This is a genomic window from Azospirillum cavernae, from assembly GCF_003590795.1.
GTDB lineage: Bacteria > Pseudomonadota > Alphaproteobacteria > Azospirillales > Azospirillaceae > Azospirillum > Azospirillum cavernae.
Window position 1 is genome coordinate 1,062,903 of sequence record NZ_QYUL01000002.1, and the last position, 222,995, is coordinate 1,285,897.

Genomic DNA, 222,995 nt, shown 5'->3' on the forward strand with positions numbered 1-222,995 from the left:
TTGGCACAGCCCGCTTTCCAGACCGGCCAAGAGACGCAGGGACGGCGGGACATGCCAGCCCATGACCAGGGCGTGGACCAGCAGAACCGCCACGGCGACCAGCGCCGTCGCCGCGTTCCATTGTTCTGCGCCTGTTCGTTTGCGACCCTGTGCGACCATGGCGAGGACTATGGCGTTCGATCTTTTGTCTGCAAAGGGTGAAATGCGCCGGGAAGACCGCCGCTGTCACACGGGCGCGCTTGCGTCGGGCAAAAGCCCCATGATAGGCGTGGGTTGTTCGGTTTCGTCATTATTCACCCGTTCAACGATGGGAGCGGCCTGCGCGATGACCGAGGTGATTCGTCGTTACGGCCCGGTTCTGACCGGCCTGATCCTGCTGGCGGTGGCGCTGTGGCTGGCGTTGCTGGTCGTGCTGCCGCAGGTGATGATGGTGGACTTCTCCTTCCGCCCGGCGCTGCCGCCGTCCAAGCTGGGCGGGCCGGAAGACGTCTACACGGTCAAGAATTACGCCACGCTGTGGACCAACCAGATCCATCTGGCGATCTTCCTGAAGACCATCTGGGCCAGCGCCCTGGTCACGGCGGTGACGCTGGCGGTCTGTTACCCGGTCGCCTTCTATCTGGCGCAGGTCGCGCCGAAAAAGCGGCTGCCGCTGTTGATGCTGATGCTGGTGGTGCCCTTCTGGATCAACGAGCTGCTGCGCACCTTCGCCTGGTACATCATCCTGGCCTTCAACGGGCTGTTGAACACGCTGCTGGTGGCGCTGGGGATTTTCGACGAGCCGCAACGGCTGCTGGGCGGCGACGTCGGCGTGATCGTTGGCATGGTCTATGTCTACATCCTGTTCATGGTCTTCCCGCTCTACAACGCCATCGAATCGCTGGACCGCAACCAGATCGAGGCGGCGCGCGATCTGGGGGCCAGTTGGCTGCGCATCCATTGGCGGGTGGTGCTGCCGCACGCCAAGCCGGGCATCGCGGTCGGCTGCATCATGACCTTCATGCTGGCGGCGGGCAGCTACGCCGTTCCGGCCCTGCTGGGCGGGCCGCAAAGCCGCTGGTTCACCGAGGTCATCTACAACTGGTTCTTCGAGGGCGGAAACTGGAACCAGGGGGCGGCCTACGCCTTCATCCTGCTGGTTCTGTGCATCGGCGTCATCATGACCGCGATGAAGCTGTTCCGCGTCGGCCTCACGGATATTGCCAAGTAAGGATAGCCTGATGACCGCCGACCGTTTCCGCCGCCTGCTCACCACCTCCTATCTGGTGATCTTCTTCAGTTACCTGTTTTTGCCGCTGCTGGTCATGTCGGCGGCGACCTTCAACGCCAGCCGTTTTCCCACCGTCACGCCCTGGATGGGCTTCACGCTGGGTTGGTTTTCGGCGCTGTGGGCCGATCAGCGCATGTGGGCGGCGCTGGGGACCAGCCTGATTGTCGGGGCGGGGGTGATCGCGCTGGCGGTGCCGCTGGGGCTGGCGGCGGCGTTGCTGCTCGACCGGATGCACAGCCGGGCCAAGACCTTCCTTTACGCGCTGGCGGTGTCGCCGTTGCTGACGCCGGGGGTGATCGTCGGGATTTCCACGCTGGTCTTCTGGCGCGAGTGGTTCGGCGTGACCGGCGGGCTGTTTTTGACCATCGTCGCGCAATCCAGCTTCATCGCCGCTTACGCGATGCTGCTGTTTTCAGCGCGGCTGCAACGGTTCGACATGGCGCTGGAGGAAGCGGCCCTGGATCTGGGGGCAACGCACGGGCAGGTGTTCCGGCGCATCACGCTGCCCTATTTGACGCCGTCGATTTTGTCGGCGTCGCTGCTGGCGTTTCTGCAAAGCTTTGAGAATTACAACACGACGCTGTTCGTGCGCGGTCTGGAAACCACGCTGACCGTCTACATCGCGTCGAAGGTGCGCACCGGCCTTACGCCCGCCGTCAACGCGCTGTCGTTGATCCTGATCGGGCTGACCGTGCTGGGGGCGGTCGTCTACGAGATCCTGCGGCGACGCGAGGAGCGTCGGGCCGCAGGATCCGCAGCCGCAGCCGGTTAGGGCTTACAAACTTACTCGTCTTCTTCTTCGTCGGCGTCCGCTTCGATCTGCGAGGCGAGATCGCGCAGCATGTCGATGACGTCTTCGTGGCTCGTCTCATCGACCGCCGAATTCACGGCGGCTTCGATCATGGCGACGGCGATGTAGGGGCCAAGCGGGCCGCCTTCCTTGATCGCCTCTTCCAGGTGCTTTTCAGCGATCGACAGCGCCTTTTCAAACAGCGCTTCGGCCGTCTGGTTGGTGTCCTTGCTCATCGTCCGGTCCGTTGCGGATGGTTGGTTGGACTCCAATAACACGGCCCCACGCGGTGCGCGCGTGAATTCGCCGGGCCGTCGGCAAATACAGGCGAGGCTTGCGGGGCCGCCGCCCTTGCCCCACAGTGCCGACCCGCATTGACCCATACGGCATAGGGCGGACATGAGCGACAGCAAGGACCTGACCAACCCCGCGACCTTCCAATTCTGGTGGGAGGAGCGGGTGCGCTTCAACGATCTCGACGCGCTGGGCCACGTCAACAACAACGCGCTGGGCGTCTTTTTCGAGCAAGGGCGCATCGCCCTGTTGGAATCGGCGGGCGGTTTTCGCGACGCTGATGATTGGACGGTCGTGCTCGCCCGCAGCCTGATCGAGTATAAGGCGGAACTTCTGTACCCCAACACGGTGCGAATCGGCGTGTGCGGGCTGCGGTTGGGGACCAGTTCGATGACCATCGGCGTCGGGATTTTCCTGGGCGACCGCTGCGTCGCCACGCAGGAAGCGGTCTGCGTCATCGTCGACAAGAAAACTCACCGACCGACTCCGATACCGGAATCGTTGCGCGCGGCGCTGGCCCCGGCGTAAAGGGGGGCCATCTCTGCCCTTTTGCCCGCAAGGTTGCCCGCCATGAAGCGCCCCGCCCCCAAACGGCGCCCGCCCGCCGAACCGCGCGTTCTCGACGTCGCCATCGCCGAGATTGGCGGGCGCGGCGACGGCATCGCCATGGCCGAGGGGGCGCGGCTGTTCGTGCCGCTGACCGTGCCGGGCGACCGGGCGCGGGTGCGCGTCACCGAATCGCTGGAGGCCGGAACCGGCAAGGGCGAGGGCGTGCGCGCCGAACTGTTGGAAATTCTGGAGCCGGGCGCCGGGCGCGGCGACCCGGCTTGCCGCCATTTCGGACGCTGCGGCGGCTGCACGTTGCAGCATTTGAGCGACGCGGCCTATCGGGCCTGGAACGTCGCGTTGGTGCAAGGATGCTTGGCGCGGGTCGGTTTGGGCGACACGCCGTTTGAGCCGTTGGCCTGCACCCCGCCCGGCGCGCGCCGCCGCGCCCGCTTCGCCGCCCTGAAGCGTGGCAAGCGCGTGTGGTTCGGCTTCAACGAGCGGCAAAGCCATCGGCTGGCCGATCTGGAGGAATGCCCGATCCTGACGCCGCGCCTGCTCGCGATGATCGAGCCGCTGCGCGCGCTGCTGGGCCGACTGTTGCCGGACGGCGATGATTGCGATGTCGTAACGACGGATTTGGAGGGCGGGATCGATCTGCTTCTGGTCGGCCCCCGCCGCCTGGACCGGGCGGCGCGCGAAGCTCTGGTGGCCTTCGAACCAGAGTCGGTGGCCCGCATCGCCTGGCAGGCCGACAACCGCAGCGGCGCGGAGCCGGTGGCCAATCGTCGCCCCGCCGCAATTCGTTTCGCAGGCGTTCCCATTGTTCCGCCGCCGGGCGCCTTCCTTCAGGCGAGCGCGGAGGGGGAGGCGGCGCTGGTCGCCGCCGTGCGCGACGCGGTGGGAAGCGCCGGGCGGGTCGCCGATCTGTTCGCCGGGCTTGGCACCTTTTCCATTCCGTTGTCGCAACACGCGGCGGTTCACGCGGTGGAGGGCGACGCGGGCGCGGTCGCCGCGCTGAGCAAGGCGGTGCAGGGGCTGCGGCTGACGGTGGAGCGGCGCGACCTGTTCGAGCAGCCCTTGACGGCGAAAGAGCTTGGTCGTTTCGACGCCGTCGTTTTCGACCCGCCGCGCGCCGGGGCGGCGGCCCAGGCCGAAGCGCTGGCGGCCAGCAAGGTCCGGCGGGTGGTCGGCGTGTCCTGCAACCCGGCGACCTTCGCGCGCGACGCCCGGACGCTGGTCGATGGCGGCTATCGGTTGCTGAAGGTCTATCCGGTGGACCAGTTTCTGTGGTCGGCCCATGTCGAACTGGTCGGGGTGTTTGAGCGGGGGTGAGTGGGATCCTTGTGAGTGGGAGCCTTGCCTCCGGCCCCCTCCCTAACCCTCCCCCGCTTCGCGGGAGAGGGAACTCTGACGAGCGCCGCCCCCGAACGCCGACAAGGTTCCTGCCCCCTCTCCCGCCGCAAGGCGGGGGAGGGATGGGGAGGGGGCGGACTCGCGCGCCTCAATCCAACTGCAAAACCAACGCCTTCAGATAGGCCGACTCCGGCAGGTTGGGATGGACCGGATGGTCCGGCCCGGCCCCCGCGCTGCGCAGGATGCGTCCGGTGCGTCCGGCGTCGTTCAGGCCACGGGCGACCTGCTCGGCGAAGGTCGGCGGATCGACGTTGTGGCTGCACGAGCCGCAGAGCAGGAAGCCGCCCGGCGCGGTGATTTTGGCGGCGAGTCGGGCCATCTTGCGGTAAGCGCGGGACCCGGCGCCCAGATCCTTCTTGGCCTTCACGAAGGCGGGCGGGTCGGCGATCACCACCTCGAACCGCTCCCCGGCGGCGTCGAGCCGTTCCATTTCCTGGAAGGCGTCGGCGCGGCGGGCCTCGAAACGGTCGGCGACTCCGTTGGCGGCGGCGGCGCGCGTCGCGTTTTCCAGCGCCAGGGCCGAACGGTCCACGGCCACGACCGAGGTGGCGCCCGCCACCGCGCATTGAATGCCGAAGCCGCCGTTGTAGCTGTAGAAGTCGATGGCGCGTCCGCCCTTGGCCAAGGACGCGATGAAGGCGCGGTTGTCGCGCTGGTCATAGAACCAGCCGGTTTTCTGGCCGTCCAACGGGTTGGCGAAGAAGGTGACGCCGTTTTCCTCCAGCCTGATCGGGCCGTCGATCGCGCCCTTCACCAGCCGGGTTTCCTCCGCCAGCCCTTCCAGCGCGCGTTGGGTGCCGTCGTTGCGCAGAATCAGGGCGCGCGGGGCGAGAATCTCATCAATGGCGGCGAGAATCGCGTCGGTGTGGCGGTCCATGAACACGGAATTGGCCTGCACCGTCACCACGTCGCCGAATTGATCGACGATCAGGCCCGGCAGCCCGTCGGCCTCGGCGTGAACCACCCGGTAATAGGGGCGGTCGAACAGCCGTTGGCGCAGCGCCGCCGCCCGTTCCAGCCGGTCGGCGAAAAAGGCGTGATCGATCCGAGTCGTCGGATCGGACGACAGCAACCGGGCGGCGATCAGCGTGTGGGGGTTGAAGGTGGCGACGCCCAGCGGTTTGCCGCTGGCTTCCAGCAGCCGCACCGGGCTGCCCGGCGTCACCGCCTTGGCGGCGGCGTCCATCTGGACTTCGTTGGAGTAAACCCAGGGGTGGCCATGCTGGACGCGCCGCTCACGACCGGCCTGCATGTGAATCGTCGGGTATTTGACGGGGGTGGGGGCGCTGTCGCTCATGGGGCCGCATCCTAACGCCAAATCGGCGCGGCGCAACGGTTCTGCCGGGGGTTACTCCGTCTCGCGCCGCCCGACCCGTTCCGGCTTGCGGTCGGGCGAGCGGTTGTCGTTGACGCTGTCGAGCGACTTGCACAGGCGGACGGTCTCCCGCCGATGTCCTTCGGTGAAAAAACAATCCGCAATCGGATTGTTTGTTATGTCATCGAATACACAACGCTCCGGCAGGGTGGTGTGGATGGCGGCGCAGCCAAGCCCGCGCGCCAGGCCGTCCATGGCCTGCAACAGGGTTCCTGCGACGCCCGGAACATCGAACAGATCCAGCACGACAAAGTTCTCGACGGACATAACGCGACCGTGGCGCAAATGCTCCTCGATGGCGTAAGAGAACAGCCCGTGGAGGTACCCCCGCGCGTTCTGCACCGTCATGATGCCGGACCGCGCGGCGGCGTCCCCGCCCGCTTCCAGGACCGCTGCGGCAAAAGCGCGCCATTGCTCCACGGCAAGGCCGGGGGCTATGACGCAAACCAGCGGGTAAGCCTGGTCAATCTGACGCCGACCAAGGGGTTTCGCGATGAAGCTGTCGTCCATTTCTGTCCGGCCAATTGCAAGGACACTGAACGATGGCAGTCCTTGGCCTTTGACGGCGTTGACGTAGATCAATGTTGCGACAGCCACCCCTACACATAGTGGGATTATTGGAGGCAGGCGCGTCCGGCGTCGGTGTATGCGCACGTCATCGCAACCTGCCCCCCTCCTTAACAGTACGTACCCAGCGGTGGTGCAACCCAGAAGGCGCGGCTTCCGGCCGCCCGGGGCAAACGGGAGAGATTGTATGACATCAGCGACTCTGACTTCAGGGGCCACCCTGGGCAGCCAGCGGGTGTCGGAAGACGTGCGTTACTACGAAGACGCCATCCGACTCTTCGTTATCGCTGCGACGTTCTGGGGCGTGGTCGGCTTTCTGGCCGGCACGTTCATCGCCCTGCAACTCGCGTTTCCGGCGCTGAATCTCGGCTTCGAGTGGACGAGCTTCGGTCGCCTGCGGCCGGTCCACACCTCGGCCGTCATCTTCGCGTTCGGTGGCAACGTTCTGTTCGCCACCTCGCTGTACTCGGTGCAGCGGACCTGCCGTCAGTTTCTCTTCGGGGGCGAAGGGCTGACGAAGTTCATTTTCTGGAACTACAACGTCTTCATCGTTCTGGCGGCGCTGAGCTACGTCCTGGGCTTCACCCAGGGCAAGGAATACGCCGAGCCGGAATGGATCCTTGACCTGTACCTGACGGTCATCTGGGTGCTCTACGCCATCCAGTTCGTCGGCACGGTGATGACGCGGCGCGAGTCGCACATCTATGTGGCGAACTGGTTCTTCCTGGCCTTCATCCTGACCGTCGCCATTCTGCACATCGGCAACAACGTCAACGTTCCGGTCTCCATCACCGGGATGAAGTCGTATCCGTTTGTGTCGGGCGTGCAGAGCGCCATGGTGCAATGGTGGTACGGCCACAACGCCGTGGGCTTCTTCCTGACCGCCGGTTTCCTTGGGATCATGTATTATTTCGTGCCCAAGCGCGCCGAACGTCCGGTTTACTCCTACCGCCTGTCGATCGTGCATTTCTGGACCCTGATCTTCCTCTACATCTGGGCCGGTCCGCACCATCTGCACTACACCTCGCTGCCGGATTGGGCGCAGACGCTGGGCATGACCTTCTCGGTCATGCTGTGGATGCCGTCCTGGGGCGGCATGATCAACGGCATCATGACCCTGTCGGGCGCGTGGGACAAACTGCGCACCGATCCGGTCCTGCGTTTCCTCGTCACCTCGGTCGCCTTCTACGGCATGTCGACCTTCGAAGGTCCGCTGATGTCGGTGAAGCCGGTCAACGCCCTGTCGCACTACACGGATTGGACCGTCGGTCACGTCCATTCGGGCGCTTTGGGCTGGGTGGCCTTCATCTCCTTCGGCGCGCTGTATTTCCTGGTGCCGGTCCTGTGGAAGCGCTCGCAGCTCTACAGCCTGCGTCTGGTCAGCTACCATTTCTGGACGGCCACCGTCGGCATCGTGCTGTACATCACCGCCATGTGGGTGTCGGGCATCATGCAGGGCCTGATGTGGCGCGCGTACGACAACCTGGGCTTCCTCCAGTACTCCTTCGTGGAGACCGTCGCGGCGATGCACCCGTTCTACGTCATCCGCGCGATGGGCGGCGTGCTGTTCGTCGTCGGGTCGCTCATCATGGTCTACAACCTGTGGCGCACGGCGAAGGGTGACGTCCGCATCGAGAAGCCTTACGCCTCCACCCCGCATAAGGCGGCGGTTGGCGCGGCCTAAAGCCCAGGAAGGATGCTAGAAATGGCTCAGCAAAAAAAGGGCTTCAGCCACGACCTGATCGAGCGGAACACGCTTCTGCTCGTCGTGTTGACGCTGATCACCGTGTCGATTGGCGGTCTGGTGCAGATCGTCCCGCTGTTCACGATCGAATCGACCATCGAAAAGGTGGATGGGGTCCGTCCCTATTCGCCGCTGGAAGTGGCCGGTCAGTCGATTTACATCCGCGAAGGCTGCTACAACTGCCACAGCCAGCAGATCCGTCCGTTCCGTGACGAGGTCGAGCGTTATGGCCATTACTCGCTGGCGGCGGAGTCGATGTACGACCACCCGTTCCAGTGGGGGTCCAAGCGCACCGGCCCCGATCTGGCCCGCGTCGGCGGCAAATACTCCAACGATTGGCAGGTCGCCCATCTGGTCGATCCGCGCGCCGTCGTGCCGGAATCCATCATGCCGGGTTATGCCTGGATGAAGGATCGTCCGTTGAACTACGCCGACATCACCGACGTCCTCAAGACGTTGCGCATCGTCGGGGTTCCGTACACGGACGAACAGATCGCCAACGCCAAGGCTGACTTGGAAGCGCAGAAGAACCCGGACGGCGACGCCGCCCTGGCCAAGCGTTACCCGAAGGCCGTCGCGGCGAACTTCACGGGCAACAAGACCGTCACCGAAATGGACGCTCTCGTGGCCTACTTGCAGGTGCTGGGCACCCTGGTGGATTTCACCAAGTACCAGTCGCCGAAGCAGCTCCAGCAGTAATCGGGGGACAAATCCATGGATTTGGATTCGATCACGGTGATGCTTCGGTCGTTCTGGACCGTGTGGTTGATGGTGTTGTTGACGGGCATCCTGGTTTACGCCATGTGGCCCGGCAATCGCCGCACCTTTGACCACGCCGCCCAGATCCCGCTCAAGGATGATGGTCAGGAGTTTTAGGCCATGGCACAAAATTACAAGGACGAGTTGTCCGGCGTCGAGACCACCGGCCACGAGTGGGACGGGCTGCGCGAACTGAATAACCCGCTGCCCAAGTGGTGGTTGTACATTTTTTACGTCTGCATCGCGTGGTCGATGGCGTATTACGTGTTCTACCCGGCTTGGCCGTTGGGCAAGACCTACACGAAGGGCATCCTGGGCTATTCCCAGCGCGAGGATGTCGTCACCAGCATGGCCAACGCGAAGGCCGGTCAGGCGAAGTTCCTGACCGCCATCGCGGCCAAGTCGGTCGACGAGATCCAAAAGGACAAGGACCTGCTGGGCTTCGCCATGGCGGGCGGCCGGTCCTACTTCAACGAGAACTGCGCGGCCTGCCACGGCGCCGGCGGCCAAGGGGCCAAGGGCTTCCCGACGCTGGCCGACGACGTGTGGCTGTGGGGCGGCAAGACCGCCGACATCTACCAGACCATCCAGCACGGCATCCGTTCGGACGACGCCGACACCCGTGGCGTGCCGAACACCGGCATGACCGCGTTCGGCAAGGACGGCATCCTGAACCGCGATCAGATCGATCAGGTGACGGATTACGTCCTGTCGCTGAACAACAAGCCGGCGGACGCCGCCAAGGTCGCCAAGGGCAAGACCGTCTATGACGAGAATTGCGCCGCGTGCCATGGCGACGCCGCGCAAGGCGCGTTGGCCGCTGGTCTGGATGGCGTCGGCGCTCCGCCGCTGAAGCAGGCCAACTGGCTCTATGGCGGCGACAAGGCCACGCTGGTCGAGACCATCACCAACGGTCGCGCCGGCATGATGCCCGCCTGGTCCAAGCGTCTCGATGACGCGACGATCAAGTCGCTGGCCGTCTACGTCCACAATCTGGGCGGCGGCAAGTAAGCCGAACGCCGAGGTGGTTGGGTGATTGGAAACGCCGGGGAGGAGACTCCCCGGCGTTTCTTTTTGGGCCATGATGTGAGTCGATTCGGCGGGGGACGAGAACGTCCGGACGCTCCGCCTCGTTTGATCCAGCGCAATGCCGCTGCGGCATTCCGCCGCCATAGTGCTTTTCGCGCGCCCCACCCAATGTTGTTGGTGTGGATGCGGCGCCGACACCGGCCACCGCAACGCCCCAACGAGAAGGCGAGGGAATGAGCACGGCTACGGAAACGCCCAAGGTCCAGAACGCGGCCAAGGCCGAGAAGCGCACGGCGCAATCGCTCTTTCAGAAGCACGCGAAGGTTTATCCGAAATCCGTCCGTGGCCGTTTCCGCCAAATCAAATGGGCGGCGCTGAGCGCCATGCTGGCGATCTACTACATCCTGCCCTGGATTCGCTGGGATCGTGGGCCGAACGCGCCCAGCCAAGCGGTGTTGCTCGACATCGAGCACCGGCGTTTCTACCTGTTTTTCATCGAGCTGTGGCCGCAGCAAATTTATTATTTGACCGGCGCGCTGATTCTGGCGGCGCTGGGGCTGTTTCTGGCGACCTCGCTGGCTGGGCGCGTCTGGTGCGGCTACGCCTGCCCGCAAACCGTCTGGACCGACCTGTTCGTCTGGGTCGAGCATCTGGTGGAGGGGGAGCGTGGAACGCGCATCCGCCGCGACCACGGGCCATGGACCTTTGACAAGCTGTGGCGCAAGGCGGCGACCAACGCCATCTGGCTGCTGATTGGGTTGGCCACCGGCGGCGCCTGGATCTTCTACTTCACCGACGCGCCGACCCTGCTGGGCGAACTGGTCCGGTTCGAGGCGTCTTCGACCGCCGTCGGCTTCATCGGCTTGTTCACCGGCACGACCTATCTGCTCGCCGGTTTCGCTCGCGAGCAGGTTTGCACCTACATGTGCCCGTGGCCGCGCTTCCAATCGGCGATGATCGACGAGGACAGTCTGGTCGTCACCTATCAGGAATGGCGCGGCGAAGGCCGCGCGCCGCTGCGCAAGTCGCAGAGCTGGGAGGAGCGGGCGGAATCGGGCCTGGGCGACTGCATCGACTGTTTCAACTGCGTGCAGGTCTGCCCGGCGGGCATCGACATCCGCGACGGCTTGCAGATGCAATGCATCGGCTGCGGTCTGTGCGTGGACGCCTGCGACGAGATCATGGTGAAGATCGGCCGCCCGACCGGGCTGGTGACGTTCGACACCCAGACCAACCAGATCGCCCTGTCGGCGGGCGGCAAGCCGGTCGCGTCCAAATGGCTGCGCCCGCGCGTCATCATCTATTCGTTGAGCATGCTGGTGATCGCCGGGGCCATCGTCGCCGGTCTGGCCCTGCGGCCCGGTCTGGACATCAGCGTTCTGCGCGACCGCGCGCCGCTGTTCGTGGCGCTGGCCGACGGCACGGTGCGCAACGCCTACACCTTCAAGATTTCCAACATGACCCGCGACCCGCGCGACTATGTGCTGTCGGTCAGCGGTCTGGCCGGGGCGACCATCGCGGTCGCCGGGGACGGGCAGGATGAGCAGACGGTCCACCAGAGATTGACCGCTGCGCCCGACATGGTCGCCACCTATCGCATTTTTGTGACCATTCCGCGCGGCTCTTTGCGCGAGGCGTCGCAGCCGCTAAACCTCACCCTGACCTCGGCCAATGGGGAAACCGCCTCTTACCAGACGGTGTTCATGGGGCCGGGGAACTGAGTTGGTCTCGTAACTGATCCGTCGCTGATTTCGTGATACGGTCCCGCAACCGAAGGCCTACCGAGCATGACCATGACCTCGTCCACCGGACTCCGTCCGACCCGCGCGCCCCGTCAGAAGGGGTGGTACATCCCCTGGATTTTCGTGGGGCTTTTCCTGGTGGTGGCTGCGGTGAACGGGGTGATGATTCACTTCGCCTTCTCCACCTGGACCGGGTTGCAGACCGAGGAGCATTTCCTCAAGGGCATCAAGTACAACCAGGATCTGGCGGGCGCCCGCGCCCAGGCCGAGCGCGGCTGGCAGGTCAACGTCGATTTCACCAGCACCGAACCGCTGAAGGGCCTCGCCTCGCTGACTCTGCGCGACAAGAATGGGGCGCTGCTGGACGGGGCCACGGTCAAGATCAAGCTGATCCGCCCGACCAGCGTCGGCCATGACGTGACGATGGATCTTCCTTACCTGGGCGAGGGTCGCTACGCCGCCCCGGTGACGCTGACCCTGGAAGGCCAGTGGGACATGCGGGTGGAGATTCAGCACGCCAGCGGCGATTATCAGAATCAAAAGCGCGTTTGGGTGCAGTGAAGCGGCCTTGCCGTCGCGCGGGCGTCCGGGTGGCGGCGTTTCTTGGGTGATCTGACATGACCGTCTGCCTTCATTGCGGGCAGGAGCAAGGCGAGGGGGCCGCGTCGGCGGCCCTCGCGTCGGATGGGGCTGGGCCGTTCTGCTGCTCCGGCTGCGCCGCCGCCTATGACCTCGTGCGTGGCCTCGGGCTGGGGCGTTATTATGACCGGCGCAGCGTCGATCCGGCGGCGCGCCCGTTGCGCCCCGACGACGACGCCCCCGCCATCGATTATTCCCCGCACGCGCGGCTTGAGGCCGACGGGGCGCAAAGCCTGCATCTGATGGTGGACGGGCTGCAATGCGCCGCCTGCGTCTGGCTGATTGAAACCGCGCTGGGGCGGCAGCCGGGCGTCGTTCAGGCGCGGCTGAACATGACGACGCGGCGGCTGACCCTGCGCTGGAACCCGGCGGAGACCGACGCCAACGCCGTGGTCGGCACGGTGACGCAATTGGGCTACCGCGCGGTGCCGTTCGACCCGGATCGGCTGGGCGGCGCTCAGGCGAAGACCGAAAAGGAATTGCTGCGGGCCATGGCGGTGGCCGGATTCGCCATGGGCAACGTCATGCTGCTGTCGGTGTCGGTCTGGGCCGGTTACAGCCAGGGCATGGGGACGGCGACGCGCGACCTGATGCACTGGATTTCCGCGCTGATCTGCATGCCCGCCATCGCCTACGCGCTGCGGCCCTTCGCCCGGTCGGCCTTTGGCGCCTTGCGGCGCGGGCGGACCAACATGGACGTTCCCGTCACCATCGGCGTGCTGCTCGCCACCGGGATGAGCCTGTTTGAGACGATGAACAGCGGCCTGCACGCCTATTTCGACGGCGCGGTGATGCTGCTGTTTTTCCTGTTGATCGGGCGCTACCTCGACCAGCGGGCGCGTGGGCGGGCGCGGTCGGCGGCGGAGCAGCTTTTGGGCTTGCGCGCCAACGCGGTGACGATCCTGCGCGAGGACGGAACCAGCGCGGTGGTGACGCCCGAACAGGTCAGCCTCGGCACGGTGATTCTGGTCGCGACCGGGGAGCGCGTTCCGGTCGATGGCCGGGTGCTCGACGGCGTGTCCGACCTCGACACCGCGCTCATCACCGGGGAAGCGGTGCCGGGAAGCGTCCGGCCTGGCGATCAGGTCTTCGCCGGCATGCTGAACCTGACCGCGCCCTTGCGGCTGACGGTGACGGCGGTCGGCGAAGGAACCCTGCTGGCCGAGATCGTCCGCTTGATGGAGGTGGCCGAACAGGGCCGCGCCAAATATGTGGCGGTGGCCGACCGGGTGTCGCGGCTTTACGCGCCGGTGGTTCATGTCGCCGCGCTCAGCACCTTCGCCGCCTGGACCTTGATCGTCGGCGCGCCGTGGCAGGTCGCGTTGATGAACGCGGTCGCCGTGCTCATCATCACCTGCCCCTGCGCGCTGGCGCTGGCGGTGCCGGTGGTCCAGGTGATCGCCAGCGGCCGGTTGATGCGGCAGGGCACCTTGCTGAAAAACGCCACGGCGCTGGAGCGTCTGGCCGTCATCGACACCGTGGTGTTCGACAAGACCGGCACCCTGACCGAAGGCCGCCCGACGCCGCAGTTGGACGGGGTCGATCCCGAGGATTTGCGGCTGGCCGTGTCGCTGGCTGGGGCGAGTCGTCACCCGCTGGCGCGCGCCTTGGCCTCGGCCCTGCCCGGCGTGCCGGTGGCGGCGGGCGTGCGCGAGATTCCCGGCGCGGGGCTGGAGTGGGACGGCGCGGACGGGGTGATTCGTCTGGGCAGCCGCCGCTTCACCGGCGCGCCGGACGACACGCTGGACGCGGGCGGGCCGGAATTGTGGCTGGCCCGGCCCGGCGCGGCTCCGCGCCGAATTGTTTTCCTCGACGCGCCGCGCCCCGACGCGGCGGCGGTGGTCGCGGCGCTGAAGGCGCGCGGGCTGGACATTCGGCTGCTGTCGGGCGACCGGCGCGGCGCGGTGGCGGCGGTGGCCGAGCGGCTGGGCATCGCCGATTGGCGGGCCGAACAGACCCCCGCCGACAAGACCGCCGCGCTGGCCGAATTGGCCGGGCAGGGGCGCCGGGTGCTGATGGTCGGCGACGGGCTGAACGACGCGCCCGCCCTGGCGGCGGCGTCGGTGTCGATGTCGCCCTCCACGGCGGTGGACGTCAGCCAGACGGCGGCGGACGTGGTGTTTCAGGGGCGGATGCTGCGGCCCATCGTCGAATCGGTGGAGGTCGCCCGGCGGTCGGGCCGTCTGGTGAAGCAGAATTTCGCCATCGCGCTGCTCTACAATCTCTGCGCGGTGCCGCTGGCGATGGCCGGGTTGCTGACGCCGCTGCTGGCGGCGCTGGCGATGTCGTCATCGTCGCTGATCGTCATTCTCAACGCGCTGCGGCTGGCCCGTGGCTCTGTGGTCAAGGATTTGGGCAATGGACGAGCTTCTCTATCTGATCGCGATCGCGGTGAGCCTGGGCGGGCTGGGGCTGGCGGCGTTTCTGTGGGCGCTGAAGTCCGGTCAGTTTGAGGATCTGGACGGGGCGGCCAACCGCATCCTGTTCGACGACGACGCGCCCCTGCCCCCCAGCAAACCGGCGCCCAAAGGTCAATAGCCCCCGGGGCGACATGGACATAGGAAGGGGGGTGCGCGAGCATGGTTGCGATTCCCAACGATTGCCACCAATATGGGCTTTCGCACGGTAGAGGCTGGGTCCATCCATGCCACCTTTCGATATGGGTCGCGCTCGTGACAAGAGCGCATCGACGGAAATGAATCCCTGCGGGGCCTGTCCCGTGCGCAGCCTGACTGTGTGCGCCGCCTTGGACCCCGAAGAGGTGCGCCGTCTCGCCGAGATCCTCCAAACCATGCGGGTTGACGCTGGGCACACCTTGTTCAGCGAGGGCGACACCGCCGACGCGCTGTACAACGTCACCTCCGGCACGGTGAAGCTTTACAAGCTGCTGCCCGATGGGCGGCGCCAGATCACCGGCTTTCTGGTGACGGGCGATTTCCTCGGCCTGTCGGTCAATGAAAGCTACGCCTACACCGCCGAATCCGTCACCAGCGCGTCGCTCTGCCGCTTCCCGCGCAAGAAGATCGACGTCTTGATGGACGAGTTCCCCAAGATGCAGCGCCGCCTGTTCTCCATGGCGTCGAACGAGTTGGCGGCGGCGCAGGACCAAATGCTGCTGCTGGGCCGCAAGACGGCCAAGGAGAAGATCTGCTCCTTCCTGCTGATGCTGTCGCAACGCGCGGCGCGGCGCGGACACAAGGAAAACCCGGTCTTCGTGCCGATGAGCCGGGCCGACATCGCCGATTATCTGGGCCTGACGACGGAAACCGTCAGCCGCACCTTCACCCAATTGAAGACGGTCGGCGTCATCTCGCTTCAGGAAGGCAACAAGGTCCTGATCGCCGATCTCGACGCCATGTATGATCTGGCCGAGGGTAGCTGAGGGCGACGATCCGCCCCGTCCAGTCCGCTGCCCGGTCACGCCGGAGTGTTTTTTCCAGCCGCAAGCAGCCAATCGCGAATCCGCTGAGTCGGCCCGGGATGGCGGGCCTTGCGGGGCGCGACCACGTAGAAGCCCAACGGCCCCGTCAACACACCGTCGAACGGGCGAACCAACCGCCCATCCGCGAGATCCCGTTCCACCAGGAAGCGGCTGACCAGGGCGACGCCTTGGCCCGCCAGCGCCGCGTCCATCGCCAAGGCGGTGTGGCTGAAGCGAATCCCCCGCTGGGGTGGGGCGGAGAGTCCGGCCATGGTGGTGGCGATGAAGTCGGGCCACAGATTGTGGGCGTCGTGCAGCAGAACGAAACGGTCCAGCGCCTGCGGCGGCAAGGGCAGCGCCGCGTCGGTCAGCAAGGCCGGGCTGCACACCGCCACCACCTCTTGCTCGAACAAAAGATCCGCCGTCAATCCCGGCCCGAAGGGCGGCTTGCCCTGGCGGACGGCGACGTCCACCCCGTCGGTCTGGAAATTCGACAGGGATTCGGCGGCCAACACCCGCAAATCCAGATCGGTATGCGCGGCGGTCAGTTCGTGCAGGCGGGGAATCAGCCATTTCGAGGCGAAGGTCGGCGTCACGCTGATGGTCAGGCGCAGCGGGGTTGGGCGCAATGCCGCCGTCGCTTCGGCGATCTGCTCGAACGCGCGGCGAATCTGCGCGGCGTAGGTCAACCCCGCGCCGGTCAGCGCCAGCGAGCGGGACCGCCGTTCAAACAATTGCAGGCCAAGGGTGGCCTCCAGATGACGGACCTGCTGGGCGACGGCGCTTTGCGTCACCCCCAGAGCCTCGGCGGCGAGGCGGAAGTTCAGATGCCGCGCCGCCATGTCGAAGGCGCGCAGGGCGTTGAGCGGCGGCAGTTGGGGTTGCGGGTCGCTCATCCAGTAGATTTTCTATCGTGTGAAAGCCGGAAAACTGGTTTGAGCGGTGGATTGATCCGCGTCTAAGCTTAAGCATGAAACGCGTGCGGACGGCAGTTTTTCCCACGCGTCCCATTCAGGAAAGGCTTCACCATGTCGATGGAAAAAGTGGCGCTCATCACCGCAGGCGGCAGCGGCATGGGGGCGGACGCGGCGCGGCGGCTGGCGGGGGACGGCTTCCGGGTCGCCATCCTGTCCTCGTCGGGCAAGGGCGAGGCGTTGGCGCAGGAGCTTGGCGGACTCGGCGTCACCGGCTCCAACCGCTCCAACGACGATCTGGCGCGTCTGGTGGACGCCGCGATGGAGCGCTGGGGCCGCGTCGACGTGTTGGTGAACAGCGCCGGGCATGGCCCGCGCGGGCCGGTTCTCGACTTGACGGACGAGGATTGGCACATGGGCCTGGATGTTTACCTGATGAACGTGATCCGCCCGACCCGTCTGGTGACGCCGATCATGGTCGGGCAGAAGGGCGGGACGATCATCAACATTTCCAGCTTCGCCGCCTTTGAGCCGGACCCGCTGTTCCCGACCTCGGCGGTGTTCCGGGCCGGGCTGGCGTCCTACACCAAGCTGTTTTCCGACAAATACGCCGCCGACAATGTGCGGATGAACAACGTCCTGCCCGGCTTCATCGACAGCCTGCCGGAAACCGAGGAGCGGCGGCAGCGCATCCCGATGCAGCGCTATGGCAAAAGCGAGGAGGTGGCGGCGACCGTCGCCTTCCTCGCCTCGCCCGGCGGCGGCTACATCACCGGGCAGAACATCCGCGTCGATGGCGGCATCACCCGGTCGGTTTGATGTCCGTGGTTGTGTCGTCAACCGTCGGGTTTTTCTAGCTTTGCACGGAGGAACGGTTGACCTTGGCATTTGCCTTTGCCGGCGTTTGCTCGGCGCCTCCGCCGAGACCGCAAGCTGGGCGAGACGACAGCGATCATCTCGGATGAGAATCGGCCCGATCGGGCAACCGGCACAACAAAGGAAAACAGCGTATGCTCAAGGTCATTGCGCAGGACTTCATCAAGCCTGAAGCGGTTGAAATTGTCCTGCCTCTTTACCGGGAGCTGGTCGAGAAAACCCGACAGGAAGAACTCTGCATCGCCTATGATCTGTGTGTCGATCAGAAAGATCCCGGACATTTCATCTTCATTGAGGCGTGGCCGGATCGGGCAGCTCTTGATGCGCATTGCGCGAGCGAGCATTTCACGCGGCTGGTTCCGTTGATAAACGCGCATCAGCGGCAGAATGCGACCTTCATTCTCATGGATGATCTGCCCGTTTGAATCGCCCATCCTGGCCGGTGCTCACCGGCGCACCGGACGCAGTTCGTGCAGCAGCCACACCAGGGCGGAGACGACCAGAATCGCTCCGGCTTGGTGGGCGGCGGCGACCGGGATCCACACCACGGTCAGCAGGGTGGCGACGCCCAACCCGATCTGAATCAGCACCATCGCGCCCGCCGCCTGCGCGGCCTGAGTCGCGCGTCCGGGCAGGCGCGCGGTCGCCGTGCGAATCGCCAGCGCCAGCACGGCCAGCCCGGTCAGAAGCGCCAAGGCGCGGTGAATCAGTTGGATGGCCGCCGTGTTCTCGAACGGGTTGTGCCACCAGGGCGTCAGCGTGCCGACTTCCGGCGGAATGACATAGCCCTCCATCAGGGGGAAGGTGTTGTAGGCGTATCCCGCCCGCGACCCGGCGACGAAGGCCCCCCAGACGATGGTGACGGCGACCAACCCCAAGGCCCACCGGGCGTGGCGGCGCAAACCCGCCGACTCGGGCCGCCAGCCCGCCAACGGCAGCGGATCGAGCAGGCCAAGCGCCGTGCGCAGCAGCAGGGCGTAAATCAGAATCGCGGTTCCCAGATGCAGGGCGAGCCGGTAATGGCTGACGTTCGGTTGATCGACCAGCCCGCTTTTGACCATGAACCAGCCGATTCCCCCCTGCAAACCGCCCAACAGGAACAGCCCGGCCAGTTTGGGCCACAGATCCGCCGCGATTCGCCCCTGAATCCAGAAGCGCAGGAAGGGAAAGAGGAAAACAAAGCCGATCACCTGCCCCCACAGCCGGTGAAACCACTCCCACCAGAAGATTTCCTGGAATCCGGCCAGATCCATCCGGTTGTTGAAAATGCGGAATTCCGGCGTGTTCTTGTACAGGTCGAACACGCGATTCCATTCAGCGTCGGACAGCGGCGGCAGGATGCCGATCAGCGGCTTCCATTCCACCATCGACAGGCCGGATTCGGTCAGCCGGGTGATGGCGCCGATGACGGCCATCGCCAGAACCATCGCGGCGCACAGCAGCAGCCACCACGCGATGGGCCGGTTGTCAGGGGAGGACGAGGCGCGCAAACGGTCGGTGGCGAAGGCGGTCACGGGCGGCATTCCTGACGAACAAGGTCGGATGTTCGCCACTGTGGCGCTGGGAATCGGTCGCGTCAAACATTGCGCGGCTCTCGGATGATCCGCCTAAGCAGGTTTCTCCAGATCGGGCCACACATGGCCCGGCCTGGAGAAACCTGCGGACTCTATGGTTTGCAGGTTTTCCGAGCCTGCCCATGTGTGGGCAGAGTTCGGAAAACCTGCTTAGGGCATTTCCTGCACCGCGCCGCACAACACGAACAGGGCGAAGAGCAGGGCGAACAATCCGGCGATGGTGGTGAATTCCAGCAGCGCCTCGGTCAGCCAGAGGATGCGTTCCTGACGGTCCGCATTTTGTTTCGCCAAGGTGGCCATGTCGTCGTCTCCCATGAGGGGCGCCTCGTGAGGGTTGCCTCAAAACCAAATTCAATAAAATTTTAGCAAAATCACTGATGGCGCGCTGTGACGGTGGTCACAGGCGGCTTGGAATCGGCGCCGCGCGTCGGCTTGGGGGCGTGCAAGTGTGATTCTTTTGCGAAACAGGGAGCGTCCCGAATTGCCGTAAAAATGAAAATATATGTTTTAAAACAATGAATTATCAGGCGTTCATGGGATCCTCGCTGGTCCGCCTGCGCAAAAATCATCCGCAAGCCTCTTGAATCCAAAATCACCATCCATTAGCTGTCTGGCACTCGCCGGGTGTGAGTGCTAACAAGCGCGCCCCGGATTTCCAGATCACGTTCAAGCCTTATCCAAGGAGGCCGTCCCATGAAGTTCCGTCCGCTCCACGACCGCGTCGTCGTCAAGCGTCTGGAGTCCGATACCAAGACCAAGGGCGGGATCATCATCCCCGACACGGCGAAGGAAAAGCCGCAGGAAGGCGAAATCATCGCCGTCGGCCCCGGCGCTCGTGATGAATCGGGCAAGATCGTCGCGCTCGACGTCAAGGCCGGCGACCGCATCCTGTTTGGGAAGTGGTCGGGCACCGAAGTGAAGATCGAAGGCCAGGATTTCCTCATCATGAAGGAATCCGACATCATGGGCATCATCGAAGGCTAATGTCCTTCGCCCATCTTCGTTTCGACATTCGATACTCAGAGGAATTGAGATATGGCTGCCAAAGAAGTTAAGTTCGGCCCCTCCGCGCGCGAAAAGCTGCTGCGTGGCGTCGACATCCTGGCTGACGCCGTCAAGGTCACGCTCGGCCCCAAGGGCCGCAACGTCGTGATCGAAAAGTCCTTTGGCGCCCCGCGCATCACCAAGGACGGCGTGACGGTCGCCAAGGAAATCGAACTGTCGGACAAGTTCGAGAACATGGGCGCCCAGATGGTCCGCGAGGTCGCCTCGAAGACCAACGATCTGGCCGGTGACGGCACCACCACCGCGACCGTGCTGGCTCAGGCCATCGTTCGTGAAGGCGTGACCAAGGTCGCCGCCGGTCTGAACCCGATGGATCTGAAGCGCGGCATCGATCTGGCCGTCGAGACCGTCGTCGCCGACATCAAGGCGCGCGCCAAGAAGGTCACGACCAACGACGAGATCGCCCAGGTCGGCACGATTTCCGCCAACGGCGAAGTCGAAATCGGCCGGATGATCGCCCAGGCGATGGAGCGTGTCGGCAACGAGGGCGTCATCACGGTGGAAGAGGCCAAGGGCCTGGACACCGAGCTGGACGTCGTCGAGGGCATGCAGTTCGATCGCGGCTATCTGTCGCCGTACTTCATCACCAACGCCGACAAGATGATCGCGGACCTCGAAAACCCGTACATCCTGCTGCACGAGAAGAAGCTGTCGGGCCTCCAGCCGCTGCTGCCGGTTCTCGAAGCCGTCGTTCAGTCCTCGCGTCCGCTGTTGATCGTCGCCGAAGACATCGAAGGCGAGGCTCTGGCCACGCTGGTCGTCAACAAGCTGCGCGGCGGCCTGAAGATCGCCGCCGTCAAGGCGCCGGGCTTCGGCGATCGTCGCAAGGCGATGCTGGAAGACATGGCCATCCTCACGGGCGGTCAGGTCATCAGCGAAGACCTCGGCATCAAGCTTGAGAACGTCACCATCGACATGCTCGGCACCGCCAAGAAGGTGGTGATCTCCAAGGAGACCACCACCATCGTCGACGGCGCCGGCGTGAAGGCCGACATCGAAGCCCGTTGCGGCCAGATCCGCGCGCAGGCCGAGGAGACCACCTCGGACTACGACCGTGAGAAGCTGCAAGAGCGTCTGGCCAAGCTGGCTGGCGGCATCGCCGTCATCCGCGTTGGCGGCGCCACCGAGGTCGAGGTGAAGGAGCGCAAGGATCGCGTTGACGACGCGATGCACGCGACCCGCGCGGCGGTTGAAGAGGGTGTGGTCGCCGGTGGCGGCACGGCCCTGCTGTACGCCACCCGCGCTCTCGACAAGCTGGTCCCGATCAACGACGAACAGCGCGTCGGCATCGACATCATCCGTCGCGCCCTCCAGGCGCCGGTTCGTCAGATCGCCTACAACGCGGGCACCGATGGTTCCATCGTGGTCGGCAAGCTGCTCGATCAGGCTGACGCGAACTTTGGCTACGACGCCCAGAAGGGTGAATTCACCGATCTGGTCGCCGCTGGCATCATCGATCCGGTGAAGGTGGTTCGCACCGCCCTCCAGGACGCGGCCTCGATCGCTGGCCTGCTCATCACCACCGAGGCGATGATCGCCGAGAAGCCCGAGAAGAAGTCGGGCGGCGGCATGCCGGGCGGCGGAATGGGCGGTATGGGCGGCATGGACGACATGGGCTTCTAATCAGAAGTCCAGGGCGTTCCAACGCTTTGGTTTGGAAAGGGGTGCCCCTCGCAAGGGGGGCGCCCTTTTTCTTCGTGATGATCCGGCCCTGGGCATGGTTCCTGGGGGCGTTTGGCGGTTGCGCTCCGCTTTCCTGAATGTCAAGCCGAACTCTGGCTTGCTTTGCCACCGCTGGCTTCCAATAATCCGGCCTCCACGCCGAGGGCCGCCATCAAGGCCAGGGCGGATCGACCGCTTTCTTTTTACAACGAGGCTTTTCCATGCGCTCCTTCGAGGGCCAGCATTCCGACAACGTCGCCATCAAGCGCACCCGCGAGCAGAAGCAGCGGCAGGTTGCGCAGCTCAAGGAGCAGCTTGCGACGCTGAAGGTCCACGCCGCGCCCGCCATCCGCGAAGCCCTGGTCAAGCGCATCGCCGAACTCGACGCCGAACTGCGCCAACCGCCCAAGCCCGAGCGTGAAGGCCGCGAGCGTGACCGCGAGGACGCCCCGCGCGCTCCCCGCCGGGAAGGTCGGGCCAGCGTCTTCCGCAGCGACGACACCGGGCCGGGGGCGACGTCGGCCGCCGCCGCCGCGTCGGCCGCCTTCTCCTCCCCCCGCCGCCGCAGCTGACGCCATGGCCGATGATCGCGTTGCCCCAGCCAAAAGCCGCCGCCTGATGGATCAGGCGTGGCTGTTGATGCTGCTGCCGCCCCTGTTCTGGGCGGGCAACGCGGTCATGGGCCGCGCCGTCGCCGGGGCGGTGCCGCCCATCGGTCTGGCCTTCTGGCGTTGGACCTTGGGCACGCTCATCATCCTGCCCTTCGCCTGGAAGCATCTGCGTCACGATCTGTCGCCGCTGCTGGCGGGTTGGAAGGACGTGCTGGTGCTGGGCACGCTGGGCATCGGCCTGTTCAACACCTTTCAGTACATCGCGCTGAACTCCACCACGGCGCTCAACAGCGTGATGCTGCAATCGTCGATGCCGGTGCTGATCGTGCTGATGAGCCTGTTGCTGTTCGGCGACCGCGTGCGCCCCGCCCAGGGGCTGGGAATCGTCGTCTCGCTGATCGGCGCCACGACCCTGATTTCGCACGGCGACCCGGCGGTTCTGCTGGGTTTGCAATTGAACATCGGCGACGTCTGGATGCTGGCCGCCATCGCCATCTACGCCGCGTACACCACGCTTCTGCGCCGCAAACCGGCGGTCCATGGGTTGAGCTTCGTCGTCGCCACCTTCGCGGTTGGCGCGGTGGAACTGCTGCCCTTCTATGTCTGGGAAAGCATCACCCAGCGCGCGGTGGAGCCGACGGCGGTCACGTTTCTGGCGGTCGGCTACGTCGCGCTGTTCCCGTCCATCGTCGCCTATCTGTGCTTCAACCGCGTGGTCGAACTGGTCGGAGCCAACACCGCCGGTCTGGCGATCCATCTGGTGCCGGTCTTCGGCAGCCTGCTGGCCGTGCTGTTCCTGGGCGAACAACCGCACCTGTACCACGGCGTCGGCATCGCCTTGATCGCCACGGGAATCATTCTGGCGACCCGGCGGCGGGGGTGAGAAGACGTCTGATCCGTTACGGGAACAGCGGATTGTAGCTCGACAGCGCCGCGAGGAAGTCGTCCTGACTGGCGTGATTATCGCTACCAAGGGCAATATTAAGAGTGCTGTCGCAGCCCTTTGCGACAATCAGGCGATCTCTGATGGCGTCGAGTCCCAACCGTTCGATGATGGCGCGCAAGCAATCCTCAAAACAGATCAAAGACGCTCGCAATTGCCTGAAGACATCGGGATAGCGGGAGCGAAGGGCCTGGATGAAGCGTTTGTCTCCTGAAACCAACACATCAACAGCGGGCGTCGATAAGGCGACGACGGCCAATTGCGCTTCGCCCTGATCGATTCCTTCCTGTCCGGGAGCAAGCATGGCGTTGTAGAGGGGATTCTGAACCGATTCTTGGATCCAAGAATCTGGGATGACGGGAACCGTGCCTTGCAGGCCTTCAATCCTTTGGAGAATGTCCGCGCGCAGGGTGTTGGTTAGCGCATCGGGTGGCCTCCAGCGATTCAACGGAGTTTTTGCGCCCCTGACCGAGGCTGAGACAAGGCGGTAGGGATGGGTGATGCCCAAAGCCTCCAGACACTCCGCCCAAAGATCGCAGAAGACCAGTTTCAGGAACACATCCCGATCAAACAGCGCGTGACGGTCGGCCATGGGTCAGAGGACGCCCAGCCGTTCCAAAAATTCAAAGCTGTCGTCAGACAAGACGCCTGCATCAAGATGGGCGCGCAGTGCCTTCTGGCAAAGAGCGGATGTGTCTTCCCGCTCCGAAGCAAGAAACTTCAGGGTTTCATTGCCAAGCGGCCAAAGAGATTTCCCATTCTTCTTTGTATGCCGGACGGCGTTTAGAACGACATGACCGGGAGAAATTCCATATTGTCGCCCATAGCGGTCGGCGATTGCCGCAAGTTCTCTTGCACCCATGAGGTGTTTCAGGTTCAGCTTGCTGTTTTCGTTTCCGGTCAGCAGTTGCAACGCGTAGCGATTGGCGGCTTGCTCTTGCGCGTCCGACGATTCCACGTCGTCTTCTGAAACCTTCTCATCGACGATGGTGTCGCCATCATCGTCGATGTTCAGATGTCCAAGGGCGACGTGTCCCATCTCGTGGGCAAGAATGAAGAGAATCCAGGCGGGGAGATCATACTTCTTGGTGATAATGATGACAGGACGACCGGCGCAGGTCGTCACCATGCCGTCCATCTTCTTTTCCGCCGTCGGCAGGGCAGGCAGGTAAATCACCGGAACCCCGCTGCTCCAGCAGGCCTCCAGCAAGTCCGGCAACCCGACCCAAGGGGAATCTTTGCGTTGGAGACACGCCCCTCTCAGTTCCGAAACGGACGGCAACGCGCCGATCCAGGGCTGGGGCGTCGCTTGGGCGACGATGTGGGCGACGGCGGTCGCCAGGGCGCGCGGGGAGGCGATTTTGGCGGGGTCGGTTCCACCCCGGGTTTTGAAGCAGGCGGCGGGCATGGGCCGCTGTTGGAGTTGCCCGGCGCGGTCGATCTGGAGACCAAAATGCTTGGCGACGAAGCCGCGAATCTCATGGACGCCCGACGGGTACGCGATGGCGTCCCGCCACCAGTCGGGCAGGGTCTTCCACACCTCGGCAGCCTTCAGGCCAACGGCGGAGAATTCTGTGCTCAATAGGCTTTTCAGTTTGGCGGAGGAGGGGCTGTTCGCGGTCATGGGCTGCCTCCCTCGAATCCGGCGCTGCGACTCGGGATGTGATAGGTTAAAAGGGGCGTTTTGGCAAGCGAGAGACTCATGAAAGGTTGTGGGTGTGATTTTTTGGGATGGAGCAAGGGCCGTGGTGCGTCCTGCGATCCGCCACCTTATATAGGGCGCATCCTGTTTGTTTCATGTGCCACGGAGCCGTCATGCCCTCCCGCCGTTCTCTTCTCGCCGTCGTCGCCGTCGCCGTTTTGGGGCTGTCCGCCTGCCAGAGCGCGCCGCCGCGTCCCGCGCCGCGTCCGATTGATTTTTCCAACTTCGGCCCGATCATCCTCAGCGCCGGAGGCGTCGATGTGGTGAACGGCTATCGGCCCGGCGGCGGCAAGCATGTCGAGGACCGCTCGGCGGTTCCCCCGGTCGAGGCGGTGCGGCGCTGGGCGTCGGAGCGGCTCCAGGCCGCCGGTGGGGCCGGGCGGGTGCGCGTCACCATCAAGGACGCCAGCATCATCGAGGTGGCCTTGCCCAAAACCGAAGGGGTGAAGGGCTATTTCACCACCGATCAGGCCCAGCGTTATGACGGGCGGATCGAGGTCGAGGTGTCGGGCGACATGCCGGACAACAGCGCGGGCGCCTTTCGCGGCGCGACCAAGGCCATCGTCACCTATTCCACCACCGTGCCGGAAAACATCGCCCTGGCCGACCGCGAGGCCATCTTCCTCGACATCACCCGCCGACTGGTCGAGGATCTGAACGCCCGGCTGGACTCGGGCATCCGCAAGGATCTGGCGCCGATGATCCGGCGCTGACGGCGCTTTACCCGCCAATTTCACCACCAACGAAAAAGGGCCGCCCCACCGGGACGGCCCTTTTTCAACGCAAGACCGCTGTTTTTAGTAGCGGTAGTGGTCCGGCTTGTACGGGCCTTCGGTCGGCACGCTGATGTAGGTGGCCTGCTTTTCGGTCAGGGTGGTCAGCTTGGCGCCGATCTTCTCCAGATGCAGGCGGGCGACCTTTTCGTCCAGATGCTTGGGCAGGACGTAGACCTTGCGCTCGTAGGCGGCGGCGTTGGTCCACAGCTCGATCTGGGCCAGCACCTGGTTGGTGAAGCTGGCGCTCATCACGAAGCTGGGGTGGCCGGTGGCGCAGCCCAGATTGACCAGACGGCCCTGGGCCAGAACGATCAGGCGCTTGCCGTCGGGGAACACGACCTCGTCAACCTGCGGCTTGACCTCTTCCCAGACATAGTTGCGCAGGGAGTCGATCTGGATTTCGCTGTCGAAGTGGCCGATGTTGCAGACGATGGCGCGGTCCTTCATCTGGCGCATGTGGTCCAGCGTGATGACGTCCACGTTGCCGGTCGCGGTGACGAAGATGTCGCCGAGCGAGGCGGCTTCGTCCATCGTGACGACCTGATAGCCTTCCATCGCGGCCTGGAGCGCGTTGATCGGGTCGATCTCCGTCACCATGACGCGGGCGCCCTGCGAACGCAGGCTGGCGGCGGAACCCTTGCCCACGTCGCCGTAACCGGCGACGACGGCGACCTTGCCCGCCATCATGACGTCGGTGGCGCGCTTGATGCCATCGACCAGCGACTCGCGGCAGCCATAGAGATTGTCGAACTTCGACTTGGTGACGCTGTCGTTCACGTTGATGGCGGGAACCTTCAGAAGGTCCTTCTTCATCATCTCATACAGGCGATGCACGCCGGTCGTCGTCTCTTCCGACAGGCCGCGCACGTCGTCCAGCATGGCCGGATACTTCTCGTGCATGATCTGGGTGACGTCGCCGCCATCGTCCAGGATCATGTTCGGGGTCCAGCCATCGGGGCCGCGCAGCGTCGCCTCAATGCACTCCCAGAACTCTTCCTCCGTCTCGCCCTTCCAGGCGAAGACCGGGATGCCGGCGGCGGCGATGGCGGCGGCGGCTTGATCCTGGGTCGAGAAGATGTTGCAGGACGACCAGCGCACGGTGGCGCCCAGCGCCGTCAGCGTCTCGATCAGCACGGCGGTCTGGATGGTCATGTGCAGGCAGCCGACGATGCGGGCGCCGGTCAGCGGCTTGGAGTCGCCGAACTCCGCGCGCAGCGCCATCAGGCCCGGCATCTCCGTCTCAGCGATGTTGATTTCCTTGCGGCCCCAGGGGGCGAGGCTGATGTCTTTGACCTTGTAATCGGTGAAGGCGGCGGCGGCCATGGGGCGTCTCCTGAGCGCGGGGATGAACCGGCGGGCCGAAGGGGCCGCGCCTGAATTGCTCAAGGATGTAGCAGCGCGGCATCTGGTTCGCAAGCATAAAGATATCTTTATATCTGCAATATACGGAGATGGATCGCGGGACCGAAACGGGCGCGCACCGCAAAATCACAACCAAAAAGAGATTGATGAGGCGCGGCGCGGGCAAGTGACCGGAGATCGCGTGGGCTGTCTGGGAAGGACAAGGGCAAGGACAGAAGGCTTGGCAATCAAAAGCTTCTTTCGCGATGGATGCACGCGCCGGTATCCGTCTGATAATCCAGCCAATGTTGCATCGTGTCGTAATTAACGGTTTGTCAACCTGCTTGCGCATTACCGGATAAATAGATAGTCTTCAAACGCGAAACACGATCATCGGCTTGCTGAAAGTTGTGCGCACGCTAAGAACACTCATCGGCGCGCGGCTGGCCGCCTTTCAAGCGTCCAATCACAGCGCCGAGGCTTTCCAGGCGGTCTTGGCCGCTTCGGCGTGAATCATCGTCGTCATCGACACGCGCATCGTTCCACCGGCGGGCCGCCTCTTCAAGAACGGCTTCGCCGACTGTGTTTGGCTGTCCGTTTTCCTCCTGCAACGAAGGAATGAGGCTGTTCCATGGCTCTGCAACGCTATCACGTCGAATTTGCCCCCCTGTCGGCGGAAACGCTCGCCTTGTGGCGGAGCGTGCCCAGCAGCATCGCGTCCGACACGCAGAATCGTTGCCAGAGCATGGACGCGCGGATCAAGCCCTGCGCGCCGGGCATGCGGATTTGCGGACAGGCGCGGACGGTGGTGCCGATGCCGGGCGACAACAGCATGCTGTTGACCGCGTGCAGCATCGCCGCGCCGGGCGAGGTGGTCGTGGTGGCGGGCGGCGGGTTGGACGATGTGGCGATGGCCGGGGAATGGGTGGCGCGGAGCTGCCGGTCGCGCGGCGTGGGCGGTCTGGTGATCGACGGTTCGGTGCGCGACCTCGCGGACATTCGCGAGATCGGCTTTCCCGTCTTCTCGCGCGGCGCGGTGCCGCGTGGCCCGCACAAGGCGTTTGGCGGCAAGATGGACGTGACGGCGGCGGTCGGCGGCATCGCGGTCAATCCGGGCGACCTCATCATTGGCGATGACGACGGCGTGACCGTGGTGCCTCTGGCCGTCGCCGACGAAGTGCTGAAGCGTTGTCAGGCCTTGCTGGCCCATGAGCAGTATTTGTCGGAGGAACTGGACAAGGGGCGGACGTTGGTCGATGTTTTGGGGCTTCCCGAACCGGAACTGATCCTCACCCCCGGCGCCCGCTGACGTCGAAAAACCGTCCCTCTCATCATGGATGCCGCGCGGAGGTTTTGATCCGCGCGGCGACAGGCGTGCGCCCTTCATGACGCTGATTGTTCAGATCGTGTTGCCGATGTTTCTTCTCATCCTGGTCGGCTTCTACGCTGGCAAGTTTGGGAATTTCAGCAACGCGCTGTCTCAGGGCATTTCCCGTTTTTTGGGTCTGTACGCGCTGCCGGGGCTGTTGTTCGTCGCCATGGCGAAGGCGACGATTCCCGATCCCATCGAGTGGGGCTTTGTCGGCTCCTTCTTCATCGCCGCCTTTCTGGTTTTCGCCATCGGTTCGGGCTGGCGGTGGCTGGCGGGGCGGCGGGAGGAGATCGCCATCGTCGGTTTCGCCACCTCCTTCTCCAGCATTGGTTTGTTGGGCGCGCCGATTTTGATGGACGCCTATGGATCGGGGGTGGCCTTGCCCCTGATGCTGTTGATCGTGTTTCAATCGCCGTTGCTGTTCACCACCGTGACCATCATCGCCGAAACCCTGCGCAGCAACGGCGGACGCCCGATTCAGACCTCGTTGAACGCGATCAAGGCGACGCTGCTCAGCCCGATGATTCTGGCCATCGCGCTTGGGCTGGCCGTCAATCTTCTGCACGCGCCGGTGCCGGGCGCCGTGATGAAGGCGGCGACCTTGATCGGCGCGACGGTTCTGCCCTGCGCCTGCTTCACGCTGGGAACCGCCCTGTCTTACAGCCCCTTGACCGGGCGTTTGTTGCCTGCGACCGTCATGGCCTTGATGAAGGTGGCGCTGCATCCGGCCTTGACGTGGCTGTTAGCGGCGAAGGTCTTTCATCTGCCGCCCGATTGGCTGGCGCCGGCCGTCACGGCGGCGGCCTTGCCCATCGGCATCAATGTCTATGGCGTCGCCGAACGCTACCAGTCTGGTCGGGAACTGGTGTCGATGTCTCTCCTGATTTCCAGCCTGCTGTCGCCTTTGTCGATTTCCCTGGCTTATTGGGTGGCGACGCGTTGAGCCGGGTGACGTGATGTTTGCGAAAAGGGACGTTGTGATGGGGCTGCGCGCCAAAGTCTGGAAGCTCGTGGTCGGAGCGCTGCTGTTGGCGGCGCCGCTGGCCGTCCAGGCGGCCTACCCGGATCGCCCGATCACCCTGATCGTGGCCTATGACGCGGGGACACCGGCGGACGCCGCCGCGCGGCTGCTGGCGCCCTTTCTGGAACAGCGGTTGGGCGGCGCGCGCGTGCAGGTGGTCAACAAGCCGGGGGCCGGGGGCGAGGTTGGGTTTGCGGCTCTGGCCCAAGCGATTCCCGATGGTTACACGATTGGCCTCATCAACACGCCCAGCATTGTGACGATTCCGATTGAGCGGCAAGCGCGTTTTGCGCTGAGCGATCTGGATCCGTTGGTCAATGTGATTGACGATCCCGCCGTCTGGCTGGTCCCGGCGGACAGCCCGTTCGTGACGGTGGCCGACGTCGTCGCCCAGGCCAAGGCGACTCCCGGCGCTGTGACGGTTGGAACCACCGGGGCCGGGTCGGACGATCATTTGGCGTTGCTGATGCTGCAACGGCAGGCCGGGGCGTCGTTGCTCCATGTTCCCTTCTCCAACCTGCGGGCCAGTCAAAAGGCGATGCTGGGTCGGAAGATTCAGATCAGCGGTCAGTCGGTCAGCGACACCCTGCGCGGATCTGCGGCGGAGCCGCTGCGGCTGTTGGGGGTGATGAGCCGGGAGCGGGCGCCGGGCGCCCCCGATGCGAAGACCTTCGCCGAGCAGGGTTTTCCGGTCGTCATGGGCGCGTTGCGCGGCATCGGCGCGCCGAAGGGATTGCCGCCGGACGTGCGCGCGCGGCTGGTCGAGGCGATCACCAAGGCGGCGGAAGAACCCGATTTCCGCGCCAAGGCGGACGCGAAAGACAGCCTTCAGCCCTTGCGTCTGTTGTCGTCGGAGGAGTTCGCCGCCGAATTGGCGCGGTTGGACGACGCGTTGCGGTCGTTGTGGCGAAGCTCGCCCTGGCTTCGCTAACGTCGCGCGATCAACGCGCCTTGCGCACAACTGAACGCGCCTTGCGCGCAACCGTAAGATTTGCTGGATTGGCGGCGCGGACGCGGTGGCGGAAGGGCCGCCACCGCCGCCGCTAACCCGGAGGTGTTGAGGATGAGCAAGATCCTCGCTCTCCTGATCCTGCTGTTGCAGGTGGTCAAGGCATTCCTTGATTACCTGAACCGCTGATCGGGCGGGCGCGCTGGGGAGATCAGCCCCGGCGCGTCCATCCCGATATTGCCCCATCCACCGATCCGGTCAAGGGGGCTTGTTCAGCCAAACATCGCGACAAGGTTGCGGCGAGCGTTCACGCCCGTTTCCAGCTTGTCCCTTGCGGGCCATCTTCCAGGATGATTCCGTGATCGGACAGCTCTTTGCGGATGCGGTCGGCCTCGGCGAAGTTCTTGGCGGCGCGGGCCGCCTTGCGGTCGGCGATGAGTTGATCGACCGCCGCGTCGCTCAAGCCCTGCGCGCCGCCGGTCGGCGCCCAGCGGAACCACGCCTCGGGATCCTGCTGCAACAGGCCCAGTTGCGCGCCCGCCGCCAGCAACGCGCCTTTGGCCGCCGCCTTGTCCGCGTCGGTCGCGGCCTTGTTCACGGCGGTGGCCAGCTCGTGCAGATGGGCGATGGCCAGCGGCGTGTTGAGGTCGTCTTCCAAGGCCGCCAAAACATCGAACGGCAGGTCCGCCGCCTGGGGAAGCGGATCGCCGCGCAGCGCTTGATACCAGCGGTCGAGCGTTCCCTTTGCCTGGCGGATGCCGTCGCGGGTGAAGTCCAGCGGCTGGCGGTAATGCGCCGACATCAGGGTCAGACGGATGGCTTCGCCGGGAAACTCGTCGAGCAAATCATGGACGGTGAAGAAGTTGCCGAGCGACTTCGACATCTTCTCGCCTTCGACGGTGACGAAGCCGTTGTGCACCCAATAACGGGCGAGATGGTCGGATCCGTGGGCGCAACGGCTCTGCGCGATCTCGTTTTCATGGTGCGGGAAAATCAGGTCCAGCCCGCCGCCATGAATGTCGAAGGTGACGCCCAAATGCTCTTTGGCCATGGCCGAGCATTCGATGTGCCAGCCCGGACGGCCCCGGCCCCATGGGCTGTCCCAACCGGGTTGATTGTCGGCGCTGGGCTTCCACAGGACGAAATCCGCCGCGTCGCGCTTGTAAGGAGCCACCTCGACCCGCGCCCCGGCGATCATGTCGTCGAGCGAGCGGCGCGACAATTGCCCGTAGCTGGGCATCGACGGCACCGAGAACAGCACATGCCCCTCGGCGGCGTAGGCGTTGCCGCGCTCGATCAGGGTGGCGATCAGCGCGATCATGTGGGTGATGTGGTGGGTGGCGCGCGGCTCGATGGTCGGGCGCAGGGCGTTCAGCGCGCCCATGTCGGCGTGGAACAGGTCGGTCGTCCGCTGGGTCAGCGCCTCGATCGGTTCGCCGCTGTCGCGTGAGCGGTCGATGATCTTGTCGTCCACGTCGGTGATGTTGCGGACATAGGTGACGGACGGGTAAAGCCGGGTCAACAGCCGGAACAGCAGGTCAAAGACCACCACCGGGCGGGCGTTGCCGATGTGGGCGGTGTCGTAAACCGTGGGACCACAGACATACAGGCCGACATGATCCGGGCGAAGCGGCTCGAAGCGCTCCTTACGGCGAGTCAGCGTGTTGTAGAGGTCCAACGGCACGGTCTTGCGCTCCTGTTTTGGTCAAAAGGCGGGGGAAAACGGGTCAGGCGGTCTCGCCGTTCAGGCGGCGCAGGGCGCGCGCGCGACCGATCAAAGGTAGCAGATTCTTCAATTCCGGTCCATGGTCGCGGCCCGTCAGGGCGCGGCGCAGCGGCAGGAACAGATCCTTGCCCTTGCGGCCCGTCGCCCCCTTCACCGCGTTGGTCCAGGCGCTCCAGGTCGTCAGATCCCACGGCTCTTCGGGCAGAACTGCGGCGGCGTGCCGCAGGAACTCCGCGTCGTCGATCTGCGGTTCGACCGGGGCGTGGGTGACGGCCCACCAGTCGCGGGCGTCCTCCAAGCGGGTCAGGTTCGGGCGCACCGCGTCCCAGAACGCGGCGTCCACGCCGACGAAGCCCAGCGCGGCCAGACGGTCGGCCACCCGCTCGAACGGGGTCAGATGCAGGATGCGGGCGTTCAGGCGGTTCAGCTCTTCCGCGTCGAATTTCGGCGTGCCGCGCGCGATCTTGCCGAGATCGAATTCGGCGACCAACTCGTCGAGCGTCAGCCGCGCTTCGATGGGATCGGACGTGCCGAGCTTGGCCAGCAGGCTGTTGAGGGCCATCGGCTCGATCCCGTCATCGTCGCGCAGGCTGCCGACCGACAGGCTGCCCAGACGCTTGGACAGGCCCTGCCCACCGGCGTCGGTCAGCAGCGGCAGATGGGCGAAGATCGGGGCGACGGCGCCCATCGCCTCGAAAATCTGGATCTGCACGGCGGTGTTGGCGACGTGGTCCTCCCCCCGGATGATGTGGGTGATGGCGAAATCGACGTCGTCCACCACGCTGGTCAGGGTGTAGAGCGGGCGGCCATCCTCGCGGATCAGCACCGGGTCGCTCAGCACCGCGCCTTCGAAATGCACGGGACCGCGCACCAGATCGGTCCATTCGATGGGCGTCGGCGTCAGCTTGAAGCGCCAATGGGGCTTGCGCCCCTCGGCCTCCAGCCGGGCGCGGTCCTCGTCGGTCAGGCGCAGGGCGGCGCGGTCGTAGATCGGCGGGCGGCCCTGCGAGACCAGACTGGCGCGCTTCAGGCTGAGCTGTTCGGGCGTCTCATAGCAGGGGTAGAGCCGCCCGCTGGCCTTCAGGGCGGCGGCGGCCTCGTCATAGCGCGGGTAGCGGTCGCTTTCGCGGGCGAAACGGTCCCAGGTCAGCCCCAGCCAGGTCAGATCGCGGGCGATGCCGTCGGCGAACTCCTGAGTCGAGCGTTCCTCGTCGGTGTCGTCCAGCCGGAACAGGAAATCGCCGCCGGTCTTGCGCGCGAACAGCCAGTTGACGAGCGCCAAGCGCACATTGCCGACATGGATGCGGCCGGTCGGGCTGGGGGCGAAACGGACGGCGGTGGACATGGGACGGTTCGACTCGCTGGCAAAGAAGAAGGAATCGGCCATGTCCTAGCACGCCGCGCCGCTCTCTGAAAGCGATGCGGAGACGCCAGACAGGCAAACAGCGGGCAAGCAAACGGGCGCCCCCCGCAGCCGACCGTTTCAGACCGCGCCGTCGTCGGGATTGGGGGGCGTTGTTTCCATCCGACTGCCAAGCGCCTTGCGCAACAACAGCACTTGCTGGTTCAGCGCTTCGATCTGCGCCCGGTCCATTCCAGAACGCTCGACCAGCGTGTCGCCCAGGCAGTTGCTTTCCAGGAGCAGGGCGCGACCGGCGTCCGTCAACCAGACTTGGACCTGGCGTTCATCGACCCGGCTGCGTCGGCGCTCCACGAGGCCCGCTTGCTCCAATCGCTTGGCTGGCGGCGTGATCGTGCTCGATTCCAAGCCCAAACGTTCAGCAATGGCGCCGATCGTCGCCCCATCCTCGTCCCCCAAAACGCTCAGCATCAGGTATTGTGGATAGGTGATGCCCATCGCGTCCAGCATCGGCTTGTAGGTGCGGTTGATCGCGATGTTCGTCGTGTACAGCGCGAAGCAGAGTTGGTTGTTCAGTGGAACAGGGGTGGGTCGGGGCATGGGGCGTCCCTCCTGATGCGGTTGGTTTGCGTTTCCTATCACGGGATATAGTATCGCGATAAATATTTTGTGGACAGTTGGGGTGGAGCGCTGTAGGAAAATACATATCGCGATATCATATATCGCAACATCAATGAGGGGCGATCAAGATGGAACCATTGAACAGGGGCGCTTCCAGGCGGGGCGTGATGGCTGCGGGTCTGGGGCTTGCCGCCACGGCGGCGGCCCTGCCCATCACGCAAGCGGCACAAGCGGCGGAGACCCCGCCGAAAACAACCTCAGGAGACAAGAGCATGGGCAGCAGCACGATCACGACCAAGGACGGCGCGCAGATCTTCTTCAAGGATTGGGGTTCAGGGCAGCCCATCGTCTTTCACCATGGCTGGCCGCTGTCGTCGGACGACTGGGACGCCCAGATGCTGTATTTTCTGGAGCAGGGCTTCCGGGTCATTGCCCATGACCGGCGTGGTCACGGTCGCTCAACCCAGACGGCCACCGGCAACGAGATGGACACCTACGCCGCCGACGTCGCAGCCTTGGCGGCCCATCTCAATCTGAAGAACGCCATCCATGTTGGACACTCGACCGGCGGCGGAGAGGTCGCTCGTTACGTCGCCAAGCATGGCGGCGACGGTCGCGTCGCCAAAGCCGTGCTGATTGGGGCGGTGCCGCCGATCATGCTGAAGACAGCGGCCAATCCCGGCGGTTTGCCAATTGAGGTGTTCGACGGCTTCCGGGCCGCTCTGGTCGCCAACCGGGCGCAGTTTTTTCACGATGTGCCCGCCGGTCCGTTCTACGGCTTCAACCGCGATGGCGCGAAGGTCTCGCAAGGCGTGATCGAGAATTGGTGGCGTCAAGGCATGATGGGCGGGGCCAAGGCGCATTACGATTGCATCAAGGCCTTCTCGGAAACCGACTTCACCGAGGACCTGAAAGCGATCAACGTGCCGGTTTTGGTCATGCATGGGGATGATGACCAGATTGTGCCGATCGCCGACTCCGCTCTGCTCGCGGTCAAACTGCTCAAGAAGGGGACGTTGAAGGTCTACAAGGGGCTGCCGCACGGCATGTGCACGACCCATGCGGACGTCATCAACCCGGATCTGCTGGCCTTCTTCAAAAGCTGACCGTTGCGAATACCCCCCGGCTTAGGCCGGGGGGCATTCATGCCGGAGAGCCTCGCTGGCCGCTGTCAGCGGGCGCAATACTCTTCGGGCGAAACGATCTCGATCACCTTCACCTGGGTTCCGCCCGGCACGATGTATTCCTGCGCGCCGCGAATGTCGCTGGCCTGCGGATCCCAATTGTAGGTGTAGCCGAGTCGGGTCCAGGGATAGCCGGTCTGCTTCAAATCCGGCCCTTTGCGGTAGGAGAAGACCTGCTGATTGGCGAACCAGGACACGAAGGCTTGCGGGCCGTTGATGGTGTTGGCGCAGGCGGTCTTGGTCGGGTCGGGATCGGGGCAGGGGCGGAAGACGCCGCCGCCGGTCGGGCCGACCTTTTGCTGGGCGATGCTGACGCGGACGAATTTGGCGTTGCTGTCCGACGGGACCGCCGGTTGCAGGCCCAGCAGGTAATGGAGCTTCTGGATCACCTCGCTCCGCTGGTAGCCCTTGCAGATCTCCTTGACCTCCGGCTCCACCGTCACCCAGGTGCCATAGCTGTTGGTCAGGGTGACGGTCTTGCCCTCTTGCCCGACGGCCCAGGACGGGTTGTTGGTCAGGGTCAGGGCGGTCATCGGGTAGGCCAGCGGACGCAGCGGGCGGACGTTCGCCTCCTCATACACCGCCGACCGCTCCACCGCCGCGACGTAGAGCGCGGTGTCCGACGGCGGGGTCGAAGCCGCTTTTTCCGGGGCGGTGGCGCAACCGGCCAGCGCCAAAGCGGTGGCGGACAGCAGGATCCAGGTCGGCAAAATCCGGGGGTGAAGCATGGTCGGCGATCCCGTGTAAATTGAGTTTGAGAAGGCTATCACACGCGGCGGCGTCGGGCGATCCGATTTCCCGCCTTTTGGCGTTTGCGGCGTGCTGCGGCGCGGGTGGCCATCGGTTAGCCTGTCGCCATCCCTGCTCATCGGAACCACCGGAGGAACCAGCCAATGACGGACAAAATTGCGCGAATCGGCGTCGTGCTTGCGGGTTGCGGCGTTTATGACGGCGCCGAAATTCACGAGGCGGTCTGCACCCTGCTGGCGATCAGCAAGGCCGGGGCGGAGGCGCTGTGCTTCGCCCCCGACATGCCGCAGGCCCATGTGGTCAACCATCTGACCGGCGCGGAGATGGCGGAGACCCGCAACGTGCTGGTCGAGGCCGCCCGCGTCGCGCGCGGCAAGATCCAGCCGCTCAGCGCCTTTGACGCCGGGGCGGTGGACGCGCTGATTTTCCCCGGCGGCTTCGGCGCGGCGAAAAACCTGTGCGATTTCGCCTTCAAGGGCGCGGATTGCTCCGTCAACCCGGACGTCGCGGCGGCGGTCGCGGCGATGCGGGCGGCGGGCAAGCCGATTGGCGCCCTGTGCATCGCCCCGGCCATCCTCGTCAAGCTGTTGGGCGGGGAGGGCGTCGAACTGACCATCGGCGACGAGGCCGACACCGCAGCCGCGCTGGAAGCCTTGGGGGCCAAGCACCGCGTCACCGTGGCGGGCGAGGTGGTGGTGGATCAACGGCTGAAAATCGCGACCTCCCCCTGCTACATGCTGGATTCAAGCTTGGCGCAGATCGCCGAAGGGGCGGAGAACACGGTCAAGGCGTTGATCGCGCTGATGGATTGAGCGAACCCGCCGATGGGGAAGCGCAGATCTGTCTGCCTTCTTCCAAACGGGCTATGCAGCGAACGCTGACAAGATCAGCGCCAGTCAAGACTGGTCATCTCAAACACTCTGGCGTAAAAACGCCCGTCCTGCTGCACTGCGGGAACAGGGAATGTTCTGTCAGAAGACAGGACCGGGGAATAACCGTAATTTATTTGGGTGAATGAGATGACGGACCAAGCTGTCTGTGCCGACGCTTATCTTGAGGCGGACGAAAACCCCGCCGGGTTGTTGAGCAACTGGGGAAATTCGCCCTTTCTGGTTTTCCCGGCGATGATCCTGATTCTGATTATGCCGCTGGCGATCCTGTTTCATCCGACCTGGATCGTCCTGCCCGCCGTTCTGTGGGCCTTTGGCATGATCGCCACCATCGTCCGTCTGACGCTGGATTGATCCGCCGCCGACGGGCGGGGCGAGTCCCCGCCCGTCGGCTTGTGAGCGGCTTGTCTTGCGCGCGGCTTGTTTTGCGCTTCGCTCGTCTTGCCCGCTAGGCGATGGTGGTGACGCCGTTGTGGAGTGGGAAGCGTGGGGCATGCCCCGCCGTCCTCTGGGTGATCCGGGGACCGGGCGGGGATTGGCGGCGCATCGCCTCGGTCGCCTGCATCAAACGCCACACCCGGTTGACCATGTCGGCGTCCTGGCCCAACGAAGGGACGCTGTCGGCGCCCACGCTTGGCTTTTCGCCGGTCAAACGGTCCAGAAGAGCGTCCAGCGCGTCGGCGGGCGGCAAGCGGTCGCGGTCGTTGACGCCCGGTGTCGCCCTGATGGCCTCGCTGCGCGCCAGCACCCGTTCTGGAACCACCCGCCCGGCGGGACCGCGCCCGTCCGCTGGGCTGTGGGCGTTGCGCCAGCGCGCCAAGGCCAGCGCCATGCTTTGCGGCGCGTCGGCCAGGACCGCGTAACCGCCGAACAGACTCTTCACCAGGGCGGGGCTGCCGATCAACCGATCCGTTTTGGTGAGGGTGGAGAGCGCCACGGCGCCGATTGTTTCGGCCAAGGCGGTCAGGGTGACGCCGCGCGTGCGGGCGTGCAGAGTGTCCGTGGCGTCCTCAGCGTCGCGCCCGCTGAACACCGGGGCGAGGAGGCTGTCAAACGCGCGGGTGATGGGTTGGATGGGCAGCGTGTCGAAACGGCAGCCCAGCAGGGCGGCGATTTCCGCCGCGTCCGCCAACTCTTCCGGGGCGCTGTCGGGCGCTGGCGTCGTCACCGCGTGGACCCGGTCGGCGCCCAGAGCGTCCACGGCGATGGCGGCGACCAGGGCGGACGCGGCGTCGCCCGCCAGATCGACCAGCGCGCCGGGGGCGTGGCCCTTGTTCACATGGTCGCGCAGCCCCAGAACCAGCGCTCCATACACCGCCGCCAGCCCGTCGAGCGGGGGCAGGGTTTCCGCCTCGTGGCAGAACCAACCGTCGTTGGCGCCGCGTTCCCAGCGGGTCAGCAGCAGATGCTCGGCGAAGGAGGGGGCGTGGGCCGCGAGTCGGCCATCGGCCTCCAGGGCGAAGCTGGCTCCGTCAAACACCCAAGAGTCCTGTCCGCCCACCAGATTGACGTGCAGCAGCGGCAGGCCGGATTCGATCACCCGCGCGATGGCGGCTTGCTGCCGCTCGTCCGCCGCGTCGATGGCGAAGGGGGCGGCGTTCAGCGCGACCAGAATCTCGGCCCCGCTTTCGCTCAAGGTCTCGCTCACCTCCGGGTTGCGCAGATCCTGACCAAGGAGCAAGCCAAGCCGGACCCCACGCAGATTGACCGGCCCCGGCAACGGCCCCGCCGCGAACAGGCGCGACTCGTCGAGGTCGTCATGATCGGGGGCGGAGACCCGCAGGCGAACGGCGGCGATGGCCCCCTGGTCGAACAGCAGGGCGGCGTTGGTCAGTTGCCCCTGCTCGCGCCACGGCGCGCCGACCAGCAGGGCCGGGCCGCCGTCGGCGGTGTCCGCCGCCAGATCGCGCAGGGCTTGGTCCACCTGAGTCAGAAAGGCGGAGGTCCGCAGCAAATCCTGGGGTGGGCAGCCGGACAGCGCCAGTTCCGGGCAGACCAGCAGGTCGGCGCCGCGCGCGGCGGCCTCGGCCCGGGCGGCGCGGATGCGGTCACGATTCGCGGTGACGGCGCCGACGGTGGGGTTCATCTGAGCCAGCGCGATGGACAGACGGTCGGTCATGGCGGGATGTCCCGTGTTGAACGGTTTGTTGTGCGTCAAGCCTATCAGCGGCGTCTTTGGGGGAAAAGCCGCGCCTCGTCGCAGGTGGCGGAGCTGAACACTTCGGGTATGAAGCAACTTCCACCATAGCGTGCCAATCTTTTCGAAAATTAACGTGTGGTAAAGGATGCTGGTTGCATTTTGGTGGATGCGGGAAACGAATCGATGCGGGGGCATCCCATGTATTACGCAGAGCTGACTGGACCAAGCGGCGCGCCGACCGTGCTGACGGCCAACGCCAACACCACCAAAAAGGCGGCGGACGCCAAGGGCGCCGACGCGAAAAGCGCGGAGAGCAAGGGCGCCGCCCCCGCGACGACGGACGCCAAGGCGGCTTCCGGCAGTCCGGCCTACACCATCAGCGAATCGATGGAATCGCTGCTGGACAGCATGTCCGGCCAGGGCGCGAAGAACGCGGCGGCGGGCACGCCGTCCAGCGGCGTCGGCGCGTCCGGCGGCGGCCTGGACCGCGCCAAGCAGGCGCAAGGGCTGATGCAAAGCGCGCTGGACCATGGCAAAAGCCTGTCGGACGTCTTTGGCAAGGCCATCGACACGATGGCGCAAGGGCTGGGCGACGTGCTCGGCTCCTTGGGCGTGCCGCAGAACCGCATCGACGACGCCACGGCTGGCTTCGGCGACGCGATGAAGGGCAAGCTGGCCGACATGGATTTCAGCAAGATGGCCGTCGACATGACGGCGGCCCGCTCGCAATGGTCCATCGAGTCGCACGGCATCGAGCTGACCATCCAGGACGGCGACCGCAAGGTTCAAATTTCCTTCGCCAAATCCACGTTGGATTTCCGCAAGGACGAACAGCGGATGCAAGGCACGCTGGAGCGCGGCGGGAATGGATCGGTCGGCGTGCAATCGACCACCACCACGGCCACCGGCAAATCCACCGGCATGATCGTCCGCGCCGAAGGCTTCAGCCAGGATGAGATCAAGGACATCCTGGGCAAGCTGAACGGCATGGCGGCCAAGGCTGGCGGCGACGGGCTGAAGGGGTTGGCGGTGTTGAAGCCGACCACCGGCAAGGACGGCGTCACCCACATGAGCCTCGACATGTCGGTTCCGATCGAAGGCCTGACCGACGGCAAGAGCGCGGCGACCGCCGCGACCGCCGCCGCTTCGACGAACACGGCCAAGACGGCGGGCGTCAACGTCACCGCTTGATCGGTTGACCGCTTGATTTGGCGTCCGCGCGCGGGTTCCGTTTGGGGGAATGGAACGCGCGCGCGGCGCAAAACCGACGGATTGGATCAAGACGGCAGATTGAAGCTTCCCCGGCTGACGATCACCGCGCGTCCGCCAACATGAACCGCCGACAGGCCATTCGCCGCACGGTCCGCCGTCAGCAGGATGGTGCTGGGGCGGCCCATGTCGCCGCCTTGTGAAATCTCCCAGACGGTGCGGTCGGCGGCAGGGCGCTGTTGATCGAACAGATACCCGGCAAGCGCCGTGGCGGCGGCCCCGGTCGCCGGATCCTCGGCGATTCCCATGGCCGGGGCGAACATCCGGGCGCTGACGTGGCGACCGTGCGCCGAATCCTCCAATGCGATGGCGTAGATGTGCGGGGCCAGGCTGTCGGCCAGATGGTCGCGCCACACCCCGACGTCGAAGGCGATGGCCGACAGGGCGGCGCGCGAGGCCAGCGGAATGATGGTGAAGGGCACCCCGGCGCTGTAGGCGGCGGGCGGCAGGTCGGCTTGGGCGAGGGCCGTCACCGGCAGACCAAGCAGCGCGGCGAGAATCGCCGGATCGCGGACGCCGTCGATGGCGGTGGGAAGACGGGCGCTCGACAGGGTGGCGGTCATCGGTGCGTTGGTCGTCGCGGCGTCGGGGGCGGCGTTAGGGGCGGCTGTGATCCGCACCGGAATCGGCCCAACCTTTTCCCCAAACACAATGTCCCACGGGCCGTCGCCGTCCAACTCCCCGGTTTCGGCGAGGATGATGGCGGTTCCGACGGTCGGGTGTCCGGCGAAGGGCAACTCCATCGCGGGCGTGAAAATCCGCAGACGGCGGGTTTCCTGCGCCGTTTCCGGGGGCAGGACGAAGACCGTTTCGCTGAGATTCAGCTCGCGGGCGATGCGCTGCATGGTGGAATCGTCCAGGCCGCGCCCGTCGGGAAACACCGCGAGCGGGTTGCCGCCAAAGATCCGGTCGGTGAAGACGTCGGCGGTGATGAAGCTCAGGCTGCGCATGGTCGGATGCCCTTTCGAAGACGGGGAATTGCCGGGCGGCGCGCGCATCCTCCGGCGGCGGCGGGCGTCTGACAAACGCGGAATTCTTGGCTCTCGAATTAGAAAATCTTATCAACGAGGAGCTGGTTTGGCGGGAATGGGGCCGAGTCGCCGATTCCTGTTCCTCTGCCCGCTGGACCACTCTACAAGCGGCGGGAGGACGCCCATAGGGCGGCGCTTCCCCCATGTGATGTTGAGTTTCCGATGACCGACCGCGACACCCTGCTGGCTCTCAATCAGGCCTTTTACCGGGCCTTTTCCAACCGCGACGTCGCCGCGATGGCGGCCTTGTGGGCGGAGCGGTTGCCGGTGTCCTGCATGCATCCGGGTTGGGGCGCGCTGGTCGGGCGCGAGGCGGTGTTGGCCAGTTGGCAGGACGTGCTGCGCGCGCCCAGCGGCGTCATCGTCCGCCCGCGCCACGAGCGGGTGATGCTCTACGGCGATTCCGCCTTGGTGCTGTGCGAGGAGATTTTGGGCAACGCCGTGCTGGCGGCGACCAACCTGTTCGTGCGCGAGGATGGCGCGTGGCGTCTGACCCACCACCAATCCGGTCCGATGGCCCAGCCGCGCGCCGAGGTGGAGCGGCCCGACGACGACGCCCCGCCGCCCCGGCTGCACTGAGTCGGCGGCGCAACCAACGCCAAAAAGATTTCGGCCCGCTTTGCCCCCTCCCTAGCCCTCCCCCGCCTGTGGCGGGAGAGGGAATTCCGCCGCTCGCCAAGACTCCGTTCTCCCTCTCCCGCGACAGCGGGGGAGGGTCGGGGAGGGGGCCGCGTGGCGGAACCTCCGCAGGCTGGCCGAAGGCTATTCCGTCGGGATTTCAGCGGGCGGCGGGCGGCGGTCTTTGACGATGGACAGCGGCACGTCGTCCGCCGCGATTTCAAAAATCGGGTGGCCGTCGAGCAAGGTCGGGCAGCGCTTGACCTGGGTGAAAGCCAGGAAGAAATCAGCCTTGCGCCAATCCGGCTCGATCCCGTTGACCAGCTTCAGCCAGGACGGCAACTCGAACCGCACCGCCAGCGTGTTGCCGCAGACGGTCAGCGTGTATTGGCGCGGCGGCGCGTGGCCGTCATTTTCGCGTTCGACGAACTCGATCAGCTCTTGCAAGGCTTCGTGCAGCGAGTTGCCCCAGTAATCCAGCTCATACTGGCCGTCGGCGCCGCGCACGCCGCCGATGAACTGGTTGTAATAGACATATTGGTTGGGGTGCATGGTGCCGAGCTGCCAGGCGTAGACCACCGCGATGATGGTCATCGCCGAGGCGAACCACTGGCCGAAGGCGCGCCCGCCGCGCTCGGAAACGCTCCACAGCCGGTCGGCGGCGATGGCCGCCATCACCACAAGCGGCGGCACCAGAAACAGGAAATGGCGGATGCCGTTGTAGACCGATGGGCGCAGCAGCATGAACAGCAGAATCGGCAGGAAGGCCGACAACACCAGCGGCAGATAGCGCACCGCCGTGAAGGCCCCCGTCCGCCGCAACCCGCCGCGCAGCAGCCAGACCACCGCCAGCAGCAGAGCCGCCGCCACGCCGAGCAGCACGGCTTCGGGCAGCTTCACCGCCAGATAGACCGGCAGATAGAGGATTGGCGGGTCGTTGGAATGGACCATCTGGCCCATGAACAGCGTCTGGATGTCGATGGGGAAGTGGGAGACGACGCGCAGCGCCTCCAGCGGATTGAGGGGTTTTTGCACCGCCCAGGGCCAGAAAAAGGCCATGATGGCGTAGGCGACGGGAATCGCGGGCAGCAGCGCGACAAAGGCCAGCCGGGCGTCGTGCAGAACCCAGCGCAGCCCCTCTTGCCGGGCGACCAGGGCGAAATGCAGCAGCATGGCGACGGCCAGATAGAAACCGGCCAGCACCGCGCCAACCCGGATGGCCAGCGTCAGCCCCAGCACCAGCCCGAACTTCAACACCGCGCTGCGGCTGGGTTTGGGAAGCTGGATCAAGATGCGGGTGGCGAAATACAGCGTCCACACCATGCCCGCCGCGAACGGCACGTCCTTGGTGTTGTTGAACATCGCGCCGTAATAGACGCCGCACAGCGTCAGCAGAGCCGCCGCGATGAAACCGGCGCGCGGCCCGGCGAGCAGGCGGGTGTAACGCCACGTTCCGGCGATGCCCAGCACGCCGACCAGCGCGCACAGCAGATGCCGGGTTTCATACTCTTCAAAGGGCGAGATCGGGACCAGCACCGCCGTCACCAGGTCGAACAGCCCGCCATAGAGGTAGAGATCCTTGAAATGGAAGGCGGAACGGTCCTGGAAGCCGCTCATGTAATAAGACAGCAGCTTCTTGCCGTAGATGTGCTGGACCTCCTCGTCCGTGCTGATGCCGTAGGAGAGGAAGGTCAAGGCCGACAGAACCAGCAGCCCCAGCAGCAGCGCGCGGGTCAGATCGTCCCACAGCGCGCCGTCGCGGCGCGCGGGGCCGACCGACAGCGGCGCGGCGGTGTCCGGCAGCGGGGCGCGCAGCCGCACATGGTAATTCATCGCCGTGTCCCTCGGCGGTCCGACGCCGGTCTTGGCGCGTCGTCGTCCTCGCCATCCTCGCCCCCCCCATTATCACCGACAAAGCCATGGGCGGAGCGGACGATGTAGAGCGGGCGGCCCTTCACCTCCGCGAAGACGCGGCCCAGATAGTCGCCGATGATGCCCAGCGTGATGAGCTGCAAACCGCCCAGAAACAGCACGGCGACCAGCAAGGATTCATAGCCCGGCACGTCGATGCCGTGGAACAGGGTGCGGATCAGGCGGATCAGGATGTAGAGGAAGGCGACGCCCGACACCGCCATGCCGACCACGCTCCACACCCGCAGCGGAAAGGTGGAAAAGGCGGTCAGCCCGTCGAAGGACAGGCGCAGCAGCTTCAGGAAGCCCCATTTGGTGTCGCCCCCGGCGCGTTCCCCCTGGTGATAGGGGATCGCCGCCTGACGGAAGCCGACCCAGGCGAAGATGCCCTTCATGAAGCGCGTGCGCTCCGGCATCCGGTTGATGACGTCCACCACCTTGCGGTCCATCAGGCGGAAATCGCCGACCTCGCGCGGCAGCTTGACCTCCGACAGATGGTCGAAGACCCAATAGAACATCCGGGCGAACATCCGGTGCTTCAGGCTTTGCCCAACCCGCGCGTGGCGGACGGCGACGACGACGTCGTAGCCCGCGCGCCATTTCTCCAGAAAGGCGGGCAGCAATTCGGGCGGGTGCTGAAGATCGGCGTCCATCGGCACCACGGCGTCGCCGGTCGTGTGCGACAGCCCGGCGGACAAGGCCAGCTCCTTGCCGAAATTGCGCGACAGATCGACCACCTTGATCCGGGAATCGCGGTCGTGCGCGTCGAGCAGCCGGTCGAGCGTGTCGTCGCGGCTGCCGTCGTTGACGCACACCACCTCCCACGCCACGCCCAGCCCGTCCAGCGCCGGGGTCAGCCGGGCGAACAGGGCGGCGATGTTGGGGCCTTCGTTGTAAAAGGGAATCACCACCGACAGCCGAGGGTGACTCGGTCGGTCCAGGCGGCGGGCCGTGTCGCCGTGGGCGGTCGGTGCGACCGGAACGGGCGCGTCGGAAAGGGGCATGGCCAGCCGTCGTGTCAGTGCGTCGAATGCCGGAACGAAGCGATGCGGACGACGGCCCCGGCTGGCCGCTGCGCCCTTTGGCATATATCACGATCCATAGGAATCTTCAAAACGCCCTCTCAATGGCGCGAATGCCCAAAAAATGGACTGTTGCCGCGCGCCTGGGCAGAACCAGTCATCCCGCATCCACCAACACCCCTGATAGCGCTTTATTCCACCCTGGGGAACATGGCGGTTTCCCTTACGTCAATCATGCTGCGTCGCGGCAGGACGACCATACGCCGGTGTGTGGCACGCTTCATGAAATGGTGAACAGGGGCTGCCTTGTTTCATGCGGCAACTGTATCGCGTCTGCGCCGACGGAGGTCTCTCGCCATGAGCCTGTTCAATCGTTTGAGTGTCGGGACCAAAATCACGGCGGCCAGCGCCGGGATCCTGGTGTTTTTGGTGCTGATCGGCGGCATCGGCGTGGTGGCGCTGTCGGACACGGGCGGAACGGTGCAGACCTATGGGCGGCTGGGTCAACAGACCAACGCGCTTGGTCGCGTCGAAGCGCTGATGCTCGACATGCGGCTGAAGGCCACCGCCTTTCTGCTGAACGGAGATGCGGCGGTCGGCCAAGCGGTCAGCCAGCAGGCGGGGGAGGCCGCCGCCGCCATCGCCCAGGCCCGCGCCCTGTTCACCGACCCGGCCTTGCTCGCCACCGTCGATCACATGGCCGAGGAAATCGCCCAATATCAGGGCGCCTTCACCAAGGTGATGGAGTTCCAGGAGCAGCGCGCCAAGGAATCCGCCGATCTGGCCGACATCGGCCCGCGTCTGGAATCCGCCCTGGATTCGATCATGGACAGCGCCAGCGCCGCCGGGGACGCCGACGCCGCCTATTTGGCGGGCATGGCGCTGCGCCACATGCTGGCCGCCCGCATCACCGCCGGGCGGTTCAGCGTGGACGGCACGCCGCAACTGGCCGCCCAGACCCGTTCGCAATTCACCGACGCGTCGAGCCGTGGCGGGGCGATGATGGCGCGGCTCACCGATTTCGACCGCCGCAAGCTGGCCATGTCCTACACCGCCATGCTGCGGGTCTACATCACCACCTTCAACCGGATGGCGGAGGCGACGACCGGGCGTGACCGTCTGGTGCGCGAGGTTCTGTTGCCGGTTGGCGCCGCCATCGCGGCGGAAGCCCAGCAATTGACCATCGCCAGCGTCGCCGAACAGCGCGCGCTGGGCGAAAGCGCCGATGATTACATTTCCGGCGCCCGCCAGATCATGATCGCCGCGTCGCTGGCGGCGGTGGCGCTTGGGTTGCTGACGGCGGCGCTGATCGGGCGGGGGCTGTCGCGTCCGGTGGTGGCGATGACCGACCGGATGACCCGGCTGGCGGCGGGCGACCGTTCGGTCGCGATTCCCGGCCTGGAGCGCGCCGACGAGATCGGCGGCATGGCCAGGGCGCTGGCCATCTTCAAGGACAGCTTGATCGAGAGCGACCGCATGGCCGCCGCCCAGAACGCCGAGCATGAAACGCGTCGGGCGCGTGGCGAGCGCATCGACCGGCTGACGCAGGAGTTCGACCGGCTGGTCCTGTCGGCGCTGGGTCGGGTGTCGGCGGCGGCGACCCAGTTGCAGGCGACCGCGCAAACCATGTCGGCCACCGCCGAACAGACCACCAAGCAGGCCGACGCCGTCGCCAGCGCCTCGCACGAGGCGACCGGCAACGTCGAAACGGTGGCCGCCGCGACGGAGGAACTCTCCTCCTCCATCGCCGAGATCGGTCGTCAGGTCGCTGACAGCGCGCGGATCGCCGGGCAAGCGGTCGCCACCGCGCAAAAGACCGACGCCACCGTGCGCGGTCTGGTGGACGCCGCCCAGCGCATCGGCGAGGTGGTCCAGCTCATCAACGACATCGCCAGCCAAACCAACCTGCTGGCGCTGAACGCCACCATCGAGGCGGCGCGGGCGGGCGAGGCGGGCAAGGGCTTCGCCGTGGTGGCGAGCGAGGTCAAGAACCTCGCCAACCAGACCGCCAAGGCGACCGAGGACATCGGCAACCAGATCGCCAGCATCCAGCAGGTCAGCCGCGAGGCGGCCTCGGCCATCGCCGACATCGGGCGGGTGATCGACGAGATCAACCACATCTCCGCCGCCATCGCGTCTTCGGTCGAGGAGCAGGGAACGGCGACGCGGGACATCAGCCGCAACATCCAGCAGGCGGCGCGCGGCACGCAAGAGGTCTCCGGCAACATCGCGGGCGTGTCGGAAGCGGCCAGCTCGACCGGCGAAGCCTCCCGCGAGGTGCTGACCGCCGCCGACGGGCTGAATCACGAGGCCGAGGATCTGCGCGGCTTCGTCTCGCGCTTCCTCACCGACATGCGGGCGGCGTAAGGACAGGGGTGGTCGGGGGCTGCATGGGGGAGTGTCTGGGGCGACATTCCCCCTTGCGCCGCGCGACGGCGTTCGGCACATAAGCGGCATGATCCTGTCCCCCATCGCTCCCGACGACATGCCGACGGCGCTTGCGGCGTTCGCGGCCCATTTGGAGGGCCACGCCGAAGCCTTGGCCGCCTTCCGTCGCATCGCCGCCACCTGGCCGGTTCGCCCGGCGGACGAGCCGGGCGGCGGGGTCGACACCCCCGAACATCGGGCCGAAGCGGTGAAGCTGGCCCACGCGCACGGCGTCGAGACGCTGGACGAGCCGCCCAGCAGCTCCTTCATGTGGGACGGCAAGGTCATCCGCACCGACGTCGAGGCGACGGTGATCGTGCATGAGGTGACGCACTGGCTGTGCGCCGCGCCGGAACGGCGGACGCTGATTGATTACGGCCTCGGCCCCGGCCCGGAAACCACCGCCCGCAAGGAAGCCCGCGCCGACAAGCGCCTGTGCTTTGAAGACTGCATGCATGAGGAGCAGCAAACCTCGCTGCTGGGCGTGCTGTGGGAGGTTGAGTTGGGCCAGCCCGGCATCCTCGCCTTCCTGGAGCAGAATTGGATGGAGCATTGGGAGCGGGCCAGCACCGCCGCCTTCTTCATCCGCCACGCCGAAGAGCTGTTCGCCCGTGGTCTGATCGACGCCGACGGGCGTCCGACCACCGCGCGCGCCTGGGCCGACGCCCGCCGGGCCGCCCCCGCTTCATCACACAGCGCCGATTCGCAAAGCCGCGCCGCATGAGTTTTTAGGCGCTGACCAAAAAACCAACAGGAAGGCTGGACCGTCCATGACTCGCTTGGCCATGATTCGCTTGCCCATGACCCGCTCGCTTCTCGCCGCGACGTCCGCGTTCGCTCTGTTGGCCGCCGCGCCGGTTCTGGCCGATCCGCTCAAGGTCGGCATGATAACCACCCTGTCGGGACCGGGGGCGGGGCTTGGCATCGACATCCGCGACGGCTTCGCGCTGGCGACCGAGCATTTGGGCGGCAAGCTGGGCGGGCAGGACACCCAGATCATCGAGGCCGACGACCAGCAAAAGCCCGACGTCGCCGTTGGTCTGGCCAACCGCATGGTGGAGCGCGACCGGGTGACTGTCGTCACCGGCATCGTTTGGTCCAATCTGGCCTTGGCGATGATGCCGACTCTGGCCGCCGGGCAAACCCTGTTCGTCAGCCCCAACGCCGGGCCGTCGCAACTGGCGGGCGCCCAGTGCAATCCTTACTTCTTCAACGTCGCCTACCAGAACGACACGATCCACGAGGCGATGGGCAAGCATGTCCAGGACGCCGGGTTCAAGAAGGTCTATCTGCTGGCCCCGAACTACCCGGCGGGCAAGGATTCGCTGGCGGGCTTCAAGCGCTATTACAAGGGCGCGGTCGCGGGCGAGGTTTACACCCAGGTCGGTCAGCTCGATTACGCCGCCGAATTGGCGCAGGTGAAGGCGGCGGCCCCCGACGCGGTGTTCGCCTTCTACCCCGGCGGCATGGGCATCAACTTCATCAAGCAGTATGAGCAGGCCGGGTTGAAGGCGGCGGCCCCGCTGTTCGGCCCCGGTTTCTCCTTTGACCAGGACATTCTGGCGGCGGTGGGCGACGCGGCGCTGGGGGCGAAGAATTCGGCGCAATGGTCGCCCGATCTGGCGACCCCGGCCAACGCCAAATTCGTCACCGACTTCAAGGCGAAGTTCAACCGCCTGCCGTCGATGTACGCCGCCCAGGGCTATGACGCCGCGTTGCTGATCGACGCGGCGGTCAAGGGCGTCAACGGCGACCTGAAGGACAAGGACAAGCTGCGCGCGGCGATGAAGGCCGCCAAGTTCGACGGCTTGCGTGGCGCCTTCCGCCTGAACAGCAACCAATTCCCGATCCAGAACATCTATCTGCGCGAGGTGGTCAAGGGCGCCGACGGGGCCGTGACCAACAAGCTGGCGGGCACGGTCTTCACCGACCACGCCGACGCCTACGCCAAAGATTGCGCGATGAAGTGAGCCTGTCTTTCCCCTCTCCTGCAAATGCAGGAGAGGGCATCTTCGACGATTCACCTCATCTGAGTGACGCCACCATGATCCGCGCCCGCCTCATAGCCCCGCTGCTGTCCGCCGCGCTGGCGCTCGCCGCCGTTCCGGCGCTCGCCGCTGAACCCCTGCGCATCGGCCTCATCACCACCCTGTCGGGTCCGGGCGCCGTGATTGGCGCCGACATCCGCGACGGCTTCGCGCTGGCGGTCGAGCAGGCGGGCGGCAAGCTGGGCGGTCTCGACACCCAGGTGATCGAGGCCGACGACCAGCAAAAGCCCGACGTCGCCGTCTCGCTCGCCGCGCGGATGACGGAGAAGGAGCGGGTTCCGTTCGTCACCGGCATCATCTGGTCCAATCTGGCGCTGGCGATGATGCCGACGCTGTCGGGGGGAAACGTCTTTCTCATCAGCCCCAACGCCGGAACCTCGGCGCTGGCGGGGGCGCAGTGCAGCCCGTATTTCTTCAACGTTTCCTGGCCGGTGGACAGCATCGGCGAGGCGGCGGGCGCGGCGGCTCAGGCGCAAGGCGTCAAGCGCGTCTACGCGCTGGCCCCGAACTATCCCTCGGGCAAGGACGTCGTCACCGGCTTCAAACGCGCCTTCAAGGGCGAAATGGCGGGGGAGGTCTACACGCCCTTCGGCCAGCTCGACTACGCGGCGGAGATCGCGCAGGTGAAGGCGGCCAAGCCGGACGGCGTGTTCATCTTCTACCCCGGCGGCATGGGCATCAATTTCCTGAAGCAGTACGACCAAGCCGGGTTGCTGGGGCAAATCCCGCTGACCGGCCCCGGTTTCAGCTTCGACCAGGACATTCTGCCCGCGATTGGCGACGCGGCGCTGGGGATCAAAGGGCCGCTGCAATGGTCGCCGGATCTCGACAACGCCGCCAACCGCGCCTTTGTCGCCAGCTTCCGCGCCAAATTCGGGCGGATTCCATCCTATTACGCGGCGCAGAGCTATGATTCGGCGCGTTTGATCGGCGGCGCGGTGGCGGCGGTCGGCGGCGATCTGGCCGACAAGGACAAGCTGCGCACGGCCCTGCGCGCCGCGCCGTTTGAATCGGTCCGTGGCGCCTTCCGCTTCAACAGCAACCACTACCCGATCCAGAATTATTACCAGCGCGAGGTGGTGCGCGAGGAATCGGGGATGCTGACCAACCGGATCATCGGCACAATCTTCACCGACCATGGCGACGTCTACGCCAAAGACTGCCCGATGAAGTGACCCTTTGGGTCTGAGCGAGAAGAGGCGCCGCGCCGATGGATGTCCTGCTGCTGGCCGAACAGGGGCTGAACGGGCTGCAATTGGGGGTGATGCTGTTCCTGATGGCCGCCGGGTTGACGCTCGTCTTCGGCATCATGGACCTCATCAATCTGGCCCATGGCTCCTTTTACATGGTCGGTGCTTATCTGACGGCGGCGCTGGTCCCGGTTTTGGGCGGGTTTCTGCCCGCGCTGGTCGTGGCGGTGCTGCTGACCGCGCTGTTGGGGCTGGTGGTGGAGGCGGTGGCGCTGCGCACGCTCTACCGCCGCGACCATCTCGATCAAGTGCTGGCGACCTTCGGCTTGATCCTGTTCTTCAACGAGTTGATCCGCATCCTGTTCGGCCCGGTGCCGATCTTCCTCAACCCGCCCGCCGCGCTGGCCGGAACCGTCAATCTGTGGGGCCTGACCTACCCGGCCTTCCGGCTGGCAATTCTGGGAACCGGGTTGGCGGTGGCGGTCGGGCTGTGGCTGCTGATCGCGCGAACGCGGGTCGGCATGTTGATCCGCGCCGGGGCGACCAACCGCGAGATGGTGATGGCGCTGGGCGTCGATGTCCGGTTGCTGTTCGGGCTGGTCTTCGCGCTGGGCTGCGGGCTGGCCGGGTTGGCCGGGGCGATGGCCGGGCCGGTGCTGGCGGTTCAGGTCGGCATGGGCGAGCAGATCCTGATTTTGACCTTCGTCGTCATCGTGATCGGCGGCATCGGCTCCATCCGGGGGGCCTTCGCCGGCGCCCTGCTGGTCGGGGTGGTGGACACGCTGGGCCGGGCGTTGCTGCCCGCCAGCTTCCGTTTGGTGATGGACGCGGCGAGCGCCAACGCGGCGGGGGCCGCCGCCGCGTCGATGGCGATTTACATCCTGATGGCGCTGGTGCTGGCGGTGCGGCCCAAGGGGCTGTTTCCCGTCGGGTGATTAGGCTTTTGCGGCGTAGGCGATGGGGTCTGTCAACCCGGCCTCGGCGAAGCCCTTCAGCCGCAACAGGCAACTGTCGCAGGCCCCGCAGGACTCGCCCGCCGGGGTGGGGTCGTAGCAGGAGTGGGTGAGGCTGTAATCGACGCCCAGCTCCAGCCCGCGCCGGACGATGGCGGCCTTGTCGAGCGTCATCAGCGGCGCGTGGATTTTGAACCGGCTTTGCCCCTCCACCCCCGCCTTGGTGGCGAGGTTGGCCAGAGTCTCGAAGGCCGCGATGTATTCCGGGCGGCAATCGGGGTAGCCCGAATAATCCAGCGCGTTGACGCCGATGAACAGGTCCGACGCCCCCAGCGTTTCCGCCCAGGCGAGCGCGAAGGACAAAAACACCGTGTTGCGCGCCGGGACGTAGGTGACGGGAATCCCGCTGTCGAGCGCGGCGGCGCTGTCATGCTTGGGCACGTCGATGGCGGCGGTCAGCGCCGATCCGCCAAAGGCCCGCAGATCAATCGTGGCGATGACGTGCCGCTCCACCCCCATGGACGCCACCACCCGCTTGGCGGCCTCCAACTCCACCGCATGGCGCTGGCCATATTGGAAGCTGAGCGCGTTGACCCGATAGCCCTGATCCTTGGCGATGGCGAGCACCGTGGTGGAATCCAACCCGCCGCTGACCAACACCACCGCATCCTTACCCGTCATCGCGCCTGTCCTTCTCGTCTGGTGGGGCGGTTCCCCTTGCCTGCGCTCACCCACGGAGCAGCGAAGGGTTTTGACACAGATGAACACAGATGGACACCGATGAAGGTGGATGGGGGAGGCTCTGTTGGTAAGGCGCCGCTGATCCAGGTGATGTTTGAGAGCTTGCGGGCGTGCTTCTGTTTTGAATGAGTGGCTGAATCAGTCATCCCAATCTGATCCGTGTTCATCGGTGTCAAACATCCCCAATGCCCCATACGGCCGTACAGGAAAGGGGGAAAACACCGCTAAAAATCACCCGAGTCAGCGGAACGCGCCCAACAAGGCTTTCCGCATCCATGTTCATCGGTGTCCATCTGTGTTCATCTGTGTCAAAAAATATAGTCGCACCCGCCATTTTCTCGCGGCAAGGTGGCTGCCATGATCGTTCTGATGGTGAACACCGATGACCATGAATGCGGAAAGCGCAGTTGGTAGAGATCCGCTGACCCAAGCGGTCATTGGCGCCGCGTTTGAGGTCGCCAACATCATGGGCCGGGGTTTTCTGGAGGTGGTTTACCGCAAAGCGTTGACGCACGAGTTGCGCAGCCGTGGCGTGCCGGTGCGCGAAGAGGTTGAATTCAAGATCGACTACAAAGGCGCCTCTGTCGGGCGCTATGTGGCCGACATGATTGTCGCCGACGGCCTCATCGTCGAAATCAAGGCGGTGGACGCCATCGTCTCGGCTCACGTCGGGCAAACCTTGAACTATCTGCGCGCGAGTGGCCTGAACACCGGGTTGATCCTGAATTTCGGCTCTTCCCGGTTGGGTTTCAAACGGGTGACGCTGTAACGGAAAAGCCGCCGCTCCTCCGCGTTCATCGGTGTTTATCTGTGTTCATCTGTGTCAAAAATCCCCGTCCTCCCCGCCCTTCCGCCGCAAGCGTCCATGCCCCCCCTGATCCGCTCCCCCCTCGCGCCTCGTGTCGCTCTCGCCCTTCTGTTGATCGCCGCGTTGGCCCTGCCCACCGTCGCCGTCTGGGCGGGGGAGCCGTTTTATTTGCGGTTGGGGGCGCGGATTTTGGTGTTCGCGCTGGCGGCGGTCAGCCTGGATCTGATCCTTGGGTTTGGCGGGATGGTCAGTTTCGGGCACGCCGCCTTTGTCGGAATTGGCGGCTATGTCGTCGGCATTCTCTTCGCCCATCAGGCCGACGGATCGACGCTGTTCGGGTGGCCGGGGACGACGAACGGTTACATCGTCTGGCCGCTCGCCATGCTGGCCGGGGGGCTGGCGGCGTTGCCCATCGGGGCGATCTCGCTGCGCACCAGCGGCGTGCCCTTCATCATGATTACGCTCGCCTTCGCGCAGATGCTCTTTTACCTGATGACCGGGTTGAAGGCCTATGGCGGCGACGACGGCGTCGCGTTGTGGAGCCGGACGAGCTTCCCCGGCGGTCCCAACATCGCCGACCACGCCACCTTTTATTACGTGTCGCTTGGCCTGCTGGTCGCGGCTCTGCTGGTCTGTTGGCGGCTGGTGAACTCGCGCTTTGGCCGGGTCATTCGGGGGGCCAAGGACAATGAGCGGCGGATGCGGGCGTTGGGCTACCCCGTCACCCGCTACAAGCTGACGGCCTTCGTCATCGCCGGGGCGCTGGCCGGGCTGGCCGGGGCGCTGCTGGCCAACGCCACCCTGTTCGTCGGCCCGCAATATCTGCATTGGAGCCGGTCGGGCGATCTGATCGTCATGGTGGTTTTGGGCGGCATCGGCACCTTGATCGGCCCGGTTCTGGGGGCCGCCGCCCTGCTGCTGCTGGAGGAGTTCGTGCCTGAGGCGATGAATCTGGTTCACGCCGGGTTGGGCGAGCATTGGAAGATCGTGCTGGGGCCGATCCTGCTGGGGCTGGTTCTGTTCGCCCGCAAGGGGCTGTGGGGCCTCGTCACCGGGGGGAACCGGCCATGACCGGGACGTCAACGTCTGCCGCGCCGATGCTGGAAACCCGCGCCCTGGTCAAACGCTTTGGCGGGCTGGCGGCGACGGATCATCTGTCGCTCAGCGTCGCGGTGGGGGAGTTGCACGCGCTGATCGGTCCGAACGGCGCTGGGAAAACCACGCTGATCGGCCAGTTGTCCGGCGAGTTGACGCCCGATGCGGGCCGCATCCTGTTCGACGGGCGCGACGTCACCGCGTTGCCGGTGGACCAGCGGTCGCGGCGCGGGTTGGCGCGGAGCTTTCAGATCACCTCGGTCTTTCCCAGCTTTTCCGCGCTCGACAATGTGGCGCTGGCGGTGCAGGCGCACGCCGGGCACAGCTTCCGTTTCTGGCGCGACGCGGCGCGCGACCGGCGCTTGAGCGACCCGGCCCGCGCGGTGCTGGAACGGGTGGGGCTGGGCGCGCGTGCCGACGTCCCGGCCTCGGCCCTGGCCCATGGCGAAAAGCGCCAGTTGGAGTTGGCGATGGCGCTGGCGACCGGGCCGAAGCTGCTGCTGCTGGACGAGCCGATGGCGGGCATGGGGCCGGAGGAATCCGCCCGCATGGTCGAACTGCTGGCCGAATTGAAGGGCGGCGTCACCATCCTGCTGGTGGAGCATGACATGGACGCGGTGTTCGCGCTGGCCGACCGCATCACCGTTCTGGTGCGCGGGGCGGCGCTGGCCAGCGGCAGCCCCGCCGCCATCCGCGCCGACGCCGCCGTCCGCGAGGCCTATTTGGGCGAAGAGGGGGAGGCGGTCTGATGGAACCCCTGCTGCGCGTTGATGGCCTGACCGCCGCCTATGGCCAGAGCCAGGTTCTGTTCGGCCTGTCCCTGACGGTCGGGGCGGGGGAGGTCGTCACCCTGATGGGCCGCAACGGCATGGGCAAGACGACGACGATCCGCGCCATCCTGGGTCTGACGCCCCCCACCGGCGGCAGCCTGCGTTTCCAGGGGCGGGAGCTGTCGGGCCAGCCGCCGCACCGCATCGCGCGGGCGGGAATCGCCCTGGTGCCGGAGGGGCGGCAGGTCTTCCCGACGCTGACCGTGCGGGAAAATTTGATCGCCACCGCCGCCAACCGCCACAAGCGCGCCAACCCCTGGACCATCGAGCGGGTGCACGCCCTGTTCCCGCGTCTGGCCGAACGCGCCGGGAATCTGGCCCGCAACCTGTCGGGTGGCGAGCAGCAGATGCTGGCCATCGGCCGGGCGCTGATGACCAACCCGACCCTGCTGATTCTCGATGAGGCGACGGAGGGGCTGGCCCCGCTGGTCCGCGCCGAGATTTGGGCCTGCCTTGCCCAACTGAAGGCGGAGGGCCAAGCGATTTTGGTGGTGGACAAGACCGTCGCCGCGCTGGCCCGTCTGGCCGACCGCCACCACGTCATTGAAAAGGGCCGTCTGGCCTGGAGCGGCGATTCCGCCGCGCTGCTCGCCGATCCCAGCCTGAAGGAGCGTTATCTTGGTGTCTGACACGCTGAGCTATCGCGGCATGGACGCCGCCGAGATCGAACGGCAATACAATTTCCGCGCCATGGTTCCCGAGCATGTCGGCGTCATCGAACGCTGGCGGACGGACAGCGACCGAACCCGGCGGCGTCCGGGCGCGCTGTTGGACATCCCCACCGGCCCGCACCCGCGCCAGCGGATCGACCTGTTTCCGACGGAGCGCGGCGCGGCGGACGGCAAAGCGCCGCTGCTGGTCTTCATCCATGGCGGCTATTGGCGCGGCCTGTCGAAAGAGGTGTTTTCCTTTCTGGCGGACCCCTTCACCGCCCGTGGCGCGTCGGTCGCGCTGGTCGGTTATGGCCTCTGCCCCGAGGTGAGTTTCGACACGCTGATCGACCATGTCCGGGGCGGCGTCGCGTGGCTGGCCGCCAACGGGGCGGCGCATGGGGTGGATTTGGGCCGGATCGTCCTGTCCGGCCATTCGGCGGGCGGCCATCTGACGGCGCTGCTGGCGTCCGAGCCGGACAATGGTCTGGCGGGCGGCCTGTGCCTCAGCGGGATTTACGATCTGGAAGCGATGCTGCCCTTCAGCGTCAACGAGGCGCTGAAGCTGGACCGTGACCAAGCGCGGCGGCTCAGCCCGCTCAATCGCGTTCCCAACGGCGCGGCCCCGCCGCTGACGCTGGCCTTGGGCGGCGACGAAAGCCCCGACATGCACCGGCAGCAAGCCGACTACGCGGCGGCCTGGGCCAAGCGCGGCCACGCCGTTCGCGCGCTGGCTGAGGCGGGAACCAACCATTTCACCGTGGTGGACCGTTTGGCCGATCCGTCCAGCGCCCTGTTCGCCGAGGCGCTGGCGCTTCTCGGACTGGCCCCTCACAACAGCGACAACTGATCCCCTGGCGCGGGCGGTGGTTTGAACTGCCCGCAGTCCAGGCGGAAATGGCGGGCTTCCAGCCCCAGCTTTTTCCGCGCCAGCAGGAAGCGGTTGCGCAGCAATTCGGCGTAGACGCCGCTTCCCTTCATCCGCGTGCCGAAATCGGATTGGTAGAGCGCGCCGTCGCGGGTGTCGCGGACCAGCGCCATCACCCGGTCAGCCCGGTTGGGGACATGGGCGCGCAGCCACTCCTCGAACAGATCTTTGATCTCCAGCGGCAGCCGCAGCAGGATGTAGTTGGCCATGCTCGCCCCGGCCTCCGTCGCCGCCGTCAGGATGGCTTCCAACTCATGGTCGTTCAGCGTCGGAATCATCGGGCTGGCCAGCACGGCGACCGGCACCCCGGCCTCGCTCAGGGCGCGAATCGCGGCGATCCGGCGCGGCGGCGTGCTGGCGCGCGGCTCCATGATGCGGGCGAGGTCGCGGTCCAGTGTGGTGACGGAGACGCCGACGAAGGCCAAGCCGTCCTCCGCCATCGGGGCCAGAATGTCGAGATCGCGGACGACCAACGCCGATTTGGTGATGATGCTGACCGGCTGGCGGAAGTCGCGGCAGACCTCCAGGATGCTGCGGGTGATCCGCTCCGTCCGCTCGATCGGCTGGTAAGGATCGGTGTTGGCCCCCAGCGCCAGCGGCTTGCAGACATAGGATTTGGCGCGGAGTTCCTTGACCAGCAGCTCCGCCGCGTTGCGTTTGGCGAACAGCCGCGTTTCAAAATCCAGCCCCGGCGACAGGCCGAGATAGGCGTGGGTCGGGCGGGCGAAGCAATAAATGCACGCGTGCTCGCAGCCCTGATAGGGGTTGATCGACTGGTCGAACGGCACGTCGGGCGACTGGTTCCGGCTGATGATTGTCCGGGCGGACGCCGGGGCGACGTGGGTGCGCACCGTCTCGGTCAGCGCCTCGTTTTCGCCCCAGCCGTCATCGGCCAGCACGCGGGTTTCGCGTTCATAGCGGGCGGTGGCGTTGCTGATCGCCCCGCGCCCCTTCACCTTCTGCCGCTGAAGCTCGTCCATGGCGGTCAGGATAGACCGGGTGGATAAGAACGTAAAGTGAACATTTGTGCCGACGAGCATCCTTGCGGGAGGCCCAAACGACGAGGAGCGGCGGGCTTGCGCCACGCCGCTCCTGATCGTCACCGATCAAGGCGATGCTTTGTCAGGGCGACGTCTTCGCCGGAGCGTCCGGCGCGGGCGTCGCCGGAGCGGGGACGGCAGCCGGAGCTTCGGGGGCGGGCGTCGGCGCAGGAGCCGGAGTCACCGGAGCGGGGGCGGCAGCCGGAGCTTCGGGAGCAGGCGTCGGCGCGGGAGCGGCAGCCGGAGCTTCGGGTGCGGGCGTCGGCGCAGGAGCCGGAGCCATCGGAGCGGGGACGGTAGCCGGAGCTTCGGGGGCAGGCGTCGGCGCGGGGGCCGGAGCGGCAGCCGGAGCTTCGGGAGCGGGCGTCGGCACTGGGGCCGGAGTCACCGGAGCGGGGACGGCAGCCGGAGCTTCGGGTGCGGGCGTCGGCGCAGGGGCGGGAGTCGCCGGAGCGGGGACGGCAGCCGGAGCTTCGGGGGCGGGCGTCGGCGCGGGGGCGGGAGTCGCCGGAGCGGGGACGGCAGCCGGAGCTTCGGGTGCGGGCGTCGGCGCGGGGGCGGGAGTCGCCGGAGCGGGGACGGCAGCCGGAGCTTCGGGTGCGGGCGTCGGCGCAGGGGCGGGAGTCGCCGGAGCGGGGACGGCAGCCGGAGCTTCGGGTGCAGGCGTCGGCGCAGGGGCGGGAGTCGCCGGAGCGGGGACGGCAGCCGGAGCTTCGGGTGCGGGCGTCGGCGCAGGGGCGGGAGTCGCCGGAGCGGGGACGGCAGCCGGAGTTTCGGGAGCGGTCGTCGGCGCCGGGGCCGGAGCCGCCGGAGCGGGAGCGGCAGCCGGGGCTTCAGGGGCGGTCGTCGGCGCCGGGGCCGGAGCCGCCGGAGCGGGAGCGGCAGCCGGGGCTTCAGGGGCGGGCGTCGGCGCAGGGGCCGGGGCCGCCGGAGCGGGGACGGCAGCCGGAGCCTCGGGGGCGGGGGTCGGCGCAGGGGCCGGAGCCACCGGAGCGGGGACGGCAGCCGGAGCTTCGGGAGCGGGGGTCGGCGCGGGGGCCGGAGCCGCCGGAGCGGGGGCGGCAGCCGGGGCTTCCGGCGCAGGCGCGGGAGCAGCCGCCGCCGGGGCGGGCGTTTTCGCCGCCGCCGCTTCGGCGGTCAGGGCGGCGTCCACGCAGTCGGCCAGGGCGGCCAGGGTCTTGGTCGCGCCGATCAGCGGGAAGCTGGCGGTGATCGCGCCCGCCGTCACCGACAGGGCGCGGCCCGCGCGCAGGCCCTGGGTCAGCGTCGGGTTCTGGGTGATGTCGAGGACGGCGCCCTGTCCGGCGACGACCGGCACGGCTTCCGGAGCGCCGCGCCCCTTGTCCACCCCGACCCGGATGGTGGAGGTCCCGCCGAAATTCAGCGTCCATTTCGGATGGTTGACGGCCAGGAAGAGGGAGCGGTCGCGGTCCTGCGCCAAGGTCAGAAGACCGCCGCCGGGCGGGGTGAGGGAGGCGGCGCAGCGCGCCAGCTTTCCATCGCTGTCGAAGGAGCGGACGCCGGTCCAGCCCTTCGCGTCTTCAATGGGAAAGGATTCAACGCGCTGAGCCAGCGCGGTCCCCGAAACGGTCGCCATCATCATGGCGCCCCAGAAAGCCATCGACTGTCGCATAAGCCATGCCTCCAGAATATCCCCGCAACAGGGATAGCCAAGCCATGGACGCAAGTCAAAGAAACTGCCTGCATCTTTTCGGCTTTCGCGCGGCGTTTCACCCTGTTGTTGCACGCGCGAAAGAAGGTCGCGCGCGCAGGCTTCGCCTTTACTGCGCGCGCGTCCCCGTCTTGATCCGCTCACCGCAAGGCGGCGAACAAATCATCGTCGAAGCTGATTGCCTGCGTGATTTTCTGGCCACTGAGGGCGGCGACATGCTGTTTCAGGTAATCGGCCAGTTCCGACACGCTGATCATGCCGTTTTTGTCGCGGTCGGCCCCGTCGTGGAAGGCGTCGAGCAACGCCTTGCTGAAAGCGCCATGCCCCCATTCCGGGCGCTCGCGCGAGGGCTGGTCGGCGCTGGAGGAGGTGAGGACGCTGACCCGCGAGGTTGCGCCCCTCAGAAATTCGGCGTTGGGCGTGGAACTGGTGGCGGCGCCGGAATGGCAGGTGTCGAGCAGCAACAGAACCCGGCCCTGGTCGCCCAGCTTTCGCACCTCCTCCTTCAACTCGGTCAGCGACAGGCCGGTGCTTTTCACGCCGATGCGGTCGCGGGCGTCCACCCCGTGCGGCAACAGGTAATACTCCCCATCCACCATGGCGCCATGGCCGGAAAAGAGCAGAACGGCGACGTCCTGGCCGCCGCCGGAGGCCATCGCGCCGCGCAGCGTCTCAAACCCCCGCAGCATGTCGGATTTGCTGGCGTATTCGTCCGACAAAACCTGTTGGCTGCCCTTGGCGAACGGGCTGCCCGCGTCGCCGGTCAGGGCGCTGGCGACGTCGCGGGCGTCGGCGGCGGCGTAGTTCAGGCGCAGATGGCTGGCCTTGGGGCCGTAATCGTTGATGCCGACGGTCAGCGTGTGCAGCCGGGCGCCGGGGGCGACGCCGGTTTGCCGTTCCACCTCCCGCCGGGCGGCGGCGATGTCGGCCAGCCCCAGGGCGCGGGCGGTGTCCATTTCCCGCAGCACCAGCGGCAGGGCGTCGGGCCGGTGCAAATTGGCGATGGCGGACACCGGCAGGCTCTTCGCCGCGTTCCAGCCATGGTTGACGTGCCAGCGCAGGACGCTGCGGGCGCCGGGGGTGGAGGCGTAAAACCCCTCCGGCGTCCAGGCCACCCAATCCTTTTGGTTCACCGCCTTTGGATTGGCCAGCGGCATGAAGGCCAGCAACTCCCGCCCATCCTCCATCCGGTGCCAGCGGATGGTGCCGTCGCCATAGGCGGCGACCACCAGCCGCCCGTCGCCGCTGATGTTCACCGCCCACACGACGTCGGGGACCGGGCGGCGCCACAGCGGCGCGCCGTCCGCCGCGAAGGCGCGGAGCCACCAGTCGGTCCCCAGCACGAAGCGTTGCGCCCCCGGCTGCACGGCCAGACTGTGGGAGTTCTCGAAAGGCTTCAACGGCAGCGCTGTTCCGGCAAGCTTGGGGCTGACGGTGTTGATCCAGTCGGTGATCGGCAGGGCGTCTTGATTCGGCGCGCTGGCGCCGCCATCGGCGGCGGGGGCAAGGGACAGAGTCAGGCTGGACAGATCGAAACGGGCCGGTTCCTTGCCCCACGCTTGATAGCTGAAATCGACCCGCAGACCGTCCGCCGACAGGGCCAGGGTGCGGCGTTGACCAGAGAAATCAGCCTGCGGCGGCCCCTGCGTCCAGACCGCCGCGCCCTCGGCGCTCAGGCGCGCCAGATAGGGATCCTGCGCCGCCGCCAGCAGCCCGCCATCGGCCAGCGGCGCCAGACTACTCAGCGTGTCTTGCCCCGCCGCGATCATCCGGCGCTTGCCCTGCCCGTCGTCCGCCCAGGCCACCACCGGGACTCCGGCGCCGTTTTGATAGCCCCCCCCCGCCAGCAGGGTTCGGCCATCCGCCGACCATGCGACTATGAAAAGATTGCCCTTGTCGATGCCGCTGCGATCCGGTTCGGCCAGTGGGGCGAGGCTGCGGCCATCCAGCAGGGCCACGCGGGTCGAATCGGTAAAGCCAACCGCCAGCCGTCGCCCGTCGGGGGAAAAGGCGACGCCGAAGGGGCGCTGCCCGCTCCCGCTGTCCCACACCGCCTGACGGCGCAGGGCCGCGTCGTACAGCCGAACCTTGCCGTCATAGCCGCTGGTCGCCAGCCGCCCATCCTGGCTGAAGGCGGCGCCATAGCTGTCGCCGCCATAATCAGCGTCGCGCGCCGTTTCGGCCCAGTTCCGCTCCCGGTCATACAGCCGCACCCCGTTCGCCCCGCCCAGCGTCGCCGCCAGACGACGACCATCGGGGGAGAAGGCGAGATGAGTGACCACGTTCGACAACCCGCCGATCCGCCCGACCGTGGCGCCGCTGGCCCGGTCGAACAGATGGATTCCCTCCGGCTTGCTTTCATCCGCCGTCCAGCCCCCCGCCGCGATCAGCGCGCAGTCCGGGCTGATCGCCACCGCGAAGATTTTGCCGACGTTGCCCGGCCCGGCGGGAACCCGGATGGTCTTCTGCAACGCGCCGTCGGCCAGCGACCAGACCCGCAGCGTCTTGTCCTCCGATCCGGTCACGGCGAAGCGTCCGGCGGCGTCGACCGACGCGCGGCGGATCGGCGCGGTGTGCCTGCCGGGATCGACGACCAGCACCGAGCGGTCGTACAGGCCGGTCGTGTCGTCCGGCGATGGGGGGGCCGACGACGCGCTGTCCGCCGCCGGGGCCGGGGCGGGCGTCAGGGCCAGCAGGGTCAGCAGCAGCAGGGCGGCGGCCCGCAGCGCCGTCGGGGCGGAACGGGCGCGCATCAGCGATTCTCCGGGGTGATGGCGGCGAAGCTTGGCCATTTGGTTCCCTCCAACTGGCTTTTGATGGTGGCGCGGCGTTGGGCCTCGCGCTCCCATGTGTGATTCAGAACCTCGACCAACAGATCGGTCAGCGGCTCCAGCACGGCGCCGAGAATCTCCCAGCCGCCGCCCCTCTCGCCCGCCCCGTCCAGACGCAAGGCGTTCGCCCGTTCGCACAGCGCCGCCCGCCCGGCCTCAACGCGCTTCAGTCGAGCGGTCAGGTCGCTCAGAGTGTCGGGCCTTTTGTCCAGCTCCAGCGCCGTCGCCAGACCGTCGATGGTCCCGTTGATCTCCGCCCGGGCCTCGTCATAGGTCTGGTTGGCGCTGGCCTGTTCCGCCGCCGCGCCGCGCGTCTTGATGAGGCGGACGCAGCCGGTCGCCTGCTCCCTCTCCTGCGACAGCCGGGCCACCGCGTCCGGCCAAGTCGCGCCGCTCGCCGCCGACGCGGCCCCCACCAGAACGCCCGCCGCCGCCAGCGCTGCGAGAAAAACAGAAGACACAGAGTCGAACCGCATGATGATCCGCCATCCAAGATCGCCGAATGGGGGAATGGTAATGGAATTCTTCGCCGCATCAAAGCGCGCCCGGCCGCGCCGAATCCCCTGGGGTGAGAAACGCTCACCCGGCGGTGAGTTTTACGATGTTGCCGCGTGGATCGGTCCCCGGCTTTGCTGGACCAACGGCGGACGCTCCGCCGCGCCGCCCACATGAGAGGGGATGAGACGCCATGCCGACGCTTCTTGACGCCGACCAGACCGCCCGCGTTCACGCCAGCTTTGACGCGCAGGCCTTCATGCGCACCCTCGACGCCCGGATGACCGGGTTGGCGGCGGGGCAGTGCGAGTTGTCCATGCCGATCCACGCCGCCTTTGCCCAGCAGCATGGGTTTTTGCACGGCGCGGTCGTCACCGCGCTGTCGGATTCCGCCGCCGGTCACGCCGCCCTGTCGCTGATGCCGCCGGGATCCTCGGTTCTGGCCATCGAATACAAACAGAATTTCTTCGCCCCGGCGGTTGGCGATACGCTGATCGCGCGGGCCGAGGTGGTCCGGTCGGGCAAAAGCGTCAGCGTCGTCACCGCCAAGGCCTTTTCCATCGCCAAGGGGGTGGAAAAGCCGGTCGGGCTGTTGGTGGCGACGATGATGACCATGCCCGACGCCGCTTGATATTCGCGCGGCGGGCCGTTCCCCGCCGCGCCGTGACGCCGGAGCCGTATGATGGCCTACAAGCTGCCGCCCCTGTCCACCCTGCGCGTTTTCGAGGCGGCGGCCCGGCTGCTCAGCTTCAAAGAGGCGGCGGACGAGCTGCTGTTGACCCCCAGCGCGGTCAGCCGCAGCGTTCAGGCGCTGGAGGATTGGTTGGGAACCCCGCTGTTCGTCCGGGGCCTGCGCGCCGTGGCGCTGACCGAGGCCGGGGTCGCCTACGCCCCGCAGGTGCGCGCGGCGCTCGACGGGCTGGCGCGGGCGACGGCGGCGGTGCCGGGGCGGCGCGCGCATGGCGCCTTGTCGATCAGCGCCGCCCCGACCTTTGGCCTGCGCTGGCTGATGCCCCGGCTGCGGCGCTTCAAGGCGCGGCATCCGGGGATCGCCATCACGCTCGACACCAGCCGCCGCCCGGTCGATTTCCCCCGCGACGGCGTCGATCTGGCCATCCGCATGGGAACCGGCCCCTGGCCGGGGCTGGAGGCGCTGCATCTGGCGACGGAATCCCTGATTCCGGTCTGCGCCCCGGCGCTGGCGGCCTCCATCGCCCGCCCGGAGGATTTGGCCGGGCAACCGCTGCTGCACGTCACCCAGGTCAGCCAGGAATGGGCGCATTGGGCCGCCGCGCGCGGAGTCGCCGGGCTGGACGTGTCGAGCGGCCTGCGGTTCGACACCATCCAATACGCCGCAAACGCCGCGATTGAAGGGCTGGGCGTCGCGATGGGCCGTCATCCGGTGGTGGACAGCGATCTGGAGTCCGGCGCGCTGGTCGCCGTGCTGGGACCGGCGGTCCCCTCCTCAACCGCTTACTGGCTGGTGTGCGCCCCGGAATCGCTGGAGCGCGCCGACGTCCGGGCCTTCCGCGACTGGATCCGCCGCGAACTTGCCGACGATGGGCGGGACCTTCACCCGTCTTGACGGCGGCGGGGGAGCGACTCTAGCTTGCACTTTGGAGTTGTTCCAAACAATAAGCGCGGGTTTCACCATGATCGCGACGAGATGGGCGGGCGTCGCCGCGTCGGCCTTTGCGTTGTTGGCGCTGTGCGGCTTCCTCTTCGCCAGCCGGATCATGGTGGCGAAGGCGGCGCTTGGCGTCGGCGCGCATCCCTTTCAGCTTGGCGTCGTCGGCAACGCCGGGGCCGGGCTGTGCCTGTTGCCCTGGCTGCTGGCCTCCGGGCAGGCGATCCCGCTCGGTCGGCGGTCGCTGATCCTGTATGGCGTGCTGGGGGTGGTCAGCGTCGCCATTCCGACGGTGCTGTCCCATTTCGTGGTCCAAAAGGTCGGCCCGGCCTACGCCGCCACCGTTTACGCGCTGTCGCCCTTGCTGACGATGAGCTTCGCGGCGGGGCTGGGGGTGGAGCGGATGTTTCTCCGCCGCTTCGCCGGAATCCTGCTCGGCTTTGTCGGGATGGTCACGCTGGTGCAGCAGGAATTGGCCCATCTTGATTTGGGCCAACCCCTGTGGGTGATAATTGGCTTGGCGGTTCCCGCCTGCGCGGCGCTGGGAAACATCATCCGCTCGGCCTATTGGCCCGCTGGGTCCTCGGCCTTGGCCTTTTCCTGCGGAACCCTGTTCACGTCAAGTCTGGCCGTCGCCGCTCTTGCCCCGGTCTTTGACGCTCCGGGGGAGTGGCGCTTCGCCGATCCGCCGCTTCTGGCGTGGCTGCTGGTTTTGATCGTCGTGTCAGCGCTGTCCTATGTGCTGAATTTCCGCCTGCAACAGATCGGCGGGCCGGTGGTGTTCAGCCAGATCGGTTATTGGGGAACCGGATTCGGCGTGTTGCTGGCCGCCGTCCTGTTCGGCGACGTGCTGACGCCGCTGTCGTTGCTGGGGCTGGGTTTGATCGTGTGGGGCGGTCTTCTGGCCCGCCGCCCGGATCGGTGATTTCGGCTCAACCGGGGTTGAACGCTTGTCGTTTGTCGGCGTGATCCCGCCTTGTCACAGTCGTCTCAGAAGAAATTTTGAGGTGACGCATGACAAAACACGCGCAGGCGCAGGATTGGCGTGATCTTGCCGCCATGCTGACCTTGGAGGGACGGGCCTTCATCGACGGCTCCTTTTGTGGAGCGGCGGGCGGCGTGACCTTTCCTTGTGTCAACCCGGCGACGGATCGGGTGATCGCTGAGGTCGCCGCTTGCGGCGCGACGGATGTGGACCGGGCGGTGGCGGCGGCCCGGCGGGCTTTCGCCGATGGCCGTTGGCGCGGGTTGCCCCGGCGGACGCGGAAACGGGTTCTGCTCGACCTGTCGCGGTTGATGATGGCGAACCGCCGGGAATTGGCGCTGCTCGAATCGCTCGACATGGGCAAGCCGGCGCGCGACGCCCACGCCGTGGACATCCCCTTCGCCGCGGACTGCGTCGCGTGGTACGCCGAGACCATCGACAAGCGCTATGACGAAATCGCCCCGTTGGATGATCCCGTCACGGCCTTGATCCGGCGGGAGCCGCTGGGCGTCGTCGGCGCCGTCACGCCGTGGAACTTCCCGCTGCTGATGGCCTGTTGGAAGATCGCCCCGGCGCTGGCGGTCGGCAATTCGGTGGTGGTGAAACCGTCGGAGCGCGCTTCGCTCAGCGTTCTGCGCTTCGCCGGGCTGGCCCATGAGGCGGGGTTGCCGCCGGGCGTGCTGAACGTGGTTCCCGGCCTGGGCGAAATCGCCGGGCGGGCGTTGGGCGAGCATGGCGACGTCGATTGTCTGGCCTTCACCGGATCGACCGAGGTCGGCAAGCGCTTTCTGGCCTATTCCGCCGCGTCCAATCTGAAGCCGGTCTGGCCTGAATGCGGCGGCAAATCGGCGCAATTGGTCTTCGCCGACAGCGATCTTGATCTGGCGGCGCAGGGCGTGGTGGACGGGATTTTCTTCAACCAGGGGCAGGTCTGCAACGCCGGATCCCGCCTGCTGGTCCAGGAGGAGATCCACGAGGCGCTGTTGTCCCGGATCGTCGCCCACGCCGAACGGCTGCAACCGGGCGACCCGCTGGATCCCGACACCCGTTGCGGCGCGGTGGTGGACGCCGCCCACGCCGCCGCCATCCTGCGCGCGGTCGATGGGGCGCTCGCCGAGGGCGCCGATCTTTTGGCGGGCGGGGTTGGCGTGCGGATCAACGGCGCGGGCAGCTTCGTCGCCCCGACCATCCTCGACCGGGTGACGCCGGAGATGGCCGTCTGGCGTGAGGAGATCTTCGGCCCGGTTCTGGCGGTCGCCAGCTTCCGCAGCGAGGCCGAGGCCTTGCGACTGGCGAACGACAGCCCTTACGCGCTGGCGGCGGGGCTGTGGACGCAGGATATGGCGCGAATCAACCGGCTGACCGGCGCGCTGCGGGCGGGGACCGTCTGGGTCAACAGCTATGACCGGCACGCGATGGCCACGCCCTTTGGCGGTTTCGGTCAATCCGGCTATGGCCGCGACCGTTCCCTGCACGCGCTCGACAAGTACAGCGGCCTGAAAACCATCTGGACCCACGCGGCCTGAGCCAACGGAGCATTGACCATCATGACCGACATCGTTCTCAGCGCCCGCAAGGGGGCCGTCGTCACCCTGACCCTGAACCGCCCCGAAAAACTCAACGCCATCGACTTCGCCACCATCGAGCGGTTGCACGCCCTGCTGGATGGAATCGAGGCCGACGAGTCGGCGCGCGCCGTCATCCTGACCGGAGCCGGGGAGCGCGCCTTTTCCGCCGGGGCCGACATCCGCGAATTTTCCACCACGGTCTGGGCCGGGCCGGAAACCGCGCTGCGGGAGTTTGTCCGGCGCGGGCAGCGGTTGACCAGTCGCCTGGAATCCTTCCCCAAGCCGATCATCGCCGCCGTCAACGGGCTGGCCTTTGGCGGCGGTTGCGAGGTGACGGAGGCCGTGCCGCTCGCCATCGCCAGCGAGCGGGCGCTGTTCGCCAAATCGGAAATCAAGCTGGGCTTCCCGCCGCCCTATGGCGGAACCCAGCGGCTGCCCCGCCTGATCGGGCGCAAGCGGGCGTTGGCCATGCTGCTGACCGGCGACAGCGTCAGCCCGCAAGAGGCGCTGGCCGCCGGGTTGGTCAATCGGGTGGCGCCGCACGACCAGTTGCTCGACGCCGCGCAGGAGCTGGCCGAACGGATCGCGGCGATGCCGCCGCTGGCCGTCGCCGCCTGTCTGGCCGCGACGACGCGGGGGCTGAATCTGTCGATTGACGAGGGCTTGGCGGTCGAGGCCAGCCAGTTCGCCCGCGTCGCCGCCACCCAGGACATCCGCGAGGGGATTTCCGCCTTTTTGGAAAAGCGCCCGGCCCACTTCACCGGGCGTTGAGCGGGGGGCGTTTAGACCTGAAACAGCTCCAGCACCGCGCCGGAGGAATCCAGACCGGCGCACACCAGATGGCCGCCAAAGCCGCAACCGCCGTCCAGCGAGACTCCGACCGTTCCGGCGGACACGCCCTGTTGGGCCGGGTCAAAGCCGCGCACCACCCGGTTGAAGGCGCCATAGGGGCTGACGAGTCGGGAAAACGCGCCGCCGCCCCACCAAAAGGCGTCGCCCTGCTCGCCCAAGGGGCGGGTAGGGTCAAGACCGGCGCTGACCAGCAGCACGCCGCCCTCGCCGCCCGCCGCCGCGTCGGAGCCGTCGGCGTTGCCGGTGTAGGCGGCGCGGCGCAGGGCGTTGAACAGGGCGTCATGGCCGGGATGGGCCTGCATGGCTTGGCGCAGCTCGCGCGTCCAGCGGCCCAGCATCACCGCGCCGCCGCGCGCGGCGGCCATGCCCGCTTCCGGCGTGCCGCCATAGGCGGCCAGCGTCGGGCCAAGCCCCTGCTTCAGCATCCAGTCGAGCACATGGCGGGGATCGGGGGCGAAATGGAGTTGCAGCAGCTTCTGCCACATCTCTTCCTGCGCGCCGCGCAGATAGACGATGTCGGACGCCAGCATGCCCGGCACGCCCAACAGAGCGCAACGAAAGGACAGCAACTGGTCCATGGTTTCGATCACCCGGTCGCCGCGACCGATCATGTTGCCGAGATAGACCAGCCGGTCGCCGGGGCGGAAACGCTGGGCGATGGCGTGGTGCATCGCGTCCAGATGATCGGGCTGGGCGTGGATGGCCCCGATGGCCCAGATGTGCCGGGGACGCCCGAGAACGGCAAAGCGGGTGTCGGCAATTTTCTGCTGGTCAGCCATGCCTGTGCAAACGCCCACACTCTGCCGGGGAAGATTCCGCAGCGGAGTGTAGGCGTGTCGCGCGACAGAAACAAAGCTGAAAAGAGAAACCGGAAGCGCGGCTTAGCGACACAATCAATCAAGCTGAGCCGCGCCGGTTTTCAACGCATTTGACGCAAAGACCAACTAAGATCAAGCGGCCTTGGACAACACCGATTCCAGACGCTCGGTCGCCTTCGTCTCGTCGATCATTTCGACGGCGGCCAATTCGCGGGCCAGACGCTCCAGCGCGGCCTGATAGATTTGGCGTTCGCTGTAGGACTGGTCGGACTGGTCGGCGCCACGGTACAAATCGCGCACCACCTCGGCGATGGAGACCGGATCGCCCGAATTGATCTTGGCCTCATACTCCTGAGCGCGGCGGCTCCACATGGTGCGGCGGACGCGCGAACGGCCTTGCAGAGTCTCCAGCGCGACCTTGATCCGGTCCTTGGTGGACAGGCGGCGCAGGCCGGAGTTGCGGGCCTTCGGCACCGGAACCTTGAGCGTCATCCGCTCTTTCTCAAACGTGATCGCGTAAAGCTGAACCTCAAGGCCAGCGATGCTGTGGGTTTCGATCCCTTCGACTCGACCGACGCCATGAGCCGGATAAACGACGAAGTCGCCGGCTTCGAAGTCAAGCTTGTTCAACATGTGGGTTGGCTCTCACTTCTCGCGATCACGCCATTTTGCCGCCCCGGTGGAAGGGACGAAAAAAGACCTTGAGACGGTTGTGGCGCCGTGGGGATGGGATCCATCCACGACGATCGCAAACATCGGTTCGGTCCTTGGACGTTGGGAAAACCGGCAATGGCGCGAAGGCCGGCTCCGGGCGCGCATTATAGCGATGTTACGCCCAAGTTACAAAGGGAACGCGCAAGCCGCCGGACGGTTTTATCCACCGTCCGACCATGGCCGACCCGTCCATTTTGCATGGCAACATATTTGGCGGACGGGGGTGAAACCGCCGCGACTCCGTACTTAGGCGCCGGAACCCGGCTTGGGCGACAGCAGATCGAGCTTGCCGGATTTGCCCTTCCACTCGTCGGCGTCGGGCAGGGCGTCCTTCTTGCGCGTGATGTTCGGCCATTTCGTGGCGTAATCGCGGTTCAGCTCCAGCCACTTGGTCGCGCGGTCGTCGGTGTCGGGGACAATCGCCTCGGCCGGGCATTCCGGCTCGCACACGCCGCAGTCGATGCATTCGTCCGGGTGGATCACCAGCATGTTCTCACCCTCGTAGAAGCAATCCACGGGGCAGACCTCGACGCAGTCGGTGTACTTGCACTTGATGCAATCGTCGGTGACGACGTAAGGCATGATGTTCTCTCTCCGCTGTTCCAGCCGAACGATTCGGATCCGTCTTATCCGAGGAAGCCGCGCCGGATTGCCAACCCGCGCCTCCCTAGCACGCCGTCGCGAGCCTCTTCAACCCTGTGTGTGGTGTGGGCGCTTGCGTCGCGGGATGTTCGGACACCGCGTCCAGGAAGGCGCGCAGGCTGGCCGTCTCGACGCCGTCGGCGCGGCGGACGAACAAGGTGGGCATCCGGGCCAGGGAGTCGGGCAGCGGTCGCCAGGCCAGCGTGCGGCGCCACGGCTCGCGCTCCACCACCGAACGCGGCATGACGGTGACGCCCATGCCCGCCCCCACGCATCCCAATATGGCGTCGAGCGAGCCGAATTCCATGACCCGGTACGGCACCCGCCCGGCGTCGCGCATCGCCATCTCCGCCCGCCCGCGATAGGCGCAGGAGCGAGCGAAGCCGATCAGCGTGCGGCGCCCGGACTCGCTGGTCAGACCGGATACGGGTTCGACCAACACCAACTCTTCGTCAAAGACCGGAACGGCGATCAGATCGGGGTGATCGACCGCCCCGCCGACAAAGGCCCCGTCGATCCGACCGGCCAGAACCTCGATCAACAGCGTCTCGGTCGGGCCGGGGGCGATGGTCAACTCAACCGTCGGGTGATCGGCGTGAAAGCGCGCCAAAATCGGCGGCAGGCGCACCGCCGCCGTCGATTCCATGGCGCCGATGGCCAGCCGCCCGCCACGCCCGGCGGCGTCGGCCACCGCGTCGCGCGCCTGGGCGACCAGCCGCAGCACGCGGTCGGCGTAATCGGCCAGCACCCGCCCTGCCGGGGTCGGGGCCATGCCCCGGCTCATTCGATGGAACAGATCGACGCCCAGATCCTCTTCCAGCCTTTTGATCCGCGCCGTCACGTTCGACTGGACGCAATGCAGCGTTTCCGCCGCGCGGCTGACGCTGCCGGTGTCGGCCACCGCCTTGACGACGCGCAACCCTGCCAGATCCATGCCCGCTTCCTTTCCGCCGCCCATGCCCTGCCGCCGACGGGGCCGCCTGCTTTTTGCGCAGATCTCCCATCACTGAAAGTGGAGTGTATCATCAGAACAATTCATTGGAAATGAGTGGCGAGCCGCGATCATGATGGTTGGCGACACCAAGTTTTTCCTTACGGCCACAGGCGGATCCCACCATGTTTCGCGTGCTCATCGGCGGCGTCATCGCGCTCGCCATCGCCATGGGGGTGGCGCGCTTCGCCTTCACCCCGATCCTGCCCGCGATGCAGGCGGCGACCGGCTTGGGGGCCGATGGGGCGGGCTTCCTCGCCTCGCTGAATTATCTGGGTTATTTCCTGGGGGCGCTGGGGGCCGGGCTGGTCCCGCATGGCCCCGTCCGCACTGCCGTCTTCCGCGCGGCGCTGGCGTTGAGCGTCGGCAGCACGGCGGCGATGGGGCTGGATTTCGGCGACGCCGAATCCGCGATGTTGCCCTGGAGCGTTTTGCGTTTTGTCTCCGGCGTGTCGAGCGCCGGGATTTTCATTCTGGGCATCGCCATGGTGCTCGACACGCTGGTTCGCGCGCAGGGCGAACGCTGGGCCGGGTGGCTGTACACCGGGGTTGGGGTGGGCATCGCCTCGTCGGGGCTGTTCGTGGCGCTGATTGGGGGGCGGCTGAGCTGGACCGGCGATTGGTTGGCGTTGGGCGGGATCTGCGCGGTGGCTGGGTTGTTCCCTGCGCTGTGGGTGACGGATCCGCCGCCGGTGGCTGCGCCGCCGGTTTCTGGGGCGGACGCGGGCGGTGGCAAGGCGGCGGCGCTGTCGCTTCCCTTGCTGCTGCTGACCGTCGCCTATTTCCTGGAGGGCGGCGGCTACATCGTGTCGGGCACCTTCCTGGTGTCGATTCTCAAGACCATGCCGGAAACCGCCGCCGTCGGTCAGGCGGCCTGGATCGTCGTCGGGTTGGGCGCCATGGGGGCGGGGGTGTTTTGGGCGGCGGTGGCCCGACGCTTCGGCTCCTGGTGGGCGTTGATCCTGGCCCATCTCGCGCAGACCGTCGGCATCCTGCTGCCGATGACCGGATCGCCGGTGGCGGCGGTGCTGTCGGCCCTGCTGTTCGGCGGCACCTTTGTCGGCATCGTCTCGCAGGCCTTCGCGCTGGGCCGCTCGCTGTCCAGTGGCGGCGCGGCGCGGGTGGTCGGGGCGCTGACCGCCGTCTATGGGGTCGGGCAGATCATCGGACCGCTGCCCGCCGGGCTGGTGGTGGCGCGCACCGGCAGCTTTGACTCCGCCTTGCTGGGGGCCGCCGCCGCCGTGGTGCTGGGCGCGCTGTTGCTGGCGCTGGGGGCCTGGATTGCCGGGCGGCAAGCGCGGGTGAGGGCGGTGGCGTCGATGGGCGCGGCGTCGTAAGGGGTAGGCGTCGGACTGCGACAATACGCGTCCGTTTCCATAACCCGCCGTCGCTTCCGCCGATCATCCGCTTTGGTTACAGTTCCCCCGCACCGCACAACCGACTGTGCGGGACAACAAAATGGGGGAATCATGAAACGCAAGCTCGTCCCGGACGTCGTCAAGTCGCAGGAACTGATTCTGGTGTCGGAAGACACCTCGGTCGCCACCGTGTCGAAGATGATGGCCGACAACAACATCGGCGCGGTGCTGGTGGTCAATCACGGCGCGCTGGTCGGCATCGTCACCGAGCGCGACCTGAACAACAAGGTTCTGTCGAAGGATCTGGATCCAGCGTCGGTCGAGGTCGCCAGCGTGATGACCCGCAATCCCGACACCCTGCCGCCCGACGCCGACGCGGTCGAGGCGTTGACCCTGATGCATTCCAAGCATTACCGCCATCTGCCGATCACCCAGGGCAAGCGCGCGGTCGGCATCGTGTCGATCCGCGACCTGTTCAAGGTGGCGTATGAGCATCTGATGGCCGAACAGGCGACGGCCTGAACCGTCGCCTGCTATTCAATTGGCTGGATCGGAACCCGGCGGGGCCTCAGTGCCCCGCCGCTTTCTTTCGGCGGGCCAACGCCATCAGGTTGAGCGATTCGACCAGCGCCGAGAAGGCGATGGCGAAATACAGATAGCCCTTGGGAATGTGGAAGCCGATGCCGTCGGCGACCAGCGCGACGCCGACCAGCAGCAGGAAGGACAGCGCCAGCATCTTCACCGTGGTGTGGCGGTTGACGAAATCGCCGACCGGACCGGAGGCGAACAGCATCACCGCCATGGCGATGACGACCGCCGCGATCATCACCGGCAGATGATCGGACATGCCGACCGCCGTGATGACGCTGTCCAGCGAGAACACGATGTCCAGAAACATGATCTGGATGACGACGGAGCGGAAGCTGGCGATTTTGGGCGCCGCCCCTTCCTCCTCATGGCCTTCGACCGTGTGGTGAATCTCCAGCGTGCCTTTGGCCAGCAGGAACAGGCCGCCGCCAATCAGGATCAGGTCGCGCCCCGACACCGCCCAGCCCAGAATGGTGAACATCGGTTGGGTCAGTTGCGCCACCCAGGCGATGGAAGCCAGCAGCATGAGGCGGGTCAGCAGCGCCAGCGCCAGACCGACCTGACGGGCCTTGTGCTGCTGGTGGGCGGGCAGCTTCGACGCCATGATTGAGATGAAGATGATGTTGTCGATGCCCAGCACGATTTCCAACGCGGTCAGCGTCAGAAGGCTGGCCCAGACATTCGGGTCGGCGAGCAGGTCGAACATGAGGCGGTGGCTCCGGGAAGCGCGGGAGGATGGGGAGCGGGCGCCGAAGGGCGTTCCCAGACCGCGACCACATGAGGGCGCGTTGACCGTCCTGCAAGAGGGCGCGGGAGAATTTCCGCGATCATCCGACAGGTTCAGGCCGACGACCTGTTCACGCGATGGCGCTCTGTGCGGGGAGTTTTAACCGTGGCGCGTTTTCGATCAAGCGCGATGGAGCGCCGGTGTTTTGGGCGCGGCGGGTATCGCCTGTTTTTGCGGCACAATTCCCTGCGCACAAAAAAACCGCCGCTAAGCCGGGAGGCCTAGCGGCGAGTTGAACAGGGAGGCTTCACGTCTGGGAGACGCTGGGTCGGGAGACCCAACCCCGGAGGGGATGCCCCCGGGACGAAACATCGAATGCTGCGTCGCAACATCCAATGATCGAAATTTGACCATTTCTCTGCCAAGTTTCCAGGCAAAAATACAGAAAACTACCATGCGCAACGCGCATGGCTTGCAGTGCTCTGAATCTGCGAACAAAAATGCCGAAACCAACCGGGTGGACGTTGGAAAGACGTCAACACCGGGTTGATTTCGGCAATGCTGTTACCAAGGGCGCAAAAAGGCGGCGGATCAGAAGGGCGTCTCTGCCACTTTTTTGACCAGAAAGTCGCGGAAGACCGCGATGCGCTTGGAATGGCGCAATTCTTCGGCATACACGAAATAGGCGTCCACTTTCGGCCCGTCCACGTCGGGCAGAACGCGCACCAGATCCTTGGCTTGGCCATCGACCAGAAAATCGGGCAAGGCGGCGATGCCCAGGCCGCTTTCGACCGCGCGGTAGATGGCGTAGACGCTGTTGACCTGAAGAATCGGGCGGCGGGCCGCCGACGGCTCGCCCACATCCATGATCCAGTTCACGTTCGGGATCGGCGCCCGCACGTCCGGCGGGTAGGCGATGATGTCGTGGCTGTCCAGATCGTTCGGCGTCTTCGGCGTCCCGCGTTTCTTCAGATAGCCCTGGCTGGCGTAGAGGTGGAAGCGGATCGACATCAGATGACGCTGAATGAGGTCCGGCTGGCGCGGCGTGTTCATGCGGATGGCGATGTCCGCCTCGCGCATGGCCAAATCCAGCTCGTCGTCGTCGATCAGCAGCGTCAGTTGAATGTCGGGGTAAATCGACATGAATTCGTTGATGCGCGGCGTCAGCCACGTCGATCCGAAGGCGACCGTCGTCGTCACCCGCAACGGCCCTTTGGGATGCTCCCGGCTTTCGGTCAGCATCGCCTCGGTCATCGAGAGTTTGGCGAAGACGTCGCGGGCGGTGCGGTGCAGCAGTTCGCCCTGTTCGGTGAGGATGAGGCCACGGGCGTGCCGGTGGAACAGGGGAACGCCCAGACTTTCCTCAAGCGCGCTGATCTGTCGGCTGACGGCCGACTGGCTGAGGTTCAGGGTCTCACCGGCGTGCGTGAAGCTGCCGGCTTCGGCCACCGCATGGAAGACGCGAAGCTTGTCCCAATCCATCATACTGTCCCGCTCTCGCGCGCGATGACGGAGAGCCTCCCATTTTTTGAAGGCGGCGCATAGCCGCCATGCATCTTTATAGCGGGAACGCGCCCGGAACGCACGCTCTACCGCGCGGGATTCGCACGAAAATTAATCATGATCGCCGGAGTTATTCTCATCCGAACCCGCAGCCTTTGCAGAGTTGCGTGGGGTGGCAGGTGCGAAATGTCGCAGCCTATGGCGGCGGATGGGTGCTTTTCATCACCCCTGGTTGCGAAATTAATAACCTGTAAACGGTAATAAAATTACTCTTCACGGATTGGTTGCTTTTGGGGAGCGCGCATCATGTCCGTGAAGCCCTTATCCGGGCAAACGCCCAATATTTTCACCACCACAACCCTGTCAAGCGCCTCGCTGTTCGTCAAGACGACGACCGCCAGCGGCGCGGCCAGCAAAGCGGCGACCTCGGCCGGGCCGGTCGACGCGGTGACGTTTTCAGCGAAGGCGCTGGCGTCCCTGAAGGGGCAAGCGGCCACTGCGGCGTCTCCAGCGGGGGCGGAAACCGCGACCGCTGCGGCGAAGACCACGGCGCCAGAGGCCGGATGGACGGGGCCTGCCATCCAGTTCAAACGACCGACCTTGACGCTTGAGGGCGACCAGCCCGCGTTCGCGCCGGGGGCGAATCAGGCGATCATGGATTATCACCGCGACAAGATGGCTCACCGTTTTGGGATGATGAGCAGCGTGCGCGAGGCGCTTGGCCTGTCGGCCAACATTGATGACGGTGGCGGCGTCGCCCTGACCGGCAAAATCGCGGATGTGATTGACAAGACGTTGGCGTTGGACGGCAAGGGCGGCCCCCAAAAGCCCCCGGAACTTCTGGCGCGGGAGGCGGCCCAGCAGGGGACGTCCGGCATGCCGGAGGGAACCGCCAAGACCTCCATGATTACGCTGTATCTGCCGGGAACGCAGGGGACCGGCAGCGAGCAGATTGAAATCATGATCGACGATTCGGCGATGGAAAAGCTCGCCGCGATGTCGCCCCAAGCGGTGAAGGACGGGTTGGTCGACATGCTGGGCGGCGGCGACGAGGCCAAAGCGGGCAACGCCGCCATGAAATCCGGCGCCTTCGGCAAATTCATGGAGGAGAACAAGGATTGGCACCCGGAATTCGCCTCGTCCAAGGCGCGATTCGGGCTGTTTGACCCGGACAAGGGCAACACGGCGCAGCCCATGCTGATGATCCAGTCGGAAAGCCGCCCCGACTATGTGCGCGACCATGTCGGCCAACTGGTGGATGGGGTGATGAAGTTGTTGCGCGGCGCGGCCCCGCCAGCCGCGACGGCGGCCACTTCGGAGGCTCCTGCGGCGGTCAAGGGCTGATCGGTCGCTGAGGCTCAGTCCGCCGCGTCGGTCAGGCGGGGTTTGGCGGCGTTGTCGTTGCCGATTCGGTGGCCGCTGATCTCCGCCCCGGCGTCGGCGGGCAGGCGCCAGAAAAACAGGCTGGAGACGCAGGCCAACGTCCCGACGATGGCGAAGGCCGGGACGAAGGCCGCCGCGTTCAGCGGCCCGCCGCTCCACAGCAGGGTCAGATGCAGGGCGCTGGCCCCCACCGCGACGCCAAGGCTGAGCGAGACCTGTTGCATCACCAGGGCCAGCGTGTTGGCGCGGCTGGTCTTGTCGCTGGGAACCTCGGCGTAGGTCAGGCTGTTGATGCCGGTGAATTGCAGGGAGCGAAAGAAGCCGCCCGCCAGCAAGGCCGCCAATATCAGCGTGTGCGGCGTGTCGGGGCGGAAGGCGCCATAGCCCGCCAGAATGACGCCGCTGACCAGGGCGTTGACCATCAGCACGCGGCGGAACCCGGCGCGGCGCAGGATCGGCCCGGCCAGCGCCTTCATCGTCAAGGCCCCCGCCGCCCCGGCGAAGGTCAGCGCCCCGGATGCAAAGGCGCTGAGGCCAAAGCCGATTTGCAGCATCACCGGCACCAGAAACGGAACCGCGCCGATGCCGACGCGGAACAGCGTGCCGCCAAAGATCGCCGCCGCGTAGGTCGGCAGGCGCAGCAGGGATGGGTCCAGCACCGGGCGCTCGACCCGGCGGGCGTGGCGCAGATAGAGCAGGGCGGCGGCCAGCGCCACCGCCAACAGGGCGACGACCGCCAGCGGCGGCAGCAGATCGCGCCCGACATTCTCGAAACCAAACATGAAGGCGGCGAGAGCGACGCCGCTCAAGGCGAAGCCGACGCCGTCGAAGGGGTCGCGGTTTTCTTCGCGGTGGTTGGGAATCAGGCTCAGGACCAGACCCAACCCCAACAGGCCGATGGGGATGTTGATGAAGAAGATCCAGCGCCAGGAGGCGTAGGTGCTGATGGCCCCGCCCACCAGCGGCCCCAGCGCCGGGCCAATCAGCGCGGGCAAGGTCATCCGCGCCATGGCGGCGACCAACTGGCCTTTCGGCACGCTGCGCAGCAGAATCAACCGCCCGACCGGCGCCATCATCGCCCCGCCGATCCCCTGGAGGATGCGGGCGGCGACCAGCTCCGCCAAGCCGTTCGACAGGCCGCACAGCACCGACCCGGCGGTGAACACCGCGATGGCCGACGCGAAAACCGTCCGCGCCCCGAAGCGATCCGCCGCCCAGCCGCTGAGCGGCAAGAACACCGCCAAAGCCAGCATGTAGGAGGTCATGGCCAGACTGAGGTGCAACGGATCCTCGCCCAGCGACCGCGCGATGTCGGGCAGGGCGGTGGCGATCACCGTCGCGTCCAGATTCTCCATGAACAGGGCGCAGGCGACGATCAGCGGAATGACGCGGGGGGAGGCGGCGCGGGGCATGGCGGGGAGACCGACGGCAACGGAGCGTTGTTTCCCAATCTGAGGCTATTCGCCGCAATGACCATCGCCGATGCCATGACCCAGACATGCGCGCGCGGTGGAGGACGCGCGCGCAGAACCTTGGGTGTGAGGGGGCAAGGCGCAGATCGCGTCCTGTCTGCCGCGCGTCAGGGCGTTTGCCGGGATGGCCGCTGATGGCTCGCCCTCCCCTGAGGAGCGCGGAGGATCGCCCAGCGGTCGGGCTTTCAGGGTATGGGCTCGGGGCGTCCAAAAACAAGTAATTCGCACACAAATACCCGAATTAAGAATTTTGATTCAATATAATACAATTTTTATTATTGACGATAAACAAGTTCCTTCCTCTATTCGAATGGGACTGGAAGTTGACGCCGATCATCGTCGGATGGGGAGCTTTCAGGGAAAACTTCATAAAATATCAATCGGGGGACCGTGATGGCCGAAAAAATTTTCGAGACAAAACAGATGACGGGAAACAGAGCTGTTATTGTTTATGGTCAAAATGAAAATATTATGACGTGGACCGGGCTGGACAGTGTCGTAAATGTCTCAAGCTCGCCCATGGATACATTTAATTTTCCTAGCGTAAAAACACAATTTAAGACATTAAGCGGGCCGTCGCTGGTTATGTTTCCTTCTGGAGGTGGCGGCTATCTAATTTGGGCTGCGCAGTCAAAGGTTGATGGTGGATACCAAATTTATTGCGCAGAGGTGCAGAGAGGCGCTGACGGAAAGCTGGTCGTTTCCACCACCAGCCAGGAGGTGATATCCGCCGTCAGCCTGGATGGGATTATCGCCGCGATGTTGGGCACTCAAAACGGACAGTTGGTCATCAACCTGGCGTGGCGGGATCCGCGCGAGCATTTGTGCCTGACCCAGTTCCAGCCTTGGAAAAAAATCCAGACAGGCTGGATGCAGATCCAACTTGATCAGAAGGCGTCCAGCGGTCCCGCCATGACCACGATCAACGGTCGTCCGATCATGACCTATTTCGACGAGAACAAACACCTCAACATCCTGCTGGCGTCGAGGAACACGATCAATTTCGACATTCATAACCGATTGATATTTAAGGAAATATCCAGCAAATTCGCTCCAGCTATGGTCATTCAGTCCGCTGGCATCGGGTATGTCTTTTGGGTTGACGGCAGTGACTCGAAATTGGCCTACAACCAGATCGGGATGAACTCCCGTGGCTCCGTCGTCTTGAACACGCAGGTGGAAGGGTCTGGCAAAATCAAAGACGCCGTCTCTATCGCCGCTCCTTCCGCCCGAATGGTCTCCCGTGAGCAGGATGATCGTCACGTGACGTTGTTGCAGGTCGTTTGGCCGCAAAGCAGCAAGGGAGACATCAAAGTTGCCGAGTTCGAGCCGCATTACACGGCGTTGACCTGAGGTGGGAGTCCGTCCGGTCCGGTCCGGCCTGCGCCGGACCAAAGGGCGGGCGCCGCATGATCGGACCCGGTCGCCGACATGGCCGGGTCCGGGCGTTCTTTCACACGCGCTCAGTCCTCTCCCGCCGCGAAGGCGACCGCCGCCGCCGTGTGCAGGGCGGTGGTGTCGAAGACCGGGAAATCGGGGCGGTCGCTCTGGTCGATCAGCAGGAAGATTTCGGTGCAGCCCAGAATGACGCCCTGCGCGCCGTGCGCGCGCAAATCATCGACGATCCCCAGATAGGCGGCCTTGGATTCGGGCCGCAAATCGCGGCGGACCAACTCATCGAAGATGATGCGGTCGATGGTGGCTTGGTCGTCGTCGGACGGCGTCATCAAATCGATGTCGAAACGATCCTTGAAGCGGGCGCGTAGAAGCTCCGATTGCATGGTCGCCCGCGTGCCGAGCAGCGCCACCCGCGTCAGCCCGGCGGCGCGGATCGCCGCGCCAGTCGGGTCGGCGATGTGGATGAAGGGGGTGGCGCGGCTCGCCATGATCGGTTCGACCACCCGGTGCATGGTGTTGGACGCGCACAGGATGACGTCGGCCCCGGCCCTTTCCAGCGCATCGATCTTTCCGGCTAGGTAACGATGAGCGCCGTCCCAGTCGCCGGAGCGGATGAAGCGCTGGATGTTGCCGAAATTGACGCTGACGATGACGATCTCGCCAATGTCCCAACCGCCGTAACGGGCGTTCAGCCCGGCGTTGAGCAGGCGGTAATAATCGGCGGTGGCTTGATCGCTCATGCCGCCCAGCACGCCGATGGTCTTTTGCGGCAGGGGGTGAGGCGTCGTCAGCGTCGTGGTCATCGGTCAGCGGCCTTTGAAGACGGGTTTGCGTTTGTCCAGGAAGGCGCGATAGCCCTCGCGGAAATCCTCTGTACCGAAACACTCGTAGCATTCGGCGATCTCGGCCTCGGTCAACGGCGCCGGGTTGGACAGGCGGTGAACGAAGCGCTTGTGCAGCGTGGCGGCCAGCGGCGCGCCAGCGGCGATCCGGTCGCAGGTCGCAACAATTTCGCTTTCAAAATCATCGTTGGAAACGACGCGGTGGACCAGCCGCTTGTCCTTGGCCTCGGCGGCGTCGAACACGCGGCCTTCCAGCAGGATTTCCATCGCGGCGGGACCGCCGGCGATGTCGTGGACCAGCTTCAGTTCCGGCAGGGCCATGGAAATGCCCAACCGGCTGACCGGCACGCCGAAACGGCTGTTGTCGGTGCAGATCCGCAGATCGCAGGCCAGCGCCAGGGCCAAGCCGATGCCGCAGCACGGCCCGTTGATCGCCGCGATCACTGGGTGGCGCAAGCGGCGCAGCCCGTCCAGCCCCTCGTCCATCAATACGCCGTAGGCGGCGCCCTGGTCCGGGCTGTCGCGTTCGCTGGCGAATTCGGAAATGTCGGCGCCGGGGCTGAAGGAGCGCCCGCCCGCCCCGCGCATCACGACGACGCGGACGGACTCGTCGGCCTCCAACGCCGCCAAATGACCAATCAGGTCATGCCACATCGGCTTGTCGACGGCGTTCAGCTTGTCGGGGTTGGTGAGGGTGAGGGTTGCGACCACGCCCTCGCGGTTCAAGGTGACGGCGCCGACCATGCGGTGTTCCTCCATGCGTTCCCGTATGGACGGCTGACCACAGGGAGTGGGGCGGCGTCAAGGGGGCGAGAAGCGCTGGGGCCTCGCTCTCAACCTTTTATAGCTTAGTTAAAATAAGGAGCGCACCTAACGATTCCACAGAACGCTTCTGCAAGCTGGTGGGAGAAATAGTGACACATACCTGATATGTGCTGACGTATTCTGATTGCTAAAACTTAATCCATATACGTCAACGCTTGACATTTTAGCACGATAACATTAGGTTCTTAGACGGTAGGCAACGCCGGGAACTCCGAGTCGCTAATTCGCTGCGGCAGTCGTGGCTAGCTCACGATGGTACAGGGGCCGGGGGCCTACCGCCTTTTTATCCAGTCTGGTGCACTGTAAATGTCAAATATGCGAGTCTGTTGAGCTGTTAATTCGGCCTTCTTAAGAGAAGGCAACAATTTTACTCCATAACCAAATCTCCGTCTATATTTGTCGCCATCTCTAGCCATCTCAACTTTGAAGGCTACAGTTTTTTTCAGCATCTTTGCGAATTGTGGGTCGCATTCACGGGTTGGAGTCTCTGCTACAGCTTGGTAGAATGCGCTCGCAACGACGTCGGCTAGCTGAAGTCCTGCCATGCTCTTATGGTCATAAGCAAATATTTCTTGATGATCTATCGCGGACCACCGAAGATCTCCAAATTTATTGTATAAAGAACCGCTGATACTCTGCCCGTGAAGCTTTATTAAATAATCGCGGAAATGATTGTAATTCATTCCTCCGCGTCGAGAAAATATAATGCGCAATTTCTGCGGGGATTTTTTATCTTTTAATGATTGTATTTCGCATTCCTCTGTCACGCGTTCCAAAAGACAGCGGACAGTCCACCAATATAAGAAATTCTTATCGCCCTCCGCGTACTCTGGTCTTCCTCGAATTTTCTCGTTGTAATAATTTTGCATGTTCTTTTTGTTTGACATCACAACAAAAGATCTAATCTTAGCCAGCGCTATTGCCTCGCAGGCGATTTTCTTTTTTGCGGGAATAAGGTCTCGATAATGTATATCCATGCGCTGCGAATTTTTAAACTGCGATACAATGCTTTTCACAGTGTCAAGCATCAGATGGTCGTTTTCCGCCCTGACTAAAAGGCAAGATACAATGAACCACTCTGATGATCCGTTCTCATAAAACGGATAGACGCGTTTCAACCCATCATCCCCAGCTTCGTCAATGTATGCAACATAATCAACAGACATGTTTTTCCTAATTATCTTAATGATAAGCCCACACCCTAGCGTAAGACAAAAACATATTTATGTCGAGTATTTTGCTCGCTAGGGTTACGAAATCGCGCAACGTGATCGGTAGCAAGTCCAAATTTCTGACAGTGATAGGGCAACAACCTGCAAAGTTCTATTGAACCTTTAATCAGGCCTCCATTTGAGGGTGGAAGAATACCCCCTACTTCCTCCGCTGAAACAAAACCTTGCCGTCCACCCGGGGCAGCAGGCGGATGGCGTAGGGGCTGGTCTGGGTCAGCGCCACCGCCTCGGTCGGGCCAGGCACCCGCTCGTGGTAGCCGACGCGCAGGCCGCCGTCCGTCGTCTGGGCGCCGTCGATGACCACGCCGAACCCGGCGCTGTCGCGGGGACCGAGGAAGACCGCCGCCGCCATGCGGTCGCCGGGCAGGCTGACCGGCGCGGCCTCGCCCACCCGCGCCCACAGGTCGTTCCACTCCTGCGCGGTGCGGGCGACGATCTGGGCACGTTCGGCGGCAAGGCTGCGGTCGCCCCGCCAATAGGTTCCGGCGGGGGCGTCGGCGGGAACGACGAGATCCGCGCCGCGATCCGATCCACTGGTTTGACAGGCGGTCAAGGACAGCGCGCCGAGCAACAGAAGGGGGAAGGAGCGGCGGCGGATCATGCGGGTCAAGCGCTCCGGGGCAGCAGCGTTTCGACCAGGGAGGCCCAATAGCTGGCCCCGGTGGTCAAAATCGCGTCGTTGAAATCATAATGCGGGTTGTGCAGGCGGCAGCCCGGCCCGCTGTGCCCGCCATGGCCAAGCCAGATGTAGGCGCCGGGCCGCTGCTGAAGCATATAGCCGAAATCCTCCGCCGCCATGGTCGGCGGCGGCGCCCAGACGACATTGTCCGATCCCACGACTTGGGCGGCGATCTCGGCGGCGCGGCGGGCCTCCGGCTCGGTGTTGATGGTGGCGGGGTAGCCGCCGGGGCGGATGTTGACCACCGCCTTCGCGCCGAACCCTTCGGCGATGCTGGTCGCCAGATGGGCGAGCTGGGTCTTGATGCGGCTGCGCGTCTGTTCGGAAAAGGTGCGCATGGTGCCGCGCAGCGCCGCGCTGTCGGGGATGACGTTGTAGGCGGTTCCGGCGTCCACCATGGTGATCGACAAAACGGCGCTGTCGGCGGGGTCGGTGCCACGGCTGATGAGGCTTTGCGCCGCCGTGACGATGTGGGCGGCGACCAGAACCGGGTCGATGCCCCGGTGCGGCATGGCGGCGTGCGCGCCGTGGCCGCTGACGATGATTTCAAACTGGTCGGCGGCGGCCATCACCGGGCCGGGATGGACGGCGATCTTGCCCGCCGCCAGTTCCGGCCAATTGTGCAGGCCATAGACCTGCTCGCAGTCGAATTGCTCGAACAACCCATCCTCGATCATCTTGCGACCGCCGCCCTGGCCTTCCTCGGCGGGCTGGAAGATGAAGTGGATGGTTCCGTCGAAATTGCGGGTTTCCGCCAGATAGCGGGCCGCCCCCAGCAGCATGGTGGTGTGGCCGTCATGGCCGCAGGCGTGCATCTTGCCGGGATGGCGCGAGGCGTAATCGAAGTCGTTCGCTTCCGGCATCGGCAGCGCGTCCATGTCGGCGCGCAGGCCGATGGCGCGCCCGCTGCCGGTTTCCAGCCCTTTCAGCGTGCCGACGACGCCGGTTTTAGCCAGACCGCGATGCACCGTGATGTTGCCGAATTCCGCCAGCTTGGCGGCGACGATGTCGGAGGTGCGGTTTTCCTCGAACCCCAATTCGGGATGGGCGTGGATGTCGCGCCGCCAAGCGGTCATGTCGGTCTGGAGCGCGGCGATCTTGTCGATGATGGGCATGTCTCGAAACGCTTCTTTTTGCGATGCTTGTGTGGGAAAGGCCCGGTTTTCACGCGGGCGATGGTCAGTCGGGAACCTGCATGCCGCGTTGCACCGCCGGACGCGCGGCGACAAGGTCGTGCCAGCGCTTCAGGTTGGGGAAACGATCCAGCAGGCTGCCGCCCGCGACCGCCGCCGCCGCGATGAAGGGGAAACAGGCGATGTCGGCGATGGAAAAGCTGTTGGCGAGATGCTCGACCGCGCCCAGACGTTCGTCCAGCGCGCCGTAGCAGCGCATCAACTCGCCCTTGTAAAGGTCGATGGCGTAGGGGATCTTTTCCGGGGCGCGGACGGAAAAGCGCAGCATGTCCACCGCCGTCGGCCCCAGATCGCTGATGCCCAGCATGAACCAGCTCATCGCTTCGGCCTTGTCGTCCAGGCTGTCGGGAATGAGGCGTCCGGTGCGTTCGGCGAAATGCAGCATGATCGCGCCCGATCCGAACATCCGCCGGACCTTGCCGCCGGGCAGCTCTTCGACCAGCGCCGGGATCTTGGTGATCGGGCTGATCGCCAGAAAATCGGGCCGCTTGTTCTCCCCCGCCTGCAAATCGACCCGGTGGACCTTGTAGGTCACGCCGAGTTCTTCCAACAGGATGGACGCCTTGCGTCCGTTGGGCGTGGGGAAGGTGTAGAGCGTAATCATCGGAGCCGGTTCCTCCCGCCGCGAACAGGGTGACGCGGCTGCATGCGTCACTCTGGCCGATTTGTCGGCGCAACGCCAGAGGGCGCCGCTGGGGAATTGCCGCGCGCAGGTAAGGATACATTTTCATAAAATGCCGAATAATTTTGTGCGAGAGCGCGCAGGACTCCCCCCGTCCCCCCGTATGTCTGGATATCAGGGCGCCTTTCGGTCAACCGCCGCCGGACGCCAGGCCATTTCCCGGGGGGCATCCGGCCATGATTTCCTCACTCGGCAGTTACGGGAGCAGCGGCACGACGTCGATGCTCCAAAAGTTCTTCTCCAAGGCGGACGCGAACAGCGATTCGTCCCTGTCGAAGGACGAGTTGGTCAGCTCCCTCAGCAAATCCGACAAAACGTCGAGCGTCAGCGGCGGCAAGCTGTCCTCGGCGGTCGATGATCTGGTCAGCAGCCTGGATTCAGACTCGAACGGCTCGCTCAGTTCGACGGAGTTCAGCTCCTTCGCCAGCCAGTTCGACTACAGCAGCGGCAGCACACTGTTGGCGGCGCAAGAGGCCAGCAGCCAGCAGCGCTTCCAAAGCTTTTACTCCAGCCTGGACAGCGACAGCAGCGGCGGCGTCAGCCAGGACGAGTTGAGTTCGGCGATGTCCTCGGCCCTGTCCTCCTCGGGATCATCGTCGTCGTCCTCTTCCAGCGCATCTTCCAGCACGGCGGCGTCGGAGCTGTTCAGCAGCCTGGACAGCGACAGCGATGGATCGGTGTCGAGCGACGAATTGTCGAGCGCGATGAAGGCGGCGGAAAGCCAACGCCGCCCGCCGCCGCCGCCCGCGAACGATCAGACCTCGGCGTCGGACAGCTCGTCCGACCCGTTCCAGAGTCTTTACTCCAGCCTGGACAGCGACAGCAGCGGCGGCGTCAGTCAGGATGAGCTGAGTTCGGCGGTGTCGTCCTACCTGTCCTCCTCCGAACAATCCTCCTCGACCGACAGCAGCGCGCTGTCGTCCGACCTGTTCAGCAGTCTGGACAGCGACAGCGATGGATCGGTCTCGCAGGATGAGTTGAGCAGCGCCCTGAAGGCCGCCGAGAGCCAGCGTCCGCCGCCGCCGATGGGGCCGCCGCCCGCCAACGACGCCGGATCGTCGAGCGACACGGCGTCGAGCGACTCCGCCACGTCGAGCAGCTCGTCGACGTCGAGCGCGTCGTCCACCGCCTCGGCCAGTTCGTCCAGCACCTATGATCCTCTGGACACCAACCAGGATGGTTACGTGTCGGCGGAAGAGCGGCTGGCGGGCGCGACCGGATCGACCAGCCAGCAAAGCGGCGTGAAATCCAGCCGCCTGAGCAGCGACACCCTGCGCTTCCTGATGAGCAGCATGAACGAAGTCGCGGCGTAACGCGGCTCAACCCAACGTTTTTTGGGACGGAAACGGAAAAGGGGCTGATGGCGCTTCACCATCAGCCCCTTTCCGTGCCGGGATCGTTCGGACGTCAACCGCCCGGCGCTTTAAGCCCAACCTTACACCGCCCGGCTGTGCCGCCCGGCGCCGCTGGCCAGATGGGTGTCGAAGCGGGCGGCGACGATCCGCATCAGCGGGCGCGCGGCCTCCGGCACATGGACGCGGCGGCCTTCGATCACCGCGACGCCGTCGGCGACCAGATCGGCCATGTCGGCCAATTCGGCGTCGAACAGGCTTTCCTCCTGGCCATGGGCCTTGGCGACGGCCCCGGCGTCGACCGACAGGTCGCACATCAACCGCATAATCAAATCGCGGCGCAAACGGTCGTCGTCGGTCAGGGCGATGCCCTTGGCGGTCGGCAGGCGGCCTTCCTCAATCGCCGTTGCGTATTGGTCGAACGGCACGGCGTTCTGGACATAGCCCTGCGGCAGCGCCCCGATGGAGGACGCGCCAAAGCCCAACAGAACCTCCGCGTCGTCGGTGGTGTAGCCCTGGAAATTGCGGCCCAGACGCCCTTCCTCCTGCTGGATCGCCAGCTCGTCGCCGGGGCGGGCGAAATGGTCCAGCCCGATGGCGCGGTATCCGGCGGCGTCCAGCGTGTCGGCGATGGCGGCGAACTGCTCCCAGCGGCCCAGCGTGTCGGCGAGAACCGACTCGTCGATCTTCTTCTGGTGCGTCTTCATCCACGGCACATGGGCGTAGCCGAAGACCGACAGGCGATCCGGCGCCATCTCCAGCGCGATTTCGGCGGAGCGGGCAACGCTTTCCACAGACTGGTGCGGCAGGCCGTACATCAGATCCAGATTGACGTTGTCGATGCCCGCGTCGCGCAGCCAGCCCAGCGCTTGCTCGGTGGTTTCGCGCGGCTGCACGCGGTTGATCGCCTCTTGCACCGTCGGGTCGAAATCCTGCACGCCGAGCGAGGCGCGGTTGACTCCGGCGCGGCCCAGAGCCGCCGCCATCGCCGCCGTCAGGGTGCGCGGGTCGATCTCGATGGCGAGTTCGGCGTCGGCGGCGACGTCGAACCGGCTTCGCATCAGGTCGAACAGCGGCCCGACATCCTCGGGGGCCATCATGGTCGGGGTGCCGCCGCCGAAATGGATGTGGCGCACCGCCAGCCGACCAGGGATGCGGTCGGCCACCATGGCGATCTCGCGGCGCAGATGGCCGAGATATTCGGCGATCGGGGCGTAGCGCGCGACGATCTTGGTGTGGCAGCCGCAGTACCAGCACATCTGGTGGCAGAAGGGGATGTGCAGATAAAGCGAGCCGGAGCGGCTGAGGTCCATCGCCTCCAGCCAGCCGCCATAGACGTCGGCGTTCACGGCGGGGGTGAAGTGCGGCGCCGTCGGGTAGCTGGTGTAACGCGGCACCCGCAGCCCGTCATATTTGGCGAGCAGGGCGGCGTCCACCGACGCGGCGGAGGAGCGGGCCAGGGACCGGGCGGCGACGGGGGAGGAGGCGAGTGCGTTCATGGGCGACAGAGTGCCGCAGGCGGGGCGGATCTTTCCTTGATCCACGTCAAGCTTTGGAGAGCGTTTTGCGGAGGTTGCTTACGGATCCGGCGGGCGTCCGCCCAGCCGCTCCTCCAGATGCGCGTGCAGCAGATTGACGTTCATCCGGTTGGCCTTGAACGCGACGTCAAAGATCGTGCCGATCACCGGAACCGACCCGAACAGCCAGTCGATCCCGACATTCAGCAGCATCCGCAGGATCAGCGATTTCGGCACGTCGAAGCGCGTGGCCTCATAGACGATCCACAGCGAGACGAAGGCCGTCAGCGTGTCGCCGACCACCGGGGCCAGACTGGCCAGCCCATCCAGGCCGATCCGCACGCGGATGATGGGAATCCGCCAACGCGTGTCCATCAGGCGGGCCAGCCAACGCAGCCGCTCCAGCCGCCGGAAATCGACGGCCATCGGCGGGCGGGGCCGGTCGGCGGGAAAACCGGCGGCGGCGGCGCGGCGGCGGGCGCGGGTGAGGTTCATCGGCGACACCGGACGGGGGCGGGGCAACCTGAACAAGATGGGGCGCGCGCGCCGACGCGCCAATGGCGCGCAAGCGCATAGGCGGTCTGGCGAGGGGCTTTACCGGCGCGTGGTCGAACCCGCCCCCAGCAACAGCAGATACCCGACCAGGGCCGAGGCGATGGAGCCGGTCAGCACGCCCAACCGCACCGCCACCGTGTGGGCCGGGTCGGGGAAGGCCAGCGTGCCGATGAACAGGCTCATGGTGAAGCCGATGCCGGTCAGCACGGCGACGCCATAGACCTGCGTCCAGGACGCCCCGGCGGGCAGGCGGGCCAGACCCGACCGCACCGCCAGCCAGACGGCCAGATACACCCCGACCTGCTTGCCGATGAACAGGCCCAGCGCGATGCCCAGCGGCACCGGGGCCAGCAGGCTCGCCGGGGTGATCCCGGCCAGCGGCACCCCGGCGTTGGCCAGGGCGAAGATCGGCATGATGGCGAAGGCGACCCAGGGGTGCAGCGCGTGCTCCAGCCGCAGCAGCGGGGCCTCGTCAAGCGCGCGCTGCGCGCTGCGCACGGGATCGCGCAAGGGGATGGCGAAGGCCAGCGCCACCCCAGCCAGCGTGGCGTGAACGCCCGACTTCAGCACGCAGACCCACAGGACCAGCCCCAGCAGCATGTAAGGCGTCAGCGACCGCACCCCGGCCCGGTTCAGCAGATACAGGCCCAGTCCGGCCAACCCCGCCAGACCCAGCGCCAGCGGGACAAAGCCGTGGCTGTAAAACACCGCGATGATCACGATGGCGCCCAGATCATCCATGATCGCCAGCGCCAACAGGAAGATGCGCAGGCTGGCGGGAACCCGCGCGCCCAGCAGCGCCAGAACGCCGACGGCAAAGGCGATGTCGGTCGCCGCCGGAATGGCCCAGCCCTGCAACGCCCCCGGCTCGTTCTGGGCGAAGGCGCAATAGACCAGGGCCGGGGCCGCCATGCCGCCCAGCGCGGCGATGCCGGGCAGCATCGCCTTGGCCCGGCTCGACAGCTCGCCCTGCAAGACCTCGCGCTTGATCTCCAACCCGACCAGCAGGAAGAAGATCGCCATCAAGCCGTCGTTGATCCACAGGATCAGCGGCTTGTCCAAGCCGACCCCGCCCGCCGTCATGGTGACGGGCATGGCGAGCGCCGCCTCGTACAACGGCGCGGCGGGGGAGTTGGCCAGGATCAGGGCCAGCGCCGCCGCGATCATAAGAGCCACGCCGCTGGCGCTTTCGGTTTTCAGGAAGGCGCCAACGCGCGACAAGCTCATCTCTCGTGCCTCGGATGGGGAAGGGGCTGTTTGGATGTAAGGCGAATGGCGGCGGGTTGAAAGCGGAACCGGCGGTTGGTGGGGGGCCGCCCGTCGAATCCGGGTCAGCGGCGAAGTGACGCGCCGGGCCGCCGTGATCGTTTCTTTTGAAAGGATATCAAGGGCCAACCCGGGGGAAACCCAGCCGGGGCGGTCATTGTGCGTCTGCGTCTATGCGGTTTGGCGAGTCGCGTTCGATCCAAAAGAAAATCAGAATATACGCAAGACAAAAAGAAGACCGCCGTCACGGCCCTCGGCCCTTTCGCTGAGGGGAATGTCCGGGATGGTCGCGGCGAGCGGCGCCTCACCCATGGGAGGACCATCATGAACAATCTCTATTGCGCCTGCTGTGGGCGACCCTTTGTCCGCCTGTCGGCGCGCGGGCCGACTCCCTGCTATTGCTCGCGCGATTGCCGTTTGCAGATGGCGGCGCGGCGTCGCGCTTGGTTGGCGGTCGCCGCGCCATCCGCCCAAACGGCCAGCCCGCCGGGCGCGGCCAACGCCAGTCAACCATCTGTTGTGTGGGAGTGGGAGCGCGCGAACGCGGGGCGGCGCGTCGCCTGAAACGCGGCGGCGTCGCGGGGCAGGATGAAATCGGTCGATTTGAAATGATTCTGTCACCGAGACCATGCTCTTTGGTCCGGTGCCGGAAAATCCGACATACCCCCCTTCAAGGGACGCGCGGGCATCCCCATGTGCAGACGCATCCCTAGACCTGATGGTTGCTGCGATCATGACTGAGAACACCCGACCTACCACCGTTTCCCCGACGTCTGTTGTGCCGACCAGCGGCGTTTCAGCGTCGGGCGCACGGCGTTTGACCGCCGTGGCGGTTGCTTTGATGATGGCGCTGTCGGCGGGAAGCGCTGACGCCCGCGCCGCGAAAAGCACGTCGTCCGGCAGCCGTGGGGAGCGCACCACCAGCGCCCCGGCGGCCACCAACACGGCGCCGAGCACGGCGGCCCCGATGGAGCGCACCGCCGCCCCGGCCGCTCAGCCCGGCGCGCAGCGTCCGACCGCTCCGGCGGCGGCTCCGGCCCAATCCGGCGGTTTCTTCCGGGGCGGCGGCTTTATGTCCGGCCTCATGGGCGGTCTGATTGGCGCGGGCATCGGCGCGATGCTGTTCGGCGGCGGTTTCTTCGAGGGGTTGGGCAGCTTCGCCGGAATCCTCGGTTTCATCCTTCAGATCGCCGTGGTCGCCCTCCTGGTGCGTTTGGCGGTGGGGTTCTTCCGCAACCGTTCCGCCCGCGCGTCGGGCGCGCCGCTGGGGGCCACCCCGGCTTATGCCGGCGGCCCGCTCAATCGCGACGCGACGGAGGCCGGTTTCAACCCGCAGCAAGGCGGCGGCCCGCTGGGCGCTGGTTCGCTTGGAGGTGGTTCGACCGGCCGCGCCGCGTCGCGCCAGCCCGACGAGATCGGCGTGCAGCCTGCGGATTATGAAGCGTTCGAGCGGCTGCTGGTCGGCGTTCAAACCGCCTATGGCCGTGAGGACCTCGATGAGCTGAACCGTCTGGCGACGCCGGAAATGCTGTCTTATTTCAGCGGCGATCTGGCCGACAACAAGGCCAAGGGCGTCGTCAACAAGGTGTCGGACGTCGCGCTGTTGCAGGGCGATTTGTCGGAAGCCTGGCGCGAGGGCAACGTCGAATACGCCACGGTGGCGATGCGCTTCTCGCTGATCGACGTCACGCTGGACCGCGCGTCGGGCCGCGTGGTGGAGGGCGACGCCAGCCGCCCGTCCGAGGCGACGGAGCTGTGGACCTTCGTCCGTCCGCTGGGCGGCGCCTGGCATCTGTCGGCGATCCAGCAGACCCGCTGACGGGCGCAGGGATAGGGTTGAAAAAAGAACGCCCCGGCTGTCAGGCCGGGGTGTTTTTTTGTGGTCGGTTTGTTGTCGGGTCGGTTTGTTGGAGACGGGACAAACCGACCGCCGTCCGACGTGCGACGGCGACCGTTCCGACCAAGCGCGGACGCCTGCCGCTCAGTAGCGGTTGGTCCAATCCGGTTCGCGGCGAGCCGCCACGGACTCGTCTTCCGGGTCGGTCAACCAGCGGGGATCCTCCGCGTGGAGCGGCAGTTGCCGGGCGAACTCCGCAGTGTCCGCGTCGCGGCGCTGCTTCAACAAGCGGTCGGCCAAATGTGCGGGCAGCATGGCAGGTCTCCTTTTGAGCGCCGGGGAAAGTCCGGGATCGACCCTGTGGTCGAGCTTGGTTTTCCCCGTCCTGTTTGCCTGGAACCGTAACTCGCAAGTTCCAGGCCAGCCGTGATTTGCGTCACACGAGTCCATGACACACGAGCAATCCTCTACAAAAGGTTTATGCGGACTGGGGGACGTCGCCCCGGCCCGATAAAGGCGATGCTGTGCTTTTGCCGCGCCGGTGATGAGATGTGGTTCCCTTCCGCGCCATTCCAACCCATAGTCGCCTCAGCCCAGACCTGCGGCTGCTTTTGTTCTCAAGGATCGCGCTCGACCCATGCACAGCACCATCGCCCCTGAAACCTGCCCCACTTGCCTAAAGCTTCAGCATTTGTGCGTTTGCGAGGCGGTGGAGCCGATTCGGACTCGCACTTTCCTTCTCGTTTTGCAACACCCGCAGGAAAAACGCGAAAATTTGGGAACGGCGCAGATCGCCCATCTCCAGTTCCCCAACTCCGCTCTAAAGGTGGGGTTGAGCTGGCCGAATCTGAAACGCATTCTGGGGCATGAGGTGGATTACAAGCGCTGGGGCGTCTTGTATCTCGGCCCGGTCAAAGCCGACGCGCCGAAGGCGACGCGGGAGGTGGCTGTGGTCGACAAATCCGGCGCGCCGCAAAAGGACAGCGACTCGGTGCTGGGCGGTTTGGAGGGCGTCATTGTGCTGGACGGCACTTGGAGCCAGGCCAAGACCCTGTGGTGGCGCAACGCGTGGCTGCTGAAATGCCGCCGCGTCGTGCTGAACCCCAACTTCACCTCGCTGTATGGGCAGGCCCGCAAGGAGCCGCGCCGCGACAGCGTGTCGACGCTGGAGGCGAGCGCCTTCCTGCTGTCGCGGCTGGAGGCCGACCCGACGATCATGGATCGGGCGTTGAAGCCCTTCGCCCTGCTGCTGAAGAAGGTCCGGACGCCGCGCCCGCGCCCCGGTCCGACGGCGCCCGAGGCCGCGCCGGACGGTGACGAGGTCGGCTGAGACGGCGTGAGGCCGGGGGGATGAATTGTCTGTGAACAAACGGTTCCCCGGTTGACGGCGGGCGGGTTGGGCGCGTCCAATGTCGGCCCGCTTCCCCGCCGCGTTCCGGTTGCGGCGCGCTGTTTCGGATGAGCCTGCAAGAGAGAGCATCATGGCCAGCGATTTTGTTCCCTTCGGTTTGACCGTCTGCGGCCTTGACGAGTTGGAGGGCTTCGGCGCCGCCGGGGTCAGCCATGTCCTGTCGATCCTCGACCCCGACCACCCGGAACCGACGGCCTTCGGCGCCTATGGCGAGCATCAGCGCTTGGAGCTGCGCTTCAACGACATCATCGACCTGACGCGCGGGCAGATCGCCCCGGAGAAGGCTGACGTTGAGCGCATCCTGGCTTTTGGCCGCGATCTGCTGGCCGAGCCGGTGGAGTGCCGCCATCTGCTGGTCCATTGCCACGCGGGCATTTCCCGCTCCACGGCGGCGCTGACGATGATTTTGGTTCAGGCCCGTCCCGAACGTCCGGCGGCGGAGGCGATGGCCGCTGTCGCGGCGATCCGAAGCAAAGCTTGGCCCAATCTGCGGATGATCGAGTTCGCCGACGCCCTTCTGGGCCGCGACGGCGATCTGATCGCCGCCGCCCGCGCCCGTCACCTGACGCTGGGGCGGCAGCGGCCCGAACTGGTGCAGTTCATGATCGACAATGGTCGGATCCGCGAGGTCGAGGATCTGATCGACTGAACGCGCGGCGGTTTTTCCGTCAGCGCTCCGTCACGGCCAGCCGCAGGCCAAGCCCGATCAACAGCGCCCCCAGCGTCCGGTCCAGCCACAGGGCCAGACGCTGGCTGTGGCGCAGGCGGGCGGTGACGCGGTCGCCCAACAGAACCAGCGGCGGTTCGATCACGGCGGCGACGGCGATGATGAGCACGCCGTGCAGCAGCAATTGCGCCCACACCGGCCCGGCCCCCGCGACGACGAATTGCGGCAGGAAAGCCAAAAAGAAAATGGCGACCTTCGGATTCAGCAGGTCGATCAACGCGCCCTGCCGGTAAACCGCCCACAGATCGACGCCGCCCGCCTGTTTTACTTCCGCCGACTCGGCGAGGAACGCGCCGCCTTTTGAGCGCAAGGCCTGAAGGCCGATCCACAGCAGATAAGCCACCCCCGCCCATTTGACGACGGAGAAGGCCAGGGCCGACGCCGCGACGATGGCCGACAGGCCCAGCGCGGCGAGCAGGACATGGCCGAAGGCCCCGGTCCAAATCCCCAGCATGGCGGCGGTCCCCGCCCGCGCCCCGCCCTTGACCGTGTGGCCCAGGATGAACGCCATGTCCGGTCCCGGCGACAGGTTCAGCAGGGCCGCCGCCGCGAGAAAGGCGGACCAGTGGGCGAGGTCGTAGGTGAACATGGGCGCAGACTCAGGCTTTACGGGAAAACAAATCAGCGGATCAGCGGATTGGCGCGGTGACGATGTCGGCGGCTGTGCTGACTGCCGACCCGGTGACGCTGACGGCGGTTCCGGCGACGCTGGCCGCTCCGCTGACGACGCCGCAACCGGCCAGCAGACAGGCCGTGACGGTGGCCATGGACAGGGCGAGAAGCAAGCGGGTCATCAGGGCGGCTCCGAACCAGGGCTTGAGGGAACGCAGGTCGGATTGGACCATTCCAATCGCCAGCGTTCCGTTAAGAGTTTGGCAGATCCGCCGGGGGTGGGAAAGCCTGCGGCGCGGCGGCGATGGCCGCCGCCTCCTCCGCCAACCACGCGCAGAATCGTTCGGTCTTCCGGTTGCGCCGCCGCCATTGGGCGACATAGACGTAACCGCTGGCGTGAAAGCCGCAGGGGGCCAGCAGACGCCCGCTGCGCACGTCGTCGGCGACCAGATGCCAGGGCGCGACGCAGACCCCCAGCCCGGCCAGCGCGGCTTCCAGGGTGTAATAGTAATGTTCGAACTCGGTGGAGATTCGGGCGGGATCGGGCGGCGGGAGGTTGGCGGCGGCGGACCACATGGCCCAGGCGTTGCGCCGGGTCTTGGTGTGCAGCACGGGCAGGGGCCGCAGGTCCGCCGCCCCATCGGGCGACGGGGCGGGGAGCAAGGCCGGAGCCGCCACCGGCCCCAACATCTCGGCGAACAGCGTCAGCGTTGCGGGCGGCGTGGCGGCGGACGGCGACTCGTCCACCGTGATGATGACGTCGAAGCGTTCGCGGTCGATGTCCACGGCTTGATCGGCGGCCCGCAGCCGCACGTCGATGCCGGGGTTGGCCGCGTTGAAGCGGTGCAGGCGGGGGATCAACCAGCGCATCAGGAAGGTGCTGAGGCAGGACACGTCAAGGGTCGCGCCGTCGGCGTCCACGCAGGCGCGGACGGCGGCGTCCATCCGGTCGAAACCGTCGGTCAGGCCGGGCAACAGCGCCCGACCGGCGTCGGTCAGCGTGGGCCTCGCCTTTGAACCGGCGAACAGGGGAACGCCCAAGACCTCTTCCAGATGGCGGATCTGGCGGCTGACCGCGCCGTGAGTGACGGCCAACTCGTCCGCCGCCGCGCTCATCCGGCCCAGGCGGGCGGCGGCCTCGAAGGCGCGCAAGGCGTTCAGGGAGGGAAGGCGGCGTTTCATTCTGTGAGTTTACCGCACATAGGATGGGCGGGGAAATCGCTTATGCCGCCCCGCGATTCTTCCTAAACAGCGAGGGCCAGCGCGGTTGACGCCGAGCGGTTTCCCCAAGTCCGTCAAGAGGTCGTCATGCCGTTTGTCCGCACCGCCATTCACAAAGACACCCCTCAGGACCGCAAGCGGGCCATCGTCGATGGGATTCACCGGGCCTTGGTGGACGCCATCGGCATGCCCGCTGACGAGCTGTTCAATCTGGTGTCCGGCTATGACCCGGATGATTTTTTCTATGACCGGCGGTTCAATGGGATCGCCCGTTCCGACCAACTGGTGGTGGTGGAGATCACCATGCGGCGGGGGCGCAGCGACGCGATGAAGCGGGATTTGTACGCGCGGATCGCCGCCAATCTTGAGGCGGCGGCGGGGGTGTCGCCGCGCGATCTGTTCATTTTCGTCCACGAAAATGACTATTCGGACTGGTCGGTTGGCAATGGCGTGTTCGCCATGGCTCTGGCGCAGCAGCGCGGGCAGGATTCGTAAGGCGTCCGGTGGTGAAAACGGCGCAAGGATCGGCGCGGGTGTCCGCCGGACGCGGGCAAGGGCGTCCGGCGGACACCAGGGCAATCGCTCGAACGCTTCCACATCCATGAAAGCCCTTCTCCCCTTGCGGGAGAAGGGTTGGGATGAGGGGGGGCAGCCCGGCCATGGGCCGGGAGGTCGCTTTGCCACCCTCACCCCAACCCCTCTCCCGTCAAGGGAGAGGGGCTTTATCAGCACTCAATGGTTCAAGCGATTGCCCTGCGGCGGACACCCGCGCGATCAGAACTCCTTCCAATCATCGTCGTCGCTGACGCTGTGTTTCAGCACCGTGCTTTGGTTGGGCGCGGCGGCGGGGGCGCTGGCCACCGGACGCAGGGCGGGGCGAGCGACCGGCTTGGCTGCCGGAGCGGGCTTGGCGGCGCTGCGGACCGGGACCGGACGGGTGGGGGCCACCGCGCGGTGCAGGGCCGGGGCGTGATGGATGGCGGTCCGCGTCGGCGCGGCGGTGGCGCGGGCGGCGCCCTCCAGCTTGAAGAAGCCGATCAGCCCCTTCAGGTCGCTGGCCTGTCCGCTCATCGCCTGGGCGGCGGCGGTGGTTTCCTCAACCAGAGCGGCGTTCTTCTGGGTCATCTCGTCCATGCTGGCGACGGTCGCGTTGATCTCATCCAACGCGGTCGCCTGTTCCGCCGAAGCCGAGGCCATTTCGGAAATCAGCGTCGCCACCTGATGGACGCCCGACACGATGCCGCCCAAGGCGTCGCCCGCCTTCTTCACCAGATCGACGCCGTCCTTGACCTGGGCGTCACTGTCCATAATCAGGCCCTTGATCTCTTTCGAGGCTTGGGCGGAACGCTGGGCCAGTTGCCGGACCTCCTGCGCCACCACGGCGAAGCCGCGCCCGGCGTCGCCCGCGCGGGCGGCCTCCACCGCTGCGTTCAGCGCCAGCAGATTGGTTTGGAAGGCGATTTCGTCGATGACGCCGATGATGTCGGTGATCTTGCGGCTGGAACTCTCGATCCGGCGCATCGCCTCGATGGCCGATCCGGCGACGCCGCCGCCCGATTCGGCGGCGGTGCGGGCGTCAGCGGCCATGACGTTGGCGCGTTGAGCGTTCTCGGCGTTCGAGCGCACGGTGGCCCCCAGCTCTTCCATGCTGGCGGCGGTTTCCTCCAGGCTGCTGGCCTGCTGCTCCGTCCGCTCCGCAAGGTCCGACGAGCCAAGCGACACCTCGGCCGAGGCCGACGCGATGGTCTCGGCGGCGGCGGTGATGTCGCCGACGATCTCAGCCAGCTTGACCGAGGTGGCGTTGACGTCGGTCTTCACCTGCTGGAAGGCGCCGTGATAGTCGCTGGTGACGCGGCGGTTCAGATCGCCCTGGGCCAGCGCGCTCAGCACCTCGCCCAGATCGGCGATCACGCTTTGCACGGTGTTGGTCAGGCGGTTGACGCCCTCGGACATGGTCCGATAGAAGCCGTCCTTGCCCGCCAGATCGATCCGGCGCTCCAGATCGCCCTTCGACACCGCGTCGATCAGGGTGGCGATTTCCTCGCCGATGGCCTGTTCGCGGGCGCGCTGCGCCTCGGCGGCGCGGCGTTCGGCTTCCAGCCTTTCGCGCTCCGCCTCGTCCATCCGCTTTTTCTCGACGGCGTTGTCTTTGAAGACCTGGACGGCTTTGGCCATCTGGCCGATTTCGTCCTGATTGTCTTGGGCCGGAACCGTGATGGTCAGATCGCCCGCCGCCAGATCGGTCATCGCGCCGGTCATCTGGACCACGGGGCGCACGATGGAGCGCGCGGTCAGGAAGGCGACCAGCAGGCCAAAGGCGAAGGCGCCGCCAGCAATCCCGGTGACGAGCGCGATGGTGCGCTCCATGCTGGCGTGCATCTCGTCCTGAACCTGCTGGCGCGATTCGGTCTGCGACGCCAGGGTTTTCGTGGCCAGGGTGGCGAACTCCTCGCCTTCGGCTGGCATCACGCCGAAGGCCAGCGCCTGGGCGTCGTTGACGGACATGACAAGGCGCGTGAAGGCGTCGAGGTATCGGCCGCTTTGTTGGGCCGCGTCCTCCGCCAGTTTCCGGCGCGCCGGGTTGGTCTGGCGTTCCGCCAGAGTGGCGATGGTGGCGCGGAGGATGTCGTTCCGACCTTTCGCCTCGTCGATGAATTTTTGGCTCGGATCATTGAGGAAACGCTGGGCGCTGATCCGCGCCAGCATCAGCTTTTCCATCGCCAGCCCCGAAGTCGCCGCCGATTCCGGGTCGCTGTCGGTCATGGCGCTGGCGATCATCTGGCTGATCGCCTCCCGCGCCTTGGTGCCGGCCGGGTTCAGTTCCTTGTCGACCAGGGCGTCGCGCCGTTCACGAACCTCGACCAGCTTGGCGAAATTGGCGCTGTAGCCGTCCAGAAGCTGGAGCATCCGCTCGATGTTGGCGCGGCGTCCGGGATCCAGCGCGGCGTCGCGGTTTTCGCGCAGCTTGACGGCGAGGCCCTTCAAGTGAGCGCGGATTGGCTCGATCAGCGAATTTTGGCCGGTGAAGGAGTAGTTCACCACGCTGCGGCGCATGTCGGAGACGTCGCCGTTCACCTCGCTCAGCCGGAGCGAGTTGGTGGAGATGGTCGAATAGCGGCCAAACCCGACCTCCACATCGGTCAAGGCGCGGACGCCGAACACCGCGACCAGCCCAAGAAGGGCGAGGATCAGCAGGAAGCCGCTGTAAATGCGGGTTCCCACCTTGAAACGTCCGGCGAAAGTGGCGTTTTGCATGATCGGTGATGCCTTGATCTGCGGTTCGGGGCGCGCTGCGATGCGAGGACGACAGTAGGGTAAGAAGGTTTCCAGTTCGTTGCCAAGAGTTGTTCCATGACCGTTTCGCAAAACCAACGGATGGGGAGGCGGAATGGGGCCGCAGCGAAACGAACGCGCGGCCTTTGACGATGGGCGTGGGGCGTCTAGGTTAGGGGATGCGCGTCGCCGCGTTTCCGAACCTCCGAACATATGATTGCCGATCCATGCGCCGCAGCCTGCCATCCACGCCCGACAAAAGCCCCTTTCAGTCCAGCAACCTGGGTGATCTGGGGGTGGTTCGCTCCCTGGTTCCTTACATCTGGCCGCGCGATTCGCTGGAAACCCGGCTGCGCGTGGTCGCCGCCATGCTGCTGTTGATTGGGGCCAAGGTCGCCAACCTCTTCATCCCGATTTTCTACAAACAGGCCATCGACGCGCTGACTCCCGGTATGGCGGCTGGCGGGGTGGGGGCCAGTGGCGGCGCCAATGCGGTTCTGACCATCCCGTTGGGGCTGATTCTCGCCTATGGTCTGGCCCGAGTCGTCTCGCTGGTCTTCGCCGAACTGCGCGACGCGGTGTTCGCCACCGTGGCGCAGCGGACGATCCGACGCGTCGCCCTGTCGGTGTTCCGCCATTTGCATGGGCTGTCGCTGCGCTTTCACCTGGAACGCCAGACGGGCGGGCTGACCCGTTCGCTGGAGCGCGGGACGCGGGCGATTGAAGCGCTGTTGCGTTACACGCTGTTTTCCATCGTGCCGACCCTGGTCGAAATCGCGCTGGTCTGCGGCGTGCTGTGGAGCCTGTTCAGCGGCTGGTTCGCGCTGGCCACCTTTGTCACGGTGGCGGGCTACATCCTTTACACCTTCTTCGTGTCGGAATGGCGGATCAAGTTCCGCCGCCTGATGAACGACACCGACAGCACGGCCAACACCAAGGCCATCGACAGCCTGCTGAATTTCGAGACGGTCAAATATTTCGGCAACGAGGAGCATGAGGCGCGGCGTTACGACAGCGCCCTGCAATCCTATGAAAAGGCGGCGGTGCGCAGCCAGCAAAGCTTGTCCCTGCTGAACGTTGGCCAATCCGCGATCATCTCGGTCGGGTTGGCGGTGGTGATGGGCATGGCGGCCAACGGGATCGTGCAGGGAACCATGTCGCTGGGCGATTTCGTGCTGGTGAACACCTATCTGTTGCAGCTTTACCAGCCGCTGAACTTTTTCGGCGTCGTCTATCGCGAGATCAAGCAGTCGTTGACCGACATTGAATCCCTGGTGACGCTGTTGGGGGTGGACCGCGAGGTGGCCGACGCGCCGGGCGCGCCCGCTCTGGCGGTGGATGGGGCGGAGCTGCGGTTCGAGGGGGTGGAGTTCGGTTATGACCCGCGCCGTCCAATCCTGAAGGGCGTCAGCTTCACGGTTCCGGCGGGCAAGACGGTCGCCATCGTCGGACCGTCCGGCGCCGGGAAATCAACAATCAGCCGCTTGCTGTTCCGTTTCTACGACGTCAACGCCGGGCGGATTTTGATCGACGGCCAGAACATCCGCGACGTGACGCAGACCTCGTTGCGCGGGGCCATCGGCATCGTTCCGCAGGACACCGTTCTGTTCAACGACACCGTCTTTTACAACATCGCCTATGGCCGCGCCGGCGCCAGCCCGGCGGAGGTGGAGCAGGCGGCCCGGCTCGCCCATATCCACGAATTCGTCATGGGGCTTCCCGACGGCTATCAGACGATGGTGGGGGAGCGCGGGTTGAAGCTGTCGGGCGGCGAAAAGCAGCGCGTCGCCATCGCCCGCACCATCCTGAAGAACCCGGCGATCCTGCTGTTCGACGAGGCCACCAGCGCGCTGGACACCCACACCGAACGCGAGATCCAAGCCAACCTGCGTGAAGTCAGCCGGGGCCGCACCACGCTGGTCATCGCCCATCGCCTGTCCACCGTGATCGACGCCGACGAAATCCTGGTGCTGGACGGCGGTCGGGTGATCGAGCGCGGTCGGCATGCCGAATTGTTGGCCGCTGGCGGCGCCTACGCCGCGCTGTGGACCCGCCAGCAGGACGCGAGCCAAGGCGTGGTTCCGGTGGCGGAGGCCTTGCCGGAGGTCGTGGCGATGTGAGGGGGGATTTTTTGACACCGATGAACACAGATAAACACAGATGAAGAAAGATAAACGGAGCCGATTCTGGTGATGCCTGCCGTGATCTGCGCGGATGTGTTCGCGATATTTTTTATTAATAAAACATTCTTTTTCTGCATCGTGCTGAAACGGCAAATCCAAGCGCTAATTCGCGTCCATCTGTGTTTATCTGTGTTCATCGGTGTCACAAAACACCCTTCGCAATTCCCCGCCTCACCCAAGGAGCGCCATCGGTCCCGCCCGTCTCCAACCCAAGGGCTTTATCCGGGGCGCGGGCGCGGGTAGGGTGGCGGGATGATGACGATCACCGCTGTGGCTGCCGACCCGACCATGTCCGACTTCCGTGAATCCGACCCGACCCATCTTGCCGAAGCCGTTCGCGCCGGGGATCGCCGTGCGTTGGCCCGCGCCATTACGTTGATCGAATCGACCCGCGCCGATCACCGCGCCACCGCCGAGGCGCTGTTGGCGGCGTTGCTGCCCTTCACCGGGAATTCGGTGCGGTTGGGCATTTCCGGCGTGCCGGGGGTGGGGAAATCGACCTTCATCGAGGCGTTCGGGCTGCATGTCATCGGTTTGGGCCACAAGGTGGCGGTGCTGGCGGTCGATCCGTCGTCGCAACGCACCGGCGGTTCGATCCTGGGGGACAAAACCCGCATGGTCGATCTGTCGCGCGAGGCGAACGCCTTCATCCGCCCCTCGCCTGCCGGAGCGACGCTGGGCGGGGTGGCGCGGCGCACGCGCGAGGCGATGCTGATTTGCGAGGCGGCGGGCTTTGACGTCATCGTCGTCGAGACGGTGGGCGTCGGCCAATCGGAAACCGCCGTTGCCGACATGGTCGATCTGTTCATGCTGCTGCTGCTGCCCGCTGGCGGCGACGAGTTGCAGGGCATCAAGAAGGGCATCGTCGAGTTGGCCGATCTGGTCGTCGTCAACAAGGCCGACGGCGATCTGGCCGCCACCGCGCGCCACACGGTGGCCGATTACCGCCACGCTTTGACCCTGCTGCGCCACGGCGATTGGCGGGTGCCGGTGTTGAGTTGTTCGGCGGTTCACAAGAACGGGGTGGACGCTATTTGGGACACGATCGGCGAGCACAAGGCGATCACCCAGGCCAACGGCCAGCGCGCGACCCGGCGGGCCGATCAAGCGCGCGCCTGGCTGTGGAGCGAGATTCGCGAAACGCTGATCGACCGTTTCCGCGCTCACCCGGCGGTGCGCGCCGATCTGGCGCGACTCGAGGCAGACGTCACGGCGGGCGCGATGATCCCGACCACGGCGGCGCGCGCGCTGCTGGGGAGTTTTCTGGGCGAGTCGGCGGTCCCCTAACGATTGGGCGGATTCTAGGCCAAACCGCTTATGTTGCACCGCAACATTTTCGTTGCGCCGCAACGCCCATGGGTTTAGTTTGGCAAAGGCGGGAAAGGAGCGTCTGCCAAAGACGCTTGGGCGAACGGTTGCCCGCAGTCTCCTGGGGTTTGCCGGAGCGGCCTTTCCGTTTCCGCCACACTGATTCGTCCACGGGAGACAACGCGCCATGACCGCCAATTTCTTCGGCCTGTTCAGCCAAGCCGGTTCGCTCGCCAAATCCAACGCCGAAACCACCGCCGCCAAGTCGGCCCGCGTCGCCGGGCTGGTGCAGGACGGCTACCGCCGCTGGTTCGACGGCGTCACCGCCTCGGTCAACGACGCTGGCCGTCTGGCTGGCGAGTTCGGCAAGGTCCGCTCGCCCGCCGATCTGGCGGCGCTGCACCGCGAATGGCTGAACACGACCCAAGCCCGCGTGACCGAAGGCGTGCAGGGCTTCCTGGACGTGTCGGCCAAGATCGCCGCCGAGGTCGCCATCCTTCCGGGCGCCGCCCTCCCAGTCGCCAACGTGACCGTGGCCGCCAAGTCCGGCCCGGTCCTGGTGAAGCCGGTGGTCGTGGTCGCGAAGACGGAAGCCCCGGCGAAGGTTAAGGCCCCGGTCGTCGAGACGCCGGTCGTCGAGACTCCGGTTGTGGAAGCGCCGGTGGTCAAGGCTCCGGTCGTTGAGCCTGTCGTCGTTGAGGCCCCCGCGCCGGTCGTTGAGGCCGTCGCCCCGGAGGCTCCGGCCCCGGTGGCGGTTGTCGAGGCGCCGGTTGAGGCCCCCGTCGAGGCCCCGGTTGAAGCCGCTCCGGCGGTTGAGGTCGCTCCGGTCGCCAAAGCCGCTCCGGTGGACGCCGCCCCGGCCGAGACCGTCGAGGCCGCCGCCCCGGAGGCCCCGGCCCCCGTCGCCGCCAAGCCGCCGGTCAAGGCTGGCCCGCAGCGCCGCGTCGGCGGTCGTCCGGCGGGTCGGACCGGCGCCCAACGTTGAACGAAGTCCACCGCGTCGCCGTCTCTTGGCGTTGTTGAGAGACGGCTTGCGGTTCGACTCTGGGGTGTCTGCCGATTCTCTGGCTTGTTCTCGCGGATCCGTTCTTGACGACCCCTGTTTTGTTCGACTATATAGCGGCCTCCTTCGGGCGGCGTACCGCCCGTCACCGGGTTTCATTTGTTCAAGTAAAGGATTAGTCCGATGGCACGTCGGTGCTCCGTGACTGGCAAAGGCACGCAGTTTGGCAACAACGTCAGCCACGCCAACAACAAGAATCGTCGCCGCTTCCAGCCGAACCTCCAGGACACCTCGCTGCTGAGCGACGCTCTGGGTTCGCTGGTGCGTTTGCGTCTCTCGGTCCACGCGATCCGCTCGATCGAGCACAAGGGCGGCCTCGACGCCTTCCTGCTCGACGCGAAGGACGCGGTGCTGAGCGACGACGCCCGTCGCGCCAAGCGCCGCATCGCCAAGGCCCAGGAGAAGGCTCAGGCCGCCGCCTGATCCCCTGGTTTTTGGCGGCGCGCTAAGGCGGGGATGCCTGCATCCCCGTTGAGACAGGTTTTAGGGCGCCCACAGGACGAATCCGACTCCCGGTCGAGAGCGGCGCGCGATTTCCGATAAGGAGATCGCGCGTTTCGTCGTTTCTGGATCACGCTGTCTTCGGATCATTCGTCCAGCAGATCCGCCGGATCCTCGGCGTCGACCACGCGGCGGGCGACGTCATAACCGAATCCGGCGCGGCCCAAAGCCGCCATGTCCTTGTCGCGGTGCGCCGCGCGGGCTTCGGGCAGCCGGTAGACGCCGAGTCGCCGCCGTTTGGCCAGCGCCAGCGCCGCCGTCAGATCCACATTCGGCCCAACATCCTCCCGCAGCGTGTCCAGCGCCTTGTCGGCACCGTCGCGGTTGATGCCCTTGGCCGCCAGCTTTTGCGCGATGGCGCGGGTGGACGCGCCGCGCCGGTGCAGGCTTTCCGTCCGCATCTGGGCGTAGGTGTCGTCGTTCAGCAGATTGGCGCGGACGTAGCGTTCGATCAACGCGTCCACCCAACCCGCGCCCTCCTCGGGATCGTCGCCGTAAGCCTGGGCGGAGCGTTGGACCTTGCGCATCAGCACGCTGCGCAGATTGGCGGTGGAGCTGGCGAATCGCTCCAGATAATGCAGGGCCGAATTTTCCAGATATTGCGGCGTCACCCGCTTGACCGGCTTGGCGGTCGGGCCAGTTTGGCGGCGAGGCGGATTGTCGCGGGTCATGGCTGTCCTTGCGGTGGTGGCGGTTGCCCGGCGGGCCGGTGGGCCGTAAAGTCCGCCGTCCTTTTGTGAATCGTGAAGCGATGACTCATCCCCTTCCTCCCATGCCGCGCGTCGTCGGTCCCGTCAACTGGATCGGTTTGTGGACCCTGTACGCCCGCGAGGTGCGGCGCTTCGTCAAGGTGCACCAGCAAACCGTCTGGGCGCCGGTGGTGACGACGCTGCTCTATTACGCGGTCTTCGCCCTGTCGCTGGGCGCGGCGGTGCGCACGGTTGGCGAGGTGCCCTATCTGGAGTTCCTGGCGCCCGGCCTGATGATGATGGCGATGGTGCAGAACGCCTTCGCCAACACCTCCTCCTCCGTGGTGATCGCCAAGGTGCAGGGCAACATCGTGGACATCCTGATGCCGCCGCTGTCGCCGATGGAGCTGGTCAGCGGCTTTGTCTTTGGCGGCGTCACGCGCGGCCTGCTGGTCGGGCTGGTGACGGGGCTGGCGATCTGGTGTTTCGTGCCGCTGCACATGCCCCATCCGGGATTCGTCCTGTTTCACGCGCTGATGGCGTCGATGCTGCTGTCGCTGCTGGGGTTGATCGGCGGCGTTTGGTCGGAGAAGTTCGACAACATCGCCGCCGTCACCAACTTCGTCGTCACGCCCCTGTCCTTCCTGTCCGGCACCTTCTATTCGGTGGATTCGCTGCCCGGCGTCTTTTGGTGGGTGGCCCACGCCGACCCGTTCTTTTACATGATCGACGGCTTCCGGTACGGCTTTGTCGGGCGGGCCGACGGGGCGCTGTGGCTGGGCGTGATCGTCATGGCCGGGGTCAACGCCGGTCTGTGGTGGTTGGCCTTGAGGATGTTTAAAACAGGTTACAAGTTGAAGGCGTGACGCGGGGGAATTCCAGCCCTGTCGTTGCTGCTATCCCCTGTTGTCGCTGCTATCCGTTGACAGAACCTATCGTTCCCCGGATATTTGCCAGGTTCCCGGCGGGTACAATGCTCGCCGGGTTTTTCTGTTTTGGGAGGCCAGAGCCGTGATTCCCGTCGTTATGCCCACATACGCGCGCGCCGATGTTGTGTTCGAGCGCGGCGAAGGTCCGTATCTCTACGCGACCGATGGGCGACGATTCCTGGATTTCGCCGCCGGCGTGGCGGTGACGGCGCTGGGCCACGCGCATCCTTACCTGATTAAGGCGCTGACCGAGCAGGCCCACAAGGTGTGGCACACCTCCAATCTGTTCCGGGTCGCCGGGCAGGAAAGCCTCGCCAAGCGTTTGACCGAACTGACCTTCGCCGACACTGTGTTCTTCACGAATTCGGGCGCGGAGGCGTGGGAGTGCGGGGCCAAAGTGGTGCGCAAGTACCATTACGAGAACGGCAACCCGCAAAAGACCCGCATCATCACCTTCGAGCAGGCCTTCCATGGCCGCACGCTGGCCTCGATCTCCGCCGCCAAGCAGGAAAAGCTGGTGAAGGGATTCGGGCCGCTGCTCGACGGCTTCGATCAAGTGGCGTTCGGCAATTTGAACGAGCTGCGCAACGCCATCACCCCGGAAACCGGCGGCATCTGCGTCGAGCCGATCCAGGGCGAGGGCGGCATCCGCGCCGGTTCGGTCGAATTCCTGCGCGGCCTGCGCGAGGTCTGCGACGAGTTCGGCCTGCTGCTGTTCTTTGACGAAATCCAAACCGGCGTGGGCCGCACCGGCAAGCTGTTCGCCCATGAATGGGCGGGCATCACGCCGGACGTCATGGCGGTGGCCAAGGGCATCGGCGGCGGATTCCCGCTGGGCGCGTGCCTCGCCACCGAACGCGCGGCGTCGGGCATGACCGCCGGGACGCACGGTTCGACCTATGGCGGGAATCCGCTGGCGACCGCCGTCGGCAACGCCGTGCTGGATCTGGTGACGGCCCCCGGTTTCCTGGATGGCGTGCAGCGCATTTCCGGGATTCTGCAAGGCCGTCTGACGGATTTGATCGCCAAGCATCCGGGATTCTTCCTGGAGCTGCGCGGGCAGGGGCTGTTGCTGGGCCTGAAGGTCGCGCCGCCGGTGGGCGACGTGGTGGCCAAGCTGCGCGCCAACGGCATGCTGTCGGTTCCGGCGGGCGACAACGTCGTTCGTCTGCTGCCGCCGCTCATCATTGAGGAGCAGCAGGTGGACGAGGCGATCGCCATCCTCGACCAGACCGCGCGGGAGTGGACGGCATGAGCAAGGTTCGCCATTTTCTGGATGTTGATCGGCTCGACACCCAAACCCTGCGCCACATCCTGGACCGCGCCGTCGCCATCAAGGCGGACAAGGCGGCGTATCGCAGCCTGTTCCAGGACAAAACCCTGGCGCTGATCTTCGAGAAGCCCTCGACCCGCACCCGCGTGTCGTTCGAGGTCGGGATGCGCCAGTTCGGCGGCAGCGTCGTGGTGCTGAAGCCCGACGACATGCAGCTTGGCCGGGGCGAGACCATCGGCGATACCGCGCGGGTTCTCTCTCGTTACGTCGACGCTGTCATGGTGCGGACGACCGGCGAAGAGCGGGTGCATGAATTGGCGGCGCACGCCAGCATTCCGATCATCAACGGCCTGACCGACCAGACCCACCCCTGCCAGATCATGGCCGATCTGATGACCTTCGAGGAGCATCGCGGCCCCATCGCCGGGCGTTCGGTGGCGTGGCTGGGCGATTGCAACAATGTGGCGGTCAGTTGGGCGCACGCCGCCGTGCGCTTTGATTTTGAGCTGCGTCTGGCCTGCCCGGCGCAGTATGGCCCTTCGCAGGCCTTGCTCGATTGGGCGAAGGCGGAGGGCACGGGCCGTCTGGTCGTCACCGATTCGCCGGAAGACGCCGTGCGCGGGACCGAATGCGTCATCACCGACGCCTGGGCCTCGATGCACAACACCGACATCGAGGAGCGCGCGGCGATCCTGGAACCCTATCAGGTGAACGAAGCCTTGATGGGGTTGGCGCACCAGGACGCGCTGTTCATGCATTGCCTGCCCGCCCATCGCGGCGAGGAGGTGACGGACGGCGTGATCGACGGTCGCCATTCGGTGGTGTGGGACGAGGCGGAAAACCGCCTGCACGCGCAAAAGGCGATCCTCGCCTGGTGCATCGGCGAGTCCCTCTGACATCCTGTTTCCTCCCTCTCCCGCTTGCGGGAGAGGGACATCAAGGCTTCTCCCGTTTCGGGAGAGGGAGTTTAAGGCTAAAAAGGGGCTGCGCCGGGCGCGCGTCAGCCCCGCCGCCCTTGATTTGGCGGCGCGCGGCTCCGATCTTGCCGCAGACGCTCGTTTTTCCCGGTCTTTGCTCAAGGAATGCCTTCATGGACGATCCTTCCGTCCGTCCGCTTGCCGACGACTTTGTTCTGCCCTTTCAAATCGAGGCGTCGCGCCTGCGTGGCCGCATGGTCAAGCTTGGCCCGGCCATCGACGAGATTCTGACGCGCCACGATTACCCGTCCAGCGTCGCCCGCATCCTGGCGGAAACGGCGACGCTCGCCGTGCTGCTGTCCAGCATGCTGAAATATGAGGGCATCTTCACCCTTCAGACCAAGGGCGAGGGCGCCATCAAGGTGCTGGTCGCCGACGTCACCTCGGTCGGCGACGTGCGCGCCTACGCCCAGTATGACGCGGAGGAACTGGCCAAGGCCGAGCGCGACGTGGACATCGCCCCGGCGGCGGCGTTGATCGGCAAGGGCTACATCGCCTTCACCGTCGATCAAGGCGGGGACACGGATCGGTATCAGGGCATCGTCGAGCTGTATGGCAAGACGCTGACCGATTGCGTCCAGCATTATTTCCGTCAATCGGAACAGATCCAGACCGGCCTGTCGGTGTCGGTGGACCGCGCCGTGAACCCGGACGGCACGCCCGGCGGCTGGCGCGCGGGCGGCGTGATGATTCAGCGTCTGCCGCAGGAGCCGGGCGTTCAGGCGTCCGAGAAGGATGAGGATTGGGTGCGCGCCCTGGCGCTGATGTCCAGCGTCACCGGCGACGAGATGCTGGACGTCGGTCTGACGGCGTCCACGCTGCTCTATCGTCTGTTCCACGAGGATGGCGTGCGGATCTATGACGAGCACGGCCTGCGCTTTGGCTGCCGTTGCTCGCGCGAGCGGGTGGAGACGATGCTCGCCAGCCTGCCGCGCGCCGAGGTGCAGGAGTTGAAGATCGACGACGGGCGGGTCGAAGTGACCTGTCAGTTCTGCTCGACCGACTACCATTTCACCGACGCCGACCTTGATCGGGTGTATGGCGCGTAAGGATGATGGGGGAGGGGGCCGCGTGGCTCTCTCCCAAATCCTGTGTTCGGGACAGGCCGAAGAGCAAGACGCGAGGGGCAGGCGTTGAGAAGCGCTCAAGAGTTCGCGCGCCAAAACGCAAAAAAGACCGCAGCGTTTCCGCTCGGTCTTCCTGCAAGTCTCACAAGACCGAAGTCTTTGAGAGAAAATGGAGCGGGCGAAGGGATTCGAACCCTCGACCCCAACCTTGGCAAGGTTGTGCTCTACCCCTGAGCTACGCCCGCGCTCCGCATCCGCTGCTTGGTCCGTTCCGTCGCTGTCGCGTCGGCGTCCGGTCCAACCGGCGGCGTGCGGCGGACTATACGGATCGCGGAGCGCAATGCAAGCGTCTTGTTTCACTTTTTTTCGCCGACTGGACGAATTTCGGTCGGGCCGTTAAAAAGGGGCATGGACACCGTCACGACCCCTGACGCAACGGACGCTCCGTCGCCGGACCTTCCCTTGCCCACCTCGCCGGACGAGTTGCTGGCGCGGCTCGCCGCGCTGGGCATCGCCGCCGCAACCCACAGCCACCCGCCGTTGCGCACGGTGGAGGAAAGCAAGATCCTGCGCGGCGCGCTGCATGGCGGCCATTGCAAGAACCTGTTCCTGAAGGACAAGAAGGACCAGCATTGGCTGGTGGTGGCGCTGGAGGACGCGCGCGTCGATCTGAAGCGGTTGGACAAGGCCATCGGATCGGCCCGGCTGTCCTTCGCCTCGCCGGATCGGCTGTGGAGCCATCTGGGCATCCGCCCCGGCTCGGTCTCGCCGCTGGCGCTGGTCAACGACACCGAACGCCGGGTCAAGGTGGTGTTGCAGGAAGCGATGATGGCGCATGAGATTCTGAACTATCACCCGCTCATCAACGACCGCACCACCGCGATCCACCGCGACGATCTTTTGCGCTTCATCCGCGCCTGCGGCCATGAACCGGCCATCGTCGCCTTCGGCGGAGCCGACGACGAGGCTTAACGCGCCACAGCGCGCCGAGAGTGCTTGCCTGCCGGGCCGCGCGCGCTCATCTATGACGCAGACTGTCCAGACGACATCAACGGGAATCGACCTGCCATGTTCTCCATTCCGCCCGCCAAAGCCCCGAAGCCCGCCGCCGCGTCCGCCGCCGCCCCCGCTCCCGCTGGCGCTTCCGACGTCGTGAAGGACAGCACCGACCGCGACTTTATGGTCGATGTGATCGAGGCGTCGCGCGACGTTCCCGTCATCGTCGATTTCTGGGCGCCCTGGTGCGGCCCGTGCAAGCAGCTTGGCCCGATCATCGAAAAGCTGGTGCGCGCCGCCAAGGGCGCGGTGCGGCTGGTCAAGATCGACACCGACCAGCACCCGATGATCGCCTCGCAACTGCGCGTGCAGTCGATTCCCGCCGTCTACGCCTTTTTCCAGGGGCGTCCGGTGGACGGCTTCATGGGGGCCAAGCCCGAGTCGGAGTTGAAGGCCTTCATCGAAAAGCTGGTCAAGCTGGCCAAGGCGTCGGGCGCCGGCAGCCCCGACGACATTCTGGAGGAGGCCTTCGCCCAGGCGAAGGGGATGATGGAGGCGGGCGACCTGCAAGGCGCGCTGGATCTCTATGGCGAAATCCTTCACGCCGAACCGGAAAACGCGCAAGCCTACGCCGGGATGGTCCGCTGCTTGATCGCCGCCAAGGATCTGGAAAACGCCAAGGCGATGCTGGACCAGGCGCCGGAGAGCATGGCCAAGGACAAGGAACTGGCGAACGTCCGCGCCGCGCTGGAGGTGGCCGAGCAGGCCGCCAACGCCGGGCCGATCCCGGAATTGCTGGAAAAGGTCGCGCACGACGCCAACGACCACGCGTCGCGCTTTGACCTCGCCATGGCGCTGTTCGCCGCTGGCAAGCGTGAAGCGGCGGTGGAGGAGCTGTTGCAGATCGTCCGCCGGGATCGGACCTGGAACGAGGACGCGGCGCGCAAGCAGTTGGTCAAATTCTTCGAGGCCTTCGGCCCGACCGACCCCCTGACCGTCCAGACCCGTCGCAAGCTGTCGACGATTCTGTTCAGCTGACCCTCCTGTTTTTGTGGCGATGGGGTTCTATCTGATTGGTCATGACCCGGAACCCCTTCGACCTCAGCTTCGACCGTCTGCCGCCGACGCTGCCGATCTTCCCACTGGCCGGGGCGCTGCTGTTGCCGCGCGCCCGTCTGCCGCTGAACGTCTTTGAACCGCGCTATGTGGCGATGGTCGAGGACGCGCTGCGGGCGGATCGGATGATCGGCATGATCCAGCCGGTCAACCCGGATTGCCGGGCGCGAGACCCCGCTGTCTATGACGTCGGCTGCGCCGGGCGGATCTCCAGCTTCACCGAAACCGAGGATGGGCGTTTCCTCATCACCCTGTCCGGCCTGACGCGGTTTGGCGTTGAGCGCGAGATCGAGGGCGTGAACGGCTACCGGCGGGTGATTCCCTGCTGGGATTGCTTCGCCGAGGATCTGGAGCCGGAGCGCTGCGGCGAGATTGAGCGGGGTCGTCTGATGGCCCTGTTGAAGACCTATTTCCAGGCCAATGGCCTGTCGGTCGATTGGCAATCCATCGAAACCACGCTGGACGAGCGGCTGGTCAACTCCCTGGCGATGATCTGTCCCTTCAGCGCGGCGGAAAAACAGGGGCTGTTGGAAGCGCCAACCTTGGTCGAACGCGGGAAGCTCTTGATCGGATTGATCGAGATGGCCATTCTCGATTGCCGCGACGGTGACGGTTCCCCCTGTCACTGAGCGCTTGTTCCCTCTTCTGTGCGAGATGTTCCGATGACCACGCCCGACGACAAGACCAGCGACTCCAAGGGCGGCGCCCGCGTCGATCCCAAGCTGCTGGAAATCCTGGTCTGCCCGCTGACCAAGGGGCCGCTGCGCTACAACGCCGAACGCGGCGAACTGGTCAGCGAACGGGCCGGGCTGGCCTATCCGATCCGCGACGGCATCCCGATCATGCTGATTGACGAGGCGCGCAGCCTCGACAAGACCGGAGCCGCCTGATGGCGACGGAGGAGCGCTTCGCGTCGGAGCCGTTCGGCACGGCGCATTGGCCGCTGGAAATCCGTCTGAAGAAGGACGAGAAGCGGTTGGAGGTCGATTTCGACGATGGCCGCCGCTTCGCCTACCCGGCGGAGTTTCTGCGGGTGGTCAGCCCGTCCGCCGAGGTGCAGGGCCACAACGCCAGCCAGAAACAGACGGTGGCGGGCCGCCGCCATGTCGGGATCATGGGCGTGGAGTCGGTCGGCAATTACGCCATCCGCATCCTGTTCGACGATCTGCACGACAGCGGCATCTTCTCCTGGACCTATCTCTATGAGATCGGCGCGGAGCAGGATCGGCTGTGGGCCGACTATCTGGCCGAACTCGACGCCAAGGGGCTGAGCCGGGATCCGCTTCGGCGCGGGTGAGTTTGCCCGCTGGCGGCGCGATTGTTCCACGCGCCCCTTCCCCGCCGGGGTGGTGCGGGCAACGGGCTTTCCCGTTTTTCACCCTCTGCGTCACCCCGCCGCAGATTCCTCTCTTGCGCATTTGCATAAAATTTTATACAAAAGCCTATCGAATTGATGCTGTGTCGGCGGGGGCTGTCATGACGGCGACGGGATGGATCGAAAAGCGTCTGGAAGGTCGTCGTCAGTCCGCTCGCGCTCGGATGATCCGCCAGCACCGTCGGGTCAACGCCAAAAAGCGGGCGTGGTCGCGTGAGATCGCCCGCGTGATGCTGGTCGGCTCGATGCTGATGCTGGGGGTTTTGGCGGTCGAGATCGGGCGCAAGGCCGTGACCGTTCTGCACAACGCCAGCGTGACGAGTTCCGTGTCGATCGGCTGACCCGCAGGAGTTTTGCGGCCCCCGCACGCCAACCTCTCCCCCGCCCGGTTGGGACGGGTTCCTCCTTTGGCCAGGCTCCGAATCGCGGGCCAGCCGCAGCGGGGGAGAGGGTGGCGTGCGGGGGCTTTCGTTTGTCGGATCGGCGGATCAGTCGAGGACGACGACGTAGCGTTTGGTGGTCGTGGCGACCACGGTCCAGCTTCCTTCAAAGCCCGGCTCGATGACGAAGCGGTCGCCGGGTTTCAGCGTCCAACTCCGGCCATCGGCGTGGGCGACGACGCTTTCGCCCTCCAGTATTTCGCAATACTCCCACTCGTCATAGGCGATTCGCCACGCGCCTGGGGTGGAGCGCCAGATCCCGGCGAAGCGCTTGCCGTTGGTCGATTCGTAGCTGTTCCAGGTGGTGAAGACCGGCGACCCGCTCAGCAGCCGGTCGGGTGCGGGCGCGCCGGTTTCGGGAATGGCGTCGCCCAAAACGGACAGCGGCGCGGCGGTGGCGGTCATAGCGGTGGGAATCCTTTTTGCCGGGGGGGGGGGTGCGTGAGGCTTACCAAGCCGCCAGCAACGGCGGCAGGTCCAGGACGGAGTCGATGCGGCGGTAATGCTCGTCCGGCGGCTCGGCCTCTTCATGCGCCCAGGTGATGGCGTAGGGAATGTGGACGGCGTGGCCGCCGATGGCGAGAACCGGCAGAATGTCGGAGCGCACCGAGTTGCCGACCATGACGAAGCGGTCCGGGGCGACGCTGTGCCGCTCCAGAACGCGGCGGTAGCTGGCCGAATCCTTTTCGCTGACAATCTCCACCGCGTCGAAACGCCCGGCCAGCCCGGAGCGGGCGATCTTGCTTTCCTGGTCGAACAGATCGCCCTTGGTGATGAGGATCAGGCGGTAGCGGTGGGACAGCGCCTCGACCACGTCGGCGATGTCGGGCAGCAGTTCCACCGGATGCTCCAGCATCGCCTTGCCGAAATCGATCAGGCTTTGCAAATCGCGGGCGGGAACCCGCCCGTCGGTGACGGAGATGGCGGATTCGATCATCGACAGGACGAAGCCCTTGATGCCGTAGCCATAGACTTTCAAATTCGCCCGCTCCGCGTCGAGCAGGCGGCGGTCGAGATCGTCGGGATCGGCGGCGTGGGCCAACAGGGCGCGGAACCGCTCCTGAGTCATCGAAAACAGGGATTCATTGTGCCAGAGCGTGTCGTCGCCGTCGAAGCCGATGGTGTCAATCATGATGAAGGCCATATGGTCCGTAAGTAAAACAAAGATGACGGAAGACGGGGCGGCTGTCCAGTCAGGTGCTATTGTGGGGATCACGGACGATAAGCGTCCAAAATGACAGTTCCGCCACAGTTCGAAAACATTCCCTACTCAGTCCCTCGTTGCCTGCAAAGCGGGCATGTTGCTGAAGGGGGTGGCAGAGCGGGGCAAAGAGGCGTAACTATCTTTCCACAGACAGAGGACGTGATCGCCGCACTGGTGAACCCCTCGCAAAACAAAACATTAGGAATCACACCATGGCCACCCTCCTGCATTCGGCTCATGCCGATCGCGGCTCGCTCTCTTTGGCTAACCTGTTCGAAACGGGCTTCAGCATGGTCGGTTTGTGGCGCCAGCGCGTCGTGACCCGTCGTGAACTGAGCCGCCTGGACGAGCGTATGCTCCAGGACATCGGTTTCAGCCGCACCGACGCCGACGAAGAAATGTCCAAGCCGTTCTGGCGCGAATGAGCGCCCTTGGCGCGAAAAAGGGCCGCCTCCGATAAGGAGCGCGGCCCTTTTTCATGTCTGGATTTTGCTTGGAGTTTTGGGACCGCTGGTTTTCAGCCCGTTGATCCGACGACCGGGATGGATCGGTCGGCGGATCGCAGGACGCTGAATCGTCGCGAGGGGGCAGGCCCCCCGCGCAGTCTTCAGATGCAGTAATGCTTGAGCGGCTCGAAGCCGTTGAAGCAGACAGCCGAATAGGTCGTCGTGTAGGCGCCGGTGGCGTGGATGCGGACGCGGTCGCCCGCCTTCAGATCCATCGGCATCTTGTAGTCGGCGCGTTCATACATCACGTCGGCGGAATCGCAGGTCGGCCCGGCCAGGATGACGGCCTCGCGGTCGCCGTCCTGGTCGTCGCCCAGCACCTCGATCGGGTACTGGATGGCCTCGTCCATGGTTTCGGCCAAGCCGCTGAACTTGCCAATGTCGAGATAGACCCAACGCTTGTCGTCGTTCGCCGACTTGCGCGAGACCAGAACGACTTCGCTTTCGATGATGCCGGCGCTGCCGACCATGCCGCGCCCCGGCTCGACGATGGTTTCCGGCAGGTGGTTGCCGAAATGGGTGCGCAGCGAGTCGAAGATCGCCTGACCATAGGCGGTGGATTCCGGCACGTCGGTGCGGTAGCGGGTGGGGAAGCCGCCGCCCAAGTTGATCATGCCGAGATCGACGCCGAGGATTTCAAGCTCGCGGAACAACTGCGCCACCTGGAAGATGGCGTGGTCCCACTGCATCAGATCCTTTTGCTGCGAGCCGACATGGAACGACACGCCATAGGGCTGGACGTTCATGTCGCGGGCCTTCAGCAGCAGCTCGCGCGCCATGGTCAGATCGCAGCCGAACTTGCGCGACAGCGGCCATTCGGCGCCCTCGCCCGAGGTCAGGATGCGGCAGAAGACGCGGGCGCCGGGGGCGGCGCGCTCGATCTTCTCCAACTCCGGCTCGCTGTCGAAGGCGAACAGGCGGACGCCCAGCTCGAAGGCGCGGCGGATGTCGCTTTCCTTCTTGATGGTGTTGCCGAAGGAAATCCGCTCCGGCGTGGCGCCGGCGGCCAGCGCCATCTGGACTTCCGGGACCGAGGCGCAATCGAAGGCCGAGCCGAGGCGGGCCAACAGGGCCAGAATTTCCGCCGCCGGGTTGGCCTTCACCGCGTAGAAAATGCGGGCGTCGGGCAACGCGTCGTGCAGATCGTTGTAATTCTGCTCAACCACGTCCAGATCGACGACGAGGCACGGGGTCTGCGGGCGCTGCTCTTCGAAAAAGCGCGCAATCTTCTGGGTCATCTCAGTCTCCTGGGACGCAAGATGATGGATCGGAAAAGGCGGAGTCGGGGGATTGGAGCGGCCTAACGCTCAGCAGACCAACAGCAGATTTTGCAGGTCAGGCGTTAAAGGCCGCTGATACTGGTTTTACCCGTACACGATCGAATCGTGTTGGCGCGGGCCAGGACCGGCAGATTTCGGAGACGGGTGGACACACGCCCACCCACAACAACATGAACCATCGTAACCTCCAAGACGCCGCCTTGTTTAGGGGACGGTCGGGGATCACGCGTTACGTCGTTGCATAACCACATCTCGGCGGAATAGCCGAGGGGCGGGCCAGCGGCACGTGCGCTTGCGAGTTGCCGTTACATAGATCCATAGGGCCGCGATGCAAAGGGAAAAATGCCCAGCATTCCAAAAAAATCACAGCCCTGACGCTCGCGCGAAAACCCGTAACAAATTCAATGAATTGGTCATGTTGGTCCGGGCGGGCGGCCACGCGCCGCGTCGCGGGAAACGGGGCCTTTTCAAGGGCTTGGGGTGCTCTGTTCCGATCCCGGAACGACCAGCAGGCGGTGCGACAGCAACGCCCCCAGCCCAACCAGCCCGATGGCCCCCATCATCGGCAGCGCCGTGCCGTTGTGCAGATGGCCGACTCCAAGCCCGACCAGAGCGGCGATGGTCATCTGGAAAAAGCCCAGCAGCGACGAGGCCAGACCGGCCATCGTCGGGTAGGGGCCGACCGCGTTCGCGGTGGCGTTGGGCAGGGTCAACCCGGCCCCCAGAATGAACAGGAAGACCGGCGCGACGACGCTGGCGATCTGAAGCACGCCCGCCAGCGCCAACCCCACCCCCAGCGCGCCGCCGCTGACTGACACCAGCGTGCCGATGCGGATCATCCGGGCGCCGCCCAGCCGATGCGACAGCTTTCCAGCCAGCAATGAACCGAGCGTGTAGCCCAGAACGACGGTGGCGAAGCTCATCCCATACTGGGCGGGCGACAGATGCATTTGCCCGATCAGCAGAAAGGACGAGCCGGAAATGAAGGCGAAAATCCCGCTGTAAGAACAGGCGACGATCAGGACATAGCCGACGAAACGGCGGTTGCGCAGCAGCATCAGATAGTTGGCGGCCATCCGTCCGGGGTTCAGCGCCTCGCTGTCGCGCGCCGTGTTGGTTTCGCCCAGCAGGCTCCACACGGCGGCGAGGATCACCACGGCGAAGCCGGTCAGCAGGATGAAGTTGGAGCGCCAGCCGAACAGCTCGGTCAGCGCGCCGCCCAGCACCGGGCCGATGGCTGGGGCCAGCGTCATCGCCATCGACATGTAGGCCAGAACGGTCGCCGCCCGGTCGCGTCCAAAGACGTCGCGCACCACCGCCCGCCCGACCACCGGGCCGCAGCAGGCCCCCAACGCCTGAAAGAAGCGGGCGGCGATCAACCCCTCGACGCTGGTGGCGAGCGCGCAGACGGCGCTGGCCACCAGATAGACGCAGATGCCGACCAGCAGGGTCGGGCGCCGTCCGAAACGGTCGGACATTGGGCCATAGACCAGTTGTGAGACCGCGAAGCCGACCAGAAAGACCGACAGGGTCAATTGCACCATGGCGATGTCGGTGTCGAACACCCGCACCAAAATCGGCAAGGAGGGCAGATAGAGGTCGGTTGAGAGCGGGCCGAAGGCGACCAGCGCGGTCAACAGAACGCGGATCACCAGGGAATCAGAACGGGGCATGGACGGAGACAACCCAGGATGCGACACGGCGCGGCACTGTATCAGATGAAATCAACGCTCGCCTGCGCGGCGCGCGCGCGTCTGCCATCCGGGGAGCGCGCCGAGTCTGAAGCCGCAGGCTTTCACACGGCGGGGAAACCGTGACGGATGGGATCAGGTCAGGCCGCTGAGGCGGGGATCGCGGCCAAGCGTGTCGGAACCATGGCCGCCAGAATGCTGCGCTGCTCATCCAGCCGGGCCGACAAAACCGCCTGCCCGGTCTTCAGATCGACGTGCCCGGCCTCAAGCTTGGCAAGACCAGCTTCCAGCTTCGCCTGTCCGGCTTCCAGCCTGGCTTGGCCCTCTTCCAATTTGGCCTGCCCGGCTTCCAATTTGTCGAGTCGAGTCGCCATGGCGGTTTGCCCAGCCTTCAACTCGGTCTGGCCAACCTTCAGATCGGCGACCTCCTTGGTCAGCGCCTCCAGCATGGAGACGATGTGGGCCAACAGCTCCTTGGATTCAGCGCTCATGTCCGGCTCTCCTTGGCGCTGATCCTAGCGGAATTTCGGGGCGCCCGCCACTCCCTTGGCGTCGGCGGGCGAGCGTTGGGCGGAGCGCTCAACCGTAGCGCAGCAGGCGGGCGCCGTTGGTTTTCAGCCAGCCGCGCGGGGCGTCGACGTCCGGGTTTAGACCGGCGGTCAGGCTGGCGCACAAGGCCCAAAAGCGGGCGGAATGGTTCATCTCGCGCAGATGCGCCACCTCGTGGCCGACCACGTAGTCGAGCACCGATTCCGGCGTCAGGATCAGCCGCCAGGAAAAGGACAGCCGCCCGGTGGACGAGCAGCTTCCCCAGCGGCTTTTGGTGTCGCGCAGGGTGATGGCGGCGATCCGCGCGCCGATCAGCGTCGCCTTGACGCGCGCCCGGGTTCCGATCTCGCGCCGGGCCTCGTTGACCAGGAAATCGCGGACGCGGCGGGCGACATGCTCGGGCTGGCCGCCGACCAGCAGCGCGCCCTCTTCGATCCGGGTCGGGCCGCGCAGATCGGGGGTGTGACGAATCCGATGATCGACGCCCAGGTAAGGAATCACCACGCCGTCTTCAAAGGGCAGGGACGGCGGCAGGGCGGCGATCCGCGCCCGCAACCAGCCGTCATGCCGCCCGACAAAGCGCCGGGCGTCGCTTTCCGACACGCCGACCGGAATCACCACTTGGATCAAGCCGCGACCCGGATCAACCTTCAGCGTCATCCGGGTGGCGCGGGCGCTTTCGCGCAGCTCCAGCGGCGCGGGCAGGCCGGTGATCTCCAGGGCGCGCGGCGGCTTCGGCTTCACAGCCGGGGCGCGTTTGGGGCGGCGGGCGGGGGCGGGACGGCGAGACACCATGTCCCGTCTTATAGCCGGTCCGCCGGGGACGCGCCAATCAATCCCGACGGTTTACGCCGGCGGAGGGGGGGGACTGAGGGCTGAAGGTTGCCGTGGTCCGGCAGAGGCCGGGCACAGGCACAGAATGTGGAACCTCAATCTTATGGTGAGTTCACATGATGGGGTTGGACAATCGGGTGCGGAAGGCCACGCCGGTGGACTGGTGGTTCATATTTGGGAACGGCGCCCATTCCGCCAGCTAGTTGTTCCCGGCGGTCATCCAATAGACACCATGAGTGGGCGCGGGCATTTCCTCGATCGTCAAGTATGGGATGCTTGCGCCAGCGGGCCCAGTTCCGGCGGCCGTGTGATGCCCCATCCTCCATGTGAGCCGCCCAGCCGTACCCCCCCATTTTCGCGCCCAACCGCACGCGGCCCGCAGATCGGGTCAGGTTTGAAGGTGTTGAACCGTCGCCAGCTCCGGTATTGAGTTCGATCACGTCGAGAGGGGCTGATAGGTGGTGCGTCAACGCAGAGCCATCGCACAAAAATAGTCGTTTGGGCCGTGAGCGCCGGGCAAACGGAGATGAGGGCGCGGCGGGACGGACGCCAAAACACCACAGTGCTGTTCGTCATGGTTTTGACCTTTCGCTACGTTAGCAATAAGGATATAATACCTATTATAGGAAAAATAAAAATAAAAAGGAAAATCCTTACATCTCTCCAGTTCTCCGCCAATTGTACGCCCGCGCCTCACCGCCGAAGCTACGACCTGACCGCAAGTTCTATGAGGATCGTGCTGAGTTGCTCCCATGGCTGGACGCAGGTCAGATTTGACAAGATGGCCCCGTCGATCCGATAAATGGGGTAAGGTAGGACGTTCGTCTTTTAAAATCTTTCCGCCAATGTCCCAAAGACGTCCATGAGTAGACCGCCATGACTTTGACCGATGGGCATAGAACCAAGCGCGAGGATTTTCTCGACAGGCTGCTGTCGGCGAATGATGCGCCGCACGCGCTTTTGGATCTCGACGGTCGATGTCTTGCCGCGAACGGGGCGTTTTCTCAGGCTTTGGGACGGGATACGGCGGAGGTCGAGGGCAAACCGCTCGCCGCCGTCGCGGGCGCGGCGGCGTTGGCCGAGGCCGTCGACGCGCATCGCGCGGGGGTGGTGGAGACCGGCGAGGCGGTGGCGCTTCTCGGCGCGCTGGCCGGAACCGACGTCACGTTGCGTCCGGCGCGGGGGGCGGATGGCGCGGTGACGGCGCTGGCGCTCATCGGCGAGGACGCGCGCCTGACCCAGGCGCGGCGGGACACGGCGCAGGCGCAGGCCGCCACCGGGCGGTTTCTGGCCAAGGCCAGCCATGATTTGCGCCAGCCCTTCCAGGCGATGCATCTGTTTCACCATCTGCTGGCCGGGCGGCAGAGCGACCCGTCGGGAATCGATCTGGCCAACAAGCTGGGCCAGTCGATCCAGGGGGCGGAAAGCCTGCTGAACGCTCTGTTGGAGGTGTCGCGGCTGGAGGCCGGGCTGGTCGTGGCGCAGCCGCGCGCCTTTCCCATCGACGACACCCTGAGCCATCTGTTGCAGGAATTCGCCCCGGAGGCCGAGGCCAAGGGCCTGCGCTTCAACGTCCGCCCGGCGGAGGTCGAGGTGCTGAGCGACCCGCTGCTGTTGGAGCGGCTGTTGCGGCCCATTCTGGCCAACGCCGTGCGCTACACCCGCAAGGGCGGGATTCTGCTGGCGACCCGGCGGCGGCCCGCCCTGGTGCGGATCGAGGTGTGGGACAGCGGCGTCGGCATCGACCCGGCCAACCACGCGGTGATTTTCGAGGATTTCCACCGAATCACCCACGCCGAGTTGGAACGGCGCGCGGCGCCGGGGCAGGGGGTTGGTTTGGGGTTGGGCGTGGTCCGTCGGCTGGCGCGGGTGCTCAATCTCCCGGTAACGGTGCGCTCCAAGCCGGGGCGCGGGGCGATTTTCGCGGTGGACGTGCCGCGTGCGCCGCAACACGCATTGGCGGCTCAAGCGTCCGATTGACAGACGCCCAAAGCGGCGCGCACCCTAACGTTAACGGGAGCCAAACAATGGCCCCGGTGAAAAGCGTTTGGGGAGGTCATCGTCATGCCGCATCGGCCAGCACCGCCGAGCCGCCCGCCTGTCGCGCCGGGCCGCTCGCCGTCGTCACCCCTCTCTGTGACCCGATCGCGTCGTCGCGACGATCCGCCGGGCGGTCCCGCTTTTCAGGGTGGCCCCGTTTTTCAGGGCGGTTGACCGTCTGCGCATGTTCCCGTATGCGCTCGCCACAAAAACTTCATGCGTTCGTCTCGGGATCGCAACAGCTTGCGCTCATCCACATCACCCGAGACACAACCAACCCGGACAGGGAGATGCCCCTTATGTTGACCCGTCGCACGCTTGGCCTTTCGACGGCCGCCTTCGCCCTCACCGTCAGCCTGTCGGGCGCGGCCATGGCGCAGAAGACCGTCATCGAATTCTGGCACGGCCTGCCCCAGCCGCTGGGCGGCCAGCTTGAGCAGGTGGTGAAGGGCTTCAACGACAGCCAGGACAAGGTCCAGGTCAACGCGTCCTTCAAGGGCAGCTACCCGGAAACCATGCAGGCCGCCATCGCGGCGTTCCGCGCGGGCAACGCCCCGCACGTCGTGCAGATGTTCGAGGTCGGCACCGCCACCATGATGGCCGCCGGTCCGGCGATCAAGCCGGTGCACGAACTGATGAAGGAAACCGGCGCGGCGCTGGATCCCAAGGCCTACATCCCGGCGGTCGCCGGTTATTACGCGTCCAAAGACGGCAAGATGATGGCGCTGCCCTTCAACAGCTCCACCTCCATCATGTTCTACAACAAGGATCTGTTCGCCAAGGCGGGCCTGGATCCCAACAAGGCCCCCGCCACCTGGCCGGAGCTGATCGCCGCGACCAAGGCGCTGAAGGCGGCGGGCGTGGCCTGCCCCTTCACAACCTCCTGGCCGACCTGGGTGCAGTTTGAACAGTTGGGTGCGATCCATGACACGCCCTTCGCCAGCCAGTCCAATGGCTTTGGCGGGCTGAACGCCGAGCTGAAGATCAACGCGCCGCTCTACGCGAAGCACATCCAGATGCTGGTCGATCTCCAGAAGGACGGCCAATTCAAGTATGGCGGTCGCGACAACAAGCCGGACGGCCTGTTCCCGTCGGGCGAATGCGCGATCATCCAAGGCTCGTCCGGCCTGCGCAGCCGCATCGTCAAGGAGGCGACCTTCGCCTGGGGCGCCGCCCCGCTGCCCTACTGGCCCGACCAGATCAAGGGCGAGCCGAAGAACGGCATCATCGGCGGCGCGGCCTTCTGGGTGATGACCTCGCCCAAGCGCACGCCCGCCGAATACAAGGCGGTGTCGGAATTCTTCACCTACCTCGCCCAGCCGGGGATTGACGCCAAGTGGCACATGGACACCGGCTATGTCCCGGTGACGTTCAAGGGCGTGGAAAAGGCCAAGGCCGAAGGCTTCTATGAAAAGAACCCCGGCGCCGACGTCCCCGCCGCCCAATTGACCCGCACGCCGACCACCGAAAACACGATGGGTCTGCGTTTGGGCAACCTGCCGGAAATCCGCAACATCATCCAGGAAGAGCTGGAAAAGGCCTTCCAGGGCCAGCAGACCGTCCAGCAGGCGTTGGATTCCTCGGTCCAGCGCGGCAACGTCGTCCTGCGCAACTTCGAGCGCGCGAACAAGAACTGATGCGGTGACGCGGCTTCCCTCTCCCAAGACGGGAGAGGGATTCAATGGAAAGAGGCCGGAACTTTGCAGCGTCGTGTGATCTTTGACAACAAGCTGTTGCCTTATCTGCTGCTGGCGCCGCAGGTGGCGGTGACGCTGGTGTTTTTCATTTGGCCCGCCGCTCAGGCGATTTGGCAATCGGTCCACATCCAGGACGCCTTTGGTTTGCGCAGCGAGTTCGTGTGGTTTGAGAATTTCACCGCGATCTTCACCGATCCGAATTACGTCGGCACGCTGCGCACCACGGCGATCTTCAGCGTTTCGGTGACGGCGCTGTCGCTGTCGGTGTCGTTGCTGTTGGCGTCTTTGGCCGACAGCAAGATCAAAGGGGCGGCGGTTTACAAGACGCTGCTGATCTGGCCCTACGCGCTGGCCCCCGCCGTGGCGGCGGTGCTGTGGATGTTCATCTTCAACCCGGAAATCGGCTCGCTCGGGCGGTTGCTCAACGGGTGGGGGTACAATTGGGATTACCGGCTGAACGGCGATCAAGCGCTGACCATGGTCATCCTGGCGGCCAGTTGGAAACAGGTGTCCTACAACTTCATCTTCTTCCTGGCGGGTTTGCAGGCGATTCCGCGTTCGGTGCTGGAGGCCGCGAGCATCGACGGGGCCGGGCCGGTGCGCCGCTTCTGGTCGATCACCTTCCCGCTGCTGTCGCCGACCACCTTCTTTTTGCTGGTGGTGGACATGGTCTACGCCTTTTGCGAGACGTTCGGCACCATTCACGCCCTAACCCATGGCGGCCCCGGCAAGGCGACGGAGACCTTGATCTTCCGCGTCTATCAGGACGGCGTCGTCAACAATGATTTGGGCGGATCCTCGGCCCAATCGGTGCTGCTGATGGTCATTCTGATCGTGCTGACGACCATCCAGTTCCGCTTCGTCGAGCGCAAGGTGCATTACTCATGAGCAACCCCACGACTGGGCCGCACACGACTGGGCCGCACACCGCCGGGCGGCGTCTGATTGATCTGCTTCCCCACATCGTGCTGATCGTCGGCGTTCTGATTTTCGCCTTTCCGATTTACGTCACGCTGATTGGCTCGACCTGGGACGCCGCCACCATCGGACGCGGCAATCTGCCGATGATTCCCGGCGGCGAGGCCTTGAACAATTACGGCCACGCCTGGAGCGAATCCCACACCGAGCGCGCCATGTACACGCCGGTGCGCATCATGATGATGAACAGCGTCATCATGGCGCTGTCCATCGCGGTCGGCAAAATCGCCATCTCCATCCTGTCGGCCTACGCGGTGGCCTTTTTCCGCTTTCCGCTGCGCATGGTCTTTTTCTGGATGATCTTCATCACCCTGATGCTGCCGGTCGAGGTGCGCATCATCCCGACCTACAAGGTGGTCGCCGATCTGGGGATGATCGACACCTACGCCGGGCTGTCGATTCCGCTGATCGCCTCGGCCACGGCGACGCTGCTGTTCCGCCAATTCTTCCTGACCATCCCGGACGAGCTGGTGGAGGCGGCGAAGATCGACGGGGCCGGGCCGGTGCGCTTCTTCTTCGACATCCTGCTTCCCCTGTCGAAAACGAACATCGCGGCGCTGTTCGTCATCCTCTTCATTTATGGCTGGAATCAGTATCTGTGGCCGCTGCTGGTCACGAACAGCGCCGACATGGAAACCATCGTCATCGGCATCACCAAGATGATCGGCACCGGCGAGGCCGCCAACGACTGGAACCTCATCATGGCGACCACCGTGCTGGCGATGCTGCCGCCGGTCGCCGTCGTGATCTTCATGCAGCGGTGGTTCATCAAGGGCCTTGTGGACAGCGAGAAGTAAACAGACATGGCAACCGTAGAGATCAAAAACGTCCGCAAGTCCTATGGCCCGGTCGAGGCGATCAAGGGCATCGACATCGCCGTTCAGGATGGCGAGTTCCTCGTCCTGCTGGGGCCGAGCGGCTGCGGGAAATCCACCCTGCTGCGCATGGTCGCCGGGTTGGAGAGCATCACCGGCGGTCAGGTCGTCATCGGCGGGCGGGTGGTGAATGATCTGGATCCCAAGGATCGCGACATCGCGATGGTGTTCCAGAATTACGCGCTCTACCCGCACATGAGCGTGTTCGACAACATGGCCTATGGCCTGAAGATCCGGGGCGTGCCGAAGCCGGAGATCGAAACCCGCGTCGCCAAGGCCGCAGAGATTCTGGAGCTGGGCCGTTTCCTGACTCGCCGCCCCAGCCAATTGTCGGGCGGCCAGCGCCAGCGCGTCGCCATGGGCCGCGCCATCGTGCGCGAACCGGCGGCCTTCCTGTTCGACGAGCCGCTGTCCAACCTGGACGCCAAGCTGCGCACCCAGATGCGCATCGAGATCAAGCGTTTGCAGGATCGACTTGGCATCACCAGCCTCTACGTCACCCACGATCAGGTGGAGGCGATGACGCTGGCCGACCGCATCCTGGTGATGAATCACGGCGTCGCCGAACAGATCGGCACGCCGCTGGAGGTCTACCAGCGCCCGGCCAGCCTGTTCGTCGCCGGGTTCATCGGCTCGCCGCCGATGAATGTGCTGGACGGCGTCATCGACGCCAGCGGCCAGGGCGTGGTGATGCCGGGCGGCGCGCTGCTGCCGCTGCCCCGCCCGCGCCCCGACGACGCCAACCGCCCGGTCAAGCTGGGCATTCGGCCCGAGCATCTGACCATCAGCGACGGCCTCGCCGCCTCGCCGATCCTGGTCGAGTTGGTCGAGGCGTTGGGGGCCGACACCGTGGTCTATGGCCGCCTGCCTGACGGCGAATCGCTGTTGATCCGCATGGCCGGTCTGCCGTCCTGCACCGAGGGGGATCAACTGTCGGTCGCCCCGCAACCGGGCGCGCTGCATCTGTTCGACGCGGCGCATGGGCGGCGGTTGGCGGATTGATGGGGGATGGGGGCGGGTTGGATCTGGTCTGTGGGGTGACGCCACCCCATCTACCGGCCAGGACCAATCAACCGCCCAAAATGGGGTTCGCACCATGAAGCTCTATTACAAACCCGGCGCCTGCTCCCTCGCGTCGCACATCGTGTTGCGCGAGGCTGGGTTGCCGTTCGATCTGGTCAAGGTCGATTTGGCGACGAAGACTCTGGCGGACGGCAGCGATTTTCTCGCGGTAAATCCCAAGGGGCAGGTGCCGACCCTGGAACTGGACGAGGGCGGCGTTTTGACCGAGGGGTCGGTCGTCATGCAGTACATCGCGGACCGGGCGCCGAACAGCGGCTTGATCCCGGCGGCGGGCGGCATCGCGCGTTACCGGGTTCAGGAATGGCTGAGCTTTGTGTCGAGTGAGCTGCACAAGACCTGCGTCCCGCTGTTCCCCATGAATCGGGCGACCACGCCCGACGCCTATCGGGAGATCGTCAAGAAACGCTTTGAGGGGAAGCTGACGATCCTGGATCGCCATCTCGACGGCAAAAGCTATCTGATGGGTGACGGATTCACGGTGGCCGACGCCTACGCCTTCGTCGTGTTGAGCTGGACGCCCGGGCTTGGTGTTGATTTGGCGCTTTGGCCCGCGCTGGCGGCCTATGTCAAACGGATCGCCGCCCGTCCGGCGGTTCACGAGGCGTTGCTTGCCGAAGCTCAAGGCTGAGTCGGAGCCGATCACCAAAAGAAAAGCCCCGTCTCGTGAGAGACGGGGCTTTTTGTTGGGCGCAAACGCTGCCGGTTAAGCGGCGCTGGTCTTCTTCTTCAGGGGCGCGTCGGCGCTGGTCGGACGCGGCGCGGCAGACGCGTGGGCCGGGGGGCGCCGGTCGTGGCGGTTCTGCGGCGCGCCGGGCTTGGGCGTCTTGCTGGCCTGCGGGTGGGTGGCGGGCTTGGCCCCCTGCGGCGGGCGGGCTTGCGCGGGTTTCGGAGTCGCGGCCTTGGGCGTGGCGGCCTTCGGCTGGGCGGACGCCGCCGGGCGGGCCTGGGCGCTGCGGGCGGGCTGTTGCTGACCGCGACCGCCGCCGCCCTGATTTTGGTTCTGGTTGCGGTTGCTGCCCGGCGCCTTGGGGCGGGGGGGCGGCTTGGACGAGGCGTGGATCTGCGCCACATCCACCGCGTGGAACGGGTGGGTGTTGTCGATGGGAATCGGCTGGCGGATCGTCTTTTCGATGTCCTTCAGATAGCCGACCTCTTCATGGTCGCAGAAGGACACGGCGCTGCCTTCGCTGCCGGCGCGCGCGGTGCGGCCGATGCGGTGAACGTAGCTTTCCGGCTCGTTCGGCAGGTCGAAATTGATGACGTGGCTGATGCCGTCCACGTCGATGCCGCGCGCCGCGATGTCGGTGGCGACCAGCGCCCGCAGCTCGCCCGCGCGGAAGGCTTCCAGCGCGCGGACGCGGGCCGATTGCGACTTGTCGCCGTGGATGGCGTCGGCGGCGACGCCGGACTTCTTCAGATGCTCGGCCACCCGGTCGGCGCCGTGCTTGGTGCGGGCGAAGACGATGGTCCGCGCAACCTTGCTGTCCAGCAGCAGGTCGGCGAGCAGACGGCGCTTGTCGGAACGGTCGACGAACAGGACGCGCTGGTTGATGCGCTCGACCGTCGTCGATTGCGGGGTGACTTCGATCCGCTCCGGGTTGTTCAGGATGCTGTTCGCCAGCTCCGTCACCGCTTCCGGCATGGTGGCCGAGAACAGCAGCGTTTGGCGCTGCTTGGACATCACCGCCACGACCTTGCGGACGTCGCGGATGAAGCCCATGTCGAGCATCCGGTCGGCTTCGTCCAGGACGAAGAATTCGATGGCGTCGAGCTTGCAGTGATTCTGCGCCATCAGGTCGAGCAGACGGCCCGGCGTGGCGATCAGCACCTCGACCCCACGGGTCAACGCGGCGATCTGCGGGCTTTGGCCGACGCCGCCATGAACCACCGTGCGGCGGATCGGCAGATGGCGGCCATAGGTGCTGAAGCTGTCGGCGATCTGCAAGGCCAGCTCGCGCGTCGGCGTCAGGATCAGCGCGCGCGGCGACTTGGCGGCGACGCGCTTCTTGTTCTCAAACAGATGCTGGAGAATCGGCAGGGTGAAGGCGGCGGTCTTGCCGGTGCCCGTCTGGGCGAGGCCGAGCATGTCGCGCCCCTGCAACAGCAAGGGGATGGCGCCGGCCTGAATCGGCGTGGCCGTGGTGTAACCCTCTTCGGCGACGGCGCGCAGAATAGGCTCGATCAGGCCGAGGCCGGAAAAATCAGTCATGGAGGAAATGGTCCTGGTCCACCGGAATGGGGGCCGCGCCACAAGGGAGCAGCCGGGCTTGCGCGCTCCGCGGCGGGATGGCGCGGAGCCGTCGGCGCGGCGCGCGCGTCCATGGCGATGCCATCGGAACGCGGCTGTGGTGCCGTCCAACCCTGCACACATAAGGCTGATGTCTTGATTTGGCAAGAAAACTCGGCGCGCGGCTGGGCTGCGTCGGGGTGGACGGCGCGCGGACACCCCGACGGCGCGCTTATTTCTTGGTGATGACGCCGCAGCCGATGCGGTCGCCGGAGTTGCCCGCCGGTTGGCTGAGATAATCGTCAATCTGCGCGTGGACGACGATGGACGTGCCGCCGGTCTTGAACAGGCCGTCGGCGGCGTCGGTCAGGGTGACGCTGTGGGTGATCGCCTCGAACCCGGCCTTGCCCGCCTCGTTCGCCCAGATGTTGGGGAGTTCGCCGTAATGGCTGTGGTCGGCCTCCAACCCATGCTTGGCCCCCGCCGCCGCGAAATGCCCGCCCGCCGCCTTGAAATCAGGCGTGCAGGCGCCGTTTTCGTGGATGTGGATGCCGTGCCAACCCGGCGTCAGCCCGCTCAGCTCGCCGTGCAGGACGACGCCGTGCGGGTATTTGGTGAAGGTGACGCTGCCCAGCGGCTTGCCTTGCGCGTCGGCCACCGCCGCTGTCGCCAGCGGGGCGGGAGCCTGCGGGGCGGCGGTTTGCGCGGCGGCGGTCAGGGGAAGGGCGGTCAGCGCGGCGAGCGCGAACAGAGTGGGGGCGATGGTGGAGCGGATCATGGGCGTTGTCCTCCTGGTTGGTGACGCGATTTTGACAGTCTGTCGTTGAAACCATGTCGTTGAAACCGTCGCAAACAGCGGGTTGGGATTGCGAACGGTTTGCAGTATGATGGGGCTGTGGGATCAAAAGACCAAGGGTTCGTTCCGATGACGTCGCGGCTTGAAGCGTTGTGCCTGGAAAAAGGATTGAAGATGACCGGCCAGCGCCGGGTCATCGCGCAGGTGTTGTCGGACGCCGACGACCACCCCGATGTGGAAGAGGTGCACCGGCGCGCCGCGCTGATCGACACGCGCATCTCCATCGCCACCGTCTACCGCACCATGCGGCTGTTGGAAGACGTCGAGGTGATCGAGCGGGTCGATCTGGGCGACGGGCGCGCGCGGTACGAGGAAGCCTCGGCGGATCATCATCATCACCTGATCGACACCCGCAGCGGGCGCATCATCGAATTCGCCAGCCCAGAGCTGGAGGCGATCAAGGAACGCATCGCCCACGATCTTGGGTACAAGATCGTCGGCCATCGGCTGGAGATTTATGGAGTTCCGTTGGACGACGCCGGGGCGGACGGCCAGGGAGCAAACGGCGCGGGGCCAAACGGTGCGGGGCCAAACAGCGCGGGGAAGGAGCAATGAAGGGCGGCTTCGACCCTTGCGCGGGCGATCCCTGCCAGGGTGACGGGATGCCCGCCTGCCGCGACGCGGTTCAGCGCTGTTACACCGGCTTGTGCCAATGCGGCCAACCCGAACGCCACGCGCTGGAAGCGGCGGTGACGGTCTACCGTTACCACCACCCGGAAAGCACGCAGGCCCAGGCGGAAACCATCGTCAGCCATTGGGTGGCCGGGCCGGTTCGCCACTGAGCGGCGATGGTTTTATGAAAATAATCCTTTACGTGTTGGGCGCGCGGTCCTAAAAACAGTCCTGTCAAGGCCAGTGGTCCATCCCCCGGACTTCGGGCCGCGACGCCTCCCCAAACGCCTGTCCTGAAAGGGGCTGGCCGGACAACCGAAAGGCCCGGCCAGCCCCTTTTTTGTTTTCGCGTTCCGCCTGCGGCCGACGCCACGCTTTCGCGCGCGCGCCGACAACCGGGTGGCGGAACGGCCTTCCCCTGGACGGGATCCGCAAGGAACGCGAAAGGAACATCCTCGCCATGTCCACCAGCATCGCCCAATCCTTCGTCAAACAATTCGAGCGCGAGGTCCACGAGGCCTACCAGCGCATGGGGTCCAAGCTGCGCGGCACCGTGCGCACCAAGAACAACGTGCAGGGCGCCTCCACCGTCTTCCAGAAGGTCGGCAAGGGCGCCGCCTCCACCAAATCGCGCCACGGCGTGGTTCCGGTGATGAATCTCGACCACACCCCGGTCGAATGCCCGCTGTATGATTTCTACGCCGGTGATTGGGTGGATCGGCTCGACGAGCTGAAGACCAACATCGACGAACGCCAGATCATCGCCAACGCCGGGGCCTACGCGCTGGGCCGCAAAACCGACGAGCTGCTGCTGGCCGAGTTGAACAAATCCACCAACTTCGCGGGCGGCGACACCGACGGGCTGACCAAGGCCAAGGTGCTCGACGCCTTCGAGATGATGGGCGAATCCGACGTGCCCGACGACGGCCAGCGCTTCGCCGTGGTCGGCTGGAAGCAGTGGAGCCAGATGCTGGGCATTGAGGAGTTCGCCAGCGCCGACTATGTCGGGCCGGACGAGCTGCCCTGGCGCGGCACCCAGGCCAAGCGCTGGCTCGGCACGCTGTGGATCCCGCATTCCGGGTTGAAGGCGACCGGCAACGTCCGGCTCTGCCACTGGTACCACAAGACGGCGGTCGGCCACGCGGCGGGCGCCGACGTGAAGACCGACATCAGTTGGCACGGCGACCGCGCCGCCCACTTCGTCAACAACATGATGAGCCAGGGCGCCGCCCTGATCGACCCGACCGGCGTCGTCACCCTGCGCTGCCTGGAAAGCTGAAACCTTTCCGTTGAGCTGATTTTCGCCTTCCGACCTCACGGCGGAGGCCAACCCCATTTGCATGGAGACACCCCGATGACGACCTGTTCCTGCCTCGTCCCCACCGGCGCTCTTTTGGTCTTTGGCGGCGCTGTCGCGCCCGCTGGCTACCTGCTGTGCGACGGTCGCGCGGTTGACCGCACGACCTACAGCGACCTGTTCGCCGTCCTCGGCGTCAGTTTTGGCCCCGGTGACGGCGCGACCAGCTTCAATCTGCCGGATATGCGTGGACGTGTGCCCGCCGGCAAGGACGACATGGGCGGTTCGGCGGTCAACCGCTTGACCTCTGCGGGGTCGGGCATCGCCGGAACCACGCTCGGAGCGGCGGGCGGCGCCGAGACGCACACGCTGACGGAAAGCCAGATTCCCAATCATCGCCACGCGGTCTATCCGCACGCCGGTTACGTCGTGCCGTCGTCCGGCACGCGCGGCGCTGGCAGCGAGGATCCCAACAGCACGTCCAACGTGTCGCATTCCTTGACCAGCGGCGTCGGCGGCGGGCTGGCGCACAACAACGCCCAGCCCAGCCTGATCGTCACCTACATCATCAAGGCCTGACCCGCCGCCGGGCCGCCCCCTCTCACGCCCTCCCAGCCTTGTCGCGCAAGCTCCCGGTGGGGGCGTGACGAGGGGTGAAAGCGTCGATCGCCTCCAGGCGCCGCAAATCGGCGGCGATCCTCCTTTCGGCCCTGCGCTCTGTGGCGTGTTTTTCCGACCCCCAATCCCCGGAGACTTGATCCATGGCCTACGCGTCCAAGGATTTGAGCGTGCTTGCCTACGCCAACGGCTTCACGCTCTGGCATTACACCACCCACGACCTCGCCGCCGATGTCGACACCATCGGCTATTTCAACGGCGCTGCCGACCTGCTGCGGGTCGGCGACATGGTTCTGGCCAATTGCGCGGTTGGCGGCGCGCCGTCGGGCGGCGTGTTGATCGTCGCCTCCAACGCGGCGGGGGTGGTGGACGTCGCCAACATGACCCCGTTCGGCGCCGCCAACAGCGACTGAGGGGCCGGACCATGAGCGTGCTGACGAACGGGTGCCGGACCAGTCATCCGGCGGATGGCGCGCGGGCGGCCTTCGCCTATGGCTTTCGCATCCTCGACGCCGCCCATCTGACGGTGGCGCTGCGCGAGGCTGTGACCGGGGCGGAGACGGCGCAGGTCCTCAACACCCACTACACCGTCACCGGCGTCGGCGCGCCGGGCGGCGGAACCATCGTCTTTCCGGCGCCGCCGCCGCCGGGGCGCAGCGTGGTCATCGCGCGGACCATGCCCGCGCTGGACCATGGCTATCCCGGCGTTCCGGCGGATCAGGCGTTCGACCGGCTGGCGTTGCTGGCCCAGCAGGGGCAGGATTCCGCCAGCCGGTCAGTGCGCTTTCCGCTGGGCGACAGCCCGTCCCTGTCGGCGGAACTGCCGTCGAGCCAGGCCCGCGCCGGAAAGGCGCTGGCCTTTGACGGCAACGGCAACGTCGCCTTGGTGTCGTTGGCCTCGCCGACCTTTGAAACCAGCAATGTGGAATGGGCGGAGGTGCAAAACACCCCGCGCACCCTGTCGGGCTTCGGCATCCTCGACGCCACGCCGCTGTCCCATGTCGGGGCGGGCGGCGCGGCGCATGCGGTGGCGAGCGCGGAGGCCGATGGTTTCATGAGCGCGGCGGACAAGGCCAAGCTCGACCGTTACGGCGCGCTGGGGCCGCTGCGCGGCTGTCTGCTGACCTTGGCCGAGCCGCAGAGCTTCGGGCCGGGAGTCGGCGGGCGGGTGATCTGGACCACGGTGGTGTGGGACAGCGACGGCTGTTTTCAGCCGGTGACGCCAACCCGCGTGGTGACGCCGTCCTGGGCGCGCTTCGCCCGACTGACCGCCCGGTTGGAGATCGACCCGGCGATGGACGGTTTCCGCGATCTGACCATCCGGCGGAACGGCGGTTTCGAGTATCCGGGCCGGGCCGCGACCCATGGTCACGGCAACATGTCGCCGCGCAACGTCGCGCCGATGGCGACCACCCCCTGGTTGCCGGTGTCGGCGGGGGATTGGTTCGACGTCTATCTCGATCAGACCTCCTTCTCACCCTTCGACCTGCTGGCCAATGGCGGGACGTGGGCGCAGGCGGAGTTTGTCTGAGGGGGATCGCGGACGTCTTTGTCAACTCTCGCCGCGCCACGCTTGCCCCCTCCCTAACCCTCCCCCGCTCACGCGGGAGAGGGGATGGGCGCCGCTTTTCCCCAAGGCCCCCTCTCCCGCGCAAGCGGGGGAGGGTTGGGGAGGGGGCCGTCGTTTATCCATCCTCAACCCCATCTGGAGACTCCCGCCATGGCCCTCACCGCCATCGGTCTGTGCGGTCGCGCGCTCATCAAGATCGGCGCGACCGCCATCGCCAGTTTCGACGACGGGTCCGCCGAGGCGGAAGTGGCGTCGGCGCTTTATGGTCCGGCGCGCGACGCGCTGCTCTCGGCCAACGCCTGGAGCTTCGCCACCATGCAGGCCAATTTGCCGCGTCTGGCGGTGGAGCCGGTCGCCGATTACGCCAACGCCTTTCAGCTTCCGACCGATTTCCTGCGGGCGTTGGGGGCGGGCGGGACTGGGCGCGGGCGGGGCTTGGGCTACCGCATCGCCGGGCGGGCGCTGCATTGTGATTCCGACCAGGTGACGCTGACCTATGTCGGGCGGCCCGACGAGGAGGATTTTCCGCCCTTCTTCGATCAAGCGTTGATCGCCCGGCTGGCCGCCGAATTCTGCATCCCGCTGACCGAAAGCAGCAGCCGGGCCGAGGCGCTGGTCGGGCTGGCCGAGGCGGAGTTCCGCCGCGCCCGCCAGATCGACGCCCAGCAAGACAACCAGCCGGGCTTCGAGGATTTCACCCTGATCGACGCGAGGGCGTGATGGGCCGCTTGCAACAGGTCAAAACCAACTTCACGGCGGGCGAGATTGGCCGCCGTCTGTTGGGGCGGGGGGATCTGCGCGCTTACGACAACGGGGCGCTGGCCCTGCGCAACGTCTTCATCGACCCGACCGGCGGGGTGACGCGGCGATCCGGCTTGGCCTTCACGTGGCTGGCGCGCGGCGACGGGCGGCTGGCGGCCTTCGAGTTCAACACCGAACAGACCTATCTGCTGGCCTTTTCGGCGGGGAAAATCGACGTGCTGCGCGGCGGCGTCCGCTTGGCCAGCGTGGACACGCCGTGGAGCGGCGCGCAACTGGCCCAGATCACCTGGACGCAGAGCGCCGACACGCTGCTGATCTGCCACCCCGACGTCAGCCCGCGCAAGCTGACGCGCGGCGACAACGACGCCTGGACCCTGTCGGAGTGGGCCTATGTCGTCCAGAATGAGGTGATCCGGCTGCCCTTTTACCGCTTCGCCGATCCGGCGGTGACGCTGACCCCGTCGGGAACCGGCGGGGCGATCACCGTCACGGCCTCGGCCCCGGTGTTCGACCAGCGCCATGACGGGACGCGCATCCGCATCCAGGACAAGCAACTGCTCGTCACCGGCGTGGCGTCGGCCACCCAGATCAACGCCACCGTCAAGGAAACGCTGGCGGGCGTGGCGGCGACGACCGATTGGGAGGAGCAGGCCTTTTCCGCCTTGCGCGGCTGGCCGGTGTCGGCGGCCTTTCATCAGGACCGGCTGGTCATCGGCGGGTCGCGCGATCTGCCCAACCGGCTGTGGCTGTCGCGCTCCGCCAACATCTGGAATTTCGATCTGGGGACCGGGCTGGACGACGAGGCCATCGAGTTCGGCATCCTGTCCGACCAAGTCAACGCCATCCGCGCGGTGTTTTCGGGCCGCCATTTGCAGGTCTTCACCTCGGGCGCCGAATACACGGTGACGGGCGATCCGCTGACGCCGCAGAGCATCCAGGTGCATCGCCAAACCCGCATCGGCTCGCCGCTCGACCGCAGCATCCCGCCGCGCGACGTGGACGGGGCGACGCTGTTCGTGCCGCGCAACCGGCGGGAAATCCGCGAATTCCTCTACACCGACACCGAAGCGGCCTATCAGGCGAATGATCTGGCGCTGCTGGCCCGCCATCTGGTGGTGAACCCGCGCGACCAGGATTACGACCAGACCCGCCGCCTGCTGTTCGTGGCGATGGAGGATGGCTCCCTCTGCACCCTGACCGTCTACCGGACGGAGGACGTCACCGCCTGGACCCGGTTGGAAACCGACGGGCTGGTGCGGTCGGTCGCGGTGGTCGGCGACGACGTGTTCGCGCTGATCGACCGCGCGGGCGTGTGGAGCATCGAGCGGTTCGACGATTCGCTCAACCTCGACGCGGCGGTGGTGGCCGACAAGGCGGAAGACACCGCCGTGTGGAGCGGCTTCGCGCATCTGGAAGGGCGGACGTTGACCGTGCTGGCCGATGGGGTGGTGCGCCCGTCCGTCGCCGTGCAGGCCGGGACCATCACCCTGTCGCCGCCCGCCCGCCATGTCGAAGCCGGTCTGCCTTACAGCCACCGCATCGAACCGCTGCCCGCGAACCTGTTGGGGCAGGCGAGCGGGGCCGATCTGGTGCGGTTGATCGCCGTGACCTTCCGGTTGGAGGACACGGCGGCGCTGCGGGTCGATCTAGGGCGCGGGCTTCAGGATCTGCCGCTTCACCGGCTGGGACCGCAACCCGCAGACGGCGTGCCGCCGCGCGTGTCGGGCGACCGCCGGCTGCGGGCTTTGGGCTGGCGGCGTGACATCGACGTGCCGCTGTGGCGCATCGAACAGGACGCGCCGCTGCCCTTCACGCTGCTTTCCGTAACCATGGACATGAAGGTGAACGACTGATGGGTGGCATCACGCCTCTGGTGACGTCGGCCCTGCCGTTGGCGGGATCGGTCATCAACACGGTGCGCAGCACCAGCAACAGCAGCAGCAACGCGGCGGCGCAGCAGGCCGCCGCCCAACAGGCCGCCGCCGAGTTGGAATACAAGCGCCAACAGGACGCGCTGAAGGCTCAGCAGGAGGCCGCCGCGCTGGAGTATCAACGCCAGCAGGACGCCGCCCGCGCCGCCGCCGAGCAAGCGGCGCTGGATCGCAAATACAGCGAAGACCGCACCGCGACGGAGCGCGCGGCGGCGGCGGCGGAGGCGGCGCGTCAACAGCAGGCGCAATTGTCCGCCGACGCGCAGGCGCGCGAATGGGCGCGTCAGGACCAGTTGCGTCAACAAGACGCCGAACTCCAGCGCCAGAAGGACGAGGCCGCCCGCGTCGCCGCCGAACAGGCCCGCGCCAACGAGATGAACAGCTACCGCTCCAGCCAGGAACAGACGCTGGCGCAGTTGCGGGCCAGCCAGGAGGCGGCCTATCTGGCGCAGGACAAGGAGGCGCAGGCCCAATCGGCCCAACTGGTCGCCGCCGCCGACGCGGCGGAAAAGCGCCGGGTCGACGCCCTGCGCCAGAATGTCAGCAAGACCCGCGCCAGCCTGGGCGCGCGCGGCGTCGCCGCCGGGGACGGATCGGGCGAGGCCATCCTGTTGGGGCTGACCAAGGACACCGCGACCGAGCGGCAAAACGCCCAGGCGGTGGACCAGCTCAAACAGCAGGCGATCCAGCAGAATCTCGACGCGATCAGGCGGCGGAACCTGCTGGAACAGACGCAGCTCGCCGACCGGCAGAAGCTGGAATTCATGAGCAAATATTTCTGACGGTCCGCCGTGACCGGCGCCGGCAACGCGGAGCCTCCCGATGACCAGTTCCCTTCTCATCCCGCGCGGGACACCGCGCGTGCAATACATCGCCGACGGCGCGTTGCGGGTCTTCACCTACCCGTTTCCCATCTTCGCCGCCGAGGATCTCCAGGTGTTTCTGGGCGCGGCGTCGCAGAGCGCCGGGTACAGCGTCAGCGGGGCCGGGACGACGGCGGGCGGCGCCGTCACCTTCAACACGGCGCCGGCGGCGGGAACGGCGGTGACGCTGCGCCGTCGCTTGACGGTCGAGCGGACCAGCGATTTCCGCGAGAGCGGGCCGCTGCCCGCCTCTGCCCTCAATCAGGAGTTCAGCCGACTGACCGCGTCGGTGCAGCAGGTGGCGGGCGATCAGGATCTGATGCTGCGCTACGCCGACACCGACCTTCCGGCCTCCACCCAATTGCCGGGCCGCGCGGAGCGGCAGGGCAAGCTGTTGAGCTTCGACAGCGCGGGCAACCCGACCGTCCGCCCGCCGGTGGACGAGGAGGCGCTGTCCACTTATGCGCCGCCGGGGGCGGGGGCGGTCAGCCGTCCGGTGCGCGACAAGCTGGCGGACGTCGTGTCGATCAAGGATTTCGGCGCGGTCGGCGACGGAACGGTGGACGACACGCTGGCGATCCAGGCCGCCTTGACCACGGCCAAGGCGGTCCATGTGCCGCCGGGAACCTACCGGATCACCAACACGCTGACGCTTGGCCATGGCAAATCGCTGATTGGGGCCGGGCAAAGCGCGGTCATCAAGGGGGCGTCCACAGCCTTTGACTTGATCCAGATTCCCGATGGCTACGCCACCCTGTCCAATCTGCGGCTGGAACAGGGCAAGGCCGGGGTGCGGCTGTTTGGGCGCGACGGGCCGTGCGTGCAGAACAGCCTGAGCGATCTGACCCTGTGGGATCCGCAGGTCGGGCTGGTCTTCGATGGTTACACGGATCCGAATTTTCCCTGCTATTGGAACAACGTCGCGCGGGTTCTGGTGGCGCGTCCGTCGCTGCACGGGGTGTGGCTGACGCGGACGGGGGCGGGCGACACGCCCAACGCCAACCGCTTTCACAGCGTGCGCGTCTATTCGCTGTCGGCCCCGATCTCGGGCAGCGGCTTCTATGTCGAACAGGGCAAATACAACAACAGCTTCTTCGATTGCGAAGCCAACCTGTCCACCATGGCCGAGTCCTGCTTTCGGGTCGGGGCCGACACTGACAAGACGTTGATCGTCAATTTCTACGCCGAATCGCTGGGGGCCGTGCCGAATGTGCGCCTGGACGCCGGGTCGGTGGAAACCGCGATCGTCAACCTGTTCTCCGCCGCCGCCGGTCCGGCGATTCAGGATCTCTCGGGCGGGCAATTCACGGCGGTCAACGCGGGTTATCCCGACAAAAACCGCCTGCAAGCCAGCCGGGTGACGCAACTGACCGTCGAAGCTCTGCGCTTTGACACCGAGTTTGTCGAGCCGGAGCATGGCGGGCTGGTGGAGCTTGACCTCGCCAGCTCGATCTATCTGATGAGCGCCTATGGCGGGCCGGTGGAAGCGCGGCTGCCGTCCGCCGGATCGGCCAACGGCCACACGGTGACGATCAAAAAGACCGACGCCTCGGCCAACATCCTGACCATCACCGAAAGCGACGGGCCGGGGCCGGACGGGCGGCGGGTGGCGTTGGGCAACCGCTATGATTTCGTCACGCTGGTGTCGAACGGGGCCAATTGGTGGATCGTCGCCGCCAACAGTCTGCCCGCCAACGCGCATTATCACGAGGGAACGGGCCTGTTCGAGCCGGACCTGAACCAGTCGCTCTATCTGGTCAGCGCCTGGAGCGGCGACGTCGAGGCGCGCTTGCCCGCCCCCAGCGCCGCCCACGCGGTGGGCCGCACGGTGACGATCAAGAAATCCGACACCAGCGGCCACCGCGTCACCGTCACCAGCCAGACCGGAACCGGCCCCGACAACGAGGCGATTCCTCTGACCGGCCAGGGCCACGCGGTGACGGCGATGTCGAACGGCGCGGGTTGGCACATTCTGGGGCGGAATTCATGACGGAGGCCGCCTTAGGGTTTCATGATTTCGTGCAACGTTGGAACAGCCTGTCGGAACTGGGCACGCCCAAGCATCACCGCGACATCGCCCGCTGGCTGGAAACGCAGAGTCAGAACGGCAACCGCCGCATGCTGCTGATGGCCTTTCGCGGGTCGGGAAAATCGACCCTGGTCGGCCTGTTCGCCGCGTGGCTGCTCTGCCACGATCCCAACCGCCGCCTTCTGGTGCTGGCCGCCGATCTGCGGCTGGCCAAGAAGATGGTCCGCAACGTCAAACGCATTCTGGAGCGCCACCCCGACACCAAACACCTGAAACCACCGGCCAAGGACCGCGACCAGTGGGGGAACGAGCAATTCACCGTCGTTCGCCCGATGGAGCTGCGCGATCCCTCGATGGCGGCGAGCGGCGTTGGCGGCAACATCACCGGCAGCCGCGCCGACGTGGTCATCTGCGACGACGTCGAGGTGCCGCGCAACACCGACAGCGCCAACAAGCGGGCGGGCTTGCGCGAACGTCTGGCCGAGTTGGAGTATGTGCTGGTCCCCGGCGGCGCTCAGCTTTATGTCGGCACCCCGCACAGCTACTACACCATCTACGCCGACGAGGCGCGGGCGGAGGTGGGGGAGGTCGCGCCCTTTCTCGACGGGTTCGACCGTCTGGTTCTGCCGGTCTACCACGAAGACGCGACCGGCAAGCGCCGCTACGCCTGGAAGGAGCGGTTTGGCGAGGCTCACGTCAACCGCATCCGCAAGACCACCGGCCCGGCCAAATTCACCAGCCAGATGCTGTTGCAGCCGGTGAACGTCGCCGAGGGCTTCCTCGACGTTGACAAGCTGGGCCGCTACGACGCGGAGCTGGAGTATCGCGAGGCGCTGGGCCGCGCCGTGCTGACGCTGGACGGCGTGCGCATGGCCTCGGCCAGTTGCTGGTGGGATCCGGCCTTCGCCCGACCACGGGGGGAGGGGGGGCCGCCCGGCGACGGCAGCGTCGTCGCCGCCCTGTTCGGCGGGGACGACGGGCGCTTTTACCTGCACCGCGTGCTCTATCTGCGCGTCGATCCCGCCGATCCCGACAGCGAGGCCGACCAGCAATGCCGACAGGTCGCCGGTTTGCTGGCGGCGCTGCATCTGCCCGCGATCCATCTGGAAACCAACGGAATCGGGCGCTTCCTGCCCGGCCTGCTGCGCGAGCGGCTGCGCAAGGACGCGCTGGCCGCCAGCGTGGTGGAGCAGTCCAGCCACACGCCGAAGGTCCGGCGCATCACCGAGGCGTTCGACGCGCTGCTGGCCGACCGGCGGCTGTTGGCGCACCGGCTGGTTTGGGACACGCCGCTTATCCGCGAAATGCGGGAATGGCGGCCCGATGGCCGTTACACCGGCCCCGACGACGGGCTGGACGCGGTCGCCGGCTGCCTGTCCGCCGAACCGCACCGCTTCGACCGCAGCGCCCAACCGCCCGAACGTCGCGCTGATTGGCGGGGTGGCGGGTCCGTGGTGGCTCCGTCGGATTGGGATTTGTGACCAAAGCTCTTCACCCTCCGCGCCGTTCTGGACGGGGGTGGCATCGCATCACTTTTTGGGAGACTCTGATGCACGAAAATCTGGATTTCGCGTGGTGGATCACCGCCGTCGAGTTGCCGGTGATGGGCGGCCTGTTCTGGCTGATCGCCCGACTGCGCAACGACGCCGAAACCGCGCTGGAAAATCTGCGGACCCGCGCCGAAACCGCGCAAGCGCAGGTGCGGGAAAGTCTGGCCGCCTACAAGCTGGAAGTCGCCAAGACCTATGTGTCCTTCGCGACCTTAAAGGATGTCGAACAGCGTCTGACCGACCATCTGCTGCGCATCGAAAACAAACTGGAATCAGGTTGCGCGCCATTCACGGAAAGCGGGCGTCGGTGACGCCCCGCTTTTGAACCGCAACGGAGAGCGACAGCGCATGTCGGCTTCAGTCGGCGTGGTGGATCATCGCCTGATAGATCTTCCAGGCGACTTCGACGGACACGCCGCCCGCCCGCGCGCCCGCCGCCAACATGGTGGCGCTGGGCTTCAGCGGGACGGCGGTGTGGCCCGGTTCGCAGAGCGCGCCCATGGCGGTGACGGACGCGTTCAGGTTGTCGTTGGTCTGGCTGGTCTTGGTCAGGTGCAGAGCGATCGCGTTCATGGCTGAGCCTCCGTTGCGTTTGTCTCCTTACAGCAAAAGGGATGCCAACTGTTTTGCGAGGGGGGTGAATCGGGGATTCGCTAAGGTTGCCGCGCGCTTGCCGCCGGATCGCTTGGGAACGACCTAAGGTTTGTCGGCGTCGATTGGGTTGGAATTCTCAAAAATACCCGCAAAATGCTGTTTCATTTCGGCGCCTGTTTGCAAAATGCAAAGCGCTCTGATTGTCCAGCGCCTTGCGCTTTGCATTCCGGGAACGAGCGCGCGGCGAAGCGTCTGGCCGCTGCCGGACGGTTGAGCTAGTGTCCGCCCATCATGACCGACCGCATCATCCATCACATGTGCCGCGCGGACGAGTGGGACGCCGCCCGCGCCGCAGGCTCCTACCCTGGCTCCTCGCAGGACGTTCAGGACGGCTTCATCCATTTTTCCACCGCCGGGCAGGTGGTGGAGAGCGCGGCCAAGCACCGCGCCGGGCAGGGTGGCCTGATCCTGCTGACGGTGGACGCCGTCCGGCTGGACGCGGCCCTGCGCTGGGAGCCGTCGCGCGGCGGCCAGCTCTTCCCCCATCTCTACGCGGCTTTGCCGGTGTCCGCCGTTCTGCGCGCCGACCCGCTGCCGCTTGGCTCCGACGGGCGGCACGTCTTCCCGGCGGGCTTCCCCTTCGTCATTGAGGATCTCGCGCCGTGATCGACCTGTTCCCCATCGTTGGGCCGCTGCTGTTCCGCTTTGATCCGGAAACCGCGCATGGGCTGACCATCAAGGCGCTGAAGAGCGGGCTGGTTCCGGCCCAGCGCGGCGGCGACGAGCCGTCCTTGCGTTCCCGCGTTTGGGGTCTGGACTTCGCCAACCCGGTCGGGCTGGCCGCCGGATTCGACAAGAACGCCGAGGTGGTGGACGCCATGCTGCGGCTGGGCTTCGGCTTTGTCGAGGCGGGCAGCGTCACCCCGCGCCCGCAGCCCGGCAACCCGCGCCCGCGCCTGTTCCGCGCCATCGAGCAGGGCGCGGTGCTCAACCGCATGGGCTTCAACAACGAAGGGCTGGAGGCGTTCGCCGCCCGGCTGGAGCGCCGCCGCGACGACCCGGCCCGCGCCGCCGGTCTGGTCGGGGCCAATCTGGGCAAGAACAAGGACACGGCGGACGCCGCCGACGATTACGTGATCGGCGTGCGCCGTCTGGCCCCGCTGGCCGATTATCTGGTGGTCAACGTTTCCTCCCCCAACACGCCGGGCCTGCGCGCCTTGCAGGGGCGGGAGCCGCTGCGCGATTTGCTGGGCCGGGCGCTCGACGCGCGGGCGGCCTGCAAGCTGACGCGGGATCCGCCCTTGCTTTTGAAGATCGCGCCGGACCTGACCGACGAGGACAAGAGCGACATCGCCGCCGTGGCGCTGGAGTCGGGCGTCGATGGGCTGATCGTGTCGAACACCACCATCGCCCGCCCCGCCGACATCCCGGAGCCGCTGCGTTCGGAGGCTGGCGGCCTGTCGGGCCGTCCGCTGTTCGCGCCGTCCACGCTGGTGCTGAAGGAAATGTACGGGCTGACGGGGGGCAAGCTGCCGCTGATCGGGGCGGGCGGCGTCGCTTCGGGGGCCGACGCCTACGCCAAGATCCGGGCGGGCGCCTCGCTGGTGCAATTCTATTCGGCGATGGTCTATGGCGGCCCGGCCCTGGTTCTGCGCATCCGCGCGGAGCTGGCCGCCCTGCTGCGCCGCGACGGTTTCGCCCGCGTCGCCGACGCGGTGGGGGCGGATCACCGCTGAGGCTGGGGAGGTTGGGCCGCAGGATGGTCCGCAGGACTGGCGGCGGAACGGCGTAGAATTAACACATCGTCAAGGCGGCGCGACGGACAGTCTGTCGCAGGCGCCGCGCCGCTCCCGGCGCCATCCGGCTCGTCAGATTGTTTCACGTGAAGGCCATGACCGTTCTGACCCACGTCGTCTACGCGCTCGCCTACATCGTGGCCGGGGTTTCGGTTGGGGCGACGCTGCCGCTGATGCGGCCCGAGGCCGACCCGCTGCTCGGCTGGTTGACCGGCGCCGTGGTGGTTCTGGCGGGCGGCCTGCTGCACGAGATCGTCACCCGGCTGGAGCGCGAACGCAAAACCGCCGAACGCGCCCACCACCTGCACGGCACGGTCGCGTTGCTGGCCGAAGAGGTGGCGACCTTGCAGGCGGCGCTTGACGATGGCGCCCGCCACCCTGGAACCGCCCGGTACGACGCGGTGATGCAGGAGGTGCGGCTGCTGCAATCGCTGGTCTCCAAGCTGACCGAACGCCGCGCCGCGCCGCGCCCGCCGGTCGCCGCGTCGGAGCGGCGCGGCCCCGGCAGCGGCGAGTCGATCTCCACCACGCCGCCGCCGCCCGCGCCCGTCGCCGCCTTTGGGCCGATGAACGACGCGTCGGTTCTGGAGGCGGTGCGCGAGGCGCTGAAGGCCGACCGCATCGACATTTATCTGCAACCCATCGTCAGCCTGCCCCAGCGCAAGCATCGCTTTTACGAGGTGTTTTCGCGGGTCCGCGCGGGCGACGGCCACCAGATCATGCCCGACCGCTATCTGGAGATCGCCGAACGCGAGGGGTTGATCGCCACCATCGACAATCTGCTGCTGGTCCGTTGCATCCAGTTGATCCGCGAGACCGAACGGCGCCAGCACTCCATCGGCTTTTTCGCCAACATCTCCGCCGCGACTCTGTCCGACGGCGATTTCATGCGGCAGTTCCTGCATCTGATGACGTCGAACCAAGCGCTGGTGCCCAAGCTGGTGTTCGAGATGAGCCAAGCGGATTTGCGGGCGGGCGGGGCCGTCACCCTGGGGATCCTGTCGCAACTGGGGCGATTGGGCTTCCATTTCTCAATGGATCAGGTGACGAGCCTGGACATAGACGTCGATCTGCTGCTGCGCCACGAGTTCCGCTATGTGAAGCTCGACCGCGCGCTGGTGCTCGACCCCGCCCAAGCCGGGCGCATCAAGGAGTTGCGCCGCCGCTTCGCGTCGGAAGGCGTCGATTTGATCGTCGAGAAGATCGAAACGGAAAACCAGCTCATCGAGATCCTCGACACCGGCTTTGACTTCGGCCAGGGCTACCTGTTCGGCGAACCAAGGCTGAGCCGCAAGCCGGGGTAGCGGTCGGAGGTTACAGACCGATCAAGGCCGACAGCTTGCCGCGAACCTCGGCCAGGACTGGGGCGGGAACCCGCCCCCCGGCGAACAGAATCGGGCGGGCCAGCGTGTCGATGCTGCGGACGTGGCTGGTCAGAATTTCACCGGCGACCGGCAACCCGTCGGGCAAAACCGCGCTGGTTGGGAAAGGCCGGATTCGCGTGGTGATCGGGCAGACAATGGCGAAGCGGGTGGCTTGCCAAAACACCCTTGGCGACACGACCAGAGCCGGACGGCGCCCGGCCTGCTCCCGCCCCACGCGCGGATCGAAATCGGTCCAGATCAGATCGCCCGCTTCCGGTTCCCACGCCATCTCGGCCATGGTGGACGGATCACTCATCCACCCGCTCTCGTCCCAGGTCAGGCCCCCAATCAAAGGCGTCGCGCATCGCGTCTGGCGTGACGTCTTTCAAAAGATCGGCCAGATCATAGCGTGGTCGGTCGGTGGTGATGACGATGCGGTCGCCTTCAGCCTGGATCTCCACCCGCGCGCCATCGCGCAAGCCGACTTGCGCGGCGATGTCCTTTGGGATGCGAATTCCCAGACTGTTGCCCCAGCGGGCGAGTTGAACTTGCATAACGTCATCCTGGCGCGGTGGCGCTTTTGATCCAGAGTATTGGATATACGGAGGATATACAAGGATTGCACCCTCATAACATTTGACAAGCACGCCTTGCCGAATCCATCATCCCCGCATGCGCACGCACCCGGTCCTCCGCAGCACCGCGACTACCACCACGACCGCCACCGGCGGACGTTGGAGGATGCGCGCCTAAGCTGACGCGCCGGTTTCCAAACGCCCCGCCGACCATCGGATCGGGGCGTCTGTCAGAAGCTCCGTTCCGTCTTTCCTCCAAACGGAATGTCGAGTCCTGACCCATGAACGATCCCAATCCGCCTGATGAGGCTTCCGCGTTGAGCGCCGCCGCGCTTGACAGCCCCCCGCCTCCCATTGGAAGTTTCGCGCTCCCGGCCCAAAACCGGGATTCTTGCAACACACATGATACGGTGACTTCGGTGACGTCCAACATCGCCATCACGCTGCCCGACGGCAGCGTCCGGGAGTTCGACCGGCCGGTGACGGGGGCGGAAATCGCCTTCTCCATCGGGCCGCGCCTCGCGAAAGACGCTCTTGCGGTCAAGATCGACGGGCAGGTTCTGGACCTCACCACCACCGTCTCCGGCAACGCGAAGATCGAAATCGTCACGCGCAACCACCCCGACGCCATCGAGGTGATCCGTCACGACGCCGCCCATGTGCTGGCCGACGCGGTGCAAAAGCTCTATCCCGGCACGCAGGTGACGATTGGTCCGTCGATCGCCACCGGCTTCTATTACGATTTCGCCCGTGACGAGCCGTTCACGCCCGATGATCTGGAAAAGATCGAAGCGAAGATGCGCGAACTGGTCGCCGCCGACATTCCCATCGTCCGCGAGGTGTGGAACCGCGACGACGCCATCGCCTATTTCAAGAATCTGGGCGAGCATTACAAGGCCGAACTGATCGAGGCGATCCCGCAGGGCGAGCCGGTGTCGGTCTACCGCCAGGGCGACTGGCTGGATCTGTGCCGTGGCCCGCACGCGCCGACCACGGGCAAGATCGGCAACGGCTTCAAGCTGATGAAGGTGGCCGGAGCCTATTGGCGCGGCGACAGCCGCAACCCGATGCTTCAGCGCATCTACGGCACGGCGTGGCGCGACGAGAAGGAGTTGAAGGCCTATCTGCACCAGATCGAGGAGGCCGAGAAGCGCGATCACCGCAAGCTCGGCAAGGAACTCGACCTGTTCCATGTGCAGGAGGAGGCCGTCGGTTCGGTGTTCTGGCATCCCAAGGGCTGGACGCTGTACCGGACGCTGGAAACCTACATCCGCACCAAGCTGCAAGCCGCTGGCTACGTCGAGGTGAAGACGCCGCAGTTGATCGACAGCTCGCTGTTCAAGGCGTCGGGCCACTGGGACATGTATGGCGACAACATGTTCAAGGTCGAGGCGGACGAGGGGGAAAAGATCCTCGGCGTCAAGCCGATGAACTGCCCCGGCCATGTGCAGATCTTCAAGCACGGCCTGCGCTCTTACCGCGATCTGCCGATCCGCATGGCCGAATTCGGGGCCTGCCACCGCAACGAGCCGTCGGGCGCGCTGCACGGCATCATGCGCGTGCGCGCCTTCACCCAGGACGACGCGCACATCTTCTGCACCGAAGATCAGGTGTCGAGCGAGTCGGCGGAGTATTTCAAGCTCCAACTCGGCGTCTACAAGGATCTCGGTTTCGACAAGATCTCGGTCAAGCTGGCGCTCCGTCCCGACGTGCGCACCGGCTCGGACGAGCTGTGGGACCGCGCCGAGGGCGCGCTGGCCGAGGCGCTGCGCGCCGCCGGTCTGGAGTATGAGGAGCTGCCGGGTGAGGGCGCCTTCTATGGCCCGAAGGTGGAATTCCACCTGACCGACGCCATCGGGCGCACCTGGCAGTGCGGCACCTTGCAGTATGATCCGAATCTGCCGAACCGGCTCGACGCCAGCTACATCGGCGAGGATGGCGCGCGCCACCGCCCGATCATGCTGCACCGGGCGATTCTCGGGTCGATGGAGCGCTTCATCGGCATGCTGATCGAGCATTACGCCGGGAAGTTCCCGCTGTGGCTCGCCCCGGTCCAGGTGGTGGTGACGACGATCACCAGCGAGGCCGATGATTACGCCGCCGAGGTGGCCAATCTGCTGAAGCGCCGTGGGGTTCGGGTCGAACTCGACGTCCGCAACGAGAAGATCAACCTGAAGGTCCGCGAGCACAGCCTGAAAAAGGTGCCGCTGATGCTGGTGGTCGGCAAGCGCGAGGCCGAAGAGCGCACCGTGGCCCTGCGCGTGCTGGGCGGCAAGGATCAAGAGGTTCTGGCGCTCGACGCCGCCCTTGCCAAAATCACCGCCGACACCCGGTCGCCCGCTGGCGATCTGGTCGCCGATTCGGCGTTTTAATCGACCGAGTCAGACCGACCGAAGTCAGACTGACGACGCCCGCCCGACCGTTCCAGGGAACGGTCGGGCGGGCGCGGTTTTATCTCCCGGATGCGGTCAGTGGTTGGCCGTCACCGCATCGGCGTGTCGTTGACCACGGCGACGCGGCATCCCTTTTGTGTGTGCTTGGCGCAATTCTCCAACGCCAATTGCCGGGCCAGCGCCTGATCGCGCTGGCCGGATTTCCAGCCAAAGGCGCCGTCGGGCGACACCGCGAACGCCTTGTGATCCGGCGCGGCGAGGTAATCAGCGAAGCCCTGGCGGTTGCGTTCCCCCAATTCCGGCGGTGGGGCCAGTTTGGATTCGGGCAGGGCGATCAACGTCTTGCGCGGGGCCAGATTGTGGGCGGTCAGGAAGCGGTCCACATAGGGCGTCCACAGCGGGATGGCGGCGGAAAACAGGAAATGGCCGTCCTTGCCGTTGGCCGGGGCGTCAATGAATTCCGCCTTGCCGCCGGACGCGGTGAAGGCGGCGTGGAAGCGGTGGGCCAATTCCGGGCCGAAAAACAGGTCGTTCTCCGCGTAGATCCACAGATTGGGCGCCCGCGCGGTGCGGCCGAAGACGCCGAAGGCGGCGACCAGACGGTCGGAGGTGCAGACGTCGTTGTCGCCGCGCGACCCGCGCCCCCCGGCGAAGCTGATGACCGCCGCCAAACCCGGCGGCGGGTTGGCGCTGAGCGCCACGCTGGCCAAGCCCCCCGCCGACACGCCAACGGCGATGATTCGCGAGGCGTCGGCGAAGGGCTGTTGGGCCATGAAGCGGATCGCCTGCCGGATGTCTTCGGCGCTGCGCTCGCCCGATTGGAGATAGTTGGGGTTGTCGCAGGCCCCGTTGCTTTCGACGAAGCCGCCGCCCGACCCGCCATAGCCGCGCCGCATGACGATCAGCGTCGCCCAGCCGCGCCGGGCGAATTCCTGCGCCTGGGGGGCCAACCGCAGCGGCGTCATGGTCGCCCGTTCCGCCGCGTCGCGCGGCGAGCCATGGCTGACGATGGCGATGGGGAACGGCCCCGGCCCGGTCGGGCGGATCAGCAGCCCTTCCAGCGTCAACGCGGTTCCGTCGCTGTACCGGACTGGGACGGGTTGCAAGGTCTGGGTCAGCCCCTGCGCGCACGCGGGGGCCGCCGTCGCGACGGCTGTGCAGACCAGCAGAAGAAAGAGCGCAAGGCGGCGCAGAAACATGGGCGGTCGTCCTGAAGCGGCGTGGTTTCGCGCACCAGCCTGCGGCGGCATTCGGCCCTCGTCAATGTCCCAACGTCACCGCTCTTGCGTCACCGCTCCGGCTTTGCGGCGAGCAACGCCGCGCCGACATAACCGATCATCCGGTTCCGCCGCGCCACCCGATACCAGGAGCCGCTGACGTCCTGGATGGTGACGCGCTCGCCCGCGTCCAGCACGTCGAGCACCTTGGCGTCGCAAACGGGCGCGACCCGCAGATTGGCGTCCGCCGTCACGCGCGCGCGGCTGCCGACCGGCAGCATGGCCCGCTGCTTGGGCGGCGACAGATCGTCGGGCAGCGCGCAGCCCCGGTCGCCCCGCGCGGCCTTGGCGTAGGAGGATGGGACGCTGGGCGCGGATGCGGGCGTGTCGCCGTTCGCGGACGGCTTTGCGGGTTGGGCGCCGGTCAGATAGTCGGCGGCGATGTAGCCGATGCTCTTGCCCTTGCGGCCAACCTGCACCCAACCGTCGGGGGCCGCGCCCACCACCTCCAATTTTTCGCCGCGATCCAGCGCGTCGATCACCCGCCCCTTGCTGTTGGGGGTGGCGCGCAGATACACCCCGGCGGTGGTGACGACGGTGCGGCGGCTGTCGGCTTTTGTTGGAATCGGGGGCGTGGCCTTGACCGTTTCGCTTTGAGGCGGATCGGTCGGCGCGGGCGCCGAATCGGACGCTGGCGCAGCCTCCACTGGCGGTGGCGGTGGAACGTTCGGCGGTGGCGGCGGCTCCGCCGGTTTGACGACGGGCGGGGCTTCGGTCTGAACGGCGGGGGGCGGAGTGGGCGGTTTGGCGGCGCTGGCGGTCGGCTTGACCGTTGGGGGTTTTGGCGGCGCGCCCGGCGTCCGCACCGGGGACAGGGGGCGGGCCACCTGCGGCGGGGCGGCGGGGTATGGGTTGAGCGTGACGTCGCCCAGCGGGGTCAGACGCGGCAGAGCCGCCGAGGGCGGCGGGGCCGGGGTGACGCGTTCCTCCGCCGACGCGGCGGCGTTGGCGATTCCCGGAACGGCCCCCAGAATCGCCCCCAGAATCGCCAAAGACAGCGCCAGCAGTGCGGTTGTGGCCTTCGCCGCCATCACGGCCTCATCCTCAATCCAGGGTGATCCGGGCGATCAGCGTCGGCAGAGTCTGGCACCGCAGCAGCCCGTCCAGCGTCTGATGCTCGCTCAACCGCAAGGACAGCGCGCAGCCGAAGGAGCTGAGGGTCAATTCGGTCTGGGCCAGCGACCCGATGAGGGTGGAGGATTTGGCGATGCTGTAGCCGGGCGCGCCCATCCGTCCGGCGATGGCGCCGTTGACCGGGGTGAAGCCGTCGATCTCCACCGTGAACGGTCCCAGATTTTGCAACACGGTTTCCGAGTTGGCGTCTTCCTTGGTGGCGAAGAGCTGCACCGGGATGGCGCGGCGGCGGGCGAGCCAATCCTTCAGCGCCAGATTGCCCAGCAGCGGATCGCGGCTTTGCAACGCCGCCTCGCTCGCCATCTGGCGCAGCGCCGGGTCGTTGCCGCCCAACGCGGCCTCATAGGCGGCGATCTTGACCGCGCGGTCCGACCCCAACAGCTTGGCCCGCAGATCGGTGATCTGAGCGGCGCGCGCTTCGGCGGCGCGGCGTTCCTTGTCGGCCCGTTCCGCCGCGATCTTCGCCGCCGCGTCGTGCTGAACCAACCACTCCTCATCCCGCGCGCGGCGGGCGGCTTCGTCGGCGGCGCGCTGCTGGGCGTCACGGTCGAGCTGTTCGCGCAGGCTCTGCGCCTCGGGCGTGCCAAGCACGACGGGCTGGCCCGGCCATTCGTCGGCGGGCTTGCCAAGGCCGTCGAGGATCTCGGGGTTTTGCGGGGTGAAGCGCACGGTCCAGCCGCTGGCGCTGCGGGTGGCGACGGCCTTGGCGTTCAGGGTCTTTTCCAGCCCCTCGACGGCGACCGGGCGCAGGAACGTCACCGGGCCTTCGCGGCTGTCGATCAGGTAGGTCGGCTTGCCCAGCGTCAAGCCCAGCGTCAGCTTGGCGGCAGCGCGTTGATCGGCGGGCTTGCTGTCCTTGGCGGAGGTCGGCGGCGGCGGCGCCACGTCCAGCGTCACCGAGTCGAGGCGCCAGGGCGACGGGACCAGCCGGGACAGCTCGTTGCGGATCGCCTCTTCGGCGGAGAGTTCGGCGGCGTGGGCCGGGGGAATCGCGAAGGCCGCCGGTATGATCGCCGCCGCGCCGCCGACCATCAGCGCCAGCGCCAGCGTTGCCGCGAATCGTTCCTCCGCCGGTCGCACCATCACCCCATCCCCTCCCGCCGGGTCGTCACAATCAAGCCACTGGTATAGCGAAGCGAATGGGAAGGGAAGCGGGTTTTGCCGGGGCCGTATCGGACATACGCCGGGCAGAGTTTCGCTGAGCGGCGCTGCGGCGCTGATATACCGCGACCAGCGGTCGAAATTGGCTTTGATGGCACACGCCACTTGCAATATCCTCACACAAATGGATGTATGTCCGCCTGAGGGGATGGCGGATTCGCAACGGATGGGGATCAGGACGTCACATGGCGGGTACAGGCGGGGGTAAGGAAGGGCCGATCCTGGTCTGCCGCAACGTGAAGGTCAGCGGTCGCCGCACCAGCTTGCGGATGGAGCCGTATATTTGGGACTCGCTGAAGGAAATCTGCGAGCGCGAACGGCTGACTCTCAACGAAATTTGCACGCAGATCGACGGTCGCCGGGGGGAAGCCAATCTGACGGCGTCCATCCGTGTTTTCATCGTCAGCTATTACCGCACGGCCATCGGCAACCGGGGCTTCGCGGAAGACGGGCCGTCGCCCATTTTGCGCCGGGCGCTGGACGACGCGGTGCCTTTGGAGGATTGACGGGGGCAGGCTCAGCGCGATTTAGGCGGCGCTGTTCCGTTGAGAGTCGTCACGCTGGAGGACGTCCGCGCCAGCCCGTGGACGCTGGAAAAGGCGACAGCGTTCAACGCCATGGGGCCGGATCTGCTCTTTAATCGCGCGATTTTTGACTCCGTCGGCCCGCTGGCGTCGGTCTGGCGCCAGCGGGACGAACGGACGACCGTTCAGACCGTCGATCAGGGCTTGTAGTTGCGGAAGGCCGACGTCTTCTTGAACGGAGTCGGCGATTCCGGCGCCTTCACATTGTCACCCAGAGCAAAGCTGAAATCCTGCCCGATGGTGGCGGCGAAGGCGTGGCAACCGGCGCACCCGCCCATGCGGATCGGCTTTTCCAGGAAACCGAGATTGGCGGCCTGGAAGGGCAGGAGCCGAGTGTTGTAATAATCGACCAAAGCGTCGGGGAAATGGTGGATTTTGTTGGCGGGCACGCCCCTCTTCAGGTCGCCGGTGAACATGCCCAGCGAATAATCGGTTTCGATGGTCGAATTGGCCAGATAATAGGACGCGGTGCTGCTGAAGCGGGCGTTGTCCTTGCTGTCGAAATCGACCGGAGTCGCCTGGACGTTGATCAGCTTGTAATAGAGCCAGGGCGAATTGGTCTTTCCGGTCTTGGCAAGATTCTCGCGGATGGCGCTGTGGGCGCTGTCGTTGATCGCGGCGATTTCCTTGGGGATGGCGTGCCAGCGGCTGTTGACGCAGATGGCGCCGTCCGACGGCATGGTGTGGTATTTGGGGTTTTCGCGGAAGAACAGGCGGGCGCCCGGCGTGGCGCAATACTCGCCGTTCTTGGTGACGATTGGCGTCAAGACATTGGGGTTCGAGGTCAGTTCCGGTGAGGTCGGGGTGGGGCCGGAACCGGGGTTGATGATGTTCCCGTTGGCGTCTTCGGTCGGCTTTCCATCGGCGGTCAGGATGTTGTCGGCCTGTTCGAAGGTGGACCAGATCCCCCAGGGAGCCGCAGCGGTGAAGGAGATCAGATGCATCCCCACCAGACCCCAACGGTCTTCGCGCCAGCAGGGGGCGTTGTCCTCAACCTCAAAATAGCGGACGGGGGCCTGGAAGAATCGGCCGGAGGCGGCTTCCTTTTCGGTCAGCGGTCGCCACGACATCTTCACCTCGACCGAAGACGTCTTGTTCTCTGCGCTTGAGGGCGCGCCCTGATTGGCGGGGGCGAACGGGGCGGCGAAATCAACGTAGGGCGACGGCGGGTTCTGGGTTTGGCCGCTGGCAAGCGCCTTGACGTAGTTGGCCGACGCGACGCTCAACGCCGATTGGGAGCCAGAGTACCAATATTGATTTTGCACAATGTTGCTGTAGACGTCCTGATTCATCTTCACGCCGTAACGGATCAGTTGCGGCTGGCTGTTCGTCTTGGTGGGCGTGGCGGGCAGGACGCCAGCGAAGGTCTGGTTGTTGCCGATCTGGGTGGTCTCGTCCAGCACGGTCCAGGCGGGGGTCTGCACCGGCTCCTGACCCTTGCAGGCCCTGACCTGACCGTCGGCAGTCTTCACGCCCTCGGGGGAGTAGACGTAGACCGGGGCTTGGTCATAGCCAAAGCGCGGCCCGTTGGTCGGTTTGCCGTCCTTGAGCGTCACGCCATGGGGGGCTTGCGTCGGCGAACCGTTGCCGGGGTAAAGCTCGACCTTCGAGCGCATGGTCTCCCACACCCGCGCGCCAGGATCGCCAAAATTCTTGGTCTTGTCGGGGGCGTCGCGCGTGTCCGATTGCGCGGGCCAGTTCAGGGCGATCAAGGCCTTCCAGGCATAGGCCGCGCCAGCGTCCATGTCGACGCCGCCCGTGCTGCCGTCGCCGCAGGGGTAGGGCATCTCGTAGGTGACGGGAATGCCCATCGGACATTTCTTGGTTTCCTGAGCCAAAGCCGGATTGGCGGCCAGACAGGCGGTCAGTGCGGCGGCGGGCAGGCCGCAATGCATCCAAAGGCGTGCGTTCATTGTCAACATGTCCCCCATTGCGAAACGCCGCAGAGTTCTGCGTCCCTTGATTTGGTTTTTTGCAACGGGGATGCGTCAAGGTGGCGGCAAAATTTGAATCAATGTGAAAAAGAGAAAAACAATTGTTTCTATCAATCAATAATTATGACAACCCATTGACGGGCATAGGAAAAAGGCCCGCGCGTCGCCGCGCAGGCCATCATGCAAACAATTTTTGGGGGCAGTTTGACCCACCCCTTACCAGCGCAGGCTGGGAACCGCGTAGGTTGGCGTGTGCCCGACCGCGTCGGCGACGGCTTGGAGCTTGGCCGCATCGACCGACTCGCCCCAGGCGGCGCCGCCCAACTCCTCCTGGTGGATGCCCGCCGTGACCAGCGCCACGTCCAGACCGGCGGCGTTGGCCCCCGCCACGTCGGTGCGCAGGCTGTCGCCCACCGCCAGGATGCGGCGCTTGTCGGTGATCCCCATCAGCGACAGGCAGCGGTCATAGACCGAGGCGTAGGGCTTGCCGTGCTGCGTCACGTCGCCGCCCATCTCGTCATAGCGCGCGGCCAGTGTTCCGGCGCAGATCACCATTTGCGGGCCGACCATCACGATCAAATCGGGGTTGGCGCAGATCATCGGCAGGCGGGCGCGCAGGCAGGCGTCCAACTGCGGCTGGTAGTCGGCCAGCGTTTCTCCGAACACGACGATGCCGGTGTTCAGGACGAAATCGGCGTCTTCCGGCGCGGCGGCGACGCTGTAGCCCAACCCGTCATAGACGTCGGCGTCGCGCTCCGGCCCGATGTGATACAGCCGCCGCCCCAGCCGGGCGTGCCACGGGTCGGCGCGGTCGCGCAGCGCCTCATAGGTCGCCTCGCCCGAGGTCATCACATGGTGGTAACGGTCGCGGCCCAGCCCCATGCCCGCCAGCTTGGCGATCACCCCATCGGTGCGGCGCGGCGCGTTGGACAGCAGGCACAGCGTCTTGCCCGCCGCGTTCATGCGGTCCAGGCAATCGGGAACGCCGGGATAGGCGCGTTCCCCGTCATGCAGCACCCCCCAAAGATCAAGGATGAAGCCGTCATACTGGTCGATGACGCTGCTGATGCCGGGGATCTGTCGAATGGCGGCCATGATGTCCGGTGAAAGTGAGGATGGAGAGAGGGGTTAGAGCAGCTCGGCGTAAACGCCCAGCGTGTCGGCGCACATGCGCTCGCGGGTGTAGCGGTCGGCGACGAAGGCCTGGGCGCGGGCGCCGATGGCGTCGCGCTGGTCGGGCGTCAGCGACAGGGCTTCGCGCAGGGCGTTGGCCAGCGCGTCGGCATCGTCGGGCGGCACCACCCAGGCGGTTTCGCCCGGCATCACGGTTTCCTGATAGGCCCCGATGGCCGAGACGATCACCGGCTTGCCCATCGCCTGCGCCTCGACGATCACCCGCCCGAAGGCTTCCGGCTCGCGCGAGGCCGAAACGACGACGGTGGACAGCAGATAGGCGGCGGCCATGTCGCTGCAATGGTCGGTCATCACCACGACGTTGCCCAGCCCCGCCCGCGCGATTCGGCTTTCCAACTCGCGCCGGTAGCCCGAACGGCCCTGGTCGGAGCCGACCAGCAGGCAGACGACGTCCTTGCGCCCCAGCTTTTCCAACGCCTCGATCAACACGGTCTGGCCCTTCCAGCGGGTCAGCCGGGCGGGCAGCAGGATCACCGGGCGGTCGGCGGGCAGATGCCACTGTCGCGTCAACTGAATCAGGCGGGCCGAACTGACCCGGTCGGGGGCGAAGACCGCCCGGTCGATGCCGCGATGGATGGTGCGGATGTTGGCCGGGTCGGTCTCGTAATTCTCCAGAATGTGGCGGCGCACGAAATCGGAAATGGCGATCACCCGCTCGCCCCGCGCCATCACCGAATTGTACCAGCGCTTCATCCCGCTGCCGATGTTGTAGGGCGCGTGGAAGGTGGTCATGAAGCGCGCGCCGGTGTCGCGGCAGGCCATCCAGGCGCTCCAGGCCGGGGCGCGCGAGCGGGCGTGGACGATGTCCACCTTGCGCTCCGCGATGATCGCCGCCAGCTTGCGGGCGTTCTTGCGGATGGTCAGCGGGTTTTTCGAGGCCAACGGCAAGGTGATGTGGCGGATCCCGGCGCGGTCCAATTCCCGCACCATCGCCCCGCCTTGCGAGGCGACCAGCGGCGTGCCGCCCGCCTCGGCCAACGCCAGCGCCATGTCGATGCAGCCGCGTTCGGCCCCGCCGGTGATGAGCGTCGGCACGACTTGCAGCACCGTCGGCGCCCGCCCGCCCGGCCAAAAATCGTGGAACGCCGGGGCGTCGTTGAATGCGGGGGCGTCGGTGGTAAATTGCGGTTCGCGTTCCATGGTGCCGGCGCTGGGAAAGAGTCGGCCCGATCCGTCCACGAGAGCTTCGTCCATGGGTGTCCATATGACCGAAACCGCAGCCGCCACGGGCGGCGCGCACCATAGCCTAAGGCGCGGCGCCGCGACCATAGCCTATCATCACACCCCCGCCGCCCGTCGCGCACATGACGGCGGCGAACATGACGGCGGCGCATTGCCGGGAATCCTGTTCCTGGGCGGCTTCATGTCGGACATGACGGGCGGCAAGGCGACGGCGCTGGAAGCCTGGGCGGTTGGGCAGGGGCTGGCCTTCACCCGTTTCGACTATCAGGGCCATGGCGCGTCGAGCGGGCGATTCGCCGACGGCACCATCGGGCTGTGGGCCGACGACGCGGTGGAGGTGCTGGACCGGGTGACGAGCGGGCCGCAGATCCTCGTCGGCTCCTCGATGGGCGGTTGGATGATGCTGCTGACCGCGCTGCGGCGGCCCGAGCGGGTGGCGGGTCTGGTCGGAATCGCCCCGGCCCCCGACTTCACCGAGGATCTGATGTGGGATCTCTTCGATCCCGCCATCCGCCGCGCCATCACCGACGACGGCGTTTGGCTGCGCCCGTCGGAGTACGGCCCAGACCCGCAACCGATCACCCACGCCCTGATCGAGGATGGCCGCAACCATCTGCTGCTGCGCGGCCCCATTCCCTTCACCGGCCCGACGCGCCTGCTGCACGGCCAGCGCGACCCCGACGTGCCCTGGCAGGTCAGCCTGTCGCTGGCCGCCGCCCTGACCGGCGACGACGTGCGGGTGACTCTGGTCAAGGACGGCGACCACCGCCTGTCCCGCCCGCAGGATCTGGCGCTGCTCTGCCGCACGGTCGGCGATCTGGTCCGCGATCTGGCCGGGGCGTCCAGCCTTTCGACCGAGGTTTGAAAAAAAAGCGCAAAGCGGCGACGAAGGGCTTGCGCCCCGCCGCCACCCTGGCTATAACGCCGTCCTCCGGGGAGGGGTGGCCGAGCGGTTGAAGGCGCACGCCTGGAAAGTGTGTATACGTCAAAAGCGTATCGAGGGTTCGAATCCCTCTCCCTCCGCCACTGAACGCATGGGCTTCCAACCCATCAAAAAGGCTCAGCCAGCTTGGCTGGGCCTTTTTGCTGTCACACGCACGTTTCCCACACACGGTCAGGTAATTCGCCATTACTTCGATGGACCGATGCGAGAGATCTTCGTCGACAAGATGGCGGAGACCATGACCCGGCTTGTCTTTCCTCACGTAAGATTAGGCAACAAGCTGTTTATCCGGGTCTATTATCCGCCGACGGCACGATGGTCTACGACATCGCGGATCGCGCCGCCGGAACTCTGTCCCTTGCCGCTGGTGTCTTGAATTTTCTGTCCGCGTCTAGGCGGTCGGCACCGTTCCACCGTCGATGACATATTCCGTGCCGGTGATCGCGCTTGCCCGAGGCGAGACTAGGAAAGCGATCAGATCGGCGACCTCGCGCGGGGTTGCTGGCCGCCCCAGGGGAATGCCGCCCAGCCCTTGCATGACGATGGCCTTGCCGCCGTCGTAATCCGTACCGGCTTCGGCGGACAGGCGTTCAACGAAGCTGACGGCGGCCTCCGTCTCGATCCAGCCCGGTGAGACCCGAACCACCCGAACGCCCTTGGGCGTCACCTCTTTCGACAGGCTCTTGCTGTAGGTCGAGAGCGCCGCCTTGGCGGCCGCATAGGCGGTTGTCGATTGTGGCAACGGCAGTTGGTTCTGAATCGATGTGACGTGGATGACGACGCCCGAGCCTTGCGCGATCATCGACGGCAGGAGCGCGCGATCAAGCCGGACCGCCGGCATAAGATTGTGGTTCAGTTCCTGTTGCCAGATGTCGTCGTCGAGGACGGCAAAGCCGCCGGGCGGCGCGCTCGAACCGCCCATCACGTTGACGATGATGTCCACGCCGCCAAGCTCGTCGAGAACGCCCTTGGCGACCCGCGCGCAGCCATCCGCCGTGGTCAGATCGGCGGCGATGTAGGAAACGCCGTCCGCCGATGTTTCGGGAACCACGCGGGCGGTCGTCACGATCCGGACACCGGCTGACCGCAGGACGTCCACCACGGACGCTCCAACGCCTTTCGTGCCGCCCGTGACCAGGGCGCGGCGGCCCTGCAAGTCGAGATCGAAGCTCACAGCGTGATCTCCAATCGGGCGATCTTGTCCCCATTGACGGTGAACGCGTAACGCAGGTCGACCGGGCTGCCCGGGAAATTGCCGGTCACACGGCTGGTGACGATGGTCCGGTCTTCGTCTTGCGCCATGGCGAAGGGTTCGCTGACATAGGTGTATTGGCTGGAGGCTTCCGTCTTCCAACGGTGAATCGCCGCGCGTCCCGCATGGATCTTCCCCTCGTCCTTGACGGTCGCGGTTTCGCTGAAGCACGCGGCGACGGACGCGCGCTCGGCGCTGTCCGCCGCGAAATAGGCGGCAATGGGCTGTGGCAGGAGTATGGACATCGGCGTTTCCTTCGCGATCATTGGCGCCATCACGATGGTGGCGTTGCACCCCGCCAAAGCTCGTTCTAAACTCCGGAAATGACAAGAACCGACGAAAAAGTAAGGTACTCACCAGAAGGTAAGCACGTTTCCGGCTACACGCGGGAAACGGCGGCTGATGGCGTCGAACAAGCGCTCAAACGGCTCGAAGGCCGCTGGAAACTCACGATCCTCTTCCATCTGTTCGGCGGGCGGATCTTGCGCTTCTCGGATTTGGAACGGGCGATCCCAGCGGTGTCGCAGAAGATGCTCATCCAACAACTGCGGCAGATGGAGGCGGATGGCATCGTCCGCCGCATCGTTCATCATCAGGTGCCGCCGAAGGTTGAATACGCGCTGACCGATTGGGGACAGGCGCTGTGTCCGGCCCTTGACGCGCTGTTGACCTGGGCCGCCCAAAGAGACTCGAATGGCGTGGCTCCTGCGGCGGCTGAAAGCCACCCGACCGAGGGCTAACGACCGCTCGGTCAAGCGGCTCGCCACGAGGCTCCTGGTTGGGAAAATCGGCTGCTGCGACGCCATGCCTCCCTCCATGTCGCCCGCGAAATCCTGTGTTTTTGAATCGTGATGGAACCGACATCGCCCTGACATTGGGCGAGCGTATCACGATGGAGCGTGATAGCATTGTTCGCGTGACTGATTGTTTGGGGGTTCGTACATCATGGGATTCACGATCGCGATCAACGCTTGGGGCGTTCACACCGTTTTGCATCGGGCCATGGCGGCGGCTGAGCTTCAGCGCTGGGACGCCGAATGGCGGGCGGCGGTTGAGTCTTGCGGCGGGCGGCGGGCGGTTGGGCTGGTCGCGGATCTGCGCGGGCTGACCGGCGCCGACGGCGAGGCCGTGATGGCGCAGGTCGCGCCGCTGCTGTTCGCCCCGCTTGGGCGGGCGGATGTGGAGCGGTGCGCGGTTCTCGTCGCCGACGCGGCGCAGGCGGATCGTTTCGGCCAGATCGCGGGCGGGCTGGACCCCAGCCGCAAGGTTCGCGTTTTGGCGGTCGAAGGGCGGGACCGGGTGCAGATCGCGGCGGCTTATGGCTGGGCCTTGAACGGTGCCGAGCCGACGCTGGCGCAACGTCTGCCGGGCGGCGCGCTGGTGCGTTTGGCCAAGACCGCGCGTCCGCTCCATCGCGACCATCACGCGCCGTTGCGCCGCGCCTCCTGATTCATCGCCGGAGTCGGGCGCCTCAAGGCCGGTCGCGGCAGGGCAGGGCGGCGTCGCTGGCGCAGCCCCGGTCGCCGTCCAGACGCGGGCGCAGAATCAGGGCCGGGCGCGTCGCGCGACCGCTGGCGTCGGTGAAGGACAGGCGGATCAAGCGGGGCAGGTCGCGCGGCGCGGTCCAGCGGTCGAGCCAGCGCGCGCCGTCATGGTAGGAAAAGCGCATCGCGGCGGCGCTCTCATACAGGCTGACCGCGTGGTCGGCGGGTTCGATCACCCGCAGGCCGGGATCGGTGACGAGCCGGTGCTCGCGGTGAATCAGGCGGGAACCGCCGCCCTCCAGCGCTTCGATGTGGAACAGGGCGTAGCGCAGCGGCGGGCCGGGCTGTTGCGATTCGGCGGGCGTTGACAGAATCGGCCCGGCCAGACGGTCGGCCTCGCCCAGAAAAACAAATTGGCTGTCGGCCCCCCAGCCGACGGACAGGGGAAACAGCCGCTCGCCCCGGCAGCGCAGGACGTCGGCGGCAAGGCTGTAGGACGACAGCTCGGTCGCCGTCGCGGCGGCGCGGTCAAAGCCCCGGCTGGCGAAGCGCACGCCACCGCCGACCGCCGTCATCACCAGCCCCAGCACCATCAAAACGGCCAGCAGCTCCAGCAGGGTGAACCCGGCTTGATCGGTCTTCGCGCGCTGGGCGGCGGGGCGGGTCATGAGCGGCGGCCCAAGCGGACGGAGCGCAGCTCGTAGCGCGGCCCATCCGCGCCGAAGACGGTGATCTGAATCGCCAGCGGCTCGAAGCCGCTGCGGGTGGTTCCGGCGAAATCGGGGTGATTCAGCGGGCGGGCCGTCGCCTGCCAACGAACGCCGTCCAGCTCGCCCGACCAGGAACCGGCGCCCGCCTCGCGCGCCGTCACCAGGGCCAACACCGAATCGGCGACCAGCATCGACCGGCTGGCGTCCTCCGCGCGCTCCAACGCCGCCAAGCCCTGGCGCTGAACCCGCAAGGCGGCGCCGAGAACGATGGCGAGAATGGCGACGGCGGCCAGAACCTCGATCAGGCTGAAGCCCTGTTGGCGGTTGGGTTGGCGGTTGGCGGGGGGCGACGTCACGCCGGATCACGCAGGATGCGGGTGCGTCCGGTCAGCCAATCGACGCGGATGGTCATCGCGCCCGCCCGGTTGGCGACGCGCAACTCCCCGCCCGGCGATCCGCCATCGGGGCGGAAGCGGATCTCGCCGCGCCCGGCGTTTCCAGCGCCGCCGGGCAGCACCGACCGGGCGTCGGTGGTCAGGGCGACGCGCAGGTCGGCGTCGAGGCTCCCCTCCAGCCTTTGCCCGGCGATGCCGAAGCGGCGGGCGGCGAGGTCCAGCGCGAAGGCGGCCTCGGCGTTGGTCAGCACGGCTTCGCTGCGGGCCAGCGCGATGGATCCGGCCAAAGCTTGGGCGGCGGCGCGCAGCCGCACGCCGTCCGATCCGCGCCCGGCGGCGGGCGGAACCAGCCCCAGCAGCAGCCCGGCGATGACCAGCACGACCAGCAGCTCCAGCAGGGTGAATCCGGCTTGCGTCCGGCGCGGGGGCATGATGTTTCCTTGAACCGCAATGCGTGTCGCGAACAGAGTAACCCAGGGCGGCGCGCCCGACGAGCGAAGGAGCGGAACGGCCATGCCGGGCGCGGCGTCAGACCAGAAGGCAGGGCGGAACCAGGCGAACGGGCGGCAGGGCGGTTTCGCCCTGGTGCTGGTGCTCGGCACGCTGGTGCTCATCGCCGCGCTGGCGCTGGGGCTGGCCCAGACCAGCCGGTTGGAGGTGCGCCGCGCCGCCAACATGGCGGCGGCGGGCAAGGCGCGCGCGCTGTTGGACGCCGGGGTGGCGCTGGCGGTGTTCGACGCCGACCGCCCCTTGCGCGCCCGCCGCTTTCGCCCGGCGGGTCCGGCGGCGCGGGTCGGGTTGGGCGACGCGACGCTCGACATCCGGGTGTTTGAGGATTGGGGCCGGGTCGATCTCAACCGCTCCAACCCGCTGCTGCTGCGCGGCCTGATCGAAGCGGTGGGGGAGGAGGCCGACAACGCCCGCGCCATCGCCGACACGGTGGCGGCGCGGCGCGGCGACACCATGGCCAGCCGCGCGCGGGAGGATGGCCAGCCCCACCGTCCCTTCCTGTCGGTGGCGGAGTTGGCGACCGTGCCGGGGGTGACGCCCGAGTTGCTGCGGCGGCTGTGGGACGAGGTGACGGTGGACGGCGGGCCGGGCCGTCTGTCGGTCGCGGCGGCGGGGCCGCTGACGCTGGCGTCCCTGCCGAACCTGTCGGCGGCGGATCGCGCGGCGGTGATCGCGCTGGCGGGCGGCTGGGCGGCTGGTGGGGCTGGGGGTGGGGCGGATTCCGGTCTGGCCGAGCGCGCGGCGGCGGCGGGGGTGGAGCTGGATCCCGAAGGCGGTTTCCCCATCGTCGGGCGGACGCTGACCGTGCGGGTGCGCGCGTCCAAGGATGGGGCGGAGGCGCTGGCCGAGGCGGTGGTCGTGCTGTCGGACGTCAAATCGCCCACCCCTTACCGCGTGGTGGAATGGCGGGAGCCGCCGGGCTTGTGACGGTCGGCTCCCCACGGACGAAAGGCCCCCCGTCGCCGGGAGGCCCTCCGCTGTCCCGATGATCGGGCGGTCGCTCAGCTCAGCGGGCCGCAGGTCGCCGAGTTGGTCCAGGTCGATCCGCACAGATACAGCGTCATGTTGGCGTTGTAGCCGTACTTCGCGCCCATCTGGTTGTACTGCGTCACCGTCAGGCGGCCCGCCACATAATGGGTGGTGACGGTCGCGGTGACGGATTGGGAGTAAGACACCGCCGCCTGGGTCGCGCCGCTGACGGCGCTGGATTGCACGCCCTCGCCCACCGCGTTCAGCGCGCTGACGGTGTAGCTGTAGCTGGTGCTGGCGGTCAGGCCGCTGTCGGTGTAGCTCGTGCCGGTGCTGGTCCCGACATTGGCGCCGCCGCGATAGATCTTATAGCTGGTCGCGGTGCTGGCGGCGGACCAGCTCAGGCTGACGCTGCTGGCGGTGGTGGCTGAGACCGACAGGCCGGCCGGAGCCGCTGGAACCGTGGCGGGCGGGGTGCCGCCGCCGCCGCCGCTGTAGCCGCTCGTCACCTTGTTGACCATGGCGACCAGGGCGGCCATCTGGGTGCCGCCCTTTTGATCGGCGTTGGCGCCGTACCAGCCGATCCAATCCCAGCAGGCGTTCGGGTTGGCGACCGAGCCGCTGCTCCAGGTCGAATGGCTGGTGTTGTCCACCGTGGTTTGCGGGTAGAGAATCACGATGTTGTTGGTGTCGGCCCATTTGTTGTAGCCGGTGTTCTGGATGTATTTGTCGCCGATCTTGCCGTAGCTCTGTTGGCAGCCGTGCAGGGCGACGTGCAGCTTGCAAACGGTCGCCCCGCCCGAGGCGCAGTTGGCCGGGACATAGGCGTAGCCGGTGGCCCCGCCGCCATTCGCCGCCGACAGATAGGCCGACTGGTCAAACGACACCACGCTTCCGCCCAGCGTGCCGGTGTTGCGGGCGTTCAGCCCGGCGCCATACAAATGCTTCAGCACCGCGCCCGCGCCGTCGAAGCTGCAATTGCTGATGTAGGGGGAGGCGGCGGAGCTGCACGCGTTGTTCCCGGTTCCAGCGAAATCGGTGGGGAAGGTGTGGGCCGCGCCGCTGGTGGTGTCGTATTTGATGTTGGCCGCCGTGCCGAAGACATCCATCTGCGCCTTCAGCTTGTTCATCACGTTGGGGCCGACGGTGCTGTCGCTGGTCCCGCCCCACAGATAGATCTTGCGGTTGGTCAGGTTGGATTTGTTGTCGATCTGGTTGCCGCTCCAGGCGTTGATGTTGGCGTTGGGCGTGGTGATCGACGGGGTGGCGTTGTACATGCAGGCGGTGTAATTCTGATTGCGGGCGCAATCGAACGGCCCGCCGGCGAAGACGCCGAAACCGGCCTGGAAGATTGATGAATAGGCCACGCCCAATTGGGCCGCCATGAAGCCGCCCGACGACAGGCCGGACACCGACACCGACGCCGGATCAACATTGTAGGCTTGCAGCGGCGCGGCCTGCGCGTTTGTGGCGACGGTGGCCAGCGTCAGCAGGCCGGTGGCGAGCAGCGCGTGACGGCGAACCCGAGCGTTCATCAAAGTCTCCCATAATGCGTGATTGTCGTTGGCCCGCCGGACGGCGGCGTTGCGCGTCATCCTGGGTCGTCCGGTGGGTTGAGTGACAATCACGATTACAAAATGCGTGCCAACCGCATTGTTGAGGGATTCCGCCAATATTGGCGGGGGAGCGTGATGAAAAGCGTCTGCTGTTCCGACGACTGTCCTGCGTTGTGACAGGATGCGCCGCAACATGCGGCGTTGTTGCGGCGCCTATGTATGTTCAGACGGTCTTGCGCTCGTACCAGGGGCGGGTGGCCTTGACCAAATGAACGACCGACAGCATGACCGGCACCTCGACCAGCACGCCGACGACGGTGGCCAGCGCCGCGCCGGAATTCAGGCCGAACAGGCTGATGGCGGCGGCGACCGACAGCTCGAAGAAATTCGACGCGCCGATCAACGCCGCCGGGGCGGCGACGCACCAGGCCACGCCGAAACGGCGCGACAGCCAATAGGCCAGCCCGGCGTTCAGATAGACCTGGATGATGATCGGAACCGCCAGAAGCCCGATGACCAGCGGTTGGTCGAGAATGGCCCGACCCTGAAAGCCGAACAGCAGCACCAGCGTGGCGAGCAGCGCCAGCAGGGAAACCGGCTGCATCCGGTGCAGCGTGGCGGCCAACGCCGCCGGGCCGCCACGGCTCAACAGCACCCGACGCAGGGTTTGCGCCACCACCACCGGCACGACGATGTAGAGGACCACCGACAGAACCAGCGTGTCCCATGGCACGGTGATGGCGCTGATGCCCAACAGCAGCCCGACCAGCGGCGCGAAGGCGAAAACCATGATGAGGTCGTTCAGGGCGACTTGGCTCAGGGTGTAATGCGGCTCGCCGTCGCACAGGTTCGACCAGACGAAGACCATGGCGGTGCAGGGCGCCGCCGCCAGCAGGATCAGCCCGGCGATGTAGGAGTCGATCTGGTCCGGCGGCAGCAGACCGGCGAACAGATGGCCGATGAACAGCGCGCCGAGCAGCGCCATCGAAAAGGGTTTCACCCCCCAATTGATGAACAGGGTGACGGCGACGCCGCGCCAATGCTCCTTCACCGCGCCCAGCGCGGCGAAATCGATCTTCAGCAGCATTGGGACAATCATCAGCCAGACCAGGGCGGCGACCGGCAGATTGACCTTGGCGATTTCCGCCGCCGCGACGTTGGCGAACAGGCCGGGCAGGAAATGGCCCAGCGCGACGCCGACGACGATGCACAGCCCGACCCAGACGGTGAGAAAGCGCTCGAACAGATTCATCGCGGGGGGCGGGGCCGTTTGCGGGATGGCGGTCATTGGGCGGTCTCCGGGGCGTGGTCGGCTTGGACATCGGCGTGGCCATCATCGGCGTGACCATCGGCCATGTCGGTCAGGCGGCGCTTGATCGCCATGCGGTCCAGCGTGTCGAGCGGCAGGGCGGCGAAGGCGCGCAGGCGGCGTTCGATCTGGCCATAGACGGCGGCGGTCACGGCCGCCTTTTCCGCCGGAGTCCCTTCGGCGCTCGACGGGTCGGGGAAGCCCCAATGGGCGGTCATCGGCATGCCGGGCCAGATCGGGCAGACCTCCCCCGCCGCGTTGTCGCAAACGGTGAAAACGAAATCCATCGTCGGGGCGCCGGCGGCGGCGAACTCGTCCCAGGATTTCGACCGCGCGTCGGCCAGCGGGTAGCCCAACCGCTCCAGCAGCGCCTTGACCTGCGGGTTGATCTGGCCGGACGGCATGCTGCCCGCGCTGAAGGCGCGGAAGCGGCCCCGGCCGATGCGGTTCAGGATGCATTCCGCCATCACGCTGCGGGCGCTGTTGTGGGTGCAGAGAAACAGGACGTTGAAGACACGGTCGGTCATCGCGGGGCCTTGTCGGTCAGAGGGGCGTCGGTCAAAAGGGCATTGGGCGGCGGGGCGGGGCAACCGCTGGCGGGCGCGCAAGCGGCGGAATCGAGAATGGCGGATCCGCACAGCTCCGGCTGTCCCTGGCAGCAATCTTCCATCAGGAAGGCGATCAGCCGCCTGGTGCCGTCATAGTCGCTGGCGTAGAAAATCTGCCGCTGGACCCGCCAGGAGCGCAGCAGAGCCGCCCGCTCCAGAATGGCGAGATGGTGCGTCAGGGTCGATCCTGGCACGCCGACGCGCTGGGCGATGTCCCCGGCGCTCAGCCCGCTGGGGCCAGCCTGAACCAGAAGCCGGAACACCGCCAACCGGGTGTCGTGCGCCAGCGCGGCGAAGGCGTCGATGGCGTCTTTCGCGGGGTCGTTTTTCAATTCCATATTTCGACAATAGTCGAAATGATTGGCGCGGGCAAGCGCCGATCGCCCGCGCGGCGACGGCGCGTGAGTACTCTCCGAACCTGCCGATCTCAGACGTCGCCCGGTATCCTGCCAGAACAATCCATGAATTGATCGCGGGAGGATCAACAGATGCCTTTGAAAAATTCATCGGATGATCGGAACGACGACGATCCAAAAATTGAAACCACCGATGAGGAGAGCGACGTGCAAATGTCCGACATTGAGAGCCAGTTGCAAAAGCTCAGCAGCGACATCGCGGCCCTGACCAAGACCATCGCCGGGGCGGGCGCGGACACGGCGGACGGCTACCGCGCCAAGGTCGGCAATTTGGCGCATGACGCTGTCGAGGCTTCGCAGAACGCCATGGCGGGCGCGCGCAAGGATTTCATGGCGCTGGAGAGCGACGTCGTCACGCGCATCCGCGACCGCCCGTTGCAGGCGCTTGGCATCGCCGTCGGCGTTGGCTTCCTGCTCGCCTTCGCAGCCCGGCGCTGATTCATGATAGAGCGCCTGGCGCCCCTTCTGGTGTCCTTCATGTCGCGCGATTTCGGCCAGAAGCTGCGGCGCGCCAGGCGGAATGGCCTTCTTTATCTGGTCTGCGGGCTGTTGGCCTTGACCGCTTATGGCGCGGGCGTCGCCGGGGTGGTTCTTGTCCTGGCCAACGCCTATGGCGCTGTGGCCGCGCTGTTCGCGCTGGCCATCGCGGCGCTGTCTCTCGCCGTCGCGGCGCTGGCGGCGGTTCTGATGTGCAATCGGAATGACCGAAAATTGGCGGCGGCCTCGCCGGTCGGGGGGGCGTTGCTGGGCGTCGCGGCGGCGTCCCTTCTGCCGCTGCTCTTGCGGTCGCGCCTTGTCACCGGCGCGGCGATCCTGGCGACCATCGCGGTTCTCGCGTTCCGGTCCAGAGCGGACGGCGGTGACGATTCGTCGTCTCCGCCGTAAGGCTGCCGGATTCGGATGGATTCGGCCTTTGGGTGTCCTCAGCGATCCGCAGCGGCGGCGATTTCCCAGCGCAGCTTGTCGAGGATGGCGCGGGCGAAGCTGCGGCGGTCGTCGGCGGCGCGGACGAAGGCCGATGGCCCGCCGATTACCCGCGCGGCGAAATAATCGGTCAACCACGGCACTTGGTCGAGAATCACCAGACCGTTGATGGTGATGCCCTGGGCCAGCACCTGGTCGCGGGCGTATTCCGGCATGATGCCGATGTTGTTGAATCCGTTGCTGACCAGATCAATGACCCGGCGGGGCGACGATGCGCCGCTGAAGCGGAACCGATCAGCGGCGTTCAACATCGCCGCGCCGATTCCGGTGCTTCCGGCGAAATCACGGCGGGGCAAGGTGTCGATGGCGGCGGCGAAGGCGAGAACGCTGTCGGGATCGCCGATTTGGGTCCAGGGGATCAACACCTCGAACGCGGTGGGGTCCGACCAGGACACCAGCGTCACCGCGATTTTGCCGCGCGACCCGCCGCCGATGGCCGCGACCACCGACGGATCGCGAAAGGCGGCGGCGTGCCCGGACAGTTGAAAGTCGAGCAGCGAATCCTCCACGCTGGCGGAGGCGTCAATCGCCAGCACCAGTTCCAGATCGACCGAGGTCCAGGCGCGCGCCTCCCCCGCCCATCCCGTCGCCGCCCAGACAAACGCCAGCCCCAGTGCGCCGCGCCGCCACAGACCGAACCAATCCATTCGCATGGCGCTCCCCCGTTCCGTTTCGGCCTTCGCCCGCGTCTTGTTTGGACAGCGAACAAACAAAGGGTATCGCGGAACGCGGCGGGGGGCGAGCGACGTTTGAGAGCCGCCACGCTGTGACGCGAAGAGGAGGCAATTCAGCCGAAAAATTAACGATTCTCATGAATTGGGCGTCGGGGATTCAAGAGTGATTCCTGACGGATTTCGCTGATTTCCAAGGAATCGTCCGTCAAGCCGTCCCGTCATTTGGGGCTTCTCCCAATATGGTCCGACATCCGGCGTTAACATGTTCTGGCGGAAAGATGGATGATCTTGGCGCGACCCAACTGTTCAATCGGTCGCCTTTTCGGCAGATGTGGGGGCGTGGCGGAGCGATGGGCGGAGCGATGATGAGAACGATGATGCTGGTCCGAACCCGTGTGTTTGACTTCGTTGTCAAGCATGTGTTCGCCATGTTCTCATGCGCCACCTTGCTTGGCGCCGGCGCGATCATTCTCTGGAATCTCCACAACAGCCAAACCCAACTCATCTTTCGTTTGGCGGAGGCGCGCAACATCGACATGACCAGCGCCTTGTCGGTCATGTTCCGCGACGACGTCAAAAAGCTTCTCGCAAGCGCGGCCAACCCGTCGCCGGACGGCTTGCGTCAACTGCCGGAATCGCTTGATCTTTCAAAGAGATTCTTAAAAATCTTGAGCGGTTCAAGGATTGCGAAGGTCAAGATCTACAGCCTTGACGGAACCACGCTGTTTTCCACGGACGCCAAGCAGATTGGTGAAAATCAGGGGGAGAACGCGGGCTTTTTGCAAGCGCGCTCTGGTTCGGTCGTCAGCAACCTTGTGTGGCGAAATCGCGTCAACACGTTTGATGGCGACCGTTTCAACGTCCATCTCCTGGCGAGCTATGTGCCGGTTGTGGAGGGTGGCCGGGTCGTGGCGGTCTTTGAGCAGTATCAGGACATCAGCGATTTGGTCGAGCAGATCGATCAATCGCGGGTCGAGCAAGCGCTGGTGGTTCTGGCGGTTTTCAGCGTTGTTTGGGTCGCGTTTGTCTGGGTGGTCCGGCGCGCGCGGGGCACGGTGGATGTGTATGTGGCGCGCCTGGAAAACGTGAATCATCGCTTGGATGAGCGAGTCGCCGAGAGGACCAAGGAACTGCGACGGAGCGAGGAGCGGTTCCGCAGCCTGAGCGACATGTCGTCCGACTTTTATTGGGAAACCGACCGCGACCACCGTTTCACGCTTCACGCCGCCAGCGACGGCGATGAGGGGGCGTCTGACCATCATCCCTTTGTCGGGAAATTCTATTGGGAGGTTCAGAGCGTCGCGGCGGATGAGGTGGCCTGCAAAATTCAGCGGGCGGCCCTCGACGCTCATTGTTCGTTTCGCAACGTCGAGACGAAGCGGCGGATGCCAGGGGACCGGGACATGTGCGTCAGCGTCAGCGGCGATCCGGTCTTTTCTCAGGATGGCGCGTTTCTTGGCTATCGCGGGGTTGGCCGCGACGTCACGGAACGGCGTCAGTCGGAGGAGCGGATCCGTGAATTGGCCTATCACGATCAACTCACGGGCCTGCCCAATCGGACATTGTTGAATGACCGTTTGACGGTGGCGTTGGCCGACGCCGCCCGGACCAACCGCTTTTGCGCCTTTGTCCTGGTGGACCTTGACCAGTTCAAGGTGCTGAACGACACGCGGGGGCACGCCTGCGGGGATCGTCTGCTGCAACAGGTGGCGTCGCGTCTGGGCGAAAACACGCGCGACGGCGACACGGTGGCGCGGCTCGGCGGGGATGAATTCGCGATCATTTTGAAGGCGCTGGCGGCCTCATCGCGCGACGACCTGCAACAGCAGGCGCAGCAGGCGGTGGAGCGTCTTCTGTCCGAAATCCGGATACCCTACGATCTTGGCGACACCGTGCATCATTGCACGGCCAGCATCGGCATCGCGGTGAGCGACGGCAGGGATTTGAGCATCGAGGATCTGCTCAAGCAAGCCGACCTTGCGATGTACAAGGCCAAGCAGTCCGGGGGGGATGGATTCCATTTCTTCGACGACGATCTGGAACGGTCGGCGGTTGCGGCGGCGGCGCTGGAGGCGGACCTGCGCGTCGCGCTCGCGGAGCGTCAATTCACGCTGCATCTCCAGCCTCAAGTTGATTTCGCGACTCAGGAGATTCAGGCCGCCGAGGCCCTCATCCGGTGGAACCACCCCGTTCGTGGCTTTGTCCAGCCCAACGAGTTTATTGGCCAAGCCGAGCGGAGCGGGATGATTGTTCCCATGGGGCTGTGGGTTCTTGAGGAATCCTGCGCGATTCTGGCCGATTGGAAGACACGGCCGGAGTTGTCGCGTCTGGTTCTGTCCGTCAATGTCAGCGCCCGGCAGTTTCAGAGCGACGATTTCGTGGCGCAGGCCATGGATGTTTTTCGCCGCACCGGCGTTGATCCACGGCGATTGAAAATTGAGCTGACCGAAAGCGTCATGGCCGATCACCCGCAAAAAGTCTCCGTGGCCATGTCGCAGCTCAAGGAGCTTGGCGTCACCTTCTCGCTCGATGATTTCGGGACGGGCTATTCGTCCTTGTCCTATCTCAGCACGCTGCCCATCGACCAGCTCAAGATTGATCGGTCTTTTGTGTCTGGGATCGGACAGGGCGCGCGTGGCTTGTTGATCTGCACGGCGACGATCAGCCTTGCCCGCAGCCTGAACCTGACGGTCGTGGCGGAAGGGGTGGAAACAGAGGCCGAAGCCCATCTGTTGGGCGACGTCCATCGCTGCGACCTCTTGCAAGGCTATTTGTTCGGGCGACCGATGCCCCGGCAAGATTTCGAGGCGCTGTGCCTGCGGTCCCCCAAAGGCCGTCAGCGCGCCATTCGGAGCATCGCCTGACGGGCTTGTTCCGTGCCGTCGCCGCCAAGGCCGTGACTCTCGCTCTCTCCTGTTCAACGAAAAACGGCGCCCCCGAAAGGGCGCCGTTTTCCTGTGGCGCGGGCGAACCCGCGCCGGTTCGGAACGGGTCGATCAGACGTCCAGCAGCAGGCGGCGCGGATCTTCGATCAGTTCCTTGATGCGAACCAGGAACGTGACCGCTTCCTTGCCGTCGATGATGCGGTGATCGTAGGACAGCGCCAGATACATCATCGGGCGGACTTCGATCTTGCCGTTGATGACGACGGCGCGGTCCATCGTCTTGTGCATGCCCAGGATGGCGGACTGCGGCGGGTTGATGATCGGGGTCGACATCAACGAGCCATAGACGCCGCCGTTGGAGATGGTGAAGGTGCCGCCGGTCAACTCGTCCATCGACAGCTTGCCGTCGCGGCCCTTCTTGCCCAGCGCGGCGATGGTTCCCTCAACCCCGGCGAAGTCCAGCTTGTCGGCGTCGCGGACGACCGGAACCACCAGACCCTGCGGCGTGCCGACGGCGACGCCGATGTCGTAGTAGTTCTTGTAAACGACGTCGGTGCCGTCGATCTCGGCGTTGACCGCCGGGATTTCCTTCAGCGCCTGGACGGCGGCCTTCAGGAAGAAGGACATGAAGCCGAGACGCACCTTGTGGCGCTTCTCGAAGAAGTCCTTGTATTCGGCGCGCAGCGCCATCGCCGCGCTCATGTCCACCTCGTTGAAGGTGGTCAGCATGGCGGCGCTGTTCTGGGCTTCCTTCAGACGCTCGGCGATGCGCTGGCGCAGACGGGTCATGCGGACCCGCTCCTCCTGCGCGGCGCGCGGGCGCTCGCCCGCCGTGCCGGCGGCCCACACCATCTTCGGCGCCGGGGCCGGAGCGGCGGGCTTGGCCGCCGGAGCCGCCGGGGCGGCCAGCACGTCGCCCTTGGTCACGCGGCCATCCTTGCCGCTTCCGGCGATGGTCGAGGCGTCCACGCCCTTCTCATCGGCCAGCTTGCGGGCGGCGGGGCCGGAGGCGGCGAGGTTGCCGGGGGCGGCGGCCGGGGCCGGAGCGGCGACCGGAGCCGGGGCGGCCACGGGGGCCGCAGCCGGAGCGGCGACCGCGCCAGCCGCGCCTTCGGTCAGCACGCCCAGCAGGGCGTTGACGACGACGTTCTCGCCTTCCGGGGCGACGATCTCGGCCAGCGTGCCAGCCGCCGGGGCGTTGACTTCCAACGTCACCTTGTCGGTTTCCAGCTCGACCAGCGCCTCGTCCATCTTGACGACGTCGCCGACCTTCTTCAGCCAACGGGCGACGGTGGCTTCGGAGACGGATTCACCCAGCGTGGGGACTTTGATTTCGATGGTCATAACTTCCTCGTTCGTCTTTTTTTGGCGCTTGGGTGATCGGATCAGGCGATGGTCAGCGCGTCGTCCAGGAGCTTGGCTTGCTCCTGGTTGTGGCGCTTCAGCAGACCCGTGGCGGGCGACGCGGTGGCCGGGCGACCGGCGTAGATCGGACGGCCCGCCTTGTGGCCGATGGCCTTCAGGCTGCCTTCCAAACGGCGGTCAACGAAGGTCCAGCCGCCCTGGTTTTCCGGCTCTTCCTGGCACCACACGACTTCGGCGTTCGGGTATTTCGCGAACTCGTCGGACAGGGTGGCCTTGGGGAAGGGGTACATCTGCTCCAGACGGATCAGGACGACGTCCTTGACGCCACGGTTCATGCGCTCCTGCAACAGATCGTAATAGACCTTGCCGGTGCAGACGACGACGCGGCGGATCTTGTCGTTCTCGACCAGATCATTGGCGGTTTCGCCCAGCACACGGTGGAAATGGGTGTTCGGACCCAATTCCGCCAGATCGGAGACGCACAGCTTGTGGCGCAGCAGCGACTTCGGCGTGAACAGGACCAGCGGCTTGCGGAAGGAGCGGCGGACCTGACGGCGGAAGATGTGGAACAGGTTGGCCGGGGTGGTGACGTTGCAGATCTGCCAGTTGTCCTCGGCGGAGTTCTGGAGGAAACGCTCCGGTCGGGCCGAGGAGTGTTCCGGCCCCTGGCCCTCATAACCATGCGGCAGCAGCATGACCAGACCGGACATGCGCAGCCACTTGGATTCGCCCGACGAGATGAACTGGTCGATGATGGTCTGCGCGGTGTTGGCGAAATCGCCGAACTGCGCTTCCCACAGCACCAGATCATGCGGTTCGGCCAGCGAATAGCCGTACTCGAAACCCACCACCGCCGCTTCCGACAGCGGGCTGTCATGGACCTCGAAATGGCCCTGCTCGGGGTGCAGGTTGGTCAGCGGCAGATATTTGGCTTCGGTGTTTTGATCGTACATCACCGCGTGGCGGTGCGAGAAGGTGCCGCGCCCCGAATCCTGACCGGACAGACGCACGCCGGTGCCTTCGACCACCAGCGAGCCATAGGCCAACGCCTCGGCGGTCGCCCAATCGATGCCCTCGCCGGACTCGATGGTCTTTTTCTTGGCTTCCAACTGACGGGCGATCTTGGGGTTGATCGCGAAGTCCTTCGGGTACTGGCAGAGCTTGAAGCCGATTTCCTTCAACAGGTCCATCGAGACGCCGGTGGCGCCGCGATGCTCGGTGTTCTCGTCCTGCTGTTGCAGACCCGCCCACTTGCCTTCCAGCCAGTCGGCCTTGTTGGGCTTGTAGGTGGTCGATGCCTCGAACTCGCCTTCCAGCTTCTTCATGAAGTCGGCGTTGATCTGGTCGCCTTCGGCCTGGGTGATGACGTTTTCATCGACCAGTTGCTTGGCGTACAGCTCGCGCGTCGTCGCGTGGCTGCGGATCTTCTTGTACATCAGCGGCTGGGTGAAGCCCGGCTCGTCGCCCTCATTGTGGCCATGGCGGCGGTAGCACACCATGTCGATGACGACGTCGCGCTTGAACTTCTGGCGGAACTCGATGGCGATGCGGCTGACATGCACCACCGATTCGGGATCGTCGCCGTTCACGTGGAAGATCGGCGCCTGCACCATCTTCGCCATGTCGGAGCAATAGACGCCCGAGCGCGAGTAGTTCGGGTTCGTCGTGAAGCCGATCTGGTTGTTGATGATGAAGTGCATGGTGCCGCCGGTGCGGTAGCCGCGCAGTTCCGACAGGCCCAGCGTTTCGGCGACGATGCCCTGACCGGCGAAAGCGGCGTCGCCGTGGATCAGCACGCCCATCACCTGCTCGCGGTCCAGGTCGCGGCGCTGCGCCTGCTTGGCGCGCACCTTGCCCAGCACCACCGGGTTGACCCATTCCAGGTGGGACGGGTTGGCGGTCAGCGACAGATGGACGATGTGGCCGTTGAAATCGCGGTCCGACGAGGTGCCAAGATGGTACTTCACGTCGCCCGAACCCTGGACGTCCGTCGGGCTGGACGGGTTGCCCTGGAATTCCGAGAACACCGCCGCGAAGGGCTTGCCCATGAAGTTGGTCAGCATGTTCAGACGGCCACGGTGGGCCATGCCGACGACCGCTTCCTTCAGGCCGAGCTGACCGCCGCGCTTGAGGATCTGCTCCAGCGCCGGGATCATCGACTCGCCGCCCTCAAGGCCGAAGCGCTTGGTGCCGGTGTATTTCAGTTGCAGGAACTTCTCGAACCCCTCGGCGGCGGTCAGACGCTCCAGAATGGCGCGCTTGCCGTTGACCGTGAAGTCGGTGTGGTTGCGGCCGCCCTCGATGCGCTCCTGAATCCAGGCCTTTTCTTCCGGATCCTGGATGTGCATGAACTCGACGCCGACCGTCCCGCAATAGGTCTTGTGCAGGATTTCCAGGATCTGGCGCAGAGTCGCCGTTTCCAGGCCGAGCGAGTAATTCAGGAAGATCGGGCGGTCAAGGTCGCCGGGGCCGAAGCCGTAGGTCGCCGGATCCAGCTCCGGGTGCGGCTCGCGCTTTTCCAGGCCCAACGGGTCGAAATGCGCGTTCATGTGGCCGCGCACGCGGAACACGCGGATCAACATCAGGGCGCGGATGCTGTCGAGCGTCGCCGCGCGGAGTTGCTGCGGGCTGACGCCGCCGTAAACCTGCTGGGTGTGGGCGACCATGGCGCCGTTGCCGGGACCGGCCAGACCATGCCCGGCGGCATCCGGGGCAGCCCCGTTCGTCTCATCGTCCCGCAAGGTCCAGGAGGCGCCGCGCAGCTCGTCAAGAACGGCGCGCGAATCGTCGTCCAGATCCTTGAAAAAGCCGTTCCAGCTCGGATCGACCGCAGCCGGATCCGCCAGAAAGCGGGCGTAGAGTTCGGCGACGTAACCGGCGTTCGATCCGAACAGGAACGAGGTCTGCTCCAAATTTGCCGACATGATTCACTTCGGGCTTTTCGCCCGATTCCCTGTGGGAGTTTTTATAGTGCGATGACGAGCCGCCAGTCGCCGGATCCCGTGCGAGAAGGATCCGGCGACCGTCGGCTCAAGAGCCGACAGCAGCCCGGAACCAAGGGACGGCGCGGGGGAACCTGTCGCCAAGCCCCCCGCGCCAACGCCTCAGCCCTTGAAGACCTTCAGCATGGTCGAGCCGAGCGACGCCGGGCTGTCCGCCACGGCGATGCCGACCGACTTCATGAAGTCGATCTTGAAGTCGGCGGTGTCGTTGCCGCCCGAAATCACCGCGCCCGCATGACCCATGCGGCGGCCCGGAGGAGCGGTGCGGCCGGCGATGAAGCCGACGACCGGCTTCTTCGTGCCCGACGCCTTCAGGAATTCGGCGCCGCGAACTTCGGCGTCGCCGCCGATTTCGCCGATCATGATGATGCCCTCGGTCTCCGGGTCCTTCACGAACAGCTCAAGGCTGTCGACGAAGTTGGTGCCGTTGACCGGGTCGCCGCCGATGCCGATGCAGGTCGTCTGACCCAGGCCCGCCGCCGTGGTTTGCGCCACGGCTTCGTAGGTCAGCGTGCCGGAGCGCGAGACGATGCCGATCTTGCCACGCTTGTGGATGTGGCCCGGCATGATGCCGATCTTGCATTCGTCGGGCGTGATGACGCCGGGGCAGTTCGGCCCGATCAAACGGGTCGCGGAGCCTTGCAGGGCGCGCTTGACGCGCACCATGTCCAGCACCGGGATGCCTTCGGTGATGCAGACGACCAGCGCGATTTCGGCGTCGATGGCTTCCAGGATCGCGTCCGCCGCGAAGGGAGGCGGCACGTAGATCACAGAGGCGTTGGCGCCGGTCTTGTGGACCGCGTCGGCGACCGTGTCGAAGATCGGCAGGTCGAGGTGCTTGGCGCCGCCCTTGCCGGGCGTCACGCCGCCAACCATCTTGGTGCCGTAGGCGATGGCCTGCTCGGAATGGAAGGTGCCCTGGGCTCCGGTGAAGCCCTGGCAGATCACCTTGGTGTTCTTATCGACGAGAACAGCCATTTCACGCGGCCTCCTTCACGGCCTTGACCACCTTTTCGGCGGCGTCGGCAAGATTGTCGGCCGACAGGATCGGCAGACCGGATTCGGCAAGGATCTTCTTGCCGAGATCGACGTTGGTGCCTTCCAGACGGACAACCAGCGGAACATGCAGGTGCACTTCGCGGGCCGCCGCGACGACGCCCTCGGCGATCACGTCGCAGCGCATGATGCCGCCGAAGATGTTGACCAGAATGCCTTCGACGTTGCTGTCGGACAGGATCAGCTTGAAGGCCGCCGTGACGCGTTCCTTCGTGGCGCCGCCGCCGACGTCCAGGAAGTTGGCCGGTTCGCCGCCATACAGCTTGATGATGTCCATGGTGGCCATCGCCAGACCGGCGCCGTTCACCATGCAGCCGATGTTGCCATCGAGCTTGACGTAGTTGAGGCTGTGCTTGGCCGCTTCGATCTCATACGGATCTTCTTCGGCTTCGTCGCGCAGCTCTTCGATGTCCTTGTGACGGAACAGAGCGTTGTCGTCGAAGCTGATCTTGGCGTCGAGCGCCAGGATGTCGCCCGAGCCGGTGACGATCAGCGGGTTGATTTCGACGATCGCGCAGTCCAGCTCAACGAACGCCTTGTAGGCGGCGGTGATGAACTTCGCGGCGGCGCCGACCTGCTTGCCTTCCAGCCCGAGAGCGAAGGCGATCTTGCGGGTGTGGAAACCCTGGATGCCGGTCGCCGGGTCGATGGCGACCTTGGCGATCTTCTCCGGGGTGTTGTGCGCGACTTCCTCGATCTCCATGCCGCCTTCGGTCGACGCCATGATGGTGACGCGGCCGGTGGCGCGGTCGATCAGCAGGCCGAGATACAGCTCGCGCTTGATGTCGGCGCCTTCCTCGACATAGAGGCGCTTGACCTCGCGGCCTTCGGGGCCGGTCTGCTTGGTGATGAGAACATTGTTCAGCATCTCGCCGGCGTTCTTGCCGACTTCCTCGATCGACTTGACGACGCGAACGCCGCCCTTGCCTTCGGGGTTGCCCTTGAAGCGGCCAGCGCCACGGCCACCGGCGTGGATCTGGGACTTCACGACCCAAACCGGACCGCCGAGTTCGCGGGCGACCGTCTCGGCCTCTTGCGGGGTGTAGGCGACGCCGCCGCGAGGAACCGCGACACCGTATTTCTTCAGCAGGCTTTTGGCCTGATACTCATGGATGTTCATCGGGCGTCCATCTGTTTTTTGGTTCGGCTGACGAAATCGGATCGACTGACGACAGAGAATGATCGAAAGGTCGAAACAAAGGATCGGCCATGGACTTCGGTCCTTGCGCGTCGCGCGTCCGACCTTCGGCGTTCGTCTTTTGCGGGACTTGCGCCGAAGGGCGGATGATGCGGGCCGCTGACAGTAACATTGGACGCGGATGGATCAAACCACCGTTCCTGTTCCGTCATGCGGCCGAATCGCGCGGGACCGGGTCGTCTTAGGAAGCGGCCTTCTCGGCGTCCAGCTTCTTGACGACGGCGACCAGGGTCTTCACGGCGTCGACCGAGTTCTGGAACATCGCCTTCTCGTCGTCGTTCAGCTCGATCTCGATGATCTTCTCGACGCCGCCGGCGCCGATGATCGTCGGAACGCCGACATAGAGGTCATCCTGGCCATACTGGCCGGTCAGATAGGCGGCGACCGGCAGGACGCGCTTCTGATCCTTCAGGTAGGACTCGGCCATTTGGATGGCGGAGGCGGCCGGGGCGTAGAAGGCCGAACCGTTGCCCAGCAGCTTGACGATTTCCGCGCCGCCGTCACGGGTGCGCTGCACGATGGCGTCCAGCTTCTCCTGCGTGGTCCAGCCCATCTTGACCAGATCGGGCAGCGGGATGCCGGCGACGGTCGAATAACGGGTCAGCGGGACCATGGTGTCGCCATGGCCGCCCAGCACGAAGGCGGTGACGTCCTCGACCGAGACGTTGAACTCTTCGGCCAGGAAGAAGCGGAAGCGGGCCGAGTCGAGCACACCGGCCATGCCGACCACGCGCTCCGGCGGCAGGCCGGAGGCCTGCTGGAGCACCCAGACCATGACGTCGAGCGGGTTGGTGACGACGATCACGAAGGCGTTCGGGGCGTATTTGCCGATGGCTTCGCCGACGGTCTTGCAGACGCCGCTGTTGATGCCGATCAGATCGTCGCGGCTCATGCCCGGCTTGCGCGGGATGCCGGCGGTGACGATGACGACGTCGGCGCCTTCAATGGCCGAATAATCGTTGCCGCCGGTCAGAGTGGCGTTGTAGCCCTCGACCGGGGCGGCCTCGGCGAGGTCGAGAGCCTTGCCAGCGGGGGTGCCTGCGACGATGTCGAACAGGACGACGTCGCCCAGTTCCTTTTGGGCAGCCAGCAGGGCCAGCGTGCCGCCGATTTGACCGGCGCCGACGAGCGCAATCTTCTTGCGAGCCATTTTGGAGCGTTCCCTAAAACGTTGAGCATCCCCCATTCAGCGGGGGACAGAACCAATGGTCATTCTAACGTCTTAGGGATCCAGCGCCCCGAGATTTCGGAAGCGTAGGTAGCGCGTTTTGACGCAGAGAGCAAGCCCGGACGCATGCGCAGCAATGCAGCATCGCGTCGCAGGCCGGATCTTCATTTCGCACAGCCGGGTTGATCGGCACTATACGTATCTGGGAAGGTCGTTTCGCGAACCGTTTGATATGGCACGAGGGAGAGCGCCGCATGGCCCGTTTCACCACCATTCTGTCCTTGTCCCTGCCGCTGGCGCTGATGGCTGGCGCTGCGGTGGGACAAACCGTCGCGGACTACAAAACCGCGCTGGAGACCGCTCCGGTCGCCGACGCGGCGGGCTGCCGCACGCTGAGCAATTACGTCTACACCTCGATCCCCGACGGCAAGCGCGCCGAATGGGTTCTGCCGCTCGTGACCCTGAACGGGACCGAGAATCCGGTGATCGGGCAAAAGCGCGAGGCCTGCGCCGAGGCGCGCAAGCAGCCGTTGATCGCCTTTGACGGCGGCACCGGCGAGCAGATCGTGACACCGGCGGAGGCCTACAAGGATCCGGTCGATCAGCCCTATTACCGCGACCCGACCCTGCCGAACGAGGCGGCGACGCCGCGCGCGGGCCGGGCGCTGCGCCGCGTTGGCACGCCGTAATTCCTCCAGCGGCGGCGCGGGGGCGGCGTAAGGCTAATCCCGCACGCCGTAGCGGATCAGATGCCGCGTCATGTCCGCCGCGCTGAGCGGAAAGGCGCGGCCCTGGCGGGCGTTCAGCATGGCGCGCGGGTTGATCCCGGCGGCGCGCGCCTGAATTTGCATGGCGCAGCGCATGGAAAAACCGGCGCGCCAGACCAGCGCCGTCACCGCGTGGGGATCCTGCGCGGTCAAAATGCGTTCCACCACCTCCGGTGCCACGCGGGCGCGCAGGGTGAGCGCGGTGTGGACAAAGCCGGTCTCGTTCCAGGACAGGGCGTCGCCCAACGCGGTTTCGTTCAATTTGCCTTGGCGGTGCAGGCGGACCGCGCGGCGTTCCGGGCTGTCGCCCGAGTCGGCGGCGTCGGCCCAATCGATCCGGCGGCGGGTGGCGGCGGCGATCTCGGCCACCGTCGCGTCGTCGTAATCGGTGCGGCCTCGCAGCGCCTCCACCACCGTCAGGTCGATGAAATCGGCCAAGCGCACGGCCAGACGGCGGGGCAGGGCCGGGCGGCGGGCCAGCTTTTCCTGCCATTCCGGGTGATGGGCCGACTCCTCGACCAGCGTTTCCAGCGTCGCCTCGGCGATCACTGCGCCGTTGTTGTCCAACAGAACCCCGGTGGCGTCGGCGTCGCCGCTGCCCGCGATGGCGTCGGCCAGCGACGCGCCGACCCGGTGCCGTCGGGCGATGGCCGACAAGGCCCAGCCCGCCGGGGCGCTGGCGACGATGTCCAGCAAATCCTCGTCGGTCAGGGCGGCGCAGCAGCGCAACACCGGCTCGGCCACCGTGCGCTCGACGTCGCGGGCTAGGCTGCGGACGACGGTGGGCGGCGCGCAGGCGACATCCTTGATCGAGGTCGCCAAGGCTTCGCGCACGCGGGTGATGTGGTCGCGGGCAAGCTGCTCCAGGGCGCGGACGGCCACGTTGGTGACGGTGTCGGCCCCGCCGGGCGGCAAATCGGGCAGCAGGCGGCAGAGTTTTTGCGCCAGCGAGGCGCGGACGCTGGCGTCGCCCATCCCGGCCAACCGCGATTCGACCAGCGCGTCGCCGACTCGTTGACCGACGCTGCGGGAGGCTGATGGCGCGGCGGGCGGATGCGGCGCGGCAAGAACCGGAACAGGAAGGCTGGGGACGGGCTGGGCCGGTTCGTCCGGTCCGTCGAACAGGTAGGACAACAACTCGGGCGCGACGCCGCCCTCGCCCTCCGCGTGGGCGGGCGCGCCCGGCTGTGGCGGGGCGGGGGCGCGCCGGGCGGTCACGGGACCGCGCGCTTGAGTCGGAGAAACCCGGTGTCGGGCAGGGGGGCGGGCATCATCATGCCTCCATCGGACGCTGTTTGGGTTAACGGTCGCCTAATTCGCCATCGCTTCGAGTCGTCCGTCAACGCCGTTTGGCCGCCGGGGTCGCCCCCAGCATCGGGCGTTGCGCCAGCATCGGACGGGGTGCCCGCCGTCCGCCCAGCATCTGGACCGGCTGCGCCTGTTCCAGCTTGTGCTTGTCGAACTGGTCGAAGATCCGCATCAGATTGTCCGAGGTGCCATCGCCGTAATGAATGTCCACGCGCGCGCGGTCCAGCTCGCTGCGCAGGCTGTCGCGCAAGCGCCCGAACATGGTGTCGAACAGCGTGTCGAAATGGGGGCCTGCGAAGATGAATCGCTTGTCGCGCAGCAGGTCGGTCATCCGCCGCATGAAGGTTTGGCGCTGCTGGTGGAATTGTCTGAACCGCAGCATCACGCGGACAAACATGGTGTCGACCAGAACCGCCAGCGAATCCTCGCGGCTGATCCGGCTCCAGATCTCCTCGTCATGGTCGGTGCCGATCTGGTTGTAGATGGTGATGGCGTTGGCGTTCAGCGCTTCCCATTCCTTTTCATAAAACAGGCCGCTGATGCTGGTTTGCAGGCCCGACGCGATCACTTGGGGAAAGACCTCGCCGCTGATTGGATCGACGCTTTCCGGCACTTTCAGGAGGACAGTGGAGAACATCAGCCGCGTCACGAAATCCCGTCGCCGTCCGTCGGGTTTGAACACCATGCGCGGGGACTCGCCGCCGCTCCCGCACCCCCCGCCCTGGCAACGCGACGCCATGGCGCAGGATTGGCAGATGTTGGCGAACAGGGGGAGAACCGTGGGCCAATGCGCCATCATCAGCCCCATGGCGCGGGTGAACTCCTCACGCGACAGGGCGCCCTTGGCGGCGAATTGCGGCTCCAGCGCTTCCTGAAAGGTGCTGACCAGAACCTGAGCGGTGCGGTGGTGGCGCACGAACGGCGGTTGATCGGTCGACATCCTGGAACGCTCCCTTGGCTCCGCTGCCGCAGGATGGCGGCGGCAACGGAACAAAGTGTCGCGCATTTTATTCAAATGCACCTGTGATCACGATCACAGAGGGGCGATGATTCTTGCGTGGTCGGTCGGGCCACGGTTGGGCCGGGCAGAAAAAAAGGCCGCAACCCAGAAGGGTGCGGCCTTTGAAGTCTAGGGAGGAAACGCACTGCAAAATGCAGTAACGAGCCGGAGCATAGGACCTTCGACGTGTTAGCGATACCACGCTTTTGGAATTGGTGCGGTGCGGCATTCGCATAGCGGAGTGTGGAATAATTCCTTTTGTGCGCAAGAAATATGCAAATGAACAGGGTGTTGCCCAATACGTAAACTTTTCCTCAAAGAGAGGGTCCGCAAACAATTGATGGTGTTGACGGTCAATCCTTCCGGGGCCGCGACAGGCAGATACGATATTCTGTATCAGCCCTTTGCCTTTTGCTATCGGTTTCCTGTGGGAAACACTTATGCGGAACTGAGAGGCAAACGGGTTTCGCTGTTCAGCGCGCTGTCGATGACGCGCGGCCCGCGCGACACATGGTCAACATCAGGCAGGCTGGCGGCGCGGATGCCGACGACCAGATCCCATTGGCGGTTGACGCTGTGCGGGGAATGCGGTTCCGGCAGGCCGCGAATTGGCGGGTGGCTCGGGCGCGTTGCACGATGGCGAGCGCGCGTCTTGGCGCGCCGCCGTCCTTTCCCTCCCCCACGCTGGCGCAGGGGAGGGGAAGGCAAGGGCGGGAAAGAAGCGTCAGACCGCCAGCTTTTCGCGGATCAACGCCTTGGTTTCGGCGACGCCGTAAAGCTGGATGAAGGATCCCATGCGCGGGCCGGTGGTCTGGCCCAGCAGAACCTCGTACAGCGCCTGGAACCACGCCCGCAGTTCGGTGAAGCCATGGGCCTTGCCGACCTCGAACACCTCGTTCTGGATGACGTCGGCCTTGGCGTCGGCGGGCAACTCGTCCAGCTTGACCAGCAGGGCGTCCAGCGCGGCGCGCTCGGCGTCGGTCGGGGCGCGGAACTGTTTGGTCGGCTTGATCTGGTCCTGATAATAGCGGACGGCGTAGCCGATCATGCTGTCGAGGAAGGGGCTGTTTTCCGGCGTGGCGTCGGGCGCGTAGCGGCGGATGAAGCCCCACATGGTGTCTTTGGTTTCGGCGTTCGCCGCCGCCGCCAAATTCAGCAGCAGAATGAAGGACACGTCCGACCGCACGGCGGGCGGCTTGCCGCCATGGATGTGCCAAGCCGGGTTTTCCAGCTTGCGGGCCGGTTCCTCGCCATGGACCTTGTCCACAAAGGTCAGATACTCGTCCACCGCGCGCGGAATCACGTCGAAATACAGGCGCTTGGCCGATTTCGGCTTTTGGAACATGTACAGCGCGAGGCTTTCCGGCGGCGCGTAGGCCAGCCACTCTTCCATCGTCAGGCCGTTGCCCTTCGACTTGGAGATCTTCTGGCCCTTGTCGTCGAGGAACAGCTCGTAATTGAAGCCTTCCGGCGGCGTGCCGCCGAGGATGCGGCAAATCTTCCCGGCCAGTTCGGCGGACGGGATCAGATCCTTGCCGTACATCTCGTAATCGACGCCCAGACCAAACCAGCGCATGCCCCAATCGGGCTTCCATTGCAGCTTCACATGGCCGCCGGTGACGGGCAGTTCGACCTTCTTGCCGTCCTCGTCCTGGAAGACGATGGTTCCGGCCTCCGCGTTTCGTTCCAGCATCGGCACCTGGAGAACCCGGCCCGTGGCGGGCGAGATCGGCAGGAACGGGCTGTAGGTCGCCTGCCGTTCCGTCCCCAGCGTCGGCAGCATCACCGCCATGACCTCATCGTAATGGCGCAGCACGCCAAGCAGCGCCTCGTCGAAGCGGCCGGACTTGTACCAGTCGGTGGAGGACTGGAACTCATACTCAAAGCCGAAACCGTCGAGGAAGGCGCGCAGGCGGGCGTTGTTGTGGGCGCCGAAGCTGTCATGGGTGCCGAACGGGTCGGGCACCTGGGTCAGCGGCTTGCCCAGCGCGGCGGCCACCATCTCCTTGTTGGGGATGTTGTCGGGGACCTTGCGCAGCCCGTCCATGTCGTCGGAGAAGCAGAACAGCTTGGTGGGCAAGTCGCTCATCGTTTGGAAGGCGTGGCGGACCATGCTGGTGCGCGCGACCTCGCCGAAGGTGCCGAGATGCGGCAGGCCCGACGGGCCATAGCCGGTCTCGAACAGGACGTAGCCTTTGGCGGGCGGCGCTTTGCTGAAGCGCGCGACCAGTTTGCGCGCCTCCTCAAACGGCCATGCCTTCGCCTGCAACGCCAAATCCCGTTCGCCGGTCATTGTCGGACCCTTTCAACACCAAAGAAACACTGCTTAAGAGGGCGACAACCCTAGGGCGGCGCGGGCGTTCCGTCAACCGCAGGACTTGCGGCAAAGCCGCCGGAGGGCCATGTTCCCCGGCTGGTCTTGCGAGCGAGTGACAGTGATGAGCTGGTTTTATCTGGTCGTGGCGATTGTCTTTGAAATCGTCGGAACCTCGGCGATGAAGATGTCGGACGGCATGACGCGGTTGTGGCCCGCCCTGGTGGTGGTGGCCTGCTACGGCGCGGCCTTCACCCTGTTGGCCCAAGCCCTGAAAACGATCGAGGTCGGCATCGCCTACGCGATCTGGTCGGCGGCGGGAACGGCGGCCATCGCCGCCATCGGGGTGTTCGTGTTCGGCGAAAGTCTGAGCGCGCTGAAGGTGGCGGGCATCGCCCTGATCGTCGCCGGGGTGGTCAGCCTGCACATGGCGGGCGGCCACGCCTGAGGGCGTTTTCAGCCCGCAAGCGCGGCCCCGATTTCGCTCAAATGGCGGGAACCGGAAAGACGCTGGTCTGGCGGGCCATCCGCTCCACCACATCCGCCGAACCGGGACGGCCCAGCAGATAGCCTTGGGCGACGTCGCAGCGCAGATGGCGGAGTTGGTCCAGCGTGCCGTGATCCTCGACGCCTTCCGCCACAGCGGTCAGGTTCAGGCTGTGGGCCATCTGGATGACGGCGGCGGTGATGCGGGCGCTGTCGTGGTTGCTGCACAGATCGGCGATGAAGGATCGGTCGATCTTCAGCTTGTCCACCGCCAACTGTCCGATGTAGGCCAGATTGGAATAGCCGGTGCCGAAATCGTCGATGGACAGTTGAACGCCCAGCGCCTTGACCTTGCGGATGTTGGCGAGAACGATGTCGGTGTTCTCGATCAGCATGGATTCGGTGAGTTCCAACTCCAGGAACAGCGGATCCAGGCCGCTGTCGGCCAGCGCCGCCACCACCGTGTCGGCCAGATCGGGGCGTTGAAGCTGGCGGGCCGACAGGTTGACGGCGACGGTCAGCGACAGGCCTGCGGACTGCCATTGCGCCGCCTGGCGGCAGGATTCACGCAACACCCACTCGCCGATGGGGACGATCAAGCCGCTGTCTTCGGCGATGGGAATGAAGGCGCCGGGCGGGATCATGCCGCGTTCGGGGTGGTTCCAACGCACCAGCGCTTCGGCGCCGATGACCAAGCCGCTGTCCAGATTGACCTGTGGTTGATACTGGACCAGGAATTCGCCGCGCTCCAGCGCCCGGCGCAGGCCGCTGCGGGTGGACAGATGGGCGACCGCCTCCACGTTCATCGCCTCGGCGAAGAATCGGTGGGTGTTGCGCCCGCTGGATTTGGCGTGGTGCAGGGCGGTGTCGGCGTTCTTCAGCAGGGTCTGGAAATCAGCCCCGTCGGTCGGCGTCATGGCGATGCCGGTGGACAGGGTGATCGTCAGCTCGTTGCCGTCGATGTCGAAGGGCGCGGTCAGCGCCTCGTGCAGGGAGGCGACGGTTTCGACCACGGAATCGGTGTCGGCCAAACCGGACAGCAGCAACAGGAATTCGTCGCCGCCGGGGCGGCTGACGGTGTCGGTGTCGCGCACGCAGGTCTTCAGCCGTTCGGCGACCGCCCGCAACAGCAAGTCGCCGACGCTGTGGCCCAGTGAATCGTTGACGGCGCGGAACTGGTCGAGGTCGCAGGCCAGCAACGCCACCATCCGACCGTTCCGTTCGGAGCGCGCGATGGCCTGCGCGGCGCGGTCCTGCACCAGCAGGCGGTTGGGCAGCAGGGTCAGCGGGTCATGGTGGGACAGGAACTCCATCCGCTCTTGGGCGGATTTGCGTTCGGAAATGTCGCGCACCACCACCAACAGGCGGCGGTCGTTGCCGTCCAGCGCGGCCCGGCGCATGCTGATTTCCACCCAGAACAATTCGCCGTCCAGGGTGCGGGCGTGCCATTCGAAGATCTGCGATTGTCCAGACGCGGCCTTGCGCACCCAGGCGGCGGCGTCGTCCAGCGTGTAGGGGGCGATGCCGGAGCTGAGCATGCCGATGTCCAGAGCCGCCACCGGGTAGTCGCCCAGCCGGTACATCTCGACCATCCGGCGGTTGACCTGAAGGATGACCGTGCTGTCCAGGTCGTGGATGAAGATGGCGTCGTTGACGTTGTCGAAGATGGTGCGGAACTGCTCTTCGCTGACCGACAGGGCGGCGACGGCGTCGCGCAGGCTTTCGGTTTTGGCGGCGACCTGGCGGCGCAGGATGGCGTTCCAGGCCAGCGTCGCCACGCCGAGAATCAGCACCGGAATCAGGATCTTGCTCAACAGCGCCAGACGGTTGGCGTCGAGCACGCCGGTGATCTTGCGGCCATACCAGCGGTCTTCGATGGCGCGCCGCTCTTCCGGCGTGATGCGGTTGAAGCCCTCGGTGATGAGGGCGCGGAGCGCCGTGTCGCCCTTGCGCACCGCCCAATGGAGTTCGCCGTTGTACAGCGGTTCGGTGAAGCGGAAACGGTCCTGGATGCCGTATTTGGTCAGAAAATAGCGGGCGGACGGGTCGTCGATGCAAAAAACCAGGATGTCCTGGTGAATCGCGGCGTCGATCAGCGAGGCGAAGCTGGGGTAGCGGCTGATGCTGATGATGCCGTGGTCGTTCAACCAATCAATGCAGGCGTCGCCGTTCTTCACCCCCACCGTGTAGCCGCGCAGAGACGCCGGGCCGGTGATTCCGCTGAGATCCGCGTTGAAATAGATCGGCACGTCCAGCTTGGCGTAGGGGGCCGAGAAATCGAGCGTGCGGTCACGGGCGGGCGTGCGGAAAATCGTGTCGATGACGTCGGCCTTGCCCTGCTCCACCATTTTGACGGCAAGGCTGAGGTCGGTTCCCACCAACTCCACCGCGACGCCGGTACGCTCCGACCACAGCGCCCACAATTCCTGAAGCATGCCCATATGGGCGCCTTCGGAATCGCGGAAGCTGAAGGGCGGGTAATTGTCGTCCAACGCCACCTTGATCGACGTTCGCGTGGCCGGAGAGGCGGTGGTCGACGTCGGATTGGCCTGCGCCGGGCCGATCAGGACAGCAACCGCCACGCACACGCTCAGCGCGAGAGCGGCGCAACGCGATCCCAATCCACGGCGAGACGGAACGGCAGGCATGGGTCCCCGGTTGATGGCTGAAGCGGTGGCGGGAGATCCGGCGAGACAGGCGGGGCCGCCGACGACCGACAGTCCCATCCCCCTTGCCTTCGGGTCAAGCCTACTCCGTTTGTTGTGTTGCGGCAACGAACGGTTCGTCAGAGGGGTTGGATAATACATCCGGCGGTTCGTAATAGCCCTTAAAGCAATATCCTTTGTTGAACTACCGGCGAAATTATCGAACTCGACAATCGAACATCTCGACTTTCATTGGTCGCTTTGCTACGGATATTGATGAAGCCCAAGGCAGCGATGCGGAGACGGCCAGTGCACAAAACACAGGCAGCGGTGTTTGGACTGCGGGTTGGGCACAGCACGGTCGCGGATGTCTGGAAAGCGGCCTGCGAGGACATTGTCGAGTGCACAGGCGCAACACGCGCCAGCGTGTGGGTGTTCGACAGTTCTTATCAAAGTTTGACGTGTGGAAATTTGTACGACGGCGCTCGTAGGCTGCATTCTCCGGGGGATGTTCTGCTCCGCAGCCAGTATCCCGATTATTTCCGGGCCATCACCAACAACGCCAAGGTTGTTGTGCGGGACGCTTTGACCCACCCCGCGACCAAGGGGTTCGCCGACGCGTATTTTAAGCCAAAGGATGTGCGCAGCCTGCTGGATTTCATCGTCCTGCACGAAAATGTCGCGGTCGGCGTGCTGTGTTGCGAGCAGTCCGGGGCGGAGCGGGACTGGACCCCGGCCGATGTCGCCTGTCTGCAAGGGATTGCGATGCTGATTGGCACGGTGTGCGGCCTTGCGGATGGCGAGGATGATCCGACGCCGACGCCGACCGAGCCTTGACGGGCGGTCAGCGGGCGCAGTCTGCCAGCCCATCGCGTTCCACCACCGCCATCCGCCGTTCGATGATCGCCGCCCGGCGGGCGACATAGGGGCCGGGGCTGGTGGGCGACCAGTGGCGCGGGCTGGGCAGCACCACGGCCAACAGGGCGGCCTCGCGTCGGGTCAAGGCGGACGCTGACTTGCGGAAATGATGGCGGGCGGCGGCCTCGGCCCCATAAACCCCATCGTCCCATTCGATGATGTTGAGGTAGACCTCCAGAATCCGCCGTTTGGGCCAGAGCTGTTCAATCAGCAGGGTGAACCACGCCTCGGCCCCCTTGCGCAGCCAATCGCGGCTGGGCCAGAGAAAGGCGTTCTTGGCGGTCTGTTGGCTGATGGTGCTGCCGCCCTTCAGCGGTTTGCCGTCGCTGTTGGCCTCGAACGCGGTTTCGATGGCGTCCCAATCAAAACCGCCATGCCCGCAAAAGCTGGTGTCTTCCGAGGCGACGACGGCGCGGACCAGATGGGGCGAGAGCGCGTCGAGCGACCGCCACTCGCGGGCCAACCCGGCCCCGTCCGTCGCCGCGCGGATCAGCATCAACGGCGTGACCGGCGGCGCGACCACGCGATAGAGCGCCGTCCAGGCGACCGACAGCGCCAGCAGCCCGAACAGCCCGATCAACGCCCCCCGCGCCAGCCTACGCGCCATCCGCCGCATTCCGCCCGTCACCCCTGTTGACCCGCTCCTTTCAATGCAGGCGTTTGCGGTCGTCCGTCAACAACCGGCGCTCGCTTTGCCGGGCGGCTGCGCCCTATAGTGCCGCCGATGGACACGACGCCGTTTCCCGCCCAGCTTCCCCAGCTTGACGACGCGCCCGCCCTGGTGGCCGGGGCGCGGCTGGTCGTCGCTTTGTCGCTGGATGGCGAGTTGGAGGAGTTGACCTTCGCCGCCGCCGCCAAGCGGGTTCGCCGTCAGGCGCCCTTGCTGTGCCACGCCCGCGCGTTCGCCCGCCGTCTGGGCGTCGATCCCTTTCCGGCCTTCGACGTGCTGGAGCTGTTCGCCTTCGTCCATCCCGCGCGCTTTTGCGTGCCGACCCCGCGCGGCGTGGCCGAAGCGCTCGACCTGCCGATCCCCGAGGGGCATGAGGCGGAGGCGCTGGCTCTGCAACGCGCGGTGCGCCGCCTGCTCGGCACGCTGGCCGCGCCGGGGCGGGAGGAGGCGTCCGACCCGCTGGCCTTCGCCTGGGAGATGGGCCGGGCCGGTTGGCCCTGGGCGCCCGCCGTGCTGGCGGCGCTGGGCAAGCCCGAGGGGCCGGAGAAGGGCGCCGCCCGCGCGGGCCTGCGCGTCTGGACCAAGATCAAGGAGTGGGAGGAGGGGGCGCCCCTGCCGCCCCCCGCGCAAAATCCGGTGGAGCCGGAGGAGGCGCGCCGCCGTCTGGCCGTCATGCTGTCGGCCCTGGTGCCGGGCAAAGAGGCCGAACCGCGCCCGCAGCAGGCCGATTATTCCAGCGCCGTCTCCGCCGCCTTCGCCCCGCGCACCGCCCCCGACACGCCGAACGTGGTGCTGGCGGAGGCCGGAACCGGCGTCGGCAAGACCCTGGGCTACCTCGCCCCCGCCACCGTTTGGGCGGAAAAGAACGGCGGCACCGTCTGGATCTCCACCTACACCCGCAACCTGCAACACCAGATCGACGCCGAACTGGATCGGCTCTACCCTGATCCGGCGACCAAGGCGCGCAAGGTGGTGCTGCGCAAGGGCCGCGAAAATTACCTCTGCCTGCTGAATCTGGAAGACGCGGTGCGCGCCATGCATTTCCAGGCCAACAGCGGAACCGGGGCGGGGGGCGCCGTCGGCGTCGGGCTGATGGCGCGCTGGGCGGCGGCGACGCGCGACGGCGACATGACCGGCGGCGATTTCCCCGGCTGGCTGGTGGACATCGCCGGGCGCGGCCCAACCCTGGGGCTGGCTGACCGGCGCGGCGAGTGCATCTATTCGGCCTGCGACCATTACAGCCGCTGCTACATCGAAAAGAGCGTCCGGCGCGCCCGCAAGGCCGACGTGGTGATCGCCAACCACGCGCTGGTGATGATCCAGGCGGCCTTGGGCGGCGGCGAGGACGCGACCCTGCCCAGCCGCTATGTCTTTGACGAGGGGCATCATGTCTTCGACGCCGCCGACAGCGCTTTCGCCGGGCATTTGACCGGGCGCGAGACGCAGGAGCTTCGGCGCTGGCTGCTGGGGGCGGAGGAAACCGGGCGCAGCCGCGCCCGTGGCCTGAAGCGCCGACTGGACGACATAGTGGCGGGCGACGAGGAGGCGTTGGCCCTGCTCGACGCCGTGCTGATGGGCGCGCGGGTGCTGCCGGCGGAAGGCTGGTCGGCTCGTCTGGCCGGCGACAACCCGCAGGGGCCGACCGAACGTTTCCTGATGCTGGCGCGCCAGCAGGTCTACGCCCGCACCGCCGGGCAAGGCGGCCTCTACAGTCTGGAGGCCGACAAGGCCTATCCGGTCGATGGGCTGATCGATGCGGCGACCGCGCTGGACGAGGGGCTGGTCCGCCTGTCGGAGCCGGTCGAGGCGCTGTCCCGCCGTCTGGCCGCCCGGCTGGAGGATGAGGCGACGGAGCTGGATTCCGACCAGCGCCGCCGCATCGACGCCCTGTCGCGCAGCCTGCACCGGCGCGGGACGCTGACGGTCGAGGCGTGGCGGTCGATGCTGCGCACGCTGGCCGTCGAGACGCCCGCGCAATTCGTCGATTGGTTCGCGGTGGAGCGGATCGAGGGGCGCGACATCGACGTCGGCCTCTACCGCCACTGGATCGACCCGACGGTCCCCTTCGCCGAGGCGCTGGCCGGACCCGCCCATGGCATGGTCGTCACCTCGGCGACGCTGACCGACGGCACCGGCGACGTCGGGCAGGATTGGCGCGCGGCGGAGGATCGTTGCGGCGCCTCGCATCTGCCGACGCCCGCGCTGCGCGCGCAAGTGCCCTCGCCCTTCGATTACCCCAACCACACCCGCGTGTTCGTCGTCACTGACGTGCGCAAGGATGATCTGGGGCAGGTCGCCGCCGCCTACAAATCGCTGTTTCTGGCGGCGGGCGGCGGCGGTTTGGGGCTGTTCACCGCGATCAACCGCCTGCGCGCCGTCCGCGACCGCATCGCCGAGCCGTTGGACGCGGCGGGGATCCCGCTTTACGCCCAGCATGTCGATCCGCTCGACGTCGCCACCCTGATCGACATTTTCCGGGGCGACGAGCACGCCTGTTTGCTCGGCACCGACGCGGTGCGCGACGGGGTGGACGTGCCGGGGCGCTCGCTGCGCCTGATCGTCTTCGACCGCGTGCCCTGGCCGCGCCCCGACATCTTGCACCGCGCCCGCCGCGACGCCTTCGGCCGCCGCCGCTACGAGGACATGATCGCCCGCTTGCGCCTGAAGCAAGCCTTTGGCCGTCTGGTCCGCCGCGCCGACGACACCGGCGTCTTCGTCCTGCTCGACCCAATGATGCCCAGCCGCCTGTTCGGCGCCTTCCCCGAAGGGGTGGAGGTCAAACGGGTGGGCTTGAAACAGGCGGTGGAGGAGACGGCGGCGTTTCTGGCGCGGGGGTGACTCGGCGCATGTCCAATATAAAAAATATAAGCATGGATAATTCTGCAATGAGGTGAGAAATGACTCCAAAAGATTATTATGAAAACATAGTAAAAACAAATATTTCAGTCTATATGGATTGTGAGAGAAAAATATCAAATTTGTCACCATCGGGTGATAGTGAAGAGATGAATAGAGTGAAAAAATTGCTAATGGCAGGGGCTTATAACGCGGCTGTTTCATTAAATCATGTTTCTGACTATGTTTTCGAGGAGTACTATGAGACTGAAAAGATTGCTGAAAGAGATATTTTTAGTTTTCGTAAATATTTAGGGAAAACAGTGAGCGAAGATATAGTTCTTTTGAACGAGATCGCAAATGCGTTCAAACATCACCGCTTAAGGGGTGGAAAGAAAGTGGAGATAATTTTCACTCGCCCTGTCCGAGGATCTGACAATATTAAGATTGGGAAATCAGAATGGGGAGAGCTGCCGTGGGGGGAGTTCAAATTTGGGGGTGAGGAGCAGGTATCAATTCATTTGGAGAGTGGAAAGAAGCGTGGTCTTTACAGGATTTTGAAGAATGTTGAGTCAGCATGGGATGGTATTTTTTCCAAAGGAATATATTAATTCGCTCACTGTATAAATTATAGTTTAATTTTAAATATTTTTCCAAAATAGGTTGAATTTATCTAACTCAAACAAAGAGTGCTGGGAAGCGAGTTTCTTAACGCTTTGCTCTACTTGAGCGTAGATAGCCAGCATCCCGACAAGACATGATCGCCCGGCTACGCCTGAAGCAAGCCTTTGGCCGTCTGGTCCGCCGTGCCGACGACACCGGCGTCTTCGTCCTGCTCGACCCGATGATGCCCAGCCGCCCGCTCGGCGCCGTCCCCGACGGCGTCGAGGTCAAGCGGGGTGGGCTGAAACAGGCGGGGGAGGAAGCGGCGGCGCTTTTCCGCCGCGCTTGGCCCAAGGCGCCGTGGCGCGAATCAAAGCTCCAGCTTCTCGGCGCATGAGCGCGTTCTGGGCGTTTCCGCGCGCAGGCTTCAGGTGTATTTCGCGAACAACCCCGTCAGATAGTTGCGGCGTTCTTCCAACTGGGCCGGGGTGGAGGGCGTTGGCATGGATTTTGACAAAAGCTCCCGAAGGGACGGTTTGTCCTGATCGGGGTTCGGTTTGAATTTTATCTCATAGATTCCGGGGGTGTTTGTTGGAATCAGTTCTTCAATCTCGGGAGGGCGGAACGCATCGCGTATGAAGGACGAGGTTGTTTGGTCGGGCTGTCCGCTGAAAATCGGTTTGATGATGGCGTCGTCCAGTGAGAATGCGCGGTCCTTGGAAACGCGCGATTCGGCGCCGAAGGACTGTTCGTTCACCAGCGCCGTGGCGTCGCGTTCGCCGATGGGGCGGATGGCGCGGTCCAGATCGCCCAGATTGAAGGAGGTCGCCTTCAGCTTATAGACGGCGTCCCCCTCCTTGTGGGTGCTCATCAGGCGCGAATCTTCGAAATCCATGGTGAAATGGCGGGTGATCCCCGATCCCGGAGCCAGGCGATTCAAAACAGGATTCATGTCCCGCGCCTGCAATTGGGTGGACAGATCTTTATAGGCTTGCGATCCCCGCTCGCCGTTGCGTTCCATCTCCGTCAAGCTGTTGACCATGCCGGAGCGCCGCTCCAGCATCGTCCGCAACGCGCCGTCGATTTGGCCCGATGTCGCGCCCTTGAGCCGGATTTCGGCGGTGTCGTTGGAAAACATGCGCCCCATGGAGGCGAAGGCGTTGCGTCGCGCCTCTTTCAAACGCTGTTTCAGCGCGTTGTGAACGTCTTCGCCGGACAATTGGCCGCTGTCCACCAGCGCGGAAAGCTGGCCGCGCTGGTCGTCGGACAGGGCGTTGAAGACGGTCAGGGATTCATCGTGCAACGACTTCGCCAACGGGCTGAGCGAGACCTGATCTTGCGGAGACGACGCGGCGACGCCGGTTGCCGCCGCCTTCGGCGCGGTCGTGGTCGTCGTTGAAAGAGACGGGCGGTTGACCGCGCCGACCACGCTCCCCGGAACACTCGCGACGCCCATGCTGCTGTCCTCCGTAGGCCCCAGCGGACAAGAAAATCATCCGCATTTCTATTTTTATAACTTGCCGCAACTGTGCGTCAATCTGAGAAAACACTTATCAACATAAGGAAAATGCTTAGATCTAGAAGTATTTCTTCGTCGTCAGCCATGTCCGTGTGCTTGGTGTTTGTTTGGAAGGGCGTCGACCCGGTTGGCGGCGCGCGCTCTTGCGCCCCCACCCACCCGATTGCCAGCGCCCGCCGTCTGTGCGACGGTGGCGCTAAGATTTCCTTCACCATGACGAAGCAGCCCGCGCCCGCGCCATGTCGACGAACATCGAGGATCTCATCGCCAAGGCGATCAAGGACGCCGACAAGTCCTTTTTCAACGAGGATTACGTCAAGCAGGCCAAGGCCGTGACCAACGCCTTGAAAAAGGCGGGGTATGAGGTCGCGCCGGTCAAGCCGCCCGAAGGGCTGGTGGAATGGGCCAAGGAGAATATCCCCTTCGGTCGCCTGCGCCCATCGGAACTGATTACCCAAATGTACTCGATGATGGTCGAGAATGTGCGGCGGTTCGACAAGTAACGCGCGCCAGTCCTCAAGCGCCGCTTTTTGCTGGTAATACCACGAACAGCGAAGGCCGTTTCTTTTCAGCCACTTCCCGCGCCATGCCAAAATCGTCACATCCCGGCCCCCACCGTTGACTCGGATGCTGCGGGAGCGTAATTCATTGCGCCAACCAATCGGAGCGGAAAACCGTTCCATCCCCAGGGCACGCACCACCCAGCCATCGCGGCGCTCGTCATGTCGCGCCGCGATCGGCCGCCGAACAGAGGACGACGCAATGGCAAACGGCAGCGGTCGGCCGCTCTCCCCGCATCTTCAGATCTACAAACTCCCGTTGACGGCGGTTTTGTCCATCACGCACCGCGTCACGGGCGTGGGGCTGGCCGTCGGCACCCTTCTCCTGACCTGGTGGCTGGTCGCCGCCGCCGTCAGCCCCGAAGCCTTCGCGCGCGCGCAGGGCTTCATCGGTTCAGGTTTCGGCCTGCTGCTGATGTTCGGCTGGTCGGCCGCGCTCTATTTCCACCTGTGCAACGGACTGCGCCATCTGGTGTGGGACGCGGGCAAGTCGTTCGAGCTGGCGGACGCCGAGCGCAACAACAAGATCGTGCTGGGCGCCGCCGCCGCCTTGACCGTGCTGACGTGGGTCGTCGGCCTGGCCGTGTGGTGAGGAGAGAACCCATGACGTCCACCCCCTCAAATCTGCGTTCGCCGCTGGCTCACGCTCGCGGCCTCGGGTCGGCCAAGGACGGCACCGAACATTGGTGGAGCCAGCGTCTGACCGCCATCGCGCTGGTCCCGCTGACCATCTGGTTCGTGTTCGGCGTCATCCGCCATCTGGGGGCCGATTACGCGGCCTTCCACGCCTGGATCAAGTCGCCCTTTTCGGCGGTGATGATGATCCTCGTCGCCGTCGTCACCTTCCATCACGCCCAAGCGGGTTTGCAGGTGGTGATCGAGGACTATATCCACAGCGAGTGGCGGAAGCTGGCGGCGCTCATCGCCGTCAAATTCCTGTCCTTCGCGCTGGCGCTGGCCTGCGTGCTCGCCGTCGCCAAGATTTTCATCGGAGCCTGACGACCATGGCGACCGCCTATCAGATCATCGATCACACCTATGACGTCGTCGTCGTCGGCGCCGGCGGCGCGGGTTTGCGCGCCACCTTCGGCATGGCCGAAAAGGGCCTGAAGACGGCGTGCATCACCAAGGTGTTCCCCACGCGCAGCCACACGGTCGCCGCCCAGGGCGGCATCTCGGCGGCGCTCGGCAACATGGGCCCGGACGATTGGCGCTACCACATGTACGACACCGTCAAGGGGTCGGACTGGCTGGGCGACCAGGACGCCATTGAGTATATGTGCCGCGAGGCCATCCCGGCGATCATCGAGCTGGAGCATTACGGCGTGCCGTTCTCGCGCACCCCGGAAGGCAAGATTTACCAGCGCGCCTTCGGCGGCATGACCGCCGAATATGGCAAGACCCAGGCCTACCGCACCTGCGCCGCCGCCGACCGCACCGGCCACGCCATGCTGCACACGCTGTATCAGCAGTCGTTGAAGCATGAGGCCGAATTCTTCGTCGAGTATTTCGCGCTCGACCTCATCATGGAAGACGGCGTCTGCAAGGGCGTTCTCGCCTGGAACCTGGACGACGGCACCCTCCACCGCTTCCGTGGCCAGCTCGTCGTGCTGGCGACCGGCGGTTATGGCCGCGCTTACTTCTCGGCGACCTCGGCCCACACCTGCACCGGCGACGGCGGCGGCATGGTCCTGCGCGCCGGCCTGCCCTTGCAGGACATGGAGTTCGTGCAGTTCCACCCGACCGGCATCTACGGCTCCGGCTGCCTCATCACCGAAGGCGTGCGCGGCGAGGGCGGTTATCTGACCAACTCGACCGGCGAACGCTTCATGGAGCGTTACGCGCCGTCGGCCAAGGATCTGGCGAGCCGCGACGTCGTGTCCCGCTCGATGACCATCGAGATCCGCGAGGGTCGCGGCGTTGGCGAGCACAAGGACCACATCCATCTGCATCTTGAGCATCTGCCGCCCGAGGTCATCCACCAGCGCCTGCCCGGCATCGCCGAGACGGCCAAGATCTTCGCGAACGTCGATGTCACCAAGGAGCCGATCCCGGTTCTGCCGACCGTCCATTACAACATGGGCGGCATCCCGACCAACTTCCGCTGCGAGGTCGTCAACCCGACCGCCGAGAACCCCGACCAGGTGGTTCCCGGCCTGATGGCGATTGGCGAAGCGGCTTGCGTGTCGGTCCATGGCGCGAACCGCCTTGGCTCGAACTCGCTGCTCGATCTGGTGGTGTTTGGCCGCTCTGCCGCCATCCGCGCCGCCGAGATCGTTCAGCCGGGCAAGACTCCGTCGGTCAAGGACAGCAGCACCGACGCGGCGCTGGAGCGGTTCGACCGCATCCGCAACGCCAAGGGGTCGATCAAGTCCGCCGATCTGCGCCTGGAGATGCAGAAGACGATGCAGAACAACTGCGCCGTGTTCCGCACCGGCGAGGTTCTGAACGAGGGCGTCAAGCTCATCGATCAGGTCTTCGCCAAGAAGGGCGACATTTCGATCAGCGACCGTTCGCTGGTGTGGAATTCCGATCTGGTCGAGGCTTTGGAGCTGGACAACCTGCTCTATCAGGCCGTGGCCACCCTGCATTCGGCGGAAAACCGTCCGGAGAGCCGTGGCGCCCACGCGCGTGAGGATTATCCGAACCGCGACGACGTGGATTGGATGAAGCACACAGCGATCTGGGTGGGCGAGGATGGCAAGACGACGTTCGGCTATCGTCCGGTCCATCTCTACACGCTGACCGACGAGGTCCAGGTGTTCCCGCCGAAGCCCCGCGTGTACTAAGGCCCCGCTCAAGGCAAGGATAGCAACCATGGTCGAATTGAACCTGCCCGCCAACTCCAAGGTCGGTGTCGGCAAGACCATCAACGTCGCGAACGGCGCCAAGCGGGCGAAGACCTTCAAGATCTACCGCTGGAGCCCAGACGACGGCCAGAACCCGCGCGTCGACACCTACATCGTCGACCTCGACAAGTTCGGACCGATGATCCTCGACGCGATCATCTACATCAAGAACCAGGTCGACAGCACGCTGACCTTCCGCCGCTCTTGCCGTGAAGGCATTTGCGGGTCGTGCGCGATGAACATCGACGGCGCGAACACGCTGGCCTGCCTGAAGGCCATCGAGGATGTGAAGGGCGACGTCACGATCTACCCGCTGCCGCACATGCCGGTGGTCAAGGATCTGGTCCCCGACCTGAACCATGTCTACGCGCAGCTCGCCTCGATCAAGCCGTGGTTGCAGACGCAATCCCCGGCCCCGAGCCGCGAGCGGCTGCAATCGCCCGAAGACCGCGCCAAGCTGGACGGCCTTTACGAGTGTATCCTGTGCTTCTGCTGCTCGACCTCCTGCCCCAGCTATTGGTGGAACGGCGACCGTTACCTCGGCCCGTCGATCCTCCTGCAAGCCTACCGCTGGATCGTCGACAGCCGTGACGAGATGACGGGCGAACGCCTCGACAATCTTGAGGATCCGTTCCGTCTCTACCGTTGCCACACCATCATGAACTGCACCAAGGCGTGCCCGAAGGGTCTCAACCCCGCCAAGGCCATCGCCGAGATCAAGAAGCTGATGGTGGTTCGCCGCTGATCCCAACCCGCAAGGGTGGGTTCTGACGCAAACGAGGCGCTCCGCAAGGGGCGCCTCGTTTTGCGTTTTGCGGTTTGGCCGTTCGGGAGTGGGGTGCGCGCTTTTTGGGCAGGATGCCCGCGTCGTCGTCGGTTGACCGGGGGCGGGGAGGGGGTATGCTCGACGGGCAATCAGCGTTTGACGCGCAAGACCAAGGCCAAGAGAGGGAAGGAACGATTATGGGCGGCACACCGGGGCAGGCGTGGAGTTGGGTTCAGGGCGCGTGGGTCGAGGGCAATCCCCCCATCGTCGGGCCGCTGTCGCACGCGCTGTGGCTGGCGTCGGCGGTGTTCGACGGCGCCCGCGCCTTCCAGGGCGTCGCCCCCGATCTGGATTTGCATTGCGCCCGCTCCATCCGCTCGGCCATCGCCATGGGGCTGGCCCCGATGGTGACGGCGGGCGAGATCGAAGAATTGTGCTGGGACGGCATCCGCCGCTTCCCCAAGGACGCCGAACTCTACATCCGCCCGATGTTCTACGCGGAGGAGGGGTTCGTCTCTCCCGATCCAGACACCACCCGCTTTGTGCTGTCGGTCTATGAGGATCCGTTGCCCAAGCCGACCGGCTTCGCCGCCTGCGTCTCCACCCGCCGCCGCCCGCTTCCCAGCATGGCCCCGACCGAGGCCAAGGCCGCTTGCCTCTACCCCAACGCCGGTTTGGCCCTGGTCGAGGCGCGCAAGCGCGGCTTCCAAAGCGCCATCATGCTGGACGCCATCGGCAATGTGGCGGAGTTCGCCACGGCGAATCTGTTCATCGCCAAGGACGGCGTGGCGCGCACCCCGGTTCCCAACGGCTGTTTCCTGAACGGCATCACCCGCCAGCGCATCATCGCCCTGCTGCGCGCCGATGGCGTCACGGTCGAGGAAGTCACCCTGACCCCCGACGACGTGCTGAGCGCCGACGAGGTGTTTTCCACCGGCAACCATTCCAAATGCGTGCCGGTGACGAAGGTGGAACACCGCGAATTCGCGCCGGGTCCGGTTTTCGCGCGGGCGCGGGCGCTTTACTGGGAATACGCCTTCCGCTGATCGGCCTGTTGCGGATTGGCGTCGTCGAGGCGCAGGCGGATGGCGGCGTTCCGGTGATGGGCCAGCGTGGCGCAGAGACGGGCGAGCCACGCGTCGCGCAAACAGGCGCGGGCGGGCAGGGCGGCGCGGCGGCGGGCCGTCGCCAGCCGGGCGTCCGCCGCCAATCGCTCGTTCAGGGCGAGGGCGGCGGCCCGGCGCAGGGCGTTGGCCTTGACCGCTCCGCCGAGCGTGGCGACGCGCAAAGCCTCGCGCGGCGGCGCGCCGTCGTAGCGGCGGTGCAGATCGGTCAGGCTGGAATCGCCGATGGCGTCGTCGGTGCGGACCATGCGGGCTTGGTTACGCCCGCTGGACCGCTCAATCAAGGAAATTTATCCTAAAACAGCCAGCGGTCCGCTCACTGGCTGGCCCAGATGATGCGCGCCATCCAGGCGATGTCGCCGCGTTGGATGGTGCGGTCGGGGTGGGCGCGGTTGATCGACAGCAGTTCAATGCGTGTGGCGGTTTCGCGGATCAACTGCTTGGCCATCACCTCGCCGCCGCGCGTGCGGACGACGACGCGGTCGTTGCGGCGGATTTGCGCGGCGGGCGACACGATGATGGTGTCGCCGTCGCGGTAGACCGGCTCCATGCTGTCGCCAGCAATTTCCAGCGCGTAGGCCTGTGGGTCGCCCAAGCTGGGGAACAGCAGCTCGTCCCAGCCGGTTCCGACGGGGAAACCGGCGTCATCGAAATAACCGGCGCTGCCCGCCTGGGCGTAGCCGATGACCGGAACCCGCTGAAAGGTGCCGGGACCGGCGCCCTCGCCAATCAACGACACGAAATCCGGCAGCGACACGCTGGTCGCGTCCAGCACCTTGGAGATGCTTTCGGTCGAGGGCCAGCGGAGCTTGCCGTCGCCGGTCGTCCGTTTGCTTTTGTTGAAGGTGGTCGGATCCAGTCCGGCGCGCCGTGCCAGACCCGACGCGGAAAGGCCGCTTTGCGCCGCGAGGCGATCAATGGCCCGCCAGATGTCCGTGTGTTTCAGCATGGGACGATAATCACATAAACGCGCAACGCCGTCCCTAGGAACTTTTTCATAAAATCATTGACGTCTGGGAGAATAAGAACAAAAAAAGAACAGGAACGCCACCATCCCGGGAAAAAACCGGCGACGGTGGCCGATGTTGGGGCGCGCGGTTGGGAAACAATGCTTCGGCAAGGCTCCCGCCGCCCGATCCCCGCTTGATTGATGGAGACCTCCCATGCCGTGCCAGTCCGTCGCCGCCACGTCCCCCCGTCCGTCCCCGCCGTCGGGCGGTGCGATTCTCCGGGGGAGCGACCCTTACCGCATCGACGGCACGCCCTTTGACAGCGCGGAAGAAGCGTGGTTCTGGTCGCTCCAGGCGGAAGACGCCAAGGCGGCGGGCGCCCGCGTGGTCGCCGGGCGCGGGCTGGTGCAGCGCCCTTGCGAACCGGCGGACGTGATGCGGGCGGTGGATCGCCTGTACCGCAGCCGCGCCCTGCTGCGCGACCATCTGCATGTGCTGGCCCATTACGGGCGGCGGCTCAGCGCCCCGGATCCCGAACGCTTCCGCGAACAGCGCGCCCATGTTCTGTGGGGCGAGGCGTTCGACCGGCTGACGCCGATCCTGCGCGACAAGGGCATCGTGCGATGAGCCATCCGCCCGCCGCCGCGCCGTCCATGGCGACGGCGCCCCGCCCGCCCGCCGCCTGGGTGGTGTTTCGGGGGGAATCGCCGCTGTGGTGGCTGCGCCTCCTCAAGCCGGGCTTCCGTCATTGCCTGGCCTTGCTGAACGACGGGCGCTGTTGGGTGGTGGTCGATCCGCTCGCCCCCTTCACCGACGTCACCGTCCTGGATCTGCCGCCAGCCTTCGATTTGCCGGGCTGGTATCGCGATCAAGGGCTGGCCGTGGTCGCCGCCCCGCTGCGGCGCGGCCTGACCCGCCCGGCCCCCTGGGCGCCCTTCACCTGCGTGGAGGCGGTCAAGCGGCTGCTTGGCCTGCACGCCCCGCTGGTCCTGACGCCTTGGCAACTGCACCGCCGTCTGACCCGTGCCGCCTGACCAGCGCCGCCGCCAGCGTTTGAGGGAGAGCTTCATCATGACCGATCACGCCGTACCCCCGCCCTCACGTTTCCCGCCTCTTGGCGACGCGGACTCGTCCGGCCCGCAAACCCTGCTGGACCGCTACCGGGCGGCGCGCGAACGCCGGTCCGTCTGGGAAAGTCACTGGCAGGACTGCTACGACCACGCCTTGCCGAACGGCCAGCCCTTTCGCGGCGGCGGCACGCCGGGCGAAAAGCGGGTGGACCGCCTGTTCGACGGCACGGCTCCCGACGCGGTGGAGCAGCTCGCCGCCAGCCTGTTGTCGGAGTTGACGCCGCCCTGGTCGCGCTGGTTCGGCTTTCAGCCCGGCCCAGCCTTGACCGGGGCGGAGCGCGACCGCATCGCCCCGATGCTCGACCGCGCCGCCGGGATCGTCCAGGCGCATTTCGACCGCTCCAACTTCGCGGTGGAGGTGCATCAGGCGTTCCTCGACCTCGTGACCGTCGGCACCGCCAGCCTGCTGATGGAGGAGGCCGCGCCCGGCGCGCCGTCCAGCCTGCGCTTCACCGCCGTGCCGCTGGCCGAAGCGGTGCTGGAGGAGGGGCCGGACGGCCGTCTTGACGCCACCTTCCGCCGCAGTGAGGCGACGCTCGCCCAAATCCTCCACCGCTTCCCCGCCGCCGATCTGCCCGAGGAGTTGCGCAAGCGCGGCGCCGACGAACCCGAAGGCCGTTTCCCGCTGGTCGAAGCGGTGTTGCCCGATGGTCTGGCCTATCGCTGGGGCGTGGTGCTGGACAGCGGTCTGGCCGATCCGTCCTGGCTGGCGCAGGGGCGCTTCGCCCAATCGCCCTTCGTCAATTTCCGCTGGTTGAAGGCGCCGGGCGAAACCTATGGCCGCTCCCCGGTGATGAAGTCGTTGCCCGACATCAAAACCGCCAACAAGGTGGTCGAACTGGTCCTGAAAAACGCCTCCATCGCCGTCACCGGCATCTGGCAGGCTCGTGATTTATCTTTTCCGGTGCTTGCGTGAGCTTTCCGGGATTGGCTAGACCCATTGATTTGTCTCGGTTTTCGGCAGAATAGTAGGTCAGCGATACGCCGGGAAAACTCGCGCATTTTCCGCCGCCTGCTTACATGGCGCTTACATGGAGACGCCACCCCATGCCGAAGATCACGAAAAAGCTGGTCGATGCCACCACCGCCGATGGACGGACGCGCTTCCTCTGGGATGACGAATTGCCGGGCTTCGGCTTCTGCGTCACGGTGGCCGGGGCGAAGTCCTACGTGGCGCAATATCGCTTCGGTGGCCGGTCCCGCCGGATGACCGTCGCCCGCCATGGCGTCATGACCCCAGACGAGGCCCGCAAAGAGGCGCGCTTGATCCTGGCGGACGTGGCGCGCGGCCTGGACCCGGCGGAGCGGCGCATCGAACAGCGGCGCGACCTCACCGTGTCCGAGCTGTGCGACCTCTATGTGTCCGAGGGGATGACCACCAAGAAGCCATCCACCATCGCCACCGACAAGGGGAAGCTCGCGCGCCACGTCAAGCCGCTGCTGGGCAAACGTCTGCTGCGGTCCATCGTCCGCGCGGACATCGAGCGGTTCCAGGCGGACGTTGCGACTGGCAAGACCGCCGCCGACATCAAGGGCGGGTTCAAGTCCCGCTCGACTGTGACCGGCGGCCGGGGGGCTGCCGCCCGTGTGCTGGGGCTGCTGTCTGGTGTGTTTCAGTTCGCCGTGAACCGCGACCTGCGGCCGGACAACCCGGTGCGGGGCGTGAAGCGGTTCGCCGATAAGAAGTGCGAGCGGTTCCTGTCGCCGGCCGAGATGGCGCGGCTTGGCAAGGCGCTGACGGACTTGATCGACGAAGGCGCCAATCCGGTTGCCGTCAACGTCGCGCGCCTGCTGGCGCTCACCGGCTGCCGACGCGGCGAGATCACGGGTTTGCGCTGGGAGTGGGTGGATTGGGATCGGGCGTGCATCCGCTTCCCCGACTCGAAGACGGGCGCCAAGGTGGTTCCGCTGGGGGCTGCCGCGCTGGGGCTGCTGACCGCTTTGCAAGGGGAGGCGCGCACCGGCTCCGTGTTCCCTGGCCGGGGGCGCGACGGCACCACCACCGCCGTGTGGAAGGTGTGGGACAAGGCTCGGCAGCGCGCCGAGTTGCCGGGGGTGCGCATTCACGATCTGCGGCACAGCTTCGCCAGCGTCGGCGCGTCCGGTGGTGACAGCCTTGTGGTGATTGGTGCCTTGCTTGGGCACCGGGACACCACCACCACGGCCCGCTATGCCCATCTGTCGAACGATCCGCTGAAGGCCGCCGCCGACCGCATCGCCGGGACCATCGCCGCCGCGATGAAGGGTGAGACCACCGACAACGTGGTGCCGTTGTCCAAGGTCGCGAAGCGGTAGGCCGAAACCGCTTCATGCGACCTTATCTTTTCAGGTGGTACAGGTGGTACAGGTGGTACACATTCAATAAAATAAACACTATCAAAGGCTTGCTGTAACGCTGTGCTGTACCACCACGTTTTTCGGCTGGTGGTACAGGTGGTACAGCATCCAATCATCAAGCATGGGGTTCGCCGGCCCGCTCGACCACAGTTGCGGTGGTGGTGTTCGCCCGCGCGGCCAGCTTGTCCGCCACGTCCCTGGTGACGATCCCGCACCACGCGCCGAGATCATCGCGGCGCTGAAGGCCCGCCCGGTCAATGAGCTTGCGGGTGTAGCCGTTCGACCGGCTCCCGGCGCGGATTGCAACGGCGACTTCTCCGGGGGCGGGCTGGAGATCGTCCGGCACGGCCAGCGGCGCCCAACGCGCGTCTTGGTTCGTCGCCCGCATGGCGAGCGAGCGGAGAACCTTGTGGAGCGGTTCGCCGTCCCTGGTGCGCGCGGCGATTTCCCGCAAGGCGGCATGGGTGGCTTGGGGAGCGAGCACGTTGATTTGCGTCACGTCGCCTTCGGCAAGGCGGGCGCGGCGCTTGGCCTGTCGAGCGGCGGCTGTTTGGTCTGGCATGGCACCTTCGCGTAACTAGTCACGGTATCACCCCTACGTAGGGTGTGACTAGTCACGGGTCAAGGTGCATGAGATACGTGACTAGTCACAAAGCGATGCACATCATCCTGTCTGCCGGCATTTGCCGAGAGAGCTTGACGGTACGCGAACATATGTGGAACGAATATCCCCGCCAACGCCAGAAAACCCCCAAAGCCCGCCCGGTCCTACCGTGGCGGGTTTTTCGTTTCAGGAGGCTCGCTTGCTCAACCGGACACCAGCACCGCCGCCGTTCTCGGGGATGAACTCAACGCCAGCCGCTTCGAGGGCGGAGCGGATCGCGGAGAGATTGTTGGGGTGAGGTGTTCGGGCGCCACGCTCGAAGTCAGCCAACGTTTGCGAGCCAACATTCGCGGCGGCTGCAAGCTCCTTCTGCGTCATTCCGATGAGCGCTCTTGCAGCCTTGCAAAGCGGTGGCGTTAGGTCGGTGGCGCTCAAAGTCGATATTCCTTATTGACATCAGCCTAGTTGATGAAGAATATCAATCTAGGTCTTATTTATCAACACCTGAGGTTCAAATGCGAGCTTTTCCCGCCACGCCCGAGGTGCGCCCTGAAGGCGCCAACGTTTCCCGCCGCCGGCTGCTGGCCGGCGCTGGCGCCACAGCCGCCACCCTGACCGCGCCAATCGACCTTATCGCTTCCGCCACTGTGGCCGCGCCTGTAGGCGTCTGCCCGGCCCGTTACGTGGGTGTCCCGCCCGCCGTCGTCTGCATGGGTGAGGGGTGGGTCAACGAGTGGCTGACATATAACGACGACACGCGCGAGTTCATTGAAACGGTTTGCCGTGGGCTGGCCTACAGCCCAACGGATGAACGCAAGGACGACTTGAACGACCTTGTGAACCGCGCCCGCCTGATCATGGACCAGAGGACCGAAGAGGCGATCCGCCCCGAGGGAACCCCGGAACTGATTCGGGAAGGGGATGCCATGACGATGGCCGTGAACGTGCTGGATGAAGGCGGGGGTATGGCTGCGCTCAACTACGCGATTACGAGCCTTCGGACGGTGCGCAGACGGTGGGATGAGGATGAATTCGCCAAAGGGAACCTGAACGCTTTGGTTCTCTCCCTGTCGTTGGTGGGCGTGCTGCTGACCGGGCTGGGGCACCCCGATTTCGGGGATGATCCCGAGGGCAGGCAGGAAGGAGCTGCCGCCTGACCGCGCCTCGCCGACACCATCACCAACCCAAGGGGGCCGGTTCTGCCGGCCCCCTATTTATCGCTGGTCCAAACGGTATCTCTTATCGGCGCCCTACCTATTGCGAGCGCGCGAGGTTTCCTGTTGCGCCCGCAATAGGCTAGCTGTATACATAGCTTATAGCCTATTGCAGCCGCATGAGGAATGCCATGTTGAACCTGACTGATATCGTTCACCCACGCCTCGCCCGCCAAGCGGCGAACGTCGGAGTTTCCACCATGAATAGCTGGGCACATCGAGGGTATTTCGACGCCTTCGATGGCGTGCAAACGACGCCCGGTAAGGCTCGTCCCTTCACGGTTCTCGACGCTATCCGCCTGAACGTCATGAAGGAGTTCAATATCGTCGGTGTGGACCCGGCCGCTTCTTCCAAGATTGTGACCAGACCGGATTTCACCAGCTTGGTCGAAAGCATCCTTTTCGACAGCCGTGACGATATCATCATCGGCTTCGACGGGTTTTCGATGGTCAGTGCCACCAACTCCATGACGATCAAAGACATCAAGAACATGGGCTATGGCAACTTCTCCCACATCGACCTTTCCGAAGCCGCAATGCACGTCATGAGTTTCCTGCGGGCGACCAAGGGCGTACCGCTGCCGTCCGCCGTGGACGAGGACAACATCGAGAACTAACAGACCGACGACGGGCCGCCCCCCTGGGTGGCCCCTCTGATTTTCTGGAGTTGAAATGACCAACGCTGAAACGCGGGTGATTCCCGCCACGCCCGAGCTTTGCCTTCCGCCCGCCCTGCGCAAGCCGCGTCTGCGCCGTTGGGAAGCCGCCGAATATCTGGAGTTGGTCCACGGCGTCACCGTCGCCCCCGCCACGCTCGCCAAATACGCCAGCATTGGGGGTGGCCCGGCCTTCAACAAGGGGGTGAGCCGGACGCCCCTGTACCCCGTCACCGAACTCGACCGCTGGGCCGTCGAGCGCATGGGGAAGCTGGTCCGCTCCACCAGCGACGCGGGGGTGTGAGGATGCGCAACGCCGAAACCGCCTTCCGCCAGTCCGACCCGACCGAGAACCGCCAGTTCCGCCGCCTGTGGACGGAACCGGCCCGCGCCCTCCGGATCGCCGTCCCGCCGCCGCCCGTCCGCACCCTCGACCACATCGCCGCCGAGGTTCTGGTGCGCTGGCGTTCGGAAACCCGGAGTCACTGACCATGCACGATACCCGTCTCGACTTCGACCGGATCAACCGCGCCGCGCTGGCCGTGCTGCCGGCCTTGCTGGCGCGGTGGTTGCCGGGTGGAAAGCGGGAAGGTCACGAATACGTTGTCGTCAACCCGCGCCGCGCCGACCGCCGACCGGGAAGCTTCCGCATCAACACGGACACCGGCCGGTGGGCGGATTTCGCCACCGACGACACCGGGGGCGACGTGGTGTCGCTGGCCGCCTATCTGGGCGGGATCACGCAGGTTGAAGCCGCCCGCCGTCTCTGCGACATGCTGGGGGTACGCTGATGCCTGACGACCATGCCGGCATGTTCGCGCCGCTGACGCCCGAGGAAACCACGGCCGGCGCGTCGGCCGCACCGGGCAAGACCACAAAGACACCGATCATTCCGGTTCCCGCCGATGCCCCGGCGATGGAGTTCCGCCACCCCAAGCACGGCGAACCCTCCCGGTATTGGCCGTACCACGATGCCGAGGGCCGGCTCGTCGGCTATGTTTGCCGGTGGGACCTGACCGACGACGCAGGCAACCGGACCAAGGAATTTCTGCCCGTCACCTTCTGCGACCTGGGCAACGGCAAGCGGGGCTGGCGCTCAAAAGGCATGCCATCGCCCCGACCGCTGTTCGGTCTGCCCGATCTGCTGGCTCGCTCCGATGCGCTGGTGCTGGTGTGCGAGGGCGAAAAGGCCCGCGATGCCGGGGCCGCGTTGTTCCCCGACATGGTGGCGACCACCCCCGCCCACGGCGCGAAGTCACCGCACCTGACGGATTTCAGCCCATGCGCGGGCCGGGTGGTGGTGATCGCCACCGACCACGACGAACCCGGCAAGACCGACGCCAAGGGCAAGCCTCACCATCCCGGCCGAGACTTTGGCGACACGGTGGCCGAGATGGCCCGCGCCGCTGGAGCCGTCGAGGTTCTGCACCTGCCCCCCGACCGTCTGGGGGCGTGGCTGTGGCGCGACGGGGAGCGGGTGCCGCGAACCGATCCGCTGCCGGATGGCTGGGACCTCGCCGACGCGCTGGCCGAAGGCTGGACCGCTGAGACGGTCGCCGCTCTGCGGAGCGCCCCCGCGTTCCTGTCGCCTTACGGGACGACCAAACCGGACACGCCGGCCGCGACCGATGCCGAGAGCAAGGAATGGGATTGGCCGTTTCGGTTGATGCCGTATGGCGTTGAAAAGCGGATTGACCGGGTGGACCGGGAGACGGGCGCCGTCACCATCGAATGGCGCTGGATTTGTTCGCGCATCGAGGTTGCCGCCGAAACGCGGAACACCGATGGCACCGCCTGGGGCCGGCTGTTGAGCCTCACCGACCGGGACGGTCGGGCGAAGGAATGGGCGATGCCCATGTCAATGCTGGCCGGCGACGGCACGGCCTACCGGGAACGCCTCCTTGAAATGGGGCTGGTGATCGCGCCCGGCCGATTCCCCCGCGACGCCCTGCATGAGTTCGTGTCCACCGCGCGCCCTGGGGTGAAAGCCCGCTGCGTCTCGCGCGTCGGCTGGCACTCCGGCGCCTTCGTCATGACCCACACCACCTTGGGAGATCCCTGCCATGGCTGAACGCATCATCTTGCAGACGGCGGCGCCGTTGGATCATGCCTATCGGCAGTCGGGCACGCTGACGTCATGGAGCGACAACGTGGCCCGCTACGCCGCCGGCAACTCCCGGCTGGTGCTCGCCATTTCCGCCGCGTTCGCGGGACCGCTGCTGCATCCGACCGGGAGTGAGTCCGGCGGCTTCCATTTCCGGGGCGCATCGTCGAGCGGCAAGACGACAGCCCTTATCGTCGGCGGAAGCGCCTGGGGTGGTGGGGGCGTGCGGGGCTATGTGCGGACGTGGCGCGCGACCGCGAACGGTCTGGAGTCGGTCGCCGCGCTCCACTGCGACACGCTGCTGTGCCTGGACGAAATGGGACAGGTGGACGGCCGGGAAGTCGGGCAAATCGCCTACATGCTGTCCAACGGGCAGGGAAAGACCCGCGCCGGCCGGGGTGGCGAAGGGCGAACCCCGGCGGAATGGCGCGTGATGTTTCTCAGTTCCGGCGAGATCGGGCTTTCCGACAAGATGTCCGAGGATGGTCGAGGCCAGCGAGCCGCCGCCGGGCAACAGGTGCGGGTGGTGGATATCCTGGCCGACGCTGGCGCCGGGCTGGGGTTATTCGAGACTCTGCACGGCTTCCCCGACGCCGACGCCTTCGCCCGCCATTTGAAGGCCGCCGCGAACGAGCATTACGGCGTGGCCGCGCCGGATTTCGTCAAGTTCATCGTCAATGACTACAACGGCTGTGCGGAAGCCGCCCTGTCCCATCAACGCGAGTTCGTCGCGGAGCACTGCCCGGCCGGGGCCGATGGACAGGTGAGCCGGGTTGCCGCCCGCTTCGGTCTGGTCGCCGCCGCTGGCGAGATGGCAACCGCGTTCGGTGTGGTTCCCTGGCAACCGGGTGAGGCGACGGCTTCGGCGCTCCGGTGCTATCGCGCTTGGCTCGACGTGCGCGGCGGGATCGAACCCACGGAGGAGAAACACGGTATCGCCGCCGTCCGCCGCTTCATCGAATTGCACGGTTCGTCCCGGTTCGAGGCAATGGGCGCGCTGGTGCGCACCGACAACGCGGGCGCTCCAATCGAGGCGCGCGTGCCGAACCGCGCCGGCTTCCGGCGGCAAGACGGCAACGGCGGCATTGAATACCTGATCTTGCCCGAAGTGTGGCGGACGGAGGTGTGCGCGGGCTTGGACGCGGTGGCCGTGGCGAAGACGCTGAACAAGCACGGCCTGCTGATCAGCAAGGACGGAAAGCTTCAGGATCAAGCCCGGTTGCCGGGTTTCTCCAAGCCGGTTCGCCATTACCACCTGACGGCGGGCATTCTCAGCGATGGGGCGGATGATGCCTGATCTGTCCCGGTTCGCCGCCTTGGCTGCCCGCGCGGGATGCTCGCCTGTACCACCTGTACCACCGACCGAAAAGCATGGTGGTACAGGGGGTGCGACCGATAAAACCATTACTTATCAGTATGTTGGCGAGTGCGTACCACCTGTACCACCTGTACCACCGGCAAATAACGACTCTGTGCAACGCCCTGACCTGATCGACGACTTCGAGGAGCGTGCGGCCATCCTCGAATTTGACGCCCGCCTTCCCCGCGCCGAGGCCGAACGGCGCGCTTGGGCCGAGGTGTTCGGCACGGACACGCCGATGGAGACCACCCGATGAGCAAGCCTTTCGACCGCGCCAAGTTCAACAAGGTGCTGTCCCTCGCCGAGTCCGATCAAGACGCCGAAGCCCTGGCCGCTGTCCGCAAGGCGGCTTCCATGGCCCGCGCGGCTGGCCTGTCGCTGGGGGAGGCCGTGAACGGCACCGACCCGGACGGCGGCACGGTCTCCACCCTGCGCACGATGATGATGGAGGCCGAGCTTGCCACCGCCCGCCGGGAGATCGCCGAGCTTCGGCGCAAGACTTCTGGCGCTGGTGACGATGCCACCTTTCAGCGGGGGTTCGAGGCGGGACAGCGGTACGGCGCCGACCGTGCGGCGGCTGACCTTCGGGAACAGGCGTTCCGCCGGGTGAGAGAACTGGAGGCCGAGCTTGAAGCCTTCCGCGCGCCGCTCGATTGGCTGACCCTTGCCGAACGCTTCTACGCCAAGTTCCGCAGGGGGGCGAAAGCGCCCTTTGCCAAGGGGCTGATGTACCGGGCCAGCGTCAACAAGCTCATGCCGGCCGATCAAGCCGAGTTGCGGAAGTTCGCCGCGACGGTCGAACGGAAGGTGAAGCGGAGCAAGAAGCCGGTGGAGGAAACGGCGGAGGCGTGACCGGAAAGCTGCTGTGCTTCCGCCATCATGGTTATGGACAATGCCGTTGCCACTGACGGCGGAATTATCAAATGTCTTCAATAGCGTAACGTTGAACAAGGGCGATGGCGATGGAGCGGTTCCGGGATAGTCAGGCTGTGACAGTGAGTCGCGTCGCCTCGGCTAACCGGCATATTTCTACAATGCTTCTTGCGAACGATAGGCGCTGTGTGTAACCGTGCGCTTAAGGAAAAACCAGCCACCATACAGCGACGCATCCCGTCGATTACCTCGCAGGACAATCTATGCCCCGCATCATTCGTCTCGAAGGCACTAGCCTGGATCGGCAGAAGTTCTCAAAAACGTTTGAGGACAATTGCGGTTGTGAGATGACCACGGAATCAATTGCTGCGAGCATCAAGCGCGTGGCGCCACTGTTCGCAGGCGATTTGGTTTCCTTGATCAAGGAATCTGGTCTGTACATTAAGGCCAAGCCGACTGTCCGATGATTGGCAACATTAAATGGGAAGAGTTGGTTTGCGCGGTCTGCCAGACTATTGAGGAGAGGTTTGATGTTCTCCTTGATATTGATGGTGAAGCGCTGGACGAACTCGACGAAATAGCGAAGCGGACGATTGGATCGTACGAATTAGCGCACCCAAACCCGGCTAAAGTCGCAGGGCATGTGGTGTTCTGGTTTCGTCGCCTGCGCCCTGTCACTCACCGGCCTGAAAGCCAGAACAAACTTCTTGTTGCTAACGAGACAGCAGCCCTCTATCTCGGCCTTTCCATCTGTGACTTGTATCGAGGGGAAGGAAGCAAGGAAACGTTCCATCTTCCCGCGCGAGTAATGAAGGATTGGATAGCAAGCCTTCGCTATAACTCGCACTCTCCGCACGCCATCGCAATTGCATTCGAGATATTGACGGCAGAGCACTGAGCATCAGCGTGGCTTGACCGTCTAGTGCCTCAACAAGCCGTATGCATTGCGTGCTGAAGAAAGCCTGCCTGGAGCAATCCGAGGCGGGCTTTTCGTTATGGAGCAGCGCTCATGTCTGACCCAGCTTACTGTCCTTTCGATGAGTGCGGGTAGCGAGCCACTCGGCAGGCTTCTGGGGCAATTCGAGGGGGAGGGTGGCTTGGGTCCTCTGTCAGGAAATTGATCGGGGGTCCGCCCACCACAGGCCGCGCCACCCCTCTAGCCCCCCGTGGGAACGAAGGCTTAACATTAAGGGCTTAATGTCCTATAATCCGACATCGGAAAGGAACCGACGTTGGATGATTCTGCCACCGAGACGAAAGCCGCTTTTGCCCGCCGGATCGGCGTGAAGCCGCCGCGCGTCTCGCAATTGGTCTCTTCCGGTCTTCCTCTCGATGGCGACGGCAAGGTGCGGATTGCCGCAGCGTTGGCGTGGCTGGAGGGTCGCCAGAACCCTGTTAAGCGGGCCGAACAGGGGAAAATGCCTCTTCCATCCGGCCACGATGACGACGTTCCTATTCAAAATCCAGCCCTTGCCCTGCTGGCCGCAAAAGCCCGCCGGGAGGCGACCCTTGCCGACCGCGACGCCCTGTTCTTGGAGCGGGAGCGGGGGGCGCTGATCGCGCGGGACGCGGTGCAACGCGGGTTGACCGCCTGGGGGTTGGGTCAGCGGGATGCGCTGTTGGCTTGGTGCAGCCGCGCCGCCCCCGAACTGGCTGCCGATCTGGGCGTTGACCTGGGCCGCGTCTTCGCCGCGCTCGACCGGCAGGTGCGCGCCCAACTGATCGAACTGGCCGACGCCCCGCCGCCGCCCGATCTGAAGGATCTGTTTGATGCCCGATGATGCCGCCTGGGTCTGGCGAACCATCGCCGCCGCCATCCGCCCGGAACCGGCTTTGCTGGTCAGCGAATGGGCGGACAAACACCGCGTCTTGCCGCCAACGTCCGCCGAACCGGGGCGCTGGCGAACCAGCCGCGTCCCCTACATGCGCGGCGTGATGGACGCGCTGTCCACCGGATCGCCCTTCGAGCGGGTTGTGATGATGAAGGGCGCGCAGATTGCGGCGACCGAATGCGGCAACAACTGGCTTGGCTACATCATCCAACACGCCCCCGGCACCACCCTATGCGTGCTGCCGAGCCTGGACGACGTGAAGAAGAACGTCGCGACCCGCATTGAACCGTTGATCGAATCCTCTCCCGTCCTGTCTGCCCTGGTGGCGAAACCGACCGGACGGCGCGCGGCAAACTCGATGATGCGCAAGGCTTTCCCCGGTGGCTATCTTGTGTTCACCGGGGCGACCAGCCCGAAGGGGCTGCGGTCCACACCGGCCCGGTATCTGTTTCTGGACGAGGTGGACGGCTTCCCCGGCGACGCGGGAAAAGAAGGCGACCCGGTGGCGCTGGCCGAGCAACGCACCGTCACCTTCCGTGGTCGCCGCAAGATTTTCCTGTGCTCGACGCCGACGATCAAAGGGTTGAGCCGGATCGAGCGCGCCTATTTGGAGAGCGACCAGCGGGTTTATGAGGTGCCGTGCCAGCAATGCGCCACCTTCAACCGCATCCTGTGGGCGGACATTCGATGGCCGGAAGGCGAGCGGCGCAAGGCGTGCTGGGTTTGCCCGGATTGCGGCTTTCCCCACGAGGAGCACGCCAAACCGGCCCTTCTGGCCGCTGGCCGCTGGCGCGCGACCGCCCCCGGCGACGGGCGCACCGCCGGGTTTCACCTGTCGGCGCTTTACAGCCCGTTTGAAAGCTGGGGCGACATCGCCGTGCAGCACGGGCAGGCCAAGGGCGACCCGTCCGCGATGCAGGCTTGGACCAACTTGAAGCTTGGCGACCCGTTCGAGGATATGGCCGGTGAAGAGATCACCGCCGACGCGGTGGCAAGCCGGGCCGAAACCATCGGTGACGTCCTGCCGCCGGGCGCGGTGCTGCTGACCGCTGGCGTTGACACGCAGGATGACCGGCTTGAGGTGGAGGTGGTGGCCTGGGGCGCTGGTGAGGAATCATGGTCGATCCTGCACCACGTCATTCCCGGCGACCCTGCCGACCGCGCGGTGTGGCTGCAACTCGATGAGCTTCTGTCCCGGACATGGCCGCACGCGCGCGCCGTCCCCGACATGCCGATTTCGGCTGTCTGCGTCGATACCGGCGGACACCACACCCAAGCCGCTTACAATTTCGTGCGGGACAAGCAGGCCCGCCGCGTCTGGGGCATCAAGGGACACAACGTCCCCGGCAAGCAAATCTGGCCGCGCAAGCCGAGCCACAAGAACAAGGGGCGAGTGCCGCTCTACCTGATCGGCGTTCACGCCGCCAAGGAAGTCATTTTCGCCCGGTTGAAGATCAAGGAAGCCGGTCCCGGCTTCATGCACTTCCCGATGGACCGATCCACGCAGTATTTCCAACAGCTTACCGCTGAAAAAATGGTGACGAAGTGGGAGCGTGGCCGACCGCGCCGCATCTTCGTCAACCCGACCAAGGCGCGCAACGAGGCGTTGGATCTTCGCGTTTACGCCTTTGCCGCGCTGCACGGGGTTATCGCCGCTGGCTTCGATCTTGATCGGGCCGTTGCCGCCCTGGCTCCCATTCCGCCGCGCACCCCTGACCGGCCCGTGATGGCTCCCCCGCCCCCTGTCCGCCGGGCGACCCGCTCAAGCTGGCTTTCGGGGTGACGGGAAGTAAAGACCCGACATCGGATTACATCCGAGTTTGCATTATTTGCGATTTCATCCTATTATGAGGCTAATTTGCCTCTGAAAGGGCGACCTTATGCTTTCCAACCTACGCCGAGCCTTTGGAACCCTGTGGACCCGCTCGCTTGATGCGGCGGGCGCGGGCAAACGCTGGGCCGGGGCGTCACGGGTGGTGAACCTGAACGCGGACATGCTGTCGGGGGCCACGGTCGCGGCGCAGCGGGCGGCTTATGTGGCGCGCAACAATCCGAACGTCGCCGCCGCCATTAACGCCATGGTGTCCAACGCCGTGGGAACCGGGATCAAACCGCGCTCCAAACACCCCGACGACGCCGTGCGCGACACGCTCCACGCGCTGTGGGAGCGGTGGGAGCGGGTGGCGGACGCCAGCGGGCGGGCCGGGGGCTTCTACGGGCAACAGGCGCTCGCCGTCCGCGCCATGATCGAAGGAGGCGAGAGCTTCGCCCGTCTGCGTTCCCGCCTGCCCGGCGACGGGCTGCCGGTGCCGTTTCAGGTGGAGCTGATCGCCCGCGACCAAGTGCCGAGCACGCAATGGAGCGACATCCGCCCCGGCAACGCCATTCGGGGCGGGATCGAGTTCAACGCGCTGGGCCAGCGGATCGCCTATTGGGTGCTGCCCTTCAACCCGAACGACCCGACCATGCCCCTGTTGGCCCCAACGTGGCAGCCGACGCGGGTTCCGGCGGAAGACATGTGCCACCTGTTCCGCGAGCTGGTCGAAAGCCAGCTTCGCGGGCTGACGTGGCTGGCTCCGGTGCTGTTGCGGGTGAAGGAACTCGACCAGTACGAGGACGCCGCCCTGGTGCGCGCCAAGGTCGCGGCGATGATGGCGGGCTTCATTCTCAACAAGGACGCCGAAAACCCGGCGTGGCAACCCCAACCGGGGGCCGAAACGCCGACGCTGGAACCCGGCATGTTGGTTCCGCTGAACCCCGGCGAAAGCGTCGAGTTCACCAGCCCGCCCGACGACAAGAATTACACCGAGTTCACCAAGAACCATCTGCGCGCCATCGCCGTCGGTCTGGGCTGCACCTATTTCCAGGCGACCGGCGACCTTCGCGACGCCAACTATTCCAGCCTGCGCGGCGGGCTGGTCGAGTTCCGGCGCAGCATCGAACAGCTTCAACATCTGGTCATCGTGCCGCAGCTTTGTGACCCGGTTTGGCGGCGCTTCGTCACGCTGGCCGTGATGAGCGGGGCGATTGACGCGCCCGATTTCTTCCGCGACCCGGAACCCTACCTGTCCGCCGAATGGCTGCCCCCGGCCTTCGATTGGGTCGATCCGCTGAAGGACATCCGCGCCGAGATCGAGAGCATCGACGCCGGGCTGAAAAGCCGGGCGCAGTCGGTGGCGGAAGCCGGTTACGACGTTGAAGCGCTCGATGCGGAGATCGCCGCTGATCGGGCGCGGGAACGGCGGATGGGGCTGGCCTTCCCGGTTCCGAAGGTGGCGACGCCGACGCCGATTCCCGAAGACCCGCCCGCCCCGGAGACGCCCGCCCATGGTTGAGACCTTGGCCCTTCAACTCTTCGCCCGCGCCATGGGCGCCACAGCGCCGACGACGCTCGACCGCGCCGCCCGGACGGTGGAGGTGGTGGCCCTGTCGGGGCTGGCCCCCGCCACCCGCCCGGCCCCGGCCCCCGATGGCAGCCGCACCGCCTGGATTGAGGAACTGTCCGCCGCTGGCGCTGACCTGTCGCGCTTCCGCAACGGCCCGGCGCTGAAGGATCACCGCAACGTCACCGACGCCGCCGTTGGATCCATCGCCGAGGCGCGGATCGAAGGCGACCGCATCGTCTCGACCGTCCGTTTCGACACCAGCGCCGCCGCCGAGGAACTGATGGGCAAGGTTGAGGCCGGATCGGTGCGCGGCGTCAGCCTGGGTTATGGCGTCAGTCGCTGGAAGTCTGTCGGCACGCGCGGCGGGCTGCCGGTTTTCCAGGCCATCGCCTGGGTTCCCCATGAGTTGAGTTTCATCCCTGTGCCGATGGATTCCGGCGCAACCGTTCGTTCCCAAGGAGACAGCATGACCGTTCAAACGACGGTGGCGCCGACCGATACCCCGGCGCAGACCACCACCGAGGCCCCGGCGCAGATCATCGCCCCCGCCGCCCCCGAGACCAGCAGCCGCGCCGCGACCAACCAGCAAATCCGTTCGATGGTCCGTTCGGCGGGTCTGGATCTTGGCGCGGCGGATCGGCTGATCGACGAGGATGCCGACCTCGACCGCGCGCGCTCTGTCGTGTTCGACGCCATGCTTGCGCGTTCGGCGGGCCGTCCGCTGGCCGCTGTTCAGGTGTTGCACGACCATGACGACCCGCAAGCCGTGGTGGACCGCATGGCGACCGCCTACGCGGCCCGCGCCACCGCGCATCTGCCGCAAGCGCACCGCGTCGCCCTGCCGGACGCCTCGCGCGCCTACGCCAACCGATCGCTGTTGGACCTTGCCGCCGAACTGGCCGACCGGCGCGGAACCCCCATCGGAACCCGCAACCTGTCGTCGGCGGAACTCTATCAGCGGGCGCTGACCACCAGCGATTTCCCGGTGTTGCTGGCGAACAGCGCCAACAAGACGCTGTTGCCGGCCTATCAGGCGGCTGCCCCGACCTACCGCCGCTTCTTCGCCCGCCGCGACTTCCGCGACTTCAAGCCCGCCAGCTTCGCCCGCGTCGGTGATTTCCCGGCACCCCTGGCCGTGGGTGAAAACGGCGAATACAAGCACGGGGCCATCGCCGAGAGCGGCGAGTCGGTCACGCTGGGCGAGTATGGCCGCATCATCACCTTCACCCGCAAGGCGCTCATCAACGACGATCTGGGCGCTTTCGCTGATCTGCCGACCAAGGCCGCGTTGCGCGTCGCCGATTGGGAGAACTCCGTCGCCTGGGCGCTGGTGGTGTCCAACCCCACGCTGTCGGACGGCAAGGCCCTGTTTCACGCCGATCATGGCAATCTTGCCGGTTCGGGCGGGGCCATCGGAATCGACACCGTGGGCGCGGGTGAAGCGGCGATGATGAAACAGACCAGCCTGGACGGGCTGAAACTCAACCTGCACCCCTCCGTGCTGGTGACGAGTCCCGACAAATACACGCTGGGCCGTCAGTTCGTGTCCGCCAACGTCGCCCCGGCGCAGTTCTCCAACGTCAACCCGTTCGCGGGCAAGCTGGAGGCTGTGGGCGACGCCAACCTCTCGGGCAACGGCTGGTATCTCATGGCCGAGCCGAGCGCGCTGGAAACCTTCATCTACGGCTATTTGCAAGGCCAGTCCGGGCCGGTCATCACCCCGGAAGCCTCCTTCGACACCGCTGGCGTCAAGATGAAGCTCACCATCGACTTCGCCGTTGGGGCCGTCGATTACCGGGGCGCTTACAAGAACGCGGGCGCCTGACCATGACGACGCTGGCCGACATGATCGCCATGCGGGACGGGCTTGAGAAAGCCCGTTTCTCAGGCACGCGCAAGGTTCAACTCGGCAACTCCCTGGTGGAATACAAGACGGACGCCGAGATGAAAACCGCCCTGGTGGACCTCAACCGCAAGATTGCGGCGGCAAGCGCTTCGGCTGGATCGCCCTTTGTGACCTTCACGACTTCCAAGGGACTGTGACCATGAAGAACTATGTGCAAGAGGGCTGTCGCCTCGATCTGACCGCGCCGCGCGCTGTGACGTCCGGGGATGGTTTCATCGTCGGTTCAATCTTCGCCGTTGCCAGCACGACCGCCGCGAGCGGTGCCGCGTTGGTGGGCTGCACCGAAGGCGTGTTCGATCTGACCAAGAAGACCACCGCCACCTTCGCCGTGGGCGACAAAGTGAGCTGGGACAACACGAATTTCTATTGCGACGCGCCCGGCACCGGCTTGTACCCGGTGGGTGTCGCGGTGGCCGTCGCTGGCAACGGTGGCGCGACGGTGCGCGTGAAGCTGTCCGAAGTGCCGACCACCGCCGCCTGATCTGGCAGGGGTGTCGCTTCAACCGACACCCCTTTCCTTGGAGAGTCCGCCCATGCTCACCCCCGCCGACATCGGGAACGCGATTCGCGACGCGCTGGGCGGCTTTGCCGGTTCTGCGGTCTACCGCGTCTCCACCACCTTCAACGTGCGCGTTGCGGCCCTGACGGCGGTTGGCGCGACCACGATCAACTTCAACAACGTGCCTGCCGCGCTGACGGCGACCGCCATCGGCGACACGTTCCCCGTTGGCGCGACGACGCACACCGTCACCAACGTCATTACGACGGCGGGCGGGTTGCTGACGGGCGTGACCTTCACCCCGGCCCTGGTGACGCAGGCGGCAAGCGCGACGCAGGTTGTGATAAGCCGGGCTGCCGACCATTCGGTGCGCGTCATCATGGAACAGGTGGACGGATACAACCTGATCGGTGGGCTTTATGCCGGTGGGGATTACCGATTCACCGTGTTCGACTTGCCGGTGGAGCCGTCCGGTTCCGGCGCTCACAAGGTCATCTGGGGCGGGAAGACGCTGACCGTCCAGGCGGAAATATCCAGAGACCAGACCGGCGCGGCTTGGATCGTTCGGGCGAAGTGATGGAAGACGCCGACACAGCCCGCATCACGTTCGAGGTGGTCAACGTCCGCCTGGTCAAGCGCGGTGTGTGGCTGGCTGACGTGGCGCTCGATTTCGACGGGGTTCCCCTGCGATTGAATGGGTTCCGAGTCGTGCAGGAAACCCCGACCCGGAGATCCGTCGAACTGCCCGCCTTCGTGGATCGGGGAGCATGGCGCCCGGCGGTAGAACTGCCCGAAGAAATGCGGCGGGCGCTGGCCGATGAGATTGCAGCTTCCACACTGGCTTGATGACGGGCTGCCGTCGTGGCCGTGAACGGATGCTCATCATCCAATCTCAGTCTGCTTACATGGCGCTTACATGCTCCCCCGGCCTATGCCCAATCCGTTGAATAGCAATCATAATGCCAGCTTTTCCCTAGCATCTGGCAGGCCGACGACGACGGGGTGCTGAATCCGGCGACGATCCGGTTGGTGCCGGGGACCATCATTCCCAAGGCGGTGGGGTCCGCCGGGTTGACGCCCTTGGCCAATCCGGGGCGGTTCGACGTGTCGCAACTGGTGCTGGACGATCTGCGGTCGCGCATCCGTCACGCCTTGCTGGTGGATCGGCTGGGGCCGGTCGAGCAGGCGCGGATGACCGCCACCGAGGTGATGGAGCGCTCGTCCGAAATGGCCCGGCTGCTGGGGGCGACCTATGGCCGGTTGCAGGCGGAAATGCTGACGCCGCTGCTGCTGCGCGCCGTCGCCATCCTGCGCCGCCGGGGCGAGATTCCCGACATCGCCGTCGATGGGCGGCTGGTGGAACTGCAACACCGCTCGCCGCTGGCCCAGGCGCAGGCGCAGCGCGACGTGCAGGCGACGCTGCGCTGGCTCGACACCACGCGGCAGTTGGGGCCGGAGGCCGCCGCCACCGTGGACGCCGCCGCCACCGCCCGTTGGTTGGGCGAAGCCTTTGGCGTTCCGGCCAAGCTGATCCGCGCCGAAGAGCCGCCGGTTCCAACGCCGACGCCAGCGCCTGTTTCGGCGCCGCCTCCGGTCGCGCCAGCCGTCGCCCCGGTCCCGGTTGACGCGGGGGTGAGTCATGGCTGAGCCGACCGGCTGGGATTGGCTGAACGGCGCGGGGCGCGCCGACATGGCTCCAGCGACCGAGGATCCCGCGCCTGTTTTCGCCCGCTGCTTCGCCGGGCCGGACGGGCTGCGGGTGCTCGACACGCTGAGGGCCATGACCTTGGGCCGGACGCTTGGCCCCGACGCGCCCGACGCCGCGCTGCGCCATCTGGAGGGGCAACGGCATCTGGTCGCCGTGATTTTGGCCCTGACCGCTCGCGGTCAAAAACAATGACATCCGCTCGCGGTCAAAAGCCGTGAAACCCGCGCGCGGTCAAAAGCTCTGAAATCCGTTTTTCCTCGTTTTCCCACAAGGAGTCTGTGACCCATGGCCGACAATCTTCTGATCGCCCCCGTCGCCGGTTCGCCCCAACCGCCGCCGCCCGTGCCGGAGAAGTTCCGCGATCCCAAGACCGGCGCGGTGCGGGTGGACGCGCTGCTGAAATCCTATCTGGAGCTGGAACGCCGCCTGTCCGCCGCGCCGATGCCCGATGGGGCGCCGCCGGATGGAGCGCCGGACGGCGCGCCCGTCGCGTCGCCCTTCGATCCGGCCACGCTGGATCCGGTCCAGCTTCGCCGCGCGCTGGGCGCGCCCGACGCGCCGGAGGGCTATTGCATCGCCTGCGACCACGGCCTGTTTCAACCCGACCCCGAGATCAACGGGCGGCTGTTCGAGGCGGGCTACACCCCAGGGCAAGCGCAGTTGCTCTATGATCTGGCGGCGGAGCGCATGATGCCGTTGATCCAGCATCTGGTCGCCGAGTTCCAGGCCGAACGCGAGGTGGAGCGGCTGGTCGCTCGTTTCGGCGGCGAGGAGAAATGGCGCGAGGTGTCCCGCCAGCTTCTGACCTGGGCGGGCAAAAATCTGCCACCCGCCGCCGTCGAGGGGTTGTCCACCACCTATGAAGGCGTCATGGCCCTGCACGCCATGATGTCGGGCAGCGAACCGTCGGCCTTGGCGATGACGCCCGGTCGGGCCGCCGCGACCGATGGCGAGGCGGAATTGCGGACCTTGATGCGCGATCCGCGTTATTGGCGGGAGCGTGACCCGGCGGTGATCGCCCGCGTGACCGACGGTTTCCAACGGCTTTACCCCAGCCGTGGGTGAGTGACGGGGCGGCGTGATGGTCGCGGCATCGTCGTGGCGTCCGCGCCCGACGATGCCGCGACGCGAGACACAACGCCGCATCTCTCGTTTTTGGACGTGCGCGCTTTGTGAATGTTGCGCGCGCGAAGAAAATTACGATTGCACGTTTGAAATGAAACAGCGAACCTGCGTTGCGCACAAGAAACCGTCCGTGCAACAGACGGTCATAAGAGTGTCGCCGGAGTCATATGACGCTGCGCCGCAAGATACGCTGGTTGACCTGGCTTGGCCTGATCGGCTGCCTGATGGCGGCGATACCGGCGCTGTATTTGCTGCGCCACGGCCTGATCGCCGAACGCGAACGCATGACCGGCGCTCTGGTCGATTCCTCACGCACCATGTTGAGCGATCTGGAGCGGGAAGCGGCGGCGGGCGCCATCCCCCGCGACGACGCGCAGGCGCGGGCGCGTCTGGCCCTGCGCGCGCTGGTCGGCGATCCGTTCCACGTCGCCGTGTTCACCGATGGGGTGGTGCCGCCAGGTTGGCCGCCGATTCAACACGCGGTCATCAGCCAAGCGACGTTCGAGCCGTGGGGCTGGGTGGTGGCGGCGGCGGGCGACGTTGACGACATCAACCGCGAATTCGCGATGGAGGCGATGACCTTCATCCTGTTCCTGTTGGGGCTGCTGGTGTTGAGCTGGCCGATCTCGCTGTATCTGTCGCAAAACGTCGTCGGCCCGATCGAGGCGCTGTCCACCCGCATGCGTATGCTGACCGAAGGGCGGACGGAGATCGACATTCCCGGTCGTCACCGCCGCGACGAGTTCGGCGCGATGGCCCGCGCCATGGAGTATTTCCGCCGCTCCGCCAGCGCCCTGATTGAGCGCGACGAGCGGCTGGCCGGCATCATGAACAACGTAAGCGAGGCGATTGTCCTGGTTGACGAGCATGGCCGGATTGAAGAGCACAACCCGGCGGCGGTCGCCCTGTTCGGCGTGGCGGCGGAAACGCTGCCCGGTCGGGCGCTCGCCAGTCTGTTCGTGGACTCCGACCGGGGCCGGGTGCAGGCGCTGTTGGGCGGCGCCGGTGGGGCGGGCGAGCTGACGCGGGCCGAGGCGCTGGGCATCCTGCGCGCCGACGGGCGGGTTGACGCGGCGATCAGCGTGTCGCCGCTGGTGGTGCAGGGCAAGCGCGGCTTCGTCTGCGCGCTGACTGACATGACGCAGCGGCTGCGGCACGAGCGCGAATTGATGCGGCTGGCCACCCGCGACCGGCTGACCGGCCTGCCCAACCGGGCGATGGTCGAATCGCTGCTGGAGACGGCGGTCGAGCGCTGCCGCCGTTACAACCGCCGCTTTGCCGTGATGTGCCTGGATCTGTCGCGCTTCAAGCTTGTCACCGACACGCTGGGCCATCAGGCGGGCGACGCGCTGTTGCAGGAGGTGGCGCGGCGCGTCACCGAGACGGTGCGCGCCGCCGATCTGGTCGGGCGCATCGGTTCGGATGATTTCGCCATCATTCTGGAGGAGATCGTCGACGCCGACGAGGCGGCGGCCATCGCCGACCGCGTTCTGGCCGCCTTCGATCAGCCGGTGATCCTGGCCGGGAACGAGCATTACGTCCGCACCTCCATCGGCATCGCGCTGTTCCCCGACCATACGGAAGAGCCGCATGAGTTGATCCGCGCCGCCGACACCGCGCTCTACGCCGCCAAGCGGCTGGGCGGACGGCGCCACGCCTTTTTCCGCAAGGAGCTGGCCGATCAGGCGCGCCGCCATCTGGCGCTGGACGGCGAATTGCGCTCCGCCCTTGTCAACAAGCAGTTCCGCCTGCATTACCAGCCCAAGGTGTCGTTGATCGATTACGGGCTGCAAGGGTTCGAGGCGCTGTTGCGTTGGGACAATCCAGGGCAGGGGATGATTTCGCCCGGCGAGTTCATTCCGGTGGCCGAGGAAACCGGATTCATCGTTCCGCTGGGCGATTGGGTGCTGGACGAGGCGTGCCGCCAGCAACGCGTGTGGCTGGATCAAGGGATGAACCCGGTGCCGGTGGCGGTCAACATCTCGCCGCGCCATCTGCGCCACCGCACCGCCGATGATTTCCGCCGCATCGTCGACCGCCACCGCCTGCCGCCCGAATTGATCGAGCTGGAAATCACCGAAGGCGCGGTGATGCAGGACATCGACCACGCCATGAGCGTGCTGGGCGCGTTGAAGGCGATGGGGATCCGGGTGGCGGTCGATGATTTCGGCACCGGCCATTCGTCGCTGAGCTATTTGAAAAAGCTGCCGATCACCACCTTGAAGATCGACCGCTCTTTCATCAACGGCGTGCCGCAGGAGCGCGAGGACGCCAGCATCGTGTCCACCATCATCGCGATGGCCGACATGCTGGGTCTGGACGTGGTGGCCGAAGGGGTGGAAAAGACGGAGCAGGCCAATTTCCTGCGCCACCTCAATTGCACCCAGGTGCAAGGCTGGCTGACCGGACGCCCGGTCCCCGCCGACACGGCGCTGGGGCTTTTGACCAAACGGCTGAAAGAACCGGCCTAAACACAAGCCGTTGAAACGCAAGGAACGGAAGGCGGCGGCCAAAGTGGCCGCGCGCCGTCAACGTCCCACGCCATCAATGATGATGGTCGCCGTCCTGATGGCCCGCCGCCGGATCAAGGAAGCGGTGCATGTGGACGATGTAATAGCGGGTGTGGGCGTCGTCGATGGTCTGCCCGGTCGCGCCGCGCCACGCCTTGTAAGCCTCGTCGTAGCTCGGGAAAATGCCGACGATGTGCAGCTTGGTCGGATCGACGAACTGGTCGGAATCCGGGCGCACGAGTTCGCCGCCGAAGACGAGGTGGAGGAGCTGTTTGTCGGGCATGGACGCGGTCCTTTGGCTGATGTTTTGAAAGGGCTGAGACGGTTGGGCCGTTGCGGTGGCTGACCTTTTGCTCCAGTCATAGCCGCCGCGCGGGCGCGCCATCAAGCCCGTTGACAGGAGATTCGTCCTTTGTCACCAAAAAGGCGTTGGCTTTTCCAGGAACAGCCGTAAAAAAACTCAGGTCATGCCCCAGTTGAGGGGCGGGAAAACGCAGCGAGGATCGAACGATGGCAAGTGGTCATACCGCGACTCGGGAACAACGCGCGCGTGACGTCCGGGTGTGGGACCTGCCGACCCGTCTGTTTCATTGGACGCTGGCGCTTCTGGTCGCCGTCGCGGTGGTCTCGGCGAAGATGGATGCGTTGTCGGTTCATATGTTTGTTGGGGAAACAATTCTGGCGCTGGTGCTGTTTCGGTTGGTTTGGGGAATCGTCGGCAGCCAGACCGCGCGTTTCAGCGATTTCATCAAGGGACCACGCGCCATCTTGGCCTACATCGTCCAAAGCAAGACGCCGGGCGCGGCGCCGGTCACGTTGGGGCACAATCCGCTGGGCGGTTTGATGGTGGTGGTTTTGCTGCTGGTTTTGACGGCGCAAGCGGCAAGCGGGCTGTTCACCAGCGACGACATCACCGTCGATGGCCCGCTGGTCCCGCTGGCGGCAGGCGCGACGGTCAAGGCGTTGAGCACGCTGCACCGGCTGTTGTCCGACGGAATTTTGATCCTGGTCGGGCTGCATGTGGCGGCGGTTCTGGCCTATCTGTTGGTCAAGAAAGACAATCTGATCCGCCCGATGATAACCGGACGCAAGAGCGTCGCCCATCCGGCCAGCGATCCGCGCCGGGTCTCGCCGATGCTGGCGCTGGCGATTCTTCTGGCGGCGGTCGGGGTGGTGTCGCTGGTGGTGCGCGCGGCGGGCTGAGCGTTCGGCCAGCCCCGTCCAGATTGCGGACGGGGCTGGCGCGAAGCGCCTCGGATCACTCCGAACGGTAACGCTGGTGGCAGGCCTTGCAACTGTCGGCCATCGCCGCGAAGGC

The 222,995-nt window shown here is 65.8% G+C and carries 225 protein-coding genes, 2 tRNA genes and 3 pseudogenes (2 of these 230 cut by a window edge); 140 read left to right on the forward strand and 90 right to left on the reverse strand.

Annotation, left to right across the window (positions count from 1 at the left end; genetic code table 11):
• Positions 1–159, reverse strand: the 5' end (the start) of a protein-coding gene (locus tag D3877_RS16375) for a DUF2946 family protein (RefSeq protein WP_119831789.1). It extends 249 nt beyond the left edge of the window; the window shows 159 of its 408 coding nt (coding positions 1–159); its start codon is at positions 157–159; the stop codon falls past the left edge of the window.
• Between the two features lie 166 nt (positions 160–325).
• Here D3877_RS16375 and D3877_RS16380 point away from each other — a divergent pair, with 166 nt between their 5' ends.
• Both D3877_RS16380 and D3877_RS16385 read left to right on the forward strand, forming a co-directional pair.
• Positions 326–1,210 carry an ABC transporter permease gene (locus tag D3877_RS16380; protein ID WP_119831790.1) on the forward strand — a complete coding sequence of 295 codons (885 nt, stop codon included), beginning with the start codon at positions 326–328 and terminating at the stop codon, positions 1,208–1,210.
• A gap of 10 nt (positions 1,211–1,220) precedes the next feature.
• Positions 1,221–2,042, forward strand: coding sequence for an ABC transporter permease (locus D3877_RS16385; protein ID WP_119831791.1), 822 nt, complete (start codon positions 1,221–1,223; stop codon positions 2,040–2,042).
• A gap of 11 nt (positions 2,043–2,053) precedes the next feature.
• On the opposite strand, the gene D3877_RS16390 is transcribed toward D3877_RS16385, so the two are convergent.
• On the reverse strand, positions 2,054–2,296 hold the full coding sequence (locus D3877_RS16390) for a hypothetical protein (protein WP_119831792.1): 243 nt from the start codon (positions 2,294–2,296) through the stop codon (positions 2,054–2,056).
• Between the two features lie 163 nt (positions 2,297–2,459).
• Between D3877_RS16390 and D3877_RS16395 the strand changes: the two genes are divergently transcribed.
• Both D3877_RS16395 and D3877_RS16400 read left to right on the forward strand, forming a co-directional pair.
• Positions 2,460–2,882, forward strand: coding sequence for an acyl-CoA thioesterase (locus D3877_RS16395; RefSeq protein ID WP_119831793.1), 423 nt, complete (start codon positions 2,460–2,462; stop codon positions 2,880–2,882).
• 42 nt (positions 2,883–2,924) lie between these two features.
• Positions 2,925–4,235: a class I SAM-dependent RNA methyltransferase gene (locus D3877_RS16400; protein ID WP_119831794.1), complete on the forward strand. Its 1,311-nt coding sequence runs from the start codon at positions 2,925–2,927 to the stop codon at positions 4,233–4,235.
• A 169-nt stretch (positions 4,236–4,404) separates the two neighbouring features.
• Here D3877_RS16400 and D3877_RS16405 read toward each other — a convergent pair whose 3' ends face one another.
• Both D3877_RS16405 and D3877_RS16410 read right to left on the reverse strand, forming a co-directional pair.
• On the reverse strand, positions 4,405–5,613 hold the full coding sequence (locus tag D3877_RS16405; protein WP_119831795.1) for a class I SAM-dependent rRNA methyltransferase: 1,209 nt from the start codon (positions 5,611–5,613) through the stop codon (positions 4,405–4,407).
• Positions 5,614–5,664: 51 nt separating this feature from the next.
• Positions 5,665–6,273, reverse strand: coding sequence for a hypothetical protein (locus D3877_RS16410; RefSeq protein ID WP_238474924.1), 609 nt, complete (start codon positions 6,271–6,273; stop codon positions 5,665–5,667).
• Between the two features lie 172 nt (positions 6,274–6,445).
• Between D3877_RS16410 and ccoN the strand changes: the two genes are divergently transcribed.
• The 9 genes from ccoN to D3877_RS16455 all read left to right on the forward strand — a co-directional run bounded on the left by ccoN (position 6,446) and on the right by D3877_RS16455 (position 15,553).
• A complete protein-coding gene (gene ccoN, locus D3877_RS16415) occupies positions 6,446–7,942 on the forward strand; it encodes a cytochrome-c oxidase, cbb3-type subunit I (protein WP_119831797.1) in 1,497 nt (498 codons plus the stop codon).
• Positions 7,943–7,963: 21 nt separating this feature from the next.
• Positions 7,964–8,701: a cytochrome-c oxidase, cbb3-type subunit II gene (gene ccoO, locus D3877_RS16420; RefSeq protein ID WP_119831798.1), complete on the forward strand. Its 738-nt coding sequence runs from the start codon at positions 7,964–7,966 to the stop codon at positions 8,699–8,701.
• A gap of 15 nt (positions 8,702–8,716) precedes the next feature.
• Positions 8,717–8,878 carry a cbb3-type cytochrome c oxidase subunit 3 gene (locus tag D3877_RS16425; protein ID WP_119831799.1) on the forward strand — a complete coding sequence of 54 codons (162 nt, stop codon included), beginning with the start codon at positions 8,717–8,719 and terminating at the stop codon, positions 8,876–8,878.
• A 3-nt stretch (positions 8,879–8,881) separates the two neighbouring features.
• The gene (ccoP, locus tag D3877_RS16430) at positions 8,882–9,772 is read left to right on the forward strand and encodes a cytochrome-c oxidase, cbb3-type subunit III (RefSeq protein WP_119831800.1); all 891 of its coding nucleotides are present in this window, start codon (positions 8,882–8,884) and stop codon (positions 9,770–9,772) included.
• 251 nt (positions 9,773–10,023) lie between these two features.
• Positions 10,024–11,511: a cytochrome c oxidase accessory protein CcoG gene (gene ccoG / locus D3877_RS16435; RefSeq protein ID WP_119831801.1), complete on the forward strand. Its 1,488-nt coding sequence runs from the start codon at positions 10,024–10,026 to the stop codon at positions 11,509–11,511.
• Between the two features lie 66 nt (positions 11,512–11,577).
• Positions 11,578–12,093: a FixH family protein gene (locus D3877_RS16440; protein ID WP_119831802.1), complete on the forward strand. Its 516-nt coding sequence runs from the start codon at positions 11,578–11,580 to the stop codon at positions 12,091–12,093.
• 56 nt (positions 12,094–12,149) lie between these two features.
• Entirely contained in the window at positions 12,150–14,624 is a 2,475-nt protein-coding gene (locus tag D3877_RS16445; protein ID WP_119831803.1) for a heavy metal translocating P-type ATPase, read from the forward strand.
• The gene (ccoS, locus tag D3877_RS30605; protein ID WP_238474986.1) at positions 14,563–14,709 is read left to right on the forward strand and encodes a cbb3-type cytochrome oxidase assembly protein CcoS; all 147 of its coding nucleotides are present in this window, start codon (positions 14,563–14,565) and stop codon (positions 14,707–14,709) included. The genes D3877_RS16445 and ccoS overlap by 62 nt, the downstream gene beginning before the upstream one ends.
• A 181-nt stretch (positions 14,710–14,890) precedes the next feature.
• Positions 14,891–15,553, forward strand: coding sequence for a Crp/Fnr family transcriptional regulator (locus D3877_RS16455; protein ID WP_238474925.1), 663 nt, complete (start codon positions 14,891–14,893; stop codon positions 15,551–15,553).
• Between the two features lie 35 nt (positions 15,554–15,588).
• Here the strand turns inward: D3877_RS16455 and gcvA (D3877_RS16460) are convergent, their stop codons facing one another.
• Positions 15,589–16,488: a transcriptional regulator GcvA gene (gcvA, locus tag D3877_RS16460; RefSeq protein ID WP_119831805.1), complete on the reverse strand. Its 900-nt coding sequence runs from the start codon at positions 16,486–16,488 to the stop codon at positions 15,589–15,591.
• A gap of 132 nt (positions 16,489–16,620) precedes the next feature.
• Here gcvA (D3877_RS16460) and D3877_RS16465 point away from each other — a divergent pair, with 132 nt between their 5' ends.
• Both D3877_RS16465 and D3877_RS16470 read left to right on the forward strand, forming a co-directional pair.
• Positions 16,621–17,325 (forward strand): SDR family oxidoreductase, encoded by a 705-nt coding sequence (locus D3877_RS16465; protein ID WP_119831806.1) that lies wholly within the window; start codon positions 16,621–16,623, stop codon positions 17,323–17,325.
• Between the two features lie 191 nt (positions 17,326–17,516).
• A complete protein-coding gene (locus D3877_RS16470; protein ID WP_119831807.1) occupies positions 17,517–17,807 on the forward strand; it encodes a putative quinol monooxygenase in 291 nt (96 codons plus the stop codon).
• A gap of 21 nt (positions 17,808–17,828) precedes the next feature.
• On the opposite strand, the gene D3877_RS16475 is transcribed toward D3877_RS16470, so the two are convergent.
• Together D3877_RS16475 and D3877_RS29895 are read right to left on the reverse strand one after the other, a co-directional pair.
• Positions 17,829–18,905 (reverse strand): COX15/CtaA family protein, encoded by a 1,077-nt coding sequence (locus D3877_RS16475; RefSeq protein WP_119831808.1) that lies wholly within the window; start codon positions 18,903–18,905, stop codon positions 17,829–17,831.
• 201 nt (positions 18,906–19,106) lie between these two features.
• On the reverse strand, positions 19,107–19,271 hold the full coding sequence (locus D3877_RS29895; protein WP_158599930.1) for a hypothetical protein: 165 nt from the start codon (positions 19,269–19,271) through the stop codon (positions 19,107–19,109).
• Positions 19,272–19,649: 378 nt separating this feature from the next.
• Between D3877_RS29895 and groES the strand changes: the two genes are divergently transcribed.
• The 4 genes from groES (at position 19,650) to D3877_RS16495 (ending at position 23,177) form a co-directional block, all read left to right on the forward strand.
• A complete protein-coding gene (groES, locus tag D3877_RS16480) occupies positions 19,650–19,940 on the forward strand; it encodes a co-chaperone GroES (protein WP_119831809.1) in 291 nt (96 codons plus the stop codon).
• 51 nt (positions 19,941–19,991) lie between these two features.
• Positions 19,992–21,644: a chaperonin GroEL gene (groL, locus tag D3877_RS16485; protein ID WP_119831810.1), complete on the forward strand. Its 1,653-nt coding sequence runs from the start codon at positions 19,992–19,994 to the stop codon at positions 21,642–21,644.
• A 260-nt stretch (positions 21,645–21,904) separates the two neighbouring features.
• On the forward strand, positions 21,905–22,255 hold the full coding sequence (locus tag D3877_RS16490) for a hypothetical protein (RefSeq protein WP_119831811.1): 351 nt from the start codon (positions 21,905–21,907) through the stop codon (positions 22,253–22,255).
• 4 nt (positions 22,256–22,259) lie between these two features.
• Positions 22,260–23,177, forward strand: a complete 918-nt coding sequence (locus tag D3877_RS16495; protein ID WP_119831812.1) for a DMT family transporter — start codon at positions 22,260–22,262, stop codon at positions 23,175–23,177.
• A gap of 16 nt (positions 23,178–23,193) precedes the next feature.
• Here the strand turns inward: D3877_RS16495 and D3877_RS16500 are convergent, their stop codons facing one another.
• Together D3877_RS16500 and D3877_RS16505 are read right to left on the reverse strand one after the other, a co-directional pair.
• A complete protein-coding gene (locus tag D3877_RS16500) occupies positions 23,194–23,829 on the reverse strand; it encodes a hypothetical protein (protein WP_119831813.1) in 636 nt (211 codons plus the stop codon).
• A 3-nt stretch (positions 23,830–23,832) separates the two neighbouring features.
• Positions 23,833–24,861, reverse strand: a complete 1,029-nt coding sequence (locus D3877_RS16505; RefSeq protein WP_119831814.1) for an ImmA/IrrE family metallo-endopeptidase — start codon at positions 24,859–24,861, stop codon at positions 23,833–23,835.
• 191 nt (positions 24,862–25,052) lie between these two features.
• Between D3877_RS16505 and D3877_RS16510 the strand changes: the two genes are divergently transcribed.
• Positions 25,053–25,652, forward strand: a complete 600-nt coding sequence (locus D3877_RS16510; protein WP_119831815.1) for a hypothetical protein — start codon at positions 25,053–25,055, stop codon at positions 25,650–25,652.
• An 84-nt stretch (positions 25,653–25,736) separates the two neighbouring features.
• On the opposite strand, the gene ahcY is transcribed toward D3877_RS16510, so the two are convergent.
• On the reverse strand, positions 25,737–27,038 hold the full coding sequence (gene ahcY, locus D3877_RS16515; RefSeq protein ID WP_119831816.1) for an adenosylhomocysteinase: 1,302 nt from the start codon (positions 27,036–27,038) through the stop codon (positions 25,737–25,739).
• A gap of 649 nt (positions 27,039–27,687) precedes the next feature.
• Between ahcY and D3877_RS16520 the strand changes: the two genes are divergently transcribed.
• From D3877_RS16520 to D3877_RS16530, 3 genes are all read left to right on the forward strand, one after another.
• Positions 27,688–28,365 (forward strand): RraA family protein, encoded by a 678-nt coding sequence (locus tag D3877_RS16520; RefSeq protein WP_119831817.1) that lies wholly within the window; start codon positions 27,688–27,690, stop codon positions 28,363–28,365.
• 76 nt (positions 28,366–28,441) lie between these two features.
• The gene (locus tag D3877_RS16525) at positions 28,442–29,371 is read left to right on the forward strand and encodes an AEC family transporter (RefSeq protein WP_119832499.1); all 930 of its coding nucleotides are present in this window, start codon (positions 28,442–28,444) and stop codon (positions 29,369–29,371) included.
• 37 nt (positions 29,372–29,408) lie between these two features.
• Complete coding sequence (locus D3877_RS16530) at positions 29,409–30,380, forward strand: tripartite tricarboxylate transporter substrate binding protein (protein ID WP_119831818.1); 972 nt, start codon at positions 29,409–29,411, stop codon at positions 30,378–30,380.
• Positions 30,381–30,705: 325 nt separating this feature from the next.
• On the opposite strand, the gene cysS is transcribed toward D3877_RS16530, so the two are convergent.
• The 3 genes from cysS to D3877_RS16545 all read right to left on the reverse strand — a co-directional run bounded on the left by cysS (position 30,706) and on the right by D3877_RS16545 (position 34,084).
• Entirely contained in the window at positions 30,706–32,082 is a 1,377-nt protein-coding gene (gene cysS, locus D3877_RS16535; RefSeq protein ID WP_119831819.1) for a cysteine--tRNA ligase, read from the reverse strand.
• A gap of 43 nt (positions 32,083–32,125) precedes the next feature.
• On the reverse strand, positions 32,126–33,469 hold the full coding sequence (gltX, locus tag D3877_RS16540; RefSeq protein ID WP_119832500.1) for a glutamate--tRNA ligase: 1,344 nt from the start codon (positions 33,467–33,469) through the stop codon (positions 32,126–32,128).
• Positions 33,470–33,607: 138 nt separating this feature from the next.
• Positions 33,608–34,084 (reverse strand): MarR family winged helix-turn-helix transcriptional regulator, encoded by a 477-nt coding sequence (locus D3877_RS16545; RefSeq protein WP_119831820.1) that lies wholly within the window; start codon positions 34,082–34,084, stop codon positions 33,608–33,610.
• 188 nt (positions 34,085–34,272) lie between these two features.
• On the opposite strand from D3877_RS16545, the gene D3877_RS16550 reads away from it, so the two are divergent.
• The gene (locus D3877_RS16550) at positions 34,273–35,211 is read left to right on the forward strand and encodes an alpha/beta fold hydrolase (protein ID WP_119831821.1); all 939 of its coding nucleotides are present in this window, start codon (positions 34,273–34,275) and stop codon (positions 35,209–35,211) included.
• Between the two features lie 65 nt (positions 35,212–35,276).
• On the opposite strand, the gene D3877_RS16555 is transcribed toward D3877_RS16550, so the two are convergent.
• Positions 35,277–36,017: a hypothetical protein gene (locus D3877_RS16555; protein WP_119831822.1), complete on the reverse strand. Its 741-nt coding sequence runs from the start codon at positions 36,015–36,017 to the stop codon at positions 35,277–35,279.
• 165 nt (positions 36,018–36,182) lie between these two features.
• Here D3877_RS16555 and elbB point away from each other — a divergent pair, with 165 nt between their 5' ends.
• Complete coding sequence (gene elbB, locus D3877_RS16560) at positions 36,183–36,851, forward strand: isoprenoid biosynthesis glyoxalase ElbB (RefSeq protein WP_119831823.1); 669 nt, start codon at positions 36,183–36,185, stop codon at positions 36,849–36,851.
• Positions 36,852–37,058: 207 nt separating this feature from the next.
• The gene (locus D3877_RS16565) at positions 37,059–37,283 is read left to right on the forward strand and encodes a hypothetical protein (protein WP_119831824.1); all 225 of its coding nucleotides are present in this window, start codon (positions 37,059–37,061) and stop codon (positions 37,281–37,283) included.
• Positions 37,284–37,377: 94 nt separating this feature from the next.
• Here the strand turns inward: D3877_RS16565 and D3877_RS16570 are convergent, their stop codons facing one another.
• Complete coding sequence (locus tag D3877_RS16570) at positions 37,378–39,048, reverse strand: nitrilase-related carbon-nitrogen hydrolase (RefSeq protein WP_119832501.1); 1,671 nt, start codon at positions 39,046–39,048, stop codon at positions 37,378–37,380.
• 219 nt (positions 39,049–39,267) lie between these two features.
• Between D3877_RS16570 and D3877_RS16575 the strand changes: the two genes are divergently transcribed.
• On the forward strand, positions 39,268–40,260 hold the full coding sequence (locus D3877_RS16575) for a hypothetical protein (RefSeq protein ID WP_119831825.1): 993 nt from the start codon (positions 39,268–39,270) through the stop codon (positions 40,258–40,260).
• A gap of 86 nt (positions 40,261–40,346) precedes the next feature.
• On the opposite strand, the gene D3877_RS16580 is transcribed toward D3877_RS16575, so the two are convergent.
• Positions 40,347–41,288, reverse strand: a complete 942-nt coding sequence (locus tag D3877_RS16580; RefSeq protein WP_119831826.1) for a PhzF family phenazine biosynthesis protein — start codon at positions 41,286–41,288, stop codon at positions 40,347–40,349.
• 243 nt (positions 41,289–41,531) lie between these two features.
• Here D3877_RS16580 and D3877_RS16585 point away from each other — a divergent pair, with 243 nt between their 5' ends.
• Positions 41,532–41,948 (forward strand): nuclear transport factor 2 family protein, encoded by a 417-nt coding sequence (locus D3877_RS16585; protein WP_119831827.1) that lies wholly within the window; start codon positions 41,532–41,534, stop codon positions 41,946–41,948.
• A 183-nt stretch (positions 41,949–42,131) separates the two neighbouring features.
• Here the strand turns inward: D3877_RS16585 and D3877_RS16590 are convergent, their stop codons facing one another.
• Together D3877_RS16590 and D3877_RS16595 are read right to left on the reverse strand one after the other, a co-directional pair.
• A complete protein-coding gene (locus tag D3877_RS16590; protein WP_119831828.1) occupies positions 42,132–43,820 on the reverse strand; it encodes a glycosyltransferase family 39 protein in 1,689 nt (562 codons plus the stop codon).
• A complete protein-coding gene (locus tag D3877_RS16595) occupies positions 43,817–44,902 on the reverse strand; it encodes a glycosyltransferase family 2 protein (RefSeq protein ID WP_238474927.1) in 1,086 nt (361 codons plus the stop codon). The genes D3877_RS16590 and D3877_RS16595 overlap by 4 nt, the downstream gene beginning before the upstream one ends.
• 375 nt (positions 44,903–45,277) lie before the next feature.
• Between D3877_RS16595 and D3877_RS16600 the strand changes: the two genes are divergently transcribed.
• The 5 genes from D3877_RS16600 to D3877_RS16620 all read left to right on the forward strand — a co-directional run bounded on the left by D3877_RS16600 (position 45,278) and on the right by D3877_RS16620 (position 51,520).
• The gene (locus tag D3877_RS16600) at positions 45,278–47,287 is read left to right on the forward strand and encodes a methyl-accepting chemotaxis protein (RefSeq protein ID WP_119831829.1); all 2,010 of its coding nucleotides are present in this window, start codon (positions 45,278–45,280) and stop codon (positions 47,285–47,287) included.
• An 88-nt stretch (positions 47,288–47,375) separates the two neighbouring features.
• The gene (locus D3877_RS16605; protein WP_119831830.1) at positions 47,376–48,071 is read left to right on the forward strand and encodes a hypothetical protein; all 696 of its coding nucleotides are present in this window, start codon (positions 47,376–47,378) and stop codon (positions 48,069–48,071) included.
• 76 nt (positions 48,072–48,147) lie between these two features.
• The gene (locus tag D3877_RS16610) at positions 48,148–49,317 is read left to right on the forward strand and encodes an ABC transporter substrate-binding protein (RefSeq protein ID WP_119832502.1); all 1,170 of its coding nucleotides are present in this window, start codon (positions 48,148–48,150) and stop codon (positions 49,315–49,317) included.
• Positions 49,318–49,391: 74 nt separating this feature from the next.
• Positions 49,392–50,570: an ABC transporter substrate-binding protein gene (locus tag D3877_RS16615; RefSeq protein WP_119831831.1), complete on the forward strand. Its 1,179-nt coding sequence runs from the start codon at positions 49,392–49,394 to the stop codon at positions 50,568–50,570.
• Positions 50,571–50,605: 35 nt separating this feature from the next.
• Positions 50,606–51,520 carry a branched-chain amino acid ABC transporter permease gene (locus D3877_RS16620; protein ID WP_119831832.1) on the forward strand — a complete coding sequence of 305 codons (915 nt, stop codon included), beginning with the start codon at positions 50,606–50,608 and terminating at the stop codon, positions 51,518–51,520.
• Here D3877_RS16620 and queC read toward each other — a convergent pair whose 3' ends face one another.
• Entirely contained in the window at positions 51,521–52,219 is a 699-nt protein-coding gene (gene queC, locus D3877_RS16625) for a 7-cyano-7-deazaguanine synthase QueC (protein ID WP_119831833.1), read from the reverse strand.
• Between the two features lie 442 nt (positions 52,220–52,661).
• Here queC and D3877_RS16630 point away from each other — a divergent pair, with 442 nt between their 5' ends.
• The 5 genes from D3877_RS16630 to D3877_RS16650 all read left to right on the forward strand — a co-directional run bounded on the left by D3877_RS16630 (position 52,662) and on the right by D3877_RS16650 (position 56,512).
• The gene (locus D3877_RS16630; protein WP_238474928.1) at positions 52,662–53,048 is read left to right on the forward strand and encodes a GxxExxY protein; all 387 of its coding nucleotides are present in this window, start codon (positions 52,662–52,664) and stop codon (positions 53,046–53,048) included.
• Positions 53,049–53,144: 96 nt separating this feature from the next.
• The gene (locus D3877_RS16635; RefSeq protein WP_119831834.1) at positions 53,145–54,158 is read left to right on the forward strand and encodes a branched-chain amino acid ABC transporter permease; all 1,014 of its coding nucleotides are present in this window, start codon (positions 53,145–53,147) and stop codon (positions 54,156–54,158) included.
• Complete coding sequence (locus tag D3877_RS16640) at positions 54,155–54,931, forward strand: ABC transporter ATP-binding protein (protein ID WP_119831835.1); 777 nt, start codon at positions 54,155–54,157, stop codon at positions 54,929–54,931. Before D3877_RS16635 ends, D3877_RS16640 begins: the two co-directional genes overlap by 4 nt.
• An 8-nt stretch (positions 54,932–54,939) precedes the next feature.
• A complete protein-coding gene (locus tag D3877_RS16645; RefSeq protein ID WP_199720862.1) occupies positions 54,940–55,641 on the forward strand; it encodes an ABC transporter ATP-binding protein in 702 nt (233 codons plus the stop codon).
• Positions 55,634–56,512 (forward strand): alpha/beta hydrolase, encoded by an 879-nt coding sequence (locus tag D3877_RS16650; RefSeq protein WP_147395210.1) that lies wholly within the window; start codon positions 55,634–55,636, stop codon positions 56,510–56,512. The genes D3877_RS16645 and D3877_RS16650 overlap by 8 nt, the downstream gene beginning before the upstream one ends.
• On the opposite strand, the gene D3877_RS16655 is transcribed toward D3877_RS16650, so the two are convergent.
• From D3877_RS16655 to D3877_RS16670, 4 genes are all read right to left on the reverse strand, one after another.
• Positions 56,494–57,570: a PA0069 family radical SAM protein gene (locus D3877_RS16655; RefSeq protein WP_119831838.1), complete on the reverse strand. Its 1,077-nt coding sequence runs from the start codon at positions 57,568–57,570 to the stop codon at positions 56,494–56,496. The two genes, D3877_RS16650 and D3877_RS16655, sit on opposite strands and share 19 nt — an antisense overlap.
• A 142-nt stretch (positions 57,571–57,712) precedes the next feature.
• The gene (locus D3877_RS30275) at positions 57,713–59,263 is read right to left on the reverse strand and encodes a hypothetical protein (protein ID WP_199720828.1); all 1,551 of its coding nucleotides are present in this window, start codon (positions 59,261–59,263) and stop codon (positions 57,713–57,715) included.
• Positions 59,264–59,442: 179 nt separating this feature from the next.
• Complete coding sequence (locus D3877_RS16665; RefSeq protein WP_158599931.1) at positions 59,443–62,094, reverse strand: caspase family protein; 2,652 nt, start codon at positions 62,092–62,094, stop codon at positions 59,443–59,445.
• Entirely contained in the window at positions 62,055–62,609 is a 555-nt protein-coding gene (locus D3877_RS16670; protein WP_119831841.1) for a hypothetical protein, read from the reverse strand. Before D3877_RS16670 ends, D3877_RS16665 begins: the two co-directional genes overlap by 40 nt.
• A 212-nt stretch (positions 62,610–62,821) precedes the next feature.
• On the opposite strand from D3877_RS16670, the gene D3877_RS16675 reads away from it, so the two are divergent.
• From D3877_RS16675 to D3877_RS16695, 5 genes are all read left to right on the forward strand, one after another.
• Positions 62,822–63,259, forward strand: a complete 438-nt coding sequence (locus tag D3877_RS16675) for a PaaI family thioesterase (RefSeq protein ID WP_119831842.1) — start codon at positions 62,822–62,824, stop codon at positions 63,257–63,259.
• Between the two features lie 48 nt (positions 63,260–63,307).
• Positions 63,308–64,213 (forward strand): transcriptional regulator GcvA, encoded by a 906-nt coding sequence (gene gcvA / locus D3877_RS16680; protein WP_238474929.1) that lies wholly within the window; start codon positions 63,308–63,310, stop codon positions 64,211–64,213.
• Positions 64,214–64,280: 67 nt separating this feature from the next.
• Positions 64,281–65,180 (forward strand): DMT family transporter, encoded by a 900-nt coding sequence (locus tag D3877_RS16685; protein WP_119831843.1) that lies wholly within the window; start codon positions 64,281–64,283, stop codon positions 65,178–65,180.
• Positions 65,181–65,269: 89 nt separating this feature from the next.
• Positions 65,270–66,766 carry an aldehyde dehydrogenase family protein gene (locus D3877_RS16690; protein ID WP_119831844.1) on the forward strand — a complete coding sequence of 499 codons (1,497 nt, stop codon included), beginning with the start codon at positions 65,270–65,272 and terminating at the stop codon, positions 66,764–66,766.
• A gap of 21 nt (positions 66,767–66,787) precedes the next feature.
• Positions 66,788–67,579: a crotonase/enoyl-CoA hydratase family protein gene (locus D3877_RS16695; RefSeq protein ID WP_119832505.1), complete on the forward strand. Its 792-nt coding sequence runs from the start codon at positions 66,788–66,790 to the stop codon at positions 67,577–67,579.
• A gap of 11 nt (positions 67,580–67,590) precedes the next feature.
• On the opposite strand, the gene D3877_RS16700 is transcribed toward D3877_RS16695, so the two are convergent.
• The 4 genes from D3877_RS16700 to D3877_RS16715 form a co-directional block, all read right to left on the reverse strand.
• The gene (locus tag D3877_RS16700) at positions 67,591–68,439 is read right to left on the reverse strand and encodes a hypothetical protein (RefSeq protein ID WP_119831845.1); all 849 of its coding nucleotides are present in this window, start codon (positions 68,437–68,439) and stop codon (positions 67,591–67,593) included.
• Positions 68,440–68,610: 171 nt separating this feature from the next.
• Positions 68,611–69,111, reverse strand: a complete 501-nt coding sequence (locus D3877_RS16705; RefSeq protein WP_119831846.1) for a CarD family transcriptional regulator — start codon at positions 69,109–69,111, stop codon at positions 68,611–68,613.
• Positions 69,112–69,438: 327 nt separating this feature from the next.
• A complete protein-coding gene (fdxA, locus tag D3877_RS16710) occupies positions 69,439–69,774 on the reverse strand; it encodes a ferredoxin FdxA (RefSeq protein WP_119831847.1) in 336 nt (111 codons plus the stop codon).
• A gap of 85 nt (positions 69,775–69,859) precedes the next feature.
• A complete protein-coding gene (locus D3877_RS16715) occupies positions 69,860–70,768 on the reverse strand; it encodes a LysR family transcriptional regulator (RefSeq protein ID WP_119832506.1) in 909 nt (302 codons plus the stop codon).
• Positions 70,769–70,950: 182 nt separating this feature from the next.
• Here D3877_RS16715 and D3877_RS16720 point away from each other — a divergent pair, with 182 nt between their 5' ends.
• Positions 70,951–72,162, forward strand: a complete 1,212-nt coding sequence (locus D3877_RS16720; protein WP_119831848.1) for a YbfB/YjiJ family MFS transporter — start codon at positions 70,951–70,953, stop codon at positions 72,160–72,162.
• A 132-nt stretch (positions 72,163–72,294) separates the two neighbouring features.
• On the forward strand, positions 72,295–72,705 hold the full coding sequence (locus D3877_RS16725) for a CBS domain-containing protein (RefSeq protein WP_119831849.1): 411 nt from the start codon (positions 72,295–72,297) through the stop codon (positions 72,703–72,705).
• 46 nt (positions 72,706–72,751) lie between these two features.
• Here D3877_RS16725 and D3877_RS16730 read toward each other — a convergent pair whose 3' ends face one another.
• Positions 72,752–73,477 carry a TerC family protein gene (locus tag D3877_RS16730; RefSeq protein WP_119831850.1) on the reverse strand — a complete coding sequence of 242 codons (726 nt, stop codon included), beginning with the start codon at positions 73,475–73,477 and terminating at the stop codon, positions 72,752–72,754.
• A 612-nt stretch (positions 73,478–74,089) separates the two neighbouring features.
• Complete coding sequence (locus D3877_RS16735; RefSeq protein WP_119832507.1) at positions 74,090–74,980, reverse strand: LysR family transcriptional regulator; 891 nt, start codon at positions 74,978–74,980, stop codon at positions 74,090–74,092.
• A gap of 327 nt (positions 74,981–75,307) precedes the next feature.
• On the opposite strand from D3877_RS16735, the gene D3877_RS16740 reads away from it, so the two are divergent.
• A complete protein-coding gene (locus tag D3877_RS16740) occupies positions 75,308–76,345 on the forward strand; it encodes a hypothetical protein (protein WP_119831851.1) in 1,038 nt (345 codons plus the stop codon).
• A 14-nt stretch (positions 76,346–76,359) separates the two neighbouring features.
• Here D3877_RS16740 and D3877_RS16745 read toward each other — a convergent pair whose 3' ends face one another.
• The gene (locus D3877_RS16745) at positions 76,360–77,796 is read right to left on the reverse strand and encodes a DHA2 family efflux MFS transporter permease subunit (protein ID WP_119831852.1); all 1,437 of its coding nucleotides are present in this window, start codon (positions 77,794–77,796) and stop codon (positions 76,360–76,362) included.
• Positions 77,797–78,249: 453 nt separating this feature from the next.
• On the opposite strand from D3877_RS16745, the gene D3877_RS16750 reads away from it, so the two are divergent.
• The gene (locus D3877_RS16750; protein WP_147395211.1) at positions 78,250–79,209 is read left to right on the forward strand and encodes a hypothetical protein; all 960 of its coding nucleotides are present in this window, start codon (positions 78,250–78,252) and stop codon (positions 79,207–79,209) included.
• A 110-nt stretch (positions 79,210–79,319) separates the two neighbouring features.
• Here D3877_RS16750 and D3877_RS16755 read toward each other — a convergent pair whose 3' ends face one another.
• The 6 genes from D3877_RS16755 to D3877_RS16780 form a co-directional block, all read right to left on the reverse strand.
• A complete protein-coding gene (locus tag D3877_RS16755; protein WP_119831854.1) occupies positions 79,320–80,057 on the reverse strand; it encodes an aspartate/glutamate racemase family protein in 738 nt (245 codons plus the stop codon).
• A gap of 3 nt (positions 80,058–80,060) precedes the next feature.
• The gene (locus tag D3877_RS16760; RefSeq protein WP_119832508.1) at positions 80,061–80,840 is read right to left on the reverse strand and encodes an enoyl-CoA hydratase/isomerase family protein; all 780 of its coding nucleotides are present in this window, start codon (positions 80,838–80,840) and stop codon (positions 80,061–80,063) included.
• A 353-nt stretch (positions 80,841–81,193) separates the two neighbouring features.
• Entirely contained in the window at positions 81,194–82,087 is an 894-nt protein-coding gene (locus D3877_RS16765) for a DUF3800 domain-containing protein (protein WP_119831855.1), read from the reverse strand.
• 205 nt (positions 82,088–82,292) lie between these two features.
• On the reverse strand, positions 82,293–82,754 hold the full coding sequence (locus D3877_RS16770) for a protease complex subunit PrcB family protein (RefSeq protein ID WP_119831856.1): 462 nt from the start codon (positions 82,752–82,754) through the stop codon (positions 82,293–82,295).
• Between the two features lie 5 nt (positions 82,755–82,759).
• The gene (locus D3877_RS16775; RefSeq protein WP_119831857.1) at positions 82,760–83,947 is read right to left on the reverse strand and encodes a M20 aminoacylase family protein; all 1,188 of its coding nucleotides are present in this window, start codon (positions 83,945–83,947) and stop codon (positions 82,760–82,762) included.
• A gap of 64 nt (positions 83,948–84,011) precedes the next feature.
• Complete coding sequence (locus tag D3877_RS16780) at positions 84,012–84,629, reverse strand: glutathione S-transferase family protein (RefSeq protein ID WP_119831858.1); 618 nt, start codon at positions 84,627–84,629, stop codon at positions 84,012–84,014.
• 254 nt (positions 84,630–84,883) lie between these two features.
• Between D3877_RS16780 and D3877_RS16785 the strand changes: the two genes are divergently transcribed.
• Positions 84,884–86,020 (forward strand): EF-hand domain-containing protein, encoded by a 1,137-nt coding sequence (locus D3877_RS16785; RefSeq protein ID WP_119831859.1) that lies wholly within the window; start codon positions 84,884–84,886, stop codon positions 86,018–86,020.
• 122 nt (positions 86,021–86,142) lie between these two features.
• On the opposite strand, the gene hemN is transcribed toward D3877_RS16785, so the two are convergent.
• From hemN to nhaA, 3 genes are all read right to left on the reverse strand, one after another.
• Positions 86,143–87,558: an oxygen-independent coproporphyrinogen III oxidase gene (gene hemN, locus D3877_RS16790; RefSeq protein WP_119831860.1), complete on the reverse strand. Its 1,416-nt coding sequence runs from the start codon at positions 87,556–87,558 to the stop codon at positions 86,143–86,145.
• Between the two features lie 78 nt (positions 87,559–87,636).
• Positions 87,637–88,071 (reverse strand): DUF4112 domain-containing protein, encoded by a 435-nt coding sequence (locus tag D3877_RS16795; protein ID WP_119831861.1) that lies wholly within the window; start codon positions 88,069–88,071, stop codon positions 87,637–87,639.
• A 99-nt stretch (positions 88,072–88,170) separates the two neighbouring features.
• The gene (nhaA, locus tag D3877_RS16800; protein ID WP_119831862.1) at positions 88,171–89,358 is read right to left on the reverse strand and encodes a Na+/H+ antiporter NhaA; all 1,188 of its coding nucleotides are present in this window, start codon (positions 89,356–89,358) and stop codon (positions 88,171–88,173) included.
• Between the two features lie 363 nt (positions 89,359–89,721).
• Here nhaA and D3877_RS29485 point away from each other — a divergent pair, with 363 nt between their 5' ends.
• Together D3877_RS29485 and D3877_RS16805 are read left to right on the forward strand one after the other, a co-directional pair.
• The gene (locus D3877_RS29485) at positions 89,722–89,961 is read left to right on the forward strand and encodes a hypothetical protein (protein ID WP_147395212.1); all 240 of its coding nucleotides are present in this window, start codon (positions 89,722–89,724) and stop codon (positions 89,959–89,961) included.
• 169 nt (positions 89,962–90,130) lie between these two features.
• Complete coding sequence (locus D3877_RS16805; RefSeq protein ID WP_119832509.1) at positions 90,131–91,216, forward strand: Tim44 domain-containing protein; 1,086 nt, start codon at positions 90,131–90,133, stop codon at positions 91,214–91,216.
• A gap of 162 nt (positions 91,217–91,378) precedes the next feature.
• Here the strand turns inward: D3877_RS16805 and D3877_RS30280 are convergent, their stop codons facing one another.
• Positions 91,379–91,549 carry a hypothetical protein gene (locus D3877_RS30280; protein ID WP_199720829.1) on the reverse strand — a complete coding sequence of 57 codons (171 nt, stop codon included), beginning with the start codon at positions 91,547–91,549 and terminating at the stop codon, positions 91,379–91,381.
• 322 nt (positions 91,550–91,871) lie between these two features.
• Between D3877_RS30280 and D3877_RS16810 the strand changes: the two genes are divergently transcribed.
• Both D3877_RS16810 and D3877_RS16815 read left to right on the forward strand, forming a co-directional pair.
• Positions 91,872–92,564, forward strand: a complete 693-nt coding sequence (locus D3877_RS16810; protein ID WP_119831863.1) for a tRNA-uridine aminocarboxypropyltransferase — start codon at positions 91,872–91,874, stop codon at positions 92,562–92,564.
• A gap of 151 nt (positions 92,565–92,715) precedes the next feature.
• The gene (locus D3877_RS16815; RefSeq protein ID WP_119831864.1) at positions 92,716–93,294 is read left to right on the forward strand and encodes a tyrosine phosphatase family protein; all 579 of its coding nucleotides are present in this window, start codon (positions 92,716–92,718) and stop codon (positions 93,292–93,294) included.
• A gap of 19 nt (positions 93,295–93,313) precedes the next feature.
• On the opposite strand, the gene D3877_RS16820 is transcribed toward D3877_RS16815, so the two are convergent.
• From D3877_RS16820 to D3877_RS16830, 3 genes are all read right to left on the reverse strand, one after another.
• The gene (locus D3877_RS16820) at positions 93,314–93,961 is read right to left on the reverse strand and encodes a LysE family translocator (protein ID WP_119831865.1); all 648 of its coding nucleotides are present in this window, start codon (positions 93,959–93,961) and stop codon (positions 93,314–93,316) included.
• 40 nt (positions 93,962–94,001) lie between these two features.
• Positions 94,002–94,166: a hypothetical protein gene (locus tag D3877_RS29900; protein WP_158599932.1), complete on the reverse strand. Its 165-nt coding sequence runs from the start codon at positions 94,164–94,166 to the stop codon at positions 94,002–94,004.
• A 70-nt stretch (positions 94,167–94,236) separates the two neighbouring features.
• The gene (locus tag D3877_RS16830; protein ID WP_119831867.1) at positions 94,237–95,166 is read right to left on the reverse strand and encodes a LysR substrate-binding domain-containing protein; all 930 of its coding nucleotides are present in this window, start codon (positions 95,164–95,166) and stop codon (positions 94,237–94,239) included.
• 126 nt (positions 95,167–95,292) lie between these two features.
• On the opposite strand from D3877_RS16830, the gene D3877_RS16835 reads away from it, so the two are divergent.
• Positions 95,293–95,700 (forward strand): tautomerase family protein, encoded by a 408-nt coding sequence (locus D3877_RS16835; RefSeq protein WP_119831868.1) that lies wholly within the window; start codon positions 95,293–95,295, stop codon positions 95,698–95,700.
• 279 nt (positions 95,701–95,979) lie between these two features.
• On the opposite strand, the gene D3877_RS16840 is transcribed toward D3877_RS16835, so the two are convergent.
• Positions 95,980–98,460 carry a methyl-accepting chemotaxis protein gene (locus D3877_RS16840; protein ID WP_119831869.1) on the reverse strand — a complete coding sequence of 827 codons (2,481 nt, stop codon included), beginning with the start codon at positions 98,458–98,460 and terminating at the stop codon, positions 95,980–95,982.
• A gap of 245 nt (positions 98,461–98,705) precedes the next feature.
• Here D3877_RS16840 and D3877_RS16845 point away from each other — a divergent pair, with 245 nt between their 5' ends.
• From D3877_RS16845 to rpmB, 4 genes are all read left to right on the forward strand, one after another.
• A complete protein-coding gene (locus D3877_RS16845; protein WP_119831870.1) occupies positions 98,706–100,598 on the forward strand; it encodes an ABCB family ABC transporter ATP-binding protein/permease in 1,893 nt (630 codons plus the stop codon).
• A 351-nt stretch (positions 100,599–100,949) separates the two neighbouring features.
• Positions 100,950–101,948 (forward strand): methylmalonyl Co-A mutase-associated GTPase MeaB, encoded by a 999-nt coding sequence (gene meaB, locus D3877_RS16850; RefSeq protein ID WP_119832510.1) that lies wholly within the window; start codon positions 100,950–100,952, stop codon positions 101,946–101,948.
• Between the two features lie 208 nt (positions 101,949–102,156).
• Positions 102,157–102,954 carry a hypothetical protein gene (locus tag D3877_RS16855; RefSeq protein WP_199720830.1) on the forward strand — a complete coding sequence of 266 codons (798 nt, stop codon included), beginning with the start codon at positions 102,157–102,159 and terminating at the stop codon, positions 102,952–102,954.
• Between the two features lie 201 nt (positions 102,955–103,155).
• The gene (rpmB, locus tag D3877_RS16860) at positions 103,156–103,455 is read left to right on the forward strand and encodes a 50S ribosomal protein L28 (protein ID WP_119831871.1); all 300 of its coding nucleotides are present in this window, start codon (positions 103,156–103,158) and stop codon (positions 103,453–103,455) included.
• A 164-nt stretch (positions 103,456–103,619) separates the two neighbouring features.
• Here rpmB and D3877_RS16865 read toward each other — a convergent pair whose 3' ends face one another.
• Positions 103,620–104,204 (reverse strand): regulatory protein RecX, encoded by a 585-nt coding sequence (locus D3877_RS16865; protein ID WP_119831872.1) that lies wholly within the window; start codon positions 104,202–104,204, stop codon positions 103,620–103,622.
• 80 nt (positions 104,205–104,284) lie between these two features.
• Between D3877_RS16865 and D3877_RS16870 the strand changes: the two genes are divergently transcribed.
• The 4 genes from D3877_RS16870 to hslO all read left to right on the forward strand — a co-directional run bounded on the left by D3877_RS16870 (position 104,285) and on the right by hslO (position 108,450).
• Positions 104,285–105,088 carry an ABC transporter permease gene (locus tag D3877_RS16870; RefSeq protein WP_119831873.1) on the forward strand — a complete coding sequence of 268 codons (804 nt, stop codon included), beginning with the start codon at positions 104,285–104,287 and terminating at the stop codon, positions 105,086–105,088.
• 160 nt (positions 105,089–105,248) lie between these two features.
• Positions 105,249–106,406, forward strand: coding sequence for an aspartate aminotransferase family protein (locus tag D3877_RS16875; protein ID WP_119831874.1), 1,158 nt, complete (start codon positions 105,249–105,251; stop codon positions 106,404–106,406).
• Positions 106,403–107,320: an ornithine carbamoyltransferase gene (gene argF / locus D3877_RS16880; protein ID WP_119832511.1), complete on the forward strand. Its 918-nt coding sequence runs from the start codon at positions 106,403–106,405 to the stop codon at positions 107,318–107,320. The genes D3877_RS16875 and argF overlap by 4 nt, the downstream gene beginning before the upstream one ends.
• A 194-nt stretch (positions 107,321–107,514) precedes the next feature.
• Positions 107,515–108,450 carry an Hsp33 family molecular chaperone HslO gene (gene hslO, locus D3877_RS16885; RefSeq protein ID WP_119831875.1) on the forward strand — a complete coding sequence of 312 codons (936 nt, stop codon included), beginning with the start codon at positions 107,515–107,517 and terminating at the stop codon, positions 108,448–108,450.
• A 188-nt stretch (positions 108,451–108,638) separates the two neighbouring features.
• On the opposite strand, the gene D3877_RS16890 is transcribed toward hslO, so the two are convergent.
• Positions 108,639–108,713, reverse strand: a tRNA-Gly gene (locus D3877_RS16890).
• Between the two features lie 163 nt (positions 108,714–108,876).
• Between D3877_RS16890 and D3877_RS16895 the strand changes: the two genes are divergently transcribed.
• The 6 genes from D3877_RS16895 to D3877_RS29490 all read left to right on the forward strand — a co-directional run bounded on the left by D3877_RS16895 (position 108,877) and on the right by D3877_RS29490 (position 112,296).
• A complete protein-coding gene (locus D3877_RS16895) occupies positions 108,877–109,440 on the forward strand; it encodes a prolyl-tRNA synthetase associated domain-containing protein (protein WP_119831876.1) in 564 nt (187 codons plus the stop codon).
• A gap of 96 nt (positions 109,441–109,536) precedes the next feature.
• Positions 109,537–110,502: a thioredoxin family protein gene (locus D3877_RS16900; protein WP_119831877.1), complete on the forward strand. Its 966-nt coding sequence runs from the start codon at positions 109,537–109,539 to the stop codon at positions 110,500–110,502.
• Positions 110,503–110,543: 41 nt separating this feature from the next.
• On the forward strand, positions 110,544–111,209 hold the full coding sequence (locus tag D3877_RS16905; protein WP_119831878.1) for an LON peptidase substrate-binding domain-containing protein: 666 nt from the start codon (positions 110,544–110,546) through the stop codon (positions 111,207–111,209).
• Positions 111,210–111,242: 33 nt separating this feature from the next.
• A complete protein-coding gene (locus tag D3877_RS16910) occupies positions 111,243–111,470 on the forward strand; it encodes a Trm112 family protein (protein WP_119831879.1) in 228 nt (75 codons plus the stop codon).
• Positions 111,470–111,877, forward strand: a complete 408-nt coding sequence (locus D3877_RS16915) for a gamma-butyrobetaine hydroxylase family protein (RefSeq protein ID WP_119831880.1) — start codon at positions 111,470–111,472, stop codon at positions 111,875–111,877. The genes D3877_RS16910 and D3877_RS16915 overlap by 1 nt, the downstream gene beginning before the upstream one ends.
• A 179-nt stretch (positions 111,878–112,056) precedes the next feature.
• A complete protein-coding gene (locus D3877_RS29490) occupies positions 112,057–112,296 on the forward strand; it encodes a hypothetical protein (protein WP_147395213.1) in 240 nt (79 codons plus the stop codon).
• 147 nt (positions 112,297–112,443) lie between these two features.
• Here the strand turns inward: D3877_RS29490 and D3877_RS16920 are convergent, their stop codons facing one another.
• Both D3877_RS16920 and D3877_RS16925 read right to left on the reverse strand, forming a co-directional pair.
• A complete protein-coding gene (locus D3877_RS16920) occupies positions 112,444–112,800 on the reverse strand; it encodes a cupin domain-containing protein (protein ID WP_119831881.1) in 357 nt (118 codons plus the stop codon).
• A gap of 43 nt (positions 112,801–112,843) precedes the next feature.
• A complete protein-coding gene (locus D3877_RS16925) occupies positions 112,844–113,527 on the reverse strand; it encodes an HAD family hydrolase (protein ID WP_119832512.1) in 684 nt (227 codons plus the stop codon).
• Between the two features lie 284 nt (positions 113,528–113,811).
• On the opposite strand from D3877_RS16925, the gene D3877_RS16930 reads away from it, so the two are divergent.
• Positions 113,812–114,024, forward strand: a complete 213-nt coding sequence (locus tag D3877_RS16930) for a DUF1127 domain-containing protein (RefSeq protein WP_119831882.1) — start codon at positions 113,812–113,814, stop codon at positions 114,022–114,024.
• 182 nt (positions 114,025–114,206) lie between these two features.
• On the opposite strand, the gene D3877_RS16935 is transcribed toward D3877_RS16930, so the two are convergent.
• The 4 genes from D3877_RS16935 to D3877_RS16950 form a co-directional block, all read right to left on the reverse strand.
• Positions 114,207–115,343 (reverse strand): type III PLP-dependent enzyme, encoded by a 1,137-nt coding sequence (locus D3877_RS16935; RefSeq protein WP_119831883.1) that lies wholly within the window; start codon positions 115,341–115,343, stop codon positions 114,207–114,209.
• 509 nt (positions 115,344–115,852) lie between these two features.
• A complete protein-coding gene (locus D3877_RS16940; protein ID WP_119831884.1) occupies positions 115,853–117,058 on the reverse strand; it encodes a multidrug effflux MFS transporter in 1,206 nt (401 codons plus the stop codon).
• 158 nt (positions 117,059–117,216) lie between these two features.
• Positions 117,217–117,567: a hypothetical protein gene (locus D3877_RS16945; protein ID WP_119831885.1), complete on the reverse strand. Its 351-nt coding sequence runs from the start codon at positions 117,565–117,567 to the stop codon at positions 117,217–117,219.
• An 88-nt stretch (positions 117,568–117,655) separates the two neighbouring features.
• Entirely contained in the window at positions 117,656–118,420 is a 765-nt protein-coding gene (locus tag D3877_RS16950; protein WP_119831886.1) for a M48 family metallopeptidase, read from the reverse strand.
• 915 nt (positions 118,421–119,335) lie between these two features.
• Here D3877_RS16950 and D3877_RS16955 point away from each other — a divergent pair.
• From D3877_RS16955 to gstA, 6 genes are all read left to right on the forward strand, one after another.
• Positions 119,336–120,439, forward strand: a complete 1,104-nt coding sequence (locus tag D3877_RS16955) for a PAS domain-containing sensor histidine kinase (RefSeq protein WP_119831887.1) — start codon at positions 119,336–119,338, stop codon at positions 120,437–120,439.
• A gap of 359 nt (positions 120,440–120,798) precedes the next feature.
• Entirely contained in the window at positions 120,799–122,136 is a 1,338-nt protein-coding gene (gene ugpB / locus D3877_RS16960; RefSeq protein WP_119831888.1) for a sn-glycerol-3-phosphate ABC transporter substrate-binding protein UgpB, read from the forward strand.
• Between the two features lie 63 nt (positions 122,137–122,199).
• Positions 122,200–123,084: a sn-glycerol-3-phosphate ABC transporter permease UgpA gene (ugpA, locus tag D3877_RS16965; protein ID WP_119831889.1), complete on the forward strand. Its 885-nt coding sequence runs from the start codon at positions 122,200–122,202 to the stop codon at positions 123,082–123,084.
• A complete protein-coding gene (gene ugpE, locus D3877_RS16970) occupies positions 123,081–123,971 on the forward strand; it encodes a sn-glycerol-3-phosphate ABC transporter permease UgpE (RefSeq protein WP_119831890.1) in 891 nt (296 codons plus the stop codon). Before ugpA ends, ugpE begins: the two co-directional genes overlap by 4 nt.
• Positions 123,972–123,977: 6 nt before the next feature.
• Positions 123,978–125,051 carry a sn-glycerol-3-phosphate import ATP-binding protein UgpC gene (locus tag D3877_RS16975; RefSeq protein ID WP_119831891.1) on the forward strand — a complete coding sequence of 358 codons (1,074 nt, stop codon included), beginning with the start codon at positions 123,978–123,980 and terminating at the stop codon, positions 125,049–125,051.
• Positions 125,052–125,145: 94 nt separating this feature from the next.
• Positions 125,146–125,760 carry a glutathione transferase GstA gene (gene gstA, locus D3877_RS16980; protein ID WP_119831892.1) on the forward strand — a complete coding sequence of 205 codons (615 nt, stop codon included), beginning with the start codon at positions 125,146–125,148 and terminating at the stop codon, positions 125,758–125,760.
• Positions 125,761–125,835: 75 nt separating this feature from the next.
• On the opposite strand, the gene D3877_RS16985 is transcribed toward gstA, so the two are convergent.
• Both D3877_RS16985 and D3877_RS16990 read right to left on the reverse strand, forming a co-directional pair.
• Positions 125,836–127,341, reverse strand: coding sequence for a DEAD/DEAH box helicase (locus D3877_RS16985; RefSeq protein ID WP_119831893.1), 1,506 nt, complete (start codon positions 127,339–127,341; stop codon positions 125,836–125,838).
• Positions 127,342–127,591: 250 nt separating this feature from the next.
• The gene (locus D3877_RS16990) at positions 127,592–128,137 is read right to left on the reverse strand and encodes a superoxide dismutase family protein (protein WP_119831894.1); all 546 of its coding nucleotides are present in this window, start codon (positions 128,135–128,137) and stop codon (positions 127,592–127,594) included.
• 147 nt (positions 128,138–128,284) lie between these two features.
• Between D3877_RS16990 and D3877_RS16995 the strand changes: the two genes are divergently transcribed.
• The 12 genes from D3877_RS16995 to D3877_RS17050 all read left to right on the forward strand — a co-directional run bounded on the left by D3877_RS16995 (position 128,285) and on the right by D3877_RS17050 (position 139,758).
• The gene (locus D3877_RS16995; protein WP_238474930.1) at positions 128,285–128,770 is read left to right on the forward strand and encodes a Fur family transcriptional regulator; all 486 of its coding nucleotides are present in this window, start codon (positions 128,285–128,287) and stop codon (positions 128,768–128,770) included.
• Positions 128,767–128,997, forward strand: a complete 231-nt coding sequence (locus tag D3877_RS17000; protein ID WP_238474931.1) for a hypothetical protein — start codon at positions 128,767–128,769, stop codon at positions 128,995–128,997. Before D3877_RS16995 ends, D3877_RS17000 begins: the two co-directional genes overlap by 4 nt.
• A 290-nt stretch (positions 128,998–129,287) precedes the next feature.
• Positions 129,288–130,106 (forward strand): phage capsid protein, encoded by an 819-nt coding sequence (locus tag D3877_RS17005; RefSeq protein ID WP_119832514.1) that lies wholly within the window; start codon positions 129,288–129,290, stop codon positions 130,104–130,106.
• 75 nt (positions 130,107–130,181) lie between these two features.
• Positions 130,182–130,703 carry a phage tail protein gene (locus D3877_RS17010; RefSeq protein ID WP_119831895.1) on the forward strand — a complete coding sequence of 174 codons (522 nt, stop codon included), beginning with the start codon at positions 130,182–130,184 and terminating at the stop codon, positions 130,701–130,703.
• A 182-nt stretch (positions 130,704–130,885) separates the two neighbouring features.
• On the forward strand, positions 130,886–131,155 hold the full coding sequence (locus D3877_RS17015; protein WP_119831896.1) for a hypothetical protein: 270 nt from the start codon (positions 130,886–130,888) through the stop codon (positions 131,153–131,155).
• An 11-nt stretch (positions 131,156–131,166) separates the two neighbouring features.
• Positions 131,167–132,273, forward strand: coding sequence for a hypothetical protein (locus D3877_RS17020; RefSeq protein WP_119831897.1), 1,107 nt, complete (start codon positions 131,167–131,169; stop codon positions 132,271–132,273).
• Between the two features lie 189 nt (positions 132,274–132,462).
• Positions 132,463–133,032 (forward strand): phage connector family protein, encoded by a 570-nt coding sequence (locus tag D3877_RS17025; protein ID WP_119831898.1) that lies wholly within the window; start codon positions 132,463–132,465, stop codon positions 133,030–133,032.
• On the forward strand, positions 133,032–134,927 hold the full coding sequence (locus tag D3877_RS17030; protein ID WP_119831899.1) for a phage tail protein: 1,896 nt from the start codon (positions 133,032–133,034) through the stop codon (positions 134,925–134,927). The genes D3877_RS17025 and D3877_RS17030 overlap by 1 nt, the downstream gene beginning before the upstream one ends.
• Positions 134,927–135,787, forward strand: a complete 861-nt coding sequence (locus tag D3877_RS17035) for a coiled-coil domain-containing protein (RefSeq protein WP_119831900.1) — start codon at positions 134,927–134,929, stop codon at positions 135,785–135,787. Before D3877_RS17030 ends, D3877_RS17035 begins: the two co-directional genes overlap by 1 nt.
• A gap of 40 nt (positions 135,788–135,827) precedes the next feature.
• Positions 135,828–137,858, forward strand: a complete 2,031-nt coding sequence (locus D3877_RS17040) for a glycosyl hydrolase family 28-related protein (protein ID WP_119831901.1) — start codon at positions 135,828–135,830, stop codon at positions 137,856–137,858.
• On the forward strand, positions 137,855–139,378 hold the full coding sequence (gene terL / locus D3877_RS17045; RefSeq protein ID WP_119831902.1) for a phage terminase large subunit: 1,524 nt from the start codon (positions 137,855–137,857) through the stop codon (positions 139,376–139,378). Before D3877_RS17040 ends, terL begins: the two co-directional genes overlap by 4 nt.
• A 68-nt stretch (positions 139,379–139,446) precedes the next feature.
• The gene (locus D3877_RS17050) at positions 139,447–139,758 is read left to right on the forward strand and encodes a hypothetical protein (RefSeq protein ID WP_119831903.1); all 312 of its coding nucleotides are present in this window, start codon (positions 139,447–139,449) and stop codon (positions 139,756–139,758) included.
• A gap of 46 nt (positions 139,759–139,804) precedes the next feature.
• On the opposite strand, the gene D3877_RS17055 is transcribed toward D3877_RS17050, so the two are convergent.
• Positions 139,805–140,020, reverse strand: a complete 216-nt coding sequence (locus D3877_RS17055) for a hypothetical protein (protein ID WP_119831904.1) — start codon at positions 140,018–140,020, stop codon at positions 139,805–139,807.
• Positions 140,021–140,332: 312 nt separating this feature from the next.
• Between D3877_RS17055 and D3877_RS17060 the strand changes: the two genes are divergently transcribed.
• From D3877_RS17060 to D3877_RS17070, 3 genes are all read left to right on the forward strand, one after another.
• Complete coding sequence (locus tag D3877_RS17060) at positions 140,333–140,707, forward strand: DUF952 domain-containing protein (protein WP_119831905.1); 375 nt, start codon at positions 140,333–140,335, stop codon at positions 140,705–140,707.
• Positions 140,704–141,777, forward strand: coding sequence for a quinone-dependent dihydroorotate dehydrogenase (locus D3877_RS17065; protein WP_119831906.1), 1,074 nt, complete (start codon positions 140,704–140,706; stop codon positions 141,775–141,777). The genes D3877_RS17060 and D3877_RS17065 overlap by 4 nt, the downstream gene beginning before the upstream one ends.
• 155 nt (positions 141,778–141,932) lie before the next feature.
• Complete coding sequence (locus tag D3877_RS17070) at positions 141,933–143,141, forward strand: EAL domain-containing protein (RefSeq protein ID WP_119831907.1); 1,209 nt, start codon at positions 141,933–141,935, stop codon at positions 143,139–143,141.
• Between the two features lie 10 nt (positions 143,142–143,151).
• Here D3877_RS17070 and D3877_RS17075 read toward each other — a convergent pair whose 3' ends face one another.
• Both D3877_RS17075 and D3877_RS17080 read right to left on the reverse strand, forming a co-directional pair.
• Positions 143,152–143,517, reverse strand: coding sequence for a type II toxin-antitoxin system PemK/MazF family toxin (locus tag D3877_RS17075; RefSeq protein WP_238474932.1), 366 nt, complete (start codon positions 143,515–143,517; stop codon positions 143,152–143,154).
• The gene (locus D3877_RS17080; RefSeq protein WP_119831909.1) at positions 143,510–143,755 is read right to left on the reverse strand and encodes an AbrB/MazE/SpoVT family DNA-binding domain-containing protein; all 246 of its coding nucleotides are present in this window, start codon (positions 143,753–143,755) and stop codon (positions 143,510–143,512) included. Before D3877_RS17080 ends, D3877_RS17075 begins: the two co-directional genes overlap by 8 nt.
• A 440-nt stretch (positions 143,756–144,195) precedes the next feature.
• Between D3877_RS17080 and thrS the strand changes: the two genes are divergently transcribed.
• A complete protein-coding gene (thrS, locus tag D3877_RS17085) occupies positions 144,196–146,148 on the forward strand; it encodes a threonine--tRNA ligase (RefSeq protein ID WP_199720831.1) in 1,953 nt (650 codons plus the stop codon).
• A gap of 110 nt (positions 146,149–146,258) precedes the next feature.
• Here thrS and D3877_RS17090 read toward each other — a convergent pair whose 3' ends face one another.
• From D3877_RS17090 to D3877_RS17100, 3 genes are all read right to left on the reverse strand, one after another.
• A complete protein-coding gene (locus tag D3877_RS17090) occupies positions 146,259–147,368 on the reverse strand; it encodes a CocE/NonD family hydrolase (protein ID WP_119831910.1) in 1,110 nt (369 codons plus the stop codon).
• An 89-nt stretch (positions 147,369–147,457) separates the two neighbouring features.
• Positions 147,458–148,477 carry an SH3 domain-containing protein gene (locus D3877_RS17095; RefSeq protein ID WP_119831911.1) on the reverse strand — a complete coding sequence of 340 codons (1,020 nt, stop codon included), beginning with the start codon at positions 148,475–148,477 and terminating at the stop codon, positions 147,458–147,460.
• A 13-nt stretch (positions 148,478–148,490) separates the two neighbouring features.
• Positions 148,491–149,663 carry a hypothetical protein gene (locus tag D3877_RS17100; RefSeq protein ID WP_119831912.1) on the reverse strand — a complete coding sequence of 391 codons (1,173 nt, stop codon included), beginning with the start codon at positions 149,661–149,663 and terminating at the stop codon, positions 148,491–148,493.
• 263 nt (positions 149,664–149,926) lie between these two features.
• Between D3877_RS17100 and D3877_RS17105 the strand changes: the two genes are divergently transcribed.
• Entirely contained in the window at positions 149,927–150,247 is a 321-nt protein-coding gene (locus D3877_RS17105; RefSeq protein ID WP_119831913.1) for a ribbon-helix-helix domain-containing protein, read from the forward strand.
• A 39-nt stretch (positions 150,248–150,286) separates the two neighbouring features.
• Positions 150,287–150,475 carry a hypothetical protein gene (locus D3877_RS29495; RefSeq protein WP_147395214.1) on the forward strand — a complete coding sequence of 63 codons (189 nt, stop codon included), beginning with the start codon at positions 150,287–150,289 and terminating at the stop codon, positions 150,473–150,475.
• Here the strand turns inward: D3877_RS29495 and D3877_RS17110 are convergent.
• The 3 genes from D3877_RS17110 to D3877_RS17120 form a co-directional block, all read right to left on the reverse strand.
• Positions 150,463–152,238, reverse strand: a complete 1,776-nt coding sequence (locus D3877_RS17110) for a hypothetical protein (protein WP_147395215.1) — start codon at positions 152,236–152,238, stop codon at positions 150,463–150,465. The two genes, D3877_RS29495 and D3877_RS17110, sit on opposite strands and share 13 nt — an antisense overlap.
• Before the next feature lie 237 nt (positions 152,239–152,475).
• Positions 152,476–153,354 (reverse strand): TIGR01459 family HAD-type hydrolase, encoded by an 879-nt coding sequence (locus D3877_RS17115; RefSeq protein WP_119831915.1) that lies wholly within the window; start codon positions 153,352–153,354, stop codon positions 152,476–152,478.
• Positions 153,355–153,387: 33 nt separating this feature from the next.
• On the reverse strand, positions 153,388–154,593 hold the full coding sequence (locus D3877_RS17120; protein ID WP_119832516.1) for a glycosyltransferase family 4 protein: 1,206 nt from the start codon (positions 154,591–154,593) through the stop codon (positions 153,388–153,390).
• 64 nt (positions 154,594–154,657) lie between these two features.
• On the opposite strand from D3877_RS17120, the gene D3877_RS17125 reads away from it, so the two are divergent.
• Both D3877_RS17125 and D3877_RS17130 read left to right on the forward strand, forming a co-directional pair.
• Positions 154,658–155,500: an alpha/beta hydrolase gene (locus D3877_RS17125; RefSeq protein WP_119831916.1), complete on the forward strand. Its 843-nt coding sequence runs from the start codon at positions 154,658–154,660 to the stop codon at positions 155,498–155,500.
• Between the two features lie 70 nt (positions 155,501–155,570).
• Positions 155,571–155,661: transfer RNA gene (locus tag D3877_RS17130), tRNA-Ser, on the forward strand.
• A 308-nt stretch (positions 155,662–155,969) separates the two neighbouring features.
• On the opposite strand, the gene D3877_RS17135 is transcribed toward D3877_RS17130, so the two are convergent.
• On the reverse strand, positions 155,970–156,752 hold the full coding sequence (locus D3877_RS17135) for an SDR family oxidoreductase (RefSeq protein ID WP_119831917.1): 783 nt from the start codon (positions 156,750–156,752) through the stop codon (positions 155,970–155,972).
• Entirely contained in the window at positions 156,749–157,075 is a 327-nt protein-coding gene (locus D3877_RS17140) for a nuclear transport factor 2 family protein (protein WP_119832517.1), read from the reverse strand. Before D3877_RS17140 ends, D3877_RS17135 begins: the two co-directional genes overlap by 4 nt.
• 78 nt (positions 157,076–157,153) lie before the next feature.
• On the opposite strand from D3877_RS17140, the gene D3877_RS17145 reads away from it, so the two are divergent.
• Both D3877_RS17145 and D3877_RS17150 read left to right on the forward strand, forming a co-directional pair.
• The gene (locus D3877_RS17145; RefSeq protein WP_119831918.1) at positions 157,154–157,570 is read left to right on the forward strand and encodes a winged helix-turn-helix transcriptional regulator; all 417 of its coding nucleotides are present in this window, start codon (positions 157,154–157,156) and stop codon (positions 157,568–157,570) included.
• A 205-nt stretch (positions 157,571–157,775) separates the two neighbouring features.
• On the forward strand, positions 157,776–158,279 hold the full coding sequence (locus D3877_RS17150; RefSeq protein ID WP_147395216.1) for a hypothetical protein: 504 nt from the start codon (positions 157,776–157,778) through the stop codon (positions 158,277–158,279).
• Between the two features lie 22 nt (positions 158,280–158,301).
• Here D3877_RS17150 and D3877_RS17155 read toward each other — a convergent pair whose 3' ends face one another.
• Genes D3877_RS17155 through D3877_RS17165 form a run of 3 tightly spaced genes read right to left on the reverse strand, consistent with a single transcriptional unit; the run spans position 158,302 to position 159,850 of the window.
• Positions 158,302–158,982 carry a type II secretion system protein gene (locus tag D3877_RS17155; protein ID WP_119831920.1) on the reverse strand — a complete coding sequence of 227 codons (681 nt, stop codon included), beginning with the start codon at positions 158,980–158,982 and terminating at the stop codon, positions 158,302–158,304.
• Positions 158,979–159,380, reverse strand: coding sequence for a type IV pilus modification PilV family protein (locus D3877_RS17160; protein WP_119831921.1), 402 nt, complete (start codon positions 159,378–159,380; stop codon positions 158,979–158,981). Before D3877_RS17160 ends, D3877_RS17155 begins: the two co-directional genes overlap by 4 nt.
• Positions 159,377–159,850 (reverse strand): GspH/FimT family pseudopilin, encoded by a 474-nt coding sequence (locus D3877_RS17165; RefSeq protein ID WP_158599933.1) that lies wholly within the window; start codon positions 159,848–159,850, stop codon positions 159,377–159,379. Before D3877_RS17165 ends, D3877_RS17160 begins: the two co-directional genes overlap by 4 nt.
• An 82-nt stretch (positions 159,851–159,932) precedes the next feature.
• On the opposite strand from D3877_RS17165, the gene D3877_RS17170 reads away from it, so the two are divergent.
• Positions 159,933–160,856, forward strand: a complete 924-nt coding sequence (locus D3877_RS17170) for a type II secretion system protein GspK (protein ID WP_158599934.1) — start codon at positions 159,933–159,935, stop codon at positions 160,854–160,856.
• A gap of 74 nt (positions 160,857–160,930) precedes the next feature.
• On the opposite strand, the gene D3877_RS17175 is transcribed toward D3877_RS17170, so the two are convergent.
• The 4 genes from D3877_RS17175 to D3877_RS17190 form a co-directional block, all read right to left on the reverse strand.
• Positions 160,931–162,433 carry an extracellular catalytic domain type 2 short-chain-length polyhydroxyalkanoate depolymerase gene (locus D3877_RS17175; RefSeq protein ID WP_158599935.1) on the reverse strand — a complete coding sequence of 501 codons (1,503 nt, stop codon included), beginning with the start codon at positions 162,431–162,433 and terminating at the stop codon, positions 160,931–160,933.
• Between the two features lie 244 nt (positions 162,434–162,677).
• A complete protein-coding gene (gene arsB, locus D3877_RS17180; protein WP_119832519.1) occupies positions 162,678–163,706 on the reverse strand; it encodes an ACR3 family arsenite efflux transporter in 1,029 nt (342 codons plus the stop codon).
• A 32-nt stretch (positions 163,707–163,738) separates the two neighbouring features.
• The gene (locus D3877_RS17185) at positions 163,739–164,290 is read right to left on the reverse strand and encodes an arsenate reductase ArsC (protein ID WP_119831924.1); all 552 of its coding nucleotides are present in this window, start codon (positions 164,288–164,290) and stop codon (positions 163,739–163,741) included.
• Positions 164,287–164,703, reverse strand: coding sequence for an ArsR/SmtB family transcription factor (locus D3877_RS17190; protein ID WP_338014619.1), 417 nt, complete (start codon positions 164,701–164,703; stop codon positions 164,287–164,289). Before D3877_RS17190 ends, D3877_RS17185 begins: the two co-directional genes overlap by 4 nt.
• Before the next feature lie 237 nt (positions 164,704–164,940).
• Here D3877_RS17190 and D3877_RS17195 point away from each other — a divergent pair, with 237 nt between their 5' ends.
• Positions 164,941–165,225, forward strand: coding sequence for an ElaB/YgaM/YqjD family protein (locus D3877_RS17195; RefSeq protein ID WP_211100291.1), 285 nt, complete (start codon positions 164,941–164,943; stop codon positions 165,223–165,225).
• A 3-nt stretch (positions 165,226–165,228) separates the two neighbouring features.
• A complete protein-coding gene (locus D3877_RS17200) occupies positions 165,229–165,672 on the forward strand; it encodes a hypothetical protein (RefSeq protein WP_147395217.1) in 444 nt (147 codons plus the stop codon).
• Positions 165,673–165,710: 38 nt separating this feature from the next.
• Here the strand turns inward: D3877_RS17200 and D3877_RS17205 are convergent, their stop codons facing one another.
• Complete coding sequence (locus tag D3877_RS17205) at positions 165,711–166,418, reverse strand: DUF1194 domain-containing protein (RefSeq protein ID WP_119831928.1); 708 nt, start codon at positions 166,416–166,418, stop codon at positions 165,711–165,713.
• A 401-nt stretch (positions 166,419–166,819) separates the two neighbouring features.
• Here D3877_RS17205 and D3877_RS17210 point away from each other — a divergent pair, with 401 nt between their 5' ends.
• Positions 166,820–169,309 carry a putative bifunctional diguanylate cyclase/phosphodiesterase gene (locus D3877_RS17210; protein ID WP_158599936.1) on the forward strand — a complete coding sequence of 830 codons (2,490 nt, stop codon included), beginning with the start codon at positions 166,820–166,822 and terminating at the stop codon, positions 169,307–169,309.
• Positions 169,310–169,441: 132 nt separating this feature from the next.
• Here the strand turns inward: D3877_RS17210 and odhB are convergent, their stop codons facing one another.
• The 5 genes from odhB to mdh form a co-directional block, all read right to left on the reverse strand.
• Positions 169,442–170,674, reverse strand: a complete 1,233-nt coding sequence (odhB, locus tag D3877_RS17215; RefSeq protein ID WP_119831930.1) for a 2-oxoglutarate dehydrogenase complex dihydrolipoyllysine-residue succinyltransferase — start codon at positions 170,672–170,674, stop codon at positions 169,442–169,444.
• A gap of 41 nt (positions 170,675–170,715) precedes the next feature.
• Positions 170,716–173,619 (reverse strand): 2-oxoglutarate dehydrogenase E1 component, encoded by a 2,904-nt coding sequence (locus D3877_RS17220; RefSeq protein WP_119831931.1) that lies wholly within the window; start codon positions 173,617–173,619, stop codon positions 170,716–170,718.
• Between the two features lie 180 nt (positions 173,620–173,799).
• Positions 173,800–174,675, reverse strand: coding sequence for a succinate--CoA ligase subunit alpha (gene sucD, locus D3877_RS17225; RefSeq protein WP_119831932.1), 876 nt, complete (start codon positions 174,673–174,675; stop codon positions 173,800–173,802).
• A gap of 1 nt (position 174,676) precedes the next feature.
• Positions 174,677–175,873, reverse strand: a complete 1,197-nt coding sequence (sucC, locus tag D3877_RS17230) for an ADP-forming succinate--CoA ligase subunit beta (RefSeq protein ID WP_119831933.1) — start codon at positions 175,871–175,873, stop codon at positions 174,677–174,679.
• Between the two features lie 259 nt (positions 175,874–176,132).
• Entirely contained in the window at positions 176,133–177,101 is a 969-nt protein-coding gene (mdh, locus tag D3877_RS17235) for a malate dehydrogenase (protein ID WP_119831934.1), read from the reverse strand.
• A 272-nt stretch (positions 177,102–177,373) separates the two neighbouring features.
• On the opposite strand from mdh, the gene D3877_RS17240 reads away from it, so the two are divergent.
• A complete protein-coding gene (locus D3877_RS17240; protein WP_119831935.1) occupies positions 177,374–177,808 on the forward strand; it encodes a hypothetical protein in 435 nt (144 codons plus the stop codon).
• A 33-nt stretch (positions 177,809–177,841) separates the two neighbouring features.
• On the opposite strand, the gene D3877_RS17245 is transcribed toward D3877_RS17240, so the two are convergent.
• The 3 genes from D3877_RS17245 to D3877_RS17255 all read right to left on the reverse strand — a co-directional run bounded on the left by D3877_RS17245 (position 177,842) and on the right by D3877_RS17255 (position 182,487).
• Entirely contained in the window at positions 177,842–179,104 is a 1,263-nt protein-coding gene (locus D3877_RS17245) for a DUF2336 domain-containing protein (protein WP_119831936.1), read from the reverse strand.
• A 121-nt stretch (positions 179,105–179,225) separates the two neighbouring features.
• Positions 179,226–180,134, reverse strand: a complete 909-nt coding sequence (locus D3877_RS17250) for a hypothetical protein (RefSeq protein WP_119831937.1) — start codon at positions 180,132–180,134, stop codon at positions 179,226–179,228.
• A 784-nt stretch (positions 180,135–180,918) separates the two neighbouring features.
• Positions 180,919–182,487 (reverse strand): lysine--tRNA ligase, encoded by a 1,569-nt coding sequence (locus D3877_RS17255; protein WP_119831938.1) that lies wholly within the window; start codon positions 182,485–182,487, stop codon positions 180,919–180,921.
• A 145-nt stretch (positions 182,488–182,632) separates the two neighbouring features.
• Between D3877_RS17255 and D3877_RS17260 the strand changes: the two genes are divergently transcribed.
• Positions 182,633–182,956: a DMT family transporter gene (locus D3877_RS17260; RefSeq protein ID WP_119831939.1), complete on the forward strand. Its 324-nt coding sequence runs from the start codon at positions 182,633–182,635 to the stop codon at positions 182,954–182,956.
• A gap of 37 nt (positions 182,957–182,993) precedes the next feature.
• Here D3877_RS17260 and D3877_RS17265 read toward each other — a convergent pair whose 3' ends face one another.
• Positions 182,994–185,576: an EAL domain-containing protein gene (locus D3877_RS17265; protein ID WP_238474934.1), complete on the reverse strand. Its 2,583-nt coding sequence runs from the start codon at positions 185,574–185,576 to the stop codon at positions 182,994–182,996.
• A gap of 372 nt (positions 185,577–185,948) precedes the next feature.
• Between D3877_RS17265 and D3877_RS17270 the strand changes: the two genes are divergently transcribed.
• Entirely contained in the window at positions 185,949–186,476 is a 528-nt protein-coding gene (locus D3877_RS17270) for a GAF domain-containing protein (protein ID WP_158599937.1), read from the forward strand.
• A gap of 7 nt (positions 186,477–186,483) precedes the next feature.
• On the opposite strand, the gene mtgA is transcribed toward D3877_RS17270, so the two are convergent.
• A complete protein-coding gene (gene mtgA / locus D3877_RS17275) occupies positions 186,484–187,164 on the reverse strand; it encodes a monofunctional biosynthetic peptidoglycan transglycosylase (protein ID WP_420796901.1) in 681 nt (226 codons plus the stop codon).
• A gap of 117 nt (positions 187,165–187,281) precedes the next feature.
• Here mtgA and D3877_RS17280 point away from each other — a divergent pair, with 117 nt between their 5' ends.
• The 3 genes and pseudogenes from D3877_RS17280 to D3877_RS17285 form a co-directional block, all read left to right on the forward strand.
• Positions 187,282–190,065 (forward strand): ATP-dependent DNA helicase, encoded by a 2,784-nt coding sequence (locus tag D3877_RS17280; protein ID WP_119832521.1) that lies wholly within the window; start codon positions 187,282–187,284, stop codon positions 190,063–190,065.
• A 59-nt stretch (positions 190,066–190,124) separates the two neighbouring features.
• Positions 190,125–190,673: a hypothetical protein gene (locus D3877_RS29500; protein ID WP_147395219.1), complete on the forward strand. Its 549-nt coding sequence runs from the start codon at positions 190,125–190,127 to the stop codon at positions 190,671–190,673.
• Positions 190,674–190,816: 143 nt separating this feature from the next.
• Positions 190,817–191,062, forward strand: a pseudogene (locus D3877_RS17285) (helicase C-terminal domain-containing protein); the annotation flags it as partial.
• A 30-nt stretch (positions 191,063–191,092) separates the two neighbouring features.
• On the opposite strand, the gene D3877_RS17290 reads toward D3877_RS17285, so the two are convergent.
• On the reverse strand, positions 191,093–192,121 hold the full coding sequence (locus tag D3877_RS17290) for a hypothetical protein (RefSeq protein ID WP_119831943.1): 1,029 nt from the start codon (positions 192,119–192,121) through the stop codon (positions 191,093–191,095).
• A 302-nt stretch (positions 192,122–192,423) separates the two neighbouring features.
• On the opposite strand from D3877_RS17290, the gene D3877_RS17295 reads away from it, so the two are divergent.
• The 6 genes from D3877_RS17295 (at position 192,424) to D3877_RS17320 (ending at position 197,405) form a co-directional block, all read left to right on the forward strand.
• Positions 192,424–192,687, forward strand: coding sequence for a hypothetical protein (locus D3877_RS17295; RefSeq protein ID WP_119831944.1), 264 nt, complete (start codon positions 192,424–192,426; stop codon positions 192,685–192,687).
• A gap of 259 nt (positions 192,688–192,946) precedes the next feature.
• The gene (sdhC, locus tag D3877_RS17300) at positions 192,947–193,336 is read left to right on the forward strand and encodes a succinate dehydrogenase, cytochrome b556 subunit (RefSeq protein ID WP_119831945.1); all 390 of its coding nucleotides are present in this window, start codon (positions 192,947–192,949) and stop codon (positions 193,334–193,336) included.
• Between the two features lie 11 nt (positions 193,337–193,347).
• A complete protein-coding gene (gene sdhD, locus D3877_RS17305) occupies positions 193,348–193,743 on the forward strand; it encodes a succinate dehydrogenase, hydrophobic membrane anchor protein (protein ID WP_119831946.1) in 396 nt (131 codons plus the stop codon).
• Positions 193,744–193,748: 5 nt separating this feature from the next.
• The gene (gene sdhA, locus D3877_RS17310) at positions 193,749–195,533 is read left to right on the forward strand and encodes a succinate dehydrogenase flavoprotein subunit (protein ID WP_119831947.1); all 1,785 of its coding nucleotides are present in this window, start codon (positions 193,749–193,751) and stop codon (positions 195,531–195,533) included.
• Positions 195,534–195,561: 28 nt separating this feature from the next.
• Positions 195,562–196,338 (forward strand): succinate dehydrogenase iron-sulfur subunit, encoded by a 777-nt coding sequence (locus D3877_RS17315; protein ID WP_119831948.1) that lies wholly within the window; start codon positions 195,562–195,564, stop codon positions 196,336–196,338.
• A 218-nt stretch (positions 196,339–196,556) separates the two neighbouring features.
• A complete protein-coding gene (locus D3877_RS17320) occupies positions 196,557–197,405 on the forward strand; it encodes a branched-chain amino acid aminotransferase (protein WP_119831949.1) in 849 nt (282 codons plus the stop codon).
• Here the strand turns inward: D3877_RS17320 and D3877_RS17325 are convergent.
• Entirely contained in the window at positions 197,381–197,767 is a 387-nt protein-coding gene (locus tag D3877_RS17325) for a hypothetical protein (RefSeq protein ID WP_238474935.1), read from the reverse strand. The two genes, D3877_RS17320 and D3877_RS17325, sit on opposite strands and share 25 nt — an antisense overlap.
• Before the next feature lie 32 nt (positions 197,768–197,799).
• A complete protein-coding gene (locus tag D3877_RS17330; protein ID WP_119831951.1) occupies positions 197,800–198,432 on the reverse strand; it encodes a LexA family transcriptional regulator in 633 nt (210 codons plus the stop codon).
• A gap of 214 nt (positions 198,433–198,646) precedes the next feature.
• On the opposite strand from D3877_RS17330, the gene D3877_RS17335 reads away from it, so the two are divergent.
• From D3877_RS17335 to D3877_RS17350, 4 genes and pseudogenes are all read left to right on the forward strand, one after another.
• Positions 198,647–199,060, forward strand: coding sequence for a hypothetical protein (locus D3877_RS17335; protein WP_238474936.1), 414 nt, complete (start codon positions 198,647–198,649; stop codon positions 199,058–199,060).
• Entirely contained in the window at positions 199,057–199,467 is a 411-nt protein-coding gene (locus D3877_RS17340; RefSeq protein WP_238474937.1) for a hypothetical protein, read from the forward strand. Before D3877_RS17335 ends, D3877_RS17340 begins: the two co-directional genes overlap by 4 nt.
• Before the next feature lie 37 nt (positions 199,468–199,504).
• Positions 199,505–200,455 (forward strand): annotated as a pseudogene (locus tag D3877_RS17345) (portal protein); the annotation flags it as partial.
• A 155-nt stretch (positions 200,456–200,610) separates the two neighbouring features.
• Positions 200,611–201,858 carry a site-specific integrase gene (locus D3877_RS17350; RefSeq protein WP_158599938.1) on the forward strand — a complete coding sequence of 416 codons (1,248 nt, stop codon included), beginning with the start codon at positions 200,611–200,613 and terminating at the stop codon, positions 201,856–201,858.
• A gap of 157 nt (positions 201,859–202,015) precedes the next feature.
• Here D3877_RS17350 and D3877_RS17355 read toward each other — a convergent pair whose 3' ends face one another.
• Both D3877_RS17355 and D3877_RS17360 read right to left on the reverse strand, forming a co-directional pair.
• Positions 202,016–202,462, reverse strand: coding sequence for a hypothetical protein (locus D3877_RS17355; protein WP_147395220.1), 447 nt, complete (start codon positions 202,460–202,462; stop codon positions 202,016–202,018).
• 228 nt (positions 202,463–202,690) lie between these two features.
• Complete coding sequence (locus D3877_RS17360) at positions 202,691–202,939, reverse strand: helix-turn-helix domain-containing protein (protein ID WP_274379634.1); 249 nt, start codon at positions 202,937–202,939, stop codon at positions 202,691–202,693.
• Positions 202,940–203,019: 80 nt separating this feature from the next.
• Here D3877_RS17360 and D3877_RS17365 point away from each other — a divergent pair, with 80 nt between their 5' ends.
• The 23 genes and pseudogenes from D3877_RS17365 (at position 203,020) to D3877_RS17470 (ending at position 221,638) form a co-directional block, all read left to right on the forward strand.
• Positions 203,020–203,661: a hypothetical protein gene (locus D3877_RS17365; protein WP_119831955.1), complete on the forward strand. Its 642-nt coding sequence runs from the start codon at positions 203,020–203,022 to the stop codon at positions 203,659–203,661.
• Between the two features lie 188 nt (positions 203,662–203,849).
• Positions 203,850–204,335 (forward strand): hypothetical protein, encoded by a 486-nt coding sequence (locus D3877_RS17370; protein ID WP_119831956.1) that lies wholly within the window; start codon positions 203,850–203,852, stop codon positions 204,333–204,335.
• A 55-nt stretch (positions 204,336–204,390) separates the two neighbouring features.
• The gene (locus D3877_RS17375) at positions 204,391–204,678 is read left to right on the forward strand and encodes a hypothetical protein (protein ID WP_199720832.1); all 288 of its coding nucleotides are present in this window, start codon (positions 204,391–204,393) and stop codon (positions 204,676–204,678) included.
• 2 nt (positions 204,679–204,680) lie between these two features.
• Positions 204,681–204,863 (forward strand): hypothetical protein, encoded by a 183-nt coding sequence (locus D3877_RS17380; protein ID WP_119831957.1) that lies wholly within the window; start codon positions 204,681–204,683, stop codon positions 204,861–204,863.
• 2 nt (positions 204,864–204,865) lie between these two features.
• On the forward strand, positions 204,866–205,165 hold the full coding sequence (locus D3877_RS17385; protein WP_119831958.1) for a hypothetical protein: 300 nt from the start codon (positions 204,866–204,868) through the stop codon (positions 205,163–205,165).
• Complete coding sequence (locus D3877_RS30860; protein WP_119831959.1) at positions 205,165–206,445, forward strand: DUF927 domain-containing protein; 1,281 nt, start codon at positions 205,165–205,167, stop codon at positions 206,443–206,445. The genes D3877_RS17385 and D3877_RS30860 overlap by 1 nt, the downstream gene beginning before the upstream one ends.
• Positions 206,438–207,775 (forward strand): DUF927 domain-containing protein, encoded by a 1,338-nt coding sequence (locus D3877_RS17395; protein ID WP_119831960.1) that lies wholly within the window; start codon positions 206,438–206,440, stop codon positions 207,773–207,775. Before D3877_RS30860 ends, D3877_RS17395 begins: the two co-directional genes overlap by 8 nt.
• A gap of 175 nt (positions 207,776–207,950) precedes the next feature.
• The gene (locus tag D3877_RS29905; protein ID WP_158599939.1) at positions 207,951–208,094 is read left to right on the forward strand and encodes a hypothetical protein; all 144 of its coding nucleotides are present in this window, start codon (positions 207,951–207,953) and stop codon (positions 208,092–208,094) included.
• Positions 208,091–208,690, forward strand: a complete 600-nt coding sequence (locus tag D3877_RS17400; protein ID WP_119831961.1) for a hypothetical protein — start codon at positions 208,091–208,093, stop codon at positions 208,688–208,690. Before D3877_RS29905 ends, D3877_RS17400 begins: the two co-directional genes overlap by 4 nt.
• A gap of 284 nt (positions 208,691–208,974) precedes the next feature.
• The gene (locus D3877_RS17405; protein ID WP_119831962.1) at positions 208,975–209,178 is read left to right on the forward strand and encodes a hypothetical protein; all 204 of its coding nucleotides are present in this window, start codon (positions 208,975–208,977) and stop codon (positions 209,176–209,178) included.
• Complete coding sequence (locus D3877_RS17410; protein ID WP_119831963.1) at positions 209,175–209,609, forward strand: hypothetical protein; 435 nt, start codon at positions 209,175–209,177, stop codon at positions 209,607–209,609. The genes D3877_RS17405 and D3877_RS17410 overlap by 4 nt, the downstream gene beginning before the upstream one ends.
• Before the next feature lie 334 nt (positions 209,610–209,943).
• Positions 209,944–210,492, forward strand: a complete 549-nt coding sequence (locus D3877_RS17415; protein WP_147395221.1) for a hypothetical protein — start codon at positions 209,944–209,946, stop codon at positions 210,490–210,492.
• The gene (locus D3877_RS17420) at positions 210,482–212,326 is read left to right on the forward strand and encodes a phage terminase large subunit family protein (RefSeq protein ID WP_119831965.1); all 1,845 of its coding nucleotides are present in this window, start codon (positions 210,482–210,484) and stop codon (positions 212,324–212,326) included. The genes D3877_RS17415 and D3877_RS17420 overlap by 11 nt, the downstream gene beginning before the upstream one ends.
• A gap of 97 nt (positions 212,327–212,423) precedes the next feature.
• On the forward strand, positions 212,424–213,878 hold the full coding sequence (locus tag D3877_RS17425) for a phage portal protein (RefSeq protein WP_119831966.1): 1,455 nt from the start codon (positions 212,424–212,426) through the stop codon (positions 213,876–213,878).
• Positions 213,871–215,754 (forward strand): prohead protease/major capsid protein fusion protein, encoded by a 1,884-nt coding sequence (locus tag D3877_RS17430; protein WP_238474938.1) that lies wholly within the window; start codon positions 213,871–213,873, stop codon positions 215,752–215,754. Before D3877_RS17425 ends, D3877_RS17430 begins: the two co-directional genes overlap by 8 nt.
• A gap of 2 nt (positions 215,755–215,756) precedes the next feature.
• Entirely contained in the window at positions 215,757–215,972 is a 216-nt protein-coding gene (locus D3877_RS17435; protein WP_119831967.1) for a phage head-tail joining protein, read from the forward strand.
• Positions 215,973–215,974: 2 nt separating this feature from the next.
• Entirely contained in the window at positions 215,975–216,316 is a 342-nt protein-coding gene (locus D3877_RS17440) for a DUF2190 family protein (protein ID WP_119831968.1), read from the forward strand.
• 52 nt (positions 216,317–216,368) lie between these two features.
• Positions 216,369–216,911, forward strand: coding sequence for a hypothetical protein (locus D3877_RS17445; RefSeq protein WP_119831969.1), 543 nt, complete (start codon positions 216,369–216,371; stop codon positions 216,909–216,911).
• On the forward strand, positions 216,911–217,180 hold the full coding sequence (locus D3877_RS17450) for a hypothetical protein (protein ID WP_119831970.1): 270 nt from the start codon (positions 216,911–216,913) through the stop codon (positions 217,178–217,180). The genes D3877_RS17445 and D3877_RS17450 overlap by 1 nt, the downstream gene beginning before the upstream one ends.
• A gap of 132 nt (positions 217,181–217,312) precedes the next feature.
• Positions 217,313–217,981, forward strand: a pseudogene (locus D3877_RS17455) (portal protein); the annotation flags it as partial.
• Entirely contained in the window at positions 217,974–218,234 is a 261-nt protein-coding gene (locus D3877_RS17460; RefSeq protein ID WP_119831971.1) for a Bbp19 family protein, read from the forward strand. The pseudogene D3877_RS17455 and the gene D3877_RS17460, both read left to right, overlap by 8 nt.
• 93 nt (positions 218,235–218,327) lie before the next feature.
• The gene (locus tag D3877_RS17465; protein WP_119831972.1) at positions 218,328–219,107 is read left to right on the forward strand and encodes a capsid assembly protein; all 780 of its coding nucleotides are present in this window, start codon (positions 218,328–218,330) and stop codon (positions 219,105–219,107) included.
• Positions 219,108–219,334: 227 nt separating this feature from the next.
• On the forward strand, positions 219,335–221,638 hold the full coding sequence (locus D3877_RS17470; protein WP_119831973.1) for a putative bifunctional diguanylate cyclase/phosphodiesterase: 2,304 nt from the start codon (positions 219,335–219,337) through the stop codon (positions 221,636–221,638).
• A gap of 73 nt (positions 221,639–221,711) precedes the next feature.
• On the opposite strand, the gene D3877_RS17475 is transcribed toward D3877_RS17470, so the two are convergent.
• A complete protein-coding gene (locus D3877_RS17475) occupies positions 221,712–221,960 on the reverse strand; it encodes a DUF4170 domain-containing protein (protein ID WP_119831974.1) in 249 nt (82 codons plus the stop codon).
• Between the two features lie 227 nt (positions 221,961–222,187).
• Here D3877_RS17475 and D3877_RS17480 point away from each other — a divergent pair, with 227 nt between their 5' ends.
• Positions 222,188–222,880, forward strand: coding sequence for a cytochrome b/b6 domain-containing protein (locus tag D3877_RS17480; RefSeq protein ID WP_119831975.1), 693 nt, complete (start codon positions 222,188–222,190; stop codon positions 222,878–222,880).
• Positions 222,881–222,935: 55 nt separating this feature from the next.
• Here D3877_RS17480 and D3877_RS17485 read toward each other — a convergent pair whose 3' ends face one another.
• Positions 222,936–222,995: the 3' end of a c-type cytochrome gene (locus D3877_RS17485; protein ID WP_119831976.1), read on the reverse strand. 369 nt of this gene lie beyond the right edge of the window; only the last 60 of its 429 coding nucleotides appear in the window; the start codon falls outside the window, past its right edge — the gene reads right to left on this strand; it ends in the stop codon at positions 222,936–222,938.

Coding starts and splice junctions, on each gene's coding strand:
- D3877_RS16380 (WP_119831790.1), top strand. CDS start 326: ATGACCGAGGTGATTCGTCGTTACGGCCCGGTTCTGACCGGCCTGATC.
- D3877_RS16385 (WP_119831791.1), top strand. CDS start 1,221: ATGACCGCCGACCGTTTCCGCCGCCTGCTCACCACCTCCTATCTGGTG.
- D3877_RS16390 (WP_119831792.1), bottom strand. CDS start 2,296: ATGAGCAAGGACACCAACCAGACGGCCGAAGCGCTGTTTGAAAAGGCG.
- D3877_RS16395 (WP_119831793.1), top strand. CDS start 2,460: ATGAGCGACAGCAAGGACCTGACCAACCCCGCGACCTTCCAATTCTGG.
- D3877_RS16400 (WP_119831794.1), top strand. CDS start 2,925: ATGAAGCGCCCCGCCCCCAAACGGCGCCCGCCCGCCGAACCGCGCGTT.
- D3877_RS16405 (WP_119831795.1), bottom strand. CDS start 5,613: ATGAGCGACAGCGCCCCCACCCCCGTCAAATACCCGACGATTCACATG.
- ccoN (WP_119831797.1), top strand. CDS start 6,446: ATGACATCAGCGACTCTGACTTCAGGGGCCACCCTGGGCAGCCAGCGG.
- ccoO (WP_119831798.1), top strand. CDS start 7,964: ATGGCTCAGCAAAAAAAGGGCTTCAGCCACGACCTGATCGAGCGGAAC.
- D3877_RS16425 (WP_119831799.1), top strand. CDS start 8,717: ATGGATTTGGATTCGATCACGGTGATGCTTCGGTCGTTCTGGACCGTG.
- ccoP (WP_119831800.1), top strand. CDS start 8,882: ATGGCACAAAATTACAAGGACGAGTTGTCCGGCGTCGAGACCACCGGC.
- ccoG (WP_119831801.1), top strand. CDS start 10,024: ATGAGCACGGCTACGGAAACGCCCAAGGTCCAGAACGCGGCCAAGGCC.
- D3877_RS16440 (WP_119831802.1), top strand. CDS start 11,578: ATGACCATGACCTCGTCCACCGGACTCCGTCCGACCCGCGCGCCCCGT.
- D3877_RS16445 (WP_119831803.1), top strand. CDS start 12,150: ATGACCGTCTGCCTTCATTGCGGGCAGGAGCAAGGCGAGGGGGCCGCG.
- gcvA (WP_119831805.1), bottom strand. CDS start 16,488: ATGAGCGACCCGCAACCCCAACTGCCGCCGCTCAACGCCCTGCGCGCC.
- D3877_RS16465 (WP_119831806.1), top strand. CDS start 16,621: ATGTCGATGGAAAAAGTGGCGCTCATCACCGCAGGCGGCAGCGGCATG.
- D3877_RS16470 (WP_119831807.1), top strand. CDS start 17,517: ATGCTCAAGGTCATTGCGCAGGACTTCATCAAGCCTGAAGCGGTTGAA.
- D3877_RS16475 (WP_119831808.1), bottom strand. CDS start 18,905: ATGCCGCCCGTGACCGCCTTCGCCACCGACCGTTTGCGCGCCTCGTCC.
- D3877_RS29895 (WP_158599930.1), bottom strand. CDS start 19,271: ATGGGAGACGACGACATGGCCACCTTGGCGAAACAAAATGCGGACCGT.
- groES (WP_119831809.1), top strand. CDS start 19,650: ATGAAGTTCCGTCCGCTCCACGACCGCGTCGTCGTCAAGCGTCTGGAG.
- groL (WP_119831810.1), top strand. CDS start 19,992: ATGGCTGCCAAAGAAGTTAAGTTCGGCCCCTCCGCGCGCGAAAAGCTG.
- D3877_RS16490 (WP_119831811.1), top strand. CDS start 21,905: ATGCGCTCCTTCGAGGGCCAGCATTCCGACAACGTCGCCATCAAGCGC.
- D3877_RS16495 (WP_119831812.1), top strand. CDS start 22,260: ATGGCCGATGATCGCGTTGCCCCAGCCAAAAGCCGCCGCCTGATGGAT.
- D3877_RS16500 (WP_119831813.1), bottom strand. CDS start 23,829: ATGGCCGACCGTCACGCGCTGTTTGATCGGGATGTGTTCCTGAAACTG.
- D3877_RS16505 (WP_119831814.1), bottom strand. CDS start 24,861: ATGACCGCGAACAGCCCCTCCTCCGCCAAACTGAAAAGCCTATTGAGC.
- D3877_RS16510 (WP_119831815.1), top strand. CDS start 25,053: ATGCCCTCCCGCCGTTCTCTTCTCGCCGTCGTCGCCGTCGCCGTTTTG.
- ahcY (WP_119831816.1), bottom strand. CDS start 27,038: ATGGCCGCCGCCGCCTTCACCGATTACAAGGTCAAAGACATCAGCCTC.
- D3877_RS16520 (WP_119831817.1), top strand. CDS start 27,688: ATGGCTCTGCAACGCTATCACGTCGAATTTGCCCCCCTGTCGGCGGAA.
- D3877_RS16525 (WP_119832499.1), top strand. CDS start 28,442: ATGACGCTGATTGTTCAGATCGTGTTGCCGATGTTTCTTCTCATCCTG.
- D3877_RS16530 (WP_119831818.1), top strand. CDS start 29,409: ATGGGGCTGCGCGCCAAAGTCTGGAAGCTCGTGGTCGGAGCGCTGCTG.
- gltX (WP_119832500.1), bottom strand. CDS start 33,469: ATGTCCACCGCCGTCCGTTTCGCCCCCAGCCCGACCGGCCGCATCCAT.
- D3877_RS16545 (WP_119831820.1), bottom strand. CDS start 34,084: ATGCCCCGACCCACCCCTGTTCCACTGAACAACCAACTCTGCTTCGCG.
- D3877_RS16550 (WP_119831821.1), top strand. CDS start 34,273: ATGGCTGCGGGTCTGGGGCTTGCCGCCACGGCGGCGGCCCTGCCCATC.
- D3877_RS16555 (WP_119831822.1), bottom strand. CDS start 36,017: ATGCTTCACCCCCGGATTTTGCCGACCTGGATCCTGCTGTCCGCCACC.
- elbB (WP_119831823.1), top strand. CDS start 36,183: ATGACGGACAAAATTGCGCGAATCGGCGTCGTGCTTGCGGGTTGCGGC.
- D3877_RS16565 (WP_119831824.1), top strand. CDS start 37,059: ATGACGGACCAAGCTGTCTGTGCCGACGCTTATCTTGAGGCGGACGAA.
- D3877_RS16570 (WP_119832501.1), bottom strand. CDS start 39,048: ATGACCGACCGTCTGTCCATCGCGCTGGCTCAGATGAACCCCACCGTC.
- D3877_RS16575 (WP_119831825.1), top strand. CDS start 39,268: ATGTATTACGCAGAGCTGACTGGACCAAGCGGCGCGCCGACCGTGCTG.
- D3877_RS16580 (WP_119831826.1), bottom strand. CDS start 41,288: ATGCGCAGCCTGAGCTTCATCACCGCCGACGTCTTCACCGACCGGATC.
- D3877_RS16585 (WP_119831827.1), top strand. CDS start 41,532: ATGACCGACCGCGACACCCTGCTGGCTCTCAATCAGGCCTTTTACCGG.
- D3877_RS16590 (WP_119831828.1), bottom strand. CDS start 43,820: ATGAATTACCATGTGCGGCTGCGCGCCCCGCTGCCGGACACCGCCGCG.
- D3877_RS16595 (WP_238474927.1), bottom strand. CDS start 44,902: ATGCCCCTTTCCGACGCGCCCGTTCCGGTCGCACCGACCGCCCACGGC.
- D3877_RS16600 (WP_119831829.1), top strand. CDS start 45,278: ATGAGCCTGTTCAATCGTTTGAGTGTCGGGACCAAAATCACGGCGGCC.
- D3877_RS16605 (WP_119831830.1), top strand. CDS start 47,376: ATGATCCTGTCCCCCATCGCTCCCGACGACATGCCGACGGCGCTTGCG.
- D3877_RS16610 (WP_119832502.1), top strand. CDS start 48,148: ATGACCCGCTCGCTTCTCGCCGCGACGTCCGCGTTCGCTCTGTTGGCC.
- D3877_RS16615 (WP_119831831.1), top strand. CDS start 49,392: ATGATCCGCGCCCGCCTCATAGCCCCGCTGCTGTCCGCCGCGCTGGCG.
- D3877_RS16620 (WP_119831832.1), top strand. CDS start 50,606: ATGGATGTCCTGCTGCTGGCCGAACAGGGGCTGAACGGGCTGCAATTG.
- queC (WP_119831833.1), bottom strand. CDS start 52,219: ATGACGGGTAAGGATGCGGTGGTGTTGGTCAGCGGCGGGTTGGATTCC.
- D3877_RS16630 (WP_238474928.1), top strand. CDS start 52,662: ATGACCATGAATGCGGAAAGCGCAGTTGGTAGAGATCCGCTGACCCAA.
- D3877_RS16635 (WP_119831834.1), top strand. CDS start 53,145: ATGCCCCCCCTGATCCGCTCCCCCCTCGCGCCTCGTGTCGCTCTCGCC.
- D3877_RS16640 (WP_119831835.1), top strand. CDS start 54,155: ATGACCGGGACGTCAACGTCTGCCGCGCCGATGCTGGAAACCCGCGCC.
- D3877_RS16655 (WP_119831838.1), bottom strand. CDS start 57,570: ATGGACGAGCTTCAGCGGCAGAAGGTGAAGGGGCGCGGGGCGATCAGC.
- D3877_RS30275 (WP_199720828.1), bottom strand. CDS start 59,263: ATGCGACAGTCGATGGCTTTCTGGGGCGCCATGATGATGGCGACCGTT.
- D3877_RS16665 (WP_158599931.1), bottom strand. CDS start 62,094: ATGGCCAAGCTTCGCCGCCATCACCCCGGAGAATCGCTGATGCGCGCC.
- D3877_RS16670 (WP_119831841.1), bottom strand. CDS start 62,609: ATGCGGTTCGACTCTGTGTCTTCTGTTTTTCTCGCAGCGCTGGCGGCG.
- D3877_RS16675 (WP_119831842.1), top strand. CDS start 62,822: ATGCCGACGCTTCTTGACGCCGACCAGACCGCCCGCGTTCACGCCAGC.
- gcvA (WP_238474929.1), top strand. CDS start 63,308: ATGATGGCCTACAAGCTGCCGCCCCTGTCCACCCTGCGCGTTTTCGAG.
- D3877_RS16685 (WP_119831843.1), top strand. CDS start 64,281: ATGATCGCGACGAGATGGGCGGGCGTCGCCGCGTCGGCCTTTGCGTTG.
- D3877_RS16690 (WP_119831844.1), top strand. CDS start 65,270: ATGACAAAACACGCGCAGGCGCAGGATTGGCGTGATCTTGCCGCCATG.
- D3877_RS16695 (WP_119832505.1), top strand. CDS start 66,788: ATGACCGACATCGTTCTCAGCGCCCGCAAGGGGGCCGTCGTCACCCTG.
- D3877_RS16700 (WP_119831845.1), bottom strand. CDS start 68,439: ATGGCTGACCAGCAGAAAATTGCCGACACCCGCTTTGCCGTTCTCGGG.
- D3877_RS16705 (WP_119831846.1), bottom strand. CDS start 69,111: ATGTTGAACAAGCTTGACTTCGAAGCCGGCGACTTCGTCGTTTATCCG.
- fdxA (WP_119831847.1), bottom strand. CDS start 69,774: ATGCCTTACGTCGTCACCGACGATTGCATCAAGTGCAAGTACACCGAC.
- D3877_RS16715 (WP_119832506.1), bottom strand. CDS start 70,768: ATGGATCTGGCAGGGTTGCGCGTCGTCAAGGCGGTGGCCGACACCGGC.
- D3877_RS16720 (WP_119831848.1), top strand. CDS start 70,951: ATGTTTCGCGTGCTCATCGGCGGCGTCATCGCGCTCGCCATCGCCATG.
- D3877_RS16725 (WP_119831849.1), top strand. CDS start 72,295: ATGAAACGCAAGCTCGTCCCGGACGTCGTCAAGTCGCAGGAACTGATT.
- D3877_RS16730 (WP_119831850.1), bottom strand. CDS start 73,477: ATGTTCGACCTGCTCGCCGACCCGAATGTCTGGGCCAGCCTTCTGACG.
- D3877_RS16735 (WP_119832507.1), bottom strand. CDS start 74,980: ATGGATTGGGACAAGCTTCGCGTCTTCCATGCGGTGGCCGAAGCCGGC.
- D3877_RS16740 (WP_119831851.1), top strand. CDS start 75,308: ATGTCCGTGAAGCCCTTATCCGGGCAAACGCCCAATATTTTCACCACC.
- D3877_RS16745 (WP_119831852.1), bottom strand. CDS start 77,796: ATGCCCCGCGCCGCCTCCCCCCGCGTCATTCCGCTGATCGTCGCCTGC.
- D3877_RS16750 (WP_147395211.1), top strand. CDS start 78,250: ATGGCCGAAAAAATTTTCGAGACAAAACAGATGACGGGAAACAGAGCT.
- D3877_RS16755 (WP_119831854.1), bottom strand. CDS start 80,057: ATGACCACGACGCTGACGACGCCTCACCCCCTGCCGCAAAAGACCATC.
- D3877_RS16760 (WP_119832508.1), bottom strand. CDS start 80,840: ATGGTCGGCGCCGTCACCTTGAACCGCGAGGGCGTGGTCGCAACCCTC.
- D3877_RS16765 (WP_119831855.1), bottom strand. CDS start 82,087: ATGTCTGTTGATTATGTTGCATACATTGACGAAGCTGGGGATGATGGG.
- D3877_RS16770 (WP_119831856.1), bottom strand. CDS start 82,754: ATGATCCGCCGCCGCTCCTTCCCCCTTCTGTTGCTCGGCGCGCTGTCC.
- D3877_RS16775 (WP_119831857.1), bottom strand. CDS start 83,947: ATGCCCATCATCGACAAGATCGCCGCGCTCCAGACCGACATGACCGCT.
- D3877_RS16780 (WP_119831858.1), bottom strand. CDS start 84,629: ATGATTACGCTCTACACCTTCCCCACGCCCAACGGACGCAAGGCGTCC.
- D3877_RS16785 (WP_119831859.1), top strand. CDS start 84,884: ATGATTTCCTCACTCGGCAGTTACGGGAGCAGCGGCACGACGTCGATG.
- hemN (WP_119831860.1), bottom strand. CDS start 87,558: ATGAACGCACTCGCCTCCTCCCCCGTCGCCGCCCGGTCCCTGGCCCGC.
- D3877_RS16795 (WP_119831861.1), bottom strand. CDS start 88,071: ATGAACCTCACCCGCGCCCGCCGCCGCGCCGCCGCCGCCGGTTTTCCC.
- nhaA (WP_119831862.1), bottom strand. CDS start 89,358: ATGAGCTTGTCGCGCGTTGGCGCCTTCCTGAAAACCGAAAGCGCCAGC.
- D3877_RS29485 (WP_147395212.1), top strand. CDS start 89,722: ATGAACAATCTCTATTGCGCCTGCTGTGGGCGACCCTTTGTCCGCCTG.
- D3877_RS16805 (WP_119832509.1), top strand. CDS start 90,131: ATGACTGAGAACACCCGACCTACCACCGTTTCCCCGACGTCTGTTGTG.
- D3877_RS30280 (WP_199720829.1), bottom strand. CDS start 91,549: ATGCTGCCCGCACATTTGGCCGACCGCTTGTTGAAGCAGCGCCGCGAC.
- D3877_RS16810 (WP_119831863.1), top strand. CDS start 91,872: ATGCACAGCACCATCGCCCCTGAAACCTGCCCCACTTGCCTAAAGCTT.
- D3877_RS16815 (WP_119831864.1), top strand. CDS start 92,716: ATGGCCAGCGATTTTGTTCCCTTCGGTTTGACCGTCTGCGGCCTTGAC.
- D3877_RS16820 (WP_119831865.1), bottom strand. CDS start 93,961: ATGTTCACCTACGACCTCGCCCACTGGTCCGCCTTTCTCGCGGCGGCG.
- D3877_RS29900 (WP_158599932.1), bottom strand. CDS start 94,166: ATGACCCGCTTGCTTCTCGCCCTGTCCATGGCCACCGTCACGGCCTGT.
- D3877_RS16830 (WP_119831867.1), bottom strand. CDS start 95,166: ATGAAACGCCGCCTTCCCTCCCTGAACGCCTTGCGCGCCTTCGAGGCC.
- D3877_RS16835 (WP_119831868.1), top strand. CDS start 95,293: ATGCCGTTTGTCCGCACCGCCATTCACAAAGACACCCCTCAGGACCGC.
- D3877_RS16840 (WP_119831869.1), bottom strand. CDS start 98,460: ATGCAAAACGCCACTTTCGCCGGACGTTTCAAGGTGGGAACCCGCATT.
- D3877_RS16845 (WP_119831870.1), top strand. CDS start 98,706: ATGCGCCGCAGCCTGCCATCCACGCCCGACAAAAGCCCCTTTCAGTCC.
- meaB (WP_119832510.1), top strand. CDS start 100,950: ATGTCCGACTTCCGTGAATCCGACCCGACCCATCTTGCCGAAGCCGTT.
- D3877_RS16855 (WP_199720830.1), top strand. CDS start 102,157: ATGACCGCCAATTTCTTCGGCCTGTTCAGCCAAGCCGGTTCGCTCGCC.
- rpmB (WP_119831871.1), top strand. CDS start 103,156: ATGGCACGTCGGTGCTCCGTGACTGGCAAAGGCACGCAGTTTGGCAAC.
- D3877_RS16865 (WP_119831872.1), bottom strand. CDS start 104,204: ATGACCCGCGACAATCCGCCTCGCCGCCAAACTGGCCCGACCGCCAAG.
- D3877_RS16870 (WP_119831873.1), top strand. CDS start 104,285: ATGACTCATCCCCTTCCTCCCATGCCGCGCGTCGTCGGTCCCGTCAAC.
- D3877_RS16875 (WP_119831874.1), top strand. CDS start 105,249: ATGCCCACATACGCGCGCGCCGATGTTGTGTTCGAGCGCGGCGAAGGT.
- argF (WP_119832511.1), top strand. CDS start 106,403: ATGAGCAAGGTTCGCCATTTTCTGGATGTTGATCGGCTCGACACCCAA.
- hslO (WP_119831875.1), top strand. CDS start 107,515: ATGGACGATCCTTCCGTCCGTCCGCTTGCCGACGACTTTGTTCTGCCC.
- D3877_RS16895 (WP_119831876.1), top strand. CDS start 108,877: ATGGACACCGTCACGACCCCTGACGCAACGGACGCTCCGTCGCCGGAC.
- D3877_RS16900 (WP_119831877.1), top strand. CDS start 109,537: ATGTTCTCCATTCCGCCCGCCAAAGCCCCGAAGCCCGCCGCCGCGTCC.
- D3877_RS16905 (WP_119831878.1), top strand. CDS start 110,544: ATGACCCGGAACCCCTTCGACCTCAGCTTCGACCGTCTGCCGCCGACG.
- D3877_RS16910 (WP_119831879.1), top strand. CDS start 111,243: ATGACCACGCCCGACGACAAGACCAGCGACTCCAAGGGCGGCGCCCGC.
- D3877_RS16915 (WP_119831880.1), top strand. CDS start 111,470: ATGGCGACGGAGGAGCGCTTCGCGTCGGAGCCGTTCGGCACGGCGCAT.
- D3877_RS29490 (WP_147395213.1), top strand. CDS start 112,057: ATGACGGCGACGGGATGGATCGAAAAGCGTCTGGAAGGTCGTCGTCAG.
- D3877_RS16920 (WP_119831881.1), bottom strand. CDS start 112,800: ATGACCGCCACCGCCGCGCCGCTGTCCGTTTTGGGCGACGCCATTCCC.
- D3877_RS16925 (WP_119832512.1), bottom strand. CDS start 113,527: ATGATTGACACCATCGGCTTCGACGGCGACGACACGCTCTGGCACAAT.
- D3877_RS16930 (WP_119831882.1), top strand. CDS start 113,812: ATGGCCACCCTCCTGCATTCGGCTCATGCCGATCGCGGCTCGCTCTCT.
- D3877_RS16935 (WP_119831883.1), bottom strand. CDS start 115,343: ATGACCCAGAAGATTGCGCGCTTTTTCGAAGAGCAGCGCCCGCAGACC.
- D3877_RS16940 (WP_119831884.1), bottom strand. CDS start 117,058: ATGCCCCGTTCTGATTCCCTGGTGATCCGCGTTCTGTTGACCGCGCTG.
- D3877_RS16945 (WP_119831885.1), bottom strand. CDS start 117,567: ATGAGCGCTGAATCCAAGGAGCTGTTGGCCCACATCGTCTCCATGCTG.
- D3877_RS16950 (WP_119831886.1), bottom strand. CDS start 118,420: ATGGTGTCTCGCCGTCCCGCCCCCGCCCGCCGCCCCAAACGCGCCCCG.
- D3877_RS16955 (WP_119831887.1), top strand. CDS start 119,336: ATGACTTTGACCGATGGGCATAGAACCAAGCGCGAGGATTTTCTCGAC.
- ugpB (WP_119831888.1), top strand. CDS start 120,799: ATGTTGACCCGTCGCACGCTTGGCCTTTCGACGGCCGCCTTCGCCCTC.
- ugpE (WP_119831890.1), top strand. CDS start 123,081: ATGAGCAACCCCACGACTGGGCCGCACACGACTGGGCCGCACACCGCC.
- D3877_RS16975 (WP_119831891.1), top strand. CDS start 123,978: ATGGCAACCGTAGAGATCAAAAACGTCCGCAAGTCCTATGGCCCGGTC.
- gstA (WP_119831892.1), top strand. CDS start 125,146: ATGAAGCTCTATTACAAACCCGGCGCCTGCTCCCTCGCGTCGCACATC.
- D3877_RS16985 (WP_119831893.1), bottom strand. CDS start 127,341: ATGACTGATTTTTCCGGCCTCGGCCTGATCGAGCCTATTCTGCGCGCC.
- D3877_RS16990 (WP_119831894.1), bottom strand. CDS start 128,137: ATGATCCGCTCCACCATCGCCCCCACTCTGTTCGCGCTCGCCGCGCTG.
- D3877_RS16995 (WP_238474930.1), top strand. CDS start 128,285: ATGACGTCGCGGCTTGAAGCGTTGTGCCTGGAAAAAGGATTGAAGATG.
- D3877_RS17000 (WP_238474931.1), top strand. CDS start 128,767: ATGAAGGGCGGCTTCGACCCTTGCGCGGGCGATCCCTGCCAGGGTGAC.
- D3877_RS17005 (WP_119832514.1), top strand. CDS start 129,288: ATGTCCACCAGCATCGCCCAATCCTTCGTCAAACAATTCGAGCGCGAG.
- D3877_RS17010 (WP_119831895.1), top strand. CDS start 130,182: ATGACGACCTGTTCCTGCCTCGTCCCCACCGGCGCTCTTTTGGTCTTT.
- D3877_RS17015 (WP_119831896.1), top strand. CDS start 130,886: ATGGCCTACGCGTCCAAGGATTTGAGCGTGCTTGCCTACGCCAACGGC.
- D3877_RS17020 (WP_119831897.1), top strand. CDS start 131,167: ATGAGCGTGCTGACGAACGGGTGCCGGACCAGTCATCCGGCGGATGGC.
- D3877_RS17025 (WP_119831898.1), top strand. CDS start 132,463: ATGGCCCTCACCGCCATCGGTCTGTGCGGTCGCGCGCTCATCAAGATC.
- D3877_RS17030 (WP_119831899.1), top strand. CDS start 133,032: ATGGGCCGCTTGCAACAGGTCAAAACCAACTTCACGGCGGGCGAGATT.
- D3877_RS17035 (WP_119831900.1), top strand. CDS start 134,927: ATGGGTGGCATCACGCCTCTGGTGACGTCGGCCCTGCCGTTGGCGGGA.
- D3877_RS17040 (WP_119831901.1), top strand. CDS start 135,828: ATGACCAGTTCCCTTCTCATCCCGCGCGGGACACCGCGCGTGCAATAC.
- terL (WP_119831902.1), top strand. CDS start 137,855: ATGACGGAGGCCGCCTTAGGGTTTCATGATTTCGTGCAACGTTGGAAC.
- D3877_RS17050 (WP_119831903.1), top strand. CDS start 139,447: ATGCACGAAAATCTGGATTTCGCGTGGTGGATCACCGCCGTCGAGTTG.
- D3877_RS17055 (WP_119831904.1), bottom strand. CDS start 140,020: ATGAACGCGATCGCTCTGCACCTGACCAAGACCAGCCAGACCAACGAC.
- D3877_RS17060 (WP_119831905.1), top strand. CDS start 140,333: ATGACCGACCGCATCATCCATCACATGTGCCGCGCGGACGAGTGGGAC.
- D3877_RS17070 (WP_119831907.1), top strand. CDS start 141,933: ATGACCGTTCTGACCCACGTCGTCTACGCGCTCGCCTACATCGTGGCC.
- D3877_RS17075 (WP_238474932.1), bottom strand. CDS start 143,517: ATGAGTGATCCGTCCACCATGGCCGAGATGGCGTGGGAACCGGAAGCG.
- D3877_RS17080 (WP_119831909.1), bottom strand. CDS start 143,755: ATGCAAGTTCAACTCGCCCGCTGGGGCAACAGTCTGGGAATTCGCATC.
- D3877_RS17090 (WP_119831910.1), bottom strand. CDS start 147,368: ATGTTTCTGCGCCGCCTTGCGCTCTTTCTTCTGCTGGTCTGCACAGCC.
- D3877_RS17095 (WP_119831911.1), bottom strand. CDS start 148,477: ATGGCGGCGAAGGCCACAACCGCACTGCTGGCGCTGTCTTTGGCGATT.
- D3877_RS17100 (WP_119831912.1), bottom strand. CDS start 149,663: ATGGTGCGACCGGCGGAGGAACGATTCGCGGCAACGCTGGCGCTGGCG.
- D3877_RS17105 (WP_119831913.1), top strand. CDS start 149,927: ATGGCGGGTACAGGCGGGGGTAAGGAAGGGCCGATCCTGGTCTGCCGC.
- D3877_RS17110 (WP_147395215.1), bottom strand. CDS start 152,238: ATGAACGCACGCCTTTGGATGCATTGCGGCCTGCCCGCCGCCGCACTG.
- D3877_RS17115 (WP_119831915.1), bottom strand. CDS start 153,354: ATGGCCGCCATTCGACAGATCCCCGGCATCAGCAGCGTCATCGACCAG.
- D3877_RS17120 (WP_119832516.1), bottom strand. CDS start 154,593: ATGGAACGCGAACCGCAATTTACCACCGACGCCCCCGCATTCAACGAC.
- D3877_RS17125 (WP_119831916.1), top strand. CDS start 154,658: ATGACCGAAACCGCAGCCGCCACGGGCGGCGCGCACCATAGCCTAAGG.
- D3877_RS17140 (WP_119832517.1), bottom strand. CDS start 157,075: ATGTCCATACTCCTGCCACAGCCCATTGCCGCCTATTTCGCGGCGGAC.
- D3877_RS17145 (WP_119831918.1), top strand. CDS start 157,154: ATGACAAGAACCGACGAAAAAGTAAGGTACTCACCAGAAGGTAAGCAC.
- D3877_RS17150 (WP_147395216.1), top strand. CDS start 157,776: ATGGGATTCACGATCGCGATCAACGCTTGGGGCGTTCACACCGTTTTG.
- D3877_RS17155 (WP_119831920.1), bottom strand. CDS start 158,982: ATGACCCGCCCCGCCGCCCAGCGCGCGAAGACCGATCAAGCCGGGTTC.
- D3877_RS17165 (WP_158599933.1), bottom strand. CDS start 159,850: ATGCCCCCGCGCCGGACGCAAGCCGGATTCACCCTGCTGGAGCTGCTG.
- D3877_RS17170 (WP_158599934.1), top strand. CDS start 159,933: ATGCCGGGCGCGGCGTCAGACCAGAAGGCAGGGCGGAACCAGGCGAAC.
- D3877_RS17175 (WP_158599935.1), bottom strand. CDS start 162,433: ATGAACGCTCGGGTTCGCCGTCACGCGCTGCTCGCCACCGGCCTGCTG.
- arsB (WP_119832519.1), bottom strand. CDS start 163,706: ATGAATCTGTTCGAGCGCTTTCTCACCGTCTGGGTCGGGCTGTGCATC.
- D3877_RS17185 (WP_119831924.1), bottom strand. CDS start 164,290: ATGACCGACCGTGTCTTCAACGTCCTGTTTCTCTGCACCCACAACAGC.
- D3877_RS17195 (WP_211100291.1), top strand. CDS start 164,941: ATGTCCGACATTGAGAGCCAGTTGCAAAAGCTCAGCAGCGACATCGCG.
- D3877_RS17200 (WP_147395217.1), top strand. CDS start 165,229: ATGATAGAGCGCCTGGCGCCCCTTCTGGTGTCCTTCATGTCGCGCGAT.
- D3877_RS17205 (WP_119831928.1), bottom strand. CDS start 166,418: ATGGATTGGTTCGGTCTGTGGCGGCGCGGCGCACTGGGGCTGGCGTTT.
- D3877_RS17210 (WP_158599936.1), top strand. CDS start 166,820: ATGATGCTGGTCCGAACCCGTGTGTTTGACTTCGTTGTCAAGCATGTG.
- odhB (WP_119831930.1), bottom strand. CDS start 170,674: ATGACCATCGAAATCAAAGTCCCCACGCTGGGTGAATCCGTCTCCGAA.
- D3877_RS17220 (WP_119831931.1), bottom strand. CDS start 173,619: ATGTCGGCAAATTTGGAGCAGACCTCGTTCCTGTTCGGATCGAACGCC.
- sucD (WP_119831932.1), bottom strand. CDS start 174,675: ATGGCTGTTCTCGTCGATAAGAACACCAAGGTGATCTGCCAGGGCTTC.
- sucC (WP_119831933.1), bottom strand. CDS start 175,873: ATGAACATCCATGAGTATCAGGCCAAAAGCCTGCTGAAGAAATACGGT.
- mdh (WP_119831934.1), bottom strand. CDS start 177,101: ATGGCTCGCAAGAAGATTGCGCTCGTCGGCGCCGGTCAAATCGGCGGC.
- D3877_RS17240 (WP_119831935.1), top strand. CDS start 177,374: ATGGCCCGTTTCACCACCATTCTGTCCTTGTCCCTGCCGCTGGCGCTG.
- D3877_RS17250 (WP_119831937.1), bottom strand. CDS start 180,134: ATGTCGACCGATCAACCGCCGTTCGTGCGCCACCACCGCACCGCTCAG.
- D3877_RS17255 (WP_119831938.1), bottom strand. CDS start 182,487: ATGACCGGCGAACGGGATTTGGCGTTGCAGGCGAAGGCATGGCCGTTT.
- D3877_RS17260 (WP_119831939.1), top strand. CDS start 182,633: ATGAGCTGGTTTTATCTGGTCGTGGCGATTGTCTTTGAAATCGTCGGA.
- mtgA (WP_420796901.1), bottom strand. CDS start 187,164: ATGGCGCGTAGGCTGGCGCGGGGGGCGTTGATCGGGCTGTTCGGGCTG.
- D3877_RS17280 (WP_119832521.1), top strand. CDS start 187,282: ATGGACACGACGCCGTTTCCCGCCCAGCTTCCCCAGCTTGACGACGCG.
- D3877_RS29500 (WP_147395219.1), top strand. CDS start 190,125: ATGACTCCAAAAGATTATTATGAAAACATAGTAAAAACAAATATTTCA.
- D3877_RS17290 (WP_119831943.1), bottom strand. CDS start 192,121: ATGGGCGTCGCGAGTGTTCCGGGGAGCGTGGTCGGCGCGGTCAACCGC.
- D3877_RS17295 (WP_119831944.1), top strand. CDS start 192,424: ATGTCGACGAACATCGAGGATCTCATCGCCAAGGCGATCAAGGACGCC.
- sdhC (WP_119831945.1), top strand. CDS start 192,947: ATGGCAAACGGCAGCGGTCGGCCGCTCTCCCCGCATCTTCAGATCTAC.
- sdhD (WP_119831946.1), top strand. CDS start 193,348: ATGACGTCCACCCCCTCAAATCTGCGTTCGCCGCTGGCTCACGCTCGC.
- sdhA (WP_119831947.1), top strand. CDS start 193,749: ATGGCGACCGCCTATCAGATCATCGATCACACCTATGACGTCGTCGTC.
- D3877_RS17315 (WP_119831948.1), top strand. CDS start 195,562: ATGGTCGAATTGAACCTGCCCGCCAACTCCAAGGTCGGTGTCGGCAAG.
- D3877_RS17320 (WP_119831949.1), top strand. CDS start 196,557: ATGGGCGGCACACCGGGGCAGGCGTGGAGTTGGGTTCAGGGCGCGTGG.
- D3877_RS17330 (WP_119831951.1), bottom strand. CDS start 198,432: ATGCTGAAACACACGGACATCTGGCGGGCCATTGATCGCCTCGCGGCG.
- D3877_RS17335 (WP_238474936.1), top strand. CDS start 198,647: ATGCCGTGCCAGTCCGTCGCCGCCACGTCCCCCCGTCCGTCCCCGCCG.
- D3877_RS17340 (WP_238474937.1), top strand. CDS start 199,057: ATGAGCCATCCGCCCGCCGCCGCGCCGTCCATGGCGACGGCGCCCCGC.
- D3877_RS17350 (WP_158599938.1), top strand. CDS start 200,611: ATGCCGAAGATCACGAAAAAGCTGGTCGATGCCACCACCGCCGATGGA.
- D3877_RS17355 (WP_147395220.1), bottom strand. CDS start 202,462: ATGCCAGACCAAACAGCCGCCGCTCGACAGGCCAAGCGCCGCGCCCGC.
- D3877_RS17365 (WP_119831955.1), top strand. CDS start 203,020: ATGCGAGCTTTTCCCGCCACGCCCGAGGTGCGCCCTGAAGGCGCCAAC.
- D3877_RS17370 (WP_119831956.1), top strand. CDS start 203,850: ATGTTGAACCTGACTGATATCGTTCACCCACGCCTCGCCCGCCAAGCG.
- D3877_RS17375 (WP_199720832.1), top strand. CDS start 204,391: ATGACCAACGCTGAAACGCGGGTGATTCCCGCCACGCCCGAGCTTTGC.
- D3877_RS17380 (WP_119831957.1), top strand. CDS start 204,681: ATGCGCAACGCCGAAACCGCCTTCCGCCAGTCCGACCCGACCGAGAAC.
- D3877_RS17385 (WP_119831958.1), top strand. CDS start 204,866: ATGCACGATACCCGTCTCGACTTCGACCGGATCAACCGCGCCGCGCTG.
- D3877_RS30860 (WP_119831959.1), top strand. CDS start 205,165: ATGCCTGACGACCATGCCGGCATGTTCGCGCCGCTGACGCCCGAGGAA.
- D3877_RS17395 (WP_119831960.1), top strand. CDS start 206,438: ATGGCTGAACGCATCATCTTGCAGACGGCGGCGCCGTTGGATCATGCC.
- D3877_RS17400 (WP_119831961.1), top strand. CDS start 208,091: ATGAGCAAGCCTTTCGACCGCGCCAAGTTCAACAAGGTGCTGTCCCTC.
- D3877_RS17405 (WP_119831962.1), top strand. CDS start 208,975: ATGCCCCGCATCATTCGTCTCGAAGGCACTAGCCTGGATCGGCAGAAG.
- D3877_RS17410 (WP_119831963.1), top strand. CDS start 209,175: ATGATTGGCAACATTAAATGGGAAGAGTTGGTTTGCGCGGTCTGCCAG.
- D3877_RS17420 (WP_119831965.1), top strand. CDS start 210,482: ATGCCCGATGATGCCGCCTGGGTCTGGCGAACCATCGCCGCCGCCATC.
- D3877_RS17425 (WP_119831966.1), top strand. CDS start 212,424: ATGCTTTCCAACCTACGCCGAGCCTTTGGAACCCTGTGGACCCGCTCG.
- D3877_RS17430 (WP_238474938.1), top strand. CDS start 213,871: ATGGTTGAGACCTTGGCCCTTCAACTCTTCGCCCGCGCCATGGGCGCC.
- D3877_RS17435 (WP_119831967.1), top strand. CDS start 215,757: ATGACGACGCTGGCCGACATGATCGCCATGCGGGACGGGCTTGAGAAA.
- D3877_RS17440 (WP_119831968.1), top strand. CDS start 215,975: ATGAAGAACTATGTGCAAGAGGGCTGTCGCCTCGATCTGACCGCGCCG.
- D3877_RS17445 (WP_119831969.1), top strand. CDS start 216,369: ATGCTCACCCCCGCCGACATCGGGAACGCGATTCGCGACGCGCTGGGC.
- D3877_RS17450 (WP_119831970.1), top strand. CDS start 216,911: ATGGAAGACGCCGACACAGCCCGCATCACGTTCGAGGTGGTCAACGTC.
- D3877_RS17460 (WP_119831971.1), top strand. CDS start 217,974: ATGGCTGAGCCGACCGGCTGGGATTGGCTGAACGGCGCGGGGCGCGCC.
- D3877_RS17465 (WP_119831972.1), top strand. CDS start 218,328: ATGGCCGACAATCTTCTGATCGCCCCCGTCGCCGGTTCGCCCCAACCG.
- D3877_RS17470 (WP_119831973.1), top strand. CDS start 219,335: ATGACGCTGCGCCGCAAGATACGCTGGTTGACCTGGCTTGGCCTGATC.
- D3877_RS17475 (WP_119831974.1), bottom strand. CDS start 221,960: ATGCCCGACAAACAGCTCCTCCACCTCGTCTTCGGCGGCGAACTCGTG.
- D3877_RS17480 (WP_119831975.1), top strand. CDS start 222,188: ATGGCAAGTGGTCATACCGCGACTCGGGAACAACGCGCGCGTGACGTC.